This is a genomic window from Nocardioides sp. Soil805 (assembly GCF_001429625.1).
GTDB lineage: Bacteria > Actinomycetota > Actinomycetes > Propionibacteriales > Nocardioidaceae > Nocardioides.
In genome coordinates, this window is sequence record NZ_LMSU01000003.1 from 1 (window position 1) to 228,021 (window position 228,021).

General features: G+C 72.1%; 201 protein-coding genes, 1 other RNA gene and 2 pseudogenes (1 of these 204 only partly in view). 98 read left to right on the forward strand and 106 right to left on the reverse strand.

From position 1 onward, the window contains the following. Positions 1-118: 118 nt before the first annotated feature. On the reverse strand, positions 119-538 hold the full coding sequence (locus tag ASG94_RS15035; RefSeq protein ID WP_056927308.1) for a GNAT family N-acetyltransferase: 420 nt from the start codon (positions 536-538) through the stop codon (positions 119-121). Positions 539-1,074: 536 nt separating this feature from the next. Here ASG94_RS15035 and ASG94_RS15040 point away from each other — a divergent pair. Both ASG94_RS15040 and hrpB read left to right on the forward strand, forming a co-directional pair. Beyond that, complete coding sequence (locus tag ASG94_RS15040; protein WP_056927309.1) at positions 1,075-2,325, forward strand: sulfatase-like hydrolase/transferase; 1,251 nt, start codon at positions 1,075-1,077, stop codon at positions 2,323-2,325. Between the two features lie 200 nt (positions 2,326-2,525). After that, complete coding sequence (hrpB, locus tag ASG94_RS15045) at positions 2,526-5,090, forward strand: ATP-dependent helicase HrpB (RefSeq protein WP_235537291.1); 2,565 nt, start codon at positions 2,526-2,528, stop codon at positions 5,088-5,090. Between the two features lie 58 nt (positions 5,091-5,148). On the opposite strand, the gene ASG94_RS15050 is transcribed toward hrpB, so the two are convergent. The 3 genes from ASG94_RS15050 to ppk2 all read right to left on the reverse strand — a co-directional run bounded on the left by ASG94_RS15050 (position 5,149) and on the right by ppk2 (position 8,839). After that, the gene (locus ASG94_RS15050; protein ID WP_056927310.1) at positions 5,149-6,270 is read right to left on the reverse strand and encodes an acyltransferase family protein; all 1,122 of its coding nucleotides are present in this window, start codon (positions 6,268-6,270) and stop codon (positions 5,149-5,151) included. A 192-nt stretch (positions 6,271-6,462) separates the two neighbouring features. Further along, entirely contained in the window at positions 6,463-7,752 is a 1,290-nt protein-coding gene (locus tag ASG94_RS15055; RefSeq protein WP_056927311.1) for a sensor domain-containing phosphodiesterase, read from the reverse strand. 193 nt (positions 7,753-7,945) lie between these two features. After that, positions 7,946-8,839: a polyphosphate kinase 2 gene (ppk2, locus tag ASG94_RS15060; protein WP_056927312.1), complete on the reverse strand. Its 894-nt coding sequence runs from the start codon at positions 8,837-8,839 to the stop codon at positions 7,946-7,948. Positions 8,840-8,927: 88 nt separating this feature from the next. On the opposite strand from ppk2, the gene ASG94_RS15065 reads away from it, so the two are divergent. Beyond that, on the forward strand, positions 8,928-9,863 hold the full coding sequence (locus ASG94_RS15065; RefSeq protein WP_056927313.1) for a DUF1254 domain-containing protein: 936 nt from the start codon (positions 8,928-8,930) through the stop codon (positions 9,861-9,863). 292 nt (positions 9,864-10,155) lie between these two features. Beyond that, a complete protein-coding gene (locus tag ASG94_RS15070; RefSeq protein ID WP_156411613.1) occupies positions 10,156-12,732 on the forward strand; it encodes a right-handed parallel beta-helix repeat-containing protein in 2,577 nt (858 codons plus the stop codon). Between the two features lie 69 nt (positions 12,733-12,801). On the opposite strand, the gene ASG94_RS21745 is transcribed toward ASG94_RS15070, so the two are convergent. Then, the gene (locus tag ASG94_RS21745; protein ID WP_156411614.1) at positions 12,802-13,200 is read right to left on the reverse strand and encodes a hypothetical protein; all 399 of its coding nucleotides are present in this window, start codon (positions 13,198-13,200) and stop codon (positions 12,802-12,804) included. 593 nt (positions 13,201-13,793) lie between these two features. Between ASG94_RS21745 and ASG94_RS15080 the strand changes: the two genes are divergently transcribed. Beyond that, complete coding sequence (locus ASG94_RS15080; protein ID WP_056927316.1) at positions 13,794-14,459, forward strand: AIM24 family protein; 666 nt, start codon at positions 13,794-13,796, stop codon at positions 14,457-14,459. A gap of 23 nt (positions 14,460-14,482) precedes the next feature. Here ASG94_RS15080 and ASG94_RS15085 read toward each other — a convergent pair whose 3' ends face one another. Next, positions 14,483-14,917: a DUF6326 family protein gene (locus tag ASG94_RS15085; protein WP_056927317.1), complete on the reverse strand. Its 435-nt coding sequence runs from the start codon at positions 14,915-14,917 to the stop codon at positions 14,483-14,485. A gap of 163 nt (positions 14,918-15,080) precedes the next feature. Further along, positions 15,081-15,779: a hypothetical protein gene (locus ASG94_RS15090; protein ID WP_056927318.1), complete on the reverse strand. Its 699-nt coding sequence runs from the start codon at positions 15,777-15,779 to the stop codon at positions 15,081-15,083. 101 nt (positions 15,780-15,880) lie between these two features. Between ASG94_RS15090 and ASG94_RS15095 the strand changes: the two genes are divergently transcribed. Continuing rightward, a complete protein-coding gene (locus ASG94_RS15095) occupies positions 15,881-17,614 on the forward strand; it encodes a helicase (protein ID WP_056927319.1) in 1,734 nt (577 codons plus the stop codon). A gap of 29 nt (positions 17,615-17,643) precedes the next feature. Here ASG94_RS15095 and ASG94_RS15100 read toward each other — a convergent pair whose 3' ends face one another. Together ASG94_RS15100 and ASG94_RS15105 are read right to left on the reverse strand one after the other, a co-directional pair. Next, positions 17,644-19,542: a sialidase family protein gene (locus ASG94_RS15100; protein WP_156411615.1), complete on the reverse strand. Its 1,899-nt coding sequence runs from the start codon at positions 19,540-19,542 to the stop codon at positions 17,644-17,646. Positions 19,543-19,776: 234 nt separating this feature from the next. Continuing rightward, positions 19,777-20,130, reverse strand: a complete 354-nt coding sequence (locus ASG94_RS15105) for a VOC family protein (protein ID WP_056927321.1) — start codon at positions 20,128-20,130, stop codon at positions 19,777-19,779. 136 nt (positions 20,131-20,266) lie between these two features. Between ASG94_RS15105 and ASG94_RS22200 the strand changes: the two genes are divergently transcribed. The 4 genes from ASG94_RS22200 to ASG94_RS15120 all read left to right on the forward strand — a co-directional run bounded on the left by ASG94_RS22200 (position 20,267) and on the right by ASG94_RS15120 (position 23,335). Continuing rightward, the gene (locus ASG94_RS22200; RefSeq protein ID WP_200958141.1) at positions 20,267-20,413 is read left to right on the forward strand and encodes a hypothetical protein; all 147 of its coding nucleotides are present in this window, start codon (positions 20,267-20,269) and stop codon (positions 20,411-20,413) included. Positions 20,414-20,555: 142 nt separating this feature from the next. Continuing rightward, positions 20,556-22,349, forward strand: a complete 1,794-nt coding sequence (locus ASG94_RS15110) for an acyl-CoA dehydrogenase (protein WP_056927322.1) — start codon at positions 20,556-20,558, stop codon at positions 22,347-22,349. 98 nt (positions 22,350-22,447) lie between these two features. Beyond that, a complete protein-coding gene (locus ASG94_RS15115) occupies positions 22,448-22,909 on the forward strand; it encodes a cupin domain-containing protein (protein WP_056927323.1) in 462 nt (153 codons plus the stop codon). A 129-nt stretch (positions 22,910-23,038) separates the two neighbouring features. Then, positions 23,039-23,335 carry a DUF4193 domain-containing protein gene (locus ASG94_RS15120; protein ID WP_056927324.1) on the forward strand — a complete coding sequence of 99 codons (297 nt, stop codon included), beginning with the start codon at positions 23,039-23,041 and terminating at the stop codon, positions 23,333-23,335. 16 nt (positions 23,336-23,351) lie between these two features. On the opposite strand, the gene ASG94_RS15125 is transcribed toward ASG94_RS15120, so the two are convergent. Then, positions 23,352-23,756 (reverse strand): hypothetical protein, encoded by a 405-nt coding sequence (locus ASG94_RS15125; protein ID WP_056927325.1) that lies wholly within the window; start codon positions 23,754-23,756, stop codon positions 23,352-23,354. A gap of 412 nt (positions 23,757-24,168) precedes the next feature. On the opposite strand from ASG94_RS15125, the gene ASG94_RS15130 reads away from it, so the two are divergent. From ASG94_RS15130 to ASG94_RS15145, 4 genes are all read left to right on the forward strand, one after another. Continuing rightward, complete coding sequence (locus ASG94_RS15130; RefSeq protein WP_056927326.1) at positions 24,169-24,507, forward strand: ArsR/SmtB family transcription factor; 339 nt, start codon at positions 24,169-24,171, stop codon at positions 24,505-24,507. 1 nt (position 24,508) lies between these two features. Then, on the forward strand, positions 24,509-25,168 hold the full coding sequence (locus ASG94_RS15135; protein ID WP_056927327.1) for a dihydrofolate reductase family protein: 660 nt from the start codon (positions 24,509-24,511) through the stop codon (positions 25,166-25,168). After that, entirely contained in the window at positions 25,165-25,626 is a 462-nt protein-coding gene (locus ASG94_RS15140) for an SRPBCC domain-containing protein (RefSeq protein ID WP_056927328.1), read from the forward strand. Before ASG94_RS15135 ends, ASG94_RS15140 begins: the two co-directional genes overlap by 4 nt. Positions 25,627-25,689: 63 nt before the next feature. Beyond that, complete coding sequence (locus tag ASG94_RS15145; RefSeq protein ID WP_056927329.1) at positions 25,690-27,333, forward strand: ABC-F family ATP-binding cassette domain-containing protein; 1,644 nt, start codon at positions 25,690-25,692, stop codon at positions 27,331-27,333. 12 nt (positions 27,334-27,345) lie between these two features. Here ASG94_RS15145 and ASG94_RS22440 read toward each other — a convergent pair whose 3' ends face one another. After that, the gene (locus ASG94_RS22440; RefSeq protein ID WP_056927330.1) at positions 27,346-28,155 is read right to left on the reverse strand and encodes a resuscitation-promoting factor; all 810 of its coding nucleotides are present in this window, start codon (positions 28,153-28,155) and stop codon (positions 27,346-27,348) included. A gap of 482 nt (positions 28,156-28,637) precedes the next feature. On the opposite strand from ASG94_RS22440, the gene ASG94_RS15155 reads away from it, so the two are divergent. Beyond that, positions 28,638-29,822: an endonuclease/exonuclease/phosphatase family protein gene (locus ASG94_RS15155; protein ID WP_056927331.1), complete on the forward strand. Its 1,185-nt coding sequence runs from the start codon at positions 28,638-28,640 to the stop codon at positions 29,820-29,822. Positions 29,823-29,837: 15 nt separating this feature from the next. Here ASG94_RS15155 and ASG94_RS15160 read toward each other — a convergent pair whose 3' ends face one another. Together ASG94_RS15160 and ASG94_RS15165 are read right to left on the reverse strand one after the other, a co-directional pair. Then, positions 29,838-30,173 carry a GNAT family N-acetyltransferase gene (locus tag ASG94_RS15160; RefSeq protein ID WP_056927332.1) on the reverse strand — a complete coding sequence of 112 codons (336 nt, stop codon included), beginning with the start codon at positions 30,171-30,173 and terminating at the stop codon, positions 29,838-29,840. Positions 30,174-30,215: 42 nt separating this feature from the next. Then, the gene (locus ASG94_RS15165) at positions 30,216-30,983 is read right to left on the reverse strand and encodes a pirin family protein (protein WP_056927333.1); all 768 of its coding nucleotides are present in this window, start codon (positions 30,981-30,983) and stop codon (positions 30,216-30,218) included. Positions 30,984-31,487: 504 nt separating this feature from the next. Between ASG94_RS15165 and ASG94_RS15170 the strand changes: the two genes are divergently transcribed. Continuing rightward, positions 31,488-35,084: a hypothetical protein gene (locus ASG94_RS15170; protein ID WP_156411616.1), complete on the forward strand. Its 3,597-nt coding sequence runs from the start codon at positions 31,488-31,490 to the stop codon at positions 35,082-35,084. Then, positions 35,069-35,527 carry a hypothetical protein gene (locus tag ASG94_RS15175; RefSeq protein WP_056927335.1) on the forward strand — a complete coding sequence of 153 codons (459 nt, stop codon included), beginning with the start codon at positions 35,069-35,071 and terminating at the stop codon, positions 35,525-35,527. Before ASG94_RS15170 ends, ASG94_RS15175 begins: the two co-directional genes overlap by 16 nt. A 339-nt stretch (positions 35,528-35,866) precedes the next feature. Here the strand turns inward: ASG94_RS15175 and ASG94_RS15180 are convergent, their stop codons facing one another. The 6 genes from ASG94_RS15180 to map all read right to left on the reverse strand — a co-directional run bounded on the left by ASG94_RS15180 (position 35,867) and on the right by map (position 41,705). Next, positions 35,867-36,745, reverse strand: a complete 879-nt coding sequence (locus ASG94_RS15180) for a hypothetical protein (protein ID WP_156411617.1) — start codon at positions 36,743-36,745, stop codon at positions 35,867-35,869. Between the two features lie 316 nt (positions 36,746-37,061). Continuing rightward, positions 37,062-37,432: RNase P RNA component class A (gene rnpB / locus ASG94_RS17420), an RNA gene on the reverse strand. Between the two features lie 34 nt (positions 37,433-37,466). Beyond that, positions 37,467-38,306 carry a transglutaminase family protein gene (locus tag ASG94_RS15185; protein WP_200958142.1) on the reverse strand — a complete coding sequence of 280 codons (840 nt, stop codon included), beginning with the start codon at positions 38,304-38,306 and terminating at the stop codon, positions 37,467-37,469. Beyond that, a complete protein-coding gene (locus ASG94_RS15190; protein ID WP_056927337.1) occupies positions 38,306-39,235 on the reverse strand; it encodes an alpha-E domain-containing protein in 930 nt (309 codons plus the stop codon). The genes ASG94_RS15185 and ASG94_RS15190 overlap by 1 nt, the downstream gene beginning before the upstream one ends. After that, positions 39,229-40,815 (reverse strand): circularly permuted type 2 ATP-grasp protein, encoded by a 1,587-nt coding sequence (locus tag ASG94_RS15195; protein WP_056927338.1) that lies wholly within the window; start codon positions 40,813-40,815, stop codon positions 39,229-39,231. Before ASG94_RS15195 ends, ASG94_RS15190 begins: the two co-directional genes overlap by 7 nt. A 41-nt stretch (positions 40,816-40,856) precedes the next feature. Next, entirely contained in the window at positions 40,857-41,705 is an 849-nt protein-coding gene (map, locus tag ASG94_RS15200; protein WP_056927339.1) for a type I methionyl aminopeptidase, read from the reverse strand. Positions 41,706-41,729: 24 nt separating this feature from the next. Here map and ASG94_RS15205 point away from each other — a divergent pair, with 24 nt between their 5' ends. Continuing rightward, positions 41,730-41,954: a hypothetical protein gene (locus ASG94_RS15205; RefSeq protein WP_056927340.1), complete on the forward strand. Its 225-nt coding sequence runs from the start codon at positions 41,730-41,732 to the stop codon at positions 41,952-41,954. Positions 41,955-42,007: 53 nt separating this feature from the next. Beyond that, complete coding sequence (locus ASG94_RS15210) at positions 42,008-42,235, forward strand: hypothetical protein (RefSeq protein ID WP_056927341.1); 228 nt, start codon at positions 42,008-42,010, stop codon at positions 42,233-42,235. A 9-nt stretch (positions 42,236-42,244) separates the two neighbouring features. On the opposite strand, the gene ASG94_RS15215 is transcribed toward ASG94_RS15210, so the two are convergent. From ASG94_RS15215 to ASG94_RS15250, 8 genes are all read right to left on the reverse strand, one after another. Then, positions 42,245-43,429, reverse strand: coding sequence for a PQQ-dependent sugar dehydrogenase (locus ASG94_RS15215; protein WP_056927342.1), 1,185 nt, complete (start codon positions 43,427-43,429; stop codon positions 42,245-42,247). Positions 43,430-43,456: 27 nt separating this feature from the next. Next, positions 43,457-44,659: a PQQ-dependent sugar dehydrogenase gene (locus ASG94_RS15220; protein ID WP_056927343.1), complete on the reverse strand. Its 1,203-nt coding sequence runs from the start codon at positions 44,657-44,659 to the stop codon at positions 43,457-43,459. A gap of 62 nt (positions 44,660-44,721) precedes the next feature. Continuing rightward, the gene (gene panB / locus ASG94_RS15225; protein WP_056927344.1) at positions 44,722-45,570 is read right to left on the reverse strand and encodes a 3-methyl-2-oxobutanoate hydroxymethyltransferase; all 849 of its coding nucleotides are present in this window, start codon (positions 45,568-45,570) and stop codon (positions 44,722-44,724) included. 109 nt (positions 45,571-45,679) lie between these two features. Further along, positions 45,680-46,219, reverse strand: coding sequence for a hypothetical protein (locus ASG94_RS15230; protein WP_056927345.1), 540 nt, complete (start codon positions 46,217-46,219; stop codon positions 45,680-45,682). Between the two features lie 41 nt (positions 46,220-46,260). Further along, a complete protein-coding gene (locus tag ASG94_RS15235; RefSeq protein ID WP_056927346.1) occupies positions 46,261-48,126 on the reverse strand; it encodes an alpha/beta hydrolase in 1,866 nt (621 codons plus the stop codon). Next, complete coding sequence (locus tag ASG94_RS15240; protein WP_056927347.1) at positions 48,126-48,449, reverse strand: hypothetical protein; 324 nt, start codon at positions 48,447-48,449, stop codon at positions 48,126-48,128. Before ASG94_RS15240 ends, ASG94_RS15235 begins: the two co-directional genes overlap by 1 nt. Next, the gene (locus ASG94_RS15245; protein WP_056927348.1) at positions 48,446-48,979 is read right to left on the reverse strand and encodes a hypothetical protein; all 534 of its coding nucleotides are present in this window, start codon (positions 48,977-48,979) and stop codon (positions 48,446-48,448) included. The genes ASG94_RS15240 and ASG94_RS15245 overlap by 4 nt, the downstream gene beginning before the upstream one ends. A 69-nt stretch (positions 48,980-49,048) precedes the next feature. After that, positions 49,049-49,930, reverse strand: a complete 882-nt coding sequence (locus ASG94_RS15250) for a GNAT family N-acetyltransferase (RefSeq protein WP_056927349.1) — start codon at positions 49,928-49,930, stop codon at positions 49,049-49,051. A 285-nt stretch (positions 49,931-50,215) separates the two neighbouring features. Here ASG94_RS15250 and ASG94_RS15255 point away from each other — a divergent pair, with 285 nt between their 5' ends. The 3 genes from ASG94_RS15255 (at position 50,216) to ASG94_RS15265 (ending at position 53,147) form a co-directional block, all read left to right on the forward strand. Then, positions 50,216-52,243, forward strand: a complete 2,028-nt coding sequence (locus ASG94_RS15255; RefSeq protein WP_056927350.1) for an NAD(+) synthase — start codon at positions 50,216-50,218, stop codon at positions 52,241-52,243. A gap of 83 nt (positions 52,244-52,326) precedes the next feature. Beyond that, complete coding sequence (locus ASG94_RS21750; protein WP_056927351.1) at positions 52,327-52,707, forward strand: hypothetical protein; 381 nt, start codon at positions 52,327-52,329, stop codon at positions 52,705-52,707. A 38-nt stretch (positions 52,708-52,745) separates the two neighbouring features. Beyond that, complete coding sequence (locus ASG94_RS15265; protein WP_056927352.1) at positions 52,746-53,147, forward strand: hypothetical protein; 402 nt, start codon at positions 52,746-52,748, stop codon at positions 53,145-53,147. Positions 53,148-53,163: 16 nt separating this feature from the next. Here ASG94_RS15265 and ASG94_RS15270 read toward each other — a convergent pair whose 3' ends face one another. Beyond that, complete coding sequence (locus ASG94_RS15270; protein WP_156411618.1) at positions 53,164-54,474, reverse strand: sensor histidine kinase; 1,311 nt, start codon at positions 54,472-54,474, stop codon at positions 53,164-53,166. Between the two features lie 7 nt (positions 54,475-54,481). Then, positions 54,482-55,168: a response regulator transcription factor gene (locus ASG94_RS15275; RefSeq protein ID WP_056927353.1), complete on the reverse strand. Its 687-nt coding sequence runs from the start codon at positions 55,166-55,168 to the stop codon at positions 54,482-54,484. A gap of 52 nt (positions 55,169-55,220) precedes the next feature. On the opposite strand from ASG94_RS15275, the gene ASG94_RS15280 reads away from it, so the two are divergent. The 7 genes from ASG94_RS15280 (at position 55,221) to ASG94_RS15310 (ending at position 62,892) form a co-directional block, all read left to right on the forward strand. Beyond that, positions 55,221-55,667, forward strand: a complete 447-nt coding sequence (locus ASG94_RS15280; RefSeq protein WP_156411619.1) for a hypothetical protein — start codon at positions 55,221-55,223, stop codon at positions 55,665-55,667. A 78-nt stretch (positions 55,668-55,745) separates the two neighbouring features. Further along, positions 55,746-56,354: a hypothetical protein gene (locus tag ASG94_RS15285; protein WP_056927355.1), complete on the forward strand. Its 609-nt coding sequence runs from the start codon at positions 55,746-55,748 to the stop codon at positions 56,352-56,354. A 24-nt stretch (positions 56,355-56,378) separates the two neighbouring features. Continuing rightward, complete coding sequence (locus tag ASG94_RS15290; protein ID WP_056927356.1) at positions 56,379-57,716, forward strand: glutamine synthetase family protein; 1,338 nt, start codon at positions 56,379-56,381, stop codon at positions 57,714-57,716. Then, on the forward strand, positions 57,713-58,438 hold the full coding sequence (locus tag ASG94_RS15295; RefSeq protein WP_156411620.1) for a type 1 glutamine amidotransferase: 726 nt from the start codon (positions 57,713-57,715) through the stop codon (positions 58,436-58,438). Before ASG94_RS15290 ends, ASG94_RS15295 begins: the two co-directional genes overlap by 4 nt. Continuing rightward, positions 58,435-61,413: a bifunctional [glutamine synthetase] adenylyltransferase/[glutamine synthetase]-adenylyl-L-tyrosine phosphorylase gene (locus tag ASG94_RS15300; protein ID WP_056927358.1), complete on the forward strand. Its 2,979-nt coding sequence runs from the start codon at positions 58,435-58,437 to the stop codon at positions 61,411-61,413. The genes ASG94_RS15295 and ASG94_RS15300 overlap by 4 nt, the downstream gene beginning before the upstream one ends. Positions 61,414-61,498: 85 nt before the next feature. Continuing rightward, a complete protein-coding gene (locus ASG94_RS15305; RefSeq protein ID WP_056927359.1) occupies positions 61,499-62,149 on the forward strand; it encodes a SatD family protein in 651 nt (216 codons plus the stop codon). Beyond that, the gene (locus ASG94_RS15310; protein WP_056927360.1) at positions 62,146-62,892 is read left to right on the forward strand and encodes a hypothetical protein; all 747 of its coding nucleotides are present in this window, start codon (positions 62,146-62,148) and stop codon (positions 62,890-62,892) included. The genes ASG94_RS15305 and ASG94_RS15310 overlap by 4 nt, the downstream gene beginning before the upstream one ends. Here ASG94_RS15310 and ASG94_RS15315 read toward each other — a convergent pair. Further along, positions 62,879-64,912 (reverse strand): PhoX family protein, encoded by a 2,034-nt coding sequence (locus tag ASG94_RS15315; RefSeq protein ID WP_056927361.1) that lies wholly within the window; start codon positions 64,910-64,912, stop codon positions 62,879-62,881. The genes ASG94_RS15310 and ASG94_RS15315 overlap by 14 nt on opposite strands. A gap of 158 nt (positions 64,913-65,070) precedes the next feature. On the opposite strand from ASG94_RS15315, the gene ASG94_RS15320 reads away from it, so the two are divergent. From ASG94_RS15320 to ASG94_RS15330, 3 genes are all read left to right on the forward strand, one after another. Further along, positions 65,071-65,772 (forward strand): hypothetical protein, encoded by a 702-nt coding sequence (locus ASG94_RS15320; RefSeq protein WP_056927362.1) that lies wholly within the window; start codon positions 65,071-65,073, stop codon positions 65,770-65,772. Between the two features lie 76 nt (positions 65,773-65,848). Next, complete coding sequence (locus ASG94_RS15325; protein WP_082624240.1) at positions 65,849-67,285, forward strand: PepSY-associated TM helix domain-containing protein; 1,437 nt, start codon at positions 65,849-65,851, stop codon at positions 67,283-67,285. A gap of 17 nt (positions 67,286-67,302) precedes the next feature. Beyond that, positions 67,303-68,400 carry a threonine aldolase family protein gene (locus tag ASG94_RS15330; RefSeq protein ID WP_056927364.1) on the forward strand — a complete coding sequence of 366 codons (1,098 nt, stop codon included), beginning with the start codon at positions 67,303-67,305 and terminating at the stop codon, positions 68,398-68,400. A 45-nt stretch (positions 68,401-68,445) separates the two neighbouring features. Here ASG94_RS15330 and ASG94_RS15335 read toward each other — a convergent pair whose 3' ends face one another. The 3 genes from ASG94_RS15335 to ASG94_RS15345 form a co-directional block, all read right to left on the reverse strand. Continuing rightward, on the reverse strand, positions 68,446-68,721 hold the full coding sequence (locus ASG94_RS15335; RefSeq protein WP_056927365.1) for an HU family DNA-binding protein: 276 nt from the start codon (positions 68,719-68,721) through the stop codon (positions 68,446-68,448). Positions 68,722-68,795: 74 nt separating this feature from the next. After that, positions 68,796-69,137: a hypothetical protein gene (locus ASG94_RS15340; RefSeq protein ID WP_056927366.1), complete on the reverse strand. Its 342-nt coding sequence runs from the start codon at positions 69,135-69,137 to the stop codon at positions 68,796-68,798. 117 nt (positions 69,138-69,254) lie between these two features. After that, complete coding sequence (locus tag ASG94_RS15345) at positions 69,255-69,776, reverse strand: DUF6328 family protein (RefSeq protein ID WP_056927367.1); 522 nt, start codon at positions 69,774-69,776, stop codon at positions 69,255-69,257. Between the two features lie 157 nt (positions 69,777-69,933). On the opposite strand from ASG94_RS15345, the gene ASG94_RS15350 reads away from it, so the two are divergent. Both ASG94_RS15350 and ctlX read left to right on the forward strand, forming a co-directional pair. After that, entirely contained in the window at positions 69,934-70,851 is a 918-nt protein-coding gene (locus tag ASG94_RS15350) for a universal stress protein (RefSeq protein WP_056927368.1), read from the forward strand. A 35-nt stretch (positions 70,852-70,886) separates the two neighbouring features. After that, complete coding sequence (ctlX, locus tag ASG94_RS15355; RefSeq protein WP_056927369.1) at positions 70,887-71,930, forward strand: citrulline utilization hydrolase CtlX; 1,044 nt, start codon at positions 70,887-70,889, stop codon at positions 71,928-71,930. 16 nt (positions 71,931-71,946) lie between these two features. Here ctlX and ASG94_RS15360 read toward each other — a convergent pair whose 3' ends face one another. Next, positions 71,947-72,675 (reverse strand): GntR family transcriptional regulator, encoded by a 729-nt coding sequence (locus ASG94_RS15360; protein ID WP_056927370.1) that lies wholly within the window; start codon positions 72,673-72,675, stop codon positions 71,947-71,949. Positions 72,676-72,788: 113 nt separating this feature from the next. Between ASG94_RS15360 and ASG94_RS15365 the strand changes: the two genes are divergently transcribed. The 5 genes and pseudogenes from ASG94_RS15365 to ASG94_RS15385 all read left to right on the forward strand — a co-directional run bounded on the left by ASG94_RS15365 (position 72,789) and on the right by ASG94_RS15385 (position 77,105). Next, the gene (locus ASG94_RS15365) at positions 72,789-74,057 is read left to right on the forward strand and encodes an NRAMP family divalent metal transporter (RefSeq protein WP_056927371.1); all 1,269 of its coding nucleotides are present in this window, start codon (positions 72,789-72,791) and stop codon (positions 74,055-74,057) included. Beyond that, complete coding sequence (locus ASG94_RS15370) at positions 74,054-74,836, forward strand: LamB/YcsF family protein (RefSeq protein WP_235537292.1); 783 nt, start codon at positions 74,054-74,056, stop codon at positions 74,834-74,836. Before ASG94_RS15365 ends, ASG94_RS15370 begins: the two co-directional genes overlap by 4 nt. 56 nt (positions 74,837-74,892) lie before the next feature. Then, positions 74,893-75,412 (forward strand): annotated as a pseudogene (locus tag ASG94_RS15375) (5-oxoprolinase subunit B family protein). Then, complete coding sequence (locus tag ASG94_RS15380) at positions 75,412-76,308, forward strand: biotin-dependent carboxyltransferase family protein (RefSeq protein WP_056927372.1); 897 nt, start codon at positions 75,412-75,414, stop codon at positions 76,306-76,308. Before ASG94_RS15375 ends, ASG94_RS15380 begins: the two are co-directional and overlap by 1 nt. Further along, positions 76,305-77,105 carry a putative hydro-lyase gene (locus tag ASG94_RS15385; RefSeq protein WP_056927373.1) on the forward strand — a complete coding sequence of 267 codons (801 nt, stop codon included), beginning with the start codon at positions 76,305-76,307 and terminating at the stop codon, positions 77,103-77,105. The genes ASG94_RS15380 and ASG94_RS15385 overlap by 4 nt, the downstream gene beginning before the upstream one ends. A 19-nt stretch (positions 77,106-77,124) precedes the next feature. On the opposite strand, the gene ASG94_RS15390 is transcribed toward ASG94_RS15385, so the two are convergent. Beyond that, entirely contained in the window at positions 77,125-78,189 is a 1,065-nt protein-coding gene (locus tag ASG94_RS15390; RefSeq protein WP_056927374.1) for an NAD(P)-dependent alcohol dehydrogenase, read from the reverse strand. A 149-nt stretch (positions 78,190-78,338) separates the two neighbouring features. On the opposite strand from ASG94_RS15390, the gene ASG94_RS15395 reads away from it, so the two are divergent. Together ASG94_RS15395 and ASG94_RS15400 are read left to right on the forward strand one after the other, a co-directional pair. Further along, on the forward strand, positions 78,339-79,715 hold the full coding sequence (locus ASG94_RS15395; RefSeq protein ID WP_056927375.1) for an MBL fold metallo-hydrolase RNA specificity domain-containing protein: 1,377 nt from the start codon (positions 78,339-78,341) through the stop codon (positions 79,713-79,715). A 42-nt stretch (positions 79,716-79,757) separates the two neighbouring features. Further along, a complete protein-coding gene (locus tag ASG94_RS15400) occupies positions 79,758-80,147 on the forward strand; it encodes a hypothetical protein (RefSeq protein ID WP_056927376.1) in 390 nt (129 codons plus the stop codon). Positions 80,148-80,156: 9 nt separating this feature from the next. Here the strand turns inward: ASG94_RS15400 and ASG94_RS15405 are convergent, their stop codons facing one another. Both ASG94_RS15405 and ASG94_RS15410 read right to left on the reverse strand, forming a co-directional pair. Beyond that, the gene (locus tag ASG94_RS15405) at positions 80,157-81,206 is read right to left on the reverse strand and encodes an alcohol dehydrogenase catalytic domain-containing protein (RefSeq protein ID WP_056927377.1); all 1,050 of its coding nucleotides are present in this window, start codon (positions 81,204-81,206) and stop codon (positions 80,157-80,159) included. 104 nt (positions 81,207-81,310) lie between these two features. Beyond that, positions 81,311-82,183 (reverse strand): universal stress protein, encoded by an 873-nt coding sequence (locus ASG94_RS15410; RefSeq protein ID WP_056927378.1) that lies wholly within the window; start codon positions 82,181-82,183, stop codon positions 81,311-81,313. A 236-nt stretch (positions 82,184-82,419) separates the two neighbouring features. On the opposite strand from ASG94_RS15410, the gene ASG94_RS15415 reads away from it, so the two are divergent. The 3 genes from ASG94_RS15415 to ASG94_RS15425 all read left to right on the forward strand — a co-directional run bounded on the left by ASG94_RS15415 (position 82,420) and on the right by ASG94_RS15425 (position 84,253). Beyond that, positions 82,420-83,007, forward strand: a complete 588-nt coding sequence (locus ASG94_RS15415; protein WP_056927379.1) for a hypothetical protein — start codon at positions 82,420-82,422, stop codon at positions 83,005-83,007. A 119-nt stretch (positions 83,008-83,126) separates the two neighbouring features. Next, entirely contained in the window at positions 83,127-83,372 is a 246-nt protein-coding gene (locus ASG94_RS15420) for a hypothetical protein (protein ID WP_156411621.1), read from the forward strand. Further along, a complete protein-coding gene (locus tag ASG94_RS15425; protein ID WP_056927381.1) occupies positions 83,369-84,253 on the forward strand; it encodes an AMIN-like domain-containing (lipo)protein in 885 nt (294 codons plus the stop codon). The genes ASG94_RS15420 and ASG94_RS15425 overlap by 4 nt, the downstream gene beginning before the upstream one ends. A 15-nt stretch (positions 84,254-84,268) precedes the next feature. Here the strand turns inward: ASG94_RS15425 and ASG94_RS15430 are convergent, their stop codons facing one another. The 3 genes from ASG94_RS15430 to ppsA form a co-directional block, all read right to left on the reverse strand. Next, complete coding sequence (locus tag ASG94_RS15430; RefSeq protein ID WP_056927382.1) at positions 84,269-85,174, reverse strand: universal stress protein; 906 nt, start codon at positions 85,172-85,174, stop codon at positions 84,269-84,271. A gap of 93 nt (positions 85,175-85,267) precedes the next feature. After that, a complete protein-coding gene (locus ASG94_RS15435) occupies positions 85,268-86,284 on the reverse strand; it encodes a 5'-3' exonuclease (RefSeq protein WP_156411622.1) in 1,017 nt (338 codons plus the stop codon). 40 nt (positions 86,285-86,324) lie between these two features. Next, a complete protein-coding gene (gene ppsA, locus ASG94_RS15440; RefSeq protein WP_056927383.1) occupies positions 86,325-88,751 on the reverse strand; it encodes a phosphoenolpyruvate synthase in 2,427 nt (808 codons plus the stop codon). Between the two features lie 161 nt (positions 88,752-88,912). Here ppsA and ASG94_RS15445 point away from each other — a divergent pair, with 161 nt between their 5' ends. Continuing rightward, complete coding sequence (locus tag ASG94_RS15445; protein WP_056927384.1) at positions 88,913-90,622, forward strand: sensor histidine kinase; 1,710 nt, start codon at positions 88,913-88,915, stop codon at positions 90,620-90,622. A 291-nt stretch (positions 90,623-90,913) separates the two neighbouring features. On the opposite strand, the gene ASG94_RS15450 is transcribed toward ASG94_RS15445, so the two are convergent. Beyond that, positions 90,914-91,786, reverse strand: a complete 873-nt coding sequence (locus ASG94_RS15450) for a helix-turn-helix transcriptional regulator (protein ID WP_056927718.1) — start codon at positions 91,784-91,786, stop codon at positions 90,914-90,916. A gap of 104 nt (positions 91,787-91,890) precedes the next feature. On the opposite strand from ASG94_RS15450, the gene ASG94_RS15455 reads away from it, so the two are divergent. Beyond that, the gene (locus ASG94_RS15455; protein WP_056927385.1) at positions 91,891-93,162 is read left to right on the forward strand and encodes a multidrug effflux MFS transporter; all 1,272 of its coding nucleotides are present in this window, start codon (positions 91,891-91,893) and stop codon (positions 93,160-93,162) included. Next, positions 93,147-93,716 carry a cyclophilin-like fold protein gene (locus tag ASG94_RS22015; RefSeq protein ID WP_162260823.1) on the forward strand — a complete coding sequence of 190 codons (570 nt, stop codon included), beginning with the start codon at positions 93,147-93,149 and terminating at the stop codon, positions 93,714-93,716. The genes ASG94_RS15455 and ASG94_RS22015 overlap by 16 nt, the downstream gene beginning before the upstream one ends. Here the strand turns inward: ASG94_RS22015 and ASG94_RS15465 are convergent. After that, entirely contained in the window at positions 93,643-95,109 is a 1,467-nt protein-coding gene (locus tag ASG94_RS15465) for a hypothetical protein (RefSeq protein WP_056927386.1), read from the reverse strand. The genes ASG94_RS22015 and ASG94_RS15465 overlap by 74 nt on opposite strands. Before the next feature lie 39 nt (positions 95,110-95,148). After that, positions 95,149-95,805 (reverse strand): hypothetical protein, encoded by a 657-nt coding sequence (locus tag ASG94_RS15470; protein WP_235537293.1) that lies wholly within the window; start codon positions 95,803-95,805, stop codon positions 95,149-95,151. 65 nt (positions 95,806-95,870) lie between these two features. Between ASG94_RS15470 and ASG94_RS21375 the strand changes: the two genes are divergently transcribed. From ASG94_RS21375 to ASG94_RS15495, 5 genes are all read left to right on the forward strand, one after another. Then, positions 95,871-97,619 carry a phosphatase PAP2 family protein gene (locus ASG94_RS21375; RefSeq protein WP_082624244.1) on the forward strand — a complete coding sequence of 583 codons (1,749 nt, stop codon included), beginning with the start codon at positions 95,871-95,873 and terminating at the stop codon, positions 97,617-97,619. Next, positions 97,616-98,638, forward strand: coding sequence for a phosphatase PAP2 family protein (locus tag ASG94_RS15480; RefSeq protein ID WP_082624245.1), 1,023 nt, complete (start codon positions 97,616-97,618; stop codon positions 98,636-98,638). The genes ASG94_RS21375 and ASG94_RS15480 overlap by 4 nt, the downstream gene beginning before the upstream one ends. Before the next feature lie 57 nt (positions 98,639-98,695). Next, complete coding sequence (locus ASG94_RS15485) at positions 98,696-99,130, forward strand: DUF7144 family membrane protein (protein WP_056927388.1); 435 nt, start codon at positions 98,696-98,698, stop codon at positions 99,128-99,130. 12 nt (positions 99,131-99,142) lie between these two features. After that, the gene (locus tag ASG94_RS15490) at positions 99,143-99,778 is read left to right on the forward strand and encodes a membrane protein (RefSeq protein ID WP_056927389.1); all 636 of its coding nucleotides are present in this window, start codon (positions 99,143-99,145) and stop codon (positions 99,776-99,778) included. A gap of 281 nt (positions 99,779-100,059) precedes the next feature. Beyond that, positions 100,060-101,496 carry a WS/DGAT/MGAT family O-acyltransferase gene (locus ASG94_RS15495; RefSeq protein WP_082624246.1) on the forward strand — a complete coding sequence of 479 codons (1,437 nt, stop codon included), beginning with the start codon at positions 100,060-100,062 and terminating at the stop codon, positions 101,494-101,496. 21 nt (positions 101,497-101,517) lie between these two features. On the opposite strand, the gene ASG94_RS15500 is transcribed toward ASG94_RS15495, so the two are convergent. Both ASG94_RS15500 and ASG94_RS15505 read right to left on the reverse strand, forming a co-directional pair. Then, positions 101,518-102,102: a phosphatase PAP2 family protein gene (locus tag ASG94_RS15500; protein ID WP_056927390.1), complete on the reverse strand. Its 585-nt coding sequence runs from the start codon at positions 102,100-102,102 to the stop codon at positions 101,518-101,520. Continuing rightward, on the reverse strand, positions 102,099-103,436 hold the full coding sequence (locus ASG94_RS15505; protein WP_200958143.1) for a diacylglycerol/lipid kinase family protein: 1,338 nt from the start codon (positions 103,434-103,436) through the stop codon (positions 102,099-102,101). The genes ASG94_RS15500 and ASG94_RS15505 overlap by 4 nt, the downstream gene beginning before the upstream one ends. Before the next feature lie 252 nt (positions 103,437-103,688). Here ASG94_RS15505 and ASG94_RS15510 point away from each other — a divergent pair, with 252 nt between their 5' ends. Further along, complete coding sequence (locus ASG94_RS15510; protein WP_056927391.1) at positions 103,689-105,419, forward strand: SulP family inorganic anion transporter; 1,731 nt, start codon at positions 103,689-103,691, stop codon at positions 105,417-105,419. Between the two features lie 185 nt (positions 105,420-105,604). Here ASG94_RS15510 and ASG94_RS15515 read toward each other — a convergent pair whose 3' ends face one another. After that, positions 105,605-106,051 carry a DUF6325 family protein gene (locus ASG94_RS15515; RefSeq protein WP_056927392.1) on the reverse strand — a complete coding sequence of 149 codons (447 nt, stop codon included), beginning with the start codon at positions 106,049-106,051 and terminating at the stop codon, positions 105,605-105,607. A gap of 187 nt (positions 106,052-106,238) precedes the next feature. Here ASG94_RS15515 and ASG94_RS15520 point away from each other — a divergent pair, with 187 nt between their 5' ends. The 3 genes from ASG94_RS15520 to ASG94_RS15530 all read left to right on the forward strand — a co-directional run bounded on the left by ASG94_RS15520 (position 106,239) and on the right by ASG94_RS15530 (position 109,482). After that, positions 106,239-106,769, forward strand: a complete 531-nt coding sequence (locus ASG94_RS15520) for a histidine phosphatase family protein (RefSeq protein WP_056927393.1) — start codon at positions 106,239-106,241, stop codon at positions 106,767-106,769. A 20-nt stretch (positions 106,770-106,789) separates the two neighbouring features. Continuing rightward, positions 106,790-107,023 carry a hypothetical protein gene (locus ASG94_RS15525; protein WP_056927394.1) on the forward strand — a complete coding sequence of 78 codons (234 nt, stop codon included), beginning with the start codon at positions 106,790-106,792 and terminating at the stop codon, positions 107,021-107,023. Between the two features lie 95 nt (positions 107,024-107,118). Further along, positions 107,119-109,482 carry a LuxR C-terminal-related transcriptional regulator gene (locus tag ASG94_RS15530; protein ID WP_056927395.1) on the forward strand — a complete coding sequence of 788 codons (2,364 nt, stop codon included), beginning with the start codon at positions 107,119-107,121 and terminating at the stop codon, positions 109,480-109,482. A 19-nt stretch (positions 109,483-109,501) separates the two neighbouring features. Here ASG94_RS15530 and ASG94_RS15535 read toward each other — a convergent pair whose 3' ends face one another. The 5 genes from ASG94_RS15535 to ASG94_RS15555 all read right to left on the reverse strand — a co-directional run bounded on the left by ASG94_RS15535 (position 109,502) and on the right by ASG94_RS15555 (position 117,009). Continuing rightward, a complete protein-coding gene (locus ASG94_RS15535; protein ID WP_056927721.1) occupies positions 109,502-111,019 on the reverse strand; it encodes a DUF2252 domain-containing protein in 1,518 nt (505 codons plus the stop codon). A gap of 52 nt (positions 111,020-111,071) precedes the next feature. After that, positions 111,072-112,403, reverse strand: coding sequence for a chloride channel protein (locus tag ASG94_RS15540; RefSeq protein ID WP_056927396.1), 1,332 nt, complete (start codon positions 112,401-112,403; stop codon positions 111,072-111,074). Beyond that, on the reverse strand, positions 112,400-113,011 hold the full coding sequence (locus ASG94_RS15545; RefSeq protein ID WP_200958144.1) for a potassium channel family protein: 612 nt from the start codon (positions 113,009-113,011) through the stop codon (positions 112,400-112,402). Before ASG94_RS15545 ends, ASG94_RS15540 begins: the two co-directional genes overlap by 4 nt. 75 nt (positions 113,012-113,086) lie before the next feature. Then, on the reverse strand, positions 113,087-115,543 hold the full coding sequence (gene uvrA / locus ASG94_RS15550) for an excinuclease ABC subunit UvrA (RefSeq protein WP_056927397.1): 2,457 nt from the start codon (positions 115,541-115,543) through the stop codon (positions 113,087-113,089). A 44-nt stretch (positions 115,544-115,587) separates the two neighbouring features. After that, on the reverse strand, positions 115,588-117,009 hold the full coding sequence (locus ASG94_RS15555) for an amidase family protein (RefSeq protein ID WP_056927398.1): 1,422 nt from the start codon (positions 117,007-117,009) through the stop codon (positions 115,588-115,590). A 115-nt stretch (positions 117,010-117,124) separates the two neighbouring features. Here ASG94_RS15555 and ASG94_RS15560 point away from each other — a divergent pair, with 115 nt between their 5' ends. From ASG94_RS15560 to ASG94_RS15570, 3 genes are read left to right on the forward strand one after another with little or no spacing between them, the layout of a single operon-like run. Next, positions 117,125-117,919 (forward strand): ABC transporter ATP-binding protein, encoded by a 795-nt coding sequence (locus ASG94_RS15560; protein ID WP_082624248.1) that lies wholly within the window; start codon positions 117,125-117,127, stop codon positions 117,917-117,919. Between the two features lie 2 nt (positions 117,920-117,921). Further along, positions 117,922-120,456 carry an ABC transporter permease gene (locus ASG94_RS15565; RefSeq protein WP_056927400.1) on the forward strand — a complete coding sequence of 845 codons (2,535 nt, stop codon included), beginning with the start codon at positions 117,922-117,924 and terminating at the stop codon, positions 120,454-120,456. A 32-nt stretch (positions 120,457-120,488) separates the two neighbouring features. After that, the gene (locus ASG94_RS15570; RefSeq protein WP_056927401.1) at positions 120,489-121,529 is read left to right on the forward strand and encodes a zinc-binding dehydrogenase; all 1,041 of its coding nucleotides are present in this window, start codon (positions 120,489-120,491) and stop codon (positions 121,527-121,529) included. Here the strand turns inward: ASG94_RS15570 and ASG94_RS15575 are convergent. Next, positions 121,507-122,778, reverse strand: a complete 1,272-nt coding sequence (locus ASG94_RS15575) for a cation:proton antiporter (protein WP_056927402.1) — start codon at positions 122,776-122,778, stop codon at positions 121,507-121,509. The genes ASG94_RS15570 and ASG94_RS15575 overlap by 23 nt on opposite strands. 128 nt (positions 122,779-122,906) lie before the next feature. On the opposite strand from ASG94_RS15575, the gene ASG94_RS15580 reads away from it, so the two are divergent. The 3 genes from ASG94_RS15580 to ASG94_RS15590 all read left to right on the forward strand — a co-directional run bounded on the left by ASG94_RS15580 (position 122,907) and on the right by ASG94_RS15590 (position 126,818). Continuing rightward, positions 122,907-125,483 carry a cation-translocating P-type ATPase gene (locus tag ASG94_RS15580; protein WP_200958145.1) on the forward strand — a complete coding sequence of 859 codons (2,577 nt, stop codon included), beginning with the start codon at positions 122,907-122,909 and terminating at the stop codon, positions 125,481-125,483. Between the two features lie 121 nt (positions 125,484-125,604). Continuing rightward, positions 125,605-125,802, forward strand: coding sequence for a hypothetical protein (locus ASG94_RS15585; RefSeq protein ID WP_056927403.1), 198 nt, complete (start codon positions 125,605-125,607; stop codon positions 125,800-125,802). Further along, positions 125,799-126,818, forward strand: a complete 1,020-nt coding sequence (locus tag ASG94_RS15590; protein WP_056927404.1) for a hypothetical protein — start codon at positions 125,799-125,801, stop codon at positions 126,816-126,818. Before ASG94_RS15585 ends, ASG94_RS15590 begins: the two co-directional genes overlap by 4 nt. A gap of 28 nt (positions 126,819-126,846) precedes the next feature. On the opposite strand, the gene ASG94_RS15595 is transcribed toward ASG94_RS15590, so the two are convergent. Continuing rightward, complete coding sequence (locus tag ASG94_RS15595) at positions 126,847-127,437, reverse strand: hypothetical protein (RefSeq protein WP_056927405.1); 591 nt, start codon at positions 127,435-127,437, stop codon at positions 126,847-126,849. Positions 127,438-127,581: 144 nt separating this feature from the next. On the opposite strand from ASG94_RS15595, the gene ASG94_RS15600 reads away from it, so the two are divergent. After that, positions 127,582-128,709, forward strand: coding sequence for a carboxylate-amine ligase (locus tag ASG94_RS15600; RefSeq protein ID WP_056927406.1), 1,128 nt, complete (start codon positions 127,582-127,584; stop codon positions 128,707-128,709). 35 nt (positions 128,710-128,744) lie between these two features. On the opposite strand, the gene ASG94_RS15605 is transcribed toward ASG94_RS15600, so the two are convergent. After that, positions 128,745-129,521: a ribosome hibernation promotion factor gene (locus ASG94_RS15605; protein WP_056927407.1), complete on the reverse strand. Its 777-nt coding sequence runs from the start codon at positions 129,519-129,521 to the stop codon at positions 128,745-128,747. 131 nt (positions 129,522-129,652) lie between these two features. On the opposite strand from ASG94_RS15605, the gene ASG94_RS15610 reads away from it, so the two are divergent. After that, complete coding sequence (locus tag ASG94_RS15610; protein ID WP_056927408.1) at positions 129,653-130,624, forward strand: magnesium transporter CorA family protein; 972 nt, start codon at positions 129,653-129,655, stop codon at positions 130,622-130,624. Between the two features lie 22 nt (positions 130,625-130,646). On the opposite strand, the gene ASG94_RS15615 is transcribed toward ASG94_RS15610, so the two are convergent. Further along, complete coding sequence (locus ASG94_RS15615; protein WP_056927409.1) at positions 130,647-132,755, reverse strand: PP2C family protein-serine/threonine phosphatase; 2,109 nt, start codon at positions 132,753-132,755, stop codon at positions 130,647-130,649. A 240-nt stretch (positions 132,756-132,995) separates the two neighbouring features. Here ASG94_RS15615 and ASG94_RS15620 point away from each other — a divergent pair, with 240 nt between their 5' ends. Next, positions 132,996-134,267: an ATP-binding protein gene (locus ASG94_RS15620; protein WP_056927410.1), complete on the forward strand. Its 1,272-nt coding sequence runs from the start codon at positions 132,996-132,998 to the stop codon at positions 134,265-134,267. On the opposite strand, the gene ASG94_RS15625 is transcribed toward ASG94_RS15620, so the two are convergent. Both ASG94_RS15625 and ASG94_RS15630 read right to left on the reverse strand, forming a co-directional pair. Beyond that, the gene (locus ASG94_RS15625; protein ID WP_056927411.1) at positions 134,264-135,790 is read right to left on the reverse strand and encodes an aldehyde dehydrogenase family protein; all 1,527 of its coding nucleotides are present in this window, start codon (positions 135,788-135,790) and stop codon (positions 134,264-134,266) included. The genes ASG94_RS15620 and ASG94_RS15625 overlap by 4 nt on opposite strands. 1 nt (position 135,791) lies before the next feature. Continuing rightward, positions 135,792-137,390: a GMC family oxidoreductase gene (locus ASG94_RS15630; RefSeq protein WP_056927412.1), complete on the reverse strand. Its 1,599-nt coding sequence runs from the start codon at positions 137,388-137,390 to the stop codon at positions 135,792-135,794. 637 nt (positions 137,391-138,027) lie between these two features. Between ASG94_RS15630 and ASG94_RS15635 the strand changes: the two genes are divergently transcribed. From ASG94_RS15635 to ASG94_RS15645, 3 genes are read left to right on the forward strand one after another with little or no spacing between them, the layout of a single operon-like run. After that, on the forward strand, positions 138,028-139,659 hold the full coding sequence (locus ASG94_RS15635; RefSeq protein ID WP_200958146.1) for a glycosyltransferase family 2 protein: 1,632 nt from the start codon (positions 138,028-138,030) through the stop codon (positions 139,657-139,659). After that, on the forward strand, positions 139,656-140,381 hold the full coding sequence (locus ASG94_RS15640; protein ID WP_056927414.1) for an HlyD family efflux transporter periplasmic adaptor subunit: 726 nt from the start codon (positions 139,656-139,658) through the stop codon (positions 140,379-140,381). The genes ASG94_RS15635 and ASG94_RS15640 overlap by 4 nt, the downstream gene beginning before the upstream one ends. Next, entirely contained in the window at positions 140,378-142,498 is a 2,121-nt protein-coding gene (locus ASG94_RS15645; protein ID WP_056927415.1) for a glycosyl hydrolase, read from the forward strand. The genes ASG94_RS15640 and ASG94_RS15645 overlap by 4 nt, the downstream gene beginning before the upstream one ends. 26 nt (positions 142,499-142,524) lie before the next feature. Here ASG94_RS15645 and arr read toward each other — a convergent pair whose 3' ends face one another. From arr to ASG94_RS15700, 11 genes are all read right to left on the reverse strand, one after another. Next, entirely contained in the window at positions 142,525-142,959 is a 435-nt protein-coding gene (gene arr, locus ASG94_RS15650; RefSeq protein WP_056927416.1) for an NAD(+)--rifampin ADP-ribosyltransferase, read from the reverse strand. Beyond that, positions 142,956-143,720: a dimethylargininase gene (gene ddaH / locus ASG94_RS15655; RefSeq protein WP_056927417.1), complete on the reverse strand. Its 765-nt coding sequence runs from the start codon at positions 143,718-143,720 to the stop codon at positions 142,956-142,958. Before ddaH ends, arr begins: the two co-directional genes overlap by 4 nt. Positions 143,721-143,773: 53 nt before the next feature. After that, on the reverse strand, positions 143,774-144,250 hold a 477-nt coding region (locus ASG94_RS21380; protein WP_162260833.1), incomplete at its 5' end, for an HNH endonuclease. Positions 144,251-145,616: 1,366 nt separating this feature from the next. After that, on the reverse strand, positions 145,617-146,219 hold the full coding sequence (locus ASG94_RS15670) for an AAA family ATPase (protein WP_082624249.1): 603 nt from the start codon (positions 146,217-146,219) through the stop codon (positions 145,617-145,619). 235 nt (positions 146,220-146,454) lie between these two features. Next, positions 146,455-146,907 (reverse strand): potassium channel family protein, encoded by a 453-nt coding sequence (locus ASG94_RS15675; protein WP_056927420.1) that lies wholly within the window; start codon positions 146,905-146,907, stop codon positions 146,455-146,457. A 61-nt stretch (positions 146,908-146,968) separates the two neighbouring features. Then, positions 146,969-150,379 (reverse strand): error-prone DNA polymerase, encoded by a 3,411-nt coding sequence (locus ASG94_RS15680; RefSeq protein WP_056927421.1) that lies wholly within the window; start codon positions 150,377-150,379, stop codon positions 146,969-146,971. A 27-nt stretch (positions 150,380-150,406) separates the two neighbouring features. Next, a complete protein-coding gene (locus tag ASG94_RS15685) occupies positions 150,407-151,978 on the reverse strand; it encodes a Y-family DNA polymerase (RefSeq protein ID WP_156411665.1) in 1,572 nt (523 codons plus the stop codon). A 16-nt stretch (positions 151,979-151,994) separates the two neighbouring features. After that, complete coding sequence (locus ASG94_RS15690) at positions 151,995-152,672, reverse strand: hypothetical protein (protein ID WP_056927423.1); 678 nt, start codon at positions 152,670-152,672, stop codon at positions 151,995-151,997. A 51-nt stretch (positions 152,673-152,723) separates the two neighbouring features. Then, positions 152,724-152,873, reverse strand: a complete 150-nt coding sequence (locus ASG94_RS21765) for a hypothetical protein (protein WP_156411623.1) — start codon at positions 152,871-152,873, stop codon at positions 152,724-152,726. A gap of 382 nt (positions 152,874-153,255) precedes the next feature. Further along, positions 153,256-153,819: a DUF1269 domain-containing protein gene (locus tag ASG94_RS15695; RefSeq protein WP_056927424.1), complete on the reverse strand. Its 564-nt coding sequence runs from the start codon at positions 153,817-153,819 to the stop codon at positions 153,256-153,258. A 74-nt stretch (positions 153,820-153,893) separates the two neighbouring features. After that, positions 153,894-154,280: an SHOCT domain-containing protein gene (locus ASG94_RS15700; protein WP_200958147.1), complete on the reverse strand. Its 387-nt coding sequence runs from the start codon at positions 154,278-154,280 to the stop codon at positions 153,894-153,896. Between the two features lie 141 nt (positions 154,281-154,421). Here ASG94_RS15700 and ASG94_RS15705 point away from each other — a divergent pair, with 141 nt between their 5' ends. The 5 genes from ASG94_RS15705 to ASG94_RS15725 are packed head-to-tail and all read left to right on the forward strand — an operon-like array spanning position 154,422 to position 159,570. Then, complete coding sequence (locus ASG94_RS15705) at positions 154,422-155,024, forward strand: hypothetical protein (RefSeq protein WP_156411624.1); 603 nt, start codon at positions 154,422-154,424, stop codon at positions 155,022-155,024. A 25-nt stretch (positions 155,025-155,049) separates the two neighbouring features. Beyond that, positions 155,050-156,198 carry a DUF4331 family protein gene (locus ASG94_RS15710; RefSeq protein WP_056927427.1) on the forward strand — a complete coding sequence of 383 codons (1,149 nt, stop codon included), beginning with the start codon at positions 155,050-155,052 and terminating at the stop codon, positions 156,196-156,198. A gap of 19 nt (positions 156,199-156,217) precedes the next feature. After that, positions 156,218-157,573 (forward strand): Dyp-type peroxidase, encoded by a 1,356-nt coding sequence (locus ASG94_RS15715; protein ID WP_235537294.1) that lies wholly within the window; start codon positions 156,218-156,220, stop codon positions 157,571-157,573. A gap of 25 nt (positions 157,574-157,598) precedes the next feature. Next, positions 157,599-158,459 carry an enoyl-CoA hydratase/isomerase family protein gene (locus ASG94_RS15720; protein ID WP_056927429.1) on the forward strand — a complete coding sequence of 287 codons (861 nt, stop codon included), beginning with the start codon at positions 157,599-157,601 and terminating at the stop codon, positions 158,457-158,459. Between the two features lie 31 nt (positions 158,460-158,490). Next, complete coding sequence (locus ASG94_RS15725) at positions 158,491-159,570, forward strand: sulfite oxidase (RefSeq protein ID WP_056927430.1); 1,080 nt, start codon at positions 158,491-158,493, stop codon at positions 159,568-159,570. Positions 159,571-159,641: 71 nt separating this feature from the next. On the opposite strand, the gene ASG94_RS15730 is transcribed toward ASG94_RS15725, so the two are convergent. Next, positions 159,642-161,867 (reverse strand): MMPL family transporter, encoded by a 2,226-nt coding sequence (locus ASG94_RS15730; RefSeq protein WP_200958148.1) that lies wholly within the window; start codon positions 161,865-161,867, stop codon positions 159,642-159,644. Between the two features lie 124 nt (positions 161,868-161,991). Between ASG94_RS15730 and ASG94_RS15735 the strand changes: the two genes are divergently transcribed. The 3 genes from ASG94_RS15735 (at position 161,992) to ASG94_RS15745 (ending at position 165,868) form a co-directional block, all read left to right on the forward strand. Next, on the forward strand, positions 161,992-164,739 hold the full coding sequence (locus ASG94_RS15735) for a LuxR C-terminal-related transcriptional regulator (protein WP_235537295.1): 2,748 nt from the start codon (positions 161,992-161,994) through the stop codon (positions 164,737-164,739). Between the two features lie 79 nt (positions 164,740-164,818). Further along, complete coding sequence (locus ASG94_RS15740; protein WP_056927431.1) at positions 164,819-165,085, forward strand: hypothetical protein; 267 nt, start codon at positions 164,819-164,821, stop codon at positions 165,083-165,085. Between the two features lie 27 nt (positions 165,086-165,112). Continuing rightward, a complete protein-coding gene (locus ASG94_RS15745) occupies positions 165,113-165,868 on the forward strand; it encodes an MOSC domain-containing protein (protein ID WP_056927432.1) in 756 nt (251 codons plus the stop codon). On the opposite strand, the gene ASG94_RS15750 is transcribed toward ASG94_RS15745, so the two are convergent. From ASG94_RS15750 to ASG94_RS15770, 5 genes are all read right to left on the reverse strand, one after another. Continuing rightward, the gene (locus ASG94_RS15750) at positions 165,865-167,013 is read right to left on the reverse strand and encodes a right-handed parallel beta-helix repeat-containing protein (protein ID WP_082624250.1); all 1,149 of its coding nucleotides are present in this window, start codon (positions 167,011-167,013) and stop codon (positions 165,865-165,867) included. The two genes, ASG94_RS15745 and ASG94_RS15750, sit on opposite strands and share 4 nt — an antisense overlap. Positions 167,014-167,067: 54 nt before the next feature. Continuing rightward, entirely contained in the window at positions 167,068-167,811 is a 744-nt protein-coding gene (gene aqpZ, locus ASG94_RS15755) for an aquaporin Z (protein ID WP_200958149.1), read from the reverse strand. A gap of 170 nt (positions 167,812-167,981) precedes the next feature. Next, positions 167,982-168,818, reverse strand: coding sequence for a PHP domain-containing protein (locus tag ASG94_RS15760; RefSeq protein ID WP_056927433.1), 837 nt, complete (start codon positions 168,816-168,818; stop codon positions 167,982-167,984). Positions 168,819-168,852: 34 nt separating this feature from the next. Continuing rightward, entirely contained in the window at positions 168,853-169,509 is a 657-nt protein-coding gene (locus ASG94_RS15765; protein WP_056927434.1) for a response regulator, read from the reverse strand. Beyond that, positions 169,506-170,651, reverse strand: coding sequence for a sensor histidine kinase (locus ASG94_RS15770; RefSeq protein ID WP_056927435.1), 1,146 nt, complete (start codon positions 170,649-170,651; stop codon positions 169,506-169,508). Before ASG94_RS15770 ends, ASG94_RS15765 begins: the two co-directional genes overlap by 4 nt. A 139-nt stretch (positions 170,652-170,790) precedes the next feature. On the opposite strand from ASG94_RS15770, the gene ASG94_RS15775 reads away from it, so the two are divergent. Together ASG94_RS15775 and ASG94_RS15780 are read left to right on the forward strand one after the other, a co-directional pair. Further along, entirely contained in the window at positions 170,791-171,714 is a 924-nt protein-coding gene (locus ASG94_RS15775; protein ID WP_056927436.1) for an ABC transporter ATP-binding protein, read from the forward strand. After that, positions 171,711-172,523 carry an ABC transporter permease gene (locus ASG94_RS15780; RefSeq protein WP_056927437.1) on the forward strand — a complete coding sequence of 271 codons (813 nt, stop codon included), beginning with the start codon at positions 171,711-171,713 and terminating at the stop codon, positions 172,521-172,523. The genes ASG94_RS15775 and ASG94_RS15780 overlap by 4 nt, the downstream gene beginning before the upstream one ends. 599 nt (positions 172,524-173,122) lie before the next feature. Here ASG94_RS15780 and ASG94_RS15785 read toward each other — a convergent pair. After that, positions 173,123-174,226 (reverse strand): hypothetical protein, encoded by a 1,104-nt coding sequence (locus tag ASG94_RS15785; RefSeq protein WP_056927438.1) that lies wholly within the window; start codon positions 174,224-174,226, stop codon positions 173,123-173,125. 188 nt (positions 174,227-174,414) lie between these two features. Between ASG94_RS15785 and ASG94_RS15790 the strand changes: the two genes are divergently transcribed. Further along, on the forward strand, positions 174,415-174,765 hold the full coding sequence (locus ASG94_RS15790) for a hypothetical protein (protein ID WP_056927439.1): 351 nt from the start codon (positions 174,415-174,417) through the stop codon (positions 174,763-174,765). Positions 174,766-174,799: 34 nt separating this feature from the next. Here ASG94_RS15790 and ASG94_RS15795 read toward each other — a convergent pair whose 3' ends face one another. The 11 genes from ASG94_RS15795 to ASG94_RS15830 all read right to left on the reverse strand — a co-directional run bounded on the left by ASG94_RS15795 (position 174,800) and on the right by ASG94_RS15830 (position 184,140). After that, entirely contained in the window at positions 174,800-175,531 is a 732-nt protein-coding gene (locus tag ASG94_RS15795) for a sulfite exporter TauE/SafE family protein (RefSeq protein WP_156411625.1), read from the reverse strand. 395 nt (positions 175,532-175,926) lie between these two features. Continuing rightward, the gene (locus ASG94_RS15800) at positions 175,927-177,084 is read right to left on the reverse strand and encodes a tyrosine-type recombinase/integrase (RefSeq protein ID WP_056927441.1); all 1,158 of its coding nucleotides are present in this window, start codon (positions 177,082-177,084) and stop codon (positions 175,927-175,929) included. A gap of 450 nt (positions 177,085-177,534) precedes the next feature. After that, complete coding sequence (locus ASG94_RS21385; protein ID WP_082624251.1) at positions 177,535-177,837, reverse strand: helix-turn-helix domain-containing protein; 303 nt, start codon at positions 177,835-177,837, stop codon at positions 177,535-177,537. Between the two features lie 29 nt (positions 177,838-177,866). Continuing rightward, positions 177,867-178,211, reverse strand: a complete 345-nt coding sequence (locus ASG94_RS21770; protein ID WP_156411626.1) for a hypothetical protein — start codon at positions 178,209-178,211, stop codon at positions 177,867-177,869. Positions 178,212-178,359: 148 nt separating this feature from the next. Next, positions 178,360-179,442, reverse strand: coding sequence for a hypothetical protein (locus ASG94_RS21775; RefSeq protein ID WP_156411627.1), 1,083 nt, complete (start codon positions 179,440-179,442; stop codon positions 178,360-178,362). A gap of 12 nt (positions 179,443-179,454) precedes the next feature. After that, complete coding sequence (locus ASG94_RS21780) at positions 179,455-179,616, reverse strand: hypothetical protein (RefSeq protein ID WP_156411628.1); 162 nt, start codon at positions 179,614-179,616, stop codon at positions 179,455-179,457. Between the two features lie 644 nt (positions 179,617-180,260). Then, entirely contained in the window at positions 180,261-180,584 is a 324-nt protein-coding gene (locus tag ASG94_RS15810; RefSeq protein WP_056927443.1) for a putative quinol monooxygenase, read from the reverse strand. Positions 180,585-180,699: 115 nt separating this feature from the next. Beyond that, a complete protein-coding gene (locus tag ASG94_RS15815) occupies positions 180,700-181,212 on the reverse strand; it encodes a DUF1097 domain-containing protein (protein WP_056927444.1) in 513 nt (170 codons plus the stop codon). A gap of 14 nt (positions 181,213-181,226) precedes the next feature. After that, positions 181,227-182,210: an NAD(P)-dependent alcohol dehydrogenase gene (locus ASG94_RS15820; protein ID WP_235537296.1), complete on the reverse strand. Its 984-nt coding sequence runs from the start codon at positions 182,208-182,210 to the stop codon at positions 181,227-181,229. 47 nt (positions 182,211-182,257) lie between these two features. Beyond that, positions 182,258-183,085 carry a metal-sulfur cluster assembly factor gene (locus tag ASG94_RS15825; RefSeq protein ID WP_082624252.1) on the reverse strand — a complete coding sequence of 276 codons (828 nt, stop codon included), beginning with the start codon at positions 183,083-183,085 and terminating at the stop codon, positions 182,258-182,260. 2 nt (positions 183,086-183,087) lie between these two features. Further along, positions 183,088-184,140 carry an amidohydrolase family protein gene (locus ASG94_RS15830; protein WP_056927446.1) on the reverse strand — a complete coding sequence of 351 codons (1,053 nt, stop codon included), beginning with the start codon at positions 184,138-184,140 and terminating at the stop codon, positions 183,088-183,090. 196 nt (positions 184,141-184,336) lie between these two features. Here ASG94_RS15830 and ASG94_RS15835 point away from each other — a divergent pair, with 196 nt between their 5' ends. Next, complete coding sequence (locus ASG94_RS15835; protein ID WP_200958150.1) at positions 184,337-185,854, forward strand: GAF domain-containing protein; 1,518 nt, start codon at positions 184,337-184,339, stop codon at positions 185,852-185,854. Between the two features lie 629 nt (positions 185,855-186,483). Here ASG94_RS15835 and ASG94_RS15840 read toward each other — a convergent pair. The 4 genes from ASG94_RS15840 to ASG94_RS15850 form a co-directional block, all read right to left on the reverse strand. Further along, complete coding sequence (locus ASG94_RS15840) at positions 186,484-187,092, reverse strand: hypothetical protein (RefSeq protein ID WP_156411629.1); 609 nt, start codon at positions 187,090-187,092, stop codon at positions 186,484-186,486. A 179-nt stretch (positions 187,093-187,271) separates the two neighbouring features. Beyond that, positions 187,272-187,649 (reverse strand): hypothetical protein, encoded by a 378-nt coding sequence (locus ASG94_RS21785; RefSeq protein WP_156411630.1) that lies wholly within the window; start codon positions 187,647-187,649, stop codon positions 187,272-187,274. Beyond that, positions 187,646-188,662 (reverse strand): SDR family oxidoreductase, encoded by a 1,017-nt coding sequence (locus ASG94_RS15845; protein WP_056927448.1) that lies wholly within the window; start codon positions 188,660-188,662, stop codon positions 187,646-187,648. Before ASG94_RS15845 ends, ASG94_RS21785 begins: the two co-directional genes overlap by 4 nt. Positions 188,663-188,711: 49 nt before the next feature. Then, positions 188,712-190,520: a glycoside hydrolase family 15 protein gene (locus ASG94_RS15850; RefSeq protein ID WP_056927449.1), complete on the reverse strand. Its 1,809-nt coding sequence runs from the start codon at positions 190,518-190,520 to the stop codon at positions 188,712-188,714. Between the two features lie 418 nt (positions 190,521-190,938). On the opposite strand from ASG94_RS15850, the gene ASG94_RS15855 reads away from it, so the two are divergent. The 4 genes from ASG94_RS15855 (at position 190,939) to ASG94_RS15870 (ending at position 193,509) form a co-directional block, all read left to right on the forward strand. Further along, entirely contained in the window at positions 190,939-191,691 is a 753-nt protein-coding gene (locus ASG94_RS15855) for a ZIP family metal transporter (RefSeq protein ID WP_056927450.1), read from the forward strand. A 121-nt stretch (positions 191,692-191,812) separates the two neighbouring features. After that, positions 191,813-192,100, forward strand: a complete 288-nt coding sequence (locus tag ASG94_RS15860; protein WP_056927451.1) for a hypothetical protein — start codon at positions 191,813-191,815, stop codon at positions 192,098-192,100. Positions 192,101-192,383: 283 nt separating this feature from the next. Beyond that, entirely contained in the window at positions 192,384-192,944 is a 561-nt protein-coding gene (locus ASG94_RS15865) for a hypothetical protein (RefSeq protein WP_056927452.1), read from the forward strand. A gap of 148 nt (positions 192,945-193,092) precedes the next feature. Further along, positions 193,093-193,509: a hypothetical protein gene (locus ASG94_RS15870; protein ID WP_056927453.1), complete on the forward strand. Its 417-nt coding sequence runs from the start codon at positions 193,093-193,095 to the stop codon at positions 193,507-193,509. Positions 193,510-193,674: 165 nt separating this feature from the next. Here the strand turns inward: ASG94_RS15870 and ASG94_RS15875 are convergent, their stop codons facing one another. Genes ASG94_RS15875 through ASG94_RS15885 form a run of 3 tightly spaced genes read right to left on the reverse strand, consistent with a single transcriptional unit; the run spans position 193,675 to position 195,889 of the window. Beyond that, complete coding sequence (locus ASG94_RS15875; protein ID WP_056927454.1) at positions 193,675-194,361, reverse strand: ZIP family metal transporter; 687 nt, start codon at positions 194,359-194,361, stop codon at positions 193,675-193,677. Beyond that, positions 194,361-195,422: a glucose 1-dehydrogenase gene (locus ASG94_RS15880; RefSeq protein WP_056927455.1), complete on the reverse strand. Its 1,062-nt coding sequence runs from the start codon at positions 195,420-195,422 to the stop codon at positions 194,361-194,363. The genes ASG94_RS15875 and ASG94_RS15880 overlap by 1 nt, the downstream gene beginning before the upstream one ends. Next, entirely contained in the window at positions 195,419-195,889 is a 471-nt protein-coding gene (locus tag ASG94_RS15885) for a MarR family winged helix-turn-helix transcriptional regulator (RefSeq protein ID WP_056927456.1), read from the reverse strand. Before ASG94_RS15885 ends, ASG94_RS15880 begins: the two co-directional genes overlap by 4 nt. Positions 195,890-196,038: 149 nt before the next feature. On the opposite strand from ASG94_RS15885, the gene ASG94_RS15890 reads away from it, so the two are divergent. After that, the gene (locus ASG94_RS15890) at positions 196,039-198,555 is read left to right on the forward strand and encodes a molybdopterin oxidoreductase family protein (protein WP_056927727.1); all 2,517 of its coding nucleotides are present in this window, start codon (positions 196,039-196,041) and stop codon (positions 198,553-198,555) included. Next, the gene (locus ASG94_RS15895; protein WP_056927728.1) at positions 198,555-199,016 is read left to right on the forward strand and encodes a hypothetical protein; all 462 of its coding nucleotides are present in this window, start codon (positions 198,555-198,557) and stop codon (positions 199,014-199,016) included. The genes ASG94_RS15890 and ASG94_RS15895 overlap by 1 nt, the downstream gene beginning before the upstream one ends. A 1,044-nt stretch (positions 199,017-200,060) precedes the next feature. On the opposite strand, the gene ASG94_RS15905 is transcribed toward ASG94_RS15895, so the two are convergent. Continuing rightward, positions 200,061-200,783 (reverse strand): hypothetical protein, encoded by a 723-nt coding sequence (locus ASG94_RS15905; protein WP_056927458.1) that lies wholly within the window; start codon positions 200,781-200,783, stop codon positions 200,061-200,063. Between the two features lie 348 nt (positions 200,784-201,131). After that, on the reverse strand, positions 201,132-202,562 hold the full coding sequence (gene glnA, locus ASG94_RS15910; protein ID WP_056927459.1) for a type I glutamate--ammonia ligase: 1,431 nt from the start codon (positions 202,560-202,562) through the stop codon (positions 201,132-201,134). A 195-nt stretch (positions 202,563-202,757) separates the two neighbouring features. On the opposite strand from glnA, the gene ASG94_RS15915 reads away from it, so the two are divergent. The 3 genes from ASG94_RS15915 (at position 202,758) to ASG94_RS15925 (ending at position 204,249) form a co-directional block, all read left to right on the forward strand. Beyond that, positions 202,758-203,540, forward strand: coding sequence for a hypothetical protein (locus ASG94_RS15915; protein ID WP_056927460.1), 783 nt, complete (start codon positions 202,758-202,760; stop codon positions 203,538-203,540). Between the two features lie 23 nt (positions 203,541-203,563). Then, complete coding sequence (locus ASG94_RS15920; RefSeq protein ID WP_056927461.1) at positions 203,564-203,965, forward strand: RDD family protein; 402 nt, start codon at positions 203,564-203,566, stop codon at positions 203,963-203,965. Between the two features lie 98 nt (positions 203,966-204,063). Then, the gene (locus tag ASG94_RS15925; protein ID WP_056927462.1) at positions 204,064-204,249 is read left to right on the forward strand and encodes a hypothetical protein; all 186 of its coding nucleotides are present in this window, start codon (positions 204,064-204,066) and stop codon (positions 204,247-204,249) included. A gap of 44 nt (positions 204,250-204,293) precedes the next feature. Here ASG94_RS15925 and ASG94_RS15930 read toward each other — a convergent pair whose 3' ends face one another. The 4 genes from ASG94_RS15930 to ASG94_RS15945 all read right to left on the reverse strand — a co-directional run bounded on the left by ASG94_RS15930 (position 204,294) and on the right by ASG94_RS15945 (position 208,025). Then, positions 204,294-204,998, reverse strand: a complete 705-nt coding sequence (locus ASG94_RS15930) for a DUF4191 domain-containing protein (RefSeq protein WP_056927463.1) — start codon at positions 204,996-204,998, stop codon at positions 204,294-204,296. A gap of 70 nt (positions 204,999-205,068) precedes the next feature. Further along, positions 205,069-206,013, reverse strand: coding sequence for a lipoyl synthase (gene lipA, locus ASG94_RS15935; protein ID WP_056927464.1), 945 nt, complete (start codon positions 206,011-206,013; stop codon positions 205,069-205,071). Positions 206,014-206,067: 54 nt separating this feature from the next. Then, positions 206,068-207,060 (reverse strand): ABC transporter permease, encoded by a 993-nt coding sequence (locus ASG94_RS15940; RefSeq protein WP_056927465.1) that lies wholly within the window; start codon positions 207,058-207,060, stop codon positions 206,068-206,070. Next, positions 207,057-208,025 carry an ABC transporter ATP-binding protein gene (locus tag ASG94_RS15945; protein ID WP_056927466.1) on the reverse strand — a complete coding sequence of 323 codons (969 nt, stop codon included), beginning with the start codon at positions 208,023-208,025 and terminating at the stop codon, positions 207,057-207,059. The genes ASG94_RS15940 and ASG94_RS15945 overlap by 4 nt, the downstream gene beginning before the upstream one ends. Before the next feature lie 155 nt (positions 208,026-208,180). Here ASG94_RS15945 and ASG94_RS15950 point away from each other — a divergent pair, with 155 nt between their 5' ends. Beyond that, positions 208,181-208,627 carry a nitroreductase family deazaflavin-dependent oxidoreductase gene (locus tag ASG94_RS15950; RefSeq protein ID WP_056927467.1) on the forward strand — a complete coding sequence of 149 codons (447 nt, stop codon included), beginning with the start codon at positions 208,181-208,183 and terminating at the stop codon, positions 208,625-208,627. 16 nt (positions 208,628-208,643) lie between these two features. Here the strand turns inward: ASG94_RS15950 and ASG94_RS15955 are convergent, their stop codons facing one another. Both ASG94_RS15955 and lipB read right to left on the reverse strand, forming a co-directional pair. Continuing rightward, a complete protein-coding gene (locus ASG94_RS15955) occupies positions 208,644-209,540 on the reverse strand; it encodes a hypothetical protein (protein ID WP_156411631.1) in 897 nt (298 codons plus the stop codon). Between the two features lie 140 nt (positions 209,541-209,680). Next, positions 209,681-210,403 (reverse strand): lipoyl(octanoyl) transferase LipB, encoded by a 723-nt coding sequence (lipB, locus tag ASG94_RS15960; RefSeq protein ID WP_056927469.1) that lies wholly within the window; start codon positions 210,401-210,403, stop codon positions 209,681-209,683. A gap of 85 nt (positions 210,404-210,488) precedes the next feature. Here lipB and ASG94_RS15965 point away from each other — a divergent pair, with 85 nt between their 5' ends. The 3 genes from ASG94_RS15965 (at position 210,489) to ASG94_RS15975 (ending at position 215,673) form a co-directional block, all read left to right on the forward strand. After that, positions 210,489-210,986 (forward strand): hypothetical protein, encoded by a 498-nt coding sequence (locus ASG94_RS15965; RefSeq protein WP_056927470.1) that lies wholly within the window; start codon positions 210,489-210,491, stop codon positions 210,984-210,986. Between the two features lie 367 nt (positions 210,987-211,353). Next, the gene (locus ASG94_RS15970; protein ID WP_056927471.1) at positions 211,354-212,607 is read left to right on the forward strand and encodes an HNH endonuclease signature motif containing protein; all 1,254 of its coding nucleotides are present in this window, start codon (positions 211,354-211,356) and stop codon (positions 212,605-212,607) included. A gap of 411 nt (positions 212,608-213,018) precedes the next feature. Further along, positions 213,019-215,673 carry an ATP-binding protein gene (locus ASG94_RS15975; protein ID WP_268788626.1) on the forward strand — a complete coding sequence of 885 codons (2,655 nt, stop codon included), beginning with the start codon at positions 213,019-213,021 and terminating at the stop codon, positions 215,671-215,673. Between the two features lie 81 nt (positions 215,674-215,754). Here the strand turns inward: ASG94_RS15975 and ASG94_RS15980 are convergent, their stop codons facing one another. The 4 genes and pseudogenes from ASG94_RS15980 to lpdA all read right to left on the reverse strand — a co-directional run bounded on the left by ASG94_RS15980 (position 215,755) and on the right by lpdA (position 223,687). After that, a complete protein-coding gene (locus tag ASG94_RS15980; RefSeq protein ID WP_056927473.1) occupies positions 215,755-216,645 on the reverse strand; it encodes a TIGR01777 family oxidoreductase in 891 nt (296 codons plus the stop codon). 81 nt (positions 216,646-216,726) lie between these two features. After that, positions 216,727-220,242, reverse strand: coding sequence for an ATP-binding cassette domain-containing protein (locus ASG94_RS15985; RefSeq protein ID WP_235537298.1), 3,516 nt, complete (start codon positions 220,240-220,242; stop codon positions 216,727-216,729). A 154-nt stretch (positions 220,243-220,396) separates the two neighbouring features. Next, positions 220,397-222,260, reverse strand: a pseudogene (gene sucB / locus ASG94_RS15990) (2-oxoglutarate dehydrogenase, E2 component, dihydrolipoamide succinyltransferase). Between the two features lie 50 nt (positions 222,261-222,310). Next, a complete protein-coding gene (gene lpdA / locus ASG94_RS15995) occupies positions 222,311-223,687 on the reverse strand; it encodes a dihydrolipoyl dehydrogenase (protein WP_056927476.1) in 1,377 nt (458 codons plus the stop codon). A 101-nt stretch (positions 223,688-223,788) separates the two neighbouring features. Here lpdA and ASG94_RS16000 point away from each other — a divergent pair, with 101 nt between their 5' ends. Then, positions 223,789-224,148: a hypothetical protein gene (locus ASG94_RS16000; protein WP_082624257.1), complete on the forward strand. Its 360-nt coding sequence runs from the start codon at positions 223,789-223,791 to the stop codon at positions 224,146-224,148. On the opposite strand, the gene ASG94_RS16005 is transcribed toward ASG94_RS16000, so the two are convergent. Continuing rightward, on the reverse strand, positions 224,145-225,668 hold the full coding sequence (locus tag ASG94_RS16005) for a leucyl aminopeptidase (RefSeq protein WP_056927477.1): 1,524 nt from the start codon (positions 225,666-225,668) through the stop codon (positions 224,145-224,147). The two genes, ASG94_RS16000 and ASG94_RS16005, sit on opposite strands and share 4 nt — an antisense overlap. Positions 225,669-225,722: 54 nt before the next feature. Here ASG94_RS16005 and gcvT point away from each other — a divergent pair, with 54 nt between their 5' ends. The 4 genes in view from gcvT to ASG94_RS16025 are tightly spaced (at most 59 nt apart) and all read left to right on the forward strand, a layout consistent with a single transcriptional unit that may run on beyond the window. After that, positions 225,723-226,832, forward strand: coding sequence for a glycine cleavage system aminomethyltransferase GcvT (gcvT, locus tag ASG94_RS16010; protein ID WP_056927478.1), 1,110 nt, complete (start codon positions 225,723-225,725; stop codon positions 226,830-226,832). After that, positions 226,832-227,083: a hypothetical protein gene (locus tag ASG94_RS16015; protein WP_056927479.1), complete on the forward strand. Its 252-nt coding sequence runs from the start codon at positions 226,832-226,834 to the stop codon at positions 227,081-227,083. The genes gcvT and ASG94_RS16015 overlap by 1 nt, the downstream gene beginning before the upstream one ends. Positions 227,084-227,093: 10 nt before the next feature. Continuing rightward, complete coding sequence (locus ASG94_RS16020; protein WP_056927480.1) at positions 227,094-227,864, forward strand: class I SAM-dependent methyltransferase; 771 nt, start codon at positions 227,094-227,096, stop codon at positions 227,862-227,864. 59 nt (positions 227,865-227,923) lie between these two features. Beyond that, positions 227,924-228,021 carry the 5' portion of a hypothetical protein gene (locus tag ASG94_RS16025; RefSeq protein WP_156411632.1) on the forward strand. Its footprint extends 637 nt past the window's final position, so only the first 98 of its 735 coding nucleotides appear in the window; the start codon lies at positions 227,924-227,926; its stop codon lies beyond the right edge, outside the window.

The window sequence follows — 228,021 nt, forward strand, 5'->3', positions numbered from 1 at the left end:
CAGGTCGCAACAAGGCACGAAGCCAGTCATTCCGGGGGTCACACCCGCGCTCACCAACCACAGCCCAGCACCATCAGGCTGCGTTGGCGATCCTCACAGTCATTCCGCCGCCTGAGTGTCAGCCGAACTTCACGAACGCGCGCAGGGAGCCGTCGTCGAAGTCACGCGTCTCCGCGAAGCCGAGGGACTCGTAGAACGCCCGCTGGCCCGGCTCGTCGTCGGTGAGCAGCACCTTTTGCCGGACCGATTCGAACGGGGCGAAAGCCTCCTCGACGAGCCGCTTCCCCAGACCGCGACGTTGCTCGGCGGGACGGACCACGACGTCCTGGAGATAGGCGATCGTGGCGCCGTCACTGATGACGCGGGCGAGACCGAGGAGCTGACCGTCCCGATGAGCCACAGCGACCCGGCTGGAGCCCTGCATCGCGCGGTGCAGGGTCTCCGAGTCCCTCGCGTACGTCGTCCACCCGACGGCGTCGTACAGGCTCACGAGCTCGTCCTTGGTGGGAATGGCGGTTGCTGTGATGTCGACAGTCATCTGGGCATCATCGTCTGTGCTGGAGCGTCGCCGACACCGGATATCCAGGACGCATGCATGTCGACGGTTCCGGGCGGGGCAGACCGTCCAGATGCCGTCGCACACGGGGGCATTCCGCCTCTTGTCGGAAGCCACCTACGCAGGCCACCACCGAGTCCCGCCTGGCACCAGTACGACCCTGTAGGAGTCCTGCGGCCCATCGAGTCGGCGAAGACTCTTACGGCCCGCAGCGCGCGTTCCGCATCCCACTGGCTTGGACAGGACATCGTCGAGCAATCGGGCATCCCGACCGTTTCAAGGGACGCGTACTCAACTGGTTCATATCCAGTCCAGCACGATGGGTTCGCGACTGAAGTCGCTCGGCCCGATTCGGAGCATGTGTGTCTCCGTTCGACGACACGAGATCACCGCTGTCTGGAGCACGTCAGGGTCTGTGGTTCGCATGGGAGGAATGCGGTCCCTGTGAGGAGCTCTCCCGACGTCTTGGCGATCCATGGAGGGTGGTGGAGTGAGGGCTGTGTGCCGAAGATGGGCGCATGGCCGACAACGTGCTGTGGATCATTTCGGACGACCAGATGCGGTCGTCGTTGCGCACCATGGACAAGACGTGGAAGCGCCTCGTGGAGAAGGGCGTGCGGTTCCGGCGAGGTTATGCCGCAATGCCGCTGTGCGGCCCTGCTCGCGCCTCCATGCTCACGAGCCGCTACCCCCACGATCACGGCTGCCACACCAACAGGACACATCAGCGCTTCGTCGCCCAGGGGCACGACCGCGACACCGTCGCGACGCGGATGCGCGGCGCCGGCTATGACACGGGCTACTTCGGCAAGTACATGAACGGCTTGGTCACCGACCCCGAGTACGTCGCCCCCGGATGGGGTCGCTGGATCGCCACGATCGGTCTGGAGGGGCAGGTCAGCGTCGATGGCGAGATCCGCGACGTTGGGTCGCAGAAGGCTTCTGACGACTTCGCCGCGGACCGCCTGGGACGGTTCGTGGCGCGGCACAGCGACATGGGTCCATGGTTCGCAGTGTGGGCGCCGTCGACGCCGCACGGTCCCTACACCCCGAGCCCCGAGCACCGCGACGACTTCGACGACGTGCAGTGGGACCCGCCTGCGTTCAACGAGGCCGACATGTCCGACAAGCCCACGTGGTTGCGAGGACTGCCCCTGAAGGATCGGACACGGATGCGAGCCGAGTTGGAGGGCAAGCTGGAGGAGCTGCAGGACCTTGACGACCAGGTCGCCCGGTTGCTCGACGTGCTGTGGCGCACGGACCAGCTGGACCGGACTTGGATCTTCTTCGTGTCGGACAACGGGTTCCTGCTCGGTGAGCACCGTCTGGTTGCAAAAGAGCAGCCGTACGAGGAGTCGGCGGGTATCCCATTCGTCGTGCGTGGGCCCGGCGTCGAGCCCAGCGTCCGTGACGCCTTCGTGTCCCAGGTCGACCTGATGCCCACGGCTCTCGACATCGCTGGGCTCGATCCCGACGCAGGCCGCGAGCTGTCCGGCCGCTCGATGCTGGGACCGTTACGCAGCGGGGACTGGTCGTCCTGGCGTCGGCGGCTGATGGTGGAGAACACCTTCCTGAACTGGGCGTTGCTCCGCCAGGGCTCGACCGCCTACATCGAGCACCACGAGCGCGACGAGTGGGAGCTCTACGACCTCGCCACCGACCCGCACCAGCTCGTCAGCCGCCGCAGCGCTGACATCGCCCAGCTGTCCGCACGCGTGACCCAGATGCGGGCCGCGCGAGGTCGTGCGTTGCGAGCACTCGAGGAGTAGCCCAGGCCTCCCCGAGTGTTGCGGACCGGCGCTTCTCGAAAGCCCGGACGCACCCGACCGCCGACCTTGCATCAGCCAAGCGAGCGGACATTCCGGCCGATGCAGACCCTGCGGAAACAGGTTCAGCCTTCTCGGGGTGTCAGGTCCCGGTGGGTGTCCCGCAGACTCGTACGCAGCTGCGCGTCAGGCACACTGCAAGGGTGTCCGACCCGCTGCGCAACCTGCTCGCCGCGCCGCCCGACCTCCCGGTCACCGTGGGTCTGGACCCTCTCGTCGAGGCCCTTCGCACTCGCGGGGTCGCGGTGGTCCAGGCACCGCCGGGCACCGGCAAGACGACCTTGGTCCCGCCCGCGGTCGCCGGAGTCGTCGATGGTCGGGTCGTCGTCACGCAGCCCAGCCGCATCGCAGCTCGTGCTGCTGCCCGCCGGCTGGCGCAGCTCCTGGGCGAACCGGTCGGCGAGACGGTCGGGTACGCCGTGCGCGGAGACCGACGCAGCAGTCGCCGTACACGTGTCGAGATCGTCACGACCGGCCTGCTGCTCCGGCGGATCCAGCACGATCCCGAGCTGGCCGGTGTCGGAGCCGTCGTGCTCGACGAGGTGCACGAGCGCCACCTCGACGCCGACCTGACCTTGGCGCTGCTCATCGACGTCCGGGCCAACCTGCGTGAGGACCTGTGCCTGGTGGCGATGTCGGCCACCATCGAGGCCGAACGTACGGCCGCCCTGATCGGCCGGGGTGGCGATCCCGATGGTCCTGGAGATCTCCGGGCCGCTCCGGTGATCCGCGTCCCGGGTGCCCTGCACCCGGTCCAGGCGGTCTGGTGTCCGCTGCCTGCGGGGGAGCGCCGCACCGACGACCGGGGGATCACCCCGGCCTTTCACAACCATGTCGCAGCGACCGTGCGTCGTGCGCTCGTCGGGCACGAGGGGGACGTCCTGGCCTTCGTGCCGGGCGTCGCGGAGGTCGAGGCGACCGTACGTCGCCTTGCCGGCGTGGACGCGGCCGTGCACGCCCTGCACGGACGTCTGTCCGGCGCCGAGCAGGATCGTGCGCTCAGCGAGGGTCCGCGTCGACGCGTGATCGTCTCGACCGCGGTCGCCGAGTCGTCGCTGACGGTGCCGGGGGTGCGCGTCGTGGTGGATGCCGGGCTGTCGCGCGAGCCGCGCACCGATCACCGTCGCGGACTGGCTTCTCTGGTCACCGTCTCGGTGAGCCGGGCAGCGGCCGAGCAGCGTGCGGGACGGGCCGGACGGCTGGGTCCGGGGACCGTGCTGCGGTGTTGGTCCGAGGCGGAGCACGCGCACCTGGCCGCTCACCCGGAGCCGGAGATCGCCACCGCCGACCTGACGGCGTTCGCCCTGGAGCTGGCGTGCTGGGGCAGCCACGACGTCCACGACATGGCGCTGCTCGACCAGCCACCGGTGCACGCGCTGTCGGCGGCCAGGGACGTGCTGGTGGGTCTGGGGGCGATGACCGAGGACGGGGGAGTCACCTCGCGGGGCCGGGTGATGGCTGGCGTGCCGGCCGATCCCAGGCTGGCGCGTGCCCTCATCGACGGGGCCGGCCTCGTCGGGGCCAGGCGGGCCTCCGAGGTGGTCGCGATGCTGAGCGAGGACGTGCGCGCTCCCGGCGGAGACCTGGTCGCTGCGCTCCGGTCACTGCGTGCTGGCCCGCGCGCAGGATCGTGGCGCCGGCAGGTCACTCGGCTGGAGGAGGTCGTTGCGACGCAGGGCACCGCCGGCGACCGGAGAGGGGCGTCGGGCCACGCCCGGGCACTCACCGACGACGTGGCGGTGGGTCTGGTGGTGGCCCTGGCGCACCCGGACCGGATCGCACGCAAGCGCTCCGGTACGTCGAGCTACCTGATGGCGTCCGGGACAGGCGCGGCGCTCGACTCGCGCGACCCGGGGCCGCTGGCCGGACTCGAGTGGCTCGCGGTCGCTGACGCGGAGCGACGGCCCGGGCAACGTGAGGCCCGGATCCGTGCGGCGGCTCCCCTCACCGAGGACCTCGCGCTGGAGGCAGCGGGCTCGCTGTGGACCGAGGTGGATGAGGTCACCTGGAGCAGCGGGCGGGTGCTGGCTCGCCGACGGGCGTTGTTGGGCGCGATCGAGCTCAGCTCGAACCCGCTCAGCGATCCACCCGCGCAGGCCGTGAGCGACGCGATCCGAGAGGCGGTCGCGAGCGAGGGGATCGCTCTCCTCGCCTGGACGGAGGCGGCCACGGCGCTGCGCGCCCGCCTCGACTTCCTTCACCGCGCGCTCGGTGACCCGTGGCCAGACGTGAGCGACGCAGCACTGACGCAGAACCTCGATCTCTGGCTCGGGCCGCAGCTGGCGCGGGTCCGCTCGGCGGAGGATCTTCGTCGTGTCGACGTGACTGCCGCCCTGCGCGCGATGGTGCCGTGGCCGGCGGCGGGCAGGCTCGACGACCTGGCCCCTGAGCGCGTGGAAGTGCCGAGCGGGTCGAGCGTGCGGATCGACTACTCCCAGGACCAGCCGGTGCTTGCCGTGCGACTGCAAGAGGTCTTCGGCTGGACCGCAGCACCGGTCCTGGCCGACGGCAGGGTCCCGCTCCTGCTGCACCTGCTCTCCCCGGCGCGACGCCCGGCCGCCGTCACCGCAGACCTGGAGTCCTTCTGGGACAACGGCTACCCGGGCGTGCGTGCGGACCTGCGCGGGCGCTATCCCAAGCACGCCTGGCCCGAGGATCCACGCAGCGCACCTGCCACCGCGCGGACGAACGGACCTCGCCGAAGCTGAGTGGAGTATCGACGCGCCATCCGGCGGCAGGAAGGCGGCCGCGTCGAGGCGCTGACGACTACGGATGGGCGGCCGTCAACCGTCCCGGCACAGCAGCAGTGCTCGAGGCGGGCGCCGGCGCGGTTGTCAGGGCCGGGTCGGGTCCGAAGGGTGCTGTGAAGAGCCAGTCGAACCCGGTCCGACTGAGCACCCGCTCGACCCCGAGGCAGGTCGCGATGATGACGAAGGTGGCAGCGAGTGGATACACCGCCAGCGCCAGAACCGACACGACGCTGGTTCCCTCGATTCGAAGGGACTCGATGAAGAAGGAATGCAGGACAGCCAGCACCGGGACGTGGAGGACGTAGATCGGCAGGGTGCGCCGCCCGAGGAACGAGCCGAGCCGAGCCGCTGGGCGCCACAGGGCAAGCACGCCGGCGAGCCTGACTGCGAGGGGTACGGCCAGCAGGCTGATGACGAACCTGCTCGGCCGAGCTTCGGGCCCCAGCACCATGGGAGCTGCCACCACCGCTGCCGCGGCACCCGCGACGAGGAGGGTCGGCCGCAGGCTGAGTCGGGACATGGCGACGACCACCGACGGGAAGTGGGCGGCGAAGGCGAAGAAGAAGAAGTGCTGCAACAGCGACGCGGTGTTGACCGCGTCGATCCCCAGAGCCGGGGTCAGCAGGGTGAGAGCCGCCGCCAGGGCCACCACGACGCGGGGGTCGAGGCTCAACAGCGACCGCGTCAACAAGAAGTAGGCGACGAGCGCGTAGAGGTACCACAACCCGGACGAGGGGACGACGAGGTTGGTGACGAGCTCTGACCAGCCGCGGGTCCGGTTCATCGGGAGCTCGTCGAAGACTGTGAACACGCCCATGTGGACGCCGAGCCAGAGCGCGTAGAGGTAGTAGATGTTCAGCACGCGCTTGCGCGCCACCTCCCGCCAGGGTCGACGCAGTGCGGAGCCGGCGAAGAGGCCGGACACGACGAAGAACAGCGGCATACGCACGGGCTTGAGCGCGTCCGTGAACTCGAGCCAGACGGCTCCCACACCGAGGAACTGGGTCGGTGTGACGAAGCCGAGGTGCTTGCCGACCGTGTGGTGCAGCACGACGAGGACGATGGACAAGGCCTTGGCCGTGTCCGCCCACTCAGATCGGTCGCTGACGCCGGGCGCGCGCGAGGTCGTGTGGTTCATGAGGTCTCCTGATCCGTGCTGGCCAGGAGCAGCAGCGCGCCAAAAGAAAAATGATACTCACGGCGATGAGGGCTCTACGACGCTGCGAGTGAGACCTTGACTACTCCGGGACTGCTCCCGGATGTAGTCCGGCACTGCCAGGGGGATGGGCGACTGGTGGGAGCACGGCGACTGACGCCGCGCCTCGACGTATCAGATCGGGGTGCTGCGGGGCGCCAACCGGGCCAGCAGTGCCTGGGCTGCGTCGACGACCACGTCGCGTCGGTAGGTCAGGGCGTACTCGAACATGCGGTCCATGTCCGGGCCCTCGTCGCCCAGGTCCCTGGCCAGGAGCGCGGTGCAGAAGTGCGGGCTCAGCACGACGATGTCCCACTCGCCCCGCACGGGGTCGTCCAGGTCGAGGGTGGCGCCTCGAACGCCCGGCAACGGGTCCTCGGGGAGCCCCTCCCCGAGCGCACAGACGAAGGCCGTTCGCTTGCTGAGCTCCTGGTAGCGCATGACGGTGGACTCGGTGAAGTGGCGCGCCTCCTGGAACGCCGCGGCGACCACACACGTCTCGCCGAGGCGGATCGCCTCGCGCTCGAGCTGCTTGCTCAGCTCGATGAGCAGGCGCTTGGGGGCCCGCAGCAGTCCGGTGCCGTCCGGAAGTGCCGCGAAGGGCGACCCCACGAGCTCCCCTGTCCGGGTGACGCCCGATGCCCGCACCGGCAGGCCCTGCTGCGGCGGCGTGATGTCGGGATCGGACACGGGGCGGCCGAACTTCCAGCCCTGTCCCAGGGTCGCCCCCAGTGCCAGCGCGTTGGACAGGTGAGCGTCGGTCTCGATGCCTTCGGCCAGCACGCGCGCACCGCTGCGCTCGGCGTAGGCGTTGACCGCATGCATGACCTCCGCCGTGCGCTGGTCCGGCCGTTGCTGGACCAGCGACATGTCGAGCTTGACGACGTCGGGGCGCAGGAGCTCCATGAACGCGAGCGAGTCCGCCTCGACACCGACGTCGTCCAGGGCCAGCCCCCAGCCGGCCTCGCGCACCCGCTCGACCGTTCGAAGGAGCTCGGCCGGACGTGCCGAGACCGCGCGCTCGGTGATCTCGAAGACGATCCTGAGCTCGTCCGGCGCCGCGTCAGCGATCGCGAGCAGGTCAAGGGGAGCCGAGTCGAGCACGGCGGGCTCGACGTTGACGAAGACCGCCAGCGGCGCCACCAGGCCGTGTGCCATGGCCGAGCGGAACGCTGCCACTCGACACGCGGCATCCAGCTCGGCCAGCCGGCCGGACTTCCGGGCGGCGTCGAAGAGGGCACCGGGGGTCTCGAGCGGGCCTGCGGGCCCTCGCGAGAGCGCTTCGTGCGCGACCACCTCACCGGAGACCAGGTCGACGATCGGCTGGAACACGGTGCGGACGGAGTCCGAGGCGAGCACGGCATCGACCGAGCGTGGCACCTGCTCGACGGTGAGCGCGTCGCGCGAGCGCAGAGGGCTGGTCACGTGGCGTCCCCGAGTGTGTGCGCGACCCGAGTGGCGGCGCCGTCCGTCCAGTCTAGGCCAGACGGGACCCCGCGTACGCGATACGCGAGCGACGGCAACCGAAGGACGTAGGCAGTCTGCAGACAGGCCGCATGACCGGCCAATCCTGTGGGGAACCCCAGCACCCGCCGGCGATCCGCGTCCAGCTCGGCTCTCAGTCCCCGACGGCCTCGCGTCCTCGTTGGACGAGCTTCGCATCGGGCCGGAGCACCACCTGCTGGTCCTTCCCGTCATAGTCGACCAGGCTGAGGAACAGTCGCAGGGCGTTGACCCGGGCGCGCTTCTTGTCGTTGCTCTTGACCGTGTACCAGGGCGCGGGGTCGGTGTCGGTCCGCAGGAACATCTCCTCCTTGGCCTCCGTGTAGGCCTCCCACTTGTCGAGGCTCTCGAGGTCCATGGGGGACAGCTTCCAGCGCCGTACCGGGTCGAGCTGGCGGATGGCGAAACGAGTCCGCTGCTCCTGTTGGGTCACCGAGAACCACAGCTTCGTCACGTTCACGCCCGCCTCGAGGAGCATCTGCTCGAACAGCGGCGCCTGTCCCATGAAGGTGCGGTACTCCTCCTCGTCGCAGAAGCCCATCACCCGCTCCACGCCTGCGCGGTTGTACCAGGAACGGTCGAACAGGACGATGTCGCCGAAGGTCGGGAGGTGGGAGACGTAGCGCTGGAAGTACCACTGCCCCAACTCGGTCGAGGTGGGCTTGGTCAGCGCGACGACCCTGGCGGAACGGGGGTTGAGGTGCTCCATGAACCTCTTGATCGTCCCGCCTTTTCCCGCGGCGTCGCGTCCCTCGAAGACGATGACGTGCTTCTGGCCGGTGTCCTGGACCCAGTACTGGAACTTCAGGAGCTCGATCTGGAGGAGGTACTTCTCCACTTCGTAGTCGTTGCGGTTCATGAGCTCGGCGTACGGGTAGTTGTCCCGCCACGTCTCGACCGCCCGTCCATCAGGCTTGATCAGGACGGGGTCGTCACCGTGGTCGTCGCGCACGGTGTACCCCTCCCGGTCCAGGGAGTCGATGTACTGACGCAGGCTCATCTGCTGCATGCCCCACAGTCTCATCCACCCGGACCCCGGGGGTGTTCACCCGGTGGGGGTGAATACATGCGTTCCCGCACGAGGGCAGGCTCGGCGGATGATTCAGACGAAGGTCAACGCGGACAACTTCGCCCTCGCCGAGACGCACCGCATGATGGCCGGCCTGCAACGAGACGCGGGTGGGGTGAACCAGTTCTCGCACAACCGCGAGCCGGCGGCGATCGACAAGCAGACCGTGATCAGGATGAATCGCGACACGCTCTACAGCTTCGCGGTCGTCGACATCTCCGCCGGGGCCGTCCTCACCGTGCCGGACGCCGGGGACCGCTACCTGTCGGTGATGATCGTCAACGAGAACCACCACATCAACCGCGTCTTCCACGATGCCGGCACCTACGACCTCACCGTCGAGGAGTTCGACAGCCCGTACGTCGTGGTCGCCGCGCGCACGCTGGTCGACCCACGGAACCCCGAGGACCTGGTCGCCGTCGCCGCCGTCCAGGACCAGCTTGGCATCAGCGCGGTGTCCGAGCGACGGTTCGAGCTCCCGGACTACGAGACCGGGAGCCTCGACCGCTCTCGCAACGCCCTGTTGGCACTGGCTGCCGAGCAGGCGTCCTTCGAGCGGAGCTTCGGCCGGCAGGAGGACGTCGATCCCGTGCACCACCTGATCGGCTCGGCTGCCGGGTGGGGTGGGCTGCCGGACGCCGAGGCGTCGTACGTCGGGGTGTCGCCGAACCTGCCCGTGGGCGAGTACGAGCTCACCGTCGCGGACGACGTACCGGTCGACGGGTTCTGGTCGATCTCGGTCTACAACGCTGACGGGTTCTTCGAGCCGAACGAGCACGACGTCTACAGCATCAACAACATCACCGCCGCCCGCAACGACGACGACAGTGTCACCGTCCGCTTCGGCGGCAGCGGCGACAACTCGATCCCCATCATGGAGGGCTGGAACTACCTCGTCCGCCTCTACCGTCCGCGCCCACAGATCCTGGCCGGCGCCTGGAGCTTCCCCACCCTCGCGCAATAGCCTCGCGGCCGGGCAGGGGTAGCCACCAGCCGCCACCTGCCAACGAAGAAGTCTGCCGATGAGCGCGCACGTCCGGCCGTAGAACTGAGGGCGCCCCGCAGCGCGCCTCCCCGGCGCGGCTCCTGCGGTTCCTACTGTGGGAGCGGCTGCCTGGGGACGGGAGGGCGACATGGCGTGCTGTCGATCCGTGACGGCCTTGGCACCCATCGTCCTCGTTGTCGCCTCGCTGGTTGGCGGGGTACCGGTCGTGCCGGAGTCGCCTGGCTCGCTCCGGGGTGACGTCGTGCAGACGATGTCGGCGAGCACTCGGACGGGGAGCTCACCGACATCCCTTGAGGGCGCGGCGACGGCTCTTGCGAAGACCGCACCGCGCGAGGCCGTCAGCACCGAGCAGGAGCTTCGCGCAGCATGGGCTGATCCGCTGCGTCGCCGCATCGAGCTGGGCGCCGACATCCTGCTTCGCGACTGTCTCCTCGGTGACCCGATCCGCGAGTCGCCGTACCCGCTGGTGCTCGACGGTCACGGTCACGTGCTGCAACAAACCTGCTTCGAGAAGCGGGTGCTGCGCCAGGACGGCACCGGCTACCTCGACCTCCGGCGCGTCACGCTCACCCGGGGAGGGTCCGAGGGCCCCGGCGCCGCGTTGACATCGCGCGGAGAGATCATGCTGCGCCAGGTCGTGGTCTTCCAGAACCTCGCCGAGGAGCCGGGTGGCGGCGTGTTCTCGATGCGTCGGATCACCGCCCACCGGTCGCGGATCACCGGCAACCTGGCGAACGACGACGGAGGTGGACTGTACGCGCGGCGCGGCGGGGTGCAGGTCTACGACTCGATCCTCGGCAACAACCTCGTCGACGGCTCCGGCGGCGCCATCGCCTCCACGGGCGACATCCTCGTCGTGCGGTCCGAGATCGACGGCAACACCACCGATGGCGACGGCGGCGCCTTGTACGCCGACGAGGACGGTGACGTGACCGTGATCGGCTCCCACATCGACGGCAGCGCCGCTGACGGCCCGGGCGGGGCCATCTTCACCCTCGACGGCGACGTGGCTGTCTACAACTCGACCCTGGTCGGCAATCGGGCCGACGACCGGGGCGGCGCGATCTCCGGCGAGGACGACGTCCTCGTCGTCAACTCCACCATCGCCCGCAACCTTGCCGTCGCCCATGCCGGCGGTGGTCTCTGGGCACGCGGTGACATGGTGCTGATCAACGCGACCGTCGCCAACAACTACGCCGAGGGCGAGGGCGGAGGACTGCTGTCAGCCGGCGCGATGACCCTGCTCCACTCGACCGTGGTCGCCAACATCGCACCGGTGGGCGGTGATCTCGGTGCGGCTGGCCCCTTCACGAGCTTCGCCACCATCATCGGTCCTCCCGTCGTGGACGGGGTCACCGGCGACACCATCCCGACCCGCCGCAGCTGCCGGGTCTACGCAGCGATCTCGCAAGGGTTCAACTTCGTCAGCGACGACACCTGCCGGCTCGAGCGGCGCAACGACATCCTCGGTGAGGAGCCGCGACTCAGGACGTTGGAGGACGACCCGCGAGGATTCGTGCTCGTTCCCCGCCGCACCAGCCCCGTCCGACGGGCGCTGCCGGGCCGCAACTGCCGTGGTCGCACCTCCATGTTGCCGAGGCCGCTCCCCGCCGGCCAGCTGCTCGCCGGGTACGTGTCGTGGAAGAAGGTCCTCTCGCACGACGCGCGAGGCCTGGCCCGGGCAGGTCTGGCGCGGTGCGACATCGGGGCCGCGCAGCGGGGACCCGCACGTCCAGCGAGACCGCGTCCAGAGGTGCCGCCGGCGAGGGCCGCGGCGGCTCGCACCTCGTCGTACGCCGACCCTCCAGGTGTCCAGCCGGCAGCGGCCCGGACCGGTCCGCACCGTCCCAGGTCGTCGCTGCGCGAGCGCCTGACCACGCTGCAACGGACCCTGTCGGTTCTTCGCGAGCGCGTTCGGCGCTTCGCCGAGATCGAGTCGTGCCTGACCGAGGTCGGCGTCGATCGGCGCGGCGACCCCCGGCACCGGTGGGGCTACCAGTACGACGAGCGCGACGGCACCGGGCGCGACCTGCGGCCCGCTCTGACCCTCGCACGGGGCCGGCCCGACTGGCGCCTGCTCGACCTCGCCACGTCGCGCCGCTGCCTGTCGCGGTCGCCGGATCCCAACGGCACCGGCGAGGACGCACGTCCAGTGGCGCCGCGTGTCCCGCCGTCCCGCTCGTCCCGCGACGCCTCACCTCGTCGGCTGCTGCGATGGCTGGACGAGCTCGAGCTGGTCGCTCTCGAGGTCGAGCAGCAGACGCAGCGGTTCGACCAGTGGGAGTCGTGCTTGACCGCCGTGCCCGTCACCGAGGCCGGAGCCACGTGGCAGCGGCTCGGCTACCTCACCGGCCGTCCGCACCGCCGTACTCACTACCGTGCCGCCATCGACCTCGACACGACTGAGTGGGACGACCCCGACTACCAGTTGCTGGCCTTCCGCGAGCGCGACCATTCCTTCGGTCGTGGCGAGTGCGGCACCGACCCCGCCGAGGCCGTCGACCGGGCCCGCCCCGATCGGCCCCGCGGCGCCACGAGGGACGACGTGCGCGAGGGCATTGCATCTCTGCGCGAGGACGTCGAGGACCTGCGAGAGCCGGTCGCGGAGATCACGCACTTCGACGAGTGCGTCTACACCATCGGGGTGCGCCAGACGGGCGGCCATCGCTACCAGACGCGCACCGGCCGAGTCTCGCGCGCCGGCGCCCTCTCCTTCGCCATTCGCGGGCCTGAGGTGGCGCGGCTGCAGCTCCTGGTCGCCCCGGGGGAGGAACCGCCCCAGATCGAGTGCAACGAGGACGCCAGCGGCGAGAGCACCGACGAGTAGGACGCCGATCGGCTCGCGGGTGGTCGCGCCAGGAGGGATGCGGGTAGAAGCTTCGCGACGACGTACCGGTCAGAGGACCCAGTTCACCGCGCTGATCCGTCCCTTCCCGTCCACCCACACCTGGATACCCACGACGTCGCGGCAGCTGGGTCGGACGCGCTTGTCGACGACGGTCACAGACCTGCCCAGCGTGGACGCGAGCTCGCGGCGCAGCAGGACGTAGGAGTCCGGACAGCGGCCGGTCATCACCCGGACGACGGCAGGACGAGTCATCGCGGCGAGCTTCGTGAGCGGCGAGGCGCAGCCCTCACCGTGCTCGCACAGCTCCCACGAGCGTCTGTCCAGAGGCATGTCCAGCCGGGGCTCGACGGTCTGGTTGCCGATGAGGAACTCGACGTCGTGGGCGAACGACGGTGGTGCTGCCTCCCCGCGCGCCCAATCGAGCAGTGCCTTCGCCTGCTTGCGCACGGGCCTGAGGTCGCACTCGCGGGTTACGCCGCCGGTCTCCACGCTGAGCGTGACCGTCTCGCTCCCGGTGACCCGACGTGGGCCAGGGCTCTGTGCCACGACCATGTCGGTCGCGCACCCTGCTCGCCACTCGATCTCGGTGTCCAGGCCCAAGCCGGACAGGAGGTCGATCGCATCCCGCTTGTGCCTGCCGACGACGGCGACCAACCTGCTCGGAGTGGCCGGTTGGAGCCGGGTCGCCGATGCTGAGGCCTCGACCGCCCCAGGAGCCTCGGGCGACACCGCCGAGGACGCCGTGTCGTCCCGGCTCGCCCCCGAGCAGGCCGCGACACCGATCAGGGCAAGCAGCGTTGCCGTGGTCCGAAATGTCCTGCGCACTCTTGATTGACGCACTGCGGCGGCACGGAGTTGTCATCGGTCAGAGGACGACCCGCCTCGTGCATCCCACTGGCTCGGGGTTGGGACCCAAGCTCATCCAACGGCGGGGTCTGTCGTCCGCCAACACCAATCAGCAGGAGCCTTCTTGCGCCGCACGGGCCCTTGCAGAGTGGCGTCGCGTAGCGTGCAAGGACGAGACGCCCAAGGAGAGAACCATGCGCAGTGACCTGTTCGGCACGAACCTCGAGTCAGCCACGACCGACCGCTTCACGTTGCAGAACCCCCGCATGCTCCGGGTCGCGCTCGACGGGGACGTGATGGCACGGCAGGGAGCGATGGTCGCCTACCAAGGCCAGGTCGACTTCGCCTACCAAGGATCCGGCGGCTTCGGGAAGTTCGTGAAGAAGGCCTTCACCAGTGAGGGCATGTCGCTGATGAAGGTCTCCGGCAAGGGTGACGTCTTCTTCGCCGACGACGCGATGGAGATCCACCTCGTGAACCTCGAGGGCGACTCCCTCACGGTCAACGGACGCAACGTCCTCGCCTTCGACTCCACGCTCACGTGGGACATCAAGCGAGTCGAGGGCGCGTCGATGATGGCGGGCGGTGTCTTCAACACCACCTTCACCGGCACCGGGACGATTGCGATCACCTCGCACGGCTCGCCCGTGGTCCTCAACGTCGATGCCCCCACCTGTGCCGACATCCAGGCGGCGGTCGCCTGGTCGACGTCGTTGACCACGAGCGTGCGGCGTACCGCTGGTGCCAGCGCGCTCATCGGTCGCGGCTCGGGGGAGGCGTTCCAGCTCGTCTTCAACGGGCAGGGCTTCGTGATCGTCCAGGCCAGCGAGGGCCGAATCGCGCCGCCGCACAGCCACTGAGCCGTGCGCTCTCCCGCTCTGTCCTACGACGCCGTGCGCGGCCAGGTCCAGGCCGAGCGGAGGATGTAGGCGAGGAGGACCACTTCGACCACGGCGCCGAGGCCGTAGAAGTACATCCAGGACTCGCCGACCACGTTGAACGCCGAGACGGGGACGTAGAGCGATGCCACGACGAGGTTGAGCGTGCGATTCACGCGGGCGGGCAGTGCCATGGAGAGCAGGATCATCAGGCTCGGGACCCCCACGAGCATGAGCGACAGGACCACGAAGGTCTGACTGATGTCGAACTCGAAGACGACGCCGGCCAGGATGTCGTCGATGGCCCCGGGCTTGTACAGGTGGAGGTAGTCGACGTAGATGTAGAAGAACATGAAGCTGGTCCAGGCGGCGGCGAGCCTCGCTCGGACCGGCACGGGCGGATCGTGCAGGGCTGTCGGGGTCTTGGTCGTGGTGCTCACGGTCTCTTCCTTCTCATCGGGTTGTCGCTGTCACGATGACTGAACGTCGGCCGGGTGCCATCGGTCAGCCGGCCCGATCTTCCTGGCCTTTGGTACGAGTGACTGCTCGCCGTTCGGCTGATCGGCGACAGGCGCGGCGGGCAGCCGCGGCGTGCGCGCGTGTTCACCGTTCGTCGCCACCGAAGCCGGGCGTCTGGACGCACGCGGAGAGATTGTTCTCGAAGGTGACGGCGCACTCGTTCGCTCGCAGGTCGTCAGCGACCGGTGGCACCCACACGCTCGCCGCCCAATAGGCGAGGTAGGCCGTGACGACCGCGACGACGGCCGCACTGCCGGCGGCGAGGAGACGTTGGCCATCGGGACGGTGCCTGCGCCACAGGCCCGCCGCGAGCACGGCCGCGATGGGCAGGAGGTAGAACGCCTGGTACGCGTAGCGGAAGGCGTTCGCCGGGCCGCAGTCATCGTCCTCCTCGTGGCACGGCGTGTCGGTCAGGATGTCGATGTAGATCCACCCGAACAGCACGCCGAACCCTCCCGCGACGAGGAGGAGTGGCCACGCGATCCGGTCGAGGTGGGTGCGACGTGTCATCCACCGCCACACGGACGCTGCCCCCGCAAGGAAGAACCCCACGGGTGCGGTGATGGTGGGAAGGTCCTCGGCCTTGCGTTGCCACATGTCGCGCTCAGAGAGCTCGAACCGCACGCCGGGCATCGTGACCGGGGACAGGAACCACATGTATCCCAGGTAGAACGCCGTTCCGCCCAACCCGATGAGAAGTCCGAGGAGAAGCACCCGGTTCCGGGTCACCAGGACGCGCCGGCGGTCCACGGCGTCTTCGCTGTCCAGCGCGAGTCTCGGCACGGGGGACAGTGTGCCCGCGGCCGGGCAGGTGCACCTCGACCGCGCTGCGGACGTGGGCGAGGCAGCCCTGTTCGAGGGGGAGGCCCCGGTAGCGTCCGGGGGTGGCCAGTCCTCGACGATCCGGTGCTCGTCGACGCAGCGCGTCCCCGCGCCGGAGCGGCACGCGGCAGCAGCAGCGGCCGCTGCCGACCGCCGGGCCGGGGGAGCGGCTGTGGGTGCTCGACGTCCCGTACGGGACGCAGGTCGACGGCGCCACCTGGCACCCCGCCCTCAAGACCCACCTGTACGTCGGGTGCGCCTTGCCCGCACACCTCGCGCCCTACTCGCCGGGGCCCTACACGCTCGGCCGGTTCATCGAGAACAGCCTCAACCCGGACCGCCCGACGCCCAGCCCCGAGCCGACCGACGAGCTCGAGCCGCGGAGGATCCAGTTCGAGGCAGCCGACGCGATCGCGGCGCGCGCCGAGGCGGGCGGGCGGCAGTTCCTGCTCGCCGACGAGCCCGGCGTGGGCAAGACGATCGCCGCGGTCCTCGGGGCGACAGCGGTGGGCGACCTCCGCAGCGCGCGACGGGTGCTCGTCGTGGCCGACCGCCCCGCCGCGATCACGATCGGCCACTGGTGCCGCACGATCACGGCGCTGGGGGACGGCGGTCTGGAGTGGGTCGTCATCACGTGGGACCGGCTGGAGAAGGTCAAGGACCACACCTGGGACGTGATCATCGCGGACGAGGCCCACGCCCTGCGGCGTACGACGACGAAGCGGTGGAATCTCTGGGCGCGGATCTCGGGACACGGGAAGCCGCACGACAGGGCGCCGTTCGTCATCGCCACCACCGCGACGCCCGGACACACGCCCCTCGAGCTGCCCTACCTCGCGCCGGCCTACGCCCAGGTGCTCGACGAGTCGATGAAGGAGTGGACCTCGGCGACGCAACCCGGGGACGCGTTCGCCACCGCGCTCGAGCGCCACGGCGTCGGGGTGGAACGGGGGCGCTACGGCGCGACGTGGACCACCGACCCGGCGCGGCGCGCTGCGGATCTCAAGCTCGTGCGCGGCTGGCTCGACGAGGAGCGGCCGCCGGCGATGCTGCACCGTGCCGCGCCATGGGGGCCGGTGCCGATCTCCGGCATGCCCGTGGCGCTCACGCCGGCCGAGCGGACGGCGTACGAGGCCGAATGGGGGGAGTTCTGTCGCGAGATGGACATCGCCCGGCGCGGCCGCAACGTCGCCAAGGGGCGGGCCGCACTCCTGCGCTTCCGGCAGAAGGCCGGGCTCATCCGCGTCGACTCGACGGTCGCCTGGATCGCACAGCAGGTCGAGGCCGAGCGACAGGTGGCGTGCTCGGTCGAGTTCGTGGGGACCGCCGCCGACCCGATCGCCGACCGGTTGCGTGACTCCGGCATCGAGGTCGCCACGATCTACGGCCGCGACCGGTTCGATCCCGAGGCCGAGCGGCTCCGCTTCCAGACCGGGCAGGCGAAGGTCTGCGTCTTCACCACGGTCGCCTCGATCAGCCTGCACGCCGGCGAGACCCTCGCCGACGGCCGCCGTGCGAGTACGCAGCCGCGGGTCGGTGTCTTCCACCAGGCCCGCTTCTCGGGCATCGCCGGACGACAGGTGACCGGTCGCACCCACCGCGACCACCAGGTCTCGCCGTGGCACATCGCGTACGCCGAGGGCACCGTCGAGGAGCAGGTCGGCAAGGTGATGGTGGAACGGATCGCCGCGGCCTCCGACACCGTGGGCAGCGACACCAGCGGCCTCGCCGACCTCGCCCAGCTCCTCGGAGCCGACTGGCTGCCCGTCACGTCCCTGACCGAGGACGGCGCCTGACCGCGCGGCGGGCCCTCGCGTCGCCGGGGCTACCGCCGGGCGAACATCGCGTCCTGTGCGTAGCCGTCGTGGGGCGATCCGGTGTAGGCGTCGATCTGGGGCGAGACCGCGAAACGGTTCAGGCCGGTCCAGACGATGTTGACCGCGTCGTCCGAACCCACCGCCAAGCCTGTGTAGTCACCGTCGAAGACGTTGCAGTCCTTGCCTTCCGCGTCGGTGATCGGCGGATCGGTGTAGCCGTCCGGTCCGCAGATCGCCGGCCACGCACTCTCGGGAACGTACTGACCGGCCCAGTGCGTGACCGAGATGTCGACCTGCTCGGTCGGCTGCCGGCCCGTGCCGTCGGGCATCAGCGCCTCGCGTCCGGTGGCCACCGCGGCTCCGCTCGCCGGCGTGCGCGGAGCGATCGTCAGGTAGACATGATTGAACGTGTCGTCGCGGTCGCCGCCCGGGTCGGCGATGTTCTCGTTCGAGTCGTACGCGACCGCCAGCGAGCCGTCGGAGCGGAAGTCCGCCCACGGGAACCACTGGTCACCGGGCCTCGCATCGAGCGTGATTCGCGGGTTCCACGACGCGCCGCCGTCCCAGCTCTCGGCCATGTAGATGTTGGTGTCGGTGACGGCGTCGCACGGGTTGTAGTCCGGTGCCTCGCCCGGAATCTGGTCGAGGCAGCTCGCCGGTGCCGCGTCATGCGTGCCGGCGAAGTTGTCGTTGTACACCACCACCCAGTGCGCGGGGTTGCTCGGATCCGCGGTGATGGTGCCGGGCGACTGCCACCGGATCTGGTGACCGGTCACGGTCTGCCGCCCGATCACGCTCCAGGGCAGGTCGGCGTAGCCGTCCTCGAGGTTCGCGACGACGACCGGTGCGCTGAAGCTCGCCCCACCGTTGGTCGACTTCACAGCGAGGACGGTCTGCTCGTACTCGCCGGGGGTCTCCCAGGCCGACTCGATGTTGGCGGTCACGAAGTGGACGACGAGGTCACCGTTGGATGCCACCTCGGGGATCGGGAAGCTGTCCTCGTCGCACTCCCCGGTGGGCCCGGTGCTCTGCGCGGTGCACAGCGCGTTGGATCCCGAGATCTCCTTCGGGCGCGACCAGGTGCGCCCACCGTCGTCGGAGTACGCGAAGTACACCGACGACTCGGCGTAGGAGCCGTGAAGGGCGTTGAGGTAACGCGCCGCAACGACGTAGGAACGGCCGTAGAAGGGGGAGGAGGGGACGTTGTCGACCGTCAGCCATTCCTTGTCGAAGAACGTCGCCCGGTTCGCCGGTCCGAGGGCCGCGCCGTTGCCCTTCATGACGGTCACCGCCTCGCTCCAGGTGGTGCCACCGTCCGGGGAGTGGCTCACCGACACGTCACCCTGGGAGACGAACGGACCGCCGAGGCCGCCGACGTTCTCCAGCTGGGCCATCATCGCCCAGCCGGTCTGCGGCGTGTTGCCTGACAGCCTGCCGTTGAACGCGGGCGAGGGGTCACCCGCGCCGTTGCCGCTGCGCATCGGGACCTGGCCGTCGACCCAGCTGGCGCCGCCGTCGAACGAGGTGAAGAAGCCGGTCGGAACGATCGCCTGGCGGACGCCGGTCGAGTTGTTGAACCGGTAGAAGTAGTCGTTGGACCCGGCCAGCAGGTGGGTCGGCACCTTGGGGTTGACCGCGATCGCGAGCTCGTTGTCGGGGTTGAAATCCTGGCGGTAGGGCTCCTCGTCGTTGCACGAGATGTCCATCGCGCCGGCGGGTGAGCCGTACGCCGAGCCGGCCTCGACCGCGCACCGGTACCGCTCGATCTGCACCTTGCTCAGCTGCCCGCCCCCGCCGGTGGTGCTACCGGTGTCGAAGGGATCGACCACCGGGCGGACCACCATCCGGCTGGTCGAGAAGGGCCTGTCCCGTGCTTCGGCGCCCACCGCCAGGAAGGCGGTTGACATCGCTACTGCTACGGCTCCGATGATGACCGACCTGCGCGACATGGCCACTCCGTACGTGCCCGGGCGAGCTCGGTTGCCCACGACGACGGGACACCTGTCTTGCATCGTCCGCCCGCAGCCCGTCGGAGGTCAATCACCCGAATCGGTGACCGCGGCCGAGGCGTCACGGGTCACGAGGTCGGGCACCGTCAGGTCGGGGACGACCCGGTCGACGGCCACGGGGCTACGAGCGCCTCACGACGCCGGCCCGAGGACGCAGAACTCGTTGCCCTCGGGATCCGCCAGCACGACCCACGACGCCTGGTCGCCCTGGCCGACGTCGACGCGGCGTGCGCCGTGGGCGAGCAGGCGAGCGACCTCGGCGTCCTGGTCGTCGGGCCGGAAGTCGAGGTGCAGGCGGCTCTTGGCCTGCTTGGCCTCGTCGATCCGCACGAAGTCCAGCCCCGGCATGCGGTCCGGCTCCGCGCGGATCTCGAACTCGTGCTCGGAGGAGTAGACCTCCACCCAGCCGAGGGCCTCGGCCCACCAACGCCCGAGCGCCTCCGGGTCCTGCGCGTGGACGAGCACCTGCTCCCATTCCAAGCTCATGGGGCAGAACATAGGGCCCGCCGGGCGCGAGCGACAGGCATTACCCGCCGGGACACGTCGTGGGTCCCAGGGAGCCATGGACGTCGACTCCCGGTCGTGCCACCGTGGAACGAAGCCCTCGTCCCAGGGAGAAGCCATGGAAGATTCAGCGTCCTGCCCGGACTGCCACGCCCTGACCGACGACCTCGCGGCTCATGAGCGCTGGCACTCGCGCCTGATCCACGACCTCGCCGTCGCCGTCGACAAGGAGAACAAGCGCCGCGACGCGGCCGGCACGCGCTGAAGGGCCGGCTCGGCCGCCGCACCCGGTGTGAGCGGCGTCCTCGTCCTGCCCGCCGACGGGGGCCCCTCGTCGTACCTCCTCCGCGAGCTGGTGGCCGCGTCGTGTAGGCATGGGGTGAGGACAGCCGACGAGGGAGTGATGGATGAGCCTGATCATGTCGCGCCGCGACCTGGAGTTCCTGCTCTTCGAGTGGCTCGACACCGAAGCGCTCTTCGAGCGGAAGCGGTACGCCGAGCACTCGCGCGACGTCGTGGAGGACCTGCTGGGACTCGCGGAGCGGATCGCGACCGACCACTTCGCGCCGCACAACCGTGACGCGGACCTCGCGGAGCCGCGCTTCGACGGCGAGCGCGTCGAGCTGGTCCCGGAGGTCGAACCGGCGCTGCGGGCCTTCGCCGACGCCGGCTTCATGGCCGCACCCCTGGGCGAGGAGGCCGGCGGGCTGCAGGTGCCCTCGTCGGTCTTCGGGGCGTGCATGGCGTGGTTCCACGCGGCCAACGTCGGTACGGCGGGCTACGCGCTGCTGACCATGGCCAACGCCCACCTCCTCACGGTGCACGCGACCTCGGAGCTGGTCGGCCGCTTCGTGGAGCCGATGACCACGGGCCGCTTCTTCGGCACGATGGCCCTCTCGGAGCCGGAGGCGGGCTCCAACCTGGCCGACATCACGACCCGGGCCGAGCCGCAGCCCGACGGCACCTACCGGGTCTTCGGCCGCAAGATGTGGATCTCCGGCGGGGACCACGAGATGGGCGAGAACATCGTGCACCTCGTGCTCGCCCGCACCCCCGGCGCCCCGCTCGGCACCAAGGGGATCTCGCTGTTCCTGGTGCCGAAGTTCCTGGTGGCCGAGGACGGGTCGGTCGGCGAGCGCAACGACGTCGTCCTGGCCGGCATCAACCACAAGATGGGCTTCCGTGGCACGGTCAACACCGCTCCCGTCTTCGGTGAGGGCGCCTTCACGCCCGGCGGGAGCGCGGGCGCCGTCGGCTACCTCGTCGGCAGCGAGAACCGTGGCCTGCCCGCCATGTTCACGATGATGAACGAGGCGCGGATCGGCGTCGGCCTCGGCGCCACGGCCCTCGGCTACACCGGCTACCTGAAGTCCCTGGCCTACGCGCGCGAGCGGCTGCAGGGCAGGCCGCTGGGTGCGTCGCCGGAGTCACCCCAGGTGCCGCTGGTCGAGCACCCGGACGTGCGCCGGATGCTGCTCGCGCAGAAGTCGTACGTCGAAGGGGCGCTGGCGCTCAACCTCTACTGCTCGCGGCTGGTCGACGACATCGCCTCCCTGGACGACGCGACCGCGACGGCCGAGGCGGAGAAGCTGCTCGGGGTCCTCACCCCGATCGCCAAGAGCTGGCCCTCGCAGTGGTGCCTGGCGGCCAACGACCTGGCCATCCAGGTGCTCGGCGGCGCCGGCTACACGCGCGACCACGACGTCGAGCAGCACTACCGCGACAACCGGCTCAACGCGATCCACGAGGGTACCCACGGCATCCAGGGCCTCGACCTCCTCGGTCGCAAGGTGCTGATGGACGGCGGCGCCGGGCTGGGCCTCCTCGTCGGCCGGATGCACGAGACCGCGCGTCGTGCCGCCGGCACCGGGGACACCGACGGCGAGTGGTACGCCGCGCAGCTCACGGCCGCTGCCGACCGGCTGGTCGAGGTCACGGGTGCCATCGGGAGCCGCGGTGACCAGCAGGCGATGCTGGCCGACGCCACCGCCTACCTGGAGGCCACCGGCCACCTGGTCGTGGGGTGGCTCTGGCTCGAGCAGTGGCTGGTGGTCCAGGGACAGGAGTCGGCGTTCCACGACGGCAAGCGGGCCGCGACGGCGTACTTCTTCGGCCGTGAGCTGCCGAAGGTCGGGCCGATGCTCGACCTGCTCGCCGCGGGGGACCGCACCACGCTGGACCTCGACCCAGGCGTCCTCTGACCGACCACACCTCAGCGCTGGCGGGCTGGTGGTGGCGGAGCAGGCCGACGCGGGTGCACCATCGTGCGAGGAGCCCGAGCGTCGGAGAGGGTCGAGCCATGACGTTGACGGAGTCGTTCGTCGTGCAGCGTGACGTGACGGCGCCGGGACCGTGGCAGGTCCTGGCCGGAGGCGAGCGCACAGCCGGGTCGGTGATGTTCGGCGAAGCCCGGCTGCCCGCGCGTTCCTCGGGCCCGGGCGTCCACGTGCACACGCGCGAGGACGAGGCCGTCTTCATCATCAGCGGCGTGATGACCTTCCTCGTCGGCGACCTACGGTTCGAGGCCGGCGACGGCGAGCTCGTGTGGCTGCCCCGTGAGGTGCCGCACACCTTCGCGAACCTCGGCGACGAGCCCGTGCGGGCCTTCGGGGTGACCACTCCGGCCGGTCTCGAGGGCATGTTCGCGGAGCAGGCCGAGTACTTCGGCAGCCTGCAGGGACCGCCGGACCCGGACCGGGTGTGGCAGATCGGCGACCGGTACGGCGTACGCGCACTGGGCCCGCCGCTCGACGTCGACTGAGGTCGATGTGTGGCCCTCGTCTCGACGAGACCCACGCTCAGGCTCGGCGGCAGGCCCGGCGGTCGTCCGCATTGCACGGCACGACGGAGTCGGGGCTAGCATGCGCGCTCCGCCCCGAGAGGACTGTGCATGGCCACCGACTACGACGCATCCCGCAAGAGTGAAGACGAGCAGAAGGAAGAGAGCCTGGAGGCCCGCCGCCTGACCTCGGGCGAGCAGGACAAGACCTCCGGCAAGATCGACGAGGACGAGACCGAGCTCGCGGAGTCCTACGAGCTCCCCGGCGCGGACCTCTCCCACGAGGTCCTCTCCGTCGAGGTCACGCCGAGGCAGAACGACGAGTTCACCTGCACGTCCTGCTTCCTCGTCCAGCACGTGTCCCGACGGGCCGCGCCGGGCACCGACCTCTGCCGCGACTGCGCCTGACGCCGGCGCCGGCCACTCACGGGTGGTGGAGCCGTGGGCCGGCCTCGCCCCGCGACCGGGTGAAGCCCTCCTGGAAGGCGTCGTCCTGCCGGACGAGGTCCGCGCCGGGAGCGTCGGGGGAGGCGTCGTACTCCATCGTGGACGCGACCACCTCCACCTCGATCCACCGCGGCTCGTCGAGGCAGCTGCGCGGCACGCTCATGGTCAGCATGTCGCTGGTGTAGTCGACGTCGACGGTCGCGGCCTCACACGTCGAGGAGGCGTCCGGGGCGTACAGATCCACCTGGTGCCTGCCCAGGTGGGCGAGCGCGGTGAGCTGACGGCGCGAGTCGTCGGCGTCGGTCGTGAGCCAGGCGGTCAGGTCCAGGTACTGCCCGCGCTCCAGGTCCGCGAAGGCGACCTCGAACGTCAGGTCGTCCACCCCGTGGTCGATGGTCGTGGTGACGATGTCGGCAGTCGTGTGGCCGGGGTGACCGTCGACGCCGGCACGGTGGGTTGTCCGGAGCGTCCACGACCGACGCGCCCCCGGGCCCCGAGCCCGAGACGACGACGTCTCCAGTGACGTCGGCGACCGAGCTCCGCGTCTGGTGCTGGGAAGGCTGCGACGGCGCTGAACAGCCGGCCAGCACCAGGGCGCCCGCGACGACGAGGGCGGACAGCGGCCCGGGTCCGTGCCCGGGTGCCGCACGCAGCACCCGGAGCCGCGTCGGAGCTCCGTGGGACATGGGGTGCTCCCGGGACGGGTCGAGGGGCTGGTCGCGCCATCGTAGGTCCGCGGCGCACCGCGCACCTGAGGGTTGACGAATAGCTGCGCGACGACAATAGTTAGGTCAATGCCTAACTATCACGACGACGTCGATGCGCTCCTCCGGGCGCTCGCGGATCCGACGCGTCGTGCCGTCGTCGAGCGGTTGGCGACGTCGCCGGCCGTCGTGTCCGAGCTCGCGGCGCCGTTCTCGATGGCGTTGCCGTCACTCATGCAGCACCTGCGCGTCCTCGAGGACGCGGGGGTGGTGACCTCGGAGAAGCACGGGCGCGTCCGCACCGTCAGCCTGCGACCGGGAGCCCTCGACGTGCTGCACCTGTGGCTCGGCGAGCAACGCACCGGTGCGGAGCGCCAGGCCGACCGGCTCGGCGTCCACCTGGCCCGCACCCACCCGAAGGAGACCTGACATGACCCGCGTCCGCATCGACCTGTTCGCCTCGCTCGACGGCTACGCCTCGACGACCGACCGCACGCCCGAGAACCCGATGGGGGAGGACTGGGGTCGCCTCACGGCGGCCTACGCCGCGACGCGCACGTTCCGCGCGCGCGTGCTCGGCGACACCAGCGGCGCCGGCACGACCGGCCTCGACGACTCCCACGCCGCCGCGCACTTCGAGGGCATCGGCGCCGAGATCATGGGCGCGGCCATGTTCGGCCTGCACGCCTTCCCCGACGATCCCGACTGGAGGGGCTGGTGGGGTGACCGGCCGCCGTTCGGCACACCGGTCTACGTCCTGACCCACACGGCACCCCGCCCGTCGATCCCGATGGAGGGCGGTACGACGTTCCACTTCCGCAGCACGGCGGTCGAGGACGTGCTCGCCGAGGCGACCGACGCGGCCGGCGGCCTGGACGTGCGCGTCGGCGGTGGGGTCCGCACCGCGCGCGACTTCCTGCGCGCCGGACTGGTCGACGACCTGCACGTCATGATCGCCCCGATCCTGCTGGGGCGGGGCACCCGGCTGTGGGACGACCTGCGCGGCCTCGAGCTCACCCACGCGGCGAGGACCGAGGTGTCGGAGAGCGGCACGATCCACGTCACCTTCACCCGACAGGACCCCTCATGACGACCGAACGTCGACTCGCCCGCGCCGGTTTCACCCTGACCCGCGACTACCCCGTGCCTCCGGACCGCGTCTGGGCCGCGTTCGCCCGGGAGGACCAGAAGCTGGCGTGGTTCGGCGCCGGCGACGCGTTCGAGTCCGGCGAGTGGGCCTTCGACTTCCGGGTCGGTGGGCGCGACGTGGCGGAGGGCAGGTTCCACGACGGCCCGGTCTCCCGCTACGAGGCCACCTACACCGACATCGTCGAGCACGTCCGCATCGTCACGACGTACGACATGTGGATCGACGGGGTCCACATGTCCACGTCGGTGGCCTCGCTCGAGCTCGAGCCGATCGAGGAGGGCACCCGGTTCACCCACGTCGAGCACGGCGTCTTCTTCGACCAGTTCTGGGCCGACGGCGCGAACCGCGAGGCAGGCAGCCGGGGCCTGCTCGACGCGCTGGGCGACCACCTCGCGTGACACGACCGCCCCGTGCGGGACCGTGGTCCTCGGGTCCCGTCGGGCGGAGCTAGGCTCGCCCGCGTGACCGCCACGCTGATCGCGAAGGACCTGTCCGGCGGACACGGTCACCGGGTGCTCTTCGAGGCGCTGGACCTCACCGTCGCCCCGGGCGACGTGATCGGGGTCGTCGGCGCCAACGGCGCCGGCAAGTCGACCCTGCTGTCGCTGCTCGGGGGAGCGGCGCAGCCTATGGCCGGCTCCGTGGAGTGTGCGCCGCGGGACGCCTTCGTCGGGTGGCTCCCGCAGGAGCACGAACGGGTGCCGGGGGAGACCGTCGCGCACTACCTGGCGCGGCGTACCGGTGCCACCGAGGCGACCGCGGCGATGGAGGCGGCGGCCGCGGCCCTCGGGTCCGGCGGGCCGGGGGTCGACGACGCGTACGCCGTCGCGCTCGACCGGTGGCTGGCGAGCGGCGCGGCCGACCTCGAGGACCGGATCGCCCCGGTGCTGGCCGACCTGGGGCTCGACGTCGGGCCCGACGCCCTGATGACCGCGCTCTCGGGCGGGCAGGCCGCCCGGGTGGCGCTGGCCGCGCTGCTGCTCAGCCGCTTCGACGTGGTGCTGCTCGACGAGCCGACCAACGACCTCGACCTCGACGGCCTGGCCCGGTTGGAGGCCTTCGTGCAGGGCCTGCGCGGCGGGGTCGTCCTGGTCTCGCACGACCGGGAGTTCCTCGCCCGTTGCGTCACCCGGATCGTCGAGCTCGACCTCGCACAGGGCCAGGTGAGCGTCTACGACGGCGGCTACGACGCGTTCCTGGAGGAGCGGGCCGTGGCCCGGCTCCACGCCCGGGAGGCCTACGAGCAGTACGCCGGGACCCGCGCCGACCTCGTCCAGCGGGCCCGCACCCAGCGCGAGTGGAGCTCCCAGGGCGTGCGCAACGCGATGCGCAAGAGCCCCGACAACGACAAGATCCGGCGCAAGGCGGCCACCGAGTCCTCGGAGAAGCAGGCCCAGAAGGTCCGCCAGATGGAGTCGCGGATCGCGCGGCTCGAGGAGGTCGAGGAGCCGCGCAAGGAGTGGGTCCTGCAGTTCGACATCGCCGCCGCACCGCGCTCCAGCGAGGTGGTCGCGACGCTCAACGAGGCGACGCTCTCGCTCGGGGAGTTCCGGCTCGGTCCCGTCTCCGTGCAGGTCAACGCCGGCGACCGGATCGGCATCACCGGCCCCAACGGGGCCGGCAAGACCACGCTGCTGCGGTTGCTGCTGGGCGAGTCGGTCCCCGACGCGGGCTCGGCCTCGCTCGGGGCCTCGGTCGCCGTGGGGGTGATCGACCAGGCCCGCACCACCCTGGACGAGGACCTGCCCCTCGGGGACGCCTTCGAGGCGACGGTGCCCTCGATGACCCAGGCCGAGGTGCGCACGCTGCTGGCGAAGTTCGGGCTGAAGGCCGACCAGGTCACCAGCACGGTCGGCCGCCTGTCACCGGGCGAGCGCACCCGCGCGGCCATGGCGCTGCTGCAGGCGCGCGGGGTCAACCTGCTCGTGCTCGACGAGCCGACCAACCACCTCGACCTGCCGGCGATCGAGCAGCTCGAGCAGGCGCTGGCGTCGTACGACGGGGCGCTGCTGCTCGTCTCCCACGACCGCCGGCTGCTGGAGAACGTCAGGTTGGACCAGCGGTGGGACGTCGACGGCGGTCAGGTCGTCGTACGCCACACCTGAGGCCCGGACCGCTCAGAGCAGGCGACCGCAGGTGGGCCAGGGGGAGCGGCCGCGAGCCTTGTAGAGCAGCTTGGCGCGGTAGGTCTGCTCGCCGGGCGACGCCTGGTGCGGCATGCCGGACCCGCCGACGCCGCGCCACGTGGAGACGTCGAACTGGTAGAGGCCGTAGTAGCCGGCCGCGTTGACCGCGCGGGGGTTGCCGCCGGACTCGCAGTTGGCGAGGGCGCCCCAGTTGAGCCCGTCCGTCCCGGGGACGGACCAGGGCTGGCGGCCGACGAGCACCCGACGGGGGCTCGGCTTGCGGACCAGCGTGCGGGACACGACGCGGTACTTCGTCGGCTCGCCGTTGTGGAGCGTGCGCACCGCGACGATCCGTCGCAGGCCCGCCTTCCCCTGGCGGACCACCTTGCGCCGACCGGGGGCCAGCTTGGTGGTGGGGACCTCGACGACTCCGGCCCGGACGCGGGCGCTCTTGGTCCTGCGCTGCTTCTCGACGTCGACGAGGCGCACCGTGTCGCCCTGCCGGACGCGCTTGTTGGTGCCGGTGACCTCGCGGCCGTCGCGGACGACCTCGACCACGTCATTCCCGTCGACCGGGACGCCCTGCTCCTCGAGCAGGCTGGTGGGCCACGCGCGGGGCACGACGGCGACCTCCACGGCAGGCTCGGTGGCGACCTTCAGGCGGACGGAGACCGCGTCCTCGGTGGTGCCCTGGGCCGAGGCGACGCCCGGCACGAGGGTCAGCGCGAGAGCGGCTGCGGCGGTGCCGGCGGCGGCCCCGCGGAGGCGGGCGGACAGGAACGGTGTGGTGGTGGCATGCACAGGCAAGACCTCACGGAGCTCGTTGCGCCGTCGGGGGCGCTCGGACGCGACGCCGTCGGGTCGGGCGTCGAGGCCGCGGCGCGCGACACCTCGCGATGGGAGGCGCCTCTCGTCGTGGAGGACGCAGCCGGCGGCCCCAACACCACAACACGACCCGGTGCGGCACGTCGAATCGGGAACGGCGGCCCGCAGCGGCTCCCACGCTGGTACGACGTCCCGGGCGTGAGCAGGGTCACGACCGGGCGCGGGGCGGGCCCCGGTGCCCGAGACGGCTCCTTGCGCCGACGTTGCCGATTCGTGGACCGCGTGTTGACGACCTGTGACCGAGATGAGGAGGAGTGGGACGTAGATTCATCCCCAGAACCGCCCGCGGACCCGAGACCGTGGGCGGTTCTGCTATTTCCGCTCCGCTGTCTCCGATGGGCCGGGGCTTACCCCAGATGGGGCTTGTCGCCCCGGGCGCAGGGTGCGACGGTCCGAGGATGACCACCTCCGCGCCCGCCCGCCGTCGCGCCGCCGTACTCGGCCTCTGCGCCTCGATCCTCGCCGCGACCGCCACGCTGGCGCCGGGGGGTGGGGCCACCGCAGGCCCCCCGTCGCCGTCCGCGGCGCAGTCGTCGCAGGCCGCCGCACCGGCGCGCACCGGGACGGTGATGACCCGCAACCTCTACCTCGGCGCCGACCTCGGCCCGATCCTGACGGCCCTCGCCAGCGGCAACGCCGCCGCGATCGTCGGGGCGGCGACCCAGACCTGGGGAGCCGTGCAGGCGACGAAGCCCGCCGAGCGGATGGCCGCGATCGCCGACGAGATCGTGGCGGCCGACCCCGACGTGGTCGGGCTGCAGGAGGTCACCGAGTGGACCACCTTCACCTACGACCCGCTGACGGGAGCGGTGAGCAACCCGGTCGTCGCCTACGACTTCCTCGACCTGCTGCTCGATGCACTCGCCGCACGCGGCGTCGCGTACCACGAGGTCGCGGGCGCGACCGCGCACAACTTCTCCTCGCCGCCGATCCCGATCCTGGCCGGGCAGGCCTTCCCGACGGCGGCCGTCCGGCTCGCCGACCGGGACGTGATCATCGCCCGCGACGGCGTGGGCGTGAGCAACGCACGCACCGGCACCTACACCACCATCGTCAGCTTCCCGTTCAACGGCTCCGTCCTCCCGGTCGCGCGCGGTTGGGGCTCGGTGGACGTCACGACGCGGCGCGCGAGCTTCCGCTTCGTCAACTCCCACCTCGAGGCGTTCGGCATCCCGGGCGTGGACGCCGAGGCGGTGCGCGTGGCGCAGGTCGGCGAGCTGCTCGCGGCGCAGGACGCGGTCGCGGCCCAGTCCGGCGTCCTGCCGATGGTCTACGTCGGGGACTACAACTCCGACGCGCCCGACGCGCCGGCGTACTCACGGCTGCTCGCCGGCGTCGGACAGGACGCCTGGACCCGCAGCCACCGGCGCAACCCGGGGTTCACCTGCTGCTTCGGTGCCACCGTCAGTGACCCCGACAACCCGCTCACCGAGCGCATCGACCTGGTCCTGGCCGGCACCGACGTGAAGGCGCCGCGTGCCGACATCGTGGGCGAGGAGCTCGGCGACCGGACGGCGTCCGGGCTGTGGCCCTCCGACCACGCCGGCGTCGTGGCGCAGCTGGTCTTCCCGGCCTCGCGCTAGGGGAGGGGGCGGCGCTCAGTCCGTCACCGTGCTGCCGGGGCTGCGGTAGTCCAGGTCGGCGTAGTCGGGGTGCCGCGTCATCCACGCCTGGACGAAGGGGCAGATCGGCAGGACGGCGAGCCCGCGGCGGCGTACGTTGTCGAGGGCGCCACGCACCAGGAGCCCGCCGATGCCCTGACCCTCCAGGGACGGGTCGACCTCGGTGTGGGTGAAGACCACCAGCTGGTCGGTCTCCTGGTACGCCGCGTGGCCCAGGACGGCCCCGTCGCGGCGGGCCTCGTAGCGCTGACGCTCCCGGACGTCGACCACCTCGGTCGTCGTCGCCTTCGGTGAGCCGTGGTCGTGGGTCATGGGTTCCTCTTCCGAGAGCGGGCGGGGGTTCGGGGTCTGCGGTCAGGCGGCGGCGGTGGCGTGCATCTCCCACACCAGGATCTCCGCCGGCTCCGTGGCGGTGACCTGCTGGCCGCCGGTGGCGGTGAAGCGGACGGCGTCGCCGGTGGCGAGCGGGCCCGCTCCCTCGAGGGTGACCGAGCCGCGCGGGACGAACAGGTGCAGGAAGGGCGCCTCGGGGAGCTCGACCGACTGGCCCGGTTGCAGGCGCGCGGCGTACAGGGCGGCGTACTTGTTCTTGATCCGGATCGCGGACTCGCCGTCGTGCTTGTCCATCCCGGAGGCCACGGGGACGAGGCCGCCCGACAGCAGCTCATGGTCGATCTCGAGCTGCTCGTAGCCGGGGGTGATGCCGCCCTCGTCGGGCACGACCCACATCTGGACGAAGTGGACCGGGTCGCGGTGGGCGTCGCCCGACAGCCGCCAGGAGTCGTTCTTCTCCGAGTGCATGATCCCGCGACCGGCGCTCATCCGCTGCGCCAGTCCGGGGTAGATGATCCCGTTGTGACCGGTGCTGTCCTGGTGGACCAGCGAGCCCTCGAGCACCCAGGTCACGATCTCCATGTCCCGGTGCGGGTGCGTGTCGAACCCGGTGCCCGCGTCCACGACGTCGTCGTTGTTGACCAGCAGCAGCCCGTGATGGGTGTTGGCCTGGTCGAAGTGGTGGCCGAACGAGAAGGAGTGCTTCGAGTCCAACCAGCCGAACTGGCTGGAGAAGCGGTCGGCGGCGCGACGCACGTCCACGGTGGGGGTCAGGTCGACGGTGCTCATGGCGGGGTCCTCCCGTGTCGTTGATTTATCAACTATATCTGGGCAACTGGCAGGTCACGCCGATCATTCCCGGGCTCACCTCTCCGCAGCGGTGTGCCAGTGTCGATGATGCGCGGCTGGTCCATACCGTTCGGCACCCAGGGCGCGCGTGCGCACGAGGTCTGGTGCGAGACGGAGCGAGCGGCGGGCGGCTCACGTCTCCCCGTCCGAGGGCGGTCGGGCGACGGGACCGGCGCGTGGTCCGGGACGTGACCCGGCCCGAGCGGGTGGGGTCGGGTGGAGCCGTCGGCCGGCCTCTGACCTGCGGAAACGCTGTGCCGCGGACGGGGTGCGGACGCGCCGGTCGACTTCCTGCGAACGAGACGCTCGACGGCCGGCTCGGCCACTGTCCAACCTCGTCCATGCGACCAGAGCGTGCCGTGTCAATGGCCCGGACGGGGCATTTCGCCCCCCACCTCGTCTTCCTACGGTGAGGGCTCGCAGCCGGACTCTACGGGGGGCCTCATGTCCGCATCGTTTCGCCGTACCCTTTCGCTGATCCTCGCCGGGGGACTGCTCTCGACGGGGGCCGCTCTCGTCACGACGCCGTCCTCATCGGCGGCCGACGGTGACGCCCCGCCCGGCACCCGGCCGGCCTCGGCGCGAAGCTCCTTGACGGCAGCGGCAGAGGTCGCGGAGGGCCTCCAGCTGGTGGTCAACGAACGCGGTCGGATCTCGCAGTCGACCTCGGCGCTGGGAACCCTCGCGACCGACGGGTCGATCCGGGTCGACAAGCCCGAGGGCGCCACCGTGCGCAGCGCGTGGATGGCCTACGCCACCGCGGGCTTCTCGGGTGCGCAGGTGACCGGCGGCTACGAGCCGGTGCTGAACGGCACCCCGGTGCCGATCACCCACGAGATCCTCAACGGCATCGGCAGCTACAACTACTTCGCCGAGGTGACCGACATCGTCAAGCCGGTGGTCGACGCTGCGGGTGCGGGCACCGTCCAGATCCCCCTGGCCGAGCCGGACGCCTACCTGCTCGAGGGCGAGATGCTGGTCGTGGTCTTCGACGACCCGGCAGTCCAGGAGGACCAGTCGGTGTCGCTGATGTACGGCGGGCTCTCACCGGGCGGTGACCAGTACCAGGTCAAGCTGGCCGAACCGATCGACCTGAGGGACCCCCGCACCAGGCTGGAGATGTCGCTGGGCATCACGTTCTCCTACCAGGAGGACGGCAGCCAGCAGTACAGCAGCGTTCTGGTCAACGGGATGGACCAGCTGACGACCTCGGCGGGCGGCGAGGACGACGGCCAGTCGAGAAACGGCGCGCTGATCACGGTCGGTGGCCTGGGCGACGCGATCGACAACCCGGCCGATCCCCTGGCCTACCCCACAGACCCGCGTTCCGACGACGAGCTCTACGACCTGAGGCCGTTCGTGGAGAACGGCGACCGCACCATCTACGTCGGCACCAGCAACCCGTCCCTCGACGACAACGTGATGCTGGCGACGTTCACGATGAACCCGCCCGTCACCGACATCAAGGGCGACAGCGAGCTGGTGATGCTCTCCTTCGGCGACAGCTACCAGTCGGGCGAGGGCGCCGGGAGCGCCTACGACGACATCGGCGCGTACATCGCCAACGCCTACGAGAACGGATCGAACTTCCCCGACGCCATCGGCGGCTCGCAGGACACCCTCAGCCCTGCCCTCACCGGCGGCAACGGGTGCCACCGCGCTCTGGCGAACTACCCCAAGCAGGTCGCCGACTGGCTCCGTGACGACTTCAGCGTGCGGCTGGTCGACCTCACGTGCAGCGGCGCCAAGATCGAGCCCGGCGGCAAGCCCCCGATCGTCGGCGACCTGGCCACCGGCGACGTCGACAGTGACTCGCAGATCACCGACGCCATCGCCCGGCTCGGCACCGAGGGCCTCGAGCGCACCGACGTCGACCTGGTCACGGTGGGCATGGGCGGCAACGACGCGAAGTTCTCCAGCCTGGTGACCGCGTGCATCGCGCCGACACTGGTCAGGCGCATCCTCGCGGCCTACGACCGGACGCCGTGGCTGTTGAACCAGGCGGCCAAGCTGCTGACCTGCAAGCGGATCGACGAACGGTTCATGCATGTCGGTGACGCGATCGACGGGCTCGCCGACAAGCAGCGGTTCGCCCAGCGCGAGCTCCGCAACGCCTTCCCGAACGCCGACATCTTCCAGGTCGACTACCCCGGCGTCCTGCCCGACCCGGACTCGGCTCCTTCGTGGTGCGGTGGCATCGGTGCCGACGACATCGCCTACGCCGACGCCATGGCCGGGCGGATCACCGACGTGATCAGCACGACGGTCGCCGAGAAGGGGCAGATCGACGCGGGACTCGACCGCTACTACGCTCCGGTCGAGGTGAGCAGGGCCTTCGGCGCCAACGCGCTGTGCCCGGCGGACCCGGCCGACGCGCTCACCAACGGCATCGACGAGGCGACCTTCCAGGCCGAGGCGGAGCGACTGACGCACGACCCGGAGGTGGAGCCCTTGGTGGACGAGGTGCTCGACGCCGCGGCGTCGCTGCGCAACTGCCTGGCCCGGCTCACCATCGGGTGCGACCCGCAGGCGCGGACCGACCGGTTGACGGCAGCCCTGCAGGCCGTACAGGCGAAGTTCACCGAGCCCGGCTTCGGTGACGAGATCCTGGCCAACATCGTCAAGTCCCCCTCGTCCGGGGAGACCGTGGAGCAGCGGCTCGACCGGAGCGTCGGGCTGTTCCACCCGAACCAGGCGGGCATCGACGTGCTGGCCTGCTACGTCCACAACACGGCGACCTTCCTCGGCACCTCGTTCTGTCCGAACGGCGGTGCCGGCCTGCGCGCCGGGTTCGCAGCGACGGACGAGCCGCCCGTCGACTTGCCGACCGCGGCGATCACGGCGACCAGGGTCCCGATCCCCGTCGCCGGTACGGGGGCGTCGGTGAGCCTCGCCCTGTCGGGCTACGCGCCCGGTTCGACCGTCGCCGTGGAGCGCTACGGCAGTCCCGTGGCCACGCTGCCCGTCGGCGCCGACGGCAAGGTGACCGGGCCGCTGGTGCTGCCCGCGGCAGACCCCGGCGTGCAGGTCTTCGAGGTGCGCGGGCAGACGGCTGGGGGCGCCGCACTGGGGCACGACCTGCGCCTGACCTACCCGGGCTCCCCGACGGTGAACCAGGACTACACGTTCTACGTCGACGGGTTCGAGAGCTCGCTGCCCGCGGACCCGACGCGCTACGACCCCGAGGACGTCGTCCTGCGGATCCTGGGCACCACGGCGGCGCTGACCTACCACGCCGACCCGCAAGGTGGCCTGTTGGTCACGCTCCCGATGCCCGAGGCCTGGCCTGCCGGCGGCTACGAGGTGACCCTGACCGGCTCGCGCTCCGGGGTCGTTCGGTCCGCGCGGCTGGACCCCGAGCAGGCGATCGAGGTGGGGGGTCTGTGGGCCTCGGCCGACGACCTGCAGATCACGGGCGCCGAGGCGCAGGTCAGGCTGCTCGTGCACGGCGAGCGCTCGGTCAGGCTCGGCAGTGCGAACGGGCGCTACACCGGTGGGGTGGAGTACGTCGCCGACCTCAACGCCCACAGGTCCGCGGTCATCGACCCGGCGCCGCTGAAGGTGCCCGAGGGTGAGAAGACGCCCCCCGTGCTCACGGTCTCCTCGTACCGCCCCGGCGGCACCGAGGCGGTCGCCGCGGGCGCGACGTACACCGCCGTCTCGCCGGCAGCCTGCGTCAACGGGACCTGGACGCCGAAGGCGACCGACCTGACGGGGGTTGTCTACGTGCCCTGCTCGGTGCTGGTCTCCGGCACGGGGCTGAGCGCCTCCGTGACCCTCGCGGCCGAGGGCAGCGTGAAGGTGGAGGCACCCGCAGCGGTGCTGAAGCCGGCCGCCCGCAGCGGTGCCGTCGTCGTCGCGGGCGGCGGCCTGCACGTCGCAGGGGACAACATCAGGGTGCAGGGTCCGTTGTTCTCCGGCGCCGGCATCAGGCTCACCGGCAGCACCCAGACGCTGTTCTGCGGTGCGGTGGGCCGGTCGGTGACCGTGAGCGGCTCCCGGTTCGTGCTCGAGCGAGGTGGGCCGTGCGCTCCTTCGTGACGCTGGCCGTCGGGCTGGGAGTCCTGGTGCTGGCCGTGGCGGGGTGCCGGACGACGTCCGAGACCCCGCCGGGGCCGGCCCTGGAGCTGTCGTGCGACGACCCCGCCGCCACCAGCCTGGGCGTCCCCACGGTCCGGCAGCCCGCTCTGCTCACCACGTCGGGCGGGCGGCACCGCTTCGTGGTCAAGGCCCTGCCCCCCGGCTCGATCCTGGGGGAGGTCGAGGACACCGTGGTGCAGCTCAGCGACCCCGACGCGCCCACCGAGGCGCTGTTCGAGGTCAGGGTGTCGCTCCGACAACCCGGCGTCGTCGACGTCGAGGCCGGCACCTACAGCGTGCTCAACACCAACCGGGGCAGCATCGAGCTGGAGGTCTGCCCCGACGTCACGCTCTCCGACGTCGAGCCGGCGATCCCGGACCCGGGGACCGGCACGGGGTCGTGAGGGTGGCTGCGGTCGGGCGACTCCACGGACGGTGGCCCGACCGGTGTGTGGCGAATGGGCTCGATCGCTCGCGAACCCATCCTGAGCTTCAGCCGACGGGACTTCGGCAGTGCCGCGCGCCATCAGCGGCACGTGCGGATGTGAGTCCCGGACCGCGGGTCGCGAGGGCGTTCTCCTAGCGGTCGAGGGAGCGGCGTCTCAGGAGTGCAGGTCCGCGCTCGCGGACGGCACCGCCTACGAGCTGTTCGAGGGGACCGTGCGGGTCGTCGACCTGCTCACGATCTACCGGCGGCGGCAATCCCACATCGACGCAACCGGCTTGGAGCACGGAGGACTCGATCAGGCACTCGCGGAACTGGAAGCCACGCCCGACCAGTGCCCCTGGTGCTCGACGAGTGGGCGCGGGCGCTGCGGCCGGGTGGTGGGTGGAGTCACCGGCTGCCGACTGGCAGGCCCGGTAGCCCACGCGAGCTGGACGTCGCGCTCAGCCTTGTCCTGGCGGCACGTGATCACCCCACACGCGAAGATGTGGACCCTCGCCGAGGCACGGCCCCGAGCGAAGGTCCCGACCGGCGAGACCACTCGCGCCGACCAACGGCGACGTTGGCCGTGGCACCGGATCTCGGTGCTGAAACTGCCCCGGATCTTCAGCCGTCCGGCCCGCTGGAAGAGGGTGACGCTCACTGCAGCCAACTCACCGTTGCGGCAGGAGTAGGTGCCGTGGAGATCGGCGGCGCCGCCCCGGAACGCCACGCCCCGCGGTGCCAGCGACACGTTGACCCGCGGCTCCGGGGGCGCCTTCTCCAACGACAGCACCAACTGTCCGCCGCTGGTGCCGGTGTCGGCGACGACCATGATGGTGTAGGTCTTCCCGGCCCGCGCGCGCAGCGCGACGATGCCGGGACCGCAGCCCACGACGGAGTCGACGCTCGGTGTCCCCGCGAAGACCAGGATCCCGCTGCTGTATTCCGACTCGGTGACGTCCAGCACGACCTCGCGGTCCTGGTCGGGCGTGTAGGTGTACCAGACCGAGGCGGCCGTCGCGGGCGCTCCGCAGCCCAGGTTCAGCGCCTCGTCCTGGGCGTTGGTGGTGGCCTCGCTCGTGTCCTGCACGACCCGATCACCCAGCTGCATGGGGAGGGCGCCAACAGGTTCATCGTTCGCGGGTGGCGCCGCGCTGGCCGGAGCCGCAACGAGTGGGAGCAGCCCCACCGCCATCACCGCTGTCATCAGCCGTCGTCGTGTGCGCATGAATCGCCCCCCGCCCGTCGCCTCCCTCGACGCTAGCGGCGGATGCACCTCGGGTGCGGCATCGAGGGCCCTGGTCGCTCAATTTGGGTAGCGGTCGCACCCCATCGCCCGAGTTGGTTGCACCCGGGTCTTGTCAGTGACGGCGAGAGCGTGAAGACCGTCCAGGCCCCTTTCGAGCACGTGTCGGCGGCCGGGACGCTGGCGACCGCCGCCACCTGTGGGCGGACCCGGACGACTGGACCCCAGAGCCGCCACCACTGTCGGCGCAGGTCACAGGCTGTGGCGAATGGGCTGGCCTGTAGGCCGGGTTCTGTCCGCACCGGCCGGAACCGGGGCGGGGCGACCATCCATCTAGGAGAGCCGTTGCCGACTCCCTCGAGCGATCTACCCGTGTGCTCGGGCGGGCCGCCCTCGGTCACACACTGCTCGATCTTGCTCCGGGTGGGGTTTACCTAGCCGCTCCGGTCGCCCGGAGCGCTGGTGGTCTCTTGCACCACCGTTTCACCCTTGCCGCTCCCCGTGGGGAGAGGCGGTCTGTTCTCTGTGGCACTGTCCCGCGGGTTGCCCCGGATGGCTGTTGGCCATCACCCTGCCCTGTGGAGCCCGGACCTTCCTCGGTCCCCGTGAGGGGAACGCGGTCGCCCGGCCAGCCCATTCGCTGCGCCGAGCATGACAGGTGCGGGCAGGCTCAGGCCAGTCGGGTGACGGCGACCTCGACGAAGACCGACGAGGTGCCGGCGCCGTGGAAGATGCCGTGCAGCGGACGGACGTCGAGGTAGTCGCGACCGGTGGCCACCACCACCCAGCGGTCTCCGGGCTCGAGGTCGTTGGTGGGGTCGAAGCCCTGCCAGCCGTCGTCCCACCACTCGACCCACGCGTGCGACTCGCCGGCCACCGTCTCGCCCACCTCGGCGTCGGCGCGGGGGTGCAGGTATCCGGAGACGTAGCGGGTCGGGATCCCGATGCTGCGCAGTGCCCCGATCACGAGGTGCGCCATGTCCTGGCAGACCCCCGAGCGTTGGGCCCACGCCTCCGCGGCCGGGGTCGCGACGTCGGTCGTGCCCGGGATGTAGGCCACCTGCTGGTGGACGTGGTCGCAGACCCGGCGCGCCGCCTCGCCCGGCGTCGCGCTGGCGTCGGCGATCTCGCGGGCCGTGCGCGCGACGTCCTCGGGGGGAGCGACGAGGGTGGGGAGCTCGAGGTACTCCGTCCACCGGTCGGTGACCTCGGGGTCGGCGATCTCCTCCCACGAGAGCACGGGACCGGGGGAGGGCGCGCGCTCGGTGTGCACGGTCGACGTCGCGGTGATGGTCATCGAGTCGTGCGGGTCGAGCACCTCGAAGGAGGTCACCTCGTTGCCGAAGTAGTCGCGGTAGGTCGCCGTCCACGGCGTCGGACTCACCACGAGCCGGTTGTGCACCACGATCTGGCCGGGTGCGGTGAGGGGCGTCATCCGCGCCTGGTTGTACGACGCGAGCGCCTTGCCGTCGTACTCGAAGCCGGTCGTGTGGATGATCCGGAGCTGCATCAGACCCGCCCTCCCTGCCAGTTGGTGCCCTCGGACCCCGCGAAGAACCGCCGCGTCACCGCGTCGGTGGCCAGCGCGCACGTGCGCTGGAGCTTCTCCATCTCGCCGGGCAGGTCGGCCACGACGTCGCTCAGCGAGCGGTACTCCAGGTCGGCGCGGGTGCGACCGATGAGCCGCATGGCGTCGTTCTGGAAGCCGGCGCGGCCGCCGGCCTCGAGGTTGTCGAGGCACTGCTCGGCCCGGTTGAGCGAGAAGACCACCGAGCGGGGGAAGAGCCGGTCGAGCAGCAGGAACTCCGCCGCCCCGCGCTCGGTCTCCGCGCCCTTGTAGGTGCGCAGGAACGCCTCGTAGCCGCCGCACGCGCGCAGCGTGTTGGTCCACGGCGAGCCGATGCCGCCGGCGTACGCCGCGGTGGCGACCAGGCGCGAGGTCATGTCGGCCCGCTCGAGGCAGCGCCCCAGCATCAGGAACTGCCAGCCCTCGTCGCGGGTCATGGTCGCGTCGGCCGCGCCGTTGATGAGGGCGGCCCGGTCGCGGACCCAGCGGAAGCCGGTCGCCGGCCCGGCCGCGCGGAACTGCCCGGTCACCACAGAGCGGTGGGTGGTGTTGAGGGCCTCCCACATGGCCACCGACAGGGTCTCCCGCGCTCGGCGGGCGCTCTCCCGGGCGGCGCCGAGCACTGCGGCCACCGAGGCCGGCGCGCTGCTGTCGTAGGCGAGCTGCTCGAGCACCAGTCGGGTGTCGACGCGGGCGTCGGGGTCGAACTCGACGCCCATGATGGCGAGCAGGTTGCGGCAGGTGGTCTCCTCCGAGCCGGAGGTGTCCTCGAGCAGCAGCTGGGTCTGGACGTCGAGGATCCGGGCGGTGTCCTCGGCGCGCTCGACGTAGCGGCCGATCCAGAACATCGACTCCGCGATGCGGCTCAGCACGGGGCCCCACCGTCCTCTCGCGCCTGCTGCTGTTGCTGCTCCTGCTGCTCGCCGGCACCGGTGAGGTCCGTGATCGCGGGACCGCTGCTGGGCGGCTCGGACGGGGTCGCCTCGACCACGACCTCCTCGCGGACCGGTGCGACCGTCGGGCCGGCCAGCACCCAGGTGTCCTTGGAGCCGCCGCCGCGCGAGGAGTTGACGATGAGCTCGCCCTCGGGGAGCGCCACCCGGGTCAGGCCGCCGGGCAGCACCCACACCTTGGAGCCGTCGTTGACGGCGAAGGGCCGCAGGTCGACGTGTCGCGGACCGAGTCTGCCGTCGACGAACGTGGGCACCGTGGAGAGCTGTACGACGGGCTGGGCGATCCAGTTGCGGGGCTCGGCCATCACCTTTCCGCGCAGCTCGTCGAGCTCGGCGCGCGACGCGGCCGGGCCGATGACGATGCCCTTGCCGCCGGAGCCGTCGACGGGCTTGACGACCAGCTCGTCGAGGCGGTCCATGACCTCCTCGCGGGCGTCGGCGTCGCCGAGGCGCCACGTGTCGACGTTGCGCAGGACCGGCTCCTCGTCGAGGTAGTAGCGGATGAGGTCGGGGACGTAGGTGTAGACGAGCTTGTCGTCGGCGACGCCGTTGCCGACCGCGTTGGCCAGCACGACCTGCCCGGAGCGGGCCGCGTCGATGAGGCCGGGGCAGCCCAGCAGCGAGTCGCCGCGGAAGTGGACCGGGTCGAGGAACTCGTCGTCCACCCGCCGGTAGATCACGTGCACGGGCTCGGGGCCGTGGGTGGTGCGCATCATCACGCGCCCGCGGCGGCACTCGAGGTCGCGGCCCTCGACGAGCTCGACGCCCATGGTGCGGGCCAGCAGGGCGTGCTCGAAGTAGGCGCCGTTGAAGACGCCCGGGGTCAGCACCACCACCGTCGGGTCGGCGACGCCGGCGGGGGCGGCCGCGCGCAGGGCCGCGAGCAGTCGCTGGGGATAGCCGGCCACCGGGCGGATCCGGTGGTGGGCGAAGGTCTCCGGCAGCGCCGAGGCGATGGCCCGCCGGTTGGTCATCACGTAGGAGACCCCCGACGGCACGCGCACGTTGTCCTCGAGGACCCGGAACTCGCCGTCGTTGTCGCGGATCAGGTCGATCCCGCTCACGTGCACCCGCACCCCGTTGGGCGGGCGGACGCTCGCCGCCGCGCGGTGGAAGTGCGACGAGGTCGCGATGACCCGGCGGGGGATGACGCGGTCGGTGAAGACCTGCCCGGCGTCGTACACGTCGGCGAGGAACGCCTCCAGCGCGCGCACCCGCTGCTGGACGCCGCGCTCGATGGTCGACCACGAGTCCTGCTCGATGACCCGCGGGAGGATGTCGAGCGGGAAGGCCCGCTCCTCGCCGCCGATGTCGAAGGTCACGCCCTGGTCGAGGTAGCTGGCCTGCAGCGCCTCCACGCGGGTGGCGAGCTCGGCCATCGTCATCGTGTCGAGCGTGGAGCGGAACTGGTCGTACGCCGGACGCATGGTGCCGGCGTCGAACATCTCGTCGTACGCCGGCCCGGTCCCGCCGGGGTAGCCGTGGAACATCGAGTCCATGGCGAGTCACCCTAGGGGTAGCGGTGTTACGCCGGCGTGAACTACGGGAGGGTCAGCACCTCGGCGCCGGTGGGCGTGACCAGCAGGGTGTGCTCGAACTGGGCGCTGCGACGGCCGTCGCGGGTCACCGCGGTCCACCCGTCGTCCCACATCTCCCACTCGTGGGTGCCGAGGTTGAGCATGGGCTCGATGGTGAACGTCATGCCGACGCGGATCTCGTCGTCGAAGCGCGGGTCGTCGTAGTGGGGCACCACGAGCCCGCTGTGGAACGACGTGCCGATGCCGTGACCGGTGAACTCGCGTACCACGCCGTAGCCGAAGCGCTTGGCGTAGGCCTCGATGACCCGGCCGATGACGTTGATCCGCCGGCCCGGCTGCACGGCCCGGATCGCCCGGTCGAGGGCCTCGCGGGTGCGCTCGACGAGCAGGCGCGACTCCTCGTCGACGTCGCCGGCGAGGAAGGTCGCGTTGGTGTCGCCGTGCACCCCGTCGAGGAAGGCGGTGATGTCGATGTTGACGATGTCGCCGTCCTCGACCGGCCGGGCGTCGGGGATGCCGTGGCAGACCACCTCGTTGACGCTCGAGCACAGCGACTTGGGGAAGCCGCGGTAGCCGAGCGTGGACGGGTAGGCGCCGTGGTCGCAGAGGAACTCGTGGCCGATCCGGTCGAGCTCGTCCGTGGTGATGCCGGGGACGACGTGGGATCCGACCAGGTCGCGCGCCTGTGCGGCCAGGCGGCACGCGGCCCGCATCCGCTCGATCGTCTCGGCGTCCTTGACCTCGCTGCCCTCGAACGGCACCGGCGCGGGCCGGTCGACGTACTCGGGGCGGGGGATGGAGGCGGGGACGGCGCGACGCGGCGAGATCGTGGCGGGAGCGGGGGACGGCACCCGGCGAGTGTAGTTTCTCGTCGTATGAGCGACTCCGAGTACTGGTACTGCCTGAAGCACAAGACGGTCGAGGGCCACGACGGGTGCCGCAACGCGGACCGCCTCGGCCCCTACTCCTCCGCCGAGGAGGCCGGGCGGGCGCTGCAGAAGGTCGAGGAGCGCAACGAGGAGTGGGACACCGACCCGAAGTGGAACGAGGACGGCCCCGGCTCGGGCGACGGCCTCACCGACGGCACCCCCGACAACTGAGCGCCCCCGGCCCGGGCCGCCGGGAGGTCGCCTCTCCGTGGGCCTTCGCGGGGATGGTCGGGCTGGCGTCGGTCTTCTTCCTGCTGGCCGCGACCCCGACGGTCGTCGACGCGCCGTGGTGGGTCACCGTGGCGATGCTGCTGGCCTGGGCGGTCGCGCTCGGGCAGGGCTGCCGCTGGTTCGTACGCCGCCCGCGCGCGGTGGTCGTGCTGCCCGTGCTCGTCGCGGTGGGCTGGTTCGCGGTGGTGCTGGCCGGCGCCCGTTGGCTCGACTGGGCCTGAGCGTCCCCCTCAGCGCGGGGAGACGCGCAGGACGTGGTCGAGGCCGCCGTTGGAGGTGGTGACCAGCAGGTCGCCGTTGGCGGCGGACGTCACCGAGCGCAGGCGTCCGTACCGCATCGTCGGCTCGGGGGTCTCGATCCAGCGCACCCGGCCGATCGGGTCGAACTTCATGAAGAGCAGCCGCTGCGACTTGAGCGCGGCCACCGCGAGGGTGCCGTCCAGGTCTCCCCACTGCTCGCCGCTGACCCACGCGGCCCCGGAGGTCGCCAGGGTGGGGTCGCCCGACGACCACTTGGCGTCGACCTGCGGTCCCGGGAGGGTGTGGTCGGTCATGGGCGACGTCTCGTTGTACTCCGGGCGGGGATCCCAGCCGTAGTCGCCGCCGGCGCGGAGGCGGTTGACCTCGTCGTCGCGGTAGGTGCCCTGCTCGACCGACCAGATCCGGCCGTCCTCGCGCTGGGCCAGGCCCTGCACGTTGCGGTGGCCGTAGGTGAGGACGTACGCCCGGTTGCCGCCCTCGGCGTACCAGGTGTTGCGCGGCCACGCAGCCCCGGTGAAGCGGTCGAGGCGCAGGACCTTGCCGCCCAGGGTGTCGAGGTTGCGGGCGTTGCCGACGAGCCGGGCGTCACCGGTGCCGACCAGCAGTGCGCCGTTGTCCCGGTCGATGAGCAGGCGACAGCCGCCGTGCCCGCCCTCGAGGGCCGGGATGCCCCCGATCAGCGTCTGGGGGTGCCGGGCCTTGCGGCGGACCAGCTTCCACGCGACGACGCGGACCTCGTGCCCGGTCGCGGTGAAGCCGCCCTGGCAGGTGTAGATGCGCCGGTTGGTCGCGAAGTCGGGATCGACGGCAAGCGACATCAGCCCCGTCTCGACCGCGACCCAGACGTCCTCGCTCGGGAACTCGATGCTGCGGTGCCGGCCCCGCGCCAGGTGGTGCAACCGGGCGCGGTTGCGCTCCGTGACGAGCAGCGCGCCCGACGGCAGCTGCTGCACGTCCCAGGGGAAGCGGAACCCGTGGGCGAGCATGCGCACCCGCAGGTCGGGGATCGTGGCCGTCTCCGGTGCCCCGCTCCTCGCGCCGGGCGACGTGTGGACGGGCTCGCCGTCGCGCGCGCTGCCGGTGCTCGGGACCAGGGTCGCGAGCAGGGTGGCGACGAGGGCGGTGAGGGCGACGAGGTGGGGGGCGCGGCGCATGCGCCGACCCTAGGGGGCACGCACCCGTCAGCGAGGTGAGACGCGCAGGATGCGGTCGTCGCTGCCGTTGCTCGTCGTGACGAGGAGGTCGCCGCCGGGCAGCCGGGTCACGGAGCGGAGCCGTCCGAGGCCACGGAGGGGTGCCGGCGTCCTCGTCTGCTGGAGCGCCAGGTCGTCGTCGAAGCGCAGGAACACCAGCTCCTCGGCCTTGAGCGCGGCGACCGCGAGGGTGCCGGCGTACGCGCCCCAGCCGCGGCCCGCGACCCAGGCCGCGCCGGAGGTGGCGATGGTGGGGTCGCCCGAGCTCCAGATGGCCTCGGTCTGCTCGCCGGGCAGCGACTGGTCGGTCATCGGGACGCTCTCGTCGTAGCCGGGACCGGGGTTCCACCCGAAGTCGGCGCCGGGGGAGAGCGCGTTGACCTCGTCGTCGCGGTAGGAGCCGTGCTCCACGCTGACCACGGACCCGTCGGACGGGCGCTGGGCGAGACCCTGCACGTTGCGGTGCCCGTAGGTCCAGACCAGACGCTGGCGGGGGTCGGCCGCGTCGATGAACGGGTTGTCGGGCAGCGCCCGGCCCGTGCGCCGGTGCACCCGCAGGACCTTGCCGCCGAGCGAGGTGAGCGTGCGCGGGTTGGCCGGGTCGGCGGCGTCGCCGGTGCCGACGTACAGCGCCTTCGAACCGGCGTCGAGCAGAAGGCGGCAGCCGCCGTGCCGCCCGCTCGTCGTCGGCAGGCCGGTCACCACGTGACGCACCAGGCTCGCCCGGCGGGCGTTGCCGCTGAGCGTCCACAGCGAGACACGCACGTCGTGCCCGCCGCCGGACTGCCAGCCCTGGCAGGTCCAGAAGCGGCGGGTGCGGTCGAACGCCGGGTCGACGGCCAGGGACATCAGGCCGGTCTCGCCACTCACCCAGACCCGGTCGCCCGGGAAGCGGACGGTACGCCGCTGTCCCTTGCGCACCACGCTGAGCCGGGCGCGGTCCCGCTCGGTGACGAGGAGGCGACCGCCGCCGATCGACTGCACGTCCCAGGGGACGGCCAGCCCGTCGACCACCGTCCGCACCCGCAGGCGGGGCGCCGCGCCACGCGCCTCGGTGGCGCTGGTGCGGAGCGGCGCGAGGGTCCCTGCGGCCTCGTTGGCGCGGGCCACCGGAAGCGGCGAGAGGGTGCCGAGGCCCAGGGCCACGGCGAGGGTGAGGGCGGCAGTGCCGACGGGGCCTCGAGACGTCATGGCGCGACGCTACGCGCTGGACGCCGCGGCGGCGAGGGGTCCCCGTCGGCCCCGAAGCCGTCTCAGAAGGTGTGCTCGGGGCCGGGGAAGGTGCCCCCGCGGACGTCGTCGGCGTAGGCCCGGGCGGCGTCGAGCAGCACGCCGTGGACGTCGGCGTACTGCTTGACGAAGCGCGCCATCCGGCCGGTCCGCAGGCCGAAGGCGTCCTGCCACACCAGCACCTGGCCGTCGCAGCCGCTGCCCGCGCCGATACCGATGGTCGGGATGACGAGCTCCTTGCTGACCTGCTCGGCGACGTCACCGGGCACCATCTCCATGACCACCGCGAAGGCGCCGGCCTCCTGGACCGCCCGGGCGTCGGCCAGGACCCGGTCGCCGGTCTCGCCGCGGCCCTGGACGCGGTAGCCGCCCAGGGTGTGCTCGCTCTGGGGCGTGAAGCCGATGTGGGCCATGACGGGGATGCCGCCCCGGGTGCACCGCTCGATGACGGGCGCCATCTCGGCCCCGCCCTCGAGCTTGACCGCGTGGGCGCCGGCCTCCTTCATGAAGCGGACGGCGGTGAGGTAGCCCTGCTCGGGGCTGGCCTGGTAGCTGCCGAAGGGCAGGTCCCCGACGACCATCGCGCGGTTGACGCTGCGGGCGACGGCGCGGGTGAGGGGGAGCAGCTCGTCGACGGTCACGGGCAGCGAGGTCTCGTTGCCGTAGACGTTGTTGGAGGCGGAGTCACCGACGAGCAGCAGGTCGATGCCGGCCTCGTCGAAGGTCGCCGCGGTGTACATGTCGTAGGCCGTGAGCATGGTGATCTTCTCGCCGCGCTCCTTCATCTCCCGCAGGTGATGGGTGCGGACCTTCTTGACCGGGGCCGCCGCCTTCGGGGCTCCGGTGCCGTACGGCGCCGTCTCGTCGCTCATGGTGCTCTCCTCGTGACATCTCGCAGCTCCCCGGTGGAGTCCACGGACCACCAGTCAGGCTAGTGCTGCCTGCTCGCGCCGGCAGTGTGGCGAGGGTCACGCGCCCCGGTCACCCGAGGTAGGCCACGTAGTCCTCGGGCGGGGCGCTCCCGGCGAAGTCGTCGCCGTCCTCGATGCCAGCGATGCCCATGCGCAGGTTGAGCCCGGCCCCCTTCTCCTCGGCGGTCAACAGCGAGGCCTCGACGATCACCGACAGGTCGTCCTTGGCACCGGTCACGCGCTTCTGGGCGTCGTTGGTCTCGACGGTGTAGCCGTGCTCCTCCAGCACCGACTCCGCGGTCGCCAGCGACTGCGACAGCGTGCCGGACGGCCGGGCGAGGGAGCCGCTCGCGGTGTAGTCCCAGATGCCGAACCCGCCGCGCTCGACGAAGCCGGCCTGCATGCCGTTGAGCCGGCCCCCGAGCTCGCCGACGAGGTCGGGGAGCAGGGACCGGGCCTCGGTGTCGGCCTCGGACTTGGCCGACCGGGCGTCGAGTCCGCCGGTGGATCCGCTGCCCTCCCCGGTGGCACCCGTGTCGGAGGCCCCGCTGTCGGAGCTGCACGCGGAGAGGAGGAGCACGACGACCAGCCCGAGAACGATGCGCGTCATGGCCGCCACCCTAGGCCTCACGGCCCCCGTCACCGTAGGCCTCACGGCCACATGTCCTTGAAGTCGTCGACCCGGTCGCCGACCCAGTCCTTGCCGCCGTTGTAGGCGTCCTCGATCTCCTGGCGGCCCTCCTCGACCTCCTTCTCCACCTGGTGGACCACCTCGTCCTTGGCCCAGTCGAAAGCCATGTCGTTGGCGTCCTGGGTGCGACCGCCGGTGACCTCGGGCTCGTCTCCGCGGACGATCGCGGTCAGGTTGTCGAGGGACTGCTGGTTGGTCTCGGGGTTGAAGTAGGACGTGTGGTTCTCCACGCCCTGGCCGAGGTCGTCGGCGTGGAACTCCTCGCCGGGCGCCACCGGGAAGACCGTGGCCCCGAAGTCGGCCTGGGCGGGGTCCTTGCCCATCCCGAGGTCGCCGTCGCGGCCGAGCCAGGTGACGAAGTCGTTGTCGGCGGCGCCGACGTACACCTTGCCCGCGGGCATCCCGAGGTCGCCGACGCTGTTGACGTCGTCGCCGCCGGCCCCGGGGCTGCCGATCAGGGTCAGCGAGTCGGCGTCGAGGCCGTGGTCGTGCGCACCGTGGGCGGCGGTCGTCGAGCCGTAGCTGTGGCCGATCACCGACAGGTGGGACCGGTCGCCCTCGTCGGTGGCGCGCAGGCCGTCGACGAAGTCGGCCAGGCCCGCCCCGCCCTCGATGGCCTTGTCCTCGCGCACGACGCTGCCCATGTCGAGGCCGTCGCCGGGCCAGTCGAGGGCGTTCTCGGGGTTCCAGCTCGGGGCGTCGTAGCCCATCCACGCGATGGTGGCGGCGGACTCGCGGTTGCGGATGGCCTGCTGGTAGAGGGTGTAGGCGTCCTTCGCGTTGCCGGGGATGGTGGTGCCGTCGTTGGTGATGCCCGGCACGATGACGGCCGTGTTGTCGGCGGTGTCCGGGTCGCCGTACCCCACCGCCACGGCGCCGTCGCCGCCGAACGCGCCCGGCTGGTAGACGATCAGGTTGACGTCGACGGGGTCGCCGACGCCGTCGCCGTCGAGGTCGGGCAGTCCCGACGTGGTCGGGATGTCGAGGGAGGTCTGCGCGGCGTTGGCACGGTCGAGCAGCCGCTGCTCCTCCTCGCTCAGGTCCTCACCGGCCTCCTTCTTGGCGTTGAGGCGGTCGAGGTCGCGGTCCAGCGAGGTGCGGTTGGCCTCGTCGCGGTCCCCGGTCGGGATGCCGTTGGTGTTGCCGATGAGGTCAGGGTCGCTGATCTTCAGGGCCTCCCGCTCGGCGCGGGTCAGCCCCTTCCACCAGTCATTGATGGCATCGGGGTCGCCGCCGAGCGCGGTGAGCTCGTCGCGCAGGGCAGCGACGTCGGTGGTGTCGCGGTCCGCGGCGTCGCGGCCCTCGCCCGTCGTGTCGACGGCCTGGAAGGCGGCGATGAGCCTGTCCTCAGCGGCGGTCACGTCGTCCCAGAACCCGGTGATGTCGTCGACGAGCCGGTCGGCCCGGGTCTGGAGGGCCCGCGACTCCGCCTCGAGGGTGTCGACGTCGTCGGCGGTGGAGCCCTCGATCCGGGTCCGGAGGTCGTCGATGTCCTGGTTGAGGTCGGAGCGCCGGGACTCCAGCCGGGTGCGCCGGGCGGTCAGCTCGACGACCTTGTCGACGTAGGTGTCGCAGGCGGCGGCCACGCGGGTGAAGGCGGCCGTGGCCGCCGAGGTGTCCTGGGCGTAGCCGGTCATGGCGTGGTCCGCCGCCTCCGCGGCGTCACCGGTCCAGTCGTCGGGGGCGCCGTGGGCGGTCATCCACTCGGCGACGTCGGACATCGTCGTGCCGGTCGAGCGCAGGCCGGTGGTCACCGACGACGCGGCGGCGGTGGCATCCATCTCCTCGATGGCCGCGACGTGCGCGGGCACCATGATCGTGGTCATCAGGGGCCCACCGTCGGGGAGACGTTGCGGTCGGTCCACGACATCAGCTGCTGGCTGCGCTCGATGACGTCCTGGTCGGCCTGCTGGAAGAGCAGCGAGGCGTCGCGGAGCGACTGGGCGTGGTCGGCCGCGGCGTCCTCGAGGCGCTTGACCTCCTTCATCCACGCATCGATGAAGGCCTGCGCAGCGGGTTGGACGCGTGCCCCCAGCAGGGACGCGTCGACCTCGCCGAGGGACTTGCGACCGCCCCGCACGACCTCGCCCTGGTCCTCCCAGGACTGGGCCGAGCGGCTGAGGGCCTCGAGGTAGACGTAGAGGCTCATGCGTCGGACTCCTGTCCGGCGCCGATCTCGGCGTGCAGTTCGGCGTGCAGGTCGGCCGGCACGTGCAGGGCGTCGCTGGTGATCGTGACCGAGACGGAGTCGTCCGAGGCCGAGGCGACCAGCTCGAAGGGTCCGGCGACCCCACGCACCCGGGGGCTGCCGTCGGCGGCGGGCCGGGGCTCCCAGCCGAGGTGGACGAGCGTGTTGGCGAGGCGGCGCAGCAGGGGGACCCCACCCTCGTCACCGAGGTCGCCGAACGCGGCTGCGGTGACCCAGCGGCGTACCTCCGGGTGGTCCTGGCCCCACCAGTAGTCGGCCCTCGCGGTGGGCTCGCGGTCCAGCCGCTCGCCCAGCGTGGTGAGCACCCGGTCGGCGTGCTGCATCCGTGAGCGGCACTGGGCGGCCGTGGCGGCGGGCGCGTCGAGGGGCCGGACGGGCGGCAGCATCACGATGTCGACGTCGGGGTGCCGCTCGCGGAGCTCGCGCAGCATCGGGTCGGCCAGGGCCGGGTCGGGAGGGAGCGTTGCCATGCCCCTCTTGTTCCGCGCGCGGCTGCGCCTCAAACCCGGGTTCGTCCGGCTGTGGAGGGCCGCCGTGGGTCAGGCCAGGGGGAGCGGGTGGGAGACGGTGACGCTCGTCGTACGGGTGGTGTAGCCGAGACGGGTGTTGAGGCTGCGCATGGCGTCGTTGCCCGTCTGCGTCCAGGTGTAGACCTCGTCGAGCCCGTGGATGCTCGCCCACTCGAGGGCGCGGAGCTTGAGGTGGACGGCGAGGCCGCGGCCGCGCCAGTCACGGCGTACGGCGGTCAGGGCGTTCTCGGCCCGCCACGCCTGGTCGGCGTCGCGGAGCAGGCCGGCACAGCCGACCACCTCGCCACCGTGCAGGGCGAGGAACATCGGGTCGCCCGCCCAGCTGGTGGCCCACTGCTCGGGGGTGATGTCGAGGGGGGTGTCGACGGCGAAGCCGGCCAGGGCCTCACGACCGAACGTCTCGAAGGACGCCTCCCACAGGCCGGGGTTCTCGGACGCCGTCACGACCTCCACGCCGGGCGGCGGTGAGGGCGGTGCCGGCTCGTCCCCGACCGTGCGGACCTGCTCGACCTCGCGGTTGACCTCGACGAACCCGAAGTGCTGCGCGAAGACGAGCGAGCCCTCGTCGTCGACCCGGACGCGGAGGGACGGGAGGCCCAGCGCGCTGCCGTGCTCGGCGAGGGCGAGCAGGAGCGCCGTGCCGGCTCCGCGGCGACGGTGCTCGGGGTGCACGCGCGGGGCGGCGAAGGCGCTGTCGGCCGACTCGCCGCGCCCGGCCAAGCCGGAGCCGACCACGGTCCCGCCCTCGCGGGCGAGGAGCAGCAGCCGGTCGGGGGAGTCCTGGGCACGGAGCTCCTCGACGGTGCTGCACCGCTCGTAGGGGAGCACGGCCATCCGGATCGACCGCCAGGCCTCGTAGTCGGCGTCGGTGACGCAGCGGGACAGCTCCATGCCTGCACGGTAGGACGAGCGTCAACCGGATTCGCCACGGTGCCGCCGCGGCGTGCAGAGGGTGCGGGGTTCAGGTGTCAGGAACTGCCCGGTCAGCGGGACTGAGGTGTCAGGAACTGCCCGGTCGGCGGGACTGAGGTGTCAGGAACTGCCCGGTCGGCGGGACTGAGGTGTCAGGAACTGCCCGGTCGGCGGGATCCAGGTGTCAGGAACTGCCCGGTCGGCGGGGTCCAGGTGTCAGGTAGCGCCCGGTCGGCGGAGGAGCGCGGACCCTAGAGTGACCGCGTGGACTTCTACTCCGCCTACGCCCAGGGCTTCGCGCGGGTCGCGGCCATCACCGTGCCGGTCGCGATCGCCGATCCGGCGGCCAACGCCGAGCGCGTGATCGCGGAGGCGCGGCAGGCGCACGAGGAGCACGTGGCCGTCGCGGTGTTCCCGGAGCTGGGGCTCAGCGGCTACTCGATCGACGACCTGTTCCTGCAGGACACCCTGCTCGACGGCGTACGACGCGCCATCGACGCCATCGTGTCGGCCAGCGTCGACCTGCTGCCCGTCCTCGTGGTCGGTGCCCCGCTGGCCCGGGGCAACCGGGTCTACAACTGCGCCGTCGTCATCCACCGCGGCGAGGTCCTGGGCGTGGCGCCCAAGTCCTACCTGCCCAACTACCGCGAGTTCTACGAGCGCCGGTGGTTCGCGCCCGGCGACGACACCCACGGCGAGTACATCGAGGTCAACGACGACGAGGTGCCGTTCGGCCCGGACCTGATCTTCCGTGCCACCGACGTGGAGGGCCTCGACCTGCACGTGGAGATCTGCGAGGACATGTGGGTCCCGGTCCCGCCGAGCGCGGAGGCGGCGCTCGCGGGGGCGACGGTGCTGGTCAACCTGTCCGGCAGCCCGATCACGGTCGGGCGGGCTGAGGACCGACGGCTGCTGGTGCGCAGCGCGAGCGCGCGCTGCTCGGCGGCGTACGTCTTCGCGGCCGCGGGCCAGGGCGAGTCGACCACCGACCTCAGCTGGGACGGCCAGACGATGGTCTACGAGTGCGGCGACCTGCTGGCGGAGGGCGAGCGCTTCCCCGCCGACGCCGTGCACACCGTCGCGGACGTCGACCTCGACCGGCTCCGCCAGGAGCGGCTGCGGCAGGGCAGCTTCGACGACAACCGGCGCGGGGCCGGGGACAACGACTTCCGCATCGTCGACTTCGACCTCGAGCCGCCCAGCGGCGACATCGGGCTGCGGCGCAAGGTCGACCGCTTCCCCTTCGTGCCCGACGACGCCGAGCGCCTCGCGCTCGACTGCTACGAGGCCTACAACATCCAGGTCTCCGGGCTCGAGCGGCGGATCGTGGCGATCGGCGCGCCCAAGGCGGTCATCGGCGTCAGCGGCGGCCTGGACTCCACGCACGCCCTGATCGTGGCGGCCAAGGCGATGGACCGCCTCGGTCGCCCGCGCAGCGACATCCACGCCTTCACGATGCCGGGCTTCGCGACCGGCGCGACGACGAAGTCCTACGCCACCCGGCTGAGCAACGCGCTCGGCGTGACGTTCGAGGAGATCGACATCCGGCCGGCGGCCGAGCAGATGCTGGCGGACCTCGGCCACCCCTACGCGGACGGCGAGAAGGTCTACGACGTCACCTTCGAGAACGTCCAGGCCGGGCTGCGCTACGACTACCTCTTCCGCCTCGCCAACCACCGCGGCGGCATCGTCGTGGGGACCGGCGACCTCAGCGAGCTCGCGCTCGGCTGGTGCACCTACGGCGTGGGCGACCAGATGTCGCACTACACGGTCAACGCCGGCGTGCCCAAGACCCTCGTCCAGCACCTCATCCGCTGGGTGATCTCGCACGGCGAGTTCGACGAGGACACCAACCAGGTGCTCGGCGAGATCCTCACCCAGGAGATCACCCCCGAGCTGATCCCGATCGAGGACGGCCAGAAGCCGCAGGCCACCGAGGACTCCGTCGGTCCCTACAACCTCCAGGACTTCACCCTCTTCCACGTCGTACGACGCGGCTACCGGCCCAGCAAGATCGCCTTCCTCGCCTGGCACGCGTGGCGCGACGCGGACGCGGGGGAGTGGCCGCCCGGGTTCCCCGAGGACGCGCACGTCGCCTACGACCTGGCGACCGTGAAGCACTGGCTCGAGGTGTTCGTGAAGCGGTTCTTCGCCAACCAGTTCAAGCGCTCCGCGCTGCCCAACGGTCCCAAGGTCAGCGCCGGCGGGACGATGAGCCCCCGCGGGGACTGGCGGATGCCGAGCGACGCCAGCGCGGCCGCCTGGCTCGCCGAGCTCGAGCGCGTCCCTTAACCCGCCCTTAGCAGTCGCATGGTTCGCGCTTAGCGAGCCCTCGACGAGTCTCCTTCCCGTCACACCGACCGAAGGAGACCGCAGTGAACCGCACCAGGATCGTCATCGCCACCGTCGCAGCCCTCGTCGTCGTCGCCGTCGTGGGCGGCCTCGTGTGGTGGCAGACCGGCGACGACGAGGTCCGTCAGGCCGGGTCGTGCGACGGGGCGTCGTACACCCTCGAGAGCGACCGCGAGGACGACACCACCGAGGTGTCGTTCGAGGTCCAGGCAGGCGAGCCCGGGCAGACGTGGGACGTGCGCATCGAGCACGCCGGCGAGACCCTCGTCGAGGGCTCCCGCACCACCGACGAGGACGCCGAGATCGACGTCGACGCCTACCTGCCGCAGGACGCCACCGGCGAGGTCACCGCGACCGCCACCGAGGGCGACCGGACCTGCACCGCCACCCTCAGCGCCGGCTGAGCCGCGCCCACCCCCGATCCAGACACCCAGGAGACGCCATGAAGACCGCCACCCGCCTCACCGCCCTCACCGGGGTCGCGACCCTGCTCGCCGCGCCCCTCGCCCTCGCCGTCACCGCCCCGGCGCACGCCGACGTCGACCGCGGCGGCGCGTGCGGCACCGGCCGCCACGAGCTCAGCGTCGACCGCGAACGACGTTCCGGCCAACAGGGCTTCGAGGTCGACGCCGGCCTCGAGGGCGTCGCGCCGTTCTCCCGGTGGACCCTCGTGGTCCGCCACGACGGGGGCCGCGTCGTCACGACCACCCGCACCGCAGACGACGAGGGCGACGTCGACGTCGACACCTGGCGCCGCAACACCGCGGGCAGGGACACGTTCTCGTTCACGGCCACGCAGGTCGGCGGTTCCACCCGCTGCGGCACCAGCATCACCGTCCGCTGACCCCGACCCCACGGCCTCAGGCGGGTGGCCCGAGCTCCACGGTCACCCGCCCGCCGCCGGACGGGGACGGGCCCACGACCAGGACGCCACCGGACTCGGTGGCGGTCCGGTGCGCGATGGCCAGGCCCAGGCCCGTCGAGTCGGCCCCGCTCTCGCCGCGGCGTACGACGTCGAGGTCGGGTGGGAACCCCGGCCCGGCGTCGTCGACGGTCAGCACCAGCCCGCCGTCCTCGCGCGGCGCGACCGACATGGCGACCGCGCTCCCCTCGGGGGTGTGGGTGAAGACGTTGTCGAGGAGCACGTCGACCAGCGCCACCAGGTCCGGCTCGCTGGCGTGCACCGGGACCTCGGGTCCGTCCGGCGCCGAGACCGCGAAGGGGCGGCCCTGGTCCTCGGCCAGCGGCGCCCAGAACGCCGCCCGCCCCGCGAGCAGCCCGACCGCGGGGGTGCCGGCGACCACGCCCTCGCGCTCGGAGCGTCGGGCCTCGCCGACCACGTGGTCGACCATCACCTGGAGGCGGTCGAGGTCGTCGGACAGCCGCGCGCGCTCGTCCGGGTCCGGCAGCCCCTCGATGCGCAGGCGCAGCGCCGTGATCGGCGTACGCAGGCGGTGCGAGAGGTCGGAGACGGCCTCGCGCTCGCGGGCCAGCAGCAGCTCGATGCGCCCGACCAGGCGCTGGAGGACCTCGCCGAGCTCGCGGACCTCCCGCGGCCCCGACGGCTCGGGGGCGGGGGTACGGCGGTCTCCCAGGTCCTGCGTCCAGGTGGCGAGCCGGCCGATGGGCTGCACGAAGGACCGGCCCACCCGATCGGCGATCAGCAGGGCACCGAGCAGCAGCACCAGCCCGAGGCCGGCGAGCACGAGGTAGGCCAGCGTCGTCGGCCCGGACGTCAGGCCCGGCTCGGGCACGAAGACCCGGACGACGGGCGTCGTCGCGGGCGTCCCCGAGGAGCCGCCGAGGGAGACGGGCACCAGGATCTGGGCGCCGCCATCCACGTCGTCAACCCGGGCCTGCCCGGTCTCGCGGGCCTGGAGCACCCGCTCGTCCTCGCCGGGCTGGGGCCCGATGTCGGAGCGGTTGCCGGGGTAGAGGACGGTGGTGAGGGTCTCGGAGCCGGCGTTGATGCGGGCCACGTAGACCGCGACGTCGCCGTCGTCGTCACCCGCCCCGGACACCACCGACTCGGTCGCCTGCACCTCGAGCGCCGCACTGGCCAGCCGGTCCTCCAGCGCATAGTCGCGCAACAGGATCGCCATCGGCACCAGCATGGCGAGCAGCACCATGGACACGGCCGCGGCGACGGTGAGGATCAGGCTCCGGCGCACGGTGTGGTCACGCGTCCGGCGGCGAGAGGCGTACGCCGACGCCACGCACCGTGTGCAGGTAGCGCGGCTCCGCGGCCGACTCACCGAGCTTGCGGCGCAGCCAGGACAGGTGCACGTCGACAGTCTTGTCCGACCCGCCCCACGCCTGGTGCCACACGTCGACGAGCAGCTCCTTCTTGCCCACCACGTCGCCGGCGCTCTCGGCGAGGCGGGCCAGCAGGTCGAACTCGCGCGGGCTCAGGTCGAGCAGCCGCCCGTCCAGCGTGGCGGTGCGGGCGAGCACGTCGAGGCTCAGCCCGCCGACGACCGTGGCGCGCGGGCGCTCGCCGGTGCTCGCCGTACGCCTCATCACCGCGCGGATCCGGGCCTCCAGCTGGGCGGTCGTGTAGGGCTTGACGACGTAGTCGTCGGCGCCGGCGTCGAGGCAGCCGATGAGGGACGGGTCGTCGTCCCGGGCGCTGGCCACGATCACGGGCACGTCGCTGACCGCCCGCAGCATGGCCAGCACCTGGGTGCCGTCCACGTCCGGCAGCCCGAGGTCGAGGATCACGAGGTCGGGCCTGGTGTCGACGGCCAGCGACAGCCCGGACATCCCGGTGGACGCCGACGCGACGGCGTACCCCAGCTCGCCCAACGACCGCATGAGCAGCGGCCGGATGCGGGGGTCGTCCTCGATGATCAGCACCTGGGCCACGCCACGAACCTAGCGGGCGGCCCGCACGCCACCCACCCGACACAATGGGGGCGTGAGCAACCGACGGGGATGGACGCGACCGGCGGGACTGGTGGCCGTGTGGGTCGCCGTCGCGCTGGTGGCCGTCACGGTGGGGGTCGTGGCGGTGACCCGCCTGGGGGCCACGCTCAGCGACCGTGGACCGCTGGGCAACGAGGCGGTCCGCGGCGACCTGCGCGAGGGCGCCGCCACCCCCGACCCGGACCAGCCGCTCGTCGAGCGCACGATCACCGAGGAGTTCGGCGAGATGGACGTCGCCTGCCGGGGCGAGTTCGCGCTCGGGCTCGACGTGCGGCCCGACGAGGAGGCCGGCTGGCGCACGGTGAGCTACGAGACCGGGCCCGACGACGACGTGGACGCGGTCTTCGCCCAGCGCGACCGCTCGATCGAGATCGAGGTCTACTGCAACCTCGGCCAGCCGGTCGTGGGGGAGGTCGAGCGCAACACGTTGCCCGACTGACGCAACCTGGCGAGCCCGGCGTGCGTCTCTCGAGCACCACACATCCACACGCTGCGCACCCACCCGCGGAGGACCCCGATGACCGTACGACGCCCCCTCGCCCTCGCCCTCGCCGTCACCGCCGTGCTGGCCGGCCTCGCCGCCCCCGCCGGGGCGAGCGAGACCGGGACCGAGGCGCCCGCCCGGGCGGCCCAGCGCACCACGCTCACCTTCGAGGTCGCCGACTGCGAGGGCTGCACGGTGCAGCTCGTCCACGCGATGAGCACCCTCGACGCCGACGAGCCGCACGTGTGGATCTCCCGCGAGCGCACCGTGCAGGACGGCTCGGTGACCTTCCGCCCGCTGACGCGGCGTACGCACGGGCTGTCGGCCACCGTCGTCGCGCCGTGGGAGGGGCACACCGGGTACGTCACGACCGTCGCGTTCCGCTACGGCGGCGAGTCGGTCGGCGACGAGGTGACCCTCGCGCAGGCGGTCACCGAGAAGAAGGCCTCCGCCTGCTGGGAGGGCACCCGACGACGCAGCCTCACCCTGCCGCTGGTGGTCGAGGAGGTCGAGGTCCAGGGAGTCAAGGAGCGGGTGCCGGGCAGCATCGCGTTCGTGCCGACCACCCAGTCGTGGCTGCGCCCGATGCGACAGGCGTGGGACGGCGTGCTCGGCTCGCAGGACGTGAACATCTGCGGCTGAGGGGGATGCGACATAGTTGCCCGCATGGGCAAGCAAGAAGACTTCGTACTCCGCGCGCTCGAGGAGCGTGACGTCCGCTTCGTGCGGCTGTGGTTCACCGACGTGCTGGGCTTCCTCAAGTCCGTGTCGGTCGCGCCGGCCGAGCTCGAGGGCGCCTTCGACGAGGGCATCGGCTTCGACGGCTCGGCCATCGAGGGCTTCGCCCGTGTCTACGAGGCCGACATGCTCGCCAAGCCCGACCCCTCGACGTTCCAGATCCTGCCGTGGCGCGGGGAGACGCCGTCGACCGCGCGGATGTTCTGCGACATCGTGATGCCCGACGGCAGCCCGTCGTACGCCGACCCGCGGCACGTCCTCAAGCGCACGCTGAGCACCGCCGCCGACAAGGGCTTCACCTTCTACACCCACCCCGAGATCGAGTTCTACCTCTTCAAGGACAGCCCCGTCGCCGGGGCCGACCCGATCCCGGTGGACCGCAGCGGCTACTTCGATCACACGGCGCAGTCGCGCGGCTCGGACTTCCGCCGCGAGGCCATCTCGATGCTCGAGGCGATGGGCATCTCGGTGGAGTTCAGCCACCACGAGGGCGGCCCCGGCCAGCAGGAGATCGACCTGCGGTACGCCGACGCGCTCAGCACCGCCGACAACATCATGACCTTCCGCACCGTCGTGCGGGAGGTGGCGCTGAGCCAGGGGATCTGGGCCTCGTTCATGCCCAAGCCGTTCACCACCCACCCGGGGTCGGGGATGCACACGCACGTGAGCCTCTTCGAGGGCGACCGCAACGCGTTCTTCGAGGCCGGCGCGGAGTACCAGCTGTCGCGGACGGGCCGGCAGTTCATCGCCGGCATCCTGCGCCACGCCAGCGAGATCAGCTGCGTCACCAACCAGTGGGTCAACTCCTACAAGCGGCTGCTCGGCGGCGGTGAGGCCCCGTCGTACATCTGCTGGGGCCACAACAACCGCTCCGCGATGATCCGGGTGCCGATGTACAAGCCCAACAAGGGCCAGTCGACCCGCGTCGAGCTGCGCACCATCGACGCCGCCAGCAACCCCTACCTGGCCTTCGCGGTGATCCTGGCCGCCGGCATGAAGGGCATCGAGGAGGGCTACGACCTGCCCCGCGAGGCCGAGGACGACGTCTGGTCGCTCACCGAGCGCGAGCGCCGGGCGCTCGGCATCCAGCCGCTGCCCAAGAACCTGGCGGAGGCGATCAGCATCGCCGAGGACTCCGAGCTGCTGGCCGAGACGCTGGGCGAGCACGTCTACGACTTCTTCCTGCGCAACAAGCGTGCCGAGTGGGACGAGTACCGCACCCAGGTCTCCGCGTACGAGCGGGACATGATGCTGCCGGTGCTGTGAGCCGACCGGTGGGCCCGCGCATCCTCGTCGTCGAGCACCAGGCCTCCTGCCCACCCGCCCTCGTCGGGGTCTGGCTGGAGGAGGCCGGGGCCGTCCTCGACGTGTGCCGCCCGTGGGCCGGCGACGCCCTGCCCGCGCCGGCGTCGTACGACGCCCTGCTGGTGCTCGGTGGCGAGATGGGCGCCAACGACGACGCGACCGTGCCGTGGCTGGCCCCCCTCAAGGAGCTGGTCCGCGAGGCCGCCGCCGGCGCGCTGCCCACCCTCGGCATCTGCCTGGGCCACCAGGTCATCGCCGTCGCCCTCGGCGGGACGGTGGAACGCAATCCGCTCGGCCAGGCCGTCGGCGTCCTGCCCACGGGCTGGACGAGTGCGAGGGCCGACGACCCGCTCACCGGGGAGCTCACGGGCGGCCGGGGCATCCAGTGGAACAACGACGTCGTCACCCGCGCCCCCGACGGCACCGTCGTGCTGGCCGAGTCGGCCGCCGGCGAGCTCCAGGTCGCCCGCTTCGCACCCGGCGTGTGGGGCGTCCAGCTGCACCCCGAGGCCGACGGCCGCATCGTGCAGGCGTGGGCTGAGAGCGACCGCGCCGACCACCTCGAGCGCGGCCTCGACCAGGACGCCGTGCTCGCGGAGGTCGACGCCGCCCGCGACGAGCTCGACGCCGCGTGGCGTCCGCTGGCCCACCGCTTCGCCGAGCTCGCGGGGCAGGCGCGATGACCACCGCCGGGCAGCTGGTCCGCCTCGGCTTCCAGGACGGGCCGGTCGCGCTGGCCGGCATCGAGCGGCTCGGCGGGCCGGGGGTCGCCCTGACCACCCACCTCGCGGCGTCCGCCGACCCCGACGCCGCCCTCGCCGGCCTGCTCCGGGTGGCCGACGAGGTCGAGGACCGGGAGGCGATGCTCGCCGAGGTCGCCGACGACGAGGGCACCGCGATGAGGCTGTGCGCGGTCCTCGGCGCCAGTGCGGCCCTGTCGACGCACCTCGCCCGTCACCCCGAGCACTGGCGCGAGCTGACCGACCCGACGCTCGGCACGACCCGCGCCGCGGCGTACGCCGTCCGGGAGGCGCTGCTGCGCGCCGTCGGGGCCGACCCGCAGGACGCCGCCCCGGTCGCCGGCCTCCCCGACGGGGAGGCCGTGGACGCGCTGCGCGTGGAGTACCGCCGCATCCTGCTGCGCCTGGCCGCGCGCGACCTCGCCCACCACGTCAGCGTCGACGACGCCGCCGCCGAGATCGCCGACCTCGCCGCGGGCACGCTGGAGGCGGCCCTCGCGGTCGCCCGGGCCCGGGTCGGGGAGAGCGCCGCCACGACCCGGCTGGCCGTGGTCGCGATGGGCAAGTGCGGCGGCCACGAGCTCAACTACGTCTCCGACGTCGACGTGGTCTACGTCTTCGAGCCGGCCGTGCTCGACACCGGCGAGGGTGCCGACGAGTCGCAGGCGCTGCGAGCAGCCACCCAGCTGGCCTCCCATCTCATGCGGATCTGCTCGGACCACACCGCCGAGGGCACGATCTGGCCCGTCGACGCCAACCTGCGGCCCGAGGGCGCCTCCGGTCCGCTGGTGCGCACCCTGGCCAGCCACCGCGGCTACTACGAGAAGTGGGCGAAGACCTGGGAGTTCCAGGCTCTCCTCAAGGCCCGACCGGTGGCCGGCGACCTCGCCCTGGGGCGCGAGTACGTCGAGATGATCGCGCCGATGGTGTGGTCCGCGGCCGAGCGCGACGGCTTCGTCGCCGACGTCCAGGCGATGCGCCGCCGGGTGGTCGACCACATCCCCGCCCACGAGGCCGAGCGCCAGCTCAAGCTCGGATCGGGAGGCCTGCGCGACGTCGAGTTCGCCGTCCAGCTGCTCCAGCTCGTGCACGGCCGGGCCGACCCCAGCCTGCGATCCGGGGCGACGCTGAGTGCGCTGGACGCGCTGACGCGCGGCGGCTACGTCGGCCGCGAGGACGGCGTGGCCCTGCACGAGGCCTACTGCTTCCTGCGCACGCTCGAGCACCGCATCCAGCTCTTCCAGCTCCGACGCACCCACGTCGTGCCCGACGACGAGGCCGCACTGCGACGGCTCGGCCGCTCGATCGGGCTCTACTCCGAGCCCGTCGTGCAGCTCGACAAGCAGTGGCGCTACCACCGCCGCGAGGTGCGCCGCCTGCACGAGAAGCTCTTCTACCGCCCGCTGCTCGCCGCCGTCGCCAAGCTCCCCGGCGAGGACGCCCGGCTCTCCCTCGACGCCGCCCAGCAGCGGCTGGCCGCGCTCGGCTACCTCGACCCCCGCGCCGCGCTGCGGCACCTCGAGGCGCTCACCAGCGGGGTCTCGCGCACCTCCGACATCCAACGGACGCTGCTGCCGGTGATGCTCGAGTGGTTCGCCGACGCGCCGGACCCCGACGCCGGGCTGTTCGGCTTCCGCCGGATCAGCGAGAGCCTGGGCACCTCCCCGTGGTACCTCAAGATGCTGCGCGACGAGGGCCAGGTCGCCCAGCGGCTGGCCGTCGTGCTGGGGACCTCGCGCTACGCCACCGACCTGCTCGAGCGCGAGCCGCAGGGCGTGCGGATGCTGGGGGAGTCGCTCGCGCCGCTGTCGGCCGAGGCGCTCACCGCCGAGATGCTGGCCATCGTCAAGCGGCACGACGAGCCGGAGCCCGCGGTGCGGGCGGTGCGCGCCGTACGCCGCCGGGAGCTGTTCCGGATCGCGTGCGGCGAGCTCTTCGAGGAGATCGACGTCGCCGAGGTCGGCAAGGGGTTGTCGCGGCTGACCGACGCCACCCTGGAGGCGACGCTGCGCGTGGCGATGGAGTCCGTACGCCGCCAGCGCTCCCTCGACGCGCAGCCGACCCGGATGGCGGTCGTCGCGATGGGGCGCTACGGGGGCTTCGAGCTGTCCTACGGCAGTGACGCCGACGTGATGTTCGTGCACGATCCCGTCCCCGGCGTCGAGCCGCAGGTGGCGTCGTCGTACGCGCAGGCCGTGGTGGGGGAGCTGCGACGGCTGCTGTCGATGCCGGCGAGCGACCCGCCGCTCGAGGTGGACGCCGACCTGCGACCGGAGGGCAAGCAGGGGCCCCTGGTGCGGACCCTCGAGTCGTACGCCGCCTACTACGCCAAGTGGTCGCACGTGTGGGAGTTCCAGGCGCTGCTGCGCGCTGACGCGGTGGTCGGCGACGAGGGACTGCGCGACCGCTTCACCACCCTCATCGACCCGCTCCGCTTCCCCGAGGACGGCATCAGCGCCGACGACATCGTGGAGGTGCGCCGCATCAAGGCGCGCGTCGACGACGAGCGGCTGCCGCGCGGGGCCGACCCGCACACCCACCTCAAGCTGGGCCGCGGAGGGCTGGCTGACGTCGAGTGGACCGTCCAGCTGCTGCAGATGCGCCACGCGGGCGGGGTCCCCGGGCTGCGGACGCCGCAGACCCTCGAGGCGCTCGAGGCGGCGGTGGAGGCCGACCTGATCGACCGCGACGACGCCGAGACGCTGGCCGCGTCATGGCGACTGGTGAGCCGGGTCCGCAACGCGGTCACCCTGGTGCGCGGCAAGCCCGCCGAGCAGCTGCCGCGCGACGCCCGCGAGCGCGCGGCCGTGGCCGCGGTGCTCGGCTACGCGGCCGGCACGTCGGACGCGATGCTCAACGACTACCTCCGCACCACCCGGCGCGCGCACGCGGTCGTCGAGAAGGTCTTCTGGGAGTGAGGGTGTTCGCTCGCCGGTAAGTGAAGGACATCACTTCATCTCAGGATCAGTGAAGTGATAACCTTCTTTTCAGTGAGGTGAAGCCATGACAGCGACGACGCTCATCGGGGACCTGATCGGGTCCCGCGGCAGCACCGACCGGCGCGCCCTGCACGCGACCTTCGCAGCCGTGCTCGAGCGGGTGAACGCCGAGCTGCGTCCGCCCACCCCGGTGCGCATGCAGGTCGGCGACGAGTACCAGGGCGTCTTCGCCTCCCTCGGCGACGCCCTGCACGCCTCGCTGACGGTGCGCCTGGCGCTGCTGCCCGACGCGGACGTGCGCCACGGGATCGGCCGCGGCAGCATCGAGGTCCTCAGCGAGGACCCGCGGGTGGAGGACGGTCCGGGGTGGTGGGCGGCCCGGGCAGCGATCGGCCGCGTCGAGCAGGCCGAGCGCCGCCCGGGGGAGCGGTCGCTGCGCACGGCGTACGTCGCACGCCCGGACACCGCCGTCCTTGACCCGGCTGCGAGCAGCGAGGAGGCGGCCGTCAACGCGGCCCTGGTGCTCCGCGACCACCTCGTCAGCAGCCTGTCGCAGCGCTCGTTGTCGGTGCTGCGTGGTCTGCTCGTGGGAGAGTCGCAGCGCGACCTGGCCGAGGCGCTCGGGATCAGCCCGTCGGCGGTCTCCCAGCGGGTGCGCGCCGACGGACTCGCGGCGATCATCGCCGCCCACGACCTGACGAGGGAGATGCCATGAGCTGGATCGCGGTGCTGCTGATCGGCTGCGCGGTCGCAGACCTCACCCACTCGGTGCGACCCGTGCGGATCGTCCCCGAGGTCTGCGGGGCGGTGCTCGCCGTCCTCGTCGGCCTGCTCGCGGGGCTCACCGAGCCCCTCGACGTCCTCGCGCTGCTGGTGATCGCCGGCCTCGTCGTCGCCTGGGGGCAGACGGTGACGCACGGCTTCGCGCACCGGATCCCGGTCTGGGTCCCGCTCCTCGTCCTCGGCGGCGGGCTGGGCCTGGGAGTGCTTGTCTCCGGTGCCGCGAGCCCCGCGGGCGGGCCGTGGGGCGCGTGGCTGGAGGGCAGCGGGCTGCCCGGCCTCGCCGACCTCGCCCCCGACCGGGCCCTGCTGCTGCTGGGTGCCTTCCTCGTGCAGCTGAGCACCGGCAACGTGATCGTGCGGCTCGTGCTCGCCGCGACCGGGACGGCCGACCCCGACGAGCACGGCTCGATCGAGGCCGACCCGTCCGCGGTGCGGCTCAAGGGCGGGCGACTGCTGGGACCCATGGAACGGGTCTTCATCCTGGCGCTGGCGCTTGCCGGTCAGATCACCGCCGCGTCCATCGTGGTGGCGGCCAAGGGGCTGCTGCGCTTCCCCGAGCTGTCCTCGCGCGGCGAGCAGGAGCGCATCCACCAGCTGACGGAGTACTTCCTCGTCGGCAGCTTCATCAGCTGGCTGGTCGCGCTGGGGTCCCTGGCACTGCTCAGCGGCGCGTGACCTGCACGACCGACGGACGCGGCCCGGCGAACTGGCCCGGTCGCGGGGTGCCGCCGGCACCCACGAAGTCGGGGAAGTACGACTGCTGGGCCGCCCACGAGCCGTCCTCGCCGGGGTGCTGCACGGCCACGAACACCGAGCCGTCCCGGTCGTGGACCACCGGGCCGCAGGTCTCGGCGCCGGTGGGCACCGCGAGGAACTGCTGCACCCGGCCCCGCTCGGCACCGGCGACCGGCACCTTGAAGAGGCCGTCGGACTTCTTGATCGCGCTCGGCTGGCCGTCGGTGGAGACCCACAGGTTGCCGACCGAGTCGAAGGCGACGTTGTCGGGGCAGGAGATCGGCGACACCGGACCGGTCCAGCCGCCGAAGTAGGTCCCCGCGGAGGCCGCGTCGCCGCAGATGAGCAGGAGGTTCCACGCGAAGGTCGCGGCCGTGTGGTCGCCGCCGGTCGGCATCATCTCGACGACGTGGCCGTCCTTGTTGGCGTTGCGCGGGTTGGGCTCCGTGGGGCCCTCCTTGCCGACCTTGCCGCGGTCGGTGTTGTTGGTGCACGCGACGTAGATGAACCCGTTGACGTAGTTGGGCTGCACGTCCTCGGGGCGGTCCATCTTGGTCGGCTGGACCTTGTCGGCCGCCAGCCGCGTGTGGACCAGCACCTGCTCCGTCGTCATCCCCGGCACCACGGACTGGCCGTCCACGGTCAGCGGCAGCCACTCGCCGCTCCCGTCGCTCACGCCGTCCTCGAGGCCGTCCCCGGTGAAGCGGGCCACCGAGAGGTCGCCGGCGGAGAGCAGGGTCTTGTTGTGCGCGCGGTCGCGCTTGGAGCCGCCCGCGCGGTAGGTGTCGCGGGAGACGAAGCGGTAGACGTAGTCGAAGCGCTCGTCGTCGCCCATGTAGGCCACGACCCTGCCGTCGCCGTTGACGATCACGTTGGCGCCCTCGTGCTTGAAGCGGCCCATCGCGGTGTGCTTGACCGGCGTGGAGCGCGGGTCCTCGGGGTCGACCTCGACGACCCAGCCGAAGCGGTTCGGCTCGTTCGGGTTCTTCGTCGCGTCCCAGCGTGGGTCGACGGCCCGCCAGCCCCGCGAGTCCTGGGCGCCGAGGCCGTAGCGCTTCTCCTCCGCCGAGGTGCCGGCCGCGAAGAAGTACTGGTTGAAGTTCTCCTCGCCCGACAGCACGGTGCCCCACGGCGTGGTGCCGCCGGAGCAGTTGTTCATGGTGCCGCGCACGCGGGTGCCGGTGGGGTCCTCCGCGGTCCGCAGCAGCGGGGAGCCCGCCGCGGGCCCGTCGACGGCGAAGACGGTGTCGAGGGTGATCCGGCGGTTGAGGCGACCGGTGCGCTCGTAGGTCCACGGCTCGCCGGCGTGGCGTCGGCGCAGCTCGACGACGGAGAGGCCGTGGGCGGCCCACGCGGTGCGCACGACCTCCTCGGCCGGCATCGTCGGCGGGAACATGATGCCCTCGTTGGTGTACTCGTGGTTGGCCACGAGCAGCGCGCGGGTGCCCTTGCGGTCGGTCACGATGATGTCGAGGTAGTCGCAGTTGTAGCCGAACTGCTGGGCCTGGGCGACGTGGTCCTGGGCGTCCTGGTCGAACTCCGGGGCGCCGGCGGTGATCGGGTCGCCCCAGCGGATGATCGGGTCCCAGCGGTAGCCGCTGGGCACCGTGACGTCGTCGACGGTGGTCGCGACGGGGCCGATGGCGTCGAACGCGAGGCCGGTGGGGCGGGGGCCCTTGCCGCGGGCGGTCGTGAGCGGCGCGGCGGCGGCGCGTCCGGTCGACTGCGGGGCGAAGGCGACGGTGGCGGCGCCGAGGGCGGCGGCGCCGAGGACGGTACGCCGCGACAGCGCGGTCGCGGCCACGTCGCGGAAGTAGCCGGTCTCGGTCGTGTTGGGCACGTCCTTGAAGCACGCGTCGCCGCACCGCAGGTGGCAGGTGACGGCACTGCGGTTGGCGTGCGTCAGTCCGGCCATCGGCAGCACGCGCCGGCCGTCGGGTCGCTGGGGGGTGAGGGTCATCGGGGCTCCTGGTGGCGAGTCGGTCCGTGGCGGGACGTGCGGTGGCTGGTCGGCCACTGCGTGAGTGACCGCGGACCCGACCCAACCGCTCCCGTCTGGCCGGACGGTGACGACGACGTGAACAGCGGTCGAGGGGAGGTGGATGGGAGGATGGAGCCATGCCCGCCCGCCCCGACGCCCTGCTCTGGGGGCGTGCGGTGGTGCTGACCGCGGCCACGTTCCTGGTGGGCGCGCTCGGCCACGTGACCGCGGGGGGCCTGCTCCCCGGCGCCACGGTGCTGGTGCCGCTGGTCGCGGTGGGCACCGCGCTGGCGGCGACCTTCCTCGCCCGCCCGGCGTCGGCGCGGCTCCTCGTCGCCCTGGTGGTGGGCGGCCAGACCCTGGTGCACGCCGCGCTGAGCCTCACGGCGGGCCACGGCACCGCCGGTCAGACCGCCCCGCCCGCACGCCCGACGCCGGCCCCGTCGGGCAGTCCGTCCGGGTCGTTGCCGACCGACGCCGGCGGGCGGGTCGGCTCGCTGCAGGACCACTACGAGTCGAGCGTGGGCGCGCCGGCCGCCACCGGGCTCTCGGTCCCCGACCCGGCCGCGCTGCTCGACCACCTCCCGATGTTCCTCGCCCACGCCGCGGCCGGCGTGGTGGTCGGGCTGTGGCTGGCCCTGGGCGAGCGCGCCGTGTGGGCCCTGCTGTCCCTGGCGGTACGCACCGTGCTGGCGCCGCTGGTGGTGCTCCTCCCGCTCACGCCCGCCCGACGGCCCCGCCCCTCGGTCGTCCACCTCCACCCCCTGCACCGCACGCCGCGCGACCGCGTCGCGCGCGGCGTCGTACGCCGTGGTCCGCCGGTCCTCCTCGCCGCCTGACCCGACCTGACCCACCGCCTCCCACCGCACGCACGACGTGCGGTGGTCGAGGCGTCGTACCCGCTCGAGGAGACCCATGACCACCGCACCACCCCGTCCTGCCCGCACGCCCTTGCAACGGCGCCCGAGACACGGCCCGTCCGGCCTGTTCCGCGCCGTGTGGCGCTGGCACTTCTACGCCAGCTTCCTGGTGGTCCCGGTCCTGCTCGTGCTGGCCGTGACCGGGCTGGTCTACCTGTTCCGCTTCCAGCTCGAACCGCTCCTGCACCCCGACCTCATGAAGGTCTCCGCGCCCAGCGACACCGCGATCCAGCAGCCCTACGCCAACCAGCTCGCCGGCGTCGAGCGCGCCCACCCCGACGCGACCGTCGTCTCGATGGCCGAGCCGCGCGAGGACGGTCGCAGCACCGTCTTCTCGGTGACCACCGAGGACGGCGCGGCCCGCGACGTCTTCGTGAACCCGTACGGCGCGGAGGTCCTGGGCTCCCTCGACCCCGACCGCACCGTGTCGGGAGTCGCGGTCCTGCTGCACGGCGAGCTGATGAGCGGCCGCGTCGGCGACCTCGTCATCGAGCTCGGCGCCTGCTGGGCGATCGTGATGGCGCTGACCGGCTACTACCTGTTCGTGCGGGGGTGGCGGGCCCGCCGACGCCGGACGGCGAAGGGCGCCCCGGGTGCGCGGTTGCGGTCCCGGCACGGCCTCGTCGGCGCGTTCGTGGGCGTGGGACTGCTCTTCCTGCTCGTGTCCGGCCTGCCCTGGACCGGCCTGTGGGGCGAGCAGGTGCAGCGGCTCGCGACGGCGCAGGGCTCGTCGCTGTGGAGCGAGGACCACGGCGCCCTCTCGGACCCGACCTCCACGCTCGACGAGTCGCTGCCGCACAGCCACTCGGTCGAGGTGCCGTGGGGGATGGGGGAGTCGCAGGTGCCGCGGTCGACGGCGCCCGCCGAGGGCGAGGAGGGGCGCAGCGTCGCCAACCTCGACACGGCCGTGCTGGCGGCGGCGGACGCCGGCCTGCGCCACCCGATGACCGTCGCCCTGCCGGCCGGCGACGACGGGGTCTACTCCGTCATCGGCCACGCCTTCGACGCGCCCTCCGACGAGCGCACCGTCCATGTCGACCGGTTCGGTGGCGAGGTGGTGTCGACGTACGGCTTCGACGACTACCCGGTGCTCGCCCGGGTCGTGGCGCAGGGGATCGGCCTGCACGAGGGGCGCTCGTTCGGCGGGTGGTCGATGGCCGGGGCGACGCTGATGTGCCTGGCGATCATCTTCTCCTGCGTCTCCGGGCCGCTCATGTGGTGGCGCCGTCGCCCGGCGCGGGCGGGCTCGATGGGCGCGCCCCGCGGCCGGCTGCCGCTCCGGGCGACACCGTTGCTGCTCGTGGGACTGGTCGCGCTGGGGATCCTGCTGCCGCTCTTCGGGCTGTCGGTGCTGGTCGTCCTCCTGCTCGACCAGCTGGTCGTCCGGCGCGTGCCGGCCCTGGCGAACTGGTTCGACACGGTCCAGCGCTAGCGGCGAGGGTGGGGCCCATGACCGACGAGACGGACTTCACCGACCGCTTCCGCGCCGCCGCCCGTTCCTGCGGGCGCACCGTCTTCTGGCGCCTGACCCGCCCGGCCGACGACCTCGCCCGGCTGGCCGCAGCCTGCGAGGAGCTGGGCATCGACGAGTGGGACTCCTACGGCTCCCGCGGCGCGGTGACGCTGCTGGAGGCGCAGGTCGCCGACCTTCTGGGCAAGCCGGCCGCGCTCTTCGTCCCGAGCGGCACGCTGGCCCAGCAGGCCGTGCTGCGCATCTGGTGCGACCGGTCCGGCAGCCGTCGCGTGGCGCTGCCGGACCTGTCCCACCTCGTGCACCACGAGGAGGACGGGCCTCGGCGCCTGCACGGCCTCGAGTGGGAGTTCCTCACCACCGGTCGCCGCACCCCCGTCGCCGCCGACCTCGAGGCGGTGCCGGGCCAGCTGGGCGCGGCGCTCACCGAGCTGCCGCTGCGCGACGCCGGCTGCCTGCTGCCGTCGTGGGAGGACCTCGTCGGGCTCTCCGCGGCGGCCCGGGAGGGCGGCGTACCGCTGCACCTCGACGGGGCGCGGCTGTGGGAGTCGCAGCCGTTCTACGACCGGCCCCTCGACGAGGTCGCGGGGCTCTTCGACAGCGTCTACGTGTCGTTCTACAAGGGCCTCGGCGCCCAGGCCGGCGCGTGCGTGGCGGCCGACGAGGACGTGGTCGACGAGCTGCGGTCGTGGCGCAAGCGGATGGGCGGCACGCTGTTCACGATGACGCCGTACGCCGTGGGCGGCCTGCTCGGGCTGCGCGACGAGCTGCCCCGGATGGGGGAGTACGCCGACTGGGCGCGCTCGCTGGCCGCCGCCCTGCCGGCCCGGGGGATGCGGGTGCACCCGGCCGTGCCGGGCATGTGCACCTTCGAGGTGTACGCCGACGGGGTGGCCGCGGAGGTCAACGAGCGCCTGCTGACCTTCATGGAGGCCGAGCAGACCCTGTTGTGCGGGCCGTTCCGGCAGACCGACGACCCGGGCACGGTCGTGGCCGAGCTGGCCTGCTACGCCGCCGCCACCGAGCACGACCCGGAGGTGGTGGCCGACTGGCTGGCCCGGGTCGTCGGCGCCTGAGTGGCCGGCACCCGGGTCCCAGCGGGGACAACGAGGGTGCTGCGATCAGCCGTTGACGGCCGTCTTGAACGCGGCGCCGGCCTTGAACGCGGGGGCCTTGCTGGCCGCGATCTCCATGGTCTCGCCGGTCTGCGGGTTGCGGCCGGTGCGGGCCGAACGCTCGCGCGACTCGAACGTGCCGAAGCCGGGGAGGGTGACCTTCTCGCCCTTGGCCACGGTCGAGGTGATCGAGGTGATCACGGCCTCGAGGGCCTTGTCGGCCTGCGCGTTGGTCAGGTCGGCGTGCTGGGCGATGGCGTCGCGAAGCTCGGTCTTGTTCACGTGTATTGCTCCTTGTTCGGTCCTTGGGATTTCACTCCACCCAACAGGATCCGGGGGTTGATCCCCAAACCCGGCTACGTCTGGGCGTAGTGCTCGATGAGCAACGCTATAGGCACACCCGGGATCGCCGTGGCACCGATACCCGCACAGGCGAGCCCTATCTTGGCCGAGAGGGGCTGCGTCGCCCACCACCCGGCGTACCGGCCGGTGTCCTTGAGGACCTCCACGACGCGCCCGTGCACCTGCTGGGGAGCCCAGGTGAAGTCGACCTGGCGACCGACGCTGCGGTCGGTGCCGGCGCCCCACACGACCTGCTTCTCGTAGCCCCACCTGCGACCGGAGAAGAAGCGCGCCGAGCCGCTGATCCGCCCGACCCCGCCGCTGAGGTCGAGGTCCAGCTCGTAGTCGCGCTCCATGGTCGGCCTGCACGCGGATGCGGTCCTCCCCGACGGCCTCGACGGTGAGGCCGAGCCCGTCCACGGCCCTCCGGAGGCGGTCGGGCAGCTCCGAGAAGGGGACGGTGGGGGTCTAGCTCATGCGTCGATCCCACCACGGCCGGCCGCCTTCGCGCGGCGGCTCGCCCGGTCGACCAGCACCGGGAGCACCACCAGGAGCAGGAGGGCGATCGTCAGGATCGTGGCGCCGGCGACGCGTCCCGCGGTCCGGCCCAGGACCACGTCGAACACCAACGAGGTGACCCCGACCACCAGCAGGGCGACTGCGGCGAGCAGCACGCGGGACACCGGGTGGGCGGTCGCGACCAGCCACTCCTTGACCCCGTCGCCGAAGAGCCGGCGGTGGACGGCGATCGGGACCAGCATCGTCAGCGTGGTGACCCCCGCGAGGGACAGGACGCACAGGTACAGCGTGCGCTGGTAGTGGTCCAGGTCGGCGAAGCTGCTCTGGAAGGGGAGGGTGACGAGGAAGCCGGCCAGCAGCTGGACCCCCGTCTGCATCACCCGCAGCTCCTGCAGCAGGTCGTCCCAGTTGCGGTCGAGCTGCTCGTCACGGGTCTCGTGCCGACCGCGCGTCGTCGGCTCCGGGTCTTCGGGCATTCCTCAACGTAACCCGCCCGGGGCACCCGTGGCCCGCCACGACCAAGGGGACGCAGGGGACGTCCGGCGAGGGCGACCGGGCCCTTCGGCCCTCCCGCACCGGGACCTGCGGGCGCAGCGTGGGTGCAGGACCACCCCCACCTGAACGGAGAGCGCCATGTCCGACCAGAAGGCCAGGCCCGTCCTCGTCGCCGTCGGCCACGAGCCGATGGACGCCGCGCTCGACTATGCCGCCGTCGTGGCCACCCGTGAGGGCTGTGGACTGCACCTGCTCCACGTCCTGCACCACGTGGCGCAGGGACCGGAGATGGTGCTGGTGGACATCGTGGACCTCGAGCACGCCGCCCGGGGGGTCCTCGGCGCGGCGGCCGAGCGGGCGCGGGACCTCCTGCCCGAGGGGCTGCCGGTCACGACGCAGCTGGTGTGGGGCGGCCCCGTGCCCTCCATCGTGGAGGCCTCGGAGGAGAGCCGCGTGGTCGTGCTCCAGCGCCGCCCGCTCGCACGGGTGCTGCGCGTGGTGACCCGCTCGACGTCCGGCGGGGTGGCCGCGCACGCGCACGTGCCGGTCGTGTCGGTGCCCGCCGAGTGGGAGCCGCGCCGGGAGGGGGTGCCCGTCGTCACCGTGGGGGTGGACATCCCGGAGCGGGCCCAGCACGTCCTGCACGCGGCCGTCCGCGAGGCCCGCGCGCGGGGCGCGATCCTGCGGGTGGTCCACACCTGGGCCTACCCCGGGGCCTACGACGACATCATCGTGTCGCGGGTCGAGCACGAGGAGTGGACCGAGCGGGCGACCAAGGACATCCGCGAGGCCCTGGCGGCCCTCGGCGACGAGGCAGCGGGCCTCGCCGTCGAGATCGAGGCGCGCCACGCCCATGCGGGCGACACCCTCATCCGGGCCGCCCGCACCTCCGACCTGCTGGTCATCGGCCGACACGACCCGCTCGTACCGATCGGCTCCCACCTGGGGCCGGTGGCGCGTGCCGTGCTGCGCGAGGCTGCGTGCCCCGTGCTGCTGGCCGACCCGCGTGCGCGACACCGCTGGGGGACCCACCCGCAGCACGCCGACGTGGTCTGAGGGCCGGCGGCCACGATGGTCTAGATTGCGCTCCCGTGAGTGCACAGGCCCCTTCCGCCGTCATCCTGATCCGCGCCGAGCGGTTCACCCCCAACCCCGCGACGGCCGCCGACAACGCCTTCCAGGGCGACGCCCCCGCCGGGCAGAGCGACGACGACACGGCCGCCCACGCCCTGGCCGAGATGGACGCCCTGGCTGACGCCCTGCGCGCGGCCGGCGTGCGCGTGCACGTCTTCGCCGACGAGGACCACACCCGCCCCGACAGCGTGTTCCCCAACAACTGGCTCTCCACCCACGCGGGGGGCATGGTCGCGGTCTACCCGATGTACGCCTCCAACCGGCGCCACGAGCGTCGCGCCGACGTGCTCGAGATGCTGAAGTCGTCGTACCGCGTGCAGACGATCGTCGACTACTCGGGTCTCGAGCCCGACGGCATCTTCCTCGAGGGCACCGGCGCGATGGTGCTCGACCACGTGTCGCGGGTGGCCTACACCGCCCGCAGCTACCGCGCGGACACCCACGTCCTGGAGCGGTTCTGCACCGACTTCGGCTACGAGCCGATGGCCTTCGACGCGGTCGACTCCGCGGGGGTCCCCGTCTACCACACCAACGTCATCGCCTGCATCGGCACCGACGTCGCGCTCATCGCGCTCGAGATGATCCCCGACGAGGACCGGCGTGCCCAGGTCCGCGAGCGGCTCTCGGTCAACGGGCGCACCGTCGTGGAGCTGACCGAGGACCAGATCCGGGAGTTCGCCGGCAACGCCGTCGAGCTGTGCGGTCGTACGCCGGAGGGCCGGCGCCGCTACGTCATGACCATGTCGGCACGGGCGCACCGCAGCCTGCGCCCGGACCAGGTCGCCGCGATCGAGGAGTCCTGCGAGATCGTGTCGGTGGACATCCCCACGATCGAGCTCGCCGGCGGCTCCGTGCGCTGCATGATCGCCGGGGTGCACCTCGACCGCCGGCCGAGCGCCGAGCAGGAGCTGACCGAGGCGGTCGAGGCGATCAACGAGGACGCCCCCGGGACGCTCGACGGCAGCGACCTCATCCGCGCCGACGAGGGAGCCGACGCCTGAGCGGAGCCGGGGTGCGTCAGGCCGCCTCGCCGTATGCCGCGACGAGCTGGGCCTCCGCGGCGTCGAGGTAGGCCGCCATCGCCGACTCCGCGCCGGCGAGGTCGCCCGCGGCCAGCAGCTCGAGGATCCTCCGGTTGCCCGGCAGGTAGGCCTCGTGGAACGCCTGCGGGGCGGCCATCACGTGGAAGACCAGGCGCAGCTCGGCGAGCAGGTGACCCATCGCCTCGTCGACGCGAGGGCTCCCGGCCAGGGCGGACACCGCCTGGTGGAAGTGCATGTTGGCCGTGCCGACGTCGACCCATCGTCCCTCGCCCGCCGCGGCCTCGCCCTCCTCGACGGCACTCCGGACCGGGTCGAGCAGCCCGGTCCAGCGCTCGTCGGAGACCGGCGACGAGCCGGGGGAGAACCGCTCGGCGGCGCGTCGTACGGCGCCGCACTCCAGGATCCGCCGCAGCTCGTAGAGGTCGCGCACGTCCGCGACGGTCAGCCGACGCACGAAGACCCCGCGGTTGAACTCGTGGACCAGCAGGCGCTCGTGGCCGAGCAGCCGGAACGCCTCGCGCAGCGTGTTGCGCGAGACCCCCAGCGCCGTGCCGATGTCCTCCTCCGAGAGCCGGGTGCCCGGCGCCAGGCTGCCCTCGGTGATGCGGGTCCGGAGCACGTCGGCCACCCGGCCGGCGGTGCTGGCCCGCCCCAGCCGGGACCGTTCGGCCTGGAGTTCCTGGAGCCAGTCGCTGGTCGTCACACGATCGACAGTAGCGGATCCGGCTATTGACGGATTGTTCAACAATCGGTCATCCTGATGTGACGGGGACCACCTCCCGACGGGATCACTCGGGACCGACAGATGGGTTCGACATGACCGACGACCAGACCAGCGAGAGCAGGACGGGCCGCGCGACCACGGACGACCAGGAGGCCGGGTCCGCGACCTCCCCGCGGAGCGGAGCGGCCCGCGGCGCGCTCCTCGGCGCGATGTTCCTCATGGCCACCAGCGCCATCGGCCCCGGCTTCATCACCCAGACCACGGTCTTCACCGCCGAGCTCGGCGCGGCCTTCGCCTTCGCGATCCTGGTGTCGATCCTCGTCGACATCGCCGTCCAGCTGAACGTGTGGCGCGTCGTGGGCGTCTCCGGCATGCGGGCCCAGGAGCTCGCCAACACGGTGCTCCCGGGAGCCGGCTACCTGCTGGCCGGCCTCGTGGTGCTCGGCGGGCTGGTGTTCAACATCGGCAACATCGGCGGCACCGCGCTGGGCACCAACGCGATGTTCGGCCTCGACGTCAAGATCGGCGGGGCGATCTCCGCGGCCATCGCCATCGCGATCTTCCTCAGCAAGCGGGCCGGGGTCGCGATGGACCGCATCGTGGTGGTCCTCGGCCTCCTGATGATCGCCATGGTGCTGTACGCCACCATCGTCTCCGGCCCGCCGGTGGGCGAGGCCCTGCGCCAGACGGTGCTCCCCGACGAGATCGACTTCCTCATCATCACCACCCTGATCGGCGGCACGGTCGGTGGCTACATCACCTACGCAGGTGCCCACCGCCTCGTCGACTCGGGCATCACCGGCGCCGAGCACGTCCGCGAGATCACCCGCGGATCGGTCACCGGCATCATCGTGACCGGCGTGATGCGCACCCTGCTCTTCCTCGCCGTGCTCGGCGTCGTCGCCGGTGGCGTGACCCTGGCGGCGGACAACCCGCCGGCCTCGGCCTTCCAGGCCGCCCTCGGCGACGTCGGCGTGCGGGTCTTCGGCATCATCCTGTGGGCGGCGAGCATCACGTCGGTGATCGGCGCGTCGTACACGTCGGTGTCCTTCCTCGCCGGCTTCTCGAAGCGGCTGGAGGCGCGCCGCAACCTGGTCACCGTCGGCTTCATCGTGTTCTCGGCCGTGGTCTACCTCGCACTCGGCCAGGCGCCCGTCACGCTGCTGGTCCTGGCCGGTGCCCTCAACGGGCTCATCCTCCCGGTCGGCTTCGCCGTGATCCTGTGGGTCGCCGCGCGCCGGATGGACCTCCTCAACGGCTACCGGTACCCGAGGTGGCTGCTGGTCGTCGGTGTGCTCGTGTGGGTGCTCACCGTCTACCTCGGCTGGAACTCCCTCGAGGGCATCAAGGCGCTGCTGTGACGAGCGAGCAGAGGATCGACCTCAACGCCGACCTGGGGGAGGGCTTCGGTGCCTGGACCCTCGGCGACGACGACGCGCTGCTGGACCTCATCACCAGCGCCAACGTCGCGTGCGGCTTCCACGCCGGCGACCCGACCGTGCTGCGGCGCACGTGCGAGCGCGCCGCCGAGCGCGGGGTGGTGATCGGAGCGCAGGTCGGCTACCGCGACCTCGCGGGGTTCGGCCGCCGCTTCATCGACGTCGAGCCGCACGACCTGACCAACGACGTGCTCTACCAGCTCGGGGCGCTCGAGGCGTTCGCCCGGGTCGCGGGCACCCAGGTGCGCTACGTCAAGCCGCACGGCGCGCTCTACAACGCGATCGTGCACCACGAGGAGCAGGCGATGGCCGTGGCCGAGGCCGTGCGCCGCTACGACCCGACGCTGCCGGTGCTCGGGCTGCCGGGCTCGGTCTGGCTCGCCGCAGCCGAGGGCGCCGGGCTGACGCCCGTCGCGGAGGCCTTCGCGGACCGCGCCTACACGGCCGAGGGCACCCTGGTGTCGCGTCGCGAGGCCGACTCCGTGCTGCACGACCCCGACCACGTGGCCGAGCGGACCGTCCGGATGGCCACCCGCCACGAGGTGGTCGCCGCCGACGGCTCGGTCGTCTCGGTGCGCGCCGGCTCCGTCTGCGTGCACGGGGACAGCGAGGGTGCTGTCGCCATGGCGGCCGCCGTACGACGCGGCCTCGAGGAGGCGGGCGTGCGGCTCGCCCCGTTCGTCGGCGGCGATGCCGCGTGAGGCTGCTCCCGTGCGGTGACTCCGGGCTGCTCGTCGAGCTGGCCGACCTCGACGACGTGCTCGCGCTCTACGCCGAGCTCGTCGACGCCCCGCCCGAGGGCGTGGTCGACCTGGTGCCGGCCGCCCGGACTCTGATGCTGCGGATCGACCCGACCCGGTCCGACCCCTCCCGCGTGGGGCAGGCCGTGAGCGCGGTCGAGCCGCGTCGAGGTGCCCGTCGCCTACGACGGCGAGGACCTCGCCGAGGTCGGGCGACTGACCGGGCTGGGGGAGCGCGGGGTCGTCGAGGCGCACACCGCCCAGGAGTGGACGGTCGCGTTCTGCGGCTTCGCACCGGGCTTCGGCTACCTCGTCGGCACCGACGAGCGGCTGAGCGTGCCCCGGCGCAGCGTGCCGCGCACCCGCGTCCCGGCCCGTGCCGTGGCGCTGGCCGGCGAGTTCAGCGGGGTCTACCCGCGGGAGTCGCCGGGCGGCTGGCAGCTCATCGGGCACACGACCGTGCAACCCTGGGACCTCGACCGTGACCCGCCGGCCCTGCTGGTGCCCGGCGTGCGCGTCAGGTTCGTGGAGGCGTGATGCCGCTCGGGATCCCGGTCGCGGACGCCGGGTCGTGGCTCGAGGTGGTCACGCCCGGAGTGCTGACCACCGTGCAGGACCTGGGCCGTCCCGGTCTGGGCGCCCTCGGCGTCGGCCACTCCGGGGCGGCCGACGCCCCGGCGCTGCGCCTGGCCAACCGGCTGCTGGGCAACCCCGAGTCGGCGGCGGCGCTGGAGGTGACCTTCGGCGGGCTGGAGGTCGTCGCGCACGGCAACGTGACCGTCACCCTGACCGGCGCGCCGTGCCCGGTGAGCGTCGACGGGCGCGAGGCGGGTGCCCACGGCGTGGTCTGGGTGCCCGACGGCGCGACCCTGCGCCTGGGACCGCCCCGCGCCGGGCTGCGCAGCTACCTCGGCGTCCGGGGCGGCATCGCGGTGCCGGCGCAGCTGGAGTCCCGCTCCGCCGACACCCTCGCCGCCCTGGGGCCGGACCCGCTGGCCGCGGGGGACCGGGTCCCCGTGGGCACGGCCGTGTCCGCGCTGCCGGGCGTCGACCTCGCCCCGGTCGCCTGCCCGGAGGAGGGCGACGTCACCCTGCGCGTCGTCGACGGACCGCGCGCCGACTGGTTCACTGAGGCGGCCCGCGAGGCGCTGGTGTCCGGCCCCTACGAGGTCACCGCGGAGAGCAACCGCGTGGGCATGCGCCTCTCGGGCCCGGTGCTCGAGCGCGCGCAGGACCGCGAGCTGCCCAGCGAGGGCATGGTGTGCGGCGCCCTCCAGGTGCCGCCGTCCGGCCAGCCCACCCTCTTCCTGGCCGACCACCCGGTCACCGGGGGCTATCCCGTGGTCGCCGTGGTCGTCCCCGCCGACCTCCCGCGCGCGGCCCAGGTCCGTCCGGGCCAGCACATCACCTTCACCCGACGAGGAGCACCATGACCGAGACCCAGCGTCCCTCCGACCCCGCGGCCCTGACGCCCGCCGAGGCCCGTGCGGTCTTCCGCTCCGGGTTGCGGGTGCCCACCTCGGGCTGGTGCGCGGGCTGGACCCAGGCCAACCTCCTGGCCGTGCCCCGGGCGCTGGCCTACGACGTGCTGCTCTTCGCGCAGCGCAACCCCGCCGCGTGCCCGGTCCTCGACGTCACCGAGCCCGGCGCCGTCGACAGCCCGCGGTTCGCCGGCGACCTGCGGACCGACCTGCCGTCGTACCGGATCTACGAGCACGGCGAGGTGGTCGGCGAGGTCGACGACGTCACCGACCGCTGGCGCGACGACATGGTCGCCTTCCTCATCGGCTGCAGCTTCACCTTCGAGGGACCGCTGCTCGACGCCGGGGTGCCGGTGCGCCACATCGAGCAGGGCAGCAACGTGCCGATGTACCGCACCGACGTCGCCTGCCGCCCCGCCGGCTCCCTCTCCGGCCCCCTCGTGGTGTCCATGCGGCCGATGCCCGCCTCCCAGGTCGCCACCGCGGTCCGGGTCACCTCGCGCTACCCGGCGGTCCACGGCGCGCCGGTGCACGTCGGGGCGCCCGGCGAGCTGGGCATCGCCGACCTCGACGCCCCCGACTTCGGCGACCCGGTCGAGGTCCGTCCGGGCGAGGTGCCCGTCTTCTGGGCGTGCGGGGTGACGCCGCAGGCCGCCGTCATGCAGTCGCGTCCCGAGCTGGCCATCGGCCACGCCCCCGGCCACATGGCCATCACCGACATCCGTGAGAGCGAGCACGTCGTGCCCTGAGCAGCGACGCCGCAGCGGCTCAGGGCCGGTAGTCGTCCGTCGGGACCACGACCGCGCGACCGGTGACCGTGCCGTGGGCCAGGTCGAGGTAGGCCTGCGCGGCGTCCGGCAGGGTGTAGAGGGTGGTCTCGGCGCTCAGCAGCCCCCGCGCGCCGAGGTCCAGCACCTCGACCAGCTCGTGACGGTTGCCCCAGTAGGTGGTCTGGACGCTGGTCTCGTAGGGCAGCCCGAAGAAGGACACGGGCAGCGTGCCCCCTCCGATCCCCACGATCGTGAGGTCGCCCAGCGACCGGGACACCGCGGCGGCCAGGGCGAGGCTGTCGTCGGAGCCGACGTGGTCGAGGACCACGTCGGCCCCCAGCCCGCCGGTGAACTCCCGGATCTCCTCGACGGCGTCGGGCCCGGGCGCGACTGCGAGGTCGGCGCCGCCGCGCAGGGCGCTCGCGCGGGAGGACTCGCGCGGGTCGACCGCGACGACGCGGGCGGCCGTCGTCGCCTTGAGCACCTGCACGGCGAGGTGGCCCAGGCCGCCGACGCCGATCACCACGGCCACCGAGACCGGGCCGAGCTTGTGCTGCGAGCGACGCACCGCGTGGTACGGCGTGAGGGCGGCGTCGGTGAGCGGCGCGGCCGCGACCGGGTCCAGGCCGTCGGGCAGCGGCACGAGGTGGCGGGCCGCCGGGACGAGGAGGTACTCCGCCATCCCGCCGTCCATGCCGAGGCCGCCGCCACCGCCGGGAACCGGCGCCAGGTCGGGTCGGGCGCACAGCGTCTCGTAGCCGCCGAGGCAGCGCTGGCAGTGGCCGCACCCCCAGGCGCCGACCACCGCAACGGGCTGGCCGGGCTCGAGGCCGCGGACGCCCACGCCGAGCGAGTGCACCCAGCCGGCGTTCTCGTGGCCCAGCGTGAAGGGGGGATCCCAGGGCAGCGCCCCGGGCTCGAAGTCGTGCATCAGGTGCAGGTCGGAGTGACAGGCGCCGGCCGCGCCCACCTGCACCAGCACCTCACCCGGCCCCGGGACGGGGACCGGGACCTCGACCAGCTCCGGCTCGCTCTTCCACGACGGCAACCGCAACGCCCACATGTGTCCTCCTCGGTGATGTACCCCCAGCATCGGGGTCGCCCTCGGGCCGACGAAGAGGCCAGCGGCCGGGCGGTGCGGGCCGTTGGTCCCTAGGGAACGGCAGCGCGACGCGGGATCGTGGAGCTCCCACCAGCCGACGGAGGCCGACCGTGCCCACCCTGACGTTCCTCGGTGCCGCGGGCACCGTCACCGGCAGCCGGTTCCTCGTCGAGGCGGGGGACACCCGGGTGCTGGTCGACGCCGGTCTCTACCAGGGGCCGTCCTCGTTGCGCCGACGCAACTGGGAGGACTTCCCGGTGGACCCCGCCAGCCTCGACGAGGTCGTGCTCAGCCACGCCCACCTCGACCACACCGGCTACCTCCCGCGCCTGGTGCGCGAGGGGTTCGCCGGGCCGGTGCGCTGCACGCAGGAGACGGCCGAGCTGGCGGCGATCGTGCTGCGCGACAGCGCGCACCTGCAGGAGGAGGACGCGTCGTACGCGAACACCGCGGGGTTCTCCAAGCACCGTCCCGCCCTGCCGCTCTACGACGCCCGCGACGTCGAGCGCACGCTGCCGCTCCTCGAGCCCCTCGCCCTGGGCGAGGACCTGACGATCGCCGGGGGGATGGTGCTGCGGCTGCGACCGGCCGGTCACATCCTGGGCTCCGCCACGGTCTCGCTGGACGTCGAGGGCCACCGGGTGCTCTTCAGCGGCGACCTCGGCCGCCTGCACCACCCGCTCCTGGGTCCGCCCGCGGACCCGCCGGAGTCCGACACGATCGTCGTGGAGTCGACGTACGGCGACCGGCAGCACCCGTTGCCCGACCCCGACCAGCTGGCGGCGGTGATCCGGCGGACGATCGGCCGCGGAGGCAGCGTCCTGGTGCCCGCCTTCGCCGTCGACCGCACCGAGCTGGTCCTGATGGCGCTCAAGCGGCTGGTGGAGGCGGGCGAGGTCCCGCGGGTGCCGGTCTTCGTGGACAGCCCGATGGCCCTGGCCGCGCTGCGGGTCTACGAGCGGGCGATCGCGACGGGCAGCCCGCAGGTGCGGGCCGACCTCTCGCGGGTCAGCGGACTCCTCGACCCCGGTGAGCTGCACGCCGCCCGGACCCCGGCCGAGTCCCGCGAGCTCAACGCCCCGAGCCGCCCCTGCATCATCGTGTCGGCGTCCGGGATGGCCACCGGCGGCCGCGTCGTCCACCACCTCGAGCACATGCTCCGCGACTCGCGCCACACGGTGGTGCTGACGGGCTACCAGGCGGTCGGCACCCGTGGTCGCCAGCTGCTCGAGGGGGCCCGGCAGGTCAAGATCCACGGTCGCTACGTCCCGGTGCGCGCCGAGGTCGTGTCCCTGGAGGAGTTCTCGGTGCACTCGGACGCGGGGGAGACCCTGGCGTGGCTGGGCCGGGCACCGCGGGAGCCGGGCTCGGTCTACGTCGTGCACGGAGAGCCCGACTCCACCCGGGCACTGGTGCGCCGCATCCAGGACGAGCTGGGCTGGAACGCCGTCGTCCCGTCGTACGGCGAACGGGTGCTGCTCGACTGACCACGCCCCGGACCGGGGCCCCACGAGGAAGAAGGAAGCGCCATGGACGACGGGACCGCCCACGAGAAGCCACCGCAGCACGACCTGACCGGCCGGATGCTCGGGGCGACGCGTCGGCTCGCCGCAGCCGGCATGGCCGCGCCGGTCGTGGCCACGCGGCCGCTGCGGCACGCCCTGGCGATGGCGGTCCGCTCCCTCGACGAGCTCCCGAGCGTGGGCGAGCAGCTCGACGTGCTGATGGCCGAGGTGCACGCACAGCGGCTCGGCCTCCAGTCGGTGCAGGCCCAGCTCGCCGCCCTCGACACCCAGCTCGCGCTCCTGGAGCGGTCGCTGGCCCCGGTCTCCGCCTGGACGCACCAGTCCCAGAACCTGCGCCGCTCCCTGGTGCGGGCGATCGACGTCCTGCCGCCGGACCCGCGCGACCCGGGGTAGGCCGGCGGGTCAGCCCATCGCGTCGGCGTTGAACAGGGCGACCTTCAACGCGCCGGTCTCGCCGGCGCGGGAGAAGACGTCGTAGGCGTCCTGCATCTCGTCGAGCCCGTAGCGGTGGGTGCACAGCGCCCCCACGTCGAGCGTTCCCTCGGACAGCAGGCGCAGGAGCAGCGGCGTCGTGCGGGTGTCGACGAGGCCGGTCGTGATGGTGACGTCCTTGATCCACAGCGTCTCGAGGTGCAGCGTGGCGGCCTCGCCGTGCACCCCCACGTTGGCCACGTGTCCTCCCGGCCGCACCAGCTCGGTGCACAGCTCGAAGCTGGTGGGGACCCCCACCGCCTCGATGACCACGTCGGCGCCGAGCCCCCCGGTCAGCGAGGAGATCATCGCGACGGCCCCCTCCGGGCCGACCACGTCGTCCGCACCCGCCTCCAGCGCGCTGCGTCGTCGCGCCTCCGCGGGGTCGACCAGGATGACGCGCGAGGGGCTGAAGAGCCTGGCGGTGATGAGGGCCGCCAGTCCGATCGGACCGGCGCCGACCACCACCACCGTGTCACCGGGGGAGACCCGTCCGGCGAGCACGCCCACCTCGTACGACGTGGGCAGGATGTCCGCCAGCATGAGCGCGCCCTCGTTGGTGACGTTGTCGGGCAGCACGTGCAGCGAGTGGTCCGCGAAGGGGACCCGGACCTGCTCGGCCTGGGTGCCGTCGATGGTGTGGCCCAGGACCCAGCCCCCGCCCCCGAGGCACTGTCCGTAGCGGCCCTCCTTGCAGAAGCGGCAGCGACCGCACGAGGAGATGCAGGAGATGAGCACCCTGTCGCCGGTCCTGATGTCGCGCACGTGGTCGCCCACCTCGAGCACCGTGCCGACGGCCTCGTGGCCCAGGATGCGGCCCGCCTCGACCTCCGGGACGTCGCCCTTGAGGATGTGCAGGTCGGTGCCGCAGATCGTGACCGCGTCGACGCGGACGATCGCGTCGTCGGGATCCTTGACGGCCGGGTCCGGCACGTCGACCCAGGACCTGTGGTCGACGCCGCCGTAGACGAGTGCCTTCATGGTGGTCCTCTCCAGGATGGGGTGTTCCCCATCCTGTGCGGACGCCCGACCCCGCGCCGGAGGCGTGGTGCCTCGCCCGCCGGGACCTTGGTCCCGGTGCCCCCTCAGGCGCCCGACGGACCGGACTCGGACGGCACCACCGCGACGCTCCCGGGTGCCTCGCGCACGACGAGCGGGGTCACGTTGCCCCAGACGATCCGCTGCAGCAGCGGTAGCCGGTGGTGGGCCACGACCACCAGGGCGTGGTCGCGCGACGCCGCCACGAGCCGCTGGTCGGCGAAGCCCCGCGAGAGCTGGATCGTCACGTCGACGCCCGGGTGCCGCCGCCGGTGCGGCTCGACGAGGGCCGCGATCCGGCTCCGCCGTCCCTCGTGACCGGGCTCGCCCGGCCCGAGGTCTCCGGTGAGTCCCGTGGAGTCCCAGAAGCAGTGGAGCACCGTGACGGCCCAGTCCCGCGACGCCGCCACCCTGAAGGCGAAGGCGAGCGCGGGCGTCGAGAGCCCTGTCCCCTCGGTGCCGACCGCGACGCGCGGCCGTGGGTCGGGACCCTCCCGCACGATCACGACGGGGCACGTCGCGCGCATGACCAGCGAGGCCGCCACGGAGCCCACCGGGGACCAGCGCGGCCCGATCGGGTCGGGGGGGCCGACGACGAGCATGGCCGCGCCGGCGGACGCGTCCAGCAGGGTCCGGCGCGGACCGCGGCGCGTCACCAGCAGCTGGACCTCGCTCTCGGGCGCCTCGACCCCGACCACCTGGCGGGCCTGCCGGACCAGCCGGTGGTCGCGGCGTCCGAGGGTGCCGCGCAGCTCGGCCACCGTGGACCGGCCCGGGACCCGACCGGCCGCGTGCGCCGCGACGAGCGGTCGGTGCTCGAGACGCGCCTGCGTGCACGCCCAGTGGAGGGCGTCCTGCGCGGTCCGGTCGTGGTCGAGCCCGACCACGACCGCGCCGGGGAAGGGCGAGCCGGTCGTCATGCGGCCAGCGTGACCGCCCCGGAGCGGCCGGCGACAGCGGCGGTGGGCCCGCCGCCGCGGGACGTTGGTCACCGGCCCCTCCGCGACGAGGACGAGCCCAACGTCCGCGTCGGGGGGGCCTTCGGGCCCTGCCCCGGGAGCGGCCCCGGGCCCACGCTGGACGGGAGGGCTCGAGGACCTGGCGAGGACTTCTCGCGAGCGGACCACGCACGGATCGCGGACACCGGAGGGCTGACATGGCGACCTACCGACTCGGTTGGAGCATCGTGACCGGGGTCACCTGCCTGCTCGGCCTGACCGGCACCGCCCTCGCCGTGCAACCGGTGCTGTTCTTGTCCGTCGGCGCGACGCTGGCCCTGCTCGGCGCCCTCATGGCCGTCGCCTTCGCCGAGGAGCTGAAGGGCATGCGGCACCCGGTGCTGACCTTCGCCGCGCTGGCCACGACGCCGGCCCTCCTCCCGGGGCTCGCCCGGCTGATCGGGTCGGCGACCCCGGTACTCGCTGCGGTGCTGGTGCTCTCCTCGCCCTGGATCGTGACCTGGGCCGACGGCCGGCTACGGCCGTGGCTGTTGCCGGCACGGATCGTGCAGGCCGGGATGGCCGGCCCCGACGAGGCGTTGCGGCGCCAGTGGGCGGAGTCCACCCGGCAGCTCGCTTCCGCGACGTCCGTGGCGGACCGGCTGCTGGTGGTGCACGCCCGCGAGCAGATCCTGGAGGACGTGGCCGCACGCAACGGCGGCCGGCTCCCGGCCTTCGTGTGGGGCCTCCCGGAGATGCGTGGTGGTCTGGACCACCCGTCCAACGAGCCGCACCGACCGCGGTGAGCGTCGACATCTCGGGACCTTCGGCCCTACCCGCGTCGCGGGGCCGAGGCGACCGTGGTTCCACGACGACCGGCGACGGACGGAACAGACGTCTGCGCTCCGACGCGCAAGGGGTGACCATGGCCACGGCAACCGAGGTGAGGCAGGCCCACCAGGACATGCTCGACGCAGCAGCGCGCCTGGTCGACGAGGTGGGCCACACGTCCGCCGGGGGTGTGCTCCGCTCCTACTGGCGAGCGGTCCGGCTGATGCGGCAGGCGGGCTGTCCCGTCCCTGCGCTGGCGGACGAGGCCGAGCTTCTGGCGCGTGACCTCCTGGGCGCGCGCGGGGTGCGGGTGCCGCACCCGCGACGCACCGCCTCGTGAGGCCCGGCCCGCCGGCCGCCGCGCTCGTGCTGGCGTGCCTCGCCGGTGCTGCCGCGCTGCCGGGCGCGGCCACGGGGAGCCCCGCCGCGACCCCGGTCCTCGTCGACATCAGGGCGTCCCACCACCCCGGCGTCGACCGGGTGGTCCTCGAGCTCGACGGCGCCCTGCCCGCGCGCATCCGGGTGCGGTACGTCGACCGGCTGGTGGCCGACGGCTCCGGCCTGCCGGTCCGCATCGCCGGGCAGGCCGTCCTGCGCGTGGAGCTGAGCCCCGCCCAGGCCCATGACGACGCCGGGCGTCCCACGGTGCCGCGGCGCACGGCGTACGCCCTGCCCAACGTGATGACCACGGTCCGGGCGGGCGACTTCGAGGGAGTCACGACGTACGGCATCGGGCTGGCCAGGCGCACCCCGTTCGAGGTCTCGACGCTGCGCAACCCGAGCCGGGTCGTCATCGACGTGCGTGCAGGCTTCCGCACCGAGCGACGCCCGGTGTTCTTCCTCGACCAGGACCGGTTCGTCGACAACGTCGAGCCGTTCTTCGTGCGCCGGATGCGTCCGGTCCGACCCGGCACCCCGGCCACCGGCCTCATGGACCGGCTCTTCGCCGGCCCGCTGCCCGCGGAGCGTCGGGCGGGGCTGCGGCTGGTGCGCTCGCGCGCCCGGGGGTACACCGACCTGACGGTGTCGGCCGGCGTGGCCCGGGTCCGGCTCACCGGCGGGTGCAGCAGCGGCGGCTCGACGGTCACCGTCGCCGGCTCCGTCCTGCCGACGCTGCGCCACCTGCCGACGGTCGACTGGGTGAAGGTCCTCGACCCGGCCGGCCAGACGGCCGACCCCACCGGGTCGACGGACTCGATCCCGGCCTGTCTCGAGCCCTGAGCGACCGGCGCTGGGTCAGTCCCGGAGGGCGAGCGGCACCAGCGCCACCGCGCAGGAGGCGTGCTCCAGCACGGAGCTGGCCACGGAGCCGTAGACCATCTCGTGGGCGGCGCTGCCGTGGTGGGTGCCGAGGACCACCATCTCCTTGTCGGCGGCGGCGTCGAGGATCGCCAGGTCGGCGAGCCCGGTGGCGAGCGCGCGGCGCACGACGACATCCGGGTACTTCTCGGCCATGCCCGCCAGGGTCTCGGCGAGGATGATCAGCTCGTCCTCGTCGCCGTGGACGCCCTCCTGGTCGCCGTGGGCATGCGCGGCGGCGTGCCGGACGTCCCAGTAGGCGTGCAGGACGGTGAGCGGGAGCTCGCGCATGGAAGCCTGCTGGAAGGCGAGCTCGAGGGCCGGGGCGCACCGGTCCGAGCCGTCGACCGCGACCAGGACGCCGTGGCGGTCGGCCCCGTCCGGGGGCCGCATCACGACCAGGGGACAGGGGACGTGGTGGGCGACGCCCACCGCGACCGAGCCGAGGAGCAGGCTGGCCAGCGGGCCACGTCCGCGGGAGCCCAGGACCACCATGGAGGCCCGGCTCGCGACGTCGAGCAGCACCTGGCGGGGGTCGCCGAAGCCGAGCACCTCGTGCACCTCCACCTCCGGCGCCTGCCCGGTCACGTCGGCGTGCACCTCGGTGAGCAGCTCGTGCGCCTGGGACTCCAGGGCCTCCAGCCCGATGCCGGTCCCCATGCTGGGTGACAGGCCGACCGGGGCGAGCCACACGGTGCTCATCGGCGACAGGGCGTGGACCAGCGTGAGCGGCCGACGCGTGAGCCGGGCCTGGGCGACGGCGAAGTCCACGGCCAGGTCGGCCGCGACGGAGCCGTCGATCGCGGCCACGACGGTGCCCAGGGGTGCTTGGACGGTGTTCATGCTGCTCTCCTCGTGCCGTCGCCAGCGGACCTCGCTGTCGTACTCCCAGACTCGTCCGGCGGGCCGCGGACCACGAGGGGCGCTCGGTCCCGATCAGCGGGACGTTGGACCCGCCGACGCCGGGTCCCCGGTGAGCACCCGGACCGCGAGGTCCGTGGTCGCCTCGATGCCGAGGAAGCCGACGACCCGGCTCACCCGGTCGATGTCGAGCGGGAGCAGCCCGGGCGTCCCGGGCACGTCCGGGGTGAGCCCGAGGTCGAGGTCGTCGCGCCCGGACATCATCCGCACGTTGAAGTCGTAGCGCTCGCGGGCCCCGGGCGCGGTGAGGCGGCGTACGACGCCTGCTCCCAGCCGCCGTCCGCCGGTCTCGGCGGCCAGGTCGTCGAGGGCGGCCGCCAGCGACCGGCCGCCGTCGTGGTCGACGTCGGCCCACACCGCGTCCATCGACCCCGCCGCCAGCAGCAGTGCGGCGGCGGCCTTCTCACCGATCCCGCTCACCCCGGGGAGGTTGTCGCTGGCGTCGCCGCGCAGGGCGGCGTACGCGAGGTAGCTCTCGGCGGCCACGCCGTACATCGCGTGCAGGCGCGCCGGGTTGAGCAGGGGAGAGGCGTTGATGCCGCCGTCGATGAGCCGCAGCACCCGGGTGTGGTCGCTGATGTGGGCGAAGGCGTCCCGGTCAGAGGTGATGATGACGCAGTTCCAGTCGTGGGTGCGCGCCCACGTGGCGCCGGAGGCGTTGACGTCGTCGGCCTCGAGGCCCGGTGGCGTGAGGGTCGCCAGGCCCAGGGCGTCGAGCAGCGTGCCCGCGCGCTCGAGCTGGTCCACCAGCTCGGGGTCCTTCTCGGCGCGCCCGGCCTTGTAGTCGGGGTAGAGGTCGCGGCGCACCGATCCCGTCCGGTCGTCCAGCCCGAAGAGGACCGCGTCCGGGGCGAAGCGGTCCACGGACTCCAGGATCTGGCGCAGCATCCCGTGCAGCGCCCACACCGGGCGACCCGCGCGGTCGGTGATCCGCGTGTGCGCCCGTGCGTGGTGGTTGCGGTGGAGCAGCGACGGGGCGTCGACGACCAGGAGCAGTCGACGCTCGGGCGGCTGGGACGGCAGGGGCGGCATGGCGGGCCCAGCCTGCCACCCGCGGGTCGGCGCCGCGGCCTCAGGCGGGGTGCGGTGCCGGCAGCACCGGTTCGTCGGCCCGTGCCAGCCGCATCTCCAGGTCGAGCACCGCCCGGGTCGTGCTCACCAGGCTGTCGGGGTTGAGGCTCATCGAGTCGATGCCGAGCTCGACGAGGAACTGCGCCATGTCCGGGTAGTCGGACGGCGCCTGGCCGCACAGGCCCGAGTGGATGCCGTTGCGCCGGCACCCCTCGACCGCCAGCTCGATCATCCGCTTCACCCCGGGGTCGCGCTCGTCGTAGTCGAAGGCCACGAGGTCGCTGTCGCGGTCCACGCCGAGGGTCAGCTGGGTGAGGTCGTTGGAGCCGATGGAGAGTCCGTCGAAGCGCCGCGCGAACTCGTCGACCAGGATGACGTTGTTGGGGATCTCGCACATCGCATAGATCTCCAGCCCGTTGGTGCCGCGCCCGAGCCCGTGCTCGGCCATGGTCGCGAGCACCAGGTCGGCCTCGGCGAGGCGGCGTACGAACGGGATCATCAGGACCACGTTGGTCAGCCCCATGTCGTCGCGGACCCGCTTCATCGCCCGGCACTCCAGCGCGAACCCCTCGGCGTACGCCGGGTGCGCGTAGCGCGAGGCGCCCCGGAAGCCGATCATCGGGTTGTCCTCGACCGGCTCGAAGGACGCGCCGCCGAGCAGGGTGGCGTACTCGTTGCTCTTGAAGTCCGACATGCGTACGACGACGGGCTTGGGGTGGAAGGCGGCGGCGATGGTGGCGATCCCCTCGGAGAGGCGCTCGACGACGTAGGCGCCGCCGTCCGCGTGGCCGGCCACGAGCCGTTCCACCGCGGCCCGCTCGGTCGCGTCGGTGACGAGCTCGGGGTGCAGCGCGGCCATGGGGTGCACCCGGACGGACTCGGTGAAGACGAACTCCATCCGCGCCAGCCCGACACCGTCGTTGGGCAGGAACGAGGTCTTGAAGGCCAGGCCGGGATTGCCGAGGTTGACCATGATGCGGGTGCGCGGGCGCAGCAGGGCGCCGACGTCGATCTCCTCGACGCGGTACGCCGCCTCGTCGCGGTAGACGCGTCCGGCGTCGCCCTCGGCGCACGAGACCGTGACCATCGTCCCGTCCGGGATGGCCGTGGAGCCGTCCCCGGTCCCCACCACCGCGGGCACGCCCTGCTCGCGCGCGATGATGGCAGCGTGGCAGGTCCGCCCGCCGCGGTCGGTGACGACGGCGGCCGCGGTCTTCATCACCGGCTCCCAGTCCGGCGTGGTGGTCTCCGAGACGAGCACCTCCCCGGGGCGGAAGTCCGCGAGCTGCTCGGCGCTGCGGATGACCCGCGCGCGCCCGGTCGCGATCCGGGCGCCCACCGAGCGGCCCGTGCTGAGCAGCGGGCCGTGCGACTCGACGACGAAGCGCTCCATCACGGTCGTGGAGGCGGCGGCGGTGACGGTCTCGGGTCGGGCCTGCACGATGTAGATCAACCCGTCGAGGCCGTCCTTGGCCCACTCGATGTCCATCGGCCGCCCGTAGTGCCGCTCGATGGCGAGCGCCGTCCCGGTGAGCGCGAGCACCTCGGTGTCGGTCAGGGAGAAGCGCGCCCGGTCGGCGTCGGGGGTGTCCTCGTCGCGGGTCGTGGAGCCGGCGCCCCGGTCGTCCAGCACCATCCGGATCGCCTTGCCGCCCAGGCGGCGTCGCAGCACGGTGCGGTGCCCGGTCTCGAAGGTCGGCTTGTGGACGTAGAACTCGTCGGGGTCGACCGCGCCCTTGACCACGTTCTCGCCGAGCCCGTAGGAGGAGGTGAGGAAGACGACGTCGCGGAAGCCGGACTCGGTGTCCAGGGTGAACAGGACCCCGGCGGCGGCGCGGTCCGAGCGCACCATCTTCATCACGCCCACGGACAGCCCCACCTGGAGCTGGTCGTAGCCGTGGCGGTGCCGGTAGTGGACGCCGCGGTCGGTGAAGACGCTGGCGAAGCACTGCCGCACGGCCTCGAGGAGGTCGGCCTCCCCGGAGACGTTGAGGAAGCTGTCGTGCTGTCCCGCGAAGCTGGCGTCGGGCAGGTCCTCGGCCGTGGCGCTGCTGCGGACCGCGACGCTGACGCCCGCGCCGTACTCCTCCTCCAGCCGGCGGTAGCCGGCCAGCACCTCCGCGGCCAGGTCGTCCGGGAGCCCCGCCCCGTGGACGATCCCGCGTGCTCGCGCGGCACGGGTGGCCAGGTCGGCGACGTCGTCGTGGTGCAGGCCCTCGAAGGCCTCCCGGAGGGCGGGCCACGCACCGGCCGCGTCGAGCACGTGCCGGTAGCCCGCGGCGGTGACGGCGAACCCGTCGGGCACCCGCACCCCCTGGTCGGCGAGCTGTCGGTACATCTCCCCGATGGAAGCGTTCTTGCCACCGACGAGGGGGACGTCGTCGTTGTCGATCTCGTCGAAGCGGCGGACGTAGCGGTGTGCAGGCATGTCTCAGGTCTAGACGGGGTCAGGGGCCCGGCACAGGGGCGAAGTGCCCCACCTGCGGCGTGAGTGAGGGACCTTCGTCCCGCCCAGCAGGATGCCACGTGCGAGGGAAGCGGGATCCGGCGCTCAGGGCTACCCTCATGGGTGGGTTGAGGGGGTGCCTGTTGGCGGAGGTCAGGGGAAGCAAGGAAGGACCGCAGCTGGAGCTCGACCAGCTGTTGTCCCAGCTCGTCGCGCGCACCCATGACGTGATGGCCGCCCAGGACCGGATGCGCGGGCTGCTGCGGGCCAACCGGGCGGTGATCGGCGAGCTCTCCCTGGCAGCAGTCCTCGAGCGGATCGTCCGGGCCGCCTGCGAGCTGGTGAGTGCGCCGTACGGCGCGATCGGGGTCATCAGTCCCGGTGGCCGCGGCCTGGAGCAGTTCATCCAGGTCGGCATCGGCGCCGAGGAGGCCGAGCGCATCGGCCACCTGCCCGAGGGCAAGGGACTGCTGGGAGCCCTCATCGACGACCCGCACCCGATCCGGCTGCGTGACCTCACCGAGGACGTCCGGTCGGTGGGCTTCCCCGAGTCGCACCCTCCGCTGCGCGGCTTCCTCGGGGTGCCCATCCGGGTGCGTGACGAGATCTTCGGCAATCTCTACCTCGCGTCCCTGACCGAGGGTGACTTCAGCGCCGAGGACGAGGAGCTGGTCTCCGCGCTGGCGGCGACGGCGGGCGTGGCCATCGAGAACGCCCGGCTGTACGAGGAGGCGAAGAGCCGCCAGGAGTGGCTCGCGGCCTCGGCCGACATGACGCGCCGGGTGCTGACCGACCCCGAGGAAGAGGCGCTGCGGATGGTTGCGCAGCAGGTGGCCGAGCTCGCGGTCGCCGACCTGGTCACCGTGATCCTCCCGGTGAACGACGAGCAGGACCTGCGCGTGGCCGTGGCCGTCGGGTCCGAGGCCCAGGACGTCACGGGCTTCACCTACCCGTTGGCCGGCTCGCTCAGCGAGGGGGTGCTGCGGAGCGGCAGGACGCAGGTCTTCGAGGACGTGGCGATGCGGCAACCGCCGTCGCCGGCGCTGGTGGTGTCCCAGCTGGTCGCGCTGGGCCCGGCGATGATCGTCCCGCTGGCCGGTGCCACGGCCATCCGTGGCGTGCTCGTGGTGGGTCGTCGACCGGGGCGGCGAACCTTCGGGCCCGCGGAGGTGGACATGGCGACGAGCTTCGCCTCCCACGCGTCGGTGGCCCTGGAGCTGGCCGACGGCCGCCGCGAGGCCCAGCGGATGGCCCTCTTCGAGGACCGGGCCCGGATCGCCCGGGACCTGCACGACCACGTGATCCAGCAGCTCTTCGCGGCGGGGATCACCCTGCAGGGCGCCGTGTCCGGCATGGGCGAGGGCCCTCGCGGCCAGATGGTCGAGCAGGTGATCGACAGCATCGACGACGCGATTCGCAAGATCCGGACCTCGATCTTCCAGCTCCGTCCGCACGCCATGCTGGGAGGGGGCCTCAGGACGGCGGTGCTCGCGGTGGTGTCGGAGGCCAGCGCCTCCCTCGGCTGGGACCCGCACCTGCACTTCGCCGGGCCCGTGGACTCGGTGAGCGACGAGGCGCTCGCCGACGACGTGGCCGCCGTGGTGCGCGAGTCCCTCAGCAACGTGGCGCGCCACGCCCACGCCCGGCAGGCCCGGGTCTCCGTCACGCTCGACGGGGCGGTGCTCGAGGTCCTCGTCGAGGACGACGGCGTGGGGGTCGGCGACGGGGACCGGCGCAGCGGCCTCGACAACCTGCGACAACGTGCGGAGAGTCGCGCCGGAACCTTCACGGTCGAGCCCGGCCACGGGGGCCGTGGCACCCGTCTGTCGTGGCGGACACCTGTCCCCGGCTGAGGGTGCCGCCCGCCGGAAGGGCGATGGGACCAAAGTCCCACGGTCACGGGACCACCGACCCTGAGATCCGTCCCGCCGTCGGGACATCCTCGTGGTGAGGGAGATCCCGTCCGGCTGGTCCAGCGGACAGAACAGATCCTCCTCGGCCATCACCATCGGCCCCACATGCCCGTGCTGCCCCAGGGGGGTCGCCGCACGGTCCCGGCCCCCCAGCTCACGCAGCGGGGGGCCGGGTGTGTGTCGGGGCCTCTGTTCGTTCCTTCTTCCTGTGCTGCGTCCTCCTGTGCTGCGTCAGCGGGAAGGAGAGGGCGCCGGGGCCGTCCACGAGGCGAGGAGGGCCAGCGCCTCCTCAGTCCGTGAGGCCGGTTCGGCGGCGTAGATGGTGAGGCTGAGGCCGGGCTCCGAGAGCATCTCGACGTTCTCGTAGGCGAGCTCGAGGTCACCCACCGCCGTGTGATGGAACGTCTTGCTCCCAGCCGCGTGGACACGGACGTCGTGGTTGCTCCAGCGGCGGCGGAAGTCGTCGCTACGGGTCGCGAGCTCCCCGACCAGGTCGTGCATCTGCGGGTCGCGGGGGTCGCGCCCGGCCTCGGTCCGCAGGATGGCCACGCAGGTGTCGGCCGCGACGTCCCAGTGCGGGTAGAACCGGTGCGAGTCCTCGTCGAGGAACGTGTAGCGGGCGAAGTTGGGCACCGGGCCAGGGGAGCGCTCGTACATCGAGGCGTGCATGGCGTGCCCCAGCCGGTTGGTCGCGAGCAGGTCCATGCGGCCGTTGCGCACGATCGCCGGGCCTCCGGTGATGGTGTCCAGCACCCAGGACAGGGTCGGGCCCGGGGTCCAGCTGCGCCGGGACCGACGGCGCGGGCGGAGCATCTCGCTGGTGCCGTCCGCAGCCTGCGCGAGGTGGAACAGGTGTGCCCGTTCGGCGTCGTCGAGCCGCAGCGCCCGGGCGATCGCGTCGAGCACCGAGGCGCTCGCCCCCGTCAGGGAGCCGCGCTCGAGCTTGGCGTAGTACTCGACGCTCACCCCGGCGAGGGCTGCGACCTCGCCGCGCCGCAGCCCGGGCACGCGTCGTGCTCCCACGTCGGGGAGGCCGACGTCGGCCGGGGTCAGCTTGGCGCGGCGCGTCGAGAGGAACTCGCGCACCTCGTTCCGTTGGTCCACGCCGACCACGGTACGGCGGCCCACGCCGGGCTGGGATGCCCTGCCAGTACACGTCACGACGGTGACTTCCACACCCCGGACCGACCAGGTGTGCTGGATCCGTGATGACCACCGCCGACCAGCACGACGCCACCACGACACGACGGATCCGGCTGAGCCGGGTCGTCCTCGCCAACGTGGTGCTGCTGACGATGATCGCGCCGCTCGCGACGGACATGTACGTCCCGGCGTTCCCGCGCGTGGGGAGCGACCTCCATGCCACCGCGACCCAGGTCCAGCTGACCCTCACCACGTTCTTCGTCGGCATGGCGCTGGGCCAGCTCGTCGGCGGGCCGGTCTCCGACCAGCGCGGCCGCCGGCGACCGCTGCTGGGCTCGATCGTGCTGATGGTCCTGGCATCGGCGGTGTGCGCGCTCAGCCCGACGATCGGCGTCATGATGGTGGCCCGTCTCGTCCAGGGCCTGGCCGGCGGCTGGGCGATGGTCATCGCTCGGTCCGTGGTCGTCGACCTGACCTCCGGTCCGCGCCTGGTGCGCTCCCTCAACCTGGTGCAGGGCGTCGCGGGCGTGGCGCCGATCGTGGGCCCGCTCGTCGGTGCCCTCGTCCTGCAGCTGTCGCACTGGCGGGTGTCGTTCTGGCTGCTCGCCGGGTGGGCCGTCGCCATGCTGGTCGCCGTGGCGGTCTCCGTGCCGGAGTCGCTCCCCGACGAGCGTCGTCACGGCGGTGGGCTCGGGCAGCTGCGCCGCTCCGCCGGGGCGGTGCTCGTGCGCCCGGGCTTCGCCGGACACCTCGTGGTGATGGCCTGCTCCATGGGCGTCACCTTCGCGTACGTCGCCACCTCGGCCTTCGTGCTCCAGTCGATGAACGGGCTCTCCCCGGTGGCCTACTCGCTCGACTTCGCCGCCAACGCGGTCGGCCTCACGGTGGCCACCCTCGTCGCAGCGCGCCTCGCCGGCCGGGTGCCGACCCGCTCGGTCGTCGCGGTGGGGCTGCTGGCCACCGGTGCCGCCGGGATCCTGCTGATCGCCGGCGCCGCATGGTTCGACATGCCGCTGGGGGTCGCGATCGCCGGCTTCTTCGTGCTGATGAGCGCCCAGGGGCTGGTGGGTCCCAACGCCGGCGCGCTGGCCTCCGCCGCGGTGCCCGAGCACCCCGGCACGGGCTCGGCCGTCCTCGGCTTCTGCCAGTGGTGCACGGCCGGCCTGGTCGCGCCGATCGCCGGGCTCGGCGGCGAGCAGACCGCCGTACCCATGGCGACCATCGTCCTGGTCCTCGTCGCCGTGTCCGTCGCTGCGCTGCGTCTCGCGGCCCGGGACGTCGCGACCGCGCCCGTCCACCACGTCGCCGAGGAGGCCGCGCCGTGCGGCGCCGCCTGACGTCCCTGGCCGCCGCCGCTGCCCTGCTCACCGCCTGCGCAGCCTCGGAGGGCGGGAGCGGCCGCAGCGGCAGGGGCTCCACTCCGAGCGCGTCCCCGTCGAAGCCATCGCGGACTTCTGCCACCGAAGCCCCGGCCCGCGTCGAGATCGTGGCCGGCGGGGTCGAGCTCACCGCCGTGCTCCGCGACACGGCCGCGACCCGGGACCTGCTGGCGCAGCTTCCGCTGACCGTCACGATGCGCGACCACGGCGGCGTGGAGAGGACCGGTCCGTTGCCCGCCCGGCTCTCCACCGCAGACGCCCCCGCGGGGGCCGACCCGGACGTTGCCGACCTGGGCTACTACGCACCGGGCGGTGACCTGGTCCTCTACTACGGCGACCAGTCCTACTTCGACGGGATCGTGGTCCTCGGCCGGCTCGACGGGGACGTCGGGGCCCTCGCCGGGCTGACGGGCGACGTGGTCGTCGAGGTACGACGGCTCACCGCCGGAGGTCCAGGACGAGACGCTCGCGCGGGAGGTGGATCTCGACCCCGGGTGGGGCGTCGAGGATGAGGTCGGCCTCGGCGTCGTCGAGGCGCCGGGTGCCGGTGTGGTCGACGAGGAAGCAGAGTCCGTGAGGGGTCTGCCAGAGATGTCGACCGGCGCCGGCGGTCGTGCAGCGGTAGCCGCCGTGGGTCTTCCAGCGGTGGTGGCGCCGGCGCAGGGGGCCGCTGTTGTGCGGTCCGGTCTGTCCCGGTGGCCCGTGGGGGTCGTAGGGGATGGAGTGGTCGAAGTCGACCCCGTCGCGCGTGGCGGTGCGTGGGCTGAAGGGGAACACGTCGCCGCCGGTCTGGGCCCAGACGTGGTCCTTGACGGGCTCTGGGTGCTCGTAGGCGTCGACACGGCGGCGCTCACGCAGGTCCATGACGGGCAGGACGGTGACGTCGGCGTGGCCGGGGAGGTCGGCGAGCTGGGTGATGTCCACCGGTCCCACGCCCTCGACGCGGGCGATCCCGGTCCGGGTGCGCAGGGCGGTGTCGGTGACGTGGACGAACAGCTGGCCCCGTCCTCGCAGCGACGCGAGCCGACGGGCCGACAGGTCGCAGAGGCGCCCGACCGTGTCGGCGAGGTGGTCGGGCGCCCAGGACGGTCGTCCCTCCGGCTCGGTCGCGTCGGCGTCGGGCTGGTCGGGGTCGGTGTGCTCGAGAAGGAGCTTCAGGAGGTCCACCGGGCGAGCCAGCCAGCCGATGGCCAGGGAGCGGAGCTCGTCGTGGTTGTGGTCGTGGCCGTGGGTGGCGGCGAGGATGTCGGCGACCCGCTCGACCATGGCGTCGACCCACGCGGCATCGCCTGCGGTGACACGGGCGATCAGGTGGCGGTAGCCGTGCTCGTCGGCGCGCGAGAGACGTACGTAGCGCTCGTGACGGATGCGTTCGCGCTCGGCGGCATGGGTCTCGGGGTCGGCAGCGATGACCTTGGCCTGGGCGATCGACAGGACCGTGGAGGGGGCGTGGCCGGCGATGGCCCTGGCGACGGCACGGTCGACCGTGCCGACGGTGTCGGCCAGCAGCGAACGTGACATCGACGCGACCTTGCGGGCCACCCACGGCTCGCAGCCACCCGCCAGGACGATCGCCCAGGTGCGGGGGAGACGGTGGACCAGGTCGAGGGTGTCGGCGATCAACGACCGTGCGGTCAGGGCGTGGGTCTCCTGGGCCATCGCGAGCTCGGCCAGCGCGTACTCCCGCATCTCGGGGGTGCCGTCCCCACCCGGCTGGATCATCGGGTCCCGCTCGTCGCACGGCTCGCCGTTGAGGACGGCCCACTGGGCGGCGACCAGCATCTCGTCGACCTCGGCCAGGCGCCGTGACCGACGACGCGCAGATGCTGCGTCGAGCAGCGCCCGTCCGTCCAGGTCCTCCCACCCCGGTGGGGCCGAGGTCCGAGTGGTCGAGGGGGCGGTCATGCCTCCATCGTCTCTCGAACACCTGTGCGAATCAAGCGTTCAGAGACCTTGTGGAGATCGATCTCCATCGCGGCGAGCGGCGAGCACGACGCCCGCGGCCCACCCGGGAGCGCGGCCCCCGCGAGGTGGGGAGATCGCCCCGAGGTCGTGTCCCGACCGGGCCAGCACCCAGGCGACGGCGGAGTTGGAGTTCCACATGTCACCGGTGCCCAGCTCGTCGCGTCCCCACGTCAGGGCCGGGACCGCTCCGACCACGTCCACCACCGCTGCCGCCCTGGTGCGGTCACGGCTGACGTGCACCGGGCTGTCGACGGCCTCGTCGACGTCCGGCAGCCGGCCACCGGGCCAGCAGCGCAGCTCGTAGCGGAACGCGCGCAACCGTCCGAGCCGCCTCGACGCGACGGGACCCTCGAGGACGACGCCACGCTGGACGTCCGGGACGTTCCAGACCGGACCCATCTCGATGCAGTGGGTGACGCGGCCCAGGCGCACCATCAGCCCGCAGTGGTAGAGGTCCGCCGGTGCGCGTCGCTGCCTCCGGGCGGTGATGCGCTCGTAGACGCGGCCGTTCCATCGCACGACCCGTCCGCCCGCGCCGAGCGGCAGCCAGTACAGGTCCACCCAGGCGTCTCGTGCGTCCTCCACGACCGTCACCCCACCACGCTGCAGGATCGAGGCGTCAGTGCCGAAGGTCACCGCGGCGTACCCCGTTGCGGTGGGGCGTGAGGGACGCGGGCGCCCACCGCTGGCAGTATCAAGGCATGCACGGGGACACGCACGCCACCGTGACGTACGCTGAGCGCGACGTCCGGCCGTGGCACCGCGCGTACGGGCTGCAGGTCGTCCTCGCCGTCGGGCTGATGGGCGCGGCCGTTCTGGTCGCCGGCATCGAGCACCTTCCGCTGCGCGACCCGGACGACTCCATCGTCGGGCCGTCGTACATCCGGCTCCCGCTCCTCGCGCTCGCCTGCTTCCTCGTCGACGTGGCGGTGCGCGCCCTGCGCGGGGACGGTCTCGCCGGGTGGCGGTCGCGAGTCCCGGGGATCGTGCGCGAGCGCTGGAGCGCCCCGCGAGTGCGTCTCGTCCTCATCGGGATGGGCAGCTGGTACCTCGCCTACGTCGGCTTCCGCAACCTCAAGAGCTACGTCCCGTTCGTGCGCCCGCACATGCTGGACGAGCAGCTGCTGCGCCTCGACCGGGAGCTGGCGCTGGGCCACGACCCGGCCACGCTGCTTCACGACCTGATGGGCACCGGGTTCGCCGCGCACCTCATGTCGCTGACGTACGTCGCGTGGATCGTGTTCCTGACCGTGTCACTGGTGATCGCGCTGTTCTGGACCAGCAACATCGACACCGCCTGCTGGTACGTCACGGCGGTCGCGGTCAACTGGGTGCTGGGCGTGTCCATCTACTACCTCGTGCCGTCGACCGGACCGATCTACGCCCGCCCCGAGCTGTTCGCGGACCTGCCCGTCACGCAGGTGACCCACATCGCGCAGAGCTGGCTCGACGACCGCACCGCCATGCTGGCCGACCCGTTCGGCACCGACGCCCTGCAGACGATCGCGGCCTTCGCGTCGCTGCACGTCTCGGTGATGGTCACCGCCTCCCTCGTCGCGATGATGATCGGCCTGAGGCCGCTGTGGATCCAGTGGGCCCTGTGGGTGTTCCTCGTCCTCAACGTCCTGGCCACCGTCTACCTCGGTTGGCACTACTTCGTCGACGTCCTCGGCGGGGTGGGCATCGGGGTGGCCGCCGTGTGGATCGCGGCCTGGGGGACCGGCAACCGGCACCGGCTCCCCTCGCTCCTCCCGTCGCGGCACAGCGACGCGGACGTCCTGGCGCCGCGCACCGCCGGGGCCGACGCCCGGGTCGTCGGCCGCGTGCGACCCGAGCGCGAGCGGTTCTGGACCTGGCCCACGGTCGTGACCGTGCTCCGCACCGTCGGTGCGCTGGTCCTGGTGGCCCTCGCGTTCCGCGAGCACTCCACGGCCCTGCTGCTCGCCGCGCTGGCGATCTACTGGACCGGCGACATCCTCGACGGCTGGCTGGCCCGGCGCCTCGACCAGGAGACGCGGACCGGGGCCGTGGCGGACATCGTCTGCGACCGGCTCTCGGCGGTCCCGATCTACGTCGGGCTGGTGTGGATGGACACGACCCTGGCGCTGCCGGTGGCCGTCTACGTCGTGGAGTTCCTCGTCGTCGACCTGCTGCTCTCGCTGGCCTTCCTGGCCTGGCCGCTGGTCAGCCCCAACTACTTCTACCTGGTGGACCACCGGATCTGGGCGCTCAACTGGTCGCCGCTGGCCAAGACGGTCAACGGGGCGGCCTTCCTCGGCGTGCTGCTCCTGACCGGTGACGTCGTGCTCGCCACCGTCTTCGCGCTCGCCCTGCTCACGGTCAAGGCAGGGTGCCTGGCCTGGGTCCTGCGCCGCGCGCTGCCCGGTGCGTCCAGCCGCGAGCTGCGGGTCCGGCCCCACGTCGGACCCTCGGCGCGGACGTCGGCGTGAGGTTGCCCGCACCGCCCGGTCACGGGTGGGTGGCCCGGGTGTGGGTCGTCGTCGCGCTCTTCGCGCTGGTCACCGCGTGGGCGTCGTACCAGGTCGGCGTCCCCGTCCGGGACCCGAACGGCGCGTGGCTGCCCCGGCGGCTCGCGGTCGCGCTGGTCCTGCTCGCGCTGCTCGCGGTGGTGGACGCCGCAGTCCGGGCCCGGCGATCGGGGGCCCCCCGGCGCGTCCTGCTCGTGCTGCGCGAGCGCTGGTCGGGGCCGCGGATGGTGCTCGCGGCCACCGGCCTGCTGGCCTACCACGTGGTCTACCTCTGCTACCACAACCTGAAGAGCTGGCTGGTGTTCTCCGAGCCCCGCGACGCCATGCTGCAGCGTTGGGACGAGTGGATCTTCGTGGGCCACAGTCCCGCCGTGCTGCTGCACGACCTCCTCGGTGAGCACGTCGCGGCGTACGTCCTGACGGCCTGGTACGTCTCGTTCTCGACCGTCGTGACGATCGCCCTCGTCTCCTCGCTGGCCTTCACCGAGGAGGTCCGCGAGGGGTACGTCTACCTCACCTCCGCGATGTGGGTCTGGATCCTCGGGGTCGGCGCCTACCACCTGATCCCGTCGCTGGGTCCCTTCAGCCACACGCCGCAGGACTTCGCCGGGCTGGCCCGGACGGTCACCCAGGACACGCAGGCGCGCTACCTCGCGCAGCGCGCCCGGCTGCTGGCGGACCCGCAGGCACACGACGCGACCGCGCAGATCGGTGCCTTCGCGAGCCTGCACGTCGCGGTCGTGCTGATGATCCTGCTCATGGCCCGTTACTACGGCCTGCGGCGCACGACGCTGGCCCTGACCGTCTACCTCGCCGGCACCATGGTGGCGACGGTCTACCTCGGCTGGCACTTCGTGGTCGACCTCGCCGGCGGGGTCGTGGTCGCGTACGCCGCCGTGGCCCTGGGCCGCATGACGATCCACCCGCCGCGAGCGCGGCGCGACGCCCGGCTCTCCGCCTCCCTCACCCCGCGGGGGTGATGGCGCGGGGTCGGACGGGTGCCATCGTCGGCAGGGACCGGTGAGAGGAGAACCGCCATGGCCACCGCGCCCACCACACCGAGCACCGAGCAGGACGAGGACCAACCGTCCCGGTTCTGGAACGGCATGATCGCGTTCGCCGCCTTCATGCTGCTGCTGATCGGCGGGTTCCACTTCCTCGGCGGCCTCGTCGGCATGCTCGAGGACGACCAGTACCTCGTGGGGGACTCCGAGCTCCTGATCCAGACCAACTACCGGGCGTGGGGCGTGGCCCACATGCTCATCGCGGTCCTCATGTGGGCGACCGCCTACGGCCTCTTCTGGCGCAAGACCTGGGCGCGCTCGGTGGCTGTCGGGATCGCCGCCCTGAGCCTGCTGACCAACGTCGCCTTCCTGGCGGCCAACCCCTGGTGGTTCACCACCATGATCGTGATGGACCTCCTGGTGATCTACGCGGTGACCGTCCACGGCGGCGTGGAGGAGATCGCCTGACATGCTGCGGGCGTGACCCGCCACGCCCGCCGGCTCCTCATGCTCCTGCTCGGCTGCGTCGTGCTCGGCGCCGGTGTGGCGCTCTTCCTCACCGCCGACCTCGGCTCGGACGGGTACTCCACCCTCGTCAACGGCATCGCGCTGAGCACCGGGCTCGCCTTCTGGGTCGCCAACCTGCTGGTCGGCGTCACCCTGGTCGCGCTGGCCGCCGTACGACGCGTGCGTCCGGGGGTGGGCACCGTGGTCCAAGTGGTGCTCGTCGGGGTGACCGTCTCCGTGCTCGTCGAGCTGCTCGAGACCCCCGACGACCTCACACCGCGGCTGCTCCTGCTGGTCGCGGCGTTCCCCGTCCTCGCGGTGGGGATCGCGGTCTACCTGGGCAGCCACACCGGGGCCGGGCCTGCGGAGGCGGCCGCGCTGGCGTGGGACCCGCCCGTGCCGTTCCGGTGGAGCTACAGCGCGGTCCAGGGCGGAGGGGCGCTCCTCGGGTGGCTCCTCGGCGCCACGATCGGGCTCGGCACGGTCGCGGTGATCGTGCTGCTCGGCCCCGCGGTCGACCTCGCGAGCCGGGTGCTGCGCCTCGACGTGCACCAGGGCGGGAGCAGGTCGGGACCTTCGACCCTTCAGCGCGAGCAGGGGACTGCCTAGCCTCGACGTCGAACCGAGCCGCCACCGCTGGAGGAGCAGACGTTGGACTCACGACAAGCCGCCCCGACCGTCACCCGTGTCGACCGCTGGCGTTACCGGTCGGCCGTGCAGGCCGCCCGGGTCCTGAACTCGGTCGGTCGGCGGGACGCGACCGACGCCAGGTCCCGCACCGAGGACCGGCCCCGCGCCGGCGCGATGCGAGCCGCCAGCCGCTAGCCCGGTCGGTCGCCGCCCGCAGTGTCCACAGGAGCGTCGTACGCCGAACGGTCGAGGAGAGCTCCATGGAACGACTGACCCCGCTGGCCACCGCGTTCCTCGACGCCGAGGACGTGGACCCCCGGGCGGCGCTGGCCATCGGGTCGCTGGCCGTCTTCGAGGGACCCGCGCCCCCGTTCGACGAGTTCGTCGCGCTGATCGCCGGGCGGCTCCCGCTGATCCCGCGCTACCGGCAGAAGCTGCGCACCGTCCCGCTGGGCCTTGCCGCGCCGATGTGGGTCGACGACCCCGACTTCGACATCCGCTGGCACATCCGCAACACGGCGCTGCCCGCTCCCGGGGGTCGCGAGGAGATCGGCCGGTTGATGAGCCGCGTGATGTCCCGCCGGATGGACCGTGACCGCCCGCTGTGGGAGTACTGGTTCTGCGAGGGGCTCGCGGACGGACGGTGGGCCTTGCTGTCCAAGCTGCACCACAGCCTGGTCGACGGCGTGTCCGGGACCGACCTCTACCAGCTGGTGCTCGATCCCACCCCTACGCCGCGGGAGCCGGTGCTGGACGAGTGGGTCGCCGCGGATCCGCCGTCGACGCTGTCGGTGACCGCACGGGCCGCCTGGGAGCTGGCGACCTCGCCTGTGCCGGCGGCACGCGCCGCGGTCAGGACGCTCACCAGCCCGCGCCGGCTGGTCCGGGTGTCCACCGAGGCCGCCCGGGGTGTGCTCGCCATGACCTCGGCCCTGCGCCCGGTGCGGTCCACGTCCCTGACCGGCCCCCTCGACGGCAGTCGTCGCTACACGTGGGTGGACGTGTCCCTGGACGACATCCGCGTCGTGCGCAAGCGGTACGGCGTCACGGTCAACGACGTGGCCCTGGCCGCGGTGACCGGCAGCTTCCGGCTGCTGCTGATGTCGCGCGGCGAGGAGCCCGACGCGCACACCCTGCGCTCCCTGGTCCCCGTGTCCACCCGCGAGCCCGGCACCGAGTCGATCCCCGACAACCGCGTCACGATGATGCTGCCCCACCTGCCGGTGGAGCTCGCCGACCCGCGCGAGCGGCTGCACGCGGTGCGGCAGCGGGTGCATGCCCTGCGGGCCCAGTACGAGCCGGAGGCGGGGGCCCTGATGACCGACGCGGCGGCGTACGCACCCTTCCTCCCGGTCGCCTGGGGCATCCGGCTCGGCCTGCGGCTGCCCCAGCGGCAGATCGCGACCGTGACCACCAACGTGCCCGGTCCGCGGATGACGCTCTACGCCCTGGGCCGTGAGGTGCAGGAGATGCTGCCGTACGTCCCGATCGCCGACCGCGTACGGATCGGGGTGGCGATGTTCTCCTACCGGGACACGCTCACCTTCGGCATCACGGGCGACTACGACACGACGCCCGACCTCCAGCTCCTCGCCGACGGGATCGCATCGTCCCTGGCGGAGCTGGTGGACCTGGCTGGGGCGGTGGAGCCGGTGGAGCCGGTGGAGCCGGTGGAGCCGGTGGAGCCGGCCCGCTGACGACGTCCGGTCAGACGGCGGTCAGCGGGGTCGTACCCGCTCGACGAGCATGACGACCGCCTCGCCGGAGGTCATCCCGATGAGCGACCCCGCCACCACGTCGCCGGGGTAGTGCACGCCCGCGTGGACCCGGGACTCCGCGACCGCGGTCGCCACCAGTCGCAGGCCGGGGCCGGCCCACGGGACGACGGCGCTGACCCCCTCGGCGAAGGCGAAGGCCGAGGCGGAGTGCCCGGACGGGAAGGACGTGGACAACGGCATCGGCACGTGCCGCGGGTGGGCCTCCTCGGCGCGCCCCGGTCGCCGCCGGCGCGCGAGCGGCTTGGCGAGGAGGTTGGTCGAGGCGGAGGCCAGGGCGATCGACCCCAATCCCGTCACCGCGGCCCGGCGCCCCTCCGGACCGCCGAGCAGGGCCATCGCGGTCGCCACGCCGAACCAGAGCTTCGACTTGTCCGCGGCCAGGCTCAGCCGACGCAGCCCGGCGTCGAGCGTGGGCGTCTCCGACTCGGCCACGGCGACGTAGAGGGCCCGGTCGAGCAGCGACAGCTCCCGCAGCGACGCGCGCAGCCGCGGGAACGACGAGGAGGCCTCCGGGGACGACGTCACGGCGCACCCCCGGTCCCCTGCGCCGCCGGAACGGGCGAGCGACCACGCGCGATCGTGACCAGCTCGCCCGGGTGGAGCCCGTGGGCACGGCGCCGTGCCGCCACCTCGAGGCTGTCGGGCGGCACCCTCAGCCGGAGGCCGGCCGGGTGGATGGCGAACTCGAGCGGGGTGGGGAGCTCGAGGGACTCCCCGTCGACGCCGGCGAAGACCTGGCCGCTGTGGGACCGGATCTCGAAGGTTGTCGTCGCGAACTGGTGGATGCGAGGGTCCCGCCGTCCGAGCCCGGTGGTCGAGCGGACCACCATCGCGGCCGCCTCGAGGCCGGTCCGGGCGGTCACGGCGACCACGCCCAGGGTGCCCGTCTCGATGCTGCGGCGCTGGGAGATGTCCAGGGCGGGTCCCAGCACGTAGGGGTTGTTCGAGACCAGGACCATGAACGCGCCGTCCACCACCACGCCGTCGGGCCGGGTGAACTGCAGGTCGAACGGCTCGGCCTGGCGTCCGAGGAGCTCGGGCAGCAGCTGCCGGGAGGTCTCCCGCTTGGCGTCGCGGTAGCCCTCCTCCTGCACGATCGTGGCGTAGATGCCGAGCGAGACGTTGTTGACGAAGAGCCGGTCGCCGACGGTGGCGTAGTCGACCCGACGCTCGACGCCGTCGCGGAAGGCCACCATGCCGGTGCGCGGGTCCTCCCGGTCCAGGCCGAGGTCGAGGGCGAAGTGGTTGCGCGTCCCCGCCGAGATGCACACGAACGGGAGGTCGTGGTCGATGGCGATGGAGGCGACCAGGGCCTGCGAGCCGTCCCCGCCGGCCATGCCGAGGCAGTCCGCGCCCTTCGCGATCGCCTCGTGCGCCAGCTGGGCGAGGTCCAGGCCGTGGTCCAGGAGGACGGTCTCCACACCCAGCTCGGCCGCCAGCGCAGTCAGGCCGAACCGCTCCACCTTCCCCCCGCCGGACCAGGGGTTGCACAGCAGCACCGGCCTGCGTGGCGGCTCGTGGACCTCGGCCGCCCGTCGTGCCGGCTCGTGGAGCTCGCGCAGCATCGCCACCCGGGCGGTCGTGGTGGCCAGGACCGCGAGGCCGGCCAGCAGGAGCAGCGCCAGGACGGGAGCCGTGGCCCCGGACAGCGACCTCACGACCGCGAGCCCGATGGCCGCGGCGCCGAGCAGCGCCAGGACGATCCCCACCGCGCGGCGGGGCATCCGCTCGGTGACGGCCCACCACGCGCCGGCCACCACGAGCGCGAGGCCCAGCAACCCGCCGACGAGGAGGCCGGGGTGGCGCACCAGCAGCACCACCACCGCGACCGCCAGGGCCGCGGTGCTGACCAGGGACACGACCGCCGCCCACCGGCGCCGTGACGAGGGCGGATCCAGGACCTGTGCCACCGTGCTCGCTCCCGTCGTCCGACGTACGTCGTCGCTCGGCGACGCCTCGACGTCCGACGCTAGGAGCGGCAGCGGGGCGGGACCTCCCCCCGACGCCTCCTTCACCCGGGTGAGGTCGCCGCGGGGGTGGGGACGCCGCGCTCGACCCTGGAGCACGATGGGGCTGCGCCACCGCGGCGCGACACGGCGTGGGGGTACCTCATGAGCGCTCCGAGCGAGGTCGGCACGGTGACGACGTCGCCCCGCGTCCCCGGGGTGGCCCTGCTGCGCCGCTACCGGCGCGAGTGGGTGCGTCCGGACCTGGTGGCCGGCGTGGTCCTGGCCGCCATCCTGGTGCCGCAGGGCATGGCGTACGCCGAGCTGGCGGGCCTGCCTGCCGTCACCGGTCTCTACACGACGATCGCCTGCCTGGTCGGCTACGCCGTGATGGGACCCTCGCGGATCCTGGTGCTCGGACCGGACTCGTCGGTCTCTCCGCTGATCTTCGCCGCCATCATCCCGCTGGGTGCGGCGACGGACCCGACGACCGCCATCGCGCTCGCCGCCATGATGGCCCTCTTCGTGGGGGCCATCGAGATCGGCCTGGGGGTGGCGAAGCTCGGCTTCGTCGCCGACCTGCTCTCCAAGGAGGTGCAGGTCGGCTACATGAACGGCCTGGGCATCACCATCATCATCGGCCAGCTGCCGAAGCTGTGCGGCTTCTCCACGGACGCCGACAGCTTCGTCGAGGACGTCCGGGCGTTCTGGACCGACCTCGACCAGACCGACGCCACCACCCTGGCGGTGGGGCTGGGGACCCTGGCGGTGCTGCTCGTGCTCCCTCGGCTGACCACCAAGCTGCCGGCGATCCTGATCGCGATCGTCGCGGCCACGGTGGTGTCCGCGGTCCTGGGCCTCTCGAGCGAGGGCGTCGCCACGGTGGGGACCCTCCCGCAGGGCCTGCCCACGCCGGGACTGCCCCGGGTGCAGTGGAGCGACGTCGGACCCCTGCTGATCGCGGCCCTGGGGATCACCCTGGTGTCGTTGACCGACACCATCGCGACGTCGACGAGCTTCGCGGCCCGTCGTGGCGAGGAGGTCCGGCCCGACCAGGAGATGATCGGTCTCGGGACGGCCAACCTGGCGGCGGGGGTGTTCCAGGGCTTCGCCGTCTCGACGAGCGGCTCACGCACCGCCGTGGCCGAGCAGTCGGGCGCGAAGAGCCAGGTCGCGGGCCTCGTCGGAGCCGGCCTCGTCGGAGTCCTGCTTCTCTTCCTCAACGGGCTGCTGGCGGACCTCCCGCAGACCGCCCTCGCCGCCGTGGTCATCACCGCCGCGCTGTCGCTGATGGACCTGACGGTCCTGCGCCGCTACTTCTCCGTGCGGCGCACGGCGTGGGCGCTGTCGCTCGTCGCCACCGCCGGTGTGGTGTTCCTCGGGGTGCTGGAGGGGATCCTCATCGCCATCGTGCTGTCGATCCTGCTGTTCTTCCGCCGCAGCTGGTGGCCGCACGGTGCCGTGCTGGGCCGGCTCCCGGACGGCACGTGGCACAGCGTGGAGGACAGTCCAGCGGCCGTCGAGCAGCCGGGAGTCGTGGTCTACCGGTGGGAGGCGCCGCTGTTCTTCGCCAACTCGGGCATGTTCCAGCAGCAGCTGCGGTCCCTGGCCCGTGGCGAGCAGGTGCGGTGGGTGGTGCTGCAGTGCGAGGCCGTGACCGACATCGACGTCACGGCGGCGGAGATGCTGGAGCAGACCGACGTCCAGCTCAACGAGCAGGGCGTGCACCTCGCCTTCGTCGAGATGCGCAGCCGGCTCCAGGACCTGGTCGAGCGCTACGGCCTGCTCGAGACCGTGGACGGGAGCCAGTTCTACCCGACCATCGAGGCCGCCCTGGCCGGGATCAGCGCGGTCGACGCCGGCCGAGCGGCCGACGACCTCCCTCCCGAGCCGTGAGGCTCGGGGGGAGGTCGGGTCTGCCCGCTCAGCGGCGCCGGTCGCGCCGGTCCTCGCGTCGGTCGCCGCGGTCGTCGTGCCGGTCCTCCCGGCGGTCCGAACGGCGACGGTGTCCGTGCGCGACGACGGCGGCTCCGCCGACCGCCGCCACTGTCCTGCGCCTGCGTCGTGCTGCCATCGGCATGTCAGTCTCCTTCCTCGGCGTCGGCCTCGAGCGCGGCCAACAGGGCTTGCACGGGGATCCGTCCGGACGCGACCAGCTCGCCACCGGCGTGCCGCACGGCAGCACCGAAGGGTGCGGCCCAGACGTTCTCCCACACCAGCAGGGCACCCGAGTGACCCGGCTCGATGGTGACCGCCAGGTCCAGCACGTCCTGCTCGGACAGCACCATGGCCAGCTCCGTCTCGGCCCCCCGCAGCGCCTGCAGGGGGCCGTCGCCGACGTCCTCCAGCTCGGCGAACTCGAGCCCGCCGTCGGCGTCCTTCTGCAGGAACATCATGTCGAGGATCCGGATCAGTCCCCGGTCGACGTAGTCGGCGAGGATCGGCGCCAACGTGCCGTCGCCGAAGTTCTCGGAGGGGAACTCGACGACGAGCCAGTCCACCGGGCCGAGATCGTCCAGCGGATCCATCGTGTCGCTCTCGGGCTTCGTTGCAGCAACCCCCATGTGGGCCACCCACCTCTCGTGTCGGGACGTGCCTGAGCCTCGATCGAAGCACCGGCGACGCGGGTGCGCATCGCCCGCCGGGGCCGCGTCACCCGGGTGATTGCCGCGGCCGGGGGAGGCAACCGCCGCGACGGCTGCCGATGCTGGTGACGTGCTCCAGCGCTGCACGGATGCGGACGGCGACGGCGGACGACGGCTGGCCCGGTCCGTCGGCCTCCTCCCGCCCGACACCGCTCACGAGCCGCTGCTGCGGATCGTGGTGACCCCGCCCGGGGTGCACCGTCGTCGCGACGACCCGGCAGCGGACTGGGAGGGCCTGTCGTCGGCGGGACACGACCTCGCCCTCGGCCTGGCGCGCGACCTGAGGGGCCTGCCCGTCGACCAGGTGCTGTCCTCACCGGCGCTGCACTGCCGCCAGACGGTGATGCCCCTGGCGATGGACCGGGGCCTCGACGTGGAGCCGGTGCCGGTCCTGGCGTCGGGTGCGGACGTCTCGGTGCTCGCCGGGATGATCACCGCACCCGAGGTCCCCGACGCCGTGCTGTGCGTGGACCGGGCCACCCTCGAGCGGCTGGTCGCCCACCTGCGTCACGCGCCTGCGGGGGCTCGGCTGATGAGCGCCTGGACCGACGTCGGCTGGGTCATCACCCTCGTGCCGATGCACGAGGGCCGGGGCCCGTGAACCGGTCGGGAGGGGATCCGGTGGCCTATGAGTTCGTCGTCCGCGGCGTCCTGCGGGAGCGGCTCCCGGACGCCTTCCGCGGGCTGTCGACGCGCTCGTCGGGAGGTGACAGCACGATCAGCGGCGACATCGTCGACCAGGCCCAGCTGATCGGCGTCATCGTGTGGCTCGGCGACTGCGGCCTCGACCTCATCAGCGTCACGCCGGCCGCACCGCCGTCCGCGGCTCCGCGGGAGGATCCGAGCGGGTCCTGACCGCGCTCCCTGCCACGGGAGGGTCGGGCCTTTCGGAGTCCTCACCGGGACCAAAGGCCCGGGTCCGGGGGCGCCGCCGCGGCTACCTTGGGGCGATGGAGAGGTCGACGCGCACCGCGTCCGGGGCGCCTCGATCGCCACGGTCTGCCAGTGCGCGACCGACCGACGCCGAGGGTGGCCCCGGTGCCTCCGTCCCGCTGCCCAGGAGCCGCCCCCTCGTCATCACCGCGCCGGGCAGCCCGACGGACGGCGAGTCCACGGTTCCCCGCTCCAAGCTCCGGCTCGTCCCCCTGCGCCCGGAGCTGGTGGGGCGTCCGCGCCTCCTCTCCCGGCTCGTCGGCAGTGACGCCCGCCTGGTCCTGGTCTCGGCACAGGCGGGCTTCGGCAAGTCGGTCCTGCTGGCCCAGTGGGCCGCCGTGGACGCCCGGCGGTTCGCCTACGTCTCCCTGGAGGCCGCGGACGACGACCCGGTGTCGCTGTGGAACGCCATCGTGATGTCCCTGCGCCAGGTGGCTCCGACGTTCGGGACCAGCGCTGAGCCGATGCTCCGCTCCCTCGGCCCGCTCGCCCTGGAGGCGATGGTCCGTCGGCTCCTGATCGAGCTCGAGAGCCTGGCGGAGCCGGTCGTCCTGGTGCTGGACGACTACCAGCTCATCCGCGACCGGGCCTGCCAGGAGTCCGTCGAGCTCCTCGTCCACCGGGCACCCACGCAGCTGCAGGTCGTGCTGTCCACCCGGTTCGACCGTCCCCTGCGCGTCGGACGCATCCGCGCCTCCGGGGACCTCCTGGAGCTGCGGGCGCGCGACCTCGCCTTCACCCCGGACGAGACCGACACCCTGGCGCGGACGCTGCTCGCAGCGCCGTGGGGACCTGACGAGTCCGCCGTCCTGCACGAGCGGACCGAGGGGTGGCCGGCCGGCCTCCAGCTGGCGTCCCTGGGCCTGGCGGCGACGGGGGACCGCGCGGCGTTCCTGCGCTCGTTCGGCGGCTCCAACCTCCACGTCATCGACTACCTGACCGAGGTGGTGCTCGCCTCGTTGAGCGAGGAGCTGCGTCGCTTCCTCGTGGACACCTCGATGCTCGCGCAGCTGTCCGGACCGCTGTGCAACGCGGTGACCGGTCGCGACGACGCCGCCGAGGTGCTGCTTGAGCTGGACCGGTTGAACCTGTTCGTCGTCCCGGTGGGTGAGGGGCGCACGTCGTACCGCTACCACCACCTCTTCGCCGGGTTCCTGGAGCAGGAGCTCGCGGCCACCGGCGCCGGGCACCGCGCCGATCTGCACCGACGGGCGTCCGCCGGGTACGCCGCCTCGGGGGAGGTCGGTCCGGCGATCGAGCACGCGCTCGCCGCGGTGGAGGTCGACGTCGCTGCCGACCTCGTGCTCGCGCACTGGGCCGAGCCCGCCCTGCAGGGTCGGTCGGCCACGGTCGCGACGTGGCTCGACGCCTTCCCCGCCGGCCACGTCGAGGCCTCAGCGGCGCTGTCCGTCGTGCGGGCCTACGTGTGCGGCCTCGACGGCCGCCAGGACGAGGCCCGGCGCGCCGTCGTGCAGGCCCTCACTGCCGCTCCCTCCGACCGCCGGATGCCGGACGGGGCCGGGAGCGTCGAGCACTCGGTCGCCCTGGTCCGCGCGATGCTCGTGGCGGGTGACGCCGGGGCCCAGCAGGAGGCAGCCCGGACCTTGGCGGACCGGCACGCCGACCTGCTGCCGCAGTTCCAGGCGCTGTCGACCTACGCGACCGGGCTGGCCCTGTTCCTCACGGGCGAGCACGAGGAGGCGCTGCCGCACCTGCAGCGCGCCGCGGACCTCGCAGCCGGCACGGGCGCGTGGGGGGTCGAGGTGGACGCGATCGGTCTCGAGGCCCAGGTGGCCCTGGCCCGGAGCCGGCCGGACGAGGCGCACACGCTTGCCCGGCGGGCGCTGGCCCGCGCGCAGGAGCACGGTCTGGCCGACCTGCCCCCCGCCGGCTACCACCTCGCGACGCTGGGGGCGACCCTGACCCGCTGCGGTCGCGTCGTCGAGGGGGACGTGCTGCTCGCCCGCGGGACCGAGCAGTTCGGCGAGTGGGACCGGTTGCTGGCCGCACACCTGCGCCTCATGCGGGTCCCGGTACGACGAAGCCTGGGGGACGCCGACGGGGCGAAGGTGCTCATGGAGGAGGCCACGGCGCTGCTCGCCCGCTGTGGTGGCACCGGCTTCATCGGTGGCCTCGTGCCGGGCCTGGAGCGCTCGCTCACGACCTCGCACCGCCGGGGCGACGGGCGTACCGACCTGACGGACCGGGAGCTCGACGTGCTGCGCCTGATGGCCCAGGGGCTCACCAAGCGCGACATCGCCCACGAGCTCTTCCTGTCCTTCAACACGATCCACTCCCACACCAAGTCGATCTACACCCGGCTCGACGTCGGCAACCGCACCGCGGCGATCGCCCGGGCCAGGAGCCTCGAGCTGATCTGACCCGGTCGTCCCGCCCCGGTCAGACGCCTTCCACCGCCTCGATCCGCGACGTGCGCACCGCCTCGAGGAAGGCGGCGTGGTCCCGCTCGTTCTGGTCCGCGTAGCGCTGGGAGAAGTCGGTGATCGCCAGCTCGAAGGTGTCGTCGGCGCCGAGGTAGGCGGCGATCGCGATCGGGTCCCCGGACCGGGCGTGGGCGCGGGCGAGGGTCCACCCGCAGAGCCGACCGTAGAACTCCAGGGTCCTGGTGGACATCTGGTCGACCAGCGCGGAGCCCTTCATGTCGCGCAGCTGGCGCCAGTAGAAGAAGCGTCCCTCCTCCTGCCCCCGGGTCCAGCCCAGGAAGATGTCGCTCGTCCCCTGCATCAGCCGCTGTCCGTGCACGACGCGCTGGCCCGGCTGCGCGAAGCGGCTCTTGCGGAGGGGGCCCTCGAGCACCGACGTCGTGGCCTCCTTGACCTGCAGGAACAGCGGGTCCGTCTCGTCGACGCCCTGGAGCAGGGCGATGAAGGCGCGGGTGCCGACGCTGCCGACGCCGACCACCTTGCGTGCCCAGTCCACGACCTCGAACTGCTCGAGGAGGTGGCGACGGTCGTGCTGGAGGCTCGAGCGGTAGCTCTTGAACTGCGAGAGGATGACGTCCTCCATCAGCGCGGGATCGATGCCGTACGTCGCGTCGAGCTCGCGCCCCGGCACGATCACCGGCGGCACGCTGACGATCCGGTGCCTGCCGTCCACGACCTCGGTCAGCTTGGCGAGGGCCTGCATGCTGGTGCGGCTGCGCGCCTTCTCGGCGTTCTTCTCGAAGCGCTTCTCGAGCTTCTTGGCGTCCTTGGCCGACATCGCGCCCACCGCGGCCACCGGGACGTCCTCGCCCTCGCCCTTCGCACCCTTCTTGTCCTTCTTGCCGACCCCCTTCTTGCCGTTGCCGGCCGCGGGCTCGGTGATCGCGCGGCGCATCATCTCCCGCAGGTCGTCCTCGGTGAGGTGCGCGTACCAGATGTCCAGCGTGCCCAGCTGGGCGAAGTGGCGCATCGCCTCGCGGTAGGCCCGCACGCAGGCGACGGTGACGTCGCGAGCCTCGTCCGGCGTGCAGCCGTTGTGCCGGGCCGCGACGGTGAGGCTGGCGGCCAGCCGCTTGACGTCGAACTCGAAGGGCCCGGGCAGCGTCTCGTCGAAGTCGTTGATGTCGAAGACCATGGTGCGCTCCGGCGACGCGTACACCCCGAAGTTCGACAGGTGCGCGTCGCCGCACAGCTGGACGGTCAGCCCCGCGGTGGGGGTGCCGGACAGGTCGTCGGCCATGATCTTGGCGGCACCGCGGTAGAAGGTGAACGGCGAGACCATCATCCGTCCGTGGCGCACCGGGACCAGGTCGGCGTCCCGGCGGGCGTTCTGCTCCTCGATGAGGGCCACCGGGTCGCTGCGGTGTGGACGGGGGGCCCATCCCACGTGCGCTGCGAGCGGGGTGCGGACGCGGGCCTCCTCGCCGAGCGTCTCTCGTTGCGCGCGGGTGGGGTGCTCGATCGGGGTGGCCATGATGGGAAACAACCACTCGCGGGGGTGGGTGCGCCTCGCCTCATCGCCGATCTCACCCGGGGGAGCCGGTCGGCGCGTCCCGTGGCCGGCGTGCATCGAGGGCGACCGCGCTGACCAGCGCCACCACGGCGGAGAGCATGACGACCGGGATCTGGCTCGACCCCTCGGAGCCCAGCAGCAGGACGACGAGCACGATCGAGGTGATCGGCAGGCGCAGCACCGCGGTGGTCGCGGCCGCCATCCCGATCGCGATGCCCGCGGTCGTCCCCAGGCCGGGCAACGGCGCGACGAGCAGGCCGACGGCGGCACCCAGGAAGACCGCCGGGAACGTGGGGCCGCCCCGGAACGCGCCGAGGGAGAGCCCGTAGCCCGCACCCTTGAGGAGCACCAGCAGCACCAGGGTCGAGGTCCCCCAGCCGTTCGGCGAGCCGACGAGGGACGCCAGGGCGTCCTGACCCGACTCCACCACGTCCAGGGCCGTCCGGTCGGCCGTCAGGGTGTACGCCGCGGCGCAGGCTCCGACGAGCAGGCCGACCGCCGTCGTGGCGGGGATCGGGTGGCCGGCCACGGCGTCGGCGGTGCGCAGGCCAAGGCGGTGCGTGAGCTGCATGGCCACGGCCGTGAGCACGGCGACGGGCACGACCCAGAGCAGGTCTCCCCAGTCGAGGGTCGCGGCGGGGAGGTCGGGGATCGTGAGCGACGGCACGTCGATCCCGGACCAGCTGCCCAGCCCCGTGAAGAGGAGGTCGCCGAGCCCGCTCGCGACCATGCACGGCAGGAGCACGAGGAGCACCTGCTTGCCCGCGAGCCCGACGATCTCCAGGATCAGGACCGACGCGACCAGGGGGTTCCCGAAGACGGTCGCGATGGCCGCTGCGGAGCCGGACGCCGCGATCAGGGTCACCGCCTGGGACGACTCCCCGAGGCGGGTGCGCTGCGCCGCGACGTACGCGAGGCCGCCCCCCAGCGCGATCAGCGGCCCCTCGGGACCCACGACGGCGCCGAGCACCAGGCTCCCCACGGCCGCGAGGACCACGCCGGGCAGGTCGACCGCGGCCGTGACGCCGCCGCTCATGCCCTCCGCCGGGACGTGCCCGCCACGTCCGGGCAGGACCGCGACGACCACGCCCACCAGCAGGCCCCCCAGGCCGAGCACCACCACGCAGTACCAGGCGGCCGGCCGCTCCCAGCCGAGGTCCTGCGGCAGGTCGTGCCACACCCAGTCCTGCAGGACCGTGACGAGGGCCAGGAAGCCCCAGGCGACCAGCGCCACGGGGATGCCGATCAGCCCGGCAGCCAGCAGGAGCGCGTGGTAGCCGCGCCCTCGCAGGACCGTGGTGACGTCGGGGGGCGGGGCCTCCGACGGGTTCGCCCCCGCGCTCACGACGCCTCGTCCTCGGTCGCGGTCGCGACGCCCGCGTGGAGCCCGGGGCCCTTGCCCTGGCGCTTCCTCCCGAGGTTCACGACGCCGACCAGGAGACGCACCCCGAGACCGAGGAAGACCAGGTCGAGCAGCATCTGGGTCATCACCAGCACCCGCGCGGCCTGGCTGGTCGCGGTGATGTCACCGAACCCGACGGTCGCGAAGACGGTGATCGTGAAGTACATCGTGTCGGTGCGGGTGAGCGAGGACGTGCTGAAGCTGGCAGCGTCGTCCTGCGCCAGCACGGCGTACGCCGTGGAGTACAGGACCAGGAAGAAGGGCACGATGACCCCCAGGCCCTCCACCGCGCGGAGCCCCGGGTAGGTGGCGTGGGCGATGGCCCACAGCTGCCACGCCACGGCGAGGGAGAACAGGCCGAGCCCCACCAGGAACGAGACGACGACCGGCACCCTCTCGAGGCGGTCCAGCGGTGCCGCGTAGTACAGCCCGACGAGCACCACCGCGGAGGCCAGCGACGTCAGCAGGGCGCGCAGGAGCAGCCGGCGGGTGCGCCGGCTGTTCGCGGCCTGGTGCCCGGTCCCGCCGTGCCGACCGACGTCTCCACCCACCCTGCCTCCCTCATGACGATGTGAGCGCTGCGCCGGGCCCACCGTCGACACTGGAGGCTCGTCGGGCCGCAGCCATCACCCCGACGGGATGAGGCGGCGCGCCAGGTACGCCGCGGTGAGACCCACCCCGGCCCGCGCCACCGCGTGCGGGGTGCCGGTCGCGACGACCCGGCCGCCGCCGTCGCCGCCACCGGGACCGAGGTCGACCACCCAGTCGGCGGTGGCGATCGTGTCGAGGTCGTGCTCGACCAGCACCACGGTGTTGCCGGCGTCCACCAGCCGGTGCAGCTGGCGCACCAGCAGGTCGGTGTCCTGCGGGTGCAGCCCGGAGGTCGGCTCGTCGAGGAGGTAGAGGCTGTGGCCCCGGTGGGCGCGCTGCAGCTCGGTGGCCAGCTTGATCCGCTGGGCCTCTCCGCCGCTGAGCTCGGTCGCGGGCTGGCCCAGCCGCAGGTAGCCCAGCCCGACCTCGCGCAGCGCCTGCAGGCCACGGGCCGCGGCGGGGACGTCGGCGAGGAACGTCGCGGCCTCGTCGACCGGCATCGCCAGCACGTCGGCGATGGTCCGGTCGCGGTGGGTCACCTCGAGGGTCTCGGCGTTGTAGCGCGCGCCGTGGCAGGTGGGGCAGGGCGCGTAGGTGCTCGGGAGGAACACCAGCTCGACCGAGACGAAGCCCTCGCCCTGGCACGTCTCGCACCGGCCGGCGGCCACGTTGAAGGAGAACCGCCCCGCGCCGTACCCGCGGGCCCGGGCCTCGGGGGTGGCGGCGTACAGCCTGCGGACCGCGTCGAAGAGCCCCGTGTACGTCGCGAGGTTGGACCGCGGCGTGCGGCCGATGGGCCGCTGGTCCACGACCACGAGGCGGTCGAAGGAGTCGATCCCGCCGACCTCGCGGACGCTGGGCTCGGTGACGTCCGAGTCCTCCTCGCCGTCGTCCTCGCCGTCGTCGGCGGGCTGACCGAGGTGGCGCCGCACCACCTCGGCGAGGACCTGGACGACCAGCGTGGACTTGCCGGACCCCGAGACGCCGGTCACCGCGGTCAGCGTGGCCAGGGGCAGGTCGAGCGAGACGTCCTGGAGGTTGTGCCGCGAGACGCCGCCGAGGTGCAGCCACCCGGCCGGCGTCCGGGGGGCGTGGCGGAACGGCTCGGCCCGGCCGAAGAGGTGGGCGCTGGTCGGGGACTCGGCGACCTCCTCGAGGCCCGCGATCGGTCCCGAGTAGAGCACCCGGCCACCGCCCTCCCCGGCGGCGGGCCCGATGTCCACGACCCAGTCCGCGCGGCGTACGACGTCCATGTCGTGCTCGACGACGAACAGCGTGTTGCCGGCCGCCTTGAGCGCCTCGAGGACCTCCAGGAGCGGCTCGGCGTCCGCCGGGTGGAGCCCCGCCGACGGCTCGTCGAGCACGTAGACGACGCCGAAGAGGCCCGAGCGCAGCTGGGTGGCGATCCGCAGCCGCTGCGCCTCGCCGGGGGACAGGGTGGTGGAGCCGCGCCCCAGCGACAGGTAGCCGAGGCCGAGGCCCAGCAGCACCTCGATGCGGGCCACGAGGTCGCCGGTGATGCGTCCGGCCACGTCGTCGCTGTCGGCGGTGACGGACGGGCGCAGCAGGTCGGCGAGCTCGGTGAACGGCAGGGCGTTGGCCTCGGCGATCGAGACCCCGGCGAAGGTGACGGCGAGCGCCTCGGCGCGCAGCCCGCTGCCGTGGCAGGCCGGACAGGTGGTGCTGCGGACGAAGGGGGCCATCTTGGCGCGCATCGCCTCGCTGGACGACGAGGAGAGCACCTGGCGCACGTGACGGCGGGCGCTGCGGAACGTGCCGTGGTAGTCGCGGCCCCCGCCGCCGTCCTTGTCCTGGGGACGGATGAGGACCGACGGCTGCTCGTCGGTGAAGAGCAGCCAGTCGCGGTCCTTGCGCGACAGCTCGCGCCACGGCCGGTCGACGTCGATACCCAGGTTCTTCACGATGCGGCGCAGGTTGTGGCCCTGCCAGGCGCCCGGCCAGGCGGCGATGGCGCCTTCACGGATGCTGAGCGAGGTGTCGGGGACCAGGAGGTCCTCGGCGACGTCGTGCACGACCCCGAGGCCGTGGCACCGGGGGCAGGCGCCGGCGGCGGTGTTGGGGGAGAAGGCCTCGGCGGCGAGGTGCTCGGCGCCCGCCGGGTAGGTCCCGGCGCGTGACCACAGGATCCGCAGCAGGTTGGACAGCGTGGTGATCGTCCCCACCGTGGACCGGGAGCTGGCGGCCCCGCGGCGCTGCTGGAGGGCCACCGCCGGCGGGAGGCCCGAGATCTCCTGCACGTGCGGGGCACCGACCTGGTGGAGCAGGCGCCGGGCGTAGGGCGCGACGGACTCGAAGTAGCGACGCTGCGCCTCGGCGTACAACGTGCCGAACGCCAGCGACGACTTCCCCGAGCCGGAGACCCCGGTGAACGCGACGATCGCGTCGCGGGGGAGGTCGACGTCGACGTCGCGCAGGTTGTGCTCGCGCGCGCCCCGGACGCGGACGAACCCGTCGTGCTCCTCGGTGCTCACCTCGTCTGTCTAACGGATGGGCGAGGCGTGCGGACCACGGGGTCTCACACGAAGGTCGGGAACGTCGGCGGCGGCAGCGGGCCGCTGGAGGCGTCCCGAGCCGTCTCGTAGCCGTGCGCGACCTCGATGAGCCCGCCCTCGCTGCCGGCGGTGCCCCAGAACGAGACCGCCACCGGGAGCCCGGCGGCGAGCTCGGTGGGCACGGTGACGAGCGGGTAGCCGGCGATCGCGGACGGGCCGGTGCAGGAGCCGGGGAAGGACTCGTGGTTGACCAGGTCGATGGGGTTCGCGGGGGCGAACGACGGGGTGACCAGCGCGTCCAGGCCGTGCTCGCGCAGCACCCGGTCGATGCCGCCGTCTCGGGTGGCCGCGACCCCGCGCCCACGCGCGGCGAGGTGCTCGGGACTCCCGGCGACCGGCCCCGCCAGGGCCTGCTCGAAGAGGGCCTGCCCGAAGTGGGCGAGCTCGGTCCCGGCGTGCGCGGAGTTGAAGTCGACGACCTCCCGCAGCGTGCGCGGCACGGTGCCTTCGCGGGTCGCGAGGTAGGCCTCGACCTCCACCCGGAGCTCGGCGAGGAGCACCAGCAGCTCGTCCTCCCACACCTCCTCGCCGAGGGCCGGCAGGTCCGTGTGGTCGACGATCGTGGCGCCCTCGGCCGCCAGCAGCGACAGCGCCCGCTCGGCGGCGGCGTCCGCGTGCGAGGAGTATCCCCAGTAGGTCGCCCGCGGCACGCCGATGCGCTTGCCCGCCAGTCGCCCGGGGACGGCGTACGCCGCGTAGTCGGTGCCGTCCGCGGCCAGCACGCCCAGCAAGGCGGCCGCGTCGGCGACGGTCAGGGCCATCGCACCGGCGGAGTCCTGGGACGACGAGACGGGCACCACGCCCGCGGTGGGGACGGTGCCGACGGTCGGCTTGATCCCGACGCACCCGTTGAAGGCGGCCGGACAGGTGATCGAGCCGTCGGTCTCCGTCCCGACGGCGTACGGCGCGAGGCCCGCCGCCACCGCCGCGCCGCTGCCCGAGCTCGAGCCCCCGGCGGACCGGTTCAGGGCGTAGGGGTTGCGGGTCAGCCCGCCGTACGCGCTCCACCCGGACGTCGATCCCTCGTCGCGGATGTTGGCCCACTCCGACAGGTTCGTCTTGCCGAGGACGACCATGCCGGCGTCGCGCAGGCGCCGCACCAGCGTCGCGTCGCGGGTCGGCGGCGGCGCGTCCGCGAGGGCCAGCGACCCGGCCGTGGTCGGCAGGTCGTGGGTGTCGACGTTGTCCTTCACCAGCACGGCCCGCCCGTGCAGCGGGCCCCGGGCCGCGCCCTCGCCGGCCTCGCGGTCGAGGCGGTCCGCCTGCGCGAGGGCCTCCGGGTGGGGCGTGCAGATCGCGTTGACGAGGGGCTCGACGGCGTCGATCCGCTCGAGGAGCTGCTCGACGGCCGCGCGGGCGCCGGCGGGGGACGGGGAGGGCACCATGGCCAGAGTCTGCCCGCCCCCTGGTGGTCCCCTGGTGGTCCCCACCTCCGATGGTCCCGCCGGTCGGTGCCGTTGGGCACTTAGCCAGCGGGGCACCTGGACGCAGGGTGGATCCATGGCCTCGCACCGAGCCCCCGTGACCCCGCCCACGACCGCGGGGGTGGAGTCGGGCGACGACGTCGCCGGCGAGTACGCCGCCTGTGCCCGGCACGCGGTCAAGGTCTACGGCGCCGGCGACACCGAGGTGAGGGCCCTCGACGACGTGACCCTCGAGCTCCCGCCGGGCCAGTTCACCGCCATCATGGGGCCCTCGGGGTCCGGCAAGTCGACGCTGATGCACTGCCTGGCCGGCCTGGACACGCTCACCAGCGGGCAGGCGCTCATCGGCGGGACCGACCTGGCGTCGCTCTCGGACCGGGAGCGGACGATCCTGCGACGCGACCGCCTCGGCTTCGTCTTCCAGGCCTTCAACCTGCTGCCGACCCTCACCGCCGAGGAGAACATCACGCTGCCGGCCGACCTCGCCGGACGCACGGCCGACCCGGAGTGGTTGGCGACGGTGGTCTCCGCGCTCGACATCGCGGACCGGCTGCACCACCGCCCCTCCGAGCTGTCCGGCGGGCAGCAGCAGCGGGTGGCCGTGGGACGGGCGCTCATCTCCCGGCCCGAGGTCGTCTTCGCCGACGAACCGACCGGCGCGCTGGACTCCAGGGCCAGCACCGAGCTGCTCCGCTTCCTGCGCTCGGTCGTCGACGACCTGCACCAGACGGTGGTGATGGTCACCCACGACCCGGGTGCCGCGGCGTACGCCGACCGGGTGGTCTTCCTCGCCGACGGTGCCGTCGTGGTGGAGCTGCTCGACCCGACCCGCGAGCGGATCCTGGACATCATGGGCCGGCTGGACGACTGATCATGCTGCGGGTCTCGCTGCGCAACCTGCTGGTCAACAAGCTCCGGCTCTTCCTGACGGTGACGGCCGTGACCGTCGGCGTCACCTTCGTGTCCGGCACGTTCGTGCTCTCCGACACGATGCTCAAGGCGTTCGACCAGCTGTACGCCGGTCTCACCTCGGGCACCGACGTCGTGGTGAAGTCGGAGGCGGCGTACGACGCCGACATCGCCGTCACCGGAGGGCAGGTCCGGCCGATGGACGACACGATCGTGGCCACCGTGGGCGAGGTCCCGGGAGTGGCCGTCGCCGAGGGCGGGGTGACGGGATTCGCGCTGGTCCTGGACCAGCAGGGCGAGGCGATCCAGCCCGGGGGTGCCCCCACGTTCGGCACCAGCATCACCGTCGACCGCCGCCTCGCGGGCGCGGCCACGTTCCGAGCGGGGCGGGCGCCCTCCGGGCCCCACGAGATGGTCCTCGACGCCCGCACCGTCGAGAAGGGCGGCTACGCGCTCGGCGACCCGGTCGACGTGGTGCTCCAGGACGGTCCGCGGACCTTCCGGCTGGTGGGCGTCGTCGGCTTCGGCGAGACCGACAGCCTGTTGGGCGCCACCTTGTCCGGGTTCGACCTGGCCACGGCCCAGCGGGTCCTCGGCAAGGAGGGAGTGGTCGACGAGGTGGACGTCATGGCCGCCGACGGCATCGACGCGGAAGAGCTGCGCGACCGGGTCGCGCAGGTGCTGCCGGCCGGCATCGAGGCGTTGACCGGCGCGCAGGTGGCCGAGGACGGCACCCAGGCCGTGCGGGACTCGATGGGGATCTTCACCACGATCATGCTGGTCTTCGCCGGTGTCTCGGTGCTGGTCGGGTCCTTCGTCATCTGGAACACGTTCAACGTGCTGGTCGCCCAGCGCCGGCGCGAGGTCGCCCTGCTGCGCGCCGTCGGGGCGACCCGGCGGCAGGTGCTGACGGGGGTCCTCGCCGAGGCAGCCGTCATCGGCCTGGTGGCCGGCGGGACCGGACTGGTGCTGGGGGTCGGGCTCGCCGCCGGCATCCGCTCGCTGCTCGACGTGATCGGCGTTGAGATCCCCACCACCTCACCCGCCATCGAGCCGCGCACGGTGGTGGCCGCGCTGGCCGTGGGGCTGATCGTGACCATGGTGGCGGCCATCGCGCCGGCATGGGCGGCCACCCGGGTCGCCCCCATGGAGGCGCTGCGCAACGCCGTGCCCGCCGGTGGAGGCGTCGGGCGCGGCCGCCTCGTGGCCGGATGGGTCGTCACCGGCACCGGGCTCGCGGCGCTCGCCGGGTGCGCCGTGGTCGGCGACCAGCGGTGGGGGACGGTGCTCGCGACGGCGACGACGTTCGTGGGGCTGGTGCTGGCCGGGCCGACCCTGGCCCGCGGGATGGCGCGGCTCGCCGACCACGGACCGCGCGGCGGTGGCTGGCGGATGGCGGCGCGCAACGTCGCCCGCAGCTCCCGGCGGTCGGCGGCGTCCGCCCTGGCCCTGACCATCGGCCTGACCGTGGTCGCCGCGGTGGCGGTCACCGCGACCTCGCTCAAGGCGTCCGTCTCGGACGCGGTGAGCGGTGGCAACCGCTCCGACCTCATCCTCGAGCCCGCCGGCGCCGGCCTGGGCGTCAGCCCATCCGTCGCCCGGCTGCTGCGACAGCGCGAGGACGTCGCCGACGTCGTCGAGCTGCGCGAGACCGCGGCGCAGGTCGACGGGCACGCCTCGCTCGTCACGGCGATGGACACGGCCGGGCTGGACCGCGTGATCGACCTGGGCGTCGAGAGCGGGAGCCTGGACGACCTCGCACCCGGGAGCCTGCTCGTGGGCACGACCGCCGCCGACGACCTCGGGGTCGGTGTCGGCGACACGGTCACCGTCACCTTCCCCGAGACCGGGGACACGGACCTCACGGTCGTCGGCACCTTCGGCAGGGGCAGCCTCATCAGGGCGTCGTACGTGATGACGCTGCCCGACTTCTCGGCCAACGTCACCTCGCAGCTCGACGGCGCCATCCTGGTGAACAGCACGCCGGGCACGGACCCGGGGCGGGCCAAGGCGGCGATCGGGGCCGCGCTCGACGACTACCCCAACGTCACCGTCAACGACCCCGCGGACATCACGCGCAAGGCGCAGCAGTCCGTCGACCAGCTGCTGGGGATCGTGACCGCGATGCTGCTGCTCGCCGTCGTGGTGGCGATCCTCGGCATCGTGAACACCCTGGTGCTCTCCGTCGTGGAGCGCACCCGCGAGCTCGGGCTGCTGCGTGCCGTCGGCGGGACGCGCCGCCAGGTCCGGACCGTCGTACGACGCGAGTCGGTGCTGATCTCGCTCCTCGGTGCGCTCACCGGCATCGTCCTCGGCACGGTCGCGGGGATCGCGCTGAGCCGCGCCCTGGTCGAGGAGGGGGTCACCACCCTCGCGGTGCCGACGCTGACGCTGGTGGTCTACCTCGTCGTCGCGGCCGCCGTCGGCGTGCTCGCCGCGATCGGCCCGGCCCGGCGCGCGAGCCGGGTCGACGTCCTGCGGGCCATCACCACCGAGTGAGCGCGGCGGGCCGGGGCTGACAGGATGCCCGGATGCGTGCCGTGGTCCTCGATGCCGTCCGAGCCCGTCCCGAGGTGCGCGAGGTGCCGGACCCCGCGGCGCCGCCGTCCGGGGTGGTGGTCGAGGTCGGGGCCACCGGGATGTGCCGCAGCGACTGGCACGCGTGGGCCGGGCACGACGACCTGGCCTTCCCGCACGTGCCGGGGCACGAGCTCGCCGGGGTGGTTGTCGAGGTCGGCCCGGAGGTACGCCGCTGGCACGTCGGGGACCGGGTCACCGTCCCCTTCGTCTGCGGCTGCGGGACGTGCGACTGGTGCCGGGGCGGTGACGCGCAGGTCTGCCCCGACCAGGAGCAGCCGGGCTTCACCCACTGGGGCTCCTTCGCCGAGCGCGTCGCGCTGCACGCCGCCGACACCAACCTCGTGGCCGTCCCCCACGAGGTCGACCTCGCCACCGCGGCCGGCCTCGGCTGCCGCTTCGCCACGGCGTACCGGGCGCTGGTCGGACGGGCCCGCCTCGGGCCGGGGGAGTGGGTGACGGTCGTCGGTGCCGGCGGGGTCGGGCTCAGCGCGGTGATGATCGCCGCGGCGCTGGGCGCGCGGGTGGTCGCGGTCGACCGCAACCCCGAGGCCCTCGCGGTGGCCGCGTCGCTGGGCGCCGAGCACACGCTGCTGGCGGACGGCACCGACGTCCCGGCGGCGGTCGCCGACCTCACGGGCGGAGGCGGCCACGTCGCCGTCGACGCGGTGGGCAGCGAGCAGACGTGCGCCGACGCCATCCTCAGCCTGCGCCGCCGCGGTCGCCACGTGCAGGTCGGGCTGCTGCCCCCGGTCGAGGGGCACCCGCGCGTGCCGATGGCGCGGGTCATCGCGTGGGAGCTCGACCTGCTGGGCAGCCACGGCATGGCGGCGGCCGACTACCCGGAGATGATGGAGCTCGTCCGCTCGGGCGCGCTCCGGCCCCAGCTCCTCGTCGAGCGCACGATCGGGCTCGAGGAGGCCGCGGCGCTGCTGCCGGGCTTCGACACCGCGGCGGTGGCCGGCATGACGATCATCGATCCCCGACGCCCCTGACCGGCGCCCGCGGCAGACCGCGGACGGGCAGGTCGTCGACCCGGCCCTCGGCCTCCATCCGTCGGGCGGCGCCCGACGCCCCGTAGCGAGCGGCCAGCGGGCCGGCGCTCACCCCGTGGGCGACCACGCTGAGCAGGACGGTCATCCCCACCACCGCCACGGCGCGGTCGGAGTCGGCGCCCAGCTCCTCGAGGGCGAGCAGGGCGAAGACCAGCGACGCCAGGCCGCGCGGTCCGAACCAGCCGACGAACAGCACCGTGCCGCGGTCGAGGCCGGCGCCGAGCGCCGCCAGTGCGACGGGCACCATGCGCACGACGGTGAGGCTGAGCACGGCGTAGAGCACGGTCGTCAGGTCCAGGTTCTCGGCGACGAGGGTCAGGGCGACGACGCCGAAGGCGAGCCACACGAACAGCGAGGCCAGGCCGCTCACCTGCTCGAGGAACACCAGCTCGGCGGCCCGTCTCCGCCCGGCGGTCGCCCCGAACGCCATCCCGCCGCAGAAGGCGGCGACGAACCCGTTGCCCCCGACGGTGACGGCGCCGGCGTACCCGACGAGGGCCAGCGCGAGGACCGCGATGCCGGCGAAGTCCTCGGCAGCCCAGCCTCGCGCACGCGACGTACGCAGCAGCCAACCGCCGGCTCCGCCGACGGCACCACCGACGACGGCGCCGACGAGGAGCTCGAGCAGGGCCTCACGCAGACCGGGGGCGTCCGCGATCCCCTCGGCGGACGCGGCGCCGGCGATCGCGAGCATGACGACCGGGGTCGCGATGCCGTCGTTGAGCCCGCTCTCGACGGTGATGAGCCTCCGGACCCGTGAGGGCACCACGGGGTTGGTCACGACGGGGACGCCCAACGCCGCATCGGTGGGGGCCAGGGCCGCGCCCACCACCAGCGCGAGCCACAGGTCGAGCTCGGGGAACATCCAGGCCGCCAGCGCCCAGCCGGCCAGGATGGTCAGCGGGAGACCGACGCCGAGGAGCCGGACGTACTGGCCCACCTCGTGCCGGAACTCCCGGACCGGCACCCGGGCGGCGTCGGAGAAGAGCACCCACACCAGGGTGACCTCGACGAGGGGCGTCAGCGTCTCGGGGGCGGAGGGGCGGTCCACGAGGTCGGTCGCGGCCAGGACCCCTCCCACCACGACGAAGACGATGGGCGCGGACAGGTCGGCGCGCGTCAGGGAGGCGGACACCAGGGTCCACACGAAGATCGTCACCATCACGACCAGGACGGCCACCAGGTCCATGTCGCGCCTCCCCGGGTCGGCCCCGGTCCCCAGTGTCGAAGGACCCACGACGGTGGGGCTCGTCCTGCACGGATGAGGGGTCCTTTCGGCCCTGTCCCTCGGCGTCGCCACGGGGGGACCATCACGACGTGGAGGACACCGGACTGACCGTGGCGGAGGCGGCGCTGCGACTGCGGGAGGTCGGGCCCAACGAGGTCCGCCAGCGGGGTCGCCTCTCGGTGTGGTCGAGCATCGGTGCGCAGCTGCGGGACCCGCTCGTCGTCGTCCTCCTCGCCGCGTGCCTCATGACGCTGCTCACAGGTGACCTCACCGACGCCGCGGTGATCGCGTTCGTCGTGGTGGTCAACACCGCGGTGGGGGTCACCCAGGAGATCAGGGCGGACCGCGCGATCAGCGCGCTGGCGCAGCTGAGCGCGCCGGTGGTCCGGGTCCGGCGCGGGGGCGCCGAGACCCCCGTGCCCGCCGTCGAGCTGGTGCCGGGCGACGTCGTGCTGCTGGGCGAGGGCGACGTCGTCCCGGCCGACTGCGAGCTGCTTGAGGCGGCCTCGGTGCTGGTGGACGAGTCGGCCTTGACGGGTGAGTCGGTGGCCGTCGGAAAGGGCGTCCCGCACGGCGAGGCGGTGGGCGACGTGCTGTCGTCGGGAACGGTCGTGGTCAAGGGGCGGGCCGTGGCACGGGTGACGGAGACCGGCGCGTCCAGCTCCTGGGGCCGGATCGTCGCCCTCATGGACACCCGGGTCCAACCGACCCCGCTCCAGCTCCGACTGGCCGAGCTGGGCAGGACCCTGGCGCTGGTGGCGGTCGCGCTGTGTGCGCTCGTCCTCGTCCTCGGCCTCGCGCGCGGTGAGCCGCTGGAGCCGATGCTGGTCACCGCGGTCAGCCTCGCGGTGGCGGCGGTGCCGGAGTCCCTCCCGGCGGTGGTCACCTTCAGCCTCGCGCTGGGGGCGCGGCGCATGGTGGCCCGCAACGCCGTGGTGCGGCGTCTCCCGGCGGTGGAGACCCTCGGATCGGTGACCGTCCTGGCGACCGACAAGACCGGCACCCTGACCGAGGCCAGGATGGTGGTGGAGGAGCTCTGGACCCCGGAGCGGTCGGTCAGCGTGACCGGGGGAGCGGCCCTCGAGCTGGAGCGGGTGCCCGACGTACGAGAGCTCCTGCGGGCCTGCGTGCTGTGCAACGACGCGCACCTCGCGCCGGTGGGGACCCACGGGCCCGGGGCCGGGCTCGGCGACCCGACCGAGCTCGCCCTGCTCCGCGTCGCCGCGCGGGCCGGACTGAGCAGGAAGGCTCTCGAGCGCGTCGCGGCTCGCATCGGTGAGGTCCCCTTCGACAGCGCCACCCAGCGGATGACCACCGCCCACGAGGTCGTCGTCGGTGGAGATCCGCGCCTCCTCGTCGTGACCAAGGGCTCCGTGGAGGCCCTGCACGCCCAGCACGGCTCGAGCGGGCAGTCCGCCGCCTGGCGGGCGGGCCTGGCCCGGGCCACGGAGCTGGCGGGCGAGGGGCACCGGGTGCTCGCGTTCACGGCGGCGGACGTGCCGAACGGCGCGGACTGGGAGGCCGCCGAGCACCGGCTGCTGGGCCTGGTCGCGATGGACGACCCGGCCAAGCCCGCCGCCCGCTCCACGATCACGCACTGTCGCACCGCCGGCATCGTCCCGGTCCTTGTCACCGGTGACCACCCGGCCACCGCCCGGGCCGTGGCGCTGCGGGTGGGGGTCCTCACCCCGGACGAGGACGCCGCCGGGACCAGCGTCGTCACCGGGGCGCAGATCGCCGCCGGGGAGGTGCTCGACCTGACCGTCCCCCGGGTCTTCGCCCGGACCAGTCCCGAGCAGAAGCTGGACATCGTCCAGGCCTGGAAGGACCGGGGCGCGGTCGTCGCCATGACCGGTGACGGGGTCAACGACGGGCCGGCCCTGCACCGGGCGGACATCGGCGTCGCCATGGGACACCGTGGCACCGAGGTCGCCCGGCAGGCGGCCGACCTGGTCCTCGCCGACGACGACCTCGCCACCGTGGTCGTCGCCGTGCAGGAGGGTCGCCGCGTCTACGCCAACATCCGGCACTTCCTGGTCTTCGGCCTCTCCGGGGGAGCGGCCGAGATCCTGGTCATGCTGCTCGGCCCGTTCGTCGGGCTCGCGGTCCCCCTCACCGCGGCGCAGATCCTCTGGATCAACCTGCTCACCCACGGGATCACAGGGGTCGCCATCGGTGCGGAGCCTGTCGCGCCGGACGTGATGACCCGCCCTCCCAGGCCACCGGCGCAGAGCGTCCTCGGTGACGGGCTGTGGCAGCGCGTCCTCGTGATCAGCGCGTTCCTGTCGGTCGTCACGCTGGCCCTCGGCACGTGGGCACACCACGAGGGCCGGCCCTGGCAGACGATGATCTTCCTGGCCCTGACCTGCCTCCAGCTCGGTGTGGCCGTCGGGCTCAGGCCGCTCCAGCTGACGACGCAGAACCCGTTCCTCCCGGTCGCCGTGGCCGGCTCGTTCCTCCTCGCGCTGGCGGGGGTGTACGTCCCGGTGCTGCAGGAGCTCCTGGGTACGTCGTCGCTGCCGGCCGCCGACCTCGCCCTCGCAGTCGGCACGGGGCTGCTCGGCTGGCTCGCCGCTCGCCTCACCCACACGAGCGCACCTACGACAGCAGGCGCTCCACCCACTCCGGGCGGGCCAGGGCGGCGTCGATCAGCCGGCCGGCGGTGACCTCGGTCCCGACGTGGGTGTCGAAGGCCTCTGGGCCGAGGGGCACCGGCGCGGAATCGTGGGTCGTGGCCGACGACCGCCAGATCGTCGACCCAGCAGGAACGACGCAGGGAGGTCAGCCATGCCCGCCGACGAGCCGATGGAGAACGCCCGGGCCGCCGCCGAGGCCCGTGAGGCCGTGGCGCGGCGCAGCGATCGCGGCGCCGGCTCGACCGAGGACGCCCTCAAGAGGTACCTCGCCTCCGAGTCGTTCCGCGAGCGGCGTCGTGAGGAGCGCGACGGCGAGGACGCGGTGGCTGACGGGCAGGACGAGGAGTGACGCTCGTCGGGGCGGTCCTCGCGACCCTCGTGCTCCTGACGGCGTCACCGTCGGCGGCAGGAGGTCGGATCGACCCCGCGGCGCTGCCCAGCGGCCCCGCGCCACGCGTCGCCCACCTGGTCCACGACACGATCAGGGACGGGGACCTGAGCATCCCCGCGCCGGGTCGGGGGCGACACGACTCGCTGTGGGTCGTCTCCGGCGGGTACGTCCTGCGGGACTACAACGTGGGCCGGCACCGCCTCGTCCGGGTGGTCTTCGTCGACGTGACAGGAGCGCGCCGGGTGATCGCCCGCTCCCACCAGTGGATCGACGTGGCGGTCTCGCCCGGAGGCGGCCGGGTCGCGGTGGCGCACATGTCGGGCCCCCCCGCGCAGCGCTCCGCGATCATGGTCGTGGAGCCGGCGAGCGGGCGCGTCCTGGCCCGTCGCGAGGTGCGCCTCGCGACCCTCGTCGCCGCCACGAGGTCCCGGGTGCTGCTCGCTGTCCGCACGCGCTGGCACCACCCCGAGACGGTGTGGTGGAGCTATGAACAGGGGCGGACCAGCACCCTGCTCGGCCAGGCCGCGGTGTCCGCCGACGTCCGCCACGACCGGATGGTGCTCGTCACTCCTCGGATCGGCGAGTTCTGCCACCGCGTGGTCGCGCTCTCGCGCCCCGGACGCACGCTGTCGCGGAGCTGCCAGCGGCTGCCCCACGCGTGGTCCCCGGACGGGCGTCACGCGCTGGCCACCTGGGCCTACTTCGACGCGGCGGGCACCGACCGGTGGTGGGTCGTGGACGGTCGCGCCGGGGTCCGTCGCACGAGGATCGCCGGGCGGCTCGACTGGAACGCCGTCTGGGAGGACGACACGCACTTCCTCGTGGCGGCGCAGGGCGACGCCGGCGGCGCCTCGGTCGTCAGGTGCGACCTGGACGGAGCCTGCGAGCGTGCGCTCGAGCTCTGGGACACCCCGCTGCCGACGGAGCCGTCCCTGTACTACCGGTCGCCGCCCGTGGTCCTGGCGGAGCGGTGAGCCGCGGTCGGTGGTGCGACGGGCCGTCTCAGGCGGTCTCGAACCACGGGTGGTGGAGGTCGTAGAAGGTGGCGTCCCTCATGGCGTACTCCAGCTCGCGGCGTACGTCGGCGGGCGGCTCGATGCGCTCTCCCTGGCGCGCCGCCTCCTCGGTCGTGAAGGCGATGGTCTCGATGAACGTGCCGTCCGGCTCGATCGCGAGCGTCCCGCCGATGATCTCCGGGCGCATCTCGTGCAGCGTGGTGGTGTCGGCCAGCATCGCCTTGAGACGGGACGGGTCGTCGACCCGGCCGCGGACGACCTGGACGAAGCCGGCCCGGTCGGAGCCGCCGTCCAGCATCAGCGTGACGTCGTCGCAGTCGTGGAACTCGAGCGGGCCGTCCATCAGGGAGGTGAACCGCTCGGCCCACGCGCCCTGCTCGGGACGTGTCGAGTTGGCCATCGCGGCATCGCGGGACTCGAACCGGACCACGGCCAGCAGCTGGTCGTCGTCGGTGAACCCGTACGTGCCGCCCAGCCAGCCGGTCGCGCCCGGTGACAGGTCGCGGCGCCACTCGTCGAGCATCTCGTGCACCTCGTCCTGTCGGGTGCAGGAGCCCTGGATCACCTGGATGAACATCGTTGCCTCCTCGGTCGTCGGGTCTGGACAGGACCGGTCGAGGCGTTCGTCGGGCCCCGGCCGGGCCCTGCGGGCAACCTACGCCGGACGCCCGGCCGGCACCATCGCCTCCGTGGGGTACCTGCAGGAAGGCAGGCGGCGGCGATGACCGCGCCGGTCCACGGCTCGCCCGCTCGCCCCCCGACGGTGGGCGTGGAGGAGGAGTTCACGCTGCTGCACCCCGTGACCGGTGCGGTCGCTCCCGACGCCGCCGGCGTGATCCGCGACTGCGGGGACCCGGCGGGGGTGGCCGCCGAGTCGATGACCTACATGGTCGAGACACGGACGCCGGTGTGCCGCACCCTCGCGGAGGTCGACCGGGCCCTGCGGACGCAACGTGCCGCGGTCGCGCAGGCTGCGCGTGGACGCGGGGCAGTCGCCCTGGCGACCGGTCTCCCGCCCTACGGCATGCCCGACCCGCCGGCGGTCACCGAGGACCCCCGCTACCTCGAGCTCGCCCGGCGCTTCCCGTTCGCGATGAGCAACAACGGCACCTGCGCGTGCCACGTCCACGTCGCGGTGCCGAGCCGGCAGCTGGGGGTCGAGGCGCTGCTGCGGATCGGCCCGTGGTTGCCGGCCCTCATCGCGCTCACCGCCAACTCACCGATCTGGCAGGGCCGTGACTCCGGGTGGGCGAGCCAGCGCCTCGTCCTCGCCTCCCGCTGGCCGACCGCGGTGCCTGCTCCGCCGGTGGATTCGGTCGAGGAGTACGACGACGCGCTGGCCGGCGCCGTCTCCTCCGGCCGGGCCCTGGACGTCCGCAGCGTCTACTTCCTGGCGCGGCTGTCGCCGCGCTATCCCACGATCGAGACGCGGGTGGCCGACGTGGGGCTGAGCGTCGACGAGACCGTCTGCTACGCGGGACTGGTCCGGGCGCTCGTCTCCTGGGCGCTCGACGAGGCCCTGCTCGGTCGCCCGGTGGTCCCGGTCGCGCCGGCGCTCCTGCGGGAGTCGTGCCGGACGGCCGCACGCGCGGGCCTCGCGGGAGTCCTGACCGATCCGCGGACCGGCGAGGCGAGCGACCCGTGGCGCCTCGTGGACGGGTTGCTGGCGCAGGTCCGCCCCCACCTGCGTGCCCACGACGACGAGCTCCTCGTCGAGGTGACGCTCGACCGGCTGCGGGTCGTCGGGGGAGGTGCCGACCGGCAGCGCCGGCTCTTCGCCGCCGCCTCCACTCCCGCGGCCTTCGTCGCCGCCCTGGCCGGGACGACCCTCGGCCGCCTGGACGCCTGATCGACGCCCGCAGGAGCCGCCGGGCCCCGGTCCCGTCACGCGGTGAGGACCAGGAGGCCGTAGTGCCCGTCGTAGCGGTGGTAGAGCACGCGGCCCTCGCCGGTCTCCTGGTCGAGGTAGAAGACGAACGGCTCCACCCCGGCACCGAGCCGGGTCCGTGCCTCGGCATCGGTCAGCGCGGGCGGAGGGGGCTCGTGGGTCACGGTCTCCGCGCTCTCCCCGGGACCCGCCCCCTGCACGCCGTACCCGCCGTCGGGCAGGCGACGCACCAGCGCCGGACGGCCGGAGCCGGCATCGCGGTAGAGGAAGAAGTCGTGGTCGAGCAGCTCCATCTCGTACGCCGCCTCGCCCGCCGTCATCGCGGCGGCCGGCAGCGACTTGCTCCGGACCACCTCGCGGGCCTCCTCCTCGCGGGGGAAGTAGGGCAGCGGGCGGCGGGGCAGGTCTCCGTGGCGCCACTCGTGCTCGGCCGCCGTGCGCGTCGCGCGGTGCAGCGTGCGCTCGCGCTCGTGGAGCTGCACCAGCCGACGGCGCAACCGGTGCTCCAGCTCGTCGACCGCCTCGCGCATCGTGGGGGCCGACGCCTTGGCGCGCAGCCGGGTCCCGTCGACGTCGGCGCCCGCCTCGGCCACGGCGGGTCGTTCCAGGGCCGGGTCGTGGCGCCAGTCGAGGACCACGTGGGCGTGGAGCACGGGTCCGTGCGCCACGGCCAGGGCGCTGGAGACCCTCTCCCGGGCGTAGTCCCCGGCGAAGCTGCCCACGTTGCCCCGCGTCGTCACCTCGACCCGGACCGACTCGTCAGGTGTCGACATCACCTCGCCCCTCACCGGCAGCAGCCTGGTTGCCCCCTCGGTCCCATCCAATCCGTTCGGCGGCGACCACGTCAGTGGCGAAGGTCCCGACGTCGACGGGCCGGTGGCGCGTCGTACCGGATACTGGGCCGATGCCCCGCACCCGCTGCTACCGCGGGGGAGTCCTGACCGACGAGGACTTCCCGATCGACCAGCTGTCCGAGCACCTCTCGGACGCCTCGAGCGTCGTCTGGGTGGACCTGTGCGCGCCGGACCTCGAGGACCTGCAGCTGGTGGCCGACGAGCTGGGCCTGCACCGGCTGGCCGTCGAGGACGCGGCCCAGGGTCGTCAGCGCCCCAAGCTGGACCACTACGCCGGCCACGACTTCCTCAGCGCGTACTCGGTGCAGCTCGACGTGGACAGCGGCCAGCTGGTCACGGGTGAGGTGCACGCGTTCATCACGCCGTCCGCGCTCGTGACCGTACGCCGCGACGAGACCTTCTCCCTCGACTCGCTGCTCTCCCGGTGGGACGACGAGGTGGCCCTCACCGAGCTCGGGGTCGGCGCCCTGCTGCACGGCCTGCTCGACGTGGTCGTCGACTCGCACTTCGAGGCCGTGGAGTCGCTCGACGACCAGATCGAGCAGCTGGAGGACCTCCTCTTCGACGACCGTCCGCACGACCGCAGCGTGCAGCGTCGCAGCTTCGAGCTGCGCAAGAGCCTGGTCCAGCTCCGTCGAGTGGTGCTGCCGATGCGGGAGGTGGTCAACACCGTGATGCGTCGCGACATCGGGCTGGTCACGCCCGAGCTCGTGCCCTACTACCAGGACGTCTACGACCACGTGCTGCGGGCGACGGAGTGGACCGAGAGCCTGCGCGACCTCGTCAACACCATCCTCGAGACCAACCTGACGATCCAGGGCAACCGGCTCAACATCATCACCAAGAAGGTCACGAGCTGGGCGGCGATCATCGCCGTGCCCACGGCGATCACCGGCTTCTACGGCCAGAACCTGCCCTACCCGGGCTTCGCCCGGCAGTCGGGCTTCGTCACCTCGTCGATCCTCATCCTGGCCCTGTCGGGCGCGCTTTACCTCGCCTTCCGGCGCAAGGACTGGCTCTGAGAGACGCGCCCGCCGGCGCCGGTCACCGGGGGTCGTAGCAGGCCAGCAGCAGGGCCAGGTCGTCCTCGAGCGCGTGCCCGGCGGCCCGCTTGAGGGACGCGAGCAGCCCGTCCAGTGCGGTGTCGAGATCGGCTCGTCCGACGGCCGGCAGGAAGGGGGCGGGGTCGATGAACGAGCCGCTGGGGGAGCGCGCCTCGATGAGCCCGTCGGTGAAGAGCAGCAGCCGGTCCCCGGGGGTCAGCTTGCCGCGCGCGACGACCGGGTCGACACCGAGGCCGAGCGGGGGCGAGTGGTCGACCTCGACCGTCTCGACGTAGCCCTGGGCGGACAGCAGGACGGGCGCGGGGTGCCCGCACGAGACGACGTGGAACGCGCCGTCGTGGTCGATGTCGACGAGGACCGCGGTGACGAAGTCCTCGGCGTCGGGGAGGTAGGGGAGGATGCGACGGTCGATCTCCCGGGCCACGTGGGCGACGTCGCCGGCTCCGGCGGCCGCGGCGCGGAACTCGCCCAGCACCACGGTGGCGGTCCGGACCGCGGAGAGGCCCTTGCCCCGGACGTCGCCGACCAGGAGCCGCACCGAGGACGGGCCGCGGACCACCTCGTACAGGTCGCCACCGACCTGCGCCTCGAAGGCCGCGGACAGGTAGCGGGCGGACATCGCGACCGGACCGGTCCGGGCGGGCGGTGGCGCGAGGATCGCGCGTTGGGCGGCCTCGGCCACCAGGGTGACGCCGGCCAGCCGCTCGGACTGCTGCTCGAACGTCGCAGCGGTGTCGAGCGCGACGGCCACCCGGGCCGCGACCGCCTCGAGGAAGGCGACGTCCTCCTCGCCGTAGTGACGGCCCGACTCGGCGTGGATGAGCGTGAGGGCTCCCAGGACCTCACCGCGACCGGCCAGGGGCACGACGATGGCGCTGGTGAGGCCGAGCCTGCGCAGGATCTCCAGGTGCTCGGCGCTGACGGCCGTGGCCTCGATGAGCCCGGCCGGGATGTAGGGATAGATCTCGCTCTCCCCGGTCCGGACGACGTGGCCGGCGCCCGTGGGTGCGTCCATGCGGGTCGGGAAGGCCCCCACGAGGGTGCGCGCCCACGCGGTGGTCTCCTCGTCCCGGTGCTGGACCGAGACCGTCTCGAGCTCGCCGTCGCGGAGCAGCTGCAGCACGCACCAGTCGGCGAAGCGGGGCACCAGGAGCCGGCCCACCTCCGCGACCGTGGTGTCCATGTCGAGGCTGCGCGACAGGCTCATCGACGCCTCCGCCAGCAGCACGGTGCGCTGGGTGGCGGCGTCGACGTCCTGGAGCTCGGCCGCCCGCCTGACCGCGCTGGTCAGGGCACCGGCGAGGGAGTGCAGGAACCCGTCCTCGTGGGGCGTGAACAGGTCCGGCGGGAAGGTGAGGGCGAGCAGTCCGTACGTCGTGCCGTCGCGGTGCAGCGGCAGGAGGTGCAGGCTCCGGTCGCTCGGGTAGTAGTCGGCGAGGTCCGGGAAGGCGGCGGTGATCTCCCGGACGGACCGGTAGTGGACGTCGCGGACCTCGCGGACCGCGATGGCCCCCGGCAGGTCGCTGGCGAGGGGGATCTCCTGGTACTGGTCCGCGCCGTGTCCGGTGCGCCCGAGCCAGGTGAGGGTCCGCAGGACGTCGTCGGCGTCGAGCGAGAGCACCATCGCCGACGTGGCGCCCAGGGTCCCGATGGCGTGGCCCAGGAAGCCGTCGGCCACCTGGGCGACGGTGCGGGCGCCGGTGAGCTCGACGGCGAGGGCGTCGAGGACGCGCTGGGCCAGCGTCGTCGTCCGCAGGAGGCGCCGGCGTCGACGGTCGTTCGCCTCGGCGGCGACGAGCGCCAGCCCGCAGATCAGCACGCAGGTGACGAAGCGGAGCGTCCAGTCGTGCCCGCCGAGGTTGTGGTGCCACACCCCCGAGGACACCGACGCCACGAGCGTGAGGGCGGCGACCCCGGCCGTCCGGCGCGCGTCGGCGTTGATGGCCGTGAGGACGGCGGCCCCGGCGTACGCACCGTTGATCTGTCGCCCGAGCTGGAGGTCGACCGCCACCATGACCCCGAGCAGCAGCACGCCGGCGAGCACGGACCGGGTGCCGGCCGTGTCGCGGGCGCGGATCGCTGTCGCCACGTGTCCTCGGTTCGTGCGGCGCCCGGCACTAGGACGGTCGAGGGCGCTGGGAGGTGTGACCGTCGGCACCACGATAAGTGCGGGACGGCCCGCGCCGTCGACGTTTTGCACAACCCCGGGCTGCACACACGGAGGTGTCGCGCGGGACGTCGTCCCTCCTGCTGGCCCGGATTTGGCCCTAGGGTGCAGTCAGGGGCCCCGCCGCGGGTGCGGGCCGAGCAGCGTCGGGGGTGAGGGGCGATGTCCGGAGCGGCGACCGTCGTCGACCTGGCCCTCCCCGCCGAGCCCCGCACCGCCGCACGCGCCCGACGTGCGGTGCGGGAGGCGCTCCAGGGCGCCGGGGCCGCGCACCTGGGCGACGTGGCCGAGCTGGTCGTCTCCGAGCTCGTGACCAACGCGGTGGTGCACGCCGGCACGCCGATCGGCGTGCGGGTCGTCGCGGAGCCCACCGCGCTGCGTGTCGAGGTGCAGGACGGCAGCGACCGGATGCCCGTCCGGCGGGCGTGGGCCGAGACCTCCGGGACGGGACGCGGGCTGCGGATCGTCGACGAGCACGCCGACCGCTGGGGGGTGGAGCGGACCGATGCCGGGAAGGTCGTGTGGTTCGAGGTCGGCCGTCCGACGACCCCCGTCGTACGACGGGTCCCGGCGCCGGACGGCTCCTCCGGGGACCGGCGCATCGACATCACGTTGAGGTCGGTGCCGCTGCTGATGCACTGGGCGTGGCAGGAGCACGCCGCGACCCTGCTGCGCGAGTACCTCCTCTACGCGCTGGACCGCGACGTCCGCGCCCTCGACGACCACGCCGCCGCCAGCAGTGCGCTGAGCCTGCTGGACGAGCAGGTGCCCCGGCCCCGCCTGCCGTCGGAGCCGGACGCGCTGATGGCCAGCTCGGTCGAGCCGGCCGTCACGGCCGCCGCCGTGTCGTTGAGCATCAGCGCGGCCGCTGTGCGGCACTTCGAGGTGCTGGACGACCTGCTCGTGCGAGCCAGGGCCGCGGCCGAGGACGGCCGCCTCCTGAGCCCGCCCACCCAGCCCGAGATGGCCGAGATGCGTGCCTGGCTGTGCGGGGAGGTCGCCGGCCAGGCGGAGGGCGCCGCCGAGCCGAAGCCGTGGCGGGCCAGGACCGACGTACGCGTCGCCCGCCGTCCGGACCAGGCGCGTCCGCGCGCCGTCCGTGCGCTCCTCGACACCGACCAGCCGCTCATCGCCATGGATGACGCGAGCGTGATCGTCGCCGTCAGCGCGGAGGTGGTGGAGCACCTCGGCTACCGCCGGGAGGAAGACCTGCTGGGACGGCGGATCCTCGTGGTGGTCCCCGCCCGGTTCCACCAGGCCCACATCGCCGGCACCACCCTGCACGCCACGCACGGCCGCGACGTCCTGCTGGACCGGTGGCTCGACGTCCCGATGGTGCGCGCCGACGGCACCGAGGTCCCCGTGGGGCTGCACGTGCAGGCCCGTCGCCTGGACGGGGACGTCCAGGTGTTCGTGGCGCACGTGCGGTTCTAGGAGCGGTCCCTCCGCGTCGCGAGCGGACGCCGCGGCATCTTGGGCAGCTGGGTCGCCCGCCCGTGCAGGGCGGTGAGCAGGGCGGCCACCGTGCTGTCCTGCTCGGGCGTGCGGTCGAAGGTGGTGAGGTTGAGCACCGGCTTGAACCGCACCCGGGTCACCGCCTTGGCGTAGGTGAACTCCTTGAGGCCGTCGGGGCCGTGGATGCGCCCGAAGCCGGAGTCGCCCACGCCGCCGAAGGGCAGGCCCGGGACGGCGGCGAAGGAGATGACCGAGTTGACGGCCGTCATCCCCGAACGCAGCCGGCGGGCCAGCTCGGGACCACGCGTGCGGGAGAAGACCGCGGACCCGAGGCCGTAGCGGGTCGCGTTGGCCAGCTCGACCGCCTCGTCCATGTCGCGCACGCGGCGCACGGTGACCGTGGGCCCGAACGTCTCCTCGCGGACCGCCGCGCAGTCCTCGGGCACGTCGACCAGCACGGTCGGCTGGACGAACCGGTCGCCCACGGCGTCGGCCCCGCCGACCACCGCCCGGCCGCCGCGCTCGAGCGCGTCCTCGACGTGGCGGCGTACGACGTCGACCTGGCCGGCCATCGTCATCGGCCCGATCTTCGCGTCGGCGTCGGTCCCGGCGTGGACGGTGCCGGCCCGTCGGACGAGCTCCTCGACGAACCGGTCGTGGACCCGGTCGTGGACGTAGACCCGCTCGATGCCGATGCAGGTCTGCCCGGCGTTGGAGAAGGCCCCCCAGGCGGCGGCGTCGGCCGCGGCCACCACGTCGGCGTCCTCGTCGACCAGCAGCGCGTCCTTGCCGCCGGCCTCGATCAGCACGGGGGTGAGCGTCTCGGCACAGGTGGCCATCACCCGCTTGGCGGTCGCGGTGGACCCGGTGAACGCGATCTTGTCCACGCCGGACCGGCACAGCGCCGCGCCGGTCTCGCCGCGGCCGACCACCACCTGGAGGAGGTCGTGGTCGGGCACGACCTCGCGCAGGCTGTCGGCGAGCCAGACGCCGACGCCGGGGGTGAGCTCGCTGGGCTTGAACACCACGGCGTTGCCGGCGCCGAGGGCGTAGGCGATCGAGCCCATCGGTGTGAAGACGGGGTAGTTCCAGGGACCGATGACGCCGACGACACCGAGGGGGAGGTACTCCACGGACGCGGCCTGGTTGGCGAGCAGCAGGCCGGGGGAGACGCGCTTGCGGCCCAGCACCTTCTCGGCGTGCGAGCCGATCCACGCGAGGTGGTCGATGGCGAGGCCGATCTCGAGCTGCGCGTCGCCGTGCGGCTTGCCGGTCTCCTGGTGCACGACGTCGGCGAGCTGCGCCATCCGGCGGGTGAGGACGCCGCGCCACTGGGCGAGCACCTCCGCGCGGCCGTCGAAGCCGAGGCCGCCCCACCAGGCCGCCGCCTCACGCGCCCGGGCGACGGCCGCGGCCACGGTCTCGGGGGTGTCGACCAGGTGGACCCCGACGACGTCGCCGGTGGCGGGGTCGAGGGACTCGAGCTTCTCCGGACTGGTCATGTCAGGCCTTTCCGCGCAGGAGGTCGGCGGCCCGCTCGCCGATCATGATGGACGGGGCGTTGGTGTTGCCGCGCGTGACCATCGGCATCACGCTGGCGTCGGCGACCCGCAGGCCCTCGACGCCACGGACCCGCAGCTCGGGGTCGACGACGGCACGCTCGTCGCCACCCATCGCGCAGGTGCCGACAGGGTGGTAGAGCGTCTGGGTGTGGACGCGCAGGTGCGCCTCGATCTGCGCGTCGGTGGGGTCCGACCCCCACGCGTCCATGGTGGGCAGCCCCGGACCGACGACGTGCTCGGCCAGCGGTCCTGTCGCGACCGTCTCGAGCAGTCGGCGCACGCCGCGGACCATGGCGTCGAGGTCGGCCTGGTCGTCGTAGTAGCCGGGGTCGAGGTCCGGGTGCCACCGCGGGTCGCGGGACCGCAGGCGGAGCGTGCCGCGACTCTGCACGTGGACCAGGGTCGGCGCGACGGTGACGTTGCGGCTCGTGGCCTCGTGCAGGCCGTTGTCGTAGAAGCCGGTCGGTGCCACGTGCACCTGCAGGTCGGGGGCCTCGAGCTCGTCGCGGGTGCGCCAGAACCCGCCGCCCTCGCCGATGTTGGAGGTCAGCGGGCCGGTGCCGGTCGCCTTCGCCCGGGCGAACTGGACGAGGTTGTTGTGGTCCATCAGGTCCGAGATGTCACGGGTCCGGAAGACGAGCGGGGCGGCCGGGTGGTCGTGCAGGTTCTGGCCCACGCCGGGGAGGTCGACGAGGACGTCGACGCCGACCTCGCGCAGGTGGGCGCCCGGGCCGATGCCGGACAGCATGAGCAGCTGGGGGGAGTTGACGGCGCCGCCGGACAGGACGACCTCCGCGTCGACGTACGTCGTCCGGGTGCCGGGTCCGTGCTGGTAGGTGACGCCGACGGCCCGTCCGCCCTCCACCACGACCCTCTCGACGAGCGCGCCGGTGCGCACGGTCAGGTTGGGGCGGTCCCGCGCGGGCTCGAGGTAGGCCTTCGCCGTGGACCAGCGGCGGCCCTTGCGGCAGGTCACCTGGTAGAGCCCGGCGCCCTCCTGCTCGGCGCCGTTGAAGTCGTCGGTGGGCTTGAAGCCCGCCGCGACCGCGGAGTCGACCCAGGCGGTGGTGAGCGGGTGGGTGTAGCGGCGGTCCTCGACGTGCAGCGGCCCGTCCTGGCCGTGGAACGGCCCGCCCAGGCGGGTGTTGCCCTCGGACCGGATGAAGGCGGGGAGCACGTCGTCGTACCCCCATCCGGTCGCGCCGTACGCGTCGCGCCAGGTGTCGTAGTCGGCGCGGTGCCCGCGGATGTAGATCATCGCGTTCATCGACGAGCAGCCGCCGAGCGCCTTCATCCGCGGCCAGTAGGCACGACGGCCCTCGAGCTGCTTCTGCTCGGTGGTCGTGTAGTTCCAGTCCCACCGTGTCTTGAAGAGGTTGGGGAAGGCGGCCGGGATGCTGATCTCGTCGGCGGTGGCCTCACCGCCCGCCTCGAGCAGCAGCACCGAGGTGCCCGGGTCCTCGCTCAGCCTCGCCGCCACGACGGCGCCGGCGCTGCCGGCCCCCACCACGATGTAGTCGACACTCTCCCGCTCGGCCACGACACCCTCCCCACCCGGAAGCGGCCCGCGTGGTCGCCCTGCTTGCACCCTAGGCAGGGCGCCCACCGGCGACAAGGGGCTGATGGGCCTCACCCCTGGGGCCGCATCGTCGTGCCTGCGGGCCGCTGTGACGAACGTCCCGTCCGGCCCCGCCTCGTCCGTCGTCGGACTCGTCCCGGCCGTGTGGGCCACGCCACCCGCGGTCCCCTGACCTGCAGGTCTCCGGGGTGAGGATGACGCGGTGGACCCCGGGCCCGAGGGATCGCGGTGGAGGTGGCACCCCTCGTCGGCGTGAGTGTGACCCGCGACGGGTCCGGCCGACTTGTGTCCGTCCTGCCCGGCGCGGTTTGATCGATCCAATCCCGGTTGTCGCGGTGTTCCCGGCAACCCGGCCCACATCTGTACGTGTCCGCTCACGCAGCCGGACCCCTCCGTGGCCACGCGCCACGCCCATCTACCTCTCGGCCCTCGGGGGCCGTCCTCTCGCCGCGCTCGGGCGACGGTTCCACCGAAGGAGAACGCCATCACGACCGCAGACTTCGAACGCCTGCTCCGCCCTGCACCGGGCACCGAGGGACTGAGCTCGGAGCACACCCGCGATGCCACCAGGTCCAGCTCGCCCTCGCTGATGATGCTGGTGCTGCTCGCCACGATCGGGGTGCTGGCCTACGCCAGCTTCCTGTTCAGGCCCTCCCACCACGGCGACCTCCTGCCCTTCGCCCTCGTCATCACGGCCGAGACCTTCCTGATCGCGCAGGCGTTGCTCGCCCTGTGGACCATCCTCTCCAGCGGCTACGACGCCCGTGACTTCTCCTACCACCAGGCCAAGCGCGGTCTCTTCGACCCCGAGCAGGTCCTGGCGCTGGGACTGGAGTCGAGCCCTAGCCGTTGGCCCATGCGGCTCAACGAGGAGTCGGCCTCGGTGGACGTCTTCGTCACCACCTACGGCGAGGACCTCGACGTGATCCGCCGCACCGTCACCGCGGCCCTGGCGATCCGTGGTCGCCACCGGACCCTGGTGCTGGACGACGGTCGCTCCGACGAGGTCCGTGAGCTGGCGCACGAGCTGGGCGCCGACTACGTACGTCGACCCGACAACAAGGGCGCCAAGGCCGGGAACATCAACCACGCGCTCTCGATCACCGACGGCGAGTTCTTCGCCGTCTTCGACGCCGACTTCGCGCCCAAGCCGGAGTTCCTCCACGAGACGCTGCCCTACTTCGCCACCGACAAGGTCGCGTTCGTCCAGACGCCGCAGGTCTACGGCAACCTGCACACCGTGCTGTCCCGGGGGTCCGGCTACATGCAGTCGGTCTTCTACTCCCTGATCCAGTCGGGCAAGAACCGCTTCAACGCCGCGTTCTGCGTGGGCACCAACGTGGTCTTCCGGCGCAACGCCGTCGCCGACATCGGCGGCATCTACGAGAAGTCCAAGTCCGAGGACATCTGGACCTCCATCCACCTGCACGAGCGCGGCTGGCGCTCCATCTACACCGGTGCCGTGCTGGCGGTCGGTGACACCCCGGAGTCGGTCGAGGCCTACAGCAAGCAGCAGCTCCGCTGGGCCACGGGCGCCTTCGAGATCCTGCTCCGCCACAACCCGCTGAGCCGCAAGCGCCAGCTGACCACCGACCAGCGCATCCAGTACCTCACCACCGCGACCTTCTACCTCAACGGCATCGCACCGGCCCTGCTGCTGATCGTGCCGCCGTTGCAGATCTACTTCGACCTCACCCCGGTCGCCCTCGGGGTGCCCACGGGCACGTGGCTGATGTACTACGCCGGCTTCTACTTCATGCAGATCGTGGTGGCGCTGTACACCATGGGCTCCTTCCGCTGGGAGACGCTGATGCTGGCGTCGGCGTCGTTCCCGATCTACATCCAGGCCATGTGGAACGCGCTCACGAGGCGTGAGCGCCAGTGGCACGTCACCGGGCGGGTGGGCGAGGCCCGGTCGCCCTTCAACTACACCTTCCCGCAGGTGCTGGTCTTCCTGTTCCTGCTGCTCACCACGGTCGTGGGCGCCTGGAAGGCCGAGGTGACGGGCTCGTTCAACGTGGCGCTCGCGTGGAACGCGCTCAACACGATCGTCCTCGGGATCTTCCTGACGATCACCTACCGCGAGGCGCGCACGGCCCGGGCCACCCGACGTACGGCACGCCGCACGTCCCGGCAGGCCCGCCGTGTCGCGCGACGGCGCCCACCCGTCCCCACAGCGACCCCCTCCGCCCCCGACTCGTCCACCCACCTCGTTGGAGACCACCGATGACCTTCCTCACCCGCCTCAAGTACCTGGTCGGCGTGCTCGTCGTCGTCGGCGTCGTCGGCGCACTGGCACTGAGCATGAACGACCGCATCAGCACCGTCCACGACGTCAGCGCCACCGTGCGCACCGACGACTACACGGTCGGCACGCCGTACGCCGGCATGGTCGTCAAGCGCGCCGTCGACGTGGGCGACCACGTCGACAAGGGCGACCAGCTCTTCGTCGTCCAGAGCAGCGAGCTGGCCCGCGACATCGCGAACGACGCGCTCGTGCCGTCGCAGTCCCCCTTCGACATCAGGGACGGCAGCAAGGTCGTGATCCGCGCGACCTCCCCGGGGAAGGTCTCGGAGGTCCAGCCGAGCCAGGGCGCCTTCGTGGCGGCCAACTCGGCGATGGCCCGGGTCGAGGAGGAGGGGACCAGCTACGTGCAGGCCGACTTCCGGCTGACCGCGAAGCAGTACGCCCTGATGCGTCGTGCCGACGAGGTCACGGTCCGGCTGCCCGACGAGCGGACGGTGCGCGCCGAGGTGGACCGCATCGGCGTGCACACCGATGGTGACCGGGCCGCGACCCGGCTGCGGGCCGTCTCCCCGGAGCTCGACAACCGCGGCCTCTTCTCGTCCGGGACCCCGGTCGACGTCGACGTGACGCTGCGCCGGGACGGGCTCGTCGACTCCGTCCGTGCCCTCCTGACCGGCCTGCTCACGCCGGGCGGCACCGGATGATGCGCCGCACCTGGCCCAGCGTGGTCGCCGTCGTGGCGGTCCTCGCGGCGCTCGCCGTCGGGACGGGCTCACTCTTCGCCGGAGGGGGCGTCGGGACCGACTCCACGGACGACCGTGACGCCGCCTTCCACCCGTTCGCCTCGTCCGGTTCGTCCGGCTCGTCCGGATGGACGCCAGTGACGCGGCAGGCGCCGTCGAGCTGGACGCCCGCGGCCGCGCGGCTGCCGCAGGCAGAGGGCTCGACCGGCCCGGTGCGGGTCGCCCCCGAGCTCGCGCCGCCCACCAACCGCTGGTACTCGGGGATGTTCCTCGGTGCCGAGCCCCAGCCGGTCTTCGCGATGCCCCTGGCAGTGCAGGCCGACGACACCGGGGTGTCCGTCGGCCTGCCGCAGGTGTCCGCCACCGAGCAGACGATCAGCGCCCCGTTCGCCTCCGGACTGCGACTCGGGTTCGCGTCCGACGCCTTCACCGCCACCCGTGCCGACCCGGTGTCGGTGACCTCGACGTACACCTCGTCGGGCACACCGGTCGGTCACCTCGACCTGGCCGAGGGGTGGCCCTACGTCGGTTACACGGCGGTGGGGGACCAGGAGGTGACGGTGCCCGACGCGCTCCGTCAGCGCGACAGGGGCCGCTGGCTCGCGACGACGTCGGAGGGCACGACGTACGGGCTGGCGGTGTCACGTGCCGACGGCAGCCGCCGCCCGGTCACCGTGTCCGACGGTGCGGTGGGCCTGCGTCGCGGGGAGACCCTGCTGGTCTTCGCCGCGCGTCAGGACGCCACGCTCACCGAGCTGGCACGCGGGGCCGTGCCGGTCCACGGGACGTCCGTCGGCTACGCCCTGGCCGGCAGGGAGGCCCGGACGAGGATCCGCTACCGCACCCCTCGCGGCCGCAGCACGGTGCTGGCGGCCATGCCGCACCAGCGCCTCGAGCGTCCCGACGTCGTCGGCCGCGTCGACTCGCTGTACGGGCCCCTGCGGCTGATCCGCGCCCGCGACCTGGTCTCCAGCGTGTCGGCCCTGCAGCCGGAGGCGACGCTCGACCTGTCCGGTCTCGATCGCGACGCGCTCGCCGAGGTGCGGGAGCAGGCCGTGGCCGACGTGGCCCGCGAGGCCGGGACCCCGCCCCGGCAGGACACCTACTTCGGTGGCAAGGACGTCTACCGGATGGCGCAGCTCACCCGGATCGCCGAGGCGTCCGGCGCCGACGACGCCGCCCGGACCATCCGCGAGCGCGCGGTCACCGAGCTGGACGCCTGGCTCGGCGGTTCCTCCGACTGCACGGCCACCTCGACGAGGTGCTTCGGCTACGACACCGCCTGGAAGGGCGTGGTCGGTCGGACCGCGGGCTTCGGCTCCGAGGAGTTCAACGACCACCACTTCCACTACGGGTACTTCCTCGCCGCGGCGGCGCTGCTGGGGGAGGGGGAGCCCGAGCTGCTCGACCGGTGGCGATCGACGCTGACCGCGCTGGCGGAGGACATCGCCTCCCCGGCCGCCAACGGCAAGCTTCCCGCGCTGCGGAGCTTCGACCCGTACGCCGGTCACTCGTGGGCCGCGGGGAGGTCCGACTTCGCCGACGGCAACAACCAGGAGTCGAGCTCGGAGGCGGTGAACGCCTGGAACGGGCTGGCGCTGTGGGCCCGGACCGACGGCAACCGGCCGCTCGCACGGCAGGCCAGCTGGCAGCTGAGCCTGGAGACGGCCACCGCGCGCGCCTACTGGCTGCAGCCCCGGGACCTCCCGGGGGCCTACGACCACCCGTTCGTCTCGCTCAGCTGGGGCGGCAAGCGCGAGTGGGCGACCTGGTTCAGCCCCGAGCCCTCGGCCATCCTCGGCATCCAGCTGCTGCCGATGCCGCCGGTGCTCGCCCGAGGCGGTGTGGACGAGGAGCGGGTCCGGGCCAACGTGGCGGACGCGTCCGGCCGCGGTTTCGACACGATGTTCGGTGACTACCTGACGATGTATCTCGCCCTCGCCGAGCCCCGGCGCGCGCTGGAGATCGGCCGGGGACTCCCCGACTCGGCGATCGACGACGGCAACACCCGCAGCCACCTGCTGGCGTGGCTGCTCACCGCCCGGGCCGGGGGGCTGGGGGACACCGCCGGACGGTGACCACGGCGCCCCACCACTCCCTCAGCTCAGTCCTCGATCCGGGCGGCGCCTCGTCGTCGGAGCTCCTCGAGGCCCTCGCGCATGGCCTGCAGCTTCTCGGGCGGATGGCCGACCCAGTCGACGAGCTCGCCGACCACGCGCAACGGCTCGCGGCTGCGCAAGGAGTGCGTGGGGTTGCCGGGGAACCGCTTGTCCGTGACGTTGGGGTCGTCCTCGAAGTCGCCCGTGGGCTCGACGACGTAGATGCGTCCGCGACCGGGGCCCCTGGCGAGCTCGGCGCCCCACGTCGCGGCGTCGAGGGTGGCGGTGAAGTAGACGTGGTTCATCAGCCTGCCGTCCTCGACGTTGGACTCGCGGCCAGGCACGAGCAGCTCGCCGACCGCGAGCTCGGCCTTGGTGCCGTGCAGGAAGACTCCGGGCTCGTGGACCTCGAAGGGGACGGGCTCCCCGGGTCGCTTCATCCGCGCAGCCGCACGGACAGGCACGTGACGCAGCCCTCGAGCTTCTCGTACTCCGACACCTCCACGGCAACGACGCGCAGTCCGCGCTCCTCGTAGAGCCGCCGCGTGAGCGGTGCGCTGGCCGACATCAGCACCGTGCTCTCGTCGAGCAGGACGACGTGCGCGCCCGGCTCCTCGGGGACGGGGAGGAACGGCGACCAGACGGTGGGGTCGTCGACCAGCTCCTGGAACCCCACCACGGTCCCGTCGGGCAGCGCGGTGACGGCCGACTTGAGGTGCAGCACCTTCGTCAGCGGGACGCCGACGACGGTCGCGCCCAGGGGCTCGAGGTGGCCGGCGAGCTGGTCGATCCCGGCCTGGTCGGTGCGCCCACCCAGTCCGACCCAGACCGTGCCGTCGTGCTTGAGCACGTCACCGCCGTCCAACGTGCCGGGCGCCTCGATGTGGGCGATCCGGTAGCCCAGCTCGCGCAACGCCTGCTCGGTCCCTGCCGTCTCGGGCTTGCGCTCGTCCGCGCCCGGTCGGGTGATGACGGCGAGGTCGCCGTACACCACGACGGTGTCCTCGACGAAGACCGAGTCCGGGCACTCCGGGGACGGCGGGACCTCGATGGTCTCCCAGCCCTCGGCCCGGAGCGCACCCACGTAGCCGTCCCACTGCTGCAGGGCGAGGTCGACGTCGACGGGGACGCGCTCGATGTGGGTGAGCAGGCCGTCGGCCAGGCGCGGGCTGGGACGACGGACGAGAGCACGACGGTTCATGCCGCGATCCTTGCGCAGCAGTCGGACCACGTCACGTGTCGGTCCGTGACTGCTCAGGCGGCGCGGTGGAGGAGCAGGTGCGCGACCTTGCGTTCGGCGGGGGAGGTGTGGCGGCCGGTGACGGGTGGGTCGGGGGCTCGTGAGTGGTGCTGGTGTCCGGTGGGGGTGGTGAGGGTGATCTGGGTGGTGGCCAGGGGGTCTGGGATGGGTCGGTGGTGCCAGCCGGGGGTCTCCTTGGCGTAGTTGCAGGCTTCGCAGAGTCCTTGGCCGTTGTCGGAGGTGGTGCGCCCGCCCTGGTTGCGGGGGATGACGTGGTCGTGGTGGCGGAGGGGGGCGTTGCAGTACGGGGTGCGGCAGCGGCGGTCGCGCAGGTCGATGAGGTCGGCGAGGGCGTGGCGGAAGTAGCTGGAGGTGGGTGCGGCGAAGAGGCGTTGGAGGGTGGAGCGGGTGTGTCCGGCGCTCGCGGCGGCCAGGCGTCGGGTGATGGAGGCGGGCAGGTAGCCGGCGCCGGGGAGGTAGCCGGGCTCGGTNGGAGGGTGGAGCGGGTGTGTCCGGCGCTCGCGGCGGCCAGGCGTCGGGTGATGGAGGCGGGCAGGTAGCCGGCGCCGGGGAGGTAGCCGGGCTCGGTGGCGTCGCCGAGGAGGGTCTCGGCGCTGACGATGAGCTTGATGGCGGTGGGGACCGGGGTGGTGCGGGTGAGGCCGCCGAGGCGGTGGATGAGGGTGTCGGTGATGATCTGGCCGCGACTGCGCTCGTCGTCCTGGCTCCGGGCACTCTCGGCGGTCTCGTTGAGCGAGGTCATGATGGTGGAGAGGTCGGTGGCGGGCAGGACGGCGGTGAGCAGTCCCATGCCGTCGCCGAGGATCCGGCCGCTGACGCGGCGCTTGGCNGGAGGGTGGAGCGGGTGTGTCCGGCGCTCGCGGCGGCCAGGCGTCGGGTGATGGAGGCGGGCAGGTAGCCGGCGCCGGGGAGGTAGCCGGGCTCGGTGSCGTCGCCGAGGAGGGTCTCGGCGCTGACGATGAGCTTGATGGCGGTGGGGACCGGGGTGGTGCGGCTGAGGCCGCCGAGGCGGTGGATGAGGGTGTCGGTGATGATCTGGCCGCGACTGCGGTCGTCGCCCTGGTTGCGGGCCTCTTCGGCGGTCTCGTGGAGCGAGGTCATGATGGTGGAGAGGTCGGTGGCGGGCAGGACGGCGGTGAGCAGTCCCATGCCGTCGCCGAGGATCCGGCCGCTGACGCGGCGCTTGGCCCGGGCKCGCTGGTGGCGGGCGAGCCAGCCSTCTTCGTCGCGGCGCAGCACCTCGCGGCGTACGACGTCRCGCAGCCCGGCGGCGCTGCGCCTGCGTGAGGTCGGTGGTCTCGGTGGCGATGATCTCGGCGCGGCGTTCGGACAGGTCGCCGCGTTCGAGGGCGGCGAGGGTCTCGGGSAGGTCGGTCAGCAGGGCGCGGGCGAGGCGGAGCTTGCGGCGTCCCTCGTGGGGCGACTCGTGTCGGGCCAGGCCGACCTCGGTGCCGGTGCCGGCGTCCGGGTTGGGGAGGCGCCGCGTGGGTTCGAGGATCCGGCGGGCGTGGTCCTGGGCGTGGCGGTGCTGGTCGATCTCGTGGGTGATGCGGGCCTGGGTGCCGCAGATGGCGGACTTGAGGCGCTCGAGGGCGTCGAGCTGGTCGATGCCCTGGCGGGGGTCGACCGCGAGCGGGAGGTGCGACAGTGCCTCGCGCAGGGCGCGGACCTGCGCCGCGGGACCGAGGTCCCGCCGAGGAGTCGCGCCCACGTCGTCGAACATGTGTTCGATTGTACTAGTCGGGGCGTGGTCCAACAACCCTTGTCGATGCCCCTGTGCAGGGCCTCACTGGCGGGGAGGTTGACAAGACCGTCACGTACGGACTGGGCGTCGCGTCATTGCCGCGGGCCGGCGGCAGCGCAGCCAGCTGTCGATGATGGCCCCGAAGCGTTGGGCGTCAGGGGGACCGACGCAGGCCAGCGGTGCCTGCGCCACCCCGCCCACGTCGGGAATCCTCCCGGCGGAGCACCGACAGGCTCGCTGCCGTCGAGTTCCCCTTGAGTCGGGGCGCTGAAGAGGGCAGCCCATTCGGCGAGCTCCTCGTCGGACATGTGCCACGTGGTGTGCGGCTCCTCGGCTTGGCGGCGGTCAAGTCGTCTCCGCTGCTCGGCCGCTGGAAGCTCGAAGTAGCGCATCTCCACCGACGCACCGAGGTCGGCAGCTGCCTGACGTAGCGCGGAGCGCTCGTCTCGAGCCCAGAGACCGAAGTCGATGACGACGTTGATACCGAGCTCGAGTGCCCGCAGACCGATCTCGATGAGCCGTCCTTCGATCACGTCTGAGGCCGACGGCGGGTTCGCAAGACCGTAGAGGACCTTCACCCACTCGTCCTTCGTGAGGCGCAGGGCCTGCTCCTCGACCTCGATGCGCCGTGCCTCTGTGGTCTTCCCGGTGCCCGGCAGGCCTACGGTCAGGAACAGGGTCGGTCGTGTCGTCATCGCCTCCGCATCCTAATGGCGGCGAAACGGTGGTGTTCTCGAGAAGAGACGTGGTCAGACGGCGAGAACGGCCGAGGCATCCATGGGGGCGACCTCGACCCGCCAGGAATGCCGGATGGGCCGGAACGGGGGCCTGCTTGTCGTCCCACCCGACGCGGCGAATCTCGGTGTCCTGGTCACCCGCCCAGGGTTCGGGCCGCGGCGACCGCGCGGTCGTGCTCGGCAGCACAGGCGATCAGGGCGACGGATCTGACGGTGGCTCCACGACCGCTCCCTCGGTGTCTCGAGGGTCCGAGGCCAACGTCGCCTCGATGGCCTCGAGCCGCCGGGCGATGTCGGTCAGCAGGCTGAGCGCCTCGGCATCGAAGACCTCTTGCGCCTGCTCCTCCGGTTCCTGTTCCTCGCGGACGAACATGGACGCGATCGCGGCGGTGACCATGGCCATCAGCGCGAAGCCGGAGACCATGAGGACCGAGGAGACGAGCCGACCCAACGTCGACTCCGGAGCCTCGCCGATGAAGCCGACGGTGCTCATCAGCGAGAGGGCCCACCACAGTCCCTCCCAGTAGCTGGAGACCTGCCGTGACTCGAAGGCGGCGAAGCCACCACCGGTGAGGAGCACGAGGAAACCGGCGATGACGATGTAGGTGGTCAGGCGGCGGCGGAACCTGGAACCGGGTTTCTGCATGATCGACAGTCGCAGGCCGACGACGCCGGAGCCAAGGGACCTTGGTCGGTCCTGTGGTCCGTCAGCGGAAGTCGCGCGACGACGCTCGGGCCTGCAGCACCGCGCCGGCGCCGGGCACGACGACGTCGATGCCCTCGACCTTGTCCGCGATGAGGTTGGTGACGCCCTCGTTGCGCTCGAGGCGCCCGCGGATGACGACGGCCACCCGGTTGCGGGCGGCGTGCCGGTGGGCCTTCATGACCCCGACCGAGCACACGACGTTGAGCATCCCGGTCTCGTCCTCGAGGTTGAGGAAGGTGACGCCCATCGCGGTCCCCGGTCGCTGCCGGTGGGTGATGAGCCCGCCGACGTGGACGCGGCGGCCGGACTCGGCGGTGGCGAGCTCGGCGACCGAGCGGATCCCGGCGCTGCGCAGCTCGTCGCGCAGGTGCTCGACCGGGTGCCGCTCGGGCGAGACGCCCGTGGCCCACAGGTCGGCCAGGGTGATCTCCGGCTCGCTCATGCCGGGGAGGGTGGGCGCGGCCGGGGAGGGCGTGGTGCCAGGCAGGTGGTCGGCCCCTTCGGCGAAGCCGGCCGCCCACAGCGCCTCGCGTCGGTCCAGTCCCCAGGCGTCGAACGCGCCGGCGGTGGCCAGGGCCTCCAGCTGGGCGGAGGTCAGGCCCGCGCGGCGGGACAGGTCGGTGACGCCGGTGAACGGCGCCTCGTCACGGGCGGCGACGATGCGGCGTGCCACCTCGAGCCCGATGCCGCGCACCGAGTCCAGCCCGAGTCGTACGGCGAGCGCCCCGTCGCGCCGGTGGGCCGGGACCGGGTCGGGCGTGCCCGGCACCCACTCGGCGCGGGCGAACCGGGGACGGCAGCACTCATCGGGCCCGGTGGCCGTCACCGGTCCGGTCACGACCGCCTCCAGGTCGGCCTGCGCCGCGGAGCGGGTGACGTCGGGACGGCGTACGTCGACGCCGTGGCGCCGGGCGTCGCCGACCAGCGACTGCGGGGAGTAGAAGCCCATCGGCTGGTTGCGCAGCAGACCGGCCAGGAACGCCGCCGGGTAGTGCAGCTTGAACCAGGACGAGGCGTAGACCAGCAGGGCGAAGGACAGCGCGTGCGACTCGGCGAAGCCGAAGTTGGCGAAGGAGAGGATCTTGACGTAGATCGAGTCGGCCAGGTCGCCGGTGATGCCGCGCCGCTCCATGCCGGCGTAGAGCTTCTGCTTGACCGACTCGATGCGCTCGACCCCGCGCTTGGAGCCCATGGCCCGGCGCAGCAGGTCGGCGTCGTCGCGGCTGCAGTCGCCCAGGGTGACCGCCATCGCCATCAGCTGTTCCTGGAAGAGCGGCACACCCTTGGTGCGCTCGAGCACGGGAACGAGCTCGGGGTGGTCGTAGGTGACCTCCTCCTTGCCGGTGGCCCGGCGCACGTAGGGGTGCACGGCCCCGCCCTGGATGGGACCGGGACGGATCAGCGCGATCTCGATGGCGAGGTCGTAGAACTCGCGCGGACGCAACCGAGGCAGGGTGCCGATCTGGGCGCGGCTCTCGACCTGGAAGACCCCGATCGAGTCGGCCCGACAGAGCATGTCGTAGACCGCCGGCTCCTCCTTGGGCATCGTCGCGAGGTCCCACTGCTCGCCGAGGTGCTCGGCGACGAGCCGCATCATGTGGTCGAGCGCGCCGAGCATCCCGAGCCCGAGCAGGTCGAACTTCACCAGGCCCATCGACTCGCAGGCGTCCTTGTCCCACTGGAGCACCGTGCGCCGGTCCATCCGGGCGCGCTCGATGGGGCAGACCTCGCCGATGGGGCGCTCGGTGAGGACCATGCCGCCGGAGTGGATGCCGAGGTGGCGGGGTGCTCCCATCAGGTCCTCGGCCAGGGCCACCACCTGCGGCGGCACGTCGTGGGCGTCGGGGTCGCCCTGGTCGCCCGCCACGACCGACTTCCAGCCGTCGATCTGCTTGGACCAGGCGTCCTGCTGCCCGGGTGAGAAGCCGAGCGCCTTGGCCGCGTCGCGCACCGCCATCCGCGGCCGGTAGGCGATGACGTTGGCCACCTGGGCGGCGTTGCGGCGGCCGTAGGTGTCGTAGACCCACTGGATGACCTCCTCGCGCCGGTCGGAGTCGAAGTCGACGTCGATGTCGGGCTCCTCGTCGCGGTGGGCGGAGATGAACCGCTCGAAGGGCAGCCGGTAGAAGACCGCGTCGACCGCGGTGATGCCGAGGGCGTAGCAGACCGCCGAGCTCGCGGCCGATCCGCGCCCCTGGCACAGGATGCGCTGCTCGCGGGCGAAGGCGACGATGTCGTGGACGATGACGAAGTAGCCGGCGAAGTCCTTCTCGCCGATGACGCGCAGCTCGTGCTCGAGGCGCTCGCGTGCCTCGCGCTCGTGGGGGACGCCGGCGTACCTCTCGGCGAAGCCCCGCTCGGCCAGCACCCGCAGCCACGAGTCGGCGGTGTGTCCGTCGGGGATCTGCCGCTTGGGCAGCGCGGGGGAGGCCTTGCGCAGGTCGAAGGCCAGCTCGTCGGCGAGCGAGACGCTGCGGGCGACGGCCCGGCGTCCGACGTCATGGGGGTACGCCGCCAGGGCGGCGGCCGTCTCGGCACCGCTGCGCAGGTGGGCCGAGCCCGACAGGTCGAGCCAGCCGTCGAGCTCGGCCAGGCTCCTGCGGGCGCGCACCGCCGCCATCGCCGAGGCCAGCCGGCGCTGCTGCGGGGTGGCGTGGTGGACGTTGCCCGCCGCCACGACGTCGAGGCCGTGGACGGCGGCCAGCCGGGCGAGGGAGGCGTTGGTCGCGTCGGCGCCCGGACGCGGCGAGAGCTCGACGAGGACGTCCTCGAGCCCGAAGAGCGACGTGAGCCGGTCCAGGGCCTCGGCCGCTGCGGCCTCGCCCCCGCGTGCCAGAGCCTGCTGGACGGCGCCCTTGCGGCAGCCCGTCAGCACCACCCAGTGGCCGCGCCCGCGCTCGCCCAGCTCCTCGAGGTCGTAGACCGGGCGCCCCTTCTCGTCGCCGCGCAGGTGGGCGTCGGTCATCGCGGCGGCGAGCCGGTGGTAGCCCTCGACCCCCCGCGCCAGCACCAGCAGGTGGCTGCCCTCGGGGTCGGGCACACCGTTCTGCGGGCCGGTGAGGCCGAGGGAGAGCTCGGCGCCGAAGACGGTCGGCAGGTCGTACGCCGCCGCGGCCTCGGCGAGCATCGGGGCGGCGTAGAAGCCGTCGTGGTCGGTGACCGCGAGCGCGTGCAGGCCGAGGCGCACGGCCTCCTCGACGAGCTCGGCCGGCGAGCTGGCACCGTCGAGGAAGCTGAAGTGGCTGTGGCAGTGCAGCTCGGCGTAGGGGGTGACCGCGGCGGGGCGCTCGATCGACCGGGCCTCGGTGGCGGCGTGCTTGCGTCGCGACACCGGGGCGTCGTCGGCTCCGGGCAGGCCGCTGAGCCGGCGCTCGAGCTCCTTCCAGTGCATGGCGGGGTTGTTCCAGCCCATCAGCGCGTCTCCCGCCCCGCCGGTGCGTCAGTCATACGCCGCCTCCAGCGACCAGCCGTCGGGAGCGCGCACCAGCAGCCACGCGCGTCCGTCGGCACCGACGACCTGGAACCGGGCGGACGGCCCGGTGCCGCCCGACCACCAGCCCTCGTCCGTGGGCCACGGACCCGCCCACGCGGTGACCGGCTGCCACGGCAGGCCCTGCCCGTCGGTTGCGTCGCGGACCCGGAACCTCCGGGGCTCGCCACTGACGACTCCGCGGTCGGTGACGCACACCTCGTGGCCCGCGTCGTCCACGACCTCGGCGGCCGGGGGTGTGGCGAAGACCCGGACGGGCGCCGGACCCGGCACCCGTCCCGGCCACGGCCGGTCGACGGGACGCAGGTCGACCGCACGCTCGCCCCAGGGGACCAGCGCCTGCCTGGCCGCGGGACTGCGACCGCCCTGCAGCACCGGGCGGCGTACGGCGTCGAAGCCGACCATGCCCTGCACCCGGGCCACGCCCCGCTCGACGAGGTCGTCGCCCGCGCCACCCCACAGCGCCTCGCCGTGGGCGGCGGCGGGCTCGACCACCTCGGGCACGAACCTCACCCGGTCGATCGGGGCGCGCACGGTCCCCGACTCCTTGCGGGCCCGCAGCGAGCCGCCGACCGTCGCGGACTGCAGCTGCCAGTGCACCCGGTCGACCAGGTCGCGCGCGCCGAAGTGGCGCGGGTGCAGCCAGGTGCGGGTCGAGCAGACGGCACCGTCGGACTCTGCCTCGATCCGCACCCCGGTGGCGACGAGCTGGTGGTGCGCGAGCTGGGAGACGAGGCGCTCGGCGGTGGTGCGGACGCTGAAGGTGATCGCCTCGACGGAGTCCAGGGGCGGCTCGAAGGCCACGTCCACGTCGAGCTCGGGGGGCGGGGTGCGGGCGGCGAACAGCGCCCTGTCCTCGCCCCGGGCCCGTCGTCGTACGGCGGCGCCGTAGGTGCCCAGCCGGTGCTCGACGGCCTGGCCCGGGAGGTCGGCCAGGTCGCCGAGCGTCCGGAGTCCGAGCCGTTGCAGCAGGCCGACCAGCTCCCGTCCCTGGGGGCCGTCGTCCTGCAGCCGGTGCACGGGCCGGTCCCGCAGGAACGCGGCGGACCCGCCCGCAGGGACGACCGCCCAGGACTGCACGTCCGCGGTGCGAGCGGCCTGCTCGGCCGTGAACAGGTCGTCGGCGATGCCGAGCCGGACGTCCCAGACGCCGCCGTCCACCACGGCCTGGCACGCCGTCGCGGCCGCGGCGGTCTCGGTGCCGTACCAGCTGCCGGGTGCCCGGACGGCGAGCAGGCCGGGGCGCAGTGCTGCCACCCCGGGGCGCAGGTCCTCGACCGTGGCCAGGACCGGTTCGAAGGCACGGGCGTCGCGATCGGGGTTGGCGGGCAGCAGCGCCAGGTCGGGGCACCGGGCCTGGGCGTCACGGCGGCGCTGGCCCCGACGTACGCCCTCGGACCGGGCGGGACCGTTGCAGACCTCGACGACGTTGGCCGACAGCACCGCGGCGGGGGAGCGGGGCGACCTCTCGGCCTCGTCGAGCGCGGCGACCACGGACCAGTCGGGGCACCACAGCACCATGACCCTCACGAGACCCTCACCCGGACGCCTTGCGGATCTCCCGCACGCGACGGTCGACGTCGGAGTCGGCACGCTGCACCCCCGGCCACGTGAGCTCCGCCTGCCGTGGCGGTCGCGCGCCCCGCCGCAGGGCGACCCGCGCGTGACGCTCCTGGAGGTGTCCCGACCCGGACGCCGGGCCGCGCCAGCGCGACTCCTCGATGCTGAGCCGCGCCTCGACGCGCGGCCAGTCGCCGTGCACGACGAGCACCCCGGAGCGCGTGCGCAGACGCGAGTCGAGGATGCCGGCCGTGCGCTCGTCGACGCGAGCCGGCGGGCGCAGGACGACCACCCGCAGCACGTCGACCAGAGCCGCGGTCACCTCCAGCCAGTGCTCGCCGGGATCGGGAACCAGGACCGTGCGCGACAGCTCGATCCCGAGCTCCGCGGCGGCCTCCACGCCGAAGTCGGCGCACCCGGCGAACCCGACCCACTCGCCGGCCTGCGAGGCCCCGGCGGCCAGGGCGAGGGCCAGCGAGGCCGAGTCGACGGCGTACGTCGCTCCCGCGTGCAGGGGCACCAGGCTCGCCAGTCCCGGCAGCGTGGCGATGGGCTGCGTGGCAGGCTTGCGCTCCATGGCCGCGACCCGCTCGCGCAGCTGCTCGACCACCGGACGACCGGGGTCGAGCGCGGGGAGGGAGCGGCTGGTCGACACCCAGCCATGATCGAACAGGCGTTCGAACTAGTCAAGCGGGTCGGGCAGGGGTCAGGTGCCCTGGGTCCGTGCCAGCCAGACGAAGAAGCCGACGAAGGCGCCCGTCGCGAGAGCGATGATCGCGGCGGAGATGGCCAGGTCGACCAGGAGCGGCAACCGCACCGGGCGGAAGACCCCGTCCTCCTCGTGCTCGTCGCGCACCAGCGCTCGAAGCCGTTGCCTCCAGGACGATCGGCCCACTCGTGCCGCGGCCGTGGCGGGACGGTCCTCCCGCGGCCTGTCCATCGACGTGCTTGCGCGTGCTTCCACGACCCGCCACCCCCGAGATCTCCGTTGCCGGAGGCCAACCTAGACCGCGCTCGCCCCGTCGTCACGGACCTGCGTCCTCGCGACCGCCCGACTCCTGGGACCATGGGCCCCCCGGACTACTCGTCGCCTCGTTTGGACCGGAAGTACGCGAGGAGAACGCCCCCACCGATGATGACGAGGAAGGTCAGGGAAAGGATCAGGTAGACACCGGTGCTGGTGATCATTGCGAACATGCGGCCCGCACCTCTTTTCGGTCCTCGTGGGGAAGGGGCAGTCAGGCGTCGGTCTGCTGGGCTTCCTTGGCTGCCGCCTTGATGTCGTCGGCCTCGACCTTGTCGATGGCTGATTCGACGATGGCGTCGGCGCGCTCGAGCGCCTGCCGGATCTTGACGGCACCCGGGTCGGAGACGAGGGCGAGCAGGCCGGAGTGCCCGGGTGGGATCGCGTCCTCGAGCTGCTGCTCGAGCTCGCCGTGGTGGTGGCGCTGTCGCAGCTTGCCGGCGAGAGCGCCGGCGCTGCCGACCACGGCAGCGCTGCCGAGGATCGACGGCGGGAAGATCACGCCGAGGGCGATGCCGCCCACCACGCCCCACTTGAGTCCCGACTTCGTGCTGTGGTCGGTCGCCTTCTGGATCTCCAGCTTGCCCTCCGCGGAGCGGTTGACCACGATGACGCCTTCGATCTCGACGGTGCGGCCGTCCTCGACGGACTTGAGGGCCTCGTAGGCCTCCCACGCGGTGCTGGTGTCGCTGAAGTCCGCGACGAGGAGGGTGTACGCGCCGTCGGAGACCGCGGCCGCCCTGACGTCCTGCTCGGGTGTGGTGTTCTCGTCTGACATGTCTGGCTCTCCTCTGATCGGGTTTTCGCTGGTGGACGGTCGGACTTCTTCTCGGGCTCACCCGGCACGGGTGCTCAGGCGAGGGCCTTGGCCTTCAGGGTGGCGAACTCGCTCTCGTCGATGACGCCGGAGTCGAGGAGCTCCTTGGCATGGGCGATCTGCTCCGCGGACGAGGTCGGCGTGGCGGCGACCTGCTTGATGTAGTCGGCCTGGGCGGCCTGGAGCTCCTTGGCCTTGGCCACCTGTCGTTCGGTCATGCTGCGGCCGCGGGCGATCAGGTAGATCAGGGCGCCGACCCAGGGCACGAAGATGAGGAGCACGGCCCATCCGGCCTTGCCCCAGCCGCTGAGGGTGTGGTCGCCGAACAGGTCGAACAGGCAGCGGAACCAGACCATGAGGGCCGCGATCCAGATGAAGAACCAAAAGGACCACAGGAGCACTTCTCCGAAGTCGTTGGTCATGGCGTCCATGGCAGGCCTCCCGTTTCGCTGGTCCCGGTTCTGCTCGACCGGTCTGGTGGAGTCTGGGCCGTCGGTTGCGCACTGGGCTTCACCCGTAGCGGGTGAGGCCGTCCGGTCGTGCGGGACCTAGCGTCGCCGTGGTTGGAGCTCGTCGAGCTCTGGGTACCTGGGTTGCTCGAGTCGGGGAGGACATCCATGGGCGGACGAGGTGGCGCAGCCACGCAACCGGGGATCAGAGTGGGGCCGACGAGCGAGTTCAGCCTGTTCTTCCGGGTCAAGGCCGGCCAGGCACAGCCGTTGCGGGCGGCGTTGCTCGCTCTCCAGGACACTCCCGGGTATCGACCCGGCGACTACGGGATGGCGATCCAGACGATCCACGAGGCGCGCTTCGTGCTGTTCGACGACGACACCCGGCTGGCGTTCATCACGAGCTTCGACGGTCCGTGGGACGCCTACATGGAGGACTTCTTCACCTCCGGGCCCACGCTGGCGCTGTTCGACGTCATCTTCGGCCATGTGGAGGGGTACGACGGGCTGCCCGATGTCGCGGCCGTGCGTGCGTTCGTCCTCGGTGCGGAGCAGACGGCCGCCGCGTACGCCCGGAACTACGGCGGGACGGTGAAGGAGATCCGGACGGCGCAGCGTGTGAATGCCGCGTTCCAGCAGGTGCTCGACCACCCGGAGGCCGCGGAGGCTCTCCAGCATCCAGCACTGCAGCCCTTGCTGGACGAGGCCGCCGTCTAACGCCGGCCGAGACAGGACCCAACTCATGTCTGACCACATCTCGGGGCCACGTGCCCTGGCGGATCCGATCGCGGACATCACGGACGTCTACGCCTTTCCGAGCCCCGAGGTCGCAGGTCGCCTCGTCCTCGTCCTCAACACCCTGCCGATGGCCAGACCCACCGACCTGTTCTCCGCAGGACTGATCTACCGCTTCCGCCTGCGAGCGCTGACCTCGCCCGAGAGCGGTGGGTCCGGGTGGCTGTTCGTCCCTGGACCGGAGGAACTGGTCCTGGACTGCGTCTTCGATCCTCCGCAGCACGTGCCTGCTCGGGGCGCGGGCCAGTCGGAGCACCAGCAGCACGGCAGCTGCACGACACCAGCGGGGGAGCCGGTATCTTTCCGCGTCGACGACGAGCAGGGGGGCGTGGGACGGGGCATCCGTGTCTTCGCCGGACTGCGGTGGGACCCGTTCATCATGGACGCCCGCGCGGCCCTGGCCACGATCGCGACCGGCAAGCTCGCCTTCACCGACCCCGGGTCGATCTTCCTCGACGGCAAGAACGTGCTGAGCATCGTGGTCGAGATCGACACGGAGCTCCTGGCGGACTGGGTGCTCGTCGGAGTCGTGGCCGAGACCCTGACCCGTGGCGAGTTCAACGTCCGGATCGAACGGGCGGGACGCCCCGAGGTGAAGAACATGATGCTCGCGCCGAAGCAGTTCGACCCCGTCAACCGGGACCTGGAGATCCGTGACCTGTACAACATGGACGACGCGTTCCACCTCGGAGAGGCGTATCTCGGCGCCTTCAGGGCGCGGCTGGATGCCAACCTCGCCTTCTGGGACGGCCTCGACGGGCAGCAGGACTGGCCGACCGGCGAGAGCGGCGGGCACCCGCTCACCGACCTGATGCTCGCCGACTACCTCGTCCTCGACGTCACCAAGCCGTACGTCGAGCAGGGGTCGTTCCTGGAGATCGAGCTCGCCGCGCGACGGGCGGAGGCGCACGTGACCTGCGGTGGCCGGACGTTGAACGACGACGTCATGGACACGATCTTCACCCAGCTCGTCAACGCCGGCCGTGGCCCCACCATCCGCGACGGCGTCGACGCCGCCACCCGGCCGGGCACGGTCACCTTCCCCTACCTGGCGTCGCCCAACCCGGACCCGCCCGAGCCTCCCGAGCACCACTGACCGAGGAAGGGGGCTGAGGGTGGAGGACGCCATGGAGGGCGGCATGGAGAACGCATCCTTGGAGCTCGACGACATCCAGGCCGGAGCGTTGTTCGAGCGCCCCTCGCCGTACGTCGGCACCTACCTGCTGCTGCGCATCGCCGACCGTGCCGACGGCCGCGAGCTCGTACGGCGGCTGCACCGCTTGGCCATTCCGGCGTCGGGAGCCGGCTCCGCGGACGACACATCGATCACTGTCGCCTTCACCTACCGAGGGCTGGAGGCGCTCGGGGTGCCGCAGACGTCGTTGGACAGCTTCGCCCCGGAGTTCAAGCAGGGGATGGCTGCCCGTGCCGAGATCCTCGGCGACACCGGTGAAAGTGGACCCGACCACTGGGAGAAGCCGCTGGGTACTGCCGAGGTCCACGTCGCCGTCGCGGTGCTCTCCTCCGACGAGGCCACGCTCCAGGCCGTCGCCGAGCGGGCTCGCGATGCCCACGCCGAGCTTCCCGGGGTCGACCTGATCTGGAGACAGGACTGCTACCAGCTCGCCACCGGACGCACCTCCTTCGGGTTCAAGGACGGCATCGGGCAACCCGCGGTCGAGGGGAGCGGCCGACCCCCCTCCAACCCGCGCGAGCGACCTCTCCGGGCTGGGGAGATCATCCTCGGCTACCCCGACGAGACGGGTGAGCTGCCGCCCATGCCCACCCCACCGGAGCTGGGTCGCAACGGCACGTACGTGGTGTTCCGCAAGCTCCACACGAAGGTCGCTGCCTACCGGAGCTACCTGCGTGACCGGGCCACGACGCGCGCTGAGCGGGATCTTCTCGCCGCGAAGATGGTCGGGCGCTGGCAGAGCGGCGCACCCCTCGCCGTCTCCCCGGACGCCGACGACCCCGAGCTGGGGAGCGACCCCCGGCGCAACAACGACTTCCTCTACGCCGACGACCCGAGCGGTTTCAAGTGCCCGGTGGGTGCCCACGCACGCCGGGCCAATCCGCGGGACGCGCTGGACGGAGAAGGCAGCGTGGACGTCCGGCTCCACCGGATGGTCCGGCGCGGCACCAGCTACGGACCGATGCTCCCCGACGGCGTCACCGAGGACGACGGCGTCGACCGCGGCATCATCTTCGTCTTCGCGGGCGCCCACCTGAAGCGCCAGTTCGAGTTCGTCAAGACCCAGTGGCTCAACGACGGCATCTTCATCGGTGCGCCGCTCGAGTCCGACCCCCTTGTCGGGCCGCACCACGACTCGACCCGCTTCACGATCGCCCGACGTCCGATCCGCCGGAGGCTCCAGGACCTTCCGCCCTTCGTGATCACCCGCGGTGGCGAGTACTGCTTCGCCCCCGGCCTGAGCGCGCTCCGCTGGCTCGCCGACCTGGACACGTGAGGACGTCACCGAGAGAGGAAGCACCATGAGCTCATCCAGCACGGACCGTTGGGCAGCACTCGACTTCGGCCCGCCCGCGCCCGACGTCGAGGAGACCGAGGCACCCGTTCTCCTGGACTACCTCTCCGAGGGTCGCGTGGCGGTGATCACCCTGAACCGACCCCACGCCGACAACGCGATCACCACCGAGATGGGTGCCCTGCTGACCGAGGTGGTCGAGGAGATCGCGGTTCGTACCCACGTCCGGGTGGTCGTCCTGACCGGCGCCGGTGAGCGCGCTTTCTCGGTGGGAAGCGACCTGCGGCAACGCAAGGCGATGACCAAGGAGGACTGGCTGCGCCAGCGCCAGGCTTTCGACCGGACCCTGTACACGGTCCGCCAGCTGCGCAAGCCGATCTTCGCCGCCGTCAACGGGATCGCCTACGGGGGAGGCTGCGAGCTCGCGCAGAGCACCGACTTCATCATCGCCTCGACCAACGCGACCTTCGGCCAACCGGAGGCCATGCTCGGTCTGGCGGCCGGTGGCGGGTCACCTGCCCTCCTGCCCCGGCTCCTCCCGCGCGGCAGGGCCCTGCAGATGCTCCTGACCGGCGACCCGGTCGCGGCCCCGGAGGCCTACCGGATCGGGCTGGTGAACGAGCTCCACGACCCTTCGGAGCTGATGTCGGCGGCGCGGGGGATCGCCGACAAGATCGCCGGCAACTCGCCGACCGCCGTCCAGTCCGTCAAGCGTGCGGTGCAGCTGGGCGAGGGGCAGCCGATCGAGCAGGCGATCGCGATCATGATGGACGCGCATTGGCGCTCCGCGGTGCATCCCGACCGCATCGAGGGCATCGGCGCCTTCAACGACGGCCGCGAACCGACCTTCGACGACTCCGATTTCTGAGGACCTCCACCCGACCCTAGGAGACAGATCCATGACCGTCGCTGATGACCTCGAGGCGGCACGCGCCGCCCTGGTGATGATCAACCCGGCGCCCTACAACGCCGAGGCACCGCCGGCCGCTCTCGTCGGCGACGTCACCCCCACCGAGCTCCACTACGTGCGGAGCAACTTCGCCGTGCCCGATCACGACGGCACCCTCGAGATCGGCGGCGCGGTCGGCGTCCCGATGAGCCTGACCCTCGACGACCTCCGTTCCCTGCCCGCGCACGACCACACCGTCACCCTCGAGTGCGCCGGCAACGGTCGCCTGGACATGCGGCCCCTGCCGACGGGAGAGCCCTGGGGCGACTTCGCCGTCTCGACCGCCCGCTGGACCGGGGCGCTCCTGCACGAGGTGTTGGCCAAGGTCGCCCCCGCTGCGGAGGGGGTCGAGGTCGTCGCCCACGGCGCCGACCACGGCCCGTACCACCTCCAGGCGATCCTTCCCGAGACCGACCAGGACGAGCTCACCTTCGCCCGTGCCCTGGCGATCGGCGAGGCCATGGACCCGGCGTCGGGGATCCTCATCGCCTACGAGATGAACGGCCAACCGCTCGGACGCGACCACGGGGCACCGTTCCGACTGATCGTCCCTCACTGGTACGCCGTCGCGTCCGTGAAGTGGCTGAAGCGTCTCGACGTCCTCACCGAGCCCTACGCCGGCGAGTTCCAGACCGGCCACTACATCTACCAGTGGCCGGACCGACCCCACGAGCCGGTGACCCTGATGCGGGTACGCGCCCGGATCACCGACCCTGCGCCCGGCTCCACGGTCGACGCCGACACCTGCACCGTCCGGGGCAAGGCGTGGTCCGGGACCGGCCCCGTCGTTGGCGTGGACGTCAGCCTCACCGGGGAGGGCGACTGGCAGCCCGCACGGCTCGAGCCACCTCGAGGCGACTACCAGTGGCAGGACTGGAGCTTCACCTGGGACTCGATCGGTGTCGGTCGGCACACCCTGCGGGCCAGGGCGACCGACGCCGCCGGAAACGTGCAACCCGACGTGCCGCCGTGGAACCGACTCGGCTACGGCAACAACGCCATCGAGGTCATCTACGTCGACCGTCGTTGACCAGCGCGCCCGGGCGACGTGGATCATCGTCCCCCGGGCGCCGGCGGCGTCGGCGTCGTACGAGCGGACGCTCAGAGCGGGACGAGCTCCTCCGGGCGGGGATCCGCCGTCCGGTCGTCGGGCACGGTCGGGAGGTGCTGGTCGGCACCCTCGACGTCGAGGACCGGCAGGACACGGTCCAGCCACCGGGGCAGCCACCAGTTGGCGTCGCCGAGCAGCGACATGGTCGCGGGCACCAGGACCATGCGGACCAGGGTGGAGTCGATCGCGATGGCGGTCGCCAGCCCGAGGCCGAGCATCTTCAGCGACGGTATCGGGCTGCCGACGAAGCTGAGGAAGACGGCGATCATGATGAGCGCGGCCGAGGTGATGATCCGTCCCGTCCCGGCCAGGCCGCGGGCGACCGACTCGGCGTTGTCACCGGTCGCGGCGTACTCCTCCCGGATGCGCGAGAGCAGGAAGACCTCGTAGTCCATCGAGAGCCCGAAGAGGATCGGGAACATGATCACGACGATGATCGAGGTGATGGGGGTCGGCCCCTCGAGTCCCAGGAGCTCCGCTCCCCAGCCCCACTGGAAGACCATGACCAGCACTCCGTACGCCGCGCCGATCGAGAGCAGGTTCATCACGGCTGCCTTCAGCGGGACCGCCACGGACCGGAAGAGGAGCATCAGCAGGAGGAACGAGATCCCGATCACGGCGCCGACGAAGAGCGGGAGGGTCTTCCCCAGCTGGGTGTTCAGGTCGTCGGTGATCGCGGTGATCCCCGAGACATAGGTGTGGTCCGGGATGACCGACCGGACACGATCGATGGTGGCCGAGGTCTCGGCGTCGGCCGGACCACCGTCGGGAAGGGCGCTGAACACGACCGTGCTGCCGTCGGCGGAGGTCCGGGGCTCGCCCACGGACACGATGCCCGGGACGTCCGCGATCGTCGCCGACACCCTCGCCACGTCGTCGGCCCCGACGGCCGAGGACTCGCGGTCCATCACGATCGTGAGCGGGGCGTTGAACCCGATGCCGAAGCCCTCGGTGAGGAGGTCGTACGCCTGGCGGTGGGTGGTGTGCGTGGGGGCGTCACCCGCCGCCGGGAAGGCGGTCTGGATCGACAGGGCGGGCACGGCGAGAGCGGCCAGCACGGTGACCGAACCGAGGAGGTAGGGCCAGGGGCGACGCGACACGTGGTGGCCGAACCGCCACCAGCGGCTCTCCTCGGTGCGGACGGCGGGGCGGTGGCGTCGTACGACCCGGCCGGAGTCGATCCGGTCACCGAGCAGGGTGAGCAGGGCGGGGAGCAGGGTCACGGCTGCCGCGACGGCGCTCAGCACCATCAGGGCGGTGGCGAGCCCGATCGAGGTCAGGATGCCCAGGCCCGTGATGCCCAGCGCCGCGGTCGCGATCATCACGGTCCCGCCCGCGAAGACCACCGCGGTGCCGGAGGTGCTCATCGCACCGGACAGGGCTCGGGTGTTGTCCTGGCCCGCCGACCGGTTCTCCCGGTAGCGGGCGACGACGAACAGCGCGTAGTCGACGCCCACGCCCAGCCCGACCAGTCCGGCCACGGCGATGGCGGAGACCGACACGTCCATCGTGCCGGCCATCAGCATGATGCCTCCGATGGAGGCGCCGACGGCGACGAGGGACAGCCCGATCGGCACGATCGCCGCGACGGCCGTCCCGAAGACGACGAGCAGCACGACCAGGGCCACGAGCAGGCCGATCGCGGTGTGGGACGAGGTCTCGTCCGCGGCGTTGAGGAAGACGGCGTCGCCCCCGAGCTCGACCTGGAGGTCGGGGGACCCCATCGAGGAGACGGCCTCGGACAGGACCGCGAACGCCGGCTTGCCGATCTCGCGCTCGGGCGAGTCGAGGGTCATGACGGCGTACCCGATCCGCCCGTCCTCGGAGATCGTGCCGGCCGTGAACGGGTCGGCCACCGACTCGACGCGGGCGACGCCGGACGCGTCGTCGAGGACCCGCGCGATCTCGTCCCGGTGCTCGTCGAGCGTCGTGCCCTCGCGAGCCGCGAGCACGACCATGGCCGACCCCTTGGCGGCCTCGGGGAAGCCGTCGTCGAGCAGCTCCAGCGCCGTGGCGCTCTGGCTGTCCGGCGCGGAGAAGTCGTCGACGAACGTGCCTCCGACCGCGATGGCCAGGAAGAAGACCGCCCCTGTGACGGCGAGCCAGCCGGTGATGGTGCGCCACGGGTGCCTGGCGCTGGCGGACGCAATGCCGCGAGTGAGCTTCTGCATGATCGTGCCCTTCGGGAGTGGGGGTGCCGGGTCGGCCTGCTGCATGGCCGGAACCTAGGGACGGACGTGGTGAGCGCGGCTCACCAGAGGTGGTGAAGGAGGTGGTGAACCCTGCGGCGCCGGGTGCTGTCTGGACCAGCGACGTCGCAACCCCTCGCGAGGAGGAAGGATGGAACGGGTCATGCCGCACCCGCTGATCGAGACCAAGCTCTACCTGCCGTCGCCGCGGCCCGGACGCGTGGCGCGTCCGCGCCTGCGCGAGCGACTCGACCGAGGGCTCGCGGCGAAGCTCCTGGTGGTCTCGGCCCCGGCCGGCTTCGGGAAGACCACCCTGCTGGTCGACTGGCTGGCGTCCGCCGGCGGGGCGCGCGACGGCGAGCAGGTCCGCGGGGCGTGGCTGGCCCTCGACGCGGCGGACAACGATCCCGCACGGTTCTGGCGCTACGTGGTGGGCGCCCTGCGCACGGTTCTTCCGGGCGTCGGCCAGGACGCGCTCGGACTCCTGGAGGACTCGCGGCCACCGGCCGTGGAGCTGGTGCTGACCACGCTCCTCAACGAGCTCTCGGCGCTCGACCTGGACACCGTCCTCGTGCTGGACGACTACCACGTCATCGATGCACCCCCCGTCCACGAGGGGATGGCCTTCCTCCTCGCCCACCTGCCCGCCCGCCTGCACCTGGTGCTCGCCACGAGGAGCGACCCACCCCTTCCGCTGCCGCGACTGCGTGCCAGCGGCGACCTCGTCGAGGTCCGGGCCGCCGACCTCCGCTTCACGGCGCAGGAGGCGGCGTCGTACCTGAACGACGTCATGGGACTCGAGCTGGGACCGGACGACGTGCACGCGCTCGAGGGCCGGACGGAGGGCTGGATCGCCGCCCTGCAGCTCGCCGCACTGTCCATGACCGGCCGCACGGACGTGTCCGGCTTCATCGCCGGCTTCACCGGCGACGACAGGTACGTCGTCGACTACCTCGTCGAGGAGGTGCTGCAGCGACTGCCTGTCGACCTCCGGGACTTCCTGCTGCGGACCTCCGTCCTCGACCGGATGACCGGCTCGCTGTGCAACGCCCTGACCGGACGGGTGGACGGTCGCAGCGTGCTCGAGGCGCTGGAGCGGGACAACCTGTTCGTGGTCCCCCTGGACGATCGTCGTCACTGGTACCGCTACCACCACCTCTTCGCGGACGTCCTGCGCGGGAGGCTCCTGGACGAGCAGCCGGGCGTGGTGACGGGGCTGCACACGACGGCTGCGACCTGGTACGAGCAGCAGGGCGACGTCGAGGAGGCGATCCGGCACTCGCTGCTCGGCGAGGACTTCGAGCGTGCGGGGGAGCTCGTCGAGACGGTCCTGCCGGCGTTCCGGAGGGACCGTCGCGAGGCGACCCTGCGGGGATGGCTCGAGGCCCTGCCGCGACCGGTCCTGCAGGACCGTCCGATCCTCGGCAACGCCCTGGCGGGTGCCCGGATGTCCACCGGGGAGTTTGACGGCGTCGACGACCTGCTGGACGCGACCGAGGAGTGGATGCGCGGCGTTGGCCACGCGCTGGAGGGGCGAGCCCGAGGAGCCGCCGTGGACGAGGAGTACCGGCGCCTGCCCGCCGACCTGGCAGTCCACCGGGCGGGTCTCGCGCTGGTGCGCGGCGACGTCGAGCAGACGGTGACGCACGCACGCGCCGCGCTCGACCTGGTGGGGGAGGAGGACCACGTGTCCCGGGGGGCCGCCCTCGCGCTGGGTGGACTGGCCGCGTGGTCGACCGGGGACCTGGAGACCGCGCACACGGCCTACGCTGCGTGCCTGGTCGAGTTCGAGCTCATCGACCACGTCTCGGACGTGCTGGGCTGCTCCATCACCCTGGGTGACATCGAGGTCGTCCAGGGTCGACTGCGCAGCGCCGCGCGCACCTATCGAGCAGCCCTGGACCTGGCCGACCGCCACCACAGGCCGGTGCTGCGGGGCCGTGCCGACATGCACGTCGGGCTGGCCGCCCGACACCTCGAGGCCGACGACCTCGCCGCGGCTCGTCAGGAGCTCGCCCGATGTCGCGAGCTGGGGGAGTCCGCGGGTCTCCCGCAGGACGCCTACCGCTGGCGCGTGGTCCTGGCCGGGATCTGCGAGGCGGAGGGTGACGTCGAGGGTGCTGTCGATCTCCTCGACGAGGCCGAGCGGCTCTACGTGGGCGACTTCTCGCCCCCTGTCCGACCGGTCCCGGCGGTCCGCGCCAGGACGTGGGCCAGGCACGGGGCGGTCGACGCCGCCCTCGACTGGGCCGACCGGGTCGGCCTGTCCCTCGACGACCCCCTGAGCTACCTGCGCGAGTTCGAGCACCTGACGCTGGCGAAGGTGCTGGTGGCCGACGCGCGGCACCACGAGGGCGGCGACCTGTCCCTCGTGGTCACCTTCCTCGACCGGCTGCTCGAGGCCGCCACCGAGGGGGGACGGGGCGGATCGGTCGTCGAGATCCAGGTGACCCGCGCCCTGGCCCTCCAGCAGCTCGGCGACGACGAGGGGTCCGTGCGAGCACTCGCCGCGGCCCTCGGGCTCGCGGAGCCGGAGGGGTACGTCCGCACCTTCCTCGACGAGGGTGTACCCATGGCCACCCTGCTGGCCGCGGTCGAGCGGCGCGCGCCCTCGGCGTACGTGCGCCGCCTGCGGTCGGCGTCCTCCCCGGCTCCGGCGACGCAGCCGGTCCCGAGGCGGTCGGGGTCCGCCCACGTCGTGCCGGTCGAGCCCCTGAGCACGCGCGAGCGCGACGTGCTCCGCCTCCTGGACACCGAGCTGAACGGTCCGGAGATCGCCCGCGAGCTCGTGGTCTCGCTGAACACGGTGCGCACCCACACCAAGAACCTGTACATGAAGCTCGGCGTGACGAGCCGCCGCGCGGCCGTCCGGCGCGGCAGGGAGCTGGACCTGCTCTGACCGACAGCGGCTTTCTCACCACGACAATCACCACCTGTGGTGAGGCCTGCTCACCTCGTGGGCTCCTAGCGTCCACGGCATGGACCAACTACGCACCGCCGTCGACCCCGCGCCGGACGAGGGGTGGTACCGCATCCGTGTCCGGGGACGCCTCGACCAGAGGTGGAGCACCTGGTTCGGCGACATGAGCCTGACCGGCGGCGAGGACGGCACCACGGTGCTGCGAGGGCGGGTCGGTGACCAGGCGGCCCTCCACGGCCTGATCGAGAAGGTCCGCGACCTCGGTCTCACCCTGCTCGAGGTCAGCCACGAGGCACCGGACGCAGCCGCGGAGCCGGACCGATGAGCACGACCGGAGTGGCAGGGTGTCGGCATGCACGTCGCCAGGATCGGGTTCACCCCGCTCAAGGGGGGCCGGCACCGGGCCCACGAGGCGGTGCGGCTGACCCGGCGCGGGCCGGTGGGGGACCGGATGTTCTGTCTCGTCGATCCGGACCGCGACCGTTGCCTGCGCACCGTGGAGAGCCCCACCCTGCTCCAGACCTCCGTCGCCTGGGACGGGACGGTCCTGACCGCCGAGCTCCCGGCGGTGACGGTGAGCGCCGCACCGGTGCCGACCCCGGAGGTCCGAGAGGTCGACTACTGGGGTCGGACCGCCGCCCTCCGGGTCATGGACGGGCCGTGGGCCGCGGCGTACTCCACCCACCTGGGCCGCGAGGTGGTGCTGGCCCGCGCCGCGCCGGGCGAGGTCGTGTACGGCGCCGTGGTCACCCTGGTCACCAGGAGCTCGCTGGCGCGGCTGGCCGAGGAGGTCGGCGCGCGGGTGGACGGTGCGCGGTTCCGGTCGACGTTCGAGCTGGACGGCGACGACCTGGCGCCGATGGTCGAGCGGGACTGGGTCGGTCGCCGGTTGCGGATCGGCGACGCCGAGCTGCGGATCCGGGGCATAGTGCCGCGCTGCGCGGTGGTCGACCTCGATCCGGCGACCGGCGTCCGTGACCTGCCCCTCGTCAAGGCGCTGGCCTCGTTACGTCAGCCGGGCGGCGGGGTGGTGTTCGGCGTCGATGCCGACGTCGTCGTGCCGGGCCAGGTCACGACCGGCGACCCCGCCGAGCTGTCGGACCGCTAGCGCCACTCGTAGGCGCCGAGGTCGACCCTGCCGACGGCGGGTCGGCGCACCTGCCGCGTCGGGTGGACGTACTCCCAGGTCGCCCGCCACCGTGGGGGAACTCGGGCGCCCCGGTCGATCGCAGGGGAGCCGGCCACCAGCCGGAAGTCGTCGCCGGCGGCGTCGACGAAGGCGGCCGGTCCCACCCGTCGGTTGGCCTTCGCCGGCACCCCGGCCAGGTCGGTGAGGTCACCCGGCCCGACCAGCAGGTTGTTGCGCAGGTGGGCCCGGGTGCCCTCGGCGAGGGCGACGTAGGTGCCGCTCGTCCGGCGGTTGACGAAGGTGTTGTTGACCACCCAGAGCCGGCGCGAGGCCCGGGTGAGGCCCTCCGCGCCGTACGAGACCAGGGTCGGGTTCTCCGAGGCGGGTCCCTGGATGACGACGTTGCCGGCGACCAGCGAGCGACCGCCCTCGGGCAGGTCGATGGAGTAGCTCGCGGTGGTGCCGGCGTCGGTGATCCGGTTGCCGACGATGGTGTTGGTGGCGGCGCGGGACTTGACCTCGTGCCCGACGTCGGCACCGCGGAACCAGGTGCCGGTGACGGTGAGCGAGCGCACGGCGCCGACGTACAGGTTGTGTGTGTAGCCGTCCCCGCCGCCGTTCTGGAAGAAGCGGGAGCGCCGGATGACGATGTCGCTGACCGGGTTCGCGCCGGTCAGGATGCCGTTCTCGTTGTGGTGGAACCAGCTGCGTGTCACCGTCAGGCCCGCCCCCTCCTGGCGGATGCCGGCGCCGTTCCGGTCAGGGACCGCCGCCCCGCTGAGCTCGATGCGGTCGACCGTGGTGCCGTCGCCCGCGATCACCCAGATCGCCTTTCCCTGGGCGCTCCGCCCGTCCGCCGCCAGGTGCGCGCGACCATTCACACCGCGCAGGGTCAGGCCGTCCTGGGTCCAGGTGGCCACGTCGCCGACGTACGTCCCCGCGTCGATCAGCACCGTGTCGCCGTCCCCCGCGACCGCGGCGGCTGCGCTCGGGGCGGCGAGGGTCCGCCCCGGTCCCACGTGCCACGTGCGAGGTGAGCGCTCGGCCGCCACCGGTGCCGCCGGCCCGCCGACGGTCAGGAGGGTCGCGCACAGGACCACCGCACAGCTCCGCGCCGTTCGCATCGCGCCATTGTGGGGCCTCGGCTTCCGACCCGGGGGCCGGGGCCGGCGGCCGCGTCAGGCCTCGGTCGCCTCGGCGAGGGGCGCAGCGCCGGCGTCCTTCCCGAGCAGCCAGGCGTAGGTCGCTCCGGCGATCGCCGCCCCCGCCAGGGGCGCGGCCCAGAACACCCACAGCTGTGCCAGGGCGTCGGTCCCGGCGAACAGGGCGGGTCCCGTGGAGCGGGCCGGGTTCACCGACGTGTTGCTCACGGGGATGCTCACCAGGTGGATCAGGGTCAGGGACAGACCGATCGCGAGTGGCGCGAAGCCCTTGGGTGCGCGGGTGTCGGTCGCACCCAGGATCACGTAGAGGAACACCGCGGTCAGCACGATCTCGATCACGATGACCGCGAGCAACGAATAGCCGTCCGGCGACCGGTCGCCGTACCCGTTCGTGGCGAAGCCGGAGTCCTTGGCGCTGAAGCCGTCCTTGCCGTTGGCGACGACGAAGAGCACCGCTGACGCCGCGATGGCCGCCGCCACCTGGGTCACGACGTAGGGCACGACGTCCGCCCAGCGGACCCGACGCCCCAGGGCGAGGCCCAGGGTCACCGCCGGGTTGAAGTGCCCCCCGCTGACGTGGCCCACGGCGTAGGCCATGGTGAGGACGGTCAGGCCGAAGGCGAACGAGACGCCGAGGAACCCGATACCCACGTCCGGGACGCCCGCGGCGAGCACGGCGGCACCACACCCACCGAGGACGAGCACGAAGGTGCCGAGGAACTCGGCCGCCAGTCGTTGGGCCAGGGAGTGCTCGTCCATGGGGCCTCCTGAGATCTCGGCCTGGGACGACTCCGGTGCGTGGACCGCGCGGCGTGGTCACCTCTGGCGTGGGGTTGTCCCCGAGCACCAGCGTGGAGGGAGTGCGCTCCGTGCGCGACGGGCATTGGTCCCGCGTCGGGGGCCTTTCGCCCTGACCGTCGTTCGGCTCGTCAGGCCCTTCCCCACAGGTCGTGAGGCATCCGTCCCGGCCTGAAGCCGTGCGCGTCGGCCATCTGTGCTGCCTGCGTGAAGTGGTGCGCGATCGACTCGGGCGCATGCGCGTCACTGCCGAACGTGATGGCCGTGCCCCCTTCCTCGCGCCACCACTGCAGGATCCGCGCGTGCAGGGGGACCTTGGTGTTCACCTCGAGGGCTCGACCCGAGGTCGCAGTGACGTGGAGCGCGTGGCGGAACTCGGCCTCGAACGCGAGGGGGTCGAACCTCCCGGCGCTCGGGGGCCATCCGCGCACGGGGTAGTCGATGTGGGCCAGCACCTCGAAGGACTGGTCGGAGGCGACGAGCACCGTCACCTCCGCGAGGTAGGAGCGCAGCACCTCCGCGGGGTCGCGGTGACCGTAGAGCCCGACCGGCTCGGCGTACTGTCCGCCGTCGGCGAGGCTGTGCAACGAGCCCAGCACGCGGTCGAAGGTCCCCCTCGCCAGCAGCCCGGCGACCACCTCGGGGTGACGGTGTGGCTCGCCCAGCTCCAGGCCGCTGAGGATCCGGAGGCCCGGGTAGCGCTCCCGGCACTCCTCGACCTCCTGGAGATACCCCGCCGCGTCGAAGGCGGGCGGGTGCAGCAGCCCGTCGCGGGCGACCTGCGCGAGGTGGTCGCCGGGATCGAGCTCCTCCATCGCCACCCGCCACACGGTGTGGTCGACGTGCTCGGTGAACGCGATCGCGGGGAGGCCCACGCGGATCGCACGCTCGCACGAGGCACGCATCGACCCGTGCGGGGCGTCCCACGACCAGTTGGTGTGGACGTGGCTGTCGACCGGGAGCGGCACGGCCCCAACGTAACCGGAGCCGGCCGGCCGGCCTCTACTCCCGGACCCGGCCGGTCTCGTAGCCCCACATCGCGACCTCCACCCGGTTGCGGGCGCCGAGCTTGGCCATGAGGCTGCCGATGTGGGTCTTCACCGTGCTGAGGCTGATGTGGAGCTCGGCGGCGATCTCCGCGTTGGTGCGACCCCGCGCGATGGTGAGCAGCACCTGCTCCTCACGGTCGGTGAGCGGGTCGAGGGGCTGGGCGGGAGGGGCCGTCCGACCCGTGCCCGCGAACGTCGACAGCAGCCGGCGGGTGATGCTGGGCGAGATGAGCGAGTCACCTCGGGTGGCCGCGCGGATCGCCTCGCCGAGCAGCTCGGGTCCGGCGTCCTTCAGCAGGAAGCCGGTGGCGCCGGCCGACAGCGCACCGTGCACGTACTCGTCGAGGTCGAAGGTGGTGATCACGACGACCGCGACCGGGTCCTCGACCTCCGGCCCGGCCAGCAGGCGGGTCGCCTCGACGCCGTCGAGGACGGGCATCCGGATGTCCATCAGGCACACGTCGGGACGGAGCTCGCGGGCCAGCCGCACCGCCTCCTGGCCGTCGCGCGCCTCGCCCACGACCTCGATGCCGTCCAGGGTGCCGAGGATCAGCCGCAGTCCGGTCCGCACGAGATCCTGGTCGTCAGCGACCAGCACCCGGATGCTCACGCCGACACCTGCCGCGGCAGTGTGGCGCTGACGGCCCAGCCGCCACCGGGGCAGGGACCAGCCCGGCAGGCCCCACCCAGGAGCAGTGCGCGTTCCACCATCCCGGTGAGCCCGAACCCCGCTCCCGGGGCAAGGTCAGCCGCGCCCGGATCGCCGTCGTCGCTGACGACGAGGCTGACCGTCGACCGGTCGCCGGCGACGCGCACGTCGACCAGGGTGGCGTTCCGGGCATGCCGCAGGGCATTGGTGACCGCCTCCTGGGCGATCCGGAAGACCGCGGCGTCGATCGCCGCCGGGAGGGCGGCCAGGTCACCCGAGACCGTGACCTCCACTCGCGGCCCGGTCGGCGACGTCCCGGACAGCCGCTCGAGGTCGGGCACACCGGGCTGCGGGGCGTAGTCGACGGGTGCCTCGTTGCGCAGCACTCGGACCATCGCCCGCATCTCCGCGAGCGTGCGCGACGCCTCCACCTCGATCACCTCCAGCGCCTCGAGCGGCGACGCCGGGCTGGTGGCCGCGAGAGCGCGCCCTGCCTGTGCCTGGACGGCGATGGCGGAGACGTGGTGGGCCACGGTGTCGTGCAGCTCGCGCGCCAGTAGGACCCGCTCCTCCGACTTCACCTGCTCCAGCCTCCGCTCCTGGGCGTCGTGCTGGGAACGCGCGGCCCAGCCCAGGGCACAGGCGGCCAGCAGGACGGCGACCGCGGCGACCGCGTCGGCGACCCCGGTCCAGCTGACGACGAGCGCCATGGTGGCCGGGACCGTGATGATCGCCAGGCCCGCAGCCGCCTCTCGGCCGGAACCCCACCGGAAGAGTGAGTAGGGCAGCAGCAGGAGGTAGACCATCGTGTTCATGTCGAGCGCCGGTGCGTCCGATGCGAGCAGGGCGATGTCCACGGCCGCGGTCACGCCGAAGGCGGTCGCGGCCACGGCGAGCGGGTGGGTACGTCGCCACAGCAGCAGCGGCGCCAGTCCGACCGCCAAGGCGAGCGACAGCCCCGGTAGCGGCAGGTCCTCCCGGAGGACACCCTCCAGCACCGCGGAGACCGTCACGACCGCCAGTAGCGCCCAGTCCCGCCAGACCCGGACCGATGGGGCCGAGGGCCGGGGTTCCTCCAGCAGGGACCGCAGTGGATTGATCACCCCCTCAGCGTAGGGATGGAGCGTCGCCGGGGGACCGGCCGAAAGTCTGACTCCGGCCGCTTTCACCCATGCTTTCGGCCGGGTCGAGACTGGCCATCGCACCGATGTGCGCACCCCGCGAAGCGGCGAGGGTCGTCACATGATCACTGTTGAGTCACTGACCCGGAGGTACCCTTCGACAGGCTCAGGACGGCGCGCCGGCTTCACCGCCGTCGACAGCGTCTCCTTCACCGCCCAGCCCGGCCGTGTGACCGGTTTCCTCGGTCCGAACGGCGCCGGCAAGTCCACCACGATGCGCGTGATGGTCGGTCTGACCGTCCCGACGTCCGGCTCCGCGACCATCAACGGAGAACGGTTCGCCGACCTCCCCAACCCCGGCCTCGAGGTGGGCGTCCTGCTGGACGCCTCCGCGCAGCACGCCGGTCGCACCGGCCGCGAGATCCTCGCGGTCGCCGCCGCCACGATGGGCCTGCCCGACTCTCGCGTCGACGAGATGCTCGAGCTGGTGAGCCTGACACCCACCGAGGCGAAGCGCCGGGTGCGCCACTACTCGCTGGGCATGCGTCAACGGCTCGGTATCGCCACGGCACTCCTCGGAGACCCCCGGGTGCTGATCCTCGACGAGCCCGCCAACGGACTCGACCCCGCCGGGATCCGGTGGATGCGCGACCTGCTGACGGGCTTCGCCAGCCGGGGCGGCACCGTGCTGCTGTCCTCGCACCTGCTGCACGAGATCGAGGTCATCGCCGATGACCTGGTCGTCATCGGCAACGGCAGGATCGTCGCGTCGGGCACCAAGGACGAGCTCCTCTCCGCGGCCGGCACGCTGGCCCGCTCGACGTCACCGCGCGACCTCGCTCACGCGCTCGAGGAGGCCGGGGTCCCCAGCACGCTCGCCGGGGACGGTTCGGTCCGCACCGATGCCGACCCCGCTCGGGTCGGGGCCGTGGCCCTGACCGCCGGCATCGCCCTCACCGAGCTCCGGTCCGCCGAGGGCGCCGGGCTCGAAGACATGTTCCTGTCGCTCACTGCCGACACCCAACGAGAAGGAGCTGCGGCATGACCGCCATGACCATCCCCACCGACACCGCGCAGGTCACACCGGTCCGCCGGACCGCTCGGCCCATCCCGACCAGCCAGCTCGTCAGGGTCGAGCTCCGCAAGATGTTCGACACGCGCTCGGGATTCTGGATGCTCGTCAGCATCGGCGTCCTGTCGGCCATCGCGGCCGGGTCGGTCGTCGTCTTCGCTCCCGACAGTGACATCACCTACGCGACCTTCGTGAGGGCGAGCGGGTTCCCGATGTCGGTGATCCTGCCGATGATCGCGATCCTGGCTGTCACCAGCGAGTGGAGCCAGCGCAGCGGGCTGACGACGTTCACGCTGGTGCCGAGCCGCGGCCGGGTGATCGGCGCCAAGGGGATCGCGACCGTGCTGGTGGGGCTCGGCTCCGTCGCGCTCGCCTTCGCTGTGGGCGCCCTCGGCAACCTGGCCGGCTCCGCACTCGCCGGCGTCGACACCGTCTGGGACGTGTCGTGGTCCATCGCCCCCCAGATCGTGCTCGGCAACCTGGTCGGCATGGCGATCGGCTTCACGCTCGGCGTCGTCATGCGCAACTCCGCGGCGGCGATCGTCGGCTACTTCGTCGTCTCACTGGTCATGCCGGGCATCCTGGTGCTCCTCGCCCAGGTGCGCTCGTGGTTCGAGGACCTGCAGCCGTGGATCGACTGGAACTACACGCAGGTGGAGCTCTTCGAGGGCGCCACGAACACCGGTGAGGAATGGGCGATGCTCGGCTCGACCACGATGATCTGGATCGTCATTCCGCTCATCGTCGGATTGCTGTTCCTGCGCCGCTCCGAGGTCAAGTAGTCGCACACAGGCGGCGGAACCGCCGTTTCGTGGTGGACCGGCCAGCGTGCGGGCGAGTCGAGCCCGGAGAGCTCACACACGACCTGAGGCAGGATCACCCTCGAGCAGTCTTCGCGCCCGAGGACGACCTCCCGCCCGGCCCCGGGCGAGTGGGTTGTGAGTGACCGCGCCGGGAGGGTCCTCGACCGCTTCGCAGGCTGGGACGACGCGCGGGACTGACACTCAGTCCAGGAACATCCGGATCTGCCTCGATGGGGACGGCTACGCTCGTGCTGCAAGGTCGGAGCCCTCGCGACTCCTGCCCACCCGGCGACAGGAGATCAATCGATGGCTCACGTCCTCGGAGCGCTTGCGGCTCTCGCTGCCGGACTCGCCTTCATCTGGATGATGCAGAGGCGCGCATAGCGATCTGACATGAGGTCTCAGGCCTCATGGAGCATCCGGCTCTGCCGCGACGTGCGCAGACCTGCCGATGTGGTCGTGCGCGGGTGTGCCACGTCCGGCGCGCCTGGACGTGCGGCGTGCCGTTTGACACCTCGTGCCTGCGACTGGGCGCGGACTCCGACTTCCTCGTCACGCGGGGCAGATGATCGTTCGGATCATCGCTCGGACTGGATCGTCATGTGCCATGTCCAGAGAGCCGCGAGGTCCGTCCTCCAGACGGTCGGCACCCCTCTGTGCTGCAGGTGGACCGCACACCGCGGGGCGTCACCGGGTGCTGCGCTTGCCGTGATCGTCATGGTGACCACGCTGTCCTCGGTCAACAGGCGGGGTCGCTGGTCGAGTGGATACGGTCGAGACGGACTGGCGTCGACCTCTGGCACCCAGTTCCAGGCCATGACGAGGTGTCGTGGTCCGTGGAGCTCGAGCAACGTCGTCACGATGTGGCCGACGCTGTCGTACGCACCCTCGAGCTCAGGCAGGGTCGCGTCGTAGTACGCGGGCCGGCCGACCCTGTCGCCGGACCCCGACACGCCACGGCACGGAGGCCATGCGAACGTGTACCGGAGGCGGTTGAACAACGTGGTTGGCGTGCCCGGAAGGTCGAGGTCGAGGGAGATGTCACCGACGTCCCCGGGGATGGGTCGCGATCCAGGCTGGCGCCGCAGGTCACGTACAAGCGCCCTGGCTGCTTGGAGACCCGGCTCGTGCTCGGACGGCCGCACCGGCTCCGGGGGGTCCAGGAGCTCGCGCGCATGGCGACTGTCCTGCCGCAGGATGACGGCGGGAGTCGCCGCGGCGGGCCACACCTCGACGAGGAAGTGCTCCAGGGCCTCCCAGTCCTCTGGCTCGTCCTCGTCCGGAAAGGAAGTGGACCGCTCGTATCCCTCCGTGCGCCCGCGCGCTGCAAGTCGCATGCGATAGGTCCCGGACGGCACCTGGAGGGAAGCGACGTAGCCCTCGACGACCTCGTTCAGGCTCATCTCGCCCATGGCCGTGACGGACACCTCGACAATGTCCTCCCAGCGCCCGTCTGGATCGCCAGGGTCGTCGTCCGACAATCGCGCGGTGATGGCGAAGGGACCCCACTGCGATCCACCGGACGCGAAGAACCCAGAGAGTTCTGCGTCGGTATCGGGCCACCAACGGACCAACGTGTTGTCCTCGATCGCCTGGCTCGCCGAAAGCGCAGGGACCATGCCCTCGATCACGAACCCGCCGTGACTGGACTCGATGTTGACCGTGACCTCGCGCCTGTCCACTCCACGACCGTAACGCCAGGCATCCCAGCACAGCGCCATCTCGTGCGGGTGCCCGTCTGAGGGGCCCTGCCACCATCCGGATCTGCCGCGTCGAAGGTAGTGACGCTGGCCCGGATGTGCCGCTGATCGTGCGCGACGGGCGCCGACGAGAGGACGTACCCGCCCTTGCGAGGAACTAGCGTCACGCCATGCCCATCGTCGAGGTGACCCACGACCCTCTGATCGCCACGGCACAGCTGCAGACCCTCGCCGAGGCTCTCCCGCACGCCGTCTCACTCGCTGTCGAATGTCCTGAGGAGCCGTACGACGGCATGCTGCAGCCGGGTGACGTGGAGGTCCGATTCCGCCCACGAGGTCCCTACGATGCCGGCGGGCTGGACATCGTCGTCGAGGTTCGGTCGAAGTGGTTCGCCAGTCGAGCGGAGACACGTCAGGAGCGGTGTGACCGACTCTGCAACGCGGTGGTCGAAGCCAGCGGGACGACCGAGGTCGGGGTGTACCTGTCCTTGCCGGTCGCCGCGTGGGCGCAAGGCGAGTGACAGGCACGACGTCGAGGACGTCCCGCATGGCCGTTCACAAGGCTGCGCGCACCACCAGGAACACCCCCGCTGCGATGCACGCCAGCGCCACGATCCGCCGGAGCCCTTCAGCGCGGATGCGTGTGGCCACCACCGCGCCGGCCACGACCCCGAGGGCGGCGACGCATCCGAGCACGGTGCCCTGGCGTACGTCGACCAGGCCCGTCTGCAGGTAGCCGGCCGAGCCAGCGACGACCACGGGCAGCTGCACCGCCTGGCTCGCCGCGACCGCCCGCAACGGCGGCACCCCCAGCGTCAGCAGCACCGGGACGAGCAGTACCGGCCCTCCGGTCCCGGTCAGCGCGGATCCGAACCCGACGAAGGCGCCGACCGTGACCAGCGCCGCCGTGCCCAGCTCGTCCCGCGTCTCCTTGGCGGCCCGGGGACGCAGCTGCTGTACACCGACGAACAGCGTGAGCGCCGCCAGCCCGAGCATGACGATCGATGCGGGCAGTCTCGCGTTGACGAGCGCACCGAGGAATGCCGCGGGTACGACCCCGATGGCCAGCCGGCCGACCATGCCCCACGGCACGACCCCCCGCCACGCGTAGGCGACCGTGCCGACCACACCGGTGAACACGAAAGCCCACGTGCTCGTCGCAGTTGCCTCGTTGGCGGTCAGGCCGCCAAGGGCGACGAGCCCGGGCGGCAGCAGCACGCCACCGACGCCGACCATGCCGATGAGGACACCGACCACCACTGCGAGCACGGAAAGGGCGAGTCCCACGCAGCGGTCTCCTTCGGTCGGCAAGACGTCCCTCGCACGCTAGTGCCAGCCGGTCCGGGCGAGAGGAGCGCGTCACCGGCTCGTGGAGCGATGTCCTGCTCACTCCACCACCTGCCACGGGAGGCAGCGGGCACCTGACGTCGCTTTCCGTGGGGCGTTCGCGCAGGCCGGCAACAGCGAACGCCGCCGATCGACCACGGGGTCGATCGACGGCGTTCCTTCAGGCAGAGGCTGTCGTCACGGCTGCCCGGCGTTGCCGGACGGCCGCAGTCGGCAGCGGTCAGATGTCGTAGTAGAGACCGACGATGGCCGCTGACCTGCGAAAACGTGATGCTGAAGCGGTTAATGTAACGACCATGTAACACGCGAAACCCTCTCCCCGTCCGTCGTGGTCGTTATCGGGCGCTACTCGTGCTGTTTCGTGCTGCAGCGAATGCGGCATCGACTGCGCCTCTAGTGCGCTCGGAGCTGTCGGGCATCAGGTGCGTGTAGGTGCGCAGGGTGAAGCCTGGATCGCTATGCCCGAGGTACTCCGAGACGGCGCGGATGGACTCACCGGCGTCGAGCAGCACCGACGCGTACCAGTGGCGCAGGGCATGGCAGCCGTTGTCGCGGGTGGGCTCGACGTGGGCTTGCTTCTGAGCCGATCGCCAGAGACTGCTGTTGAAGTAGTTGCGGTTCAGCGCAGTGCCCTCGCGGGTGGTCAGTAGGAGCGGCACGGTCGCGCGCTCGAGGTTCTCCGGCGTCAGCCGCGGCAGGCTGACGCGCACAGGAGGGAACTCGGCGAGGTGCGCATTGACCTCGGCCGCAACGCTGGAAGGCAAGGGGACGGTCCGCGTCTTGCGACCTTTGGGCGGAGCGAACACGAGTTTGTTGCCGGCGAGGATGCGCACCTGGCGCTGGATGTCGACCGTGCCCGCGAGGAAGTTGAAGTCGTTGGGAGAGAGGCCGAAGATCTCACCCTGCCGCAGGCCCAGGCCCGAGCCCAACGTGACTAGGAGCCGGTAGCGCGGGGGCAGGGCGTCGTGCATGGCACTGACCTGCTCGACCGGCCACGGCACAACTCTGCGTCGAACTACAGACGGCCGCGTCACCGATCCGGCCCTGCACGGGTTCTTCGCGATGAGCTCGTCGTCCACGGCGGCGCTGAAGATCGCCGACACGTTCGCCAGGATGACGCGCCGGTAGGTGTCCGACAGGGCCAGCGAGCGCATCAGCCCTTGGATCGTGGATGGCTTGATCTGTCGCAGTTGGAGATGACCGATGACTGGGAGGACGTGGACCCGCAGCCGAAGTTCGGTTGCTTCGTAGGTGGTCCTGTCGAACGTTCTGTTCGCGAGCCACTCAGCGGCATAGTCGCGGAACATGACCCGCCCGGCGTCGACGTCGATGTAGGTGCCGCGGATCTTGTCCGTCTCGACCGTGCTGCGGAACGCTTCCGCGTCCGACTTCCGCCGGAACGACTTCCGTCGTTGACGCTCTTCGGGATCGCGGTAGTTGACGACGTAGCGAGGGCTACCGTCCGAGCCGCGCTTCGTGGTGATGCTGGCCATGAGAACCTCCGAGACGGTTCACGCTAGCTGTGACGACGGACAAGGGACAGCCGGTTGTGTAGTCCGGGCATCACCGAGCGCCCCATCGAAGCGTCGGGCGCGTGGGGGAGCGATCGCGCTCCAGCTCACTAGCGACCGGAGACCACCGGGCATCGTCGAGCTTGCCGGCGTCGTGCCGCTCGCGCAGATCTCTCAGCACGCGCCGGCATGCCGCCGGCGACGCAAGCACTGCGAGCACGTGGTCGTCGAGGGAAGCATCGATCTGCACGAACTTGGTCGCAATAGCTCCGGCCGCCGCTGCTCGCCGCTCTTCAGATGCGGCGCGGCGACACTTCGCCGAGCACCAGCGCCGTGGGCGGCCAGGCAGTCTCGGATAGACGTCCGCCATTGACGAGCCGCACCTCGGGCAGGACCTCTGATTCTCGATCGGCTTGATCTCGTCTGGCTCGGTCAACGCTGCCGCTCGAGCTCGATCGTCCAAGAGATGACCGTTGATGCACGCCACCGCAGGTGCTTGCCGACGCGAAAGCCGGCCGGACCGTAGCCACTCGTCCGCCAGCAATACACGGTCTGCTTGGGCACCCCTAGGTAACTGGCGACCTCGTCGATTGTCCAGAGATCGCTGGCTTCCGCCGTCTCGCGGTTTCTGTGCGAGGTCGTTCGCGCGGGCGTGCGAGCCTTCGTCTGCGCGGCGGCCGCAGATGTGTCGTCCCAAAGAGTCGGCTGGGACGGATGGTCGGCGTTCTGATGCATGGCGAGTGCTCCTCACGTGTGCCTCGGCGCTAGCCGTGGTCGTTTGTCGATGGGTGAGGAAGAAGCAAGGCGACCGAGAACGGATCGGACAGCTCGTCAGCGCGGCCGTCACGGCAGGCGGTGTCCGTCCGTGGCGCCGCCATCATGCTGCGTTGTCCAGTCGTCAGCGTGCGAAGCCAATACCGCGGCACGCGGATGGCGTCGCGAATGCCTGGCTTGCTCCGAGTCGGCGACGTGGTGAGCGAGACGGTGAGCGGAATGGTGAGCGACTGCGTCAACGTCACGCTCAGCGCCTGCAGATTGTGCGAACAAATGTGCGGGATCAGAGAGACACGGCATGGCGTCGACGGGCGGTTGGAATGGGTGAACGACAACTATCGATTGTCGAGCCAGGTAGTCAGGTGGCTTGGCCTCGCGTTCGGGCACCGTGCCCAGTCAGCTACACCAAGGCCGGCGTTAGTCCCGGCGCGGCCAACTACCGCAGGTGAAGCCTGCCGAGCGGGAGAGCCGCGGGTCGTTCAACTAGGTAGTCGGGTTCGGCGAAAGGCCCAAATCGCGTCGTATGCGCGCGTCATCCATGCCGGCCGCCACAGACCACTGCGTTGCGACGGCGTCCCACAGGTCCGGCCACGGCTGGTAGTTCCACCCCAAATAACGCTGCAGGCGGTCACCAAGCTCACGGACCACCAAGATGCCGGGAAGCGTGTGGTAGGCCACGGACTCAACTCGCTGCCAAGGCTTCATCTCGTGAGGGAGCGTGTACTCGCCGTAGATCAGCAGATGCGATCGGCGCGAATGGGCAACCGCCGACATCGACCGCCACATCGTGATGCCCACGCCAGGTAGGACACTCTCAATGATCGAACTGGCCGAATCGTGACGCCCGTCCGGCGGCTTGATTCTGGGAGGTAGAAGGTCGCTCGACTTGTACCTGTTGAGATCGAATCCCGCGAACCCGGCGAAGTCGACCAGTTCTGCGAGCTCGGCTTCGCACTCCTCCTGCTCTTCCGAGCCCCGCCGCTCATTCGACGCTTCCTTGGTCTGCGCCATGTGCAGGTTTAGAGCTCGACGACGGCGCTCGCGTGATTCGACGCTAGGGTCGACAACGAAGCATCCGGTGGCCGCTGCCTCGAGTACGGAACGGGCAAGGGTGATCGGAGCTCGAAGCCGTTGCGACCCATCCACCAGTTGCGCGATTCCAGCCAAATTGTCAGAGACCGTGTGGAAGCACCGCTCTAGGTACTCGATTGCCCAGTCAGTGGGGTTGCGAGTCGGATTCGTCTCGAGCCAGTGAGTGCTGGACAGTTCACGCGATTCGCAGAACGACTCAACCGCCGGAGCAATCTGCTCGCGATCGTCGAACGCCGTCGAGCCCTCAAGGGGAAGCCAGGCATAGGTCTGCCTCGGCGAGACGCCGCGCGTCTCACAAGCTTTGAGCCGCAAGAGTTCCGTCCAGTCATAGAGGAGCTGGGCGGCGTTACCGAGGGATTCCGAGAGCTGCTCCCCGCCAGGGCGCTGCGCCACTACACGAGCGTGTTCCGCAGTTGAGCGCTCAAGATCCCTCATGAACTTCTCTGCATCGAAGGGTGAGTTGTCGGCCGTCATCGTCCCGCCGCGTCAGCGGAGGAGGTTCAGTTGGTTGAGGCGATCCAGACTGTCTTGATACTCCGACTGATTCGGCAGATCAGCGACGATGTCGTCGAGCATCCCCCAGATCAGTTCGAGCGCTTCACTGACCAACGACGTGTCGGCCGCCCCGTCCACCTCTAAAACGTCCATGCCGCTGACGCTAATGCAGCCAACTGACAGCGCATCACGCGCAAGCCATCAGCCCCCTCCCACGGGTTTGCGAGCTGTAGCGACTCGACCGAGTTGTCGACCGAAGTCAGAGCAGGCCGGGTTTCGTTTAGCGTCCGAGCTGCGGCGAAGTGAGCGCGCTCGATCAACCATCGGCCTCAAGCGCGGGCCAGGCGACGAGTGGATCAAGCGGCATCGAGGGTGGTTCAAGGGCCCGTGTACGTCGGGCTCGCCTGCGCGGGAACGCAGGGAAGCGGGCCTGTCCCATTTCGTGCGGACGAAACCATGGCCCGTGAATGCATGGGGTGCGAGGTACTTGGTGAGTAGTGCACAGACGGCCGAAGGGGCTCCTCGACTGGAGTCGAAGGGACGGCCTGCTCACGCATGTGAGCATGGAGGGGCTCAGGACGGCGCCGACGGTCTCGGACGGATCGTGGCGGTAACCGGGTCAGCGTTTGTCGATCCTGGCGGCGCGAGTGGACTGGCCACTTGGTTGTATTGAGTGACCCAACACACTGCCCCGCCGACACAGCACTGCTGATACGGGTGCTCGAGACCACCCGGCGGAGGAGGCAGTCAGGTAGTCCCAACTCGGCCGGGTCCCCACAGTCCGGCGTCGCGGTCCGTCAGTCGACGGCGAGCTCACCGAGCTCGGACCAGTCGTCCTGATCGACCGTCTGGCTGATGATCTTCGGCGTCGAGGCGAGGTAGGGCGGTAGCTCGGCCTGGGCGGCCTTGAAGTGGTCCGAGCCGACGTGAGCTGCACCGGCGTCGCCGTCGCGGAACGCCTCGACCAGGACGTACTCGTTCGGGTCGTCGAGGCTGCGCGACCAGTCGTACCAGAGGCAGCCCTCCTCGGCGCGGGTCGCCTCGGTGAAGGCCCGGGAGATCTCGGGCCACGCCTCGGCGTGCTCGGGCTTGATGGCGAACTTGGCAGTGATGAAGATCAAGGAGCTCTCCTAGGTCGAGTCGGGTGGCGAAACCTGTTCGTTCGCAAAGCTTGTCGGGGCCTACCGGCTCAGCTTGACGCCGGGCCGGTAGGTCCCAGTCTTCACGGGTGCCCGTTCAGGCGGTCCGAGCATCCTGCGTCGGCGTCGGCGTCGGCGCCGGCTGCGGTGCACCGTCGACGGCCGACTGGATCATCGAGCCCAGCTTCTCCGAGATGATGCCGAGCACGGCGCCGGCAACAATCGCGATGAGCGCGCCGCTGAGGTCGAAACCGGACCCGAAGAACACGGCCGTGCCCGCGAACCCGCCGGGAATGAACGACAACAGCGGCAGCGCGGCCTCGATGCACAGGATGAACCCGACGATCGTCACCATGATGGCGAGCGCAAGGGTAGAAGCGCTGACGGTTTCCAGCCCCTGGCTGATCACCCACCCCCAGAACACGCCGGCCAGGTTCGCGGCCAGGCCCTTGGCCAGACCGGTGGTGCCGCCTCCGGCGGCGAAGAAGCAAGCCCAGGCGACGAACGCGATCCAGGTGATGAGGGTGAGCTCCACGCTCGCGTACGTCCAGATGCCGGCGAGCACGCCAACGGAGACGCCGATGCCCAGCAGGGCCTTGATACCGCTCATGGTCGTGCTCCTTCTCAGGGGGTGAGGATGGCGCGGCCGCGTACGCGACCGGCGTCGAGGTCCGAGATCGCCGACTGGAAGTCGTCCAGGGCGTACTTCTGGGTGTGCAGGGTGACCAGGCCGCGAGCAGCCAGAGCCATGAGGTCGCACAGGTCGTTGTATGACCCGACGAGGTTGCCGACGATGTTCTTCTCCGCCGAAATGAGGTCGATGGTCGGAACGTTCACGTTCTCCCCGTACCCGACGACGTGGTAGTCGCCGGCCTGGCGGGTCATCGCGAGACCCTCGGCCGTGGACCCGCCCTCGCCGACGAAGTCGAGGACTACCTCGGCGCCGAGGCCGTGGGTGATGTCGAGGACCTCCTCGACCTGCTTTCCCTCGGCCACCACGCCGTGGTCGGCGCCCAGGCCCAGCGCCAGCTTCAGCGCCTCAGGGTTGCGGTCCACGACGACCAGCTGCGCGGGCGAGAGCGCCTTCATGACCTGGATGCCGATGTGACCTAGGCCGCCTGCGCCGATGACGACGCACGTGTCGCGCGGTGTCAGCCGCTCCGCTGCCTTCGCAGCGGCGTGGTAGGCCGTGAGGCCTGCGTCGGCGAGGGCGGCGACGTCGGCTGGCTCGAGGGAGTCGTCGATCGGAACGACGCTGCGGGCCGATGTCTTGAGGTACTCGGCGTACCCGCCGTTGGTGTTGATGCCGGGAAACTGGTTGTTCTCGCAGTGGACGTCGTCACCGGTGCGGCACGCGCGACACAGGCCGCACGTGATGAGCGGATGCACGATGACCTTGTCGCCCTCACGCACGTTGGTGACCGCGGAACCGACGGCCTGCACCCAGCCGGCGTTCTCGTGGCCGATCGTGTACGGCAGCGTGACGCCGGACTTCTCCTCCCACTGCCCCTCGAGGATGTGGAGGTCGGTGCGGCACACACCAGCGCCTCCGATCCGCACGATGACGTCGAACGGGCCGGTGGCCTCGGGGACGTCGACCTCGGTCATCTCGAGATCCTGGTGATAGCCGACGACCTGGACGGCTCGCATTTTGCTCATCGGGAGTGCTCCTTGTTGGAGTGGGTGGCCAAGGTGGACAGGGGGATGAAGGTCCCGTCGTGACCGGGCGCGTAGGCGGCATCGGCGGGCTCCTCGCCGTCGACCCGACGCGTCTGGTCGTCGCCCGAGCCCGGGTAGCGAGTGCGGAGCAGGCCGCGGCAGAAGTGCGCGTTCCCGTCGATCGAGATCCGAGTCGAACGGGCCCGCCGCAACGCCATCGGCACCTGGTCGGGCTCGTAGCCGACACCGTGCTCATCGACCATGACGGGCGCCGCGTCATGGTTGCCAAGGCCGAGCGTCGAACGACGCCGTAGCAGTGAGTCCTTCTCCAGCCCATCGGGCAGGTCGTCCAGGACCACGTCCGCGAGAGCCGTCTCCGCCAGGTCGGGACTCGACCTCAGCAGGCCCGTCAGGCATCGTTCCATCGCCGCGGTGTGCGCTTTGACCTGGAAGGTGCGGCGCAGCTCGTCGAGGCTGTCCTCGGCCTCGTGACGGAAGGTGCCCTTGTAGCCGGCGTCAGTGGCCAGGCCGTGGTTGATGATTTCGGAGTCGTGGTGGTCATCGAGCCGGACCACGACCGAACGAGTCCACGGAAGCGCGGTGAGGACGTCCTTGGAGTCCGACGCCATCAGGTAGGCGAAGTTCGGCGAGCAGAACGAGGTCGGCAAACGTAGGTGCACCTCCACGTCACCGTCTTTGCCGACCTCGACTGTGCGGACGAAGCCGAGGTCGGTGATGGGCTCGTCGAGCTCCGGGTCGAACACGGCGCCGAGGGCCTCGCGCACCGCGTCGGCGTACGTGTGGCGGGTGACGGTGAGCGTCATCGTCACACCGACGCCATTTGGCCGAGGTCTGCCGCGTCGGGCTGTCGCGGACCGGTCTCGGGCTCGTCTGCATCGGGCAGCCGCAGCTCGGCAGGCACCTCGATGTCGTACATCTTGGCGGCGTTGAGGCCGAGGACCTTCTTCTTCGCCTCGGTGGTGAGGGGGGCGTACTCGGTCATGTCGTCGGGGATCTGGAAGTCGACGAACTGCTCGATCAGCCACCTTGGCGTCCACAGGGCGTAGTCGGAGGAGAACTGGATGCGGTCCTCACCGATCCAGTACATGAGCTCGCCCATGATCTGCGCGAAGTAGCGCGGCCGGGTGTGGATGAACGGCATCGCGACTGCCAGGCCGCCGTGGACGTTCGGCTCCTGAGTCGCGATCCAGCAGAAGTCCTCGAGCCGGGGCAGGCCGACGTGCTCGATGATGAAGTTGAGGTCGGTGAAGTCCGTGGCCACGTGGTCGACGTCGGCGACGTCGAACGCGTCGCGGTCGAGGGGGCGGATGGTGGGGCCCTTGTGGATGTGGATGTTCGTGATGCCGAGCTCACGGCACAGTTCGAAGTATTTGTAGGCCATCGGGTCGTCGAGCTTCCAGCCGCGCGAGTCGCCGTGCCATTCGGCGGTGTAGAGCTTCACGCCCTTGAGCCCGAAACGCTCGGCGTCGGCACGAAGCTGGTCGAGGCCGGCCTCGCCATTGCGTGGGTCGAAGTTGTGGTTGTACGTCAGCTTGTCTGAGTTGGCCTGGGTGAGGGCGAACGCCTCTTCGGTCTGCCCGAACCCGTTGTTGTAGAACTCCCCGAGCTGGGCTGGCTGGAAGATCGCGTGGTCGACGTAGCCGTCGGTGAAGAGGTCCTTCATCAGGCGCTCGCCACCCTGGTAGAGGTACTCCTCCTTGGGCCAGACCTCCGACTCCGGGGAGAGGTTCGCGTGGTAGTCGTAGAAGCAGTCGATGAACTGCTGGCCTTGGAGGTTCTTGATGTTCTCCGGGCGTGCGTCCCACAAGGCGATGTGAGCGTCGACGATGAAGTAGTTCTCGCCGTCCTTGGTGTACATGTGCGTCCTCCGTCGATCGGGGTGATGTCGGTGACGTCGGTCACTCGATGGGTTCGGACGTTAGGTGCCGTCGACGACCTTTCGACCCGCGAGAACGTCTCAATGTGAGACCAGCGGGTGTCTCAATTTGAGACGCGACTCTGGGGTCGCTCGCCGGTGCCAGCTGTAACGTCGGTCACATGACGGGAGACGGGTGATGGACGACGCCCTGCCCGAGCGCGCGCGCCGGCACCACGAGCTGCAACGCTCGATGGGCGGCGCACCGATGGTGACCGGCTCGCACGTCTCCGACCGACTCGTCGCATCCTGGCAGCGCAGCGAGGGCTACGGCGTCTCGCTCGAGTCCATCGAGCCCAGCTTCACCGGCACCTTCGACGACGAATCACTGTTCTTCGAGTGCGGACGCGAGGTGCTCGCCGGCCTTCACCAGACCCTGATCAATGAGCCCGTCTCCCTCATGCTGACCGACGCCGACGGGCTCGTCCTCAACCGCATGAGCGGCGACACCTCGCTCCTGCGGGCACTCGACGCCGTCCATCTCGCCCCCGGTTTCGCCTACGCCGAGCGCACCGTCGGCACCAACGGCCTCGGCCTCGCCATCGCCGACCGCGCGCCCACCGTGGTGCGCGCCGACGAGCACTATGCGCTCAGCCTCTGCACCTACACGTGCGCCGCCGTTCCGGTCCTTGACCCGCTTAGCGGCCAGCTCGAGGGCTGCGTCAACCTCACGACCTGGTCGAGCCAGTCCAGCGACCTGCTCCTCGCGCTCGCCCAGTCCGCGGCCAGCAACACCTCCGCGATGATGCTGGCCCGCTCACGCGGACAGAAGCCCCGCGCCGCCCAACGCGGCGAGGTGTTCCGCGTCGAGACACCGCGCCTCGAACCCGGAACCGGCACCATCGCCGACCTCGGTCCCAGCTGGACCGACGTGCTCGGTCGCGTCGGCGCCGCGATCCGCGACGAGCGCATCATTCTCGCCGTCGGCGAGGAAGGATCCGGTCGGGCCACCGTCCTCGCACAGGCGTTGCGCGAGCAGTTCCCCCGCGAGCGCATCCTCGCCGCCTCGCCGCCCCCGCCCCAGGACTGCGAGGCCTGGCTCGGACTGTGGACCCCCGAGCTCGGCAAGCCCGACACCGGCATCCTCGTCCGCGACGTCGACCTCCTCCCCGAGTGGGTCGCCGAACACGTGCGCGACCTCGTCGTCCAAGCACGGGTCCGCGCCCACGCCGGCGACCACGTGCCGTTCGCGATGACAGCCAGCCGCTACGACGCCATACCGCCCGCCCTCGCCCCGCTCGTCGACACCATCGTCTCCGTTCCGCCCCTTCGCGAACGCCCCGACGACGTCCTCCCTCTCGCCCACCTCGCCGCTCGCCGGGCACGCGGACGAGAGGTCGCCTTCACCCACGCCGCTGAGTCGGCCTTACGCGACTGCGGCTGGCCCGGCAACGCCCGCCAGCTCGTCGACGTCATCGCGCAGGCCGCCCGGCGCGGCGACACCATCGACGTACGACACCTGCCCGCCGACGTGCTCTCCGGCACCTCACGACGCCTCACCCGCATCGAGACCTTCGAGCGCGACGAGATCGTCCGCGTCCTCACCCGCCCCGGCACCTCCATGAAGGACGCTGGCGAGGAACTTGGCATGAGCCGAGCGACCGTCTATCGCAAGGTGGCCCAGTACGACATCAACATCCCCCGCTACGACTCCTGAGAGTGTCCTGACGCGACCGCATAAGGACGCGTTGCGGTCATCGCTGTACTGGCCCGGCCTGCGAGAACCCGACACGACGTCGAACGAATTCTACGGGCGACCCGCGAGGTGTGCGGCGCCGGCGCTCATCGCGGGACCGCAAGGATGCAACGTTGCTCATGTCCAGCGGCGCTGGGACCTGGGAAGCGCTGTCGTCAGCGATGGTGAGCAGGGTGGTGAGCGGGCCAGCAGGCTCGCTCGGCCCTCAATCTGCCCTCAGCAGGACCGAACTCGATGCTGATGATCAACGATTACAGATCACGTCGCGCCTGCATCTATGCAGGTCAGAGCCACTTTCGAATGATCACGACGAGTATCGGAAACCCACGTTCTCGTTCCGCAGCAACCTCTGAGACTGCCGGCTCGCAGTGGGGGAGTAACGCACCGGACTACGAGGGGTAGGCGCAGGCCGTCGAGGGCACCAACGTCCAGAATTGCCGATGGGCGGACGGCACTCCTAGTCAAACTTGACCGCGGCACGGTCCACCGGACTTGTAAGTCTGGGTTGAGATGCACCGCCCTGAGAAGTTTCTCAGCGCCATTAGCGTTTTGACTTGTCACGGCGTGGCCTGGGGTCAGCCCTCTCATGTCTATTTCAGCGTCGACGGGGACAGGTACGCAGCAAGCGCACATGCGACGGCGAGGCAGCCGCAGGTGACCTCCATCAGCTGCAGACCAAGGTGGTCGTGCTCGGCGAGCGTGCCGCCAAGGACCAGTCCTAGTCCCGAGATGAGGATGACGGCGGCTGCGATGCGGTGCCGATCGGGGACCACAGCGACCCGCAGTCCGCAGAGGCCGAGCAGGATGGCGCACCCTGTGTCGCGGAAGTTGTTGCTCGCGCCGGTGGCGTTGTGAGCCACCAGGTTCCACTGGGACACGACAAGGGTGGCGGTGATGAGCATGCACATCCAGCCTGCGACGGGAGCCCAGTGAGCCTTCGAGGGATGGTGGGCCGCGTCCTCCAGGCGGCGGGTGCATTGATTGGATGCGGCCGCGTCGGCATGGGCCCGGTCCGTGTTGACCATCTCGCCGGGAACGACCCCCGGGTGCACCACACCGTCGCGCACCTGCCGAAGCTCTCGCCGCGGAGAGAACGCCGAGACGGCGTCGTAGAGCACGCCACCGCGGACGCTGCACCCCACGCCCAGGACCAGCACCACGGTGCCCATCACGGACAGCGGTCCGGACAGCAGCACCACGCCGACGCTCAGGACGACGGCACCGCTGAGGGCTCCGACGAGTCCGCCCCAGACCCAACGGGGCCGGACCAGGTGCCCGGCCCGCCTGGCACCGGGTGTTGAGTCATCGGAAGTTGCTTCATGGGAGGTTGTGGCGTCTGCGGTCATGTCGGCGCCGCTTTGCAAGTGCCGGGGTGTCGTCATCGCCGGATCTCCTGCAGGTCGAGCGCTGAAAAGGTGAGAGCAGTGACCGCGCTGATGAGTGCGAGGCGTCGGTACTTCGCTGAGACGACCGCCAGGGCGAACATGGTGGCGGCATGCGTCACCTCGACGGTGACGTCCAGCTCTCGCACCCACGGTCGACATTCGCTCGAATCCGGAGGCCGCCGCTGCGACCGCGAAGCGGCGAGGCCTATCGCCGACTGGGCGAGGTAGCGGGCTCCCAGGATGCGGACCGCCGCGCGCTCGTGCTGCTGCGTCCGTCCGCCGCTAAGTCGCAGTGCCACCTCCGGACAGGTCAGGGTCACCAGCCCAAGACCGAGCCGGACAACATCGACCGGACGTCGTGCCGTGCTCATGCCGTCCGCCTTGCGCGCACGGCGAGGCCGCCGGCGAGCGATAGGGCTGTGACGCCGAGGGCGCGGCGGTGCTGCGAGGCCCACTGCTGCGGCGAGTGGGCGATGGCGCGGTCGTCGAAGACTCCGTGGGCGCCGTGGTCGTGACCGTCCTCGCCGTCGACTGGTTCCCACAGGTTGGCCTTCTGGTCGGCGGGGCGGGGCGTGTCTGTCTGCTGCGACGACGCGCCGGTGCGCGCGAGGTAGCGGTCCAGTAGTCCGCCTGCGACCCGGTTCGCCACGATGGTGGCGGCGGTGGTGGCGCCCACCCAGTACGCGCGCCGTTGAGGGTGTGCCGCGGCGTAGAGGACGGCGCGAGCAGCGACTTCCGGTTGGTAGAACGGCGGGACTGGTTGGGCCTGCATGGGCAGTCGGGATGACACCCACCTGAATTGGGGGGTGTTGACGCCCGGCATAGCCACCGAGGTGACGTGGACGTTGCTGTGCTCGTGGCGCAGCTCGGTGAGCAGTGACTCGTGGAACCCCCACATGGCGTGCTTGGCGCCGCAGTAGGGCGACTGGAGGGGGATGCCGCGGTGGGCCAGGGCGGACCCGACCTGGACAATCACCCCGCGGTCGCGGGGCAGCATCCTTGTCAGAGCGGCGCGGGTGCCGTTCACGAAGCCGAGGTAGGTGACCTCGGTGACGCGTCGGAACTCTTCGGGGTCGATGTCGACGAAGCGTGCGAACACCGAGGTGAACGCGTCGTTGACCCACACGTCGATGGGGCCAAGCTCAGCCTCGACCCGGTCTGCGGCCTGCTCGAGGGCGTGGTGGTCGGCAGTGTCCACCGTGATGGTCAACGGGTCGCCGCCGAGGTCGCGGACCTCTTGGGCCGCTGCCCGCAGGCCGGTGCTGCCACGCGCGAGCAGCGCCACGTGGTCGCCTTCGCGGGCGAACAGGCGAGCGCTGGCCCGGCCGATGCCACCGGATGCTCCGGTGATGACGACGATGCGGGGGCTCTTCTTGAGTTCCATCTGCTCCTCCTGGGGAGTCGTTTGTTGGTTCCTTGCGGCGGCGGGCCGCTCACCTGGCGCGGGCCTGAAAGCCGTGCGAGCTCACACCGGCCTCACCCAGGCGGTGGGCGGTCTCGATCAGTTGGGCGTGTACGAAGGCCTGGGGCAGGTTGCCGCGCAGCTGGCGTTGGACGACGTCGTACTCCTCGGCCAATAGGCCCGGAGGGCCCATGGCGGCGCGGTTGCGCTCGAACCAGCGCAGCGCGTCCTCGCGTCGACCCAGGTTGAGCAGTGCGAGCGAGAGCCAGAACCCGCACAGGACGAACGCACCCTCACTCTCGTGCAGTGGGCGGTTGTCGTCGTGGCGGAACCGGTAGACGAAGCCGTCATCGGTCAGGTCCTCCAGTACCGCCCGGATGGTCGCGATGTTGCGGGGGTCGTTGGGGACGACTGCGCCTCGGATGCCGGGCAGGAGAAGCGCGGCGTCGACGGAGTCGTCGAGAGGTGAACGCTGCCACCGTCCGGAGGTGTGCCGGCAGTCCTGGTCCACTGAGTTGATCAGCTCCTCGGCGTGTCGGCGCCACGTAGCAGCGGCGTCGCCGTGGCTGCCCAGGGTCGGCGCATCTGCGGCGGCTTTCAGGCCGGCGGCGCACATGAGCCTCGAGTGGGCCCACCGGCGATCGTCGATCTCCCAGATCCCGGCGTCGGGGTCCTGGTCACGTTTGCGGATGGCCTCGACGAGCGTGGTGACGGCGCGGCGGCCGTCGTCGTGCAGCCGGCCGCGGCCCTCGGCCGCGGCGAGCAGGAGCAGCGCCTCACCGAGCGCGTCGAGCTGGAACTGATGGTTGACCCAGTTGCCGGTCCGCACCGGGGCCCCGGGGTATCCCGGAAGCGTGACGTCGTGCTCGTCCGGGACCCGACCTCCCGTCACCGTGTATGCGGGCCGCAGGTCCGGGCCGTCCGCGAGTACGCGCTCGGACACGAACTCAACAGCGCTGTCGAGCAGCGTGTGGTCACCGATGACGGCTGCTGCTCGCCCGGCGTAGCACTGGTCGCGGATCCAGGCGTAGCGGTAGTCGTAGTTGCGCCCCTGGGCGGCGCGCTCGGGCAGCGAGGTGGTGGCGGCCGCAACCATCGCGCCGGTGCTGGAGGTGAGGCCGCGCAGGACGGCATAGGAATGACTGGATGCTCCCGGAGTCGCGGAAGCGCTCATGTCGGGAGTCGCTTCGTGCCACGCGCGCAGGGTGCGGTCCCACAGCTCAAGCGGGTCGGGCAACCGCCGGGGGAGCTCGTCACGCGAGATCTCCAGCACTAGGTCGCGGGACTCGCCAGCGGGTACCACCAGGTCCAGGACGAGTCGCCCGTCCTCCAGGTGGGCGTGCTCGGTGGAACCGGTCCATCGGTAGGCGAGCTTGCCGGAGTGACCGTGCCAGTGACCGTCCTCGCTGCGAGCCACCGTCATCGTCCGGGCGCCGAAGTCCGCGCGTAGATCCAGCCCGACGTGGACGTGGGCGACGCCCAGCGTTGCCTCGATCCGGCGCAGCAGCACGACCCGGTGCGGGTCGCCGGGAAACGCGAGCGCCTCGCGGCACTCGGTCACGGCGGTGGTCGAGACCCATCGGCTGCGCCAGATCAACGTCTCAGGCTCGTAGTAGCCGCCCCAGACGAACCGGTCGTCCGCAGGGCTCACGCCGTACCCGCCGTGGCCGCCCAGCAGGCTGGAGAACACGGCGTCGTCGTGCCAGCTCGGTGCGCACATGAACGCGATGTCCCCGCGGGGTCCCACCAGGGCACCGCGCTCGCCGTCGGCGATCAGCGCGTACTGACGCAGCACCTGCGGGACCGGGCGGATGACCTCACCGGTCGCTTGTCGCGTCATCGACCCACGACCACTATCCGCGGATCCACTGTCGTTCTAGTCATGCGGCCCTCCCGTTCAATGCGTAACGGCATGTATGCTGTTACGCAACGAAAGCACGATGAGGGAAGGGACACAAGGTGCGACTTCGTCCGCCGCGGCGGGCCCCAGGCACAGCGCCCGGTGTCGATGTCGGACGACCCCACCACTTCTCGGTCTCGCCGCAGTTCCCGCCCACGCCGCCTGTCCCGCCAAGCGCGACGCCCCGCAGTTGTCGCATCACGCCCAGTCCTCCCGGCGAGCCGACACCCCCAGCAAACGGGCAAGCCAACGAGCACCGCAACGAGCACCGCAACGAGCACCGCAACGACCAAGGAGACCGCCATGCTGGACGAACCTTCCCTGAGCACCGCACCGTTCCTGCGACCTTCCTGCTGACATGCCGATCTGGGCGCAAGCGGGACTGTGGGGCCTGATCGCGGGGGGTGCGCTGGTCATTGGCGCCCTCGTCGCTTGGCTGACCGCCGTGCCTCAGCGCGTCGTCGCCTCGGTGATGGCTTTCGGTGCTGGTGTGCTCATCTCCGCCCTCGCGTTCAACCTGGTCGACGAGGCGGAACGAAGCGGAGGCCTGCTGGCGACCGTGGTTGGCTTCCTGGCTGGCGCCGTCGTCTACCTGCTGGCCAACCTCGTCCTGGCCAGACGAGGCGCACGGCACCGCAAGCGGTCCGGCAACCAGCAGCCGAGCGAGCAGGACCACGACGGCAGCGGATCCGCCATCGCCATCGGTGCACTGCTCGACGGCATACCCGAGTCCGTCGTCCTCGGGCTCTCCCTGCTAGGCGGTAACGGCGTCGGCATCCCCGTGCTCGCGGCGATCTTCATCTCCAACCTGCCCGAGGGGCTCTCGAGCGCGGCCGGCATGAAACGCAGCGGCCGGTCAGCGCGCTACGTCTTCGGTGTTTGGGTCGGTGTGGCCCTCGCCAGCGGCGCCGCCGGGCTCCTGGGCTGTCTCCTCCTGCAAGGTGCCTCAGCCCAGGTGGTCGCCGTCATCACCGCCCTGGCGGCCGGCGCCATCTTGACGATGGTCGCCGACACCATGATTCCGGAGGCGTTCGAGCGCACCCACCTCTACGCCGGTCTGCTCGCCACCGTGGGCTTCCTGACCGCGTTCACGATCGGCCGTGCCGGATGACGCTCCATCGCACGCCAAGGAGCCCGGACCCGGCTCCACCGACCACAACCCCGCAAGCCCCTACGTCTCAGTCAGCTAACACACGAAGGAAGTCCGCCAACCCGATAGAAGGAAGTGACCGATGTTCACCCTCACCCGCGAAGCACACGAAGCGGTGCGGCAGATCTCGAGCTCAGGAACCGCCGCGGAGATTCCGGGCCTGCGCATAAGCCGCCGCAGCGACCGTCCCACCTTCGCCGTCCGGCGCGCCGCCGCCCCTCACGAGATGGATCGAATCGTCGAGCACGACGGTGCTCGCGTCTTCCTCGCACCCATCGCCGCCCTGCGCTTCGCTGACAGCGTGCTCGACGTCCGCACCGACCAGTCCGGTCGACTCGAGTTCATCGTCCGCGACCACGATGATGACTGACCCCAGCCGGGTCCGCCGGACCCGTGACGAAGCGCGCGTGGCGCCACGTCGAGGCCCAACGGCAAGGGGCACCGTAGAGACACAGCGCGTTGTCCTGGGTCGAGCCGAACCCGCCGTACCCGACCCGGTTCAACAGCTCTCACCGAATGGTTACGACGTCGTGACCTTCAGGCTCGGCCGGTGGCCTCGTGGCCAGTTCGGCGCGGACGCTGTGCCCGGAAACCGTGCCGACGGACCTTCGCAACGGCGTCTGTCTCACCGGGGTCTTGGTAGTGGTGGAGACATGCCTCGCACCGAGATGGACGACCGCACACTGATGGACGAACCGGGCCTACATCGCCGCCACGGCCACGGCCACGGCCACGGCCACCGTCCCCGCCACCGCGACCGCCACGGCCACCGCCGCACGGGTTCAAGACATCGGCTGAGGGTGGTGATGCTGGTCGTGTGCGTGGCCCTTGCCGGCCTGTTGTCCTCCTGCGGCCAGGAGGGTGTGAGCGGGGCGGCGCCCTTGAGCGAGCGGGCGGAGAACGACGTCCCCCTCAACCCTCCGACATTGCGGTTCCACGTGTCCAAGGACGGTCAGGTCGGCGCATCACCGGACCGGGAGGCCGAAGCCGGTGAAGTCGTCGCCATCGTCCTCGAGAACGAGAGCGACGCCCGCTACGAGCTTCACCTGATGGACCCCGACGGTGAGGACGTGTTCACCGTCGATGCGCCGGCAGGCGAGCGCGGAGACGGTCGCACGATGCCGCGCGTCGTCGGAAGTCACGTCGTCAAGATCTACCCGGCAGACACCCCGCAGGCTGCGGAGGAGTTCCTCGTTGACGTGTCGAAAACCTAGGAGGGCTCAGGTGCGAATCACCCGGACCACCCGGACCGCCCGAGCCGCTGAGCGGCGACCTGCCGGGAGAGCACGCATGCGCGGGGTTCGACGAGCACGGTGGATCGGGGGATTCCTCTTGGCACCGGCGCTGTTGTCCGGGTGCTCGGTGGGAGCCCCGGTCGAAGCGAAGTCCTACCAGCCATCGATCGGCAGCAACGCCCGTACCGAGCAGGTCGACGCCCTGGGCGTGGCGATCGTGGTCGACGGCGACAGGAACGGACGAGTCGTCGGCACGTTGCTCAACACCGAGAGCCGGCGACACGCGCTGACAGGCGCCACCGTCAAGAGCGATGGGGTGCCGTTGAGATCCGCGCTGCTCGCCGACGTGGTCCTCCTGCCGCCGGGCGAACCGGTGAACCTGGCCCACGAGGCGCCCGTGTCCGTGCCAGCCGACCAGCTGTCCGTGGGGTCGTTCGTCGAGCTGACGCTGGACGTCACCGATGGTGAGCTCGTTCAGATGCTCGTCCCGGTCGAGGCGAAGAGGGGCCCGTACGCAGACTTGGACGTGGTCGCCGTCTCGTAGCGCCCCGTCAGGTGAGTTTGCCATTCGAGGGGACGCACCCTCCGGCAACTATCGCTGAGCTCTGCCGAGGTCTGCCGAGGCCTGCAGTGTGCCTTCGTTCGACGCATCGGCCGGCGCCGATGGACATGTCGGGCCCGGCGCCACGCACAGAGGCCGCCTCCAGTGTCAGAGGCTCAGCAGGAAGCCGGTAACGAAGCCTGCAGCGCTGGCCAGGGCGATGGCCGGGCCACCGTCACCGAACGCCTCGGGGGCGAGCGTGTCGATGACGGAGGCGAGGACCGCGCCGCCAGCGAAAGCAAGCGGATACGCCAGGGTCGAGGGGTCGGCGCCGACGAACAGGTACCGGCCAGCGAACACGGCCCCACCAAGCAGCACGGTCGCGGCGCCCCACACTCCGATGACGAACCTCGGACTGCGGTCGCGGTCCAGCATGCTCCGCGCGCCGGCCAGGGCCTCGGGAAAGTTGCTCACGAACACCGCGACGAGCAGCGCGACACTGGCTGTGCTGTTGAGTGAGACCCCAAGCGCCGTGTTCTCCGGGATGCCGTCGAGCGTGACCCCGGCCAGCAGAGCCAGCCCGGCGGCGCTGCCCGACGTACGACGGTCGAGCCACGTGTCCGCGACCACGAAGACCAGCGCACCCGCCGCGAAAGACAGCCCTGCTCGCCACGGGCCGCCGCCCTCGTAGGCCGGCTCGAACAGCTCAAAGGACGCCGACACGATCAGCGCGCCGGCCGCGAAGGCGAGGACGGAGGCCACCAGTCGCTTCGGCGGCTCCCACCGCACGCCGACGATGGCACCCGCGAGCAACGGTAGTGAGGCGCCGGCGGCGTACACGATGGTCGTCCACATCAGACGACTCCGTCCTCGAGGGTGACGACGACCTTGACGTCCTCGCCCGGCCGATCGAACGCCGAGGCCGCCTCGTCGAGCGGGACGGTCGTGGTGATGAGCCGGCGCAGCCAGTCCCGGTCTGCGGCGGCGAGCGCCTCGGCGGCGGCTTGGTAGTGGCGCAGGTTGGCGTTGACGGAGCCAATGACGGCGTCGTTCTCCAGCACGAGGCTGCGGTTGAGGCCGCCCGCGTCCACGGTCAGGTCCCGTCCGCGCGGCGACACCCCGGTGAGGCAGACGATGCCGTAGGACCCGGTGCCGGCGATCGCGTCGAAGACGACAGATCCGGCCCCGGTGGCCTCGATGACCACGTCGGGTCGTGCCCGGTCGACGACCCGGTCGACGCTCGTGTGGTGGTAGGTCGCCCCGAGGTCGCGTACCAGTTTGGGCTTGATTCCGTCGGCGACCCTGTCGAGGACGTGCACGTCGAGGCCGCGTTGCACCCCGAGCATCGCTGCCAGCAACCCGATGGGTCCCGCGCCGGTGACGAGGACCGTGCGGGGGTCGAACCACGCGCGCCCACCGACGCGGTCGACCTGCTCCCACGCCTTGGCCACCACGCTGGTCGGCTCGGTCAGGACCCCTGCGAGGCCCAGGCCGGCGTCCACGCGTACGGCATACCGCTCGGGGACGGTCCACCATTCGCTGCCGAAGCCGGGCAGCTCCTTGATGCCGCGCTCGGTGTAGCGACCGTTGCGGCACATGTCCCACTCGCCGACCGCGCACGCCCCGCACGGCTCCGGGTCCGGACGGCGCACCGCCCCGACGATGAGGTCACCGCGGTCGAACGTGCTGCCCGATGGCACCTGCTCGACGCGACCGAGGGATTCGTGGCCCAGCACGAGCCGGTCCTGTCCGGGTGGAGCCCAGCCGTAGTCACCGCGAACGATCTCCATGTCGGTGCCGCAGACACCGACCGCGAGTCCGCGCACCAGCAGTTCACCAGCGGCCGGCTCGGGGTCGGGTACGTCTTCGATGCGTAGTGAACCCGGTGTGCTGGGTTGGACGGTCAGGGCTCTCATCGTTCCGCCTCGTCGCTGATGCTGCTCGCGACGGTCTCTGTCTCGTGGGCTGCGGCGTTGAAGGCATGCAGGACCTGCACAGCGGGGCGCCAACTGGTGGGAGGCATGGCAGCGACGACGGCCCGCAGCTCGCGCAATCGATGCTCGCTGACCGCGTCGAGCACGCGTCGCCCCGCAGCAGTGGCCTCGACGACCGAGGCCCGGCCGTCCGCTGGGTCGGTTGTCCGCCGCACGAGGCCCTGATCGACCAGGCGGGCCACCAGCCGGCTGGCGTTGGACTGGTTGACGCCGAGGTCGTCGGCCAGGGTGCCGATACGTCGCGGACCGTCGGCGGAGACGAGCACGAGCAGCCGGTGCTGGGGGACCGTCAACGGGACCGGGGCCGCTGCCACGGACCGCAACGACATGCCCAGCAGCGCTCGGCTGGCGGTCATGAACGCCGCGGCGGCGGCTTCTGCGTCGGTCATCTTCTTGGCTCCGTTCTGCTCAGTGGCGTCATTGGCCAGGTCTTGTAGGTAACCCCCGCGGGGGTGGACCGGCCTTGTCGGGCCGTGCCACACTCGCAGTGTATGCGCTAGGGCATGCAAAGTGTTGGGATGTCGAAGGAGGAATGGACGTGAGCGACCGGATCGCCGACATCTACGGAGCTCGTACGCCGCACACGAAGGGGACGGTGTGGCCTGCGCGGGTGGACCAGTTCCTCGACCCAGGGATCGGCGAGGACAGTGTCGACTCCTGGGTGCAGTCGGCGTGCCTGCTGTGCAGCAACGGCTGCGGCGTCGACATCGCGGTCAAGGAAGGCCGCATGGTCGGCGTCCGAGGCCGCGCGACGGACGTGGTCAACCACGGCCGCCTCGGCCCCAAGGGCCTCTACGGGTCCACCAGGTGGGCGAACTCCGGGGACAGGCTGACCCGACCGCTGGTGCGCGAGGACCGGCGGCTGGTCGAGACCGATTGGGAGACCGCCATGGGCCGCATCGTGGAAAGGTCGAAGTCGCTGCTGGAGAAGAAGGGGCCCCTGAGCCACGGTTTCTACACCTCCGGGCAGCTGTTCCTCGAGGAGTACTACGCCCTCGCCGTCATCGGCAAGGCCGGGCTCGGCACCCCGCACATGGACGGCAACACCCGGTTGTGCACCGCGACCAGTGCCGCGGCGTTCAAGGAGTCCTTCGGCGCGGATGGCCAGCCTGGGTCCTACACCGACATCGAGCACTGCGACGCGATCTTCCTCTACGGCCACAACATGCCCGAGACCCAGACCGTCCTCTGGGCGCGCATCCTCGACCGGACGCGAGGCGATGACCCGCCGGTGGTGGTGTGCGTCGACCCACGCCGAACCCTGGTCGCGATGGAGGCCGAGCGCACCGGCGGCGTGCACCTCGCGCCGCGCGTCGGCACCAACCTCGCGCTGATGAACGGCCTGACCCGCGAGCTCCTCGTCAACGGGTGGGTCGACCAGGACTGGGTGGCCGCCCACACGCTCGGCCTCGAGGATCTGCGGTCCACTGTCGAGCCGTACACCCCCGAGCACGTCGCCGACATCTGCGGCGTCGGCGCGGACGACGTACGCCGGGCGGCACGGATCTTCGGCGAGAGCGAGGCCGTGCTCTCAACAGTCCTGCAGGGCTTCTACCAGTCGCACCAGGCCACGGCCGCCTCCGTCGCCGTGCACAACCTGCACTTGCTGCGCGGGATGATCGGCCGCCCGGGTGCCGGCATCCTGCAGATGAACGGCCAGCCCACCGCCCAGAACAACCGCGAGTGCGGAGCCGACGGGGACCTGCCGGGTTTTCGCAACTGGGACAACCCCCACCACGTGCAGCAACTCGCCGACGCCTGGGACGTCGACGCCATGACCATCCCGCACTGGGCGCCCCCCACCCACGCGATGCAGATCTTCTCCTACGCCGAGACCGGCTCCATCGAACTGCTGTGGATCTCCGCGACCAACCCCGCCGTGTCGATGCCGGAGTCGGCCCGCATCCGCCGGATCCTCGGCGGCGACCAGTGTTTCGTCGTGGTGCAGGACCTGTTCCTCACCGAGACCGCCGAGCTCGCCGACGTCGTCCTGCCCGCCGCCGGCTGGGGAGAGAAGACCGGCTGCTTCACCAACGTCAACCGCACAGTCCACCTGTCCGACAAGGCCGTCGACCCGCCGGGAGAGGCGAGGGGCGACCTCGACATCTTCTTGATGTACGCCGACCGCATGGGGTTCACCAACCGGTCCGGCGAGCCGTTGATCGGGTGGCGAACAGCCGAGGAGGTCTTCGACGCGTGGGCGGCCATTACCGCCGGCCGGCCGGTCGACTACACAGGACTGTCCTACGACAAGCTGCGCGGGCCCACGGGCATCCCGTGGCCGGTCAACGACGACCACCCCGACGGCACCGACCGGCTGTACACCGACGCCGTCTTCCCGACCGACACCGACTACTGCGAGACCTACGGCCACGACCTCATCACCGGCGGCACCGTGACCGAACAAGAACACCGCGCCATGGGCCCCTCCGGACGGGCCTTCCTCAAGGGCGCGCCGTACACGCCACCACACGAGGAGCCGTCCGCCGACTTCCCGCTGCGGTACACCACCGGCCGCACCGTGTACCAGTTCCACACCCGCACCAAGACCGGCCGCTCCGGCGACCTCAACCGGGCGGCACCGGACGCGTGGGTCGAGATCTCCCCAACCGACGCAGATGCGCGCGGCATCGTCGAAGGCGACTGGGTTCGCGTGGAGTCCCCCCGCGGTGCCATCGAAGTCCGCGCCAGGGTCGGTGACGTCATGCACGGCGCGGTGTTCGCGCCGTTCCACTACGGCCACTGGGAGCCGGCCGCCGCGAAGGGGGGAGGACATGACGACGCCAACCACCGGCTCGCCAACGAACTCACCATGACAGTGTGGGACCCGGTGTCGAAGCAACCGACCTTCAAGACCGCCGCGTGCCAGGTGACCCGCCTACGCGACGGCGACGGCCCCGCTCCTGCCCCCACCACGGGCGCATCCGCACCAGCAGAGCGTCACGGCGCACGCCGGCGCCGCCCGCGGCCCACCCAGGGTGGTGGGCCGACCACCAGCACCACACTTGCTCAGACCCCGACCTACCCCCTCGACCCGGCCCAAGGAGCGTCGTGATGCCCCACCTCACCACCTACGTCGGGCTGGCCGACCACAGTGAACACACCCTCGCCGACTCGTTTCGCACGGTCGCCGAGGGCCACGCCCGGGCAGCCGACGTGTTCCACACCTGCCGCCTCCTCGCAGGCTGGTCTGACGAACACCGCACGGCCCTGGCACCCATCATCGAGCGCTACGGTGAAGCCGACGTCGACGAACCCGAACGCCTCCACGCCGCCGGCCTCGCCGAGAGCCGAGACGGGGACATCGGGTTGTTGCGCGACCTGCAAGACCTCCACGTCCTCGCAACCCTCGTGCAGACCACCTGGACCGTCATCGCCCAAGGAGCACAAGGGCTGCGCGACCACGAATTGCTCGACGTCGCCACCAGCTCCAACGCGCACACTGCACGCCAACTGACCTGGCTCAACACCCGACTGAAGGCCGCCGCCCCACAGGCACTCATCGTCGCCCCGTGAGTTGCCACCGTGCCTGGGGCCGCCGGATATCGGCGGACTCCCAGGACTATCTGAAGCGTCACGGGTCTGATGTCGCTCCCAGGCAAGAGTCGAACTTGGGACCTTTCGCTTAGGAGGCGGCTGCTCTATCCATCCACGCGCAAAGTCCTTTGCCTACAGAGCTCCGGAGTCGGAAGAGCTGTCGATGGCGGTGGTGAGCAGGGTGGTGAGCAGGGTGGTGAGCAGGGTGGTGAGCGGTTCGACGGGCACCGCTCTGCCCTCAATCTGCCCTCACCAGACCCGAAAACGATGCCAACCGACGGTGATTACTGAAATGCTCGGCATCGGAGTTGGTGCAGGTCAGGAGCACATCACGAGTGATTACGATTAACGTCCAAAGCCCGCGCTATCGTCCCGGAGCAACGTCTGACACTGCCCTGCTGTGGCGGGAGGCGGGATGCTCGCGGACCGGGCCTGGAAGAGCCTGCGGAGGCATCTGGCTCCGGTTGGGCGACCTGGTGCGTCGCTCGCGTTACCCGAGGACGGCGTGCTCGGTGGAAAAGGCTTCCGCTCAGCAGCGATCAATGACTAGGGAGTCGGGGCGGCCACCGGGGACCGCCATTTGAGGCGTGCAACTCCTGGGAGCGGTGTCTCCGTCGTGACCGCGGTGTCGGCGGTAGCAAAGAGGACGGCGTTGTACATCGGGAGTCCGGGGACGGTCAGGTGCTCGAGCGGCAGCACCTCGTGAGCCGTCGCGGTAATGCGGTCGTGTCCGGTGCGGTCGATCGTGATGTGGACGTCGAGCGCGGTAGTAGTGCCGCTGTTGGTGAACGCGACGCCTGGGAGCGTCTCGTCGCGGTGGTGCGTCCATTGCACGTCGCGCCATTCGCCAGCAATGTCCTCGGCGCGTTTGGCGCGCTCGTCGGCGGCGGCGGCAAGTGCGATGGCCTCGGATGCGTGCCGGTTGGCGGTACGCGCGTAGGCCCAGTCACGACAGCGGCGCCGAGGGCGAGCACGATGCCGAGGAACGTGAGCTGCTCGGTCGCGCTCATGGAACTTCGGCGGTCACTGTGTGCCTGGGATTTGGCCGGTGAGCGCGGCCGTTACCACGCTGATGCCGATCTCGCGTCCGGCGCCGCGTAGGCTCTCCAACACCTTCTGGGCTCGAGTGCGGGTGTCCTCGTCCTCGCGGGTGTTATCGGCAATCGCTTGTAACGCGGCGATCATGCGGTCGAGGGCCGAGTCGGGGGTGGGCCAGAGTTCGGTCTCTCGAAGCCCGCGTTCGCTGAGACGGATGCCGAAGAATTCTCCGCCAGAGTCGTAAGTGAAAGTCGCGGTCACGAAGCCGGTGCGTTGTAGCACGTCGTACGACTTGATCACGTCCCGCGGGCGGAGGTTGAGGCGTGCGGCGATGTCGTCCACGAGTGCAACGTCTGCGTCGCTCTCGGCGCCTCTGGCGAGTTCGCGAAGCACTGGAAGGTCGACGCGGTTCCACCGATCGAGTCGCAGGTCGGTGTCCGTCTGGTCGGAGGCCTCGTCCAAGCTGTTGTGGGCGACTGCTGCTCGTCCCTCAATGGTGAGTGCGACCCAGTGGTCGAGGTGCGTGTCGCCCAGGCGAGCCTGGGACGGGGTGGTTTTCACAAGCTCACGGTTCTCGAGCCGTTCGAGGAGCTGGCTGGCGCGGGCGAAGTCCCAGCCAAGGGCGTCCGCGATCGTCTGAGACGTGGGGTCGGCGTCGGATGCCTGCTGACGGGCGAGCTCGGCTAGAAACGTGCGCTGGTCGGTCATCGCGTTTCCTTCGGGCCGGTGGTCGAGATGTTGGCGACCGTACCTGCGCCCTCCGACAGCCGGCAGGCACTCTCGCATTGGCGGATCGGGCCTGACTTCGCCGCGGTGGACGGATGCCCCGTCGATCGCGCTTACGCAAGTCCCACGCGTCTCGTCCGGGCGCCACATCCGTAACCGAGCCACAGATGGTTGAAAACTGTACCGTGTAACATCTGTGTAACGAGGCATTGGCAATCCACGCGAAACGCCGCCGAACGACCAGAAGGTCGATCGGCGGCGTTTGTGCAGGTCAGAGGCGGTTTTCTTCGGTTGCTGGGCAACGTCGGAGACCGCCCCGAATGGCCGAAATTAGATGTCGTAGTACAGCTCGAACTCGTGCGGGTGCGGCCGCAGCTGCACGGGCAGGATCTCGTTGGTGCGCTTGTAGTCGATCCAGGTCTCGATCAGGTCGGGCGTGAAGACGTTGCCCGCCGTGAGGAACTCGTGGTCCCTCTCCAGGTTGTCCATCACCGCGTTGAGCGACGTGGGGACCTGGTCGATGTCGGCCATCTCGTCCGGCGGCAGCTCGTAGATGTCCTTGTCGATCGGCGCCGGCGGCTCGATCTTGTTCTGGATGCCGTCGATGCCGGCGAGCAGCAGCGCCGAGAAGGCCAGGTAGGGGTTGGCCGACGGGTCGGGGCAGCGGAACTCGACGCGCTTGGCCTTGGGGTTGGCACCCGTGATCGGGATGCGCACGCAGGCCGAGCGGTTGCGCTGGCTGTAGACCAGCGAGATCGGGGCCTCGAAGCCGGGCACCAGGCGGTGGTAGGAGTTGACCGTCGGGTTGGTGAAGGCCAGCAGCGACGGGGCGTGCTTGAGGATGCCGCCGATGTAGTGGCGCGCGGTGTCGGACAGTCCGGCGTACCCGGTCTCGTCGTAGAAGAGCGGCTCGCCGTCCTTCCAGATCGACTGGTGGCAGTGCATGCCGGAACCGTTGTCGCCGAAGATCGGCTTGGGCATGAAGGTCGCGGACTTGCCGTTGCGCCAGGCCGTGTTCTTGATGATGTACTTGAACTTCATCACGTCGTCGGCGGCCTTGAGCAGCTCGTCGAACTTGTAGTTGATCTCCGCCTGGCCGGCCGTGCCGACCTCGTGGTGGGCACGCTCGACGAGCAGGCCCGACTTCTCGAGCTCGATGACCATCTCGTCGCGGAGCTCGCCGAAGTGGTCGTACGGCGCGACAGGGAAGTAGCCGCCCTTGTACTTCACCTTGTAGCCGCGGTTGGGGTTGTCCTCGGTGCCGATGGAGCCCGAGTTCCAGGCGCCGGCCTCGGAGTCGATGTGGTAGTAGCCCTCGTTCTGCGACGTGGCGAACCGGACGCTGTCGAAGACGTAGAACTCGGCCTCGGGCGCGAAGTAGGCGGTGTCGCCGATCCCGGTGGAGGCGAGGTAGGCCATCGCCTTCTTGGCGATGTTGCGCGGGTCGCGCGAGTAGGCCTCGCCGGTGATCGGGTCGTGGATGAAGAAGTTGACGACCAGCGTCTTGGAGACGCGGAAGGGGTCGATGTAGGCGGTGGTGACGTCCGGGAACAGCGACATGTCGGACTCGTGGATGGCCTGGAAGCCACGGATCGAGGAGCCGTCGAAGGCGAGGCCGTCGTCGAAGACAGACTGGTCGAACGAGGACACGGGCACAGTGAAGTGCTGCATCACACCGGGCAGGTCACAGAAGCGGACGTCGACCATCTCGACGCCCTCGTCCTTGATGTACTTGAGCAGCTCGTCGCTGTTGCTGAACATGCGTCCTCCTGGGTGGCGACCGGACGGTCGCGGCACCGAAGTGTGTGGAACCGACGTGGAGTACGGCGCACCGTTGCACCGGATGCCCGTGAACCTACGCACGGGCCGTTTCTCGACCGTATCTCGTTTGTTTCGTGCAGGTAACAGATGTCCCGCCCACCGGGCCGCGCCGAGGCTCCTCCTAGGGTCGGGGTCATGCGTTCCCCCCATCGTCCCGCCCGTCCGACCTCCGTCCTGGTCGCTGCCCTCACCACCTGCGCGCTGGGACTCAGCGCCTGCAGCGGCGGCGGGAGCGACGGCGAGGGTGGGGCAGGCGACGGTGACGGCGCGGCGTACGACACGACGACGCTGATGCCCGCGGTCAGCGCCGCGGTCGCGGACGAGGAGTCGGCCCACGTCACCCTCGGCACCAAGGAGTCGGCCGGCGACATCGAGGCCGACGTCAGCTGGGGCGAGGACCCGGCGCTGGTCGCCGTGACCGGGGACCAGACGGGTGCCGGGCTGGAGGTGCGCCGCGTGGGCGGCCGCGTGTACGTCGGCGGCGCGGCGGCCAAGGACCGGTGGCGCTACCTCGAGGAGGACGACCCGCGCCTGCAGGGCGCGGAGGGCTTCGACGCCGGCGTGGTGCCGATCCTGCTCGCCATCGACGTCCCGGCCGAGGTGGCGGCCCTCGAGGCCGGGGTCACCGACGTCGGCGAGGCGACGCCCGACGAGGTCGCGGGGGAGGACGCGACCCGCTACGACATCACGCTCGACACGAAGTCGTGGCTGGCCGAGCTGCCGCAGGAGTCGATCTACCGGGTGATGGACGTGCCCGCAGAGCTCGAGGCGGAGCTGTGGATCGACGAGGACGCCCGGCCGGTGCAGCTGGCCTACCAGGTCGGCGACGATGCCGCGCGGTCGGCGCTGGTGGGCTGGAGCGCGTGGGGCGAGCAGGTGCAGGTCGAGGTGCCCGAGGGTGCGAAGCCGGTGCGCTGAGGCGCGCCACCTAGGCTGGGGCGGTGACCGAGACCCCCTCCGTCGGGACCGCCTCCTGGGGGCGCCGCATCCTCGCCCTCGTCGTCGACTGGTTCGCCTGCACGCTGGTGGTCGTGGCGCTGATCGGCCCGCGGGGCTGGAGCGACGACCCGCTGTCGGGCTTCTACGTCCTCGGCGTCTTCGTCGCCGAGTCGGCGCTGTTCACGGCCGTCGCCGGCGGCTCGTTCGGCCAGCTCGCGACCCGCATCCGGGTCGTGCGCGACGACGGGTCCTACGGGCCGGTGTCGCTGTTGCGCTGCGTGCTGCGCCAGCTGCTGGTGGCCCTGGTGGTTCCGCCGCTGGTCTTCCGTCCCGACGGGCGCGGCCTGCACGACATGGCGGCCGGCTCCCGCACCGTCCGGGTCGAGGACCTCCGCACGATCTGAGGTGGTCCGGGTCCGCGCACGGGGAGTTGTCCCGATGTGCGCGGGGGTGCCTCAGGGCGAGAGTCGGGTGTACCAGCCGCCCACCCGAGGAGCCCATCGTGTACACCACCTACGGCATCCAGTCCGTCGCCCGCCAGCAGGTCGCGGAGCGTGTCGCCGACGCTGAGCAGGCCCGCCGAGGCCGGGCGTTCCGCCGTACCTGGCGCGACGCCGGCAAGGAGCCCGTGCCCGCGCGCCGGGCCGTCGGCCGGGTCGCCGCGATCCGCATCGTCCTGCCGCACTGAGGGTCGCGGCCGGGGGACTGCCCGGGCTGGCGTCGGCGTGAGGGTCAGCGGCCGCGCTGCTGGCCGCGCTGGCCCTTCATCGAGGTCGGCACCGGGCCCTTGGGCAGCGGGACGGCGCCGCGCTGCGCGTCGATCGCCTTGAGGCGGTTGAGGACGTCGGTCATCTCGCCGGGCTTGAGGCTCTTGCCGAGCTTGGAGACGTGCCGGACCAGCTTGGGCAGCGGGACCTCGCCCGCGCCATTGCCGCAGACGACCTCGTGGATCGGCGTCTCGGGGAGCACCCGTGCGTGCTTGCGTCGCTCGGTGGCCATCAGGGCGCGCAGGCGTTGGGGGTTGCCCTCGCCGACGAGCACGATGCCGGGCGGGCCGACGACGCGGTGCACGACGTCCTGCTGGCGGTTGAAGCCGACCACCGGGTCGGTCTTCCAGCCGCGCCGCAGCATGGTGAGCGCCGAGGCGGCCGCGCCGACCTGGCCCTCCATCTGACCGTACGCCGCCTTCTGCGCCCGGCGCCCGAAGACGGTGAGGGCGAGCAGGAGGCCGACGAGGAACGCGCCGACGATCGCGAGCACGAGCGCGAGGGTGCCGTCGCCCGGCAGGAACCAGATGACCGCGAAGCCGACCACGGCGCCGAGGAGGAACGCACCGAGGATCCACAGCCCGATGGTGCGGTCGGTCTTCTTCGCCATCCGGTAGGTCTGGATGAACTGCTGCCGCCGCGAGGTGGGCGGAGTGGCGGGGGTCGACATGCGGGCCCTTTGCGATGTGCGGAGTGCGGTGGTTGAGACGGATCAGGCGGTGCGGATCAGGCGGTGCGGATCAGGCGCTGACGCTGGCGGAGTCGCGCGCGTCCATGGCCTGACGGTACAGCCGTCCGGCCCGGTAGGACGAACGCACCAGCGGTCCGGACATCACGCCGGAGAAGCCGATCTGGTCCGCCTCGTCCTTGAGCTCGACGAACTCCTCGGGCTTGACCCAGCGCTCGACGGGGTGGTGCCGGGGGGAGGGGCGCAGGTACTGGGTGATGGTGATCAGCTCGCAGCCGGCCTCGTGCAGGTCGCGCAGCGCCTGACTGACCTCCTCGCGCGTCTCGCCCATGCCGAGGATCAGGTTGGACTTGGTCACCAGGCCGAAGTCGCGGGCCTGGGTGATGACGTCGAGGGAGCGGTCGTAGCGGAAGGCGGGACGGATCCGCTTGAAGATGCGCGGCACGGTCTCGACGTTGTGGGCCAGCACCTCGGGGCGGGACTCGAAGACCTCGGTCAGCAGGTCGGGCTTGCCGTTGAAGTCGGGGATCAGGTTCTCCACGCCGGTGCCCGGGTTGAGCTCGTGGATCGCGCGCACCGTCTCGGCGTACAGCCAGGCGCCGCCGTCGGGCAGGTCGTCGCGGGCGACGCCGGTGATGGTGGCGTACTTGAGCTCCATCTTCTGAACCGACTCCGCGACGCGGCGCGGCTCGTCACGGTCGAGCGGCTTCGGCTTGCCGGTGTCGATCTGGCAGAAGTCGCAGCGCCGGGTGCACTGGTCGCCGCCGATGAGGAAGGTGGCTTCCTTGTCCTCCCAGCACTCGAAGATGTTGGGGCAGCCGGCCGACTGGCACACCGTGTGCAGGCCCTCGGACTTCACGAGGTTGGTGAGCGAGGTGTACTCCGGCCCCATCTTGGCCCGGGTCTTGATCCACTCCGGCTTGCGCTCGATCGGCGTCTCGGCGTTGCGGATCTCCAGGCGGAGGAGCTTGCGTCCTTCAGGTGCCGGTGCAGTCACGCCGTCACTGTACGCCGCGCCCCGAGGGCGCCCAATTCGGCCTCCGGGCCCGCTTCACGGGATGTCGCGGCGCCGGAAGGACCCCAGCGACGCGGCTCCGACCAGGCCCAGACCCGAGAGCAGGTACGCCGCCGCGGTGCGTGCCTCCAGGACGCGTTCGCCCGAGCAGACCATGCCCGTTCCGTCGTCGACGCACGTCTGCGGCGTCTCGGTGTAGTAGACGGCCCCGTCGCCGATCCAGGCCAGCACGTTGAGGTGCGGCAGCCACCGCTCGGGGGACTCGAAGGGGAGCACCGCGATGAGGAACGAGCCCGCGACGACCACCGCGAAGAGGATGCCGAGGGTGGCGACCGTGCTGCGGAACAACATGGTGGTCACCAGGCCGGCGAGCCCGGCCGCGGCGGCGAGCAGCGCGCCGCGGACGACCTGCCAGCCGACGTCGCCGGCCGTCCCGCCGGCGATCGTGAGGTCGCGGGCACGCGCGACGCCGGCCAGTCCCAGCCACCAGGCGGTTGCGACGACCAGTCCGAGCAGCAGCCCGGTGACGACGACGGCGCCGGCCTTGGCGGCGTACACGCGCAGGCGTCGTGGCTCGAACAGGAGCTGGTTGCTCATCGACCCGCTGGCCCAGTCGGCACCCACGAACGTCGCGCCGAGGAGCATCATCAGGCCCGCCACGACGATCGCGATGCCGGTGCCGCTGCCCTCGAGCTCGCGACGCAGGTCGAGGGGCTGGCGGAACTGTCCGGACCACCACGAGGTGACCAGCGTGCGGCACTGCTCGGAGACGTCGGCCTGGTCGTCCGGCACCTCCTCGGGCGGGAAGAACTGCTCGGGCTTGCGCTCGCAGCGGCGCAGCTCCTGGGCGAAGCCGGGCTGGGCCTGCGCCTGCTCGGTGGCCCGCTGGACCTCGGCGTCGGAGTAGGGACGCGTGCCCCACACGGTGCCCGCCCAGATGAGGGCGGGGACCACGAAGGACGCGACCAGGAGCACCAGGCAGGCGCGCCGCCAGCGCAGGCGGGTGAGCTCGACCCCCAGGAGCCTCATGCGTGCACACCCCCGTCCGCGGTGGTGCTGCCGAGGGTGTCCTGGGACGTCAGCTCGAGGAACACGGTCTCCAGGTCGGGCCGGACCGAGGTCAGCTCGGAGAGCCAGACCCCCGCCTCGCCCAGGGTGCGGGTGATCTCGGCCGGCGGGACGTCGGTCTCCACGCGCAGCGAGGTGGCCCCGTCACCGTCACCCGACACGGCGTACGGGCCGCCCCCGAGGGCCCGACGGGCGGCGTCGGGGTCGTCGACGACGATGCGGTACGACGTGCTGGCGCCGAGCAGGTCCTCGACCCGTCCGGAGGCGAGCAGCCGGCCGTTGCCGATGATGGTCGCGGAGGTGCAGACCTGCTGGACCTCGGCGAGGATGTGGGAGCTGAGCAGCACGGTCACGCCGGCCTCGCCCAGGGTGCGGATCGTCTCGCGGATCTCCCGGATGCCGGCGGGGTCGAGACCGTTGGTGGGCTCGTCGAGGATGAGCAGCTGCGGGTCCTTGAGCAGGGTGGCGGCGATGGCCAGGCGCTGCTTCATGCCGAGCGAGTAGGCCCGGTAGCGGTCCCCGTCGCGACCCCTCAGGCCGACGGTGTCGACGGCGGCGTCGACGCGCTCGGCGGCGATGCCCTTCGAGCGGGCCAGGATGGTGAGGTTCTGCCGTCCGGTGAAGTGAGGGAGGAACTTCGGCATCTCGACCACGGCCCCCACCCGGTCGATCACCCCCGGCAGTCCCGCCGGCACCGGGGTGCCGAAGAGCGCCATGTCGCCCCGGGTGGCCCGGGCCAGGCCCAGCAGCATCCGGATGGTGGTGGTCTTGCCGGACCCGTTGGGGCCGAGGAACCCGTGCACCCCGCCGCGCGGGACCGCCAGGTCGAGGTCCTGCACCGCGACGCGGGTGCCGCGCCTCCCGCTGAACTCCTTGCGCAGCCCCCGGGTCTCGATGACCAGGTCTGCCGTGGCCGTGCTCGACACGGCTCTCCTCTCCTGGACGTCACCGCGACGTCCTCCCCGTGGAGGGCACTGTGGCAGTCGCCGGGGACAGTCGTCCCGCGGCACGCCGGGACGGGCCGCGAGCCGGGCGTTGACCGGCGCGGTGCCGGCGAGGACGCTGGGAGTCGGGAGGAGCGATGGGGACCCTGCGGCACCGCTTCACGAGGACCGGCAACGTGATCGGCGTGTGGCTGCACCACGTGGCACGTGGTCACCTGGACAGCGGCGGGCGCGCGCAGGTGCTCATGGTGACCTCGCCGGGCCGGCGCACGGGAGTGCCCCGCTCGACGATGGTGCGGTTCCTCGAGCACGAGGGTGCCTACGTGGTGTGGGGGAGCGGCTCCGGCTCGCCCACCGACCCCGACTGGTTCCGCAACCTGCGGCGGGCCGAGCGGTCGAGGATCGAGATCGGCACGCGCGGCCTCGAGGTGCGACCGGAGGTCCTGACCGGGGAGGAGCGCGACCGGGTCTGGCGCGAGGTCGTGCTCGCTCGCGTCCCCGAGGTGGCGAAGTACGAGCGCAAGGCGGGACGGACGATCCCGGTGGCCTTGCTCCGGCCGGTCGGAGCCGCCGACCCGACGTGACGAGCGGAGCCGGCGCTCAACCGTGCCGGCGCCGGCGAGACGTCATGGCCGTGGCCGTGGTCGCCGTGAGCAGGAGGACGCCGGACCAGCCGACCAGGTAGGTCGCGGCCGCGCCCGTCGTGCGAGTGACGTCACGGGTGCAGTACCCCGGGCCCGGGGCAGAGGTGCCGGGACCCGGGAACACCAGGAGCGGGAAGTCCTCGTCCGGCAGGGTGCACCGCTCGGCCTCGGGTGGGCCCCCGTACACGGCGCCGCCGAAGAGGAAGGCCTCGACGTTGAGCGGGGGGAGCCAGGGGTCGATCGGGGCCCGGGGGAGCAGCAGGACCACACCCGCCGCGACCGCTGCGCCGGCCAGCGTCAGCACCACGCGCAGGCGGCCGCGCAGGAGCACGCCGGCCGACGTGCCCGCGACGGCAGCCAGTGCGACCAGCAGCGCGCCGTACCGCACGAAGGACCAGGTCTCCTCGCCGACGAACGGGTCGGTGCCCCGCATGCGGGCGCTCAGGCCCAGGCCCAGCCACCACAGCACGCCGACCTCCGCCGCGACCAGCCAGGTCGCGAACGCCACCGTCGCCGCCCTGCGGAGGAGTCCACGAACGCCGGGGCCGGGCGCCCACAGGGCGCCGATCAGCAGGCTCGTCGCCGCCATCGCCAGCACGGCGAGCGTGGCCACGTCCCAGGGTGCGGGGCTGAGGTCCAGTGCCTTCCGGGCCGGGGCCGCACCGTTGAGGATGAGGCTGGCACGCTCGCAGTCGGTCGTGGGGAAGCTCCACTCGCACCACTCGAGATCCTCGGCGTACTCAACCGTCGCCTCCACCCGTGCCCGGTCGGCAGCGACGTCCTCGGCCGAGAGCGGTCGGGTGTCCCAGACGACGAAGAGCCACAGGAGCGTCGGGAGGACGAGGAGCGTCACCGCCATCAGTGCGACGGACCGCGGCACGTCGGGCCGTCGTACCGGCACGTGTCCCCCCCGCCAGCCAGCGGCCCCGTGCGGACCGCTCGGCCGCAGCGTAGGGCGGCTCCGGGGGATGCGTCAGGCGATCGCGGTGATCGTCAGCGACCGGGGGTGATCAGCTCGATGCGCGGACCGTGGGCGGGCTCGGGGCGGGCCTCGTAGTCGGGCGTCGCGTCGTACGGCGCCCACGCGAGGTGGTCGGTGAGGTGGCGACGCACGCTGGGCAGGACGTCCTCGACGCTCACGTCGCGACCGAGCTCGGTGCTCAGCGAGGTGACCCCTGCGTCGGCGATGCCGCAGGGGACGAAGCGGTCGTACCAGCCGAGGTCCACGTCGCAGTTGAGCGCGAAGCCGTGCATCGTGACGCCGCGGCTGACCCGGATGCCGAGGGCGGCGATCTTGCGCTCGGGACCGCGGTCGTCGGCGCGCAGCCAGACGCCGCTGCGCCCGGGGACGCGTGCCGTGGTGACCCCGAAGTCGCTGCACACGCGGATCAGCGCCTCCTCGACCCGGCGTACGTAGTCGACGACCTTGACGTGGTCGGGCAGCGGGACGATCGGGTAGCCCACGAGCTGGCCCGGGCCGTGGAAGGTGATCTTGCCGCCGCGATCGACGTCGATGACGTCGGCGCCGCCCGGGTCGAGCGGTCGCTCGTGCGGGTCGGTGCGCTTGCCGGCCGTGAAGACCGGGGGGTGCTCGAGCAGCAGCACGGTGGGCTCCTGCTCGCCGGCCACGACGCGGGCGTGCACCTCGCGCTGGAGCTCCCACGCGGACAGGTAGTCGACGGCCTCGGGTCCCAGCCCGGCGATGTCGAAGCGCATGGTCGTCAGCGTACGCCGCGCTGTCGGCGGGCCCGCCTGTGGATGAGCGCCGACGCCCTCGGCCGATCTGCGGCACCGTGGTGGCGTGGACCCGCGACGACTCCTCCCGATCCTGGTCGGCCTCACCGTGCTGGCCGTGCTCGGCACCGCCGCTCTGGTGGCCCTGCGGCGCTCCTCGGTCGAGCCCGCCCCGTGGCCCGTCGCCGCGACGGGCGACGGCCCTCGGGCCGTCCTCGCCGGATGGGACTCGCGTCGTGCGCGGGCGTGGGCTGATGGCGACGTGGAGGGGCTGCGTGACCTGTACGTCCCGGGCTCGCGCACCGGGCGCGCCGACGTGCGGATGCTGACGTCGTACGTCGACCGCGGGCTGACCGTGCAGGGGCTCGAGACCCAGGTGCTCGCGCTCGCGGTGGTGGACGTCTCGACGCAGGTCGTGGACGTGCGCGTCACCGACCGGGTGAGTGGCGCCGAGGCCGTCGACGGTCGGACCGTCATCCCGCTGCCGGACGACCGGCCGTCCACGCGGCGGGTGGTGCTGCGGCTCGTGGAGGGGGAGTGGCTCGTCGACGAGGTGCGAGAGTGACCGGGCACTTCCTGTCGCGTGGGGAGCGCCGACCGGGCGCCTCCTGGCAGCACAGGGGCGCCGACCGGGCACTTCCTGTCGGGTAGAGGGCGCCGAGCGGGCAGTTCCTGTCGGGTAGGGGGCGCCGAGCGGGCACTTCCTGTCGGGTAGGGGGCGCCGACCGGGCAGTTTCTGGCCGCACGGGGCGCCGAGCGGGCGATTCCTAACCGCTGGGTGCGTCGAGTGGTCGCGAGACTGCCTGGCTCTCGCTGTGCAGGCTTGTCCCCGATTGTGGGTATGCCACTCGAACGTTTGTTCGAGTAAACTGATGGCGCGGAACCGATCCCGTACGAAGGGGTCGCGCAGCGGGGGATCAGCGGGGGCTGACATGACGACGGGACACCTGGTCCAGGAGTGTGGCGAGGCGATCTCCGCCGCCCTGGACAAGGTGGGCCAGGTCGAGCTCCTGTACTTGTCGCCGGCCGACAAAGCGCGGGCCTTGGTCGAGCTGGCGCGGCTGGAGTCGCGGGTGACGGCGACCCGGTTGCGGTTGATGGCGGTGGCCGACGAGGTGGCCAAGGAGTCGGGGGACCGTGATGTCGCCGCGTGGTTCGCCCGCACGGCGCGGGTGGACCGGGGTCCGGCTCGTCGGGACCTGCGGCTGGCTCGCGTGCTCGAGCACCGGTGGACTCTGGTGGCGGAGGGGCACACGTCGGGGGAGGTGTCGACCGCGCAGGCCGACGTGATTGCCCGGGCGTTGGACGACCTGCCCGACGACACCCCGGCCGACGTCCTGCTCAAGGCCGAGCGGGTGCTGGTCGAGCACGCCGCGACCTTCGCGCCGCACGAGTTGCGGGTCCTCGGGAGTCGGATCCTCGACGTCGTCGCTCCCGAGGTGGGTGAGGAGCAGGAACGCAAGAAGCTCGAGGACGAGGAGCGGCACGCCCGCAGGACCACGTCGCTGACGACTCGTTCGCACGGCGACGGGACGACGACGATCCGGATCCGGGTCCCCGACGCGACCGCGGGCCGACTGTTGACCTACCTGCACGCGTGGACCAACCCCCGCAAGCACGACGACGCAGCTGCGGGCAACAGTCAGGGCCACGACGCCGGCGACCAGGGTGTGGTGCCGTACAGCACCCGCCTCGGGCACGCGTTCTGCTCCCTGCTCGAGCACCTCGACCCCACCGCTCTGCCCCGGCACGGCGGCACCGCGACCGCGGTCGTCATCACAATGGACTTCGACACCCTCGTCAGCGGCCTCGGGGTCGCGACCACCAGCACCGACGGCCGGATCACCGCCGCCGAGGCCCGCCGCCTGGCCTGCACCGCCAAGATCGTCCCCGCCGTCCTCGGCGGGAAGTCCGAGCCCCTCGACCTCGGCCGCGCCAAGCGGCTCTACGACAACGCCCAACGCAAGGCCATGGGCCTCCGCGACGGCGGCTGCCGGGCCGAGGGGTGCGACATCCCTGCCGCCTGGTGCGAGGCCCACCACCTCATCCCGTGGTCGAAGAGCGGGAGGACCGACCTCGCCGACGGGCTCCTGCTCTGCTCCCACCACCACCATCGGGCCCACGACGACCGCTACCTCCACGACCGCCTCCCCAACGGCGACCTGAGGTTCCACCGCCGCAGATAGGCCCCGTCCCACGTTCGACGAACCCCCGGTTCCAGGACAGGTGTGCGACTCGGCAGGCGAGCGCGGTGATCAGAGCCGGGGCGCCCGGCGCCACAGCCTGAGAGCGGACAGCGGTTCGCCTCGACACGTGGACTGCTTGATCAAACGCCGGCCACCGGCGGATCCTAAGGAACACGTCTCGGATCTCGGGTGATCGGAGGTTGCGGGATGGGCGCACTACCTCGCCCCGGTTTGCCCCCCGGGGCGCAGCGTGACCTCGTCGTCGCCCTCCACGACCTGCACCACCGCGCCGGCTGGCCGTCGCTGCGGACCCTTGCTCGTGAGACGGGCGTATCCCACACCACCGTCTCGAAGGCCTTCTCGTCACCTTCCCTTCCCCCGTGGGGCACTCTCGAGCTGCTGGTGGAAGCGATGCGCGGCGACACCCAGCTCTTCCACGCGCTGTGGCTCGCCGCGTCGACGGCCGACGCCTCGTCCGTTCCACACGCTCCCGCGATCGCCGGCCGCACCGCGGAGCTCGCCGCCGTACGCCGCCACCTCGACGGGGGAGTCGGGTTGCTCCTCGTCGCCGGTGAGGCCGGCATCGGCAAGACCACACTGGTCGCCGCGGCCGCTCGGGCCTCAGACGCCTTCGTGGCAACCGGTCGATGCCTGCCACTGGCGATGGAGGTGCCACTGCTACCGGTCGCCGATTGTCTGCGAAGCGTCCTCGAGACCGACGCGACATGGTTCGCCGAGGCCGTCGCCGCGTGCCCGCCGCAGGTCGCGGACGCACTGGCGGCGCTGGTGCCCGAAGCATCACCGCGTGCGCCCACCCGACCCGACGACCGACTGTTGATGACCACGGCAGTCGCGTCGACCGTGCGAGCGCTGGCACGTCGCCGGCCGCTGGCCCTGCTCATCGAGGACCTGCACTGGGCGGATCCCGGCACCCTCGACCTGTTGGAGCACCTGCTGGGGCGGGAACTGCCCCTCCCGTTCGTCGGGACCTGGCGTAGTGGGGACACGAGCACGGCCGAACGCAGCGACGACTGGTTCACGCGCGTGCGGCGTCTTCCTCGAACACACGTCGTCCCACTCGGCCCGCTGTCCAGGACCGAGACCGTGGAGCAGCTGCGGCTGGTGGGGGTCGTCAGCCCTGACCAGGTCGACCGCATCCATGCCCGTAGCCAGGGGCAGCCCCTCTTCACCGAGCAGTTGGCGGCCCACCTCGACGACGCGACCCGCCTGCCCTCGCTGCTGGCGGACCTGTTGGACCGCCGCCTGACGGGGGTCACCGTCCAGCAGTGGGCAGTGCTGCGGACTCTCGGCATCGCCTCGCGTCCACTCTCCCCGGACCTTCTCGCGGAGGCTGCTTCGCTGTCCGCCGACGACCTGACGACCCAGCTACGACTTCTCCAGGACCGCCGGCTGGTCAGGCGGGCCGAGGGATCGGCCGACCTGCAGCACCCGCTGCTCGCCGACGCCGTGAGGCGCCGGCTCGTGCCTGGCGAGGACGTCGCGGCTCATGCCGCGCTCGCCCACGCGCTCAGCAAGGAGCGCGGAGCTGAACCCGGTGAGGTGGCCGAGCACTGGCGCGGGGCCGGTGAGGTCGAGCACGAGGTGACCTGGCGCATCGCCGCTGCCCGAGCAGCTCACGCGAGGTTCGATCGCCGCGCCGAGGCCGACCACCTCGTGCGCGTCATCGACCTGTGGCCGGACAGCGGTGACGCTGAAGAGCAGACCGTCACCCTGGCCGACGTCTACCTGCGTGCGATGGATGCCCTCCGCTTCTCCTTCCGGTTCGACGAGGCGGCCGCATTGAGCGAGGCGGCCGGTGAGCTGTTCGACGACGTGGACGACGGAGTCCGAGCCGATCTGTTGTTCCGCCGCGCGATCTACCGTGGTGAGACCGAGGGGCTCGAGGTCGGGCTGGCGCTTCTCGACGAGACCCTCGCGCTGTGCGAGAAGCTGCCCGTCCGCGAGACGCAGGCGCGCGCGATGGACCGCAAGCAGAGCTGGCTCTACTTCATCGGTCGCACGGAGGAGTCCTACCTCGTCGCGTCGCAACAGGTCGAGGTGGCGACCCGCCTCGCAGATCCGGTGCTCCTGCGCGACTCGCTCATGCGGGTCGCCTGGCTCGCCGGGGTTGCCGGGGACGTGTCTCGAGCGATGCACGGGCTGGCGGAGTCGGCCGAGCGCGCGGGTGTGGCCGACGATCCGCTCGGCGAGATCCGTCGCGGCGTGTATGCCACGGATGTGCTGCTGGCCTGCGGCGCCCCTGCGGACGAGGGGCTGGCCGCCGGGCGGGAAGCGCTCTCCGTCGCGACCAGCTACGAGATCGACAACCCGCAGACGATGCTGCTGCGGGTGAATGTCGCTTCCGCCCTGGTTCGCGCGGGCCGCATCGCCGAGGCCGAGCGAGCCCTGGCACTGCCGAAGGACGCGGCATTCGAGGTGGACAGGTGGCCCGCGCACGCGACCCTCGCGGTCATCGAGGTCCGTCGGGGCCGGACGGCGGCAGGGCTCGAGCGCGTCGAGACCGTGTGGGCGGCACTGCCTGAGAGCGCACACTTCGAGTACGAGCTCCTCGCGTACAGGATGGACGTCTCGTTCTGGGCAGGCGTCCCGACTCGGACGCTCGACACGACCCTGCGCGCGATCGAGCACACCATCGAAGGCGTTCCCGTGCGCATCTCGGCCCCCACGCTGCTGGCGGCAGCGCGGGCCGCCACCGAGGACGAGCACGGGCGCCACCTCCGCGACCTCGCGCAGAGGTCGGACCTGCTCGGCGAGCGGCATCGCGACGACCCCTACCTCGTGGCCCACTCACTGACCATCGAGGCGGAGGCCGAACGAGTCGCCGGACGAGGACGCAGCGAGCGCTGGGCAGAGTCCGCCGCCTGCTGGGAACTCCTGCAGCGTCCTCACGACGCGGCCTACTGTCGCTGGCGCGCGGCACAGTGTGCCGCGGCCGAAGGGCGGGGAACGCTGGCTGCACGGTTGCTCAAGCGCGCAACGGCCGAGGCCCGCGATCACGTCCCACTGGTCGAGGCGATCGCCTCCACCTCAGCAGGCGCCGGGTGAGAGCCCCGCACCTGCTCGAGATCCCGGATTGCTGCAGTGAGCTCGAGGTGGCGGGCGGTACGGCGCAGGCGTGGCGAGACGTCAGGCGAGACCCGAGGCGAGGACGGCGGTGACGTCCTCGTCGGCGAAGTCGTAGCCGGCACGCTCGAGGGCGGCGGGGCGGGAGTTGACCGAGCCGAGGAGCTCGGGGGCCATCCTGCCCGCGGCGACCTTGAGCACCGGTGCCGGGGCGACGAGGAACGCGGGGCGGTGGACGGCGTCGGCGAGGGCGCGGGTGAACTCGGCGTTGGTGGGCGTCCGGGGGCAGCACAGGTTGAACGCGCCGGAGACGTCGTCCGAGCCGGCGAGGAACGACACCGAGGCGACCCAGTCGCGCAGCGAGATCATCGGGAAGTACTGCTCGCCCGAGCCGAGCCGTGCGCCCAGGCCGAGCTGGAAGAGGCGGCGCAGCTCGCGCAACGGGGACGACCGACGGTCCATGACCGGGGAGGTGCGCAGGATGCAGACCCGTGCCCCGGCCTGCTCCGCAGTCGTCGTCGCCGACTGCCACTCGCGGGTCACTCTCGTCAGCATGGCGTCGCCGCGGGAGTCCGACGACTCGGTGAGCACGTCGGCTCCGTGGTCGCCGTAGTAGGAGATGCCGTTGCCTGCGAGGAACGCCGGGGGCCGGGGGGCGGCCGCGATCGCGTCGGCCAGCGCCCGGGTCGTGGCGACCCGGCTGGTCAGGACGGCCTCGGCGCGGGACTTCGAGTGGGGGTTGCCGGCGATGTTGACCCCGGCCAGGTTGACGACCACGTCGGCGCGATCGACGACCGCCTGGTCGATGTCGTCGGCGTACGGGTCCCACCGCGACTCCAGCGAGGACTGCGCCGGTCGACGTACGAGGTGGACCACCTCGTGGCCCTGCGCTCGCAGGTGTTGGGTCAGGTGGGTCCCCAGGAAGCCGGACGCACCGGCGATCACCGCTCGCATGCCCCTACCCAACCATTGGCGCCCAAAGAGCCGGATGCCGCCGACAGCGCCTCCGGTCGGTCCGGCCGAGGACGGCGGGCGTCAGCCGGCGAGGTGTCGCCAGCTGGACGAGAGCTCGCTCCACGGTCCTTCGTCGCGGACCCGCCCGTCGACGAGTACGACGACCCGGTCGGCCTGTGCCAGGGCGGCGGCCTTGCTGGTGGCACCGACGACGGTCGCTCCGCCGTCACGCAGCGACGCCCACAGCTCGACCTCGGTCGTGGCGTCGAGCGCGGAGGAGACGTCGTCGGCGAGCAGCAGGTCGGCGCCGCAGGCCAGCGCCCGGGCCAGGGCGAGCCGTTGCACCTGCCCGCCGGAGAGCCGGACGCCCCGGTGGCCGACGAGGGCATCGGCACCGCCGGCCTCGTCGACGTCGCGACCGAGGCGCGCGGTGGCGATGGCCGGCTCGACCTCGCGGTCGGGGTGGTCCAGGGCGACGTTGCCGGCGAACGAGCCGGACAGCACGCGGGGGACCTGCGCGACGTGGGAGACCCGCGCGGGGCGGAGCTGGGCCTGCGGGTCGTGGACCGGATCGCCGTTCCACCGCACCTCGCCGGTGCTGCTCACCAACCCGGCCAGGGCCGACAGCAGGCTGGACTTGCCGGAGCCTACCTGCCCGAGCAGCAGCACCAGCTCGCCGGCGCGGACGGTCAGGTCGACGTCCTGGACCCCGAGGGTTCCGTCGTCGTGGACGGCGCAGAAGCCGTGCAGCGAGAGCTCGCGCAGGGGGTCCCGCTCAGGGACGGCCGGCGCCGGGGACGTGCCCTCCACCATGTCGACGCCGGGTGGCAGGTGCATCAGGTCGCCGCCACCGGCCAGCGCGCTGGTCGCCTCCATCCAGGCGCGCACGCCGGGGGCTTCGGTGACCACCGAGCCGGCGACGCGGCCGAACCAGTCGAACCCGCTCACGGCGTTGGCCACGAGCAGCGCGGTCGCCAGCTCCCACTGTCCGGTCAGCAGGCCGACCCAGGCGGCGACGACCCCGCACTGGACCATGACGACCGGCACGCCGTCGAGCAGGGCCTGGACCCGGTGCTCGCGCACGGCCGCGTCCACCCGGCCGGCGTCGACCTGGCGCAGGTGCTCGTGCACCGCGGGGGTGGCGGCGGCGAGCTTGACGGTGCGGACCGACTCGAGGGCGGAGACCAACGAGCGGCCGAAGCCGGCCCGGGCCGTCGAGGAGGCGGCCGCGGAGCGTCCGGCCACCCGGCGGCCGGCCGACGAGGCCACGGCCGAGGCGACCATCACCGCGAGCAGCACCGACCCGGCCAGCCACGTGCCGGCGATGAGCGCGGTGACCAGGACGATCACCAGCCCGTTGATGAAGTCGACCCAGCGGTCGGCGTAGCGGGCGAGGCGGTCGGCGTCCATGGTCCGGGCGACGACCTCCCCGGGAGGGGTGCGCTCCAGCCGGTGCTGCGAGGTCTGGCCGTGCAGGACCGACAGCCGCACCCGCAGCCGCACCGAGATCCACCAGCGCGGGTAGGTCCGGAAGGCCTGCGAGAGCAGCAGCGGGCTGACCAGCAGCGAGGCGACGAGGGCCACCGTCAGGCCGACCGGGACCTGGCCGTCCTGCAGCGCGGTGACCGCGAGCCCCCAGACCCAGCCGGTGAGGGCGCCGAAGGCACCGGTCAGCGCGGACAACAGGAACAGGAACATCCCGAGCAGGCCCCACCGGGGCTCGATGGTGAGCGCGCTCCACGTCGCCCGGGTGAGGCTCGGCGCGGGACGGAGCTCCGGGCGCGGCGGGGGAGCAGTGGAGCGGCGCACGGACCCGATCGCGCTGTCGTCGTGGTGGTGCTCCTCGACCACGGGCTCGTGGGCCGAGGCGCGGAGCAGGTCGCGGAACGGCCCGTCGTCGACGGCCAGCCGCTCGCGGGGGCCGTGCTGGACGACGCGTCCGGACTCGAGGACGGCGACCTGCTCGGCCCGGCGCGTGGTCGAGAGCCGGTGGGCGACCAGGATGCCGGTGCGTCCGGAGATCAACCGGTCGGCGGCGCGCACGACCCGCGCCTCGGTGACCGGGTCCATCCGGGCGGTCGCCTCGTCGAGGACCACCACGCGGACGTCGCGCACGAGCAGCCGGGCGAACGCGACGAGCTGCTCCTCGCCGGCCGAGAGGCTGGTGCCGCCGGGGCCCAGGGTGGTGTCGAGGCCGTCGGGCAGGCCCGCGACCCAGTCGGACAGGCCCAGCTCGGCGACGGCCGCCTCGACCTCCTCGCGCGGGTGCGGACCGAAGAGGGTGATGTTGTCGGACAGGCTGCCTGCCAGGATCTCCGTGCGCTGGGTGACCACCCCGACCGCTGCCCGGAGGGCCTGCAGATCGAGCGCGAGGACGTCGGTGCCGCCGAGCAGGACGGTGCCGGGCTCGGGCTCCGCGGCCCGCGACAGCAGGGACGCCAGCGTCGACTTGCCCGAGCCGGTGCGGCCGACCAGCGCGCACGTGTGGCCCGCCGGGACGAGGAGGTCCACGTCGCGCAATGCGAAGCTGCCCGCGTCGTAGGAGAAGTGCAGGTCGCGGAACTCCACGTCCAGCGGACGTGGCGGGAGCGGCAGGCCGCCGGTGGGCTCGGCCCGCGCCGCCAGCATGCCGCGCAGCCGCAGCACCGCGCCGAAGCCCTCCTGGAGGTCGGGCAGGTGCCGGGCGAGCATGTCGACCTGGCCCACGAACTGGGTGGTCACCAGGAACAGCGTCACCAGGGCCGCGGTGGACAGGTCGCCACGGGAGACCAGGGCGATGCCGAGGACGCCGGTGCCGGCCAGCACGCCGGCGAGCAGGGTGCCGCTGCGCCGCGTGATGCGCGCCTCGACGGCGAGCACGGCGTCGAGCGCCTTGTGCACCGCGGCCGCGACCCGGGCGTTGCGGCGCAGCACGTAGGCCTGGCCCAGGCTGGTGCGCAGGTCGTCGCGCGCGGCCACGCCCTCCTCGGTGGCCGCGGCGTGGTCGGTCCACGCCGCCTCCTCGATGACCTTGCGCTGCGACACGAGCGGCAGCAGGCGGCGTACGGTGAGGACGGCCGCGACCGCGGTGAGCGGGAAGAGGAAGAACGCCGGCCACCACGCCAGCGTCGCCACGACCCACAGCGGGCCGGACGCCAGCAGCGTGCGGGCGGCCATCCACACGCCCCACCGCAGCAGCTGGCCGACCTCCCACGTGTCGTCGTCGATGCGGTCGAGGACCTCGCCCACAGCCTGCTCGGTGAGGTCCTCCAACGGCTGCGACATCGCGGCGTCGAGCAGGTCGGAGCGCAGCCTGCCCTCGGCCCGGTCGACCACCCCGGCCCAGATGGTCTTGGCGACCGTGTCGACGACGGCGGCACCGACGACGCAGACCGCCAGGGCGATCGCGAGCCGCTCGGTGGGCTGCGCGGCGATCCGCCCGGCCACCACCGACCCCAGCGACGTGCCGATGGCGCCGACGAAGGACAGCACGAAGCAGAAGACCGACAGCGGCTGCCGCAGTCGTCGCCAGTCGACGGGGACACGACCGTACGCCGGGTCGGGCGACGGGGCCGGCTCGGTGCGGGCGGGTGCGGAAGAGGTGTCGAGGCTGCGCACGGTAGGCACCACCGTAGGCGTCCCCACCGACATCGCGCGCCTGGTTATGTGCCCGGCTGTGCGCCTGGCTGTGCGCCTGGCCAGGTGCACCGACGACGAACGCCCCGCCCGAGGGGGCGGGGCGCTCGTCGTGACGCGTGGTGAGGTGGCCGGATCAGACCTCGAACTGGCCCGACTCGAGGCGCTGCTTGACGTCGCGGAGGAAGCGACCCGCGTCGGCGCCGTCGACGAGGCGGTGGTCGTAGGTCAGCGACAGGTAGACCATGTGACGCACCGCGATCGTCTCGCCCAGGTTGGGGTCGTCGATCACGACGGGACGCTTGACCACGGCACCGGGGCCGAGGATCGCCACCTGGGGCTTGTTGATGATCGGGGTGTCGAAGAGCGCCCCGAAGCTGCCCAGGTTGGTGATCGTGAACGTGCCGCCCGACAGCTCGTCGGGGCCGATCTTGTTGGTGCGGGTGCGCTCGGCCACGTCGGCGATCTTCTTGGCGATGCCGGCGATGGACAGGTCGCCGGCGTCCTTGACGACCGGGGTCAGCAGGCCCTTCTCGGTGTCCACGGCGAACGCGATGTTCTCGCGGTCGAAGTAGGTCACCTCGCCCTTCTCCGTGTCGATCGCGGCGTTGAGCTTGGGGTGCTGCTTGAGCGTGTCGATGGCTGCCTTGGCGAAGAACGGCAGGTAGCTCAGCTTGACGCCCTCACGGGCCAGGAAGTCCGCCTTCACCCGCTCGCGGAGGCGGGCGATGGTGGTCACGTCGACCTCCATCACCTGCGTGAGCTGGGCCGACGTCTGCAGCGAGTCGACCATCCGCTCGGCGATGATCTTGCGCAGGCGCGAGACCTTCTCCGTGGTCCCGCGCAGCGGCGACGGGGTCCCGGACGGGGCAGCGCCACCGGCGGCCGGAGCCGCGGCGGCGGGAGCGGCCGGGGCAGCCGCGCCGGGGGCGGCCTGCTGGGCCTGCTGGGCCTGCTGCTGGGCGGCGGCAGCGTCGAGGACGTCCTGCTTGCGGATGCGGCCACCGACTCCGGTGCCGCTGACGGCGGACAGGTCGACGTCGTGCTGGGCGGCCATCTTGCGCACGAGCGGCGTGACGTAGGCGCTCTGGTCGTCGCTGCGCGACGGCGCCGCGGCGGAGGACTCCTGGGGCGCCGACTCCTGCGGCTTCTCCTGCGCGGCGGGCTGCTSCTTCTCCTCGGCGGCGGGGGAGTCGGCCTTGTCGGCCTCGGGGGTCTCGTCGCCGGCGGGCAGCTCGCCCTTCTCCTCGACGATCTCCTCCTCCTGCTCGGCCTTCTTCTCGGCCTCCTGCTCGTCCTTCGGCTGGGCCTCGGGCTCGGCGGAGCCGGAGGAGTCGCCGGTGGAGGTGCCCTTGTCGCCGATCGTGGCGAGCTCGGCACCCACCTCGACGGTCTCGTCCTCCTCGACCTTGATCTCGAGCAGCGTGCCCGCGACCGGGGAGGGGATCTCGGTGTCGACCTTGTCGGTGGAGACCTCGAGCAGGGGCTCGTCGACGGCCACGTCGTCGCCGACCTGCTTGAGCCAGCGGGTGACGGTGCCCTCGGTGACGGACTCGCCCAGCGCGGGGAGGGTCACCGACGTGCTTCTCCTCGGCGGCGGGGGAGTCGGCCTTGTCGGCCTCGGGGGTCTCGTCGCCGGCGGGCAGCTCGCCCTTCTCCTCGACGATCTCCTCCTCCTGCGCGGCCTTCTTCTCGGCCTCCTGCTCGTCCTTCGGCTGGGCCTCGGGCTCGGCGGAGTCGTCAGCGTCACCGGCGGACTCGCCCTCGTCACCGACGACGGCCAGCACCGCGCCGACCTCGACGGTGTCGTCCTCCTCCGCCTTGATCTCGAGCAGCGTGCCCGCGACCGGGGAGGGGATCTCGGTGTCGACCTTGTCGGTGGAGACCTCGAGCAGGGGCTCGTCGACCGCGACCGTGTCGCCGACCTGCTTGAGCCAGCGCGTGACGGTGCCTTCGGTGACGGACTCGCCGAGGGCGGGGAGGGTGACTTCGGAGGCCATGGGATTCCTTCGCTCGCTGTGACGTGGGTTGGAGTGGGGGGTGGTGCCGGTCAGGAGTGTGCGTGCAGCGCCTTGCCGGCGAGGGCCAGGTGGGCCTCGCCGAGCGCTTCGTTCTGGGTGGGGTGGGCGTGGACCAGGGGCGCCACGTCGTCGGCGTGCGCCTCCCAGTTGTAGATGAGCTGGGCCTCGCCGATGAGCTCGCCCACGCGGTCACCGACCATGTGGACGCCGAGGACCGGGCCGTCGGTGCGGCTGACGAGCTTGACGAAGCCCGAGGTGCCCAGGATCTGGCTCTTGCCGTTGCCGCCGAGGTCGTAGACCACGGTGGTGACGTCGTCGCCGTACCGCTCGCGCGCGGTGGCCTCGTCGAGGCCGACGGAGGCGATCTCCGGGTGGGAGTAGGTGACGCGCGGGATGCCCGCCTCGTCGATCGGCTGCGGCTCGAGGCCCGCGATGTCCTCGGCGACGAAGATGCCCTGCTGGAAGCCGCGGTGCGCCAGCTGCAGGCCCGGGACGATGTCGCCCACGGCGTACACGCCCTCGAGGTTGGTGCGGCAGCGCTCGTCGGCGAGCACGAACCCGCGTTCCATGGCGACGCCCTGCTCCTCGTAGCCGAGGCCGGCGGTGGAGGGCCCACGGCCGACCGCGACGAGCAGCAGCTCGGCCTCGATGATGTCGCCGCCCTCGACCGTCACGGCCACGCCGGTGTCGGTGTGCTTGACGCTCTGGAACGGCGTGGCGGTGCGGAAGTCGATCTTGCGCTTGCGGAACGCCCGCTCGAGCGCCTTGGACGACGCCTCGTCCTCGGCCGCGACCAGGCGGGGGAGCGCCTCGACGATGGTGACCTTCGAGCCGAAGCTCGCCCACACGCTGGCGAACTCGCAGCCGATCACCCCGCCGCCGAGCACGATCACCGACTCGGGCACGCGGTCCAGGCGCAGTGCGTGCTCGGAGGTGAGCACCCGCTCGCCGTCGACCTCGAGGCCCGGGAGGGACTTGGAGTAGGAGCCGGACGCCAGGACGACGTGCCGGCCGGTGTAGGCGGTGTCGCCGACGGTGACGGTGCGCGGACCGGTGAGCCGGCCCTCGCCCTCGATCACGGTGATGCCACGCGACTTGATCAGACCGGTGAGGCCCTTGAAGAGCCGCCCGACCACCTTGTCCTTGTAGGCGTTGACCGCCGGCATGTCGATGCCGTCGAGCGTCGCCCGGACGCCGAACTGGGCCGACTCGCGGGCCGAGTCGGCGACCTCCGCGGCGTGCAGCAGGGCCTTGGTCGGGATGCAGCCGACGTGGAGGCAGGTGCCCCCGAGGTTGCCCTTCTCGACGAGGCCCACCGTCAGGCCGAGCTGTGCCGCCCGGAGCGCACAGGCGTATCCACCCGAGCCCGCCCCGAGGATGAGTACGTCGAACTCGCCGTGCGCCACCTGATGCCTTCCGCTCTCTGCCGATCGATCGGGCCCATCCTTGCACTCTTCGTGAGCCTGTCCACACCGGGTCGCTTCGGGCGAGCGGGCAGAATGTCGGCATGGGACTCTTCGACCGACTCCGTCGCCCCGGCCGCGTGCGTCGACCCGCCAAGGATGGATCGCGGACCGGTTCGACGACGGTGCGTGCCGCCGACGGCCACGACGTGGCGCACCTGGCGGAGTTCGTCAGCTCCCGACGCGGGGTCGAGGGATTCGTCGAGCCGCGTACGGCGGTCAGCGACGTGACGCTGCTGCTCGTGGCCCACGACGGGGAGTGGACCCGGCGTCGCGTCCCGAGCGTGAAGTGGGCGCACGACTTCGCCAACAAGCACCACGTGCCGTCGTACGACGCCGCGGTCGTCGGCATCCCGCAGCGGATGCGCGACTACAACCGGCGCAAGAAGGCCGGAGGCATCTAGTCCGAGGCGGCGAGGCTGCGCGCGTAGGCGACCAGCGTCGTGACGCCGAAGCCGGTGGCGCCGGAGGGCACGTGGCCGTAGGGGCCGCCGCCGTTGATCTCGTTGCCGGCGATGTCCATGTGGGCCCAGGGCAGGCCACCGGTGAACTCGCGCAGGAACGCCGACGCGTAGAGCCCGCCGCCCCAGCGCACCCAGTCGTGCTGGAGCAGGTCGGCGACCTTGGAGGAGGTGATCCGCTCCTTCATCTCCTCGGGGATCGGCATCGGCCACAGCTGCTCGCCGGCGACCTCGCCGGCGTCGAGGACGGCCTGCACCGGCTCGCCCGTGCCGAGGACCGCGCCGACGCGGTCACCGAGCGCGACCTGCATGTGGCCGGTGAGCGTGGCGATGTCGACGATGACGTCGGGCCCGGTCTCGCTGGCCATCTGCAGGGCGTCGCCGAGCAGCATCCGGCCCTCGGCGTCGGTGTTGGCGATCTCGACGGTGGTGCCGCCGTACATCGTGATCACGTCGCCGGGTCGCATCGAGGTGCCGGAGACCATGTTCTCGGCCATGGGTGCGTAGGCGGTGACCTTGATCGGCAGGCCCAGCCGGGCGATGGCGAACGTCGCCGTGATGACGGCGGCGGCACCGGCCATGTCGCCCTTCATCCCGACCATGCTGCTGGAGGGCTTGATGGTGAGCCCGCCGGAGTCGAAGGTGACGCCCTTGCCGACGAGGGCGAGGTGGCGCCGGGCGCCCTTGGGTGCGTAGGTGAGGCGGACCATGCGCGGCTTGGCGTCCGAGCTGTTGCCGACGGCGAGGGTGCCGCCGCAGCCGAGCTCGGCCAGCTGGTGCTCGTCGAGGACCTCGAGGGTGACCTTCGGCGTGCCGCGGCCCTTGGTCAGCTCGCGGTGGGCCTCGGTCACGGCGTCCGCGAAGGCCGGGGGAGTGAGGTGTCCCGGCGGCTCGTTGACCCAGTCGCGGCAGGTGAGCACGGCGCTCGCGACGACCTGCGCCTCCTCGAACGCGGTGACCACCTCGGCCTTGCGGGCGACCGGGCTGAGCACCACGACCTCGCCGGCGGCGGTGTCCTCGGCGTCACCGGACTTGTGGCGGGTGAAGGTGTAGCCACCCAGCAGGTGGCCCTCGGTGGCGGCCGCGACCAGCTCGGGGCTGCCGGCCGGCAGGGCCAGGGCGACGGAGGCCGCGTTGGGGACGCTGCGGGCCGCGACGCCGGCCGCGCGGCGTACAGCGGTCGGGGTGACGGCGCCGTCGGCGTCGGCGGCACCGAGGCCCACCAGCACCAGCAGCGGGGTCTTGACGACGCCCGCCGTCGGGACCTTGGTGCTCTCGCCGGCACGCCCGGTGACGCCCAGGGAGGACAGCAGGGGGCGCAGCTTGCGGCCCCACGCCTCGGTGACCTCGGCGGCCTCCTCGCACAGGACCGGGCCCTTGGCGGAGGAGAGCACTCCCACCACCACGGCGTCGGCCCGGGTCTTGGCGGGACTGGCGTTGCGCAGCGTGTAGGTCGTCGTCACCCGGGCATGCTAGGCGAGGCGTCCGGGACCCCGCGCTGGGGTAGGTTTCCCGGCATGTCCGAGCAGATGCTGGAGCAGTCTCCCCTCCACGAGGCGCACGTCGCCCTGGGCGCCAAGCTCGCCGAGTTCGGCGGCTGGTCGATGCCCCTCGAGTACCCCTCCGGCGTGGTCAAGGAGCACACCGCCGTCCGCGAGGCGGTCGGCGTCTTCGACGTGAGCCACCTGGGCAAGGCGATGGTGACCGGGACGGGCGCCGCGGAGTTCGTCAACGCGACGCTGTCCAACGACCTGCGCAAGATCGCGCCCGGCAAGGCGCAGTACACGCTGTGCTGCGATGCCGAGACGGGCGGGATCGTCGACGACCTCATCGCCTACTACCAGGACGACGAGCACGTGCTGCTGGTCCCCAACGCCGCCAACACCGCCGAGGTCGTACGCCGCCTGAGCGAGGCCGCGCCCGAGGGCGTCACGGTCACCGACCACCACCGCGACTACGCCGTGCTGGCCGTCCAGGGGCCGAGGTCGGACGAGGTGCTCGAGGCGATCGGCCTGCCCACCGGGCACGACTACATGTCCTTCGTCGAGGCCCCCTTCGAAGGGCCGGACGTCGTGGTCTGCCGCACCGGCTACACCGGCGAGCGGGGCTACGAGCTGATCGTGGCCAACGAGGGCGCCCGCGGACTGTGGGACGCGATCCTCGCGGCCGGCGCCGAGCACGGCATCCTCCCGTGCGGCCTCGGTGCCCGCGACACGCTGCGCACCGAGATGGGCTACCCGCTCCACGGCCAGGACATCAGCCTCGACGTCACGCCGGTGCAGGCCGGCCTCGGCTGGGCGGTCGGCTGGAAGAAGGACGCCTTCTGGGGCAAGGACGCGCTCGTCGCCGAGAAGGAGGCCGGCCCGAAGCGCCGGCTGCGCGGCCTGGTGGCCGTCGGTCGCGGCATCCCGCGCCCCGGCATGGGCGTCACCCTCACCCAGGACGTGCCACTGGCGGACATCACCTCCGGCACCTTCTCCCCGACGCTCAAGAAGGGCATCGGCCTCGCCCTGATCCCGACCATGGTGGCCGAGGACGCGGAGGTCGGCGTCGACGTGCGCGGACGCCGTGAGATCTTCAGGCTGACCAAGCCGCCCTTCGTCGACACCTCCGTGAGGGAGTCCTGATGCTTCCCGGCCAGCCCCCGACCTTCCGCCAGCCCAGCGCCTCCGAGCGCCCGTGGTGGTGGCGCCTCGAGGACGCCTCCGGCTCCCCGGTGGAGGCACCCGAGCACGACGGCCAGCGCTTCGCGTCGCAGGCCGACGCCGAGTCCTGGGTGGGTGAGGTCTACGCCGAGCTCGCCGACGCCGGCGTCGACGCCGTCACCCTCTTCGAGCACGAGCGGCAGGTCTACGGACCGATGTCGCTGCACGCGTGAGGACGCGCTGATGGCCGAGGCTCTCTGGGACGACGTCGCTGCGGCGTACGAGCGCTCCTTCGCGACCCTGTGCGCCGGCACCACCGAGGCGCTCCTCGCCCACCTGCCTCCCGGCGCACGGGTGCTCGACGTCGGGTGCGGCTCAGGCCACGTCGCCGAGTCGCTGGTCGGTGCCGGGCACGTCGTGCACGCCGTCGACCCCGACCCCGAGATGGTCGCGCTCGCCACCTCGCGCTCGGCGGCCGACGTACGCCGCGGCGCCCTGCCCGACCTGCCGTACGACGACGCCTCCTTCGACGCCGTCGTCGCCAACTTCGTCCTCAACCACGTCGACGACCCACGCGCCGCCGCCCGGGGGCTGACCGCGGTGACGCGTACCGGCGGGCACGTCGTGGCGACCATCTGGCCGGCCCAGCTGCCGCCCCAGGCGACGTTGTGGAACACCCTGCTCGACGACGCCGGCGCCGTGCGGCCCGCGATGCCGCGCCTCGCCCCGGAGCTGGACTTCGAGCGCTCGCCGGAGGGCCTGGGCGACCTGCTCGCGCAGGCGGACCTGCAGGTGGTCGACGTCGGCGCCAGCGAGTGGGACTGGCGGGTGCGGCCCGAGGACCTCTGGGCCGGGATGACGGGTGTCGGCAACTTCGGGGTCGCCTGGCACGCACAGGCGGAGGACGTGCAGGAGCGCATGCGCGCCTCCTTCGAGGACGTCGCGGCGCCGTGGCGCGACGGCGACGTGCTGGTCTTCGGTGTCCGGGCGGCGATCGCGCACGCCACCGCGTGACCGGGTCCGCCTGACCCATCCGGCGCGGGGCCCGCGCCGAACCCGTGCCGGAGGTGGAGATGCCTGCACACGAGGGGCACGGTGATCAGGGGCACGCGGCGTTCGTCGCCGCGCGTCGCGACCTGCTGGTCGCCGAGCACGGCGGCGGGCCGGTGGC

Excerpts from the sequence above, each read along its gene's own strand:
- ASG94_RS15035 (WP_056927308.1), bottom strand. The coding sequence starts at position 538 with ATGACTGTCGACATCACAGCAACCGCCATTCCCACCAAGGACGAGCTC.
- ASG94_RS15040 (WP_056927309.1), top strand. The coding sequence starts at position 1,075 with ATGGCCGACAACGTGCTGTGGATCATTTCGGACGACCAGATGCGGTCG.
- ASG94_RS15050 (WP_056927310.1), bottom strand. The coding sequence starts at position 6,270 with ATGAACCACACGACCTCGCGCGCGCCCGGCGTCAGCGACCGATCTGAG.
- ppk2 (WP_056927312.1), bottom strand. The coding sequence starts at position 8,839 with ATGCAGCAGATGAGCCTGCGTCAGTACATCGACTCCCTGGACCGGGAG.
- ASG94_RS15065 (WP_056927313.1), top strand. The coding sequence starts at position 8,928 with ATGATTCAGACGAAGGTCAACGCGGACAACTTCGCCCTCGCCGAGACG.
- ASG94_RS15070 (WP_156411613.1), top strand. The coding sequence starts at position 10,156 with ATGTCGGCGAGCACTCGGACGGGGAGCTCACCGACATCCCTTGAGGGC.
- ASG94_RS15080 (WP_056927316.1), top strand. The coding sequence starts at position 13,794 with ATGCGCAGTGACCTGTTCGGCACGAACCTCGAGTCAGCCACGACCGAC.
- ASG94_RS15100 (WP_156411615.1), bottom strand. The coding sequence starts at position 19,542 with ATGTCAACCGCCTTCCTGGCGGTGGGCGCCGAAGCACGGGACAGGCCC.
- ASG94_RS15105 (WP_056927321.1), bottom strand. The coding sequence starts at position 20,130 with ATGAGCTTGGAATGGGAGCAGGTGCTCGTCCACGCGCAGGACCCGGAG.
- ASG94_RS22200 (WP_200958141.1), top strand. The coding sequence starts at position 20,267 with ATGGAAGATTCAGCGTCCTGCCCGGACTGCCACGCCCTGACCGACGAC.
- ASG94_RS15110 (WP_056927322.1), top strand. The coding sequence starts at position 20,556 with ATGAGCCTGATCATGTCGCGCCGCGACCTGGAGTTCCTGCTCTTCGAG.
- ASG94_RS15115 (WP_056927323.1), top strand. The coding sequence starts at position 22,448 with ATGACGTTGACGGAGTCGTTCGTCGTGCAGCGTGACGTGACGGCGCCG.
- ASG94_RS15120 (WP_056927324.1), top strand. The coding sequence starts at position 23,039 with ATGGCCACCGACTACGACGCATCCCGCAAGAGTGAAGACGAGCAGAAG.
- ASG94_RS15130 (WP_056927326.1), top strand. The coding sequence starts at position 24,169 with ATGCCTAACTATCACGACGACGTCGATGCGCTCCTCCGGGCGCTCGCG.
- ASG94_RS15135 (WP_056927327.1), top strand. The coding sequence starts at position 24,509 with ATGACCCGCGTCCGCATCGACCTGTTCGCCTCGCTCGACGGCTACGCC.
- ASG94_RS15140 (WP_056927328.1), top strand. The coding sequence starts at position 25,165 with ATGACGACCGAACGTCGACTCGCCCGCGCCGGTTTCACCCTGACCCGC.
- ASG94_RS15155 (WP_056927331.1), top strand. The coding sequence starts at position 28,638 with ATGACCACCTCCGCGCCCGCCCGCCGTCGCGCCGCCGTACTCGGCCTC.
- ASG94_RS15160 (WP_056927332.1), bottom strand. The coding sequence starts at position 30,173 with ATGACCCACGACCACGGCTCACCGAAGGCGACGACGACCGAGGTGGTC.
- ASG94_RS15165 (WP_056927333.1), bottom strand. The coding sequence starts at position 30,983 with ATGAGCACCGTCGACCTGACCCCCACCGTGGACGTGCGTCGCGCCGCC.
- ASG94_RS15170 (WP_156411616.1), top strand. The coding sequence starts at position 31,488 with ATGTCCGCATCGTTTCGCCGTACCCTTTCGCTGATCCTCGCCGGGGGA.
- ASG94_RS15180 (WP_156411617.1), bottom strand. The coding sequence starts at position 36,745 with ATGGCGGTGGGGCTGCTCCCACTCGTTGCGGCTCCGGCCAGCGCGGCG.
- ASG94_RS15185 (WP_200958142.1), bottom strand. The coding sequence starts at position 38,306 with ATGCAGCTCCGGATCATCCACACGACCGGCTTCGAGTACGACGGCAAG.
- ASG94_RS15195 (WP_056927338.1), bottom strand. The coding sequence starts at position 40,815 with ATGGACTCGATGTTCCACGGCTACCCCGGCGGGACCGGGCCGGCGTAC.
- ASG94_RS15205 (WP_056927340.1), top strand. The coding sequence starts at position 41,730 with ATGAGCGACTCCGAGTACTGGTACTGCCTGAAGCACAAGACGGTCGAG.
- ASG94_RS15210 (WP_056927341.1), top strand. The coding sequence starts at position 42,008 with ATGGTCGGGCTGGCGTCGGTCTTCTTCCTGCTGGCCGCGACCCCGACG.
- ASG94_RS15215 (WP_056927342.1), bottom strand. The coding sequence starts at position 43,429 with ATGCGCCGCGCCCCCCACCTCGTCGCCCTCACCGCCCTCGTCGCCACC.
- ASG94_RS15220 (WP_056927343.1), bottom strand. The coding sequence starts at position 44,659 with ATGACGTCTCGAGGCCCCGTCGGCACTGCCGCCCTCACCCTCGCCGTG.
- panB (WP_056927344.1), bottom strand. The coding sequence starts at position 45,570 with ATGAGCGACGAGACGGCGCCGTACGGCACCGGAGCCCCGAAGGCGGCG.
- ASG94_RS15230 (WP_056927345.1), bottom strand. The coding sequence starts at position 46,219 with ATGACGCGCATCGTTCTCGGGCTGGTCGTCGTGCTCCTCCTCTCCGCG.
- ASG94_RS15235 (WP_056927346.1), bottom strand. The coding sequence starts at position 48,126 with ATGACCACGATCATGGTGCCCGCGCACGTCGCGGCCATCGAGGAGATG.
- ASG94_RS15240 (WP_056927347.1), bottom strand. The coding sequence starts at position 48,449 with ATGAGCCTCTACGTCTACCTCGAGGCCCTCAGCCGCTCGGCCCAGTCC.
- ASG94_RS15245 (WP_056927348.1), bottom strand. The coding sequence starts at position 48,979 with ATGGCAACGCTCCCTCCCGACCCGGCCCTGGCCGACCCGATGCTGCGC.
- ASG94_RS15250 (WP_056927349.1), bottom strand. The coding sequence starts at position 49,930 with ATGGAGCTGTCCCGCTGCGTCACCGACGCCGACTACGAGGCCTGGCGG.
- ASG94_RS15265 (WP_056927352.1), top strand. The coding sequence starts at position 52,746 with ATGAAGACCGCCACCCGCCTCACCGCCCTCACCGGGGTCGCGACCCTG.
- ASG94_RS15285 (WP_056927355.1), top strand. The coding sequence starts at position 55,746 with ATGACCGTACGACGCCCCCTCGCCCTCGCCCTCGCCGTCACCGCCGTG.
- ASG94_RS15290 (WP_056927356.1), top strand. The coding sequence starts at position 56,379 with ATGGGCAAGCAAGAAGACTTCGTACTCCGCGCGCTCGAGGAGCGTGAC.
- ASG94_RS15300 (WP_056927358.1), top strand. The coding sequence starts at position 58,435 with ATGACCACCGCCGGGCAGCTGGTCCGCCTCGGCTTCCAGGACGGGCCG.
- ASG94_RS15305 (WP_056927359.1), top strand. The coding sequence starts at position 61,499 with ATGACAGCGACGACGCTCATCGGGGACCTGATCGGGTCCCGCGGCAGC.
- ASG94_RS15310 (WP_056927360.1), top strand. The coding sequence starts at position 62,146 with ATGAGCTGGATCGCGGTGCTGCTGATCGGCTGCGCGGTCGCAGACCTC.
- ASG94_RS15315 (WP_056927361.1), bottom strand. The coding sequence starts at position 64,912 with ATGACCCTCACCCCCCAGCGACCCGACGGCCGGCGCGTGCTGCCGATG.
- ASG94_RS15320 (WP_056927362.1), top strand. The coding sequence starts at position 65,071 with ATGCCCGCCCGCCCCGACGCCCTGCTCTGGGGGCGTGCGGTGGTGCTG.
- ASG94_RS15325 (WP_082624240.1), top strand. The coding sequence starts at position 65,849 with ATGACCACCGCACCACCCCGTCCTGCCCGCACGCCCTTGCAACGGCGC.
- ASG94_RS15330 (WP_056927364.1), top strand. The coding sequence starts at position 67,303 with ATGACCGACGAGACGGACTTCACCGACCGCTTCCGCGCCGCCGCCCGT.
- ASG94_RS15340 (WP_056927366.1), bottom strand. The coding sequence starts at position 69,137 with ATGGAGCGCGACTACGAGCTGGACCTCGACCTCAGCGGCGGGGTCGGG.
- ASG94_RS15345 (WP_056927367.1), bottom strand. The coding sequence starts at position 69,776 with ATGCCCGAAGACCCGGAGCCGACGACGCGCGGTCGGCACGAGACCCGT.
- ASG94_RS15350 (WP_056927368.1), top strand. The coding sequence starts at position 69,934 with ATGTCCGACCAGAAGGCCAGGCCCGTCCTCGTCGCCGTCGGCCACGAG.
- ASG94_RS15365 (WP_056927371.1), top strand. The coding sequence starts at position 72,789 with ATGACCGACGACCAGACCAGCGAGAGCAGGACGGGCCGCGCGACCACG.
- ASG94_RS15380 (WP_056927372.1), top strand. The coding sequence starts at position 75,412 with ATGCCGCTCGGGATCCCGGTCGCGGACGCCGGGTCGTGGCTCGAGGTG.
- ASG94_RS15385 (WP_056927373.1), top strand. The coding sequence starts at position 76,305 with ATGACCGAGACCCAGCGTCCCTCCGACCCCGCGGCCCTGACGCCCGCC.
- ASG94_RS15390 (WP_056927374.1), bottom strand. The coding sequence starts at position 78,189 with ATGTGGGCGTTGCGGTTGCCGTCGTGGAAGAGCGAGCCGGAGCTGGTC.
- ASG94_RS15400 (WP_056927376.1), top strand. The coding sequence starts at position 79,758 with ATGGACGACGGGACCGCCCACGAGAAGCCACCGCAGCACGACCTGACC.
- ASG94_RS15405 (WP_056927377.1), bottom strand. The coding sequence starts at position 81,206 with ATGAAGGCACTCGTCTACGGCGGCGTCGACCACAGGTCCTGGGTCGAC.
- ASG94_RS15410 (WP_056927378.1), bottom strand. The coding sequence starts at position 82,183 with ATGACGACCGGCTCGCCCTTCCCCGGCGCGGTCGTGGTCGGGCTCGAC.
- ASG94_RS15415 (WP_056927379.1), top strand. The coding sequence starts at position 82,420 with ATGGCGACCTACCGACTCGGTTGGAGCATCGTGACCGGGGTCACCTGC.
- ASG94_RS15420 (WP_156411621.1), top strand. The coding sequence starts at position 83,127 with ATGGCCACGGCAACCGAGGTGAGGCAGGCCCACCAGGACATGCTCGAC.
- ASG94_RS15430 (WP_056927382.1), bottom strand. The coding sequence starts at position 85,174 with ATGAACACCGTCCAAGCACCCCTGGGCACCGTCGTGGCCGCGATCGAC.
- ASG94_RS15435 (WP_156411622.1), bottom strand. The coding sequence starts at position 86,284 with ATGCCGCCCCTGCCGTCCCAGCCGCCCGAGCGTCGACTGCTCCTGGTC.
- ppsA (WP_056927383.1), bottom strand. The coding sequence starts at position 88,751 with ATGCCTGCACACCGCTACGTCCGCCGCTTCGACGAGATCGACAACGAC.
- ASG94_RS15455 (WP_056927385.1), top strand. The coding sequence starts at position 91,891 with ATGACCACCGCCGACCAGCACGACGCCACCACGACACGACGGATCCGG.
- ASG94_RS15465 (WP_056927386.1), bottom strand. The coding sequence starts at position 95,109 with ATGACCGCCCCCTCGACCACTCGGACCTCGGCCCCACCGGGGTGGGAG.
- ASG94_RS21375 (WP_082624244.1), top strand. The coding sequence starts at position 95,871 with ATGCACGGGGACACGCACGCCACCGTGACGTACGCTGAGCGCGACGTC.
- ASG94_RS15485 (WP_056927388.1), top strand. The coding sequence starts at position 98,696 with ATGGCCACCGCGCCCACCACACCGAGCACCGAGCAGGACGAGGACCAA.
- ASG94_RS15495 (WP_082624246.1), top strand. The coding sequence starts at position 100,060 with ATGGAACGACTGACCCCGCTGGCCACCGCGTTCCTCGACGCCGAGGAC.
- ASG94_RS15510 (WP_056927391.1), top strand. The coding sequence starts at position 103,689 with ATGAGCGCTCCGAGCGAGGTCGGCACGGTGACGACGTCGCCCCGCGTC.
- ASG94_RS15515 (WP_056927392.1), bottom strand. The coding sequence starts at position 106,051 with ATGGATCCGCTGGACGATCTCGGCCCGGTGGACTGGCTCGTCGTCGAG.
- ASG94_RS15530 (WP_056927395.1), top strand. The coding sequence starts at position 107,119 with ATGGAGAGGTCGACGCGCACCGCGTCCGGGGCGCCTCGATCGCCACGG.
- ASG94_RS15535 (WP_056927721.1), bottom strand. The coding sequence starts at position 111,019 with ATGGCCACCCCGATCGAGCACCCCACCCGCGCGCAACGAGAGACGCTC.
- ASG94_RS15555 (WP_056927398.1), bottom strand. The coding sequence starts at position 117,009 with ATGGTGCCCTCCCCGTCCCCCGCCGGCGCCCGCGCGGCCGTCGAGCAG.
- ASG94_RS15560 (WP_082624248.1), top strand. The coding sequence starts at position 117,125 with ATGGCCTCGCACCGAGCCCCCGTGACCCCGCCCACGACCGCGGGGGTG.
- ASG94_RS15565 (WP_056927400.1), top strand. The coding sequence starts at position 117,922 with ATGCTGCGGGTCTCGCTGCGCAACCTGCTGGTCAACAAGCTCCGGCTC.
- ASG94_RS15570 (WP_056927401.1), top strand. The coding sequence starts at position 120,489 with ATGCGTGCCGTGGTCCTCGATGCCGTCCGAGCCCGTCCCGAGGTGCGC.
- ASG94_RS15575 (WP_056927402.1), bottom strand. The coding sequence starts at position 122,778 with ATGGACCTGGTGGCCGTCCTGGTCGTGATGGTGACGATCTTCGTGTGG.
- ASG94_RS15585 (WP_056927403.1), top strand. The coding sequence starts at position 125,605 with ATGCCCGCCGACGAGCCGATGGAGAACGCCCGGGCCGCCGCCGAGGCC.
- ASG94_RS15595 (WP_056927405.1), bottom strand. The coding sequence starts at position 127,437 with ATGTTCATCCAGGTGATCCAGGGCTCCTGCACCCGACAGGACGAGGTG.
- ASG94_RS15600 (WP_056927406.1), top strand. The coding sequence starts at position 127,582 with ATGACCGCGCCGGTCCACGGCTCGCCCGCTCGCCCCCCGACGGTGGGC.
- ASG94_RS15605 (WP_056927407.1), bottom strand. The coding sequence starts at position 129,521 with ATGTCGACACCTGACGAGTCGGTCCGGGTCGAGGTGACGACGCGGGGC.
- ASG94_RS15610 (WP_056927408.1), top strand. The coding sequence starts at position 129,653 with ATGCCCCGCACCCGCTGCTACCGCGGGGGAGTCCTGACCGACGAGGAC.
- ASG94_RS15620 (WP_056927410.1), top strand. The coding sequence starts at position 132,996 with ATGTCCGGAGCGGCGACCGTCGTCGACCTGGCCCTCCCCGCCGAGCCC.
- ASG94_RS15625 (WP_056927411.1), bottom strand. The coding sequence starts at position 135,790 with ATGACCAGTCCGGAGAAGCTCGAGTCCCTCGACCCCGCCACCGGCGAC.
- ASG94_RS15640 (WP_056927414.1), top strand. The coding sequence starts at position 139,656 with ATGACCTTCCTCACCCGCCTCAAGTACCTGGTCGGCGTGCTCGTCGTC.
- ASG94_RS15645 (WP_056927415.1), top strand. The coding sequence starts at position 140,378 with ATGATGCGCCGCACCTGGCCCAGCGTGGTCGCCGTCGTGGCGGTCCTC.
- arr (WP_056927416.1), bottom strand. The coding sequence starts at position 142,959 with ATGAAGCGACCCGGGGAGCCCGTCCCCTTCGAGGTCCACGAGCCCGGA.
- ddaH (WP_056927417.1), bottom strand. The coding sequence starts at position 143,720 with ATGAACCGTCGTGCTCTCGTCCGTCGTCCCAGCCCGCGCCTGGCCGAC.
- ASG94_RS15670 (WP_082624249.1), bottom strand. The coding sequence starts at position 146,219 with ATGACGACACGACCGACCCTGTTCCTGACCGTAGGCCTGCCGGGCACC.
- ASG94_RS15675 (WP_056927420.1), bottom strand. The coding sequence starts at position 146,907 with ATGCAGAAACCCGGTTCCAGGTTCCGCCGCCGCCTGACCACCTACATC.
- ASG94_RS15680 (WP_056927421.1), bottom strand. The coding sequence starts at position 150,379 with ATGGGCTGGAACAACCCCGCCATGCACTGGAAGGAGCTCGAGCGCCGG.
- ASG94_RS15685 (WP_156411665.1), bottom strand. The coding sequence starts at position 151,978 with ATGGTGCTGTGGTGCCCCGACTGGTCCGTGGTCGCCGCGCTCGACGAG.
- ASG94_RS15695 (WP_056927424.1), bottom strand. The coding sequence starts at position 153,819 with ATGTCAGACGAGAACACCACACCCGAGCAGGACGTCAGGGCGGCCGCG.
- ASG94_RS15700 (WP_200958147.1), bottom strand. The coding sequence starts at position 154,280 with ATGACCAACGACTTCGGAGAAGTGCTCCTGTGGTCCTTTTGGTTCTTC.
- ASG94_RS15710 (WP_056927427.1), top strand. The coding sequence starts at position 155,050 with ATGTCTGACCACATCTCGGGGCCACGTGCCCTGGCGGATCCGATCGCG.
- ASG94_RS15720 (WP_056927429.1), top strand. The coding sequence starts at position 157,599 with ATGAGCTCATCCAGCACGGACCGTTGGGCAGCACTCGACTTCGGCCCG.
- ASG94_RS15725 (WP_056927430.1), top strand. The coding sequence starts at position 158,491 with ATGACCGTCGCTGATGACCTCGAGGCGGCACGCGCCGCCCTGGTGATG.
- ASG94_RS15730 (WP_200958148.1), bottom strand. The coding sequence starts at position 161,867 with ATGCAGCAGGCCGACCCGGCACCCCCACTCCCGAAGGGCACGATCATG.
- ASG94_RS15735 (WP_235537295.1), top strand. The coding sequence starts at position 161,992 with ATGGAACGGGTCATGCCGCACCCGCTGATCGAGACCAAGCTCTACCTG.
- ASG94_RS15740 (WP_056927431.1), top strand. The coding sequence starts at position 164,819 with ATGGACCAACTACGCACCGCCGTCGACCCCGCGCCGGACGAGGGGTGG.
- ASG94_RS15745 (WP_056927432.1), top strand. The coding sequence starts at position 165,113 with ATGCACGTCGCCAGGATCGGGTTCACCCCGCTCAAGGGGGGCCGGCAC.
- ASG94_RS15750 (WP_082624250.1), bottom strand. The coding sequence starts at position 167,013 with ATGCGAACGGCGCGGAGCTGTGCGGTGGTCCTGTGCGCGACCCTCCTG.
- aqpZ (WP_200958149.1), bottom strand. The coding sequence starts at position 167,811 with ATGGACGAGCACTCCCTGGCCCAACGACTGGCGGCCGAGTTCCTCGGC.
- ASG94_RS15775 (WP_056927436.1), top strand. The coding sequence starts at position 170,791 with ATGATCACTGTTGAGTCACTGACCCGGAGGTACCCTTCGACAGGCTCA.
- ASG94_RS15780 (WP_056927437.1), top strand. The coding sequence starts at position 171,711 with ATGACCGCCATGACCATCCCCACCGACACCGCGCAGGTCACACCGGTC.
- ASG94_RS15790 (WP_056927439.1), top strand. The coding sequence starts at position 174,415 with ATGCCCATCGTCGAGGTGACCCACGACCCTCTGATCGCCACGGCACAG.
- ASG94_RS15800 (WP_056927441.1), bottom strand. The coding sequence starts at position 177,084 with ATGGCCAGCATCACCACGAAGCGCGGCTCGGACGGTAGCCCTCGCTAC.
- ASG94_RS21385 (WP_082624251.1), bottom strand. The coding sequence starts at position 177,837 with ATGCATCAGAACGCCGACCATCCGTCCCAGCCGACTCTTTGGGACGAC.
- ASG94_RS21775 (WP_156411627.1), bottom strand. The coding sequence starts at position 179,442 with ATGACGGCCGACAACTCACCCTTCGATGCAGAGAAGTTCATGAGGGAT.
- ASG94_RS21780 (WP_156411628.1), bottom strand. The coding sequence starts at position 179,616 with ATGGACGTTTTAGAGGTGGACGGGGCGGCCGACACGTCGTTGGTCAGT.
- ASG94_RS15815 (WP_056927444.1), bottom strand. The coding sequence starts at position 181,212 with ATGAGCGGTATCAAGGCCCTGCTGGGCATCGGCGTCTCCGTTGGCGTG.
- ASG94_RS15820 (WP_235537296.1), bottom strand. The coding sequence starts at position 182,210 with ATGACCGAGGTCGACGTCCCCGAGGCCACCGGCCCGTTCGACGTCATC.
- ASG94_RS15825 (WP_082624252.1), bottom strand. The coding sequence starts at position 183,085 with ATGACGCTCACCGTCACCCGCCACACGTACGCCGACGCGGTGCGCGAG.
- ASG94_RS15830 (WP_056927446.1), bottom strand. The coding sequence starts at position 184,140 with ATGTACACCAAGGACGGCGAGAACTACTTCATCGTCGACGCTCACATC.
- ASG94_RS15835 (WP_200958150.1), top strand. The coding sequence starts at position 184,337 with ATGGACGACGCCCTGCCCGAGCGCGCGCGCCGGCACCACGAGCTGCAA.
- ASG94_RS21785 (WP_156411630.1), bottom strand. The coding sequence starts at position 187,649 with ATGAGCACGGCACGACGTCCGGTCGATGTTGTCCGGCTCGGTCTTGGG.
- ASG94_RS15845 (WP_056927448.1), bottom strand. The coding sequence starts at position 188,662 with ATGGAACTCAAGAAGAGCCCCCGCATCGTCGTCATCACCGGAGCATCC.
- ASG94_RS15850 (WP_056927449.1), bottom strand. The coding sequence starts at position 190,520 with ATGACGCGACAAGCGACCGGTGAGGTCATCCGCCCGGTCCCGCAGGTG.
- ASG94_RS15855 (WP_056927450.1), top strand. The coding sequence starts at position 190,939 with ATGCCGATCTGGGCGCAAGCGGGACTGTGGGGCCTGATCGCGGGGGGT.
- ASG94_RS15860 (WP_056927451.1), top strand. The coding sequence starts at position 191,813 with ATGTTCACCCTCACCCGCGAAGCACACGAAGCGGTGCGGCAGATCTCG.
- ASG94_RS15865 (WP_056927452.1), top strand. The coding sequence starts at position 192,384 with ATGCCTCGCACCGAGATGGACGACCGCACACTGATGGACGAACCGGGC.
- ASG94_RS15875 (WP_056927454.1), bottom strand. The coding sequence starts at position 194,361 with ATGTGGACGACCATCGTGTACGCCGCCGGCGCCTCACTACCGTTGCTC.
- ASG94_RS15880 (WP_056927455.1), bottom strand. The coding sequence starts at position 195,422 with ATGAGAGCCCTGACCGTCCAACCCAGCACACCGGGTTCACTACGCATC.
- ASG94_RS15885 (WP_056927456.1), bottom strand. The coding sequence starts at position 195,889 with ATGACCGACGCAGAAGCCGCCGCCGCGGCGTTCATGACCGCCAGCCGA.
- ASG94_RS15895 (WP_056927728.1), top strand. The coding sequence starts at position 198,555 with ATGCCCCACCTCACCACCTACGTCGGGCTGGCCGACCACAGTGAACAC.
- ASG94_RS15905 (WP_056927458.1), bottom strand. The coding sequence starts at position 200,783 with ATGACCGACCAGCGCACGTTTCTAGCCGAGCTCGCCCGTCAGCAGGCA.
- glnA (WP_056927459.1), bottom strand. The coding sequence starts at position 202,562 with ATGTTCAGCAACAGCGACGAGCTGCTCAAGTACATCAAGGACGAGGGC.
- ASG94_RS15915 (WP_056927460.1), top strand. The coding sequence starts at position 202,758 with ATGCGTTCCCCCCATCGTCCCGCCCGTCCGACCTCCGTCCTGGTCGCT.
- ASG94_RS15930 (WP_056927463.1), bottom strand. The coding sequence starts at position 204,998 with ATGTCGACCCCCGCCACTCCGCCCACCTCGCGGCGGCAGCAGTTCATC.
- ASG94_RS15940 (WP_056927465.1), bottom strand. The coding sequence starts at position 207,060 with ATGAGGCTCCTGGGGGTCGAGCTCACCCGCCTGCGCTGGCGGCGCGCC.
- ASG94_RS15950 (WP_056927467.1), top strand. The coding sequence starts at position 208,181 with ATGGGGACCCTGCGGCACCGCTTCACGAGGACCGGCAACGTGATCGGC.
- lipB (WP_056927469.1), bottom strand. The coding sequence starts at position 210,403 with ATGCGCTTCGACATCGCCGGGCTGGGACCCGAGGCCGTCGACTACCTG.
- ASG94_RS15970 (WP_056927471.1), top strand. The coding sequence starts at position 211,354 with ATGACGACGGGACACCTGGTCCAGGAGTGTGGCGAGGCGATCTCCGCC.
- ASG94_RS15975 (WP_268788626.1), top strand. The coding sequence starts at position 213,019 with ATGCGCGGCGACACCCAGCTCTTCCACGCGCTGTGGCTCGCCGCGTCG.
- ASG94_RS15980 (WP_056927473.1), bottom strand. The coding sequence starts at position 216,645 with ATGCGAGCGGTGATCGCCGGTGCGTCCGGCTTCCTGGGGACCCACCTG.
- ASG94_RS16000 (WP_082624257.1), top strand. The coding sequence starts at position 223,789 with ATGGGACTCTTCGACCGACTCCGTCGCCCCGGCCGCGTGCGTCGACCC.
- gcvT (WP_056927478.1), top strand. The coding sequence starts at position 225,723 with ATGTCCGAGCAGATGCTGGAGCAGTCTCCCCTCCACGAGGCGCACGTC.
- ASG94_RS16015 (WP_056927479.1), top strand. The coding sequence starts at position 226,832 with ATGCTTCCCGGCCAGCCCCCGACCTTCCGCCAGCCCAGCGCCTCCGAG.
- ASG94_RS16020 (WP_056927480.1), top strand. The coding sequence starts at position 227,094 with ATGGCCGAGGCTCTCTGGGACGACGTCGCTGCGGCGTACGAGCGCTCC.